This window comes from Buttiauxella sp. A111, assembly GCF_014189855.1.
GTDB lineage: Bacteria > Pseudomonadota > Gammaproteobacteria > Enterobacterales > Enterobacteriaceae > Buttiauxella > Buttiauxella selenatireducens.
The window spans coordinates 1033805-1264490 of sequence record NZ_BJFN01000001.1 but is presented as its reverse complement, the minus strand read 5'-3'; the positions used below and the strand labels follow the sequence as shown (position 1 = coordinate 1264490).

At 50.2% G+C, this 230686-nt stretch carries 212 protein-coding genes, 7 tRNA genes, 1 other RNA gene and 1 pseudogene (2 of these 221 cut by a window edge); 148 read left to right on the top strand and 73 right to left on the bottom strand.

All coding sequences use genetic code 11. The features are described from left to right. Together guaB and guaA are read left to right on the top strand one after the other, a co-directional pair. A protein-coding gene (gene guaB / locus BSPA111_RS05750) for an IMP dehydrogenase (protein ID WP_183270183.1) crosses the window boundary here: on the top strand, nucleotides 1-335 show its 3' portion. Its footprint begins 1132 nt before the window's first position; 335 of the gene's 1467 nt are visible here — the last part of the coding sequence; its start codon lies off the left edge, out of view; its stop codon occupies nucleotides 333-335. Nucleotides 336-403: 68 nt separating this feature from the next. Continuing rightward, a complete protein-coding gene (gene guaA / locus BSPA111_RS05745; protein ID WP_183270182.1) occupies nucleotides 404-1981 on the top strand; it encodes a glutamine-hydrolyzing GMP synthase in 1578 nt (525 codons plus the stop codon). Between the two features lie 72 nt (nucleotides 1982-2053). Here the strand turns inward: guaA and BSPA111_RS05740 are convergent, their stop codons facing one another. Beyond that, nucleotides 2054-3163 carry an alkene reductase gene (locus BSPA111_RS05740; protein WP_183270181.1) on the bottom strand — a complete coding sequence of 370 codons (1110 nt, stop codon included), beginning with the start codon at nucleotides 3161-3163 and terminating at the stop codon, nucleotides 2054-2056. Nucleotides 3164-3264: 101 nt separating this feature from the next. Between BSPA111_RS05740 and BSPA111_RS05735 the strand changes: the two genes are divergently transcribed. Further along, nucleotides 3265-4176, top strand: coding sequence for a LysR family transcriptional regulator (locus BSPA111_RS05735; RefSeq protein ID WP_183270180.1), 912 nt, complete (start codon nucleotides 3265-3267; stop codon nucleotides 4174-4176). Between the two features lie 76 nt (nucleotides 4177-4252). On the opposite strand, the gene BSPA111_RS05730 is transcribed toward BSPA111_RS05735, so the two are convergent. Next, entirely contained in the window at nucleotides 4253-4441 is a 189-nt protein-coding gene (locus BSPA111_RS05730) for a YfgG family protein (RefSeq protein ID WP_183270179.1), read from the bottom strand. Nucleotides 4442-4788: 347 nt separating this feature from the next. Between BSPA111_RS05730 and BSPA111_RS05725 the strand changes: the two genes are divergently transcribed. Further along, a complete protein-coding gene (locus tag BSPA111_RS05725) occupies nucleotides 4789-7026 on the top strand; it encodes an EAL domain-containing protein (protein WP_183270178.1) in 2238 nt (745 codons plus the stop codon). A gap of 40 nt (nucleotides 7027-7066) precedes the next feature. On the opposite strand, the gene ppx is transcribed toward BSPA111_RS05725, so the two are convergent. Beyond that, nucleotides 7067-8608, bottom strand: a complete 1542-nt coding sequence (ppx, locus tag BSPA111_RS05720; protein WP_183270177.1) for an exopolyphosphatase — start codon at nucleotides 8606-8608, stop codon at nucleotides 7067-7069. A 3-nt stretch (nucleotides 8609-8611) separates the two neighbouring features. After that, nucleotides 8612-10672: a polyphosphate kinase 1 gene (ppk1, locus tag BSPA111_RS05715; RefSeq protein ID WP_183270176.1), complete on the bottom strand. Its 2061-nt coding sequence runs from the start codon at nucleotides 10670-10672 to the stop codon at nucleotides 8612-8614. A gap of 190 nt (nucleotides 10673-10862) precedes the next feature. Here ppk1 and BSPA111_RS05710 point away from each other — a divergent pair, with 190 nt between their 5' ends. After that, entirely contained in the window at nucleotides 10863-12524 is a 1662-nt protein-coding gene (locus BSPA111_RS05710; RefSeq protein WP_183270175.1) for a hypothetical protein, read from the top strand. A 71-nt stretch (nucleotides 12525-12595) separates the two neighbouring features. Here BSPA111_RS05710 and BSPA111_RS05705 read toward each other — a convergent pair whose 3' ends face one another. Next, on the bottom strand, nucleotides 12596-13702 hold the full coding sequence (locus BSPA111_RS05705; protein WP_183270174.1) for a glycoside hydrolase family 105 protein: 1107 nt from the start codon (nucleotides 13700-13702) through the stop codon (nucleotides 12596-12598). Between the two features lie 459 nt (nucleotides 13703-14161). Between BSPA111_RS05705 and BSPA111_RS05700 the strand changes: the two genes are divergently transcribed. Both BSPA111_RS05700 and BSPA111_RS05695 read left to right on the top strand, forming a co-directional pair. Then, nucleotides 14162-15517: a glycoside hydrolase family 28 protein gene (locus tag BSPA111_RS05700; protein ID WP_183270173.1), complete on the top strand. Its 1356-nt coding sequence runs from the start codon at nucleotides 14162-14164 to the stop codon at nucleotides 15515-15517. Next, nucleotides 15510-15773 (top strand): SemiSWEET family sugar transporter, encoded by a 264-nt coding sequence (locus BSPA111_RS05695; RefSeq protein ID WP_183270172.1) that lies wholly within the window; start codon nucleotides 15510-15512, stop codon nucleotides 15771-15773. Before BSPA111_RS05700 ends, BSPA111_RS05695 begins: the two co-directional genes overlap by 8 nt. Before the next feature lie 30 nt (nucleotides 15774-15803). On the opposite strand, the gene purN is transcribed toward BSPA111_RS05695, so the two are convergent. After that, nucleotides 15804-16445 carry a phosphoribosylglycinamide formyltransferase gene (gene purN, locus BSPA111_RS05690; RefSeq protein ID WP_183270171.1) on the bottom strand — a complete coding sequence of 214 codons (642 nt, stop codon included), beginning with the start codon at nucleotides 16443-16445 and terminating at the stop codon, nucleotides 15804-15806. Further along, nucleotides 16445-17482 (bottom strand): phosphoribosylformylglycinamidine cyclo-ligase, encoded by a 1038-nt coding sequence (purM, locus tag BSPA111_RS05685; protein ID WP_183270170.1) that lies wholly within the window; start codon nucleotides 17480-17482, stop codon nucleotides 16445-16447. Before purM ends, purN begins: the two co-directional genes overlap by 1 nt. A 225-nt stretch (nucleotides 17483-17707) precedes the next feature. On the opposite strand from purM, the gene upp reads away from it, so the two are divergent. From upp to BSPA111_RS05670, 3 genes are all read left to right on the top strand, one after another. Further along, nucleotides 17708-18334, top strand: coding sequence for a uracil phosphoribosyltransferase (upp, locus tag BSPA111_RS05680; protein ID WP_183270169.1), 627 nt, complete (start codon nucleotides 17708-17710; stop codon nucleotides 18332-18334). An 86-nt stretch (nucleotides 18335-18420) separates the two neighbouring features. Further along, nucleotides 18421-19707 carry a uracil permease gene (gene uraA / locus BSPA111_RS05675; protein WP_183270168.1) on the top strand — a complete coding sequence of 429 codons (1287 nt, stop codon included), beginning with the start codon at nucleotides 18421-18423 and terminating at the stop codon, nucleotides 19705-19707. A 99-nt stretch (nucleotides 19708-19806) separates the two neighbouring features. Next, nucleotides 19807-20508: a DnaA inactivator Hda gene (locus BSPA111_RS05670; protein ID WP_221200562.1), complete on the top strand. Its 702-nt coding sequence runs from the start codon at nucleotides 19807-19809 to the stop codon at nucleotides 20506-20508. A 141-nt stretch (nucleotides 20509-20649) separates the two neighbouring features. On the opposite strand, the gene arsC is transcribed toward BSPA111_RS05670, so the two are convergent. Continuing rightward, nucleotides 20650-21006 (bottom strand): arsenate reductase (glutaredoxin), encoded by a 357-nt coding sequence (arsC, locus tag BSPA111_RS05665; RefSeq protein WP_183270167.1) that lies wholly within the window; start codon nucleotides 21004-21006, stop codon nucleotides 20650-20652. A gap of 11 nt (nucleotides 21007-21017) precedes the next feature. Further along, complete coding sequence (gene bepA / locus BSPA111_RS05660) at nucleotides 21018-22481, bottom strand: beta-barrel assembly-enhancing protease (protein ID WP_183270166.1); 1464 nt, start codon at nucleotides 22479-22481, stop codon at nucleotides 21018-21020. 211 nt (nucleotides 22482-22692) lie between these two features. Between bepA and BSPA111_RS05655 the strand changes: the two genes are divergently transcribed. Next, the gene (locus BSPA111_RS05655; RefSeq protein ID WP_183270165.1) at nucleotides 22693-23763 is read left to right on the top strand and encodes an AI-2E family transporter; all 1071 of its coding nucleotides are present in this window, start codon (nucleotides 22693-22695) and stop codon (nucleotides 23761-23763) included. 53 nt (nucleotides 23764-23816) lie between these two features. Here the strand turns inward: BSPA111_RS05655 and bcp are convergent, their stop codons facing one another. Further along, entirely contained in the window at nucleotides 23817-24287 is a 471-nt protein-coding gene (gene bcp, locus BSPA111_RS05650) for a thioredoxin-dependent thiol peroxidase (RefSeq protein WP_064544511.1), read from the bottom strand. Between the two features lie 14 nt (nucleotides 24288-24301). Continuing rightward, a complete protein-coding gene (locus BSPA111_RS05645) occupies nucleotides 24302-24859 on the bottom strand; it encodes a glycine cleavage system transcriptional repressor (RefSeq protein WP_221200557.1) in 558 nt (185 codons plus the stop codon). Between the two features lie 145 nt (nucleotides 24860-25004). On the opposite strand from BSPA111_RS05645, the gene dapA reads away from it, so the two are divergent. From dapA to ypfH, 6 genes are all read left to right on the top strand, one after another. Then, nucleotides 25005-25883 (top strand): 4-hydroxy-tetrahydrodipicolinate synthase, encoded by an 879-nt coding sequence (dapA, locus tag BSPA111_RS05640; RefSeq protein ID WP_183270163.1) that lies wholly within the window; start codon nucleotides 25005-25007, stop codon nucleotides 25881-25883. Between the two features lie 16 nt (nucleotides 25884-25899). Continuing rightward, nucleotides 25900-26934 (top strand): outer membrane protein assembly factor BamC, encoded by a 1035-nt coding sequence (bamC, locus tag BSPA111_RS05635; protein WP_183270162.1) that lies wholly within the window; start codon nucleotides 25900-25902, stop codon nucleotides 26932-26934. Nucleotides 26935-27041: 107 nt separating this feature from the next. Further along, the gene (gene purC / locus BSPA111_RS05630) at nucleotides 27042-27755 is read left to right on the top strand and encodes a phosphoribosylaminoimidazolesuccinocarboxamide synthase (protein ID WP_183270161.1); all 714 of its coding nucleotides are present in this window, start codon (nucleotides 27042-27044) and stop codon (nucleotides 27753-27755) included. Between the two features lie 132 nt (nucleotides 27756-27887). Then, the gene (locus tag BSPA111_RS05625; protein WP_183270160.1) at nucleotides 27888-28763 is read left to right on the top strand and encodes a neutral zinc metallopeptidase; all 876 of its coding nucleotides are present in this window, start codon (nucleotides 27888-27890) and stop codon (nucleotides 28761-28763) included. 15 nt (nucleotides 28764-28778) lie between these two features. Then, nucleotides 28779-30803: a tRNA(Met) cytidine acetyltransferase TmcA gene (locus tag BSPA111_RS05620; protein WP_373925627.1), complete on the top strand. Its 2025-nt coding sequence runs from the start codon at nucleotides 28779-28781 to the stop codon at nucleotides 30801-30803. 74 nt (nucleotides 30804-30877) lie between these two features. After that, entirely contained in the window at nucleotides 30878-31576 is a 699-nt protein-coding gene (gene ypfH / locus BSPA111_RS05615) for an esterase (protein WP_183270158.1), read from the top strand. Nucleotides 31577-31629: 53 nt separating this feature from the next. On the opposite strand, the gene BSPA111_RS05610 is transcribed toward ypfH, so the two are convergent. From BSPA111_RS05610 to BSPA111_RS05600, 3 genes are read right to left on the bottom strand one after another with little or no spacing between them, the layout of a single operon-like run. Then, a complete protein-coding gene (locus BSPA111_RS05610; protein WP_183270157.1) occupies nucleotides 31630-31821 on the bottom strand; it encodes a YpfN family protein in 192 nt (63 codons plus the stop codon). Nucleotides 31822-31849: 28 nt separating this feature from the next. Continuing rightward, nucleotides 31850-32977, bottom strand: a complete 1128-nt coding sequence (gene dapE / locus BSPA111_RS05605) for a succinyl-diaminopimelate desuccinylase (protein ID WP_183270156.1) — start codon at nucleotides 32975-32977, stop codon at nucleotides 31850-31852. 4 nt (nucleotides 32978-32981) lie between these two features. Next, entirely contained in the window at nucleotides 32982-33338 is a 357-nt protein-coding gene (locus BSPA111_RS05600) for an ArsC family reductase (RefSeq protein WP_183270155.1), read from the bottom strand. 536 nt (nucleotides 33339-33874) lie between these two features. Here BSPA111_RS05600 and ypfM point away from each other — a divergent pair. After that, nucleotides 33875-33934 carry a protein YpfM gene (ypfM, locus tag BSPA111_RS05595; RefSeq protein WP_154159664.1) on the top strand — a complete coding sequence of 20 codons (60 nt, stop codon included), beginning with the start codon at nucleotides 33875-33877 and terminating at the stop codon, nucleotides 33932-33934. 86 nt (nucleotides 33935-34020) lie between these two features. Here ypfM and acrD read toward each other — a convergent pair whose 3' ends face one another. The 3 genes from acrD to narQ all read right to left on the bottom strand — a co-directional run bounded on the left by acrD (nucleotide 34021) and on the right by narQ (nucleotide 39680). After that, a complete protein-coding gene (gene acrD / locus BSPA111_RS05590) occupies nucleotides 34021-37137 on the bottom strand; it encodes a multidrug efflux RND transporter permease AcrD (protein WP_183270154.1) in 3117 nt (1038 codons plus the stop codon). Nucleotides 37138-37287: 150 nt separating this feature from the next. Then, nucleotides 37288-37932: a nitrate/nitrite response regulator protein NarP gene (gene narP, locus BSPA111_RS05585; RefSeq protein ID WP_183270153.1), complete on the bottom strand. Its 645-nt coding sequence runs from the start codon at nucleotides 37930-37932 to the stop codon at nucleotides 37288-37290. A 32-nt stretch (nucleotides 37933-37964) separates the two neighbouring features. Next, nucleotides 37965-39680, bottom strand: coding sequence for a nitrate/nitrite two-component system sensor histidine kinase NarQ (gene narQ, locus BSPA111_RS05580; RefSeq protein ID WP_183270152.1), 1716 nt, complete (start codon nucleotides 39678-39680; stop codon nucleotides 37965-37967). A 326-nt stretch (nucleotides 39681-40006) separates the two neighbouring features. Here narQ and aegA point away from each other — a divergent pair, with 326 nt between their 5' ends. The 8 genes from aegA to BSPA111_RS05540 all read left to right on the top strand — a co-directional run bounded on the left by aegA (nucleotide 40007) and on the right by BSPA111_RS05540 (nucleotide 48685). Beyond that, nucleotides 40007-42004, top strand: coding sequence for a formate-dependent uric acid utilization protein AegA (gene aegA / locus BSPA111_RS05575; protein WP_183270151.1), 1998 nt, complete (start codon nucleotides 40007-40009; stop codon nucleotides 42002-42004). A 218-nt stretch (nucleotides 42005-42222) separates the two neighbouring features. Next, a complete protein-coding gene (gene napF / locus BSPA111_RS05570; protein ID WP_183270150.1) occupies nucleotides 42223-42714 on the top strand; it encodes a ferredoxin-type protein NapF in 492 nt (163 codons plus the stop codon). Further along, complete coding sequence (gene napD, locus BSPA111_RS05565; protein WP_183270149.1) at nucleotides 42704-42967, top strand: chaperone NapD; 264 nt, start codon at nucleotides 42704-42706, stop codon at nucleotides 42965-42967. The genes napF and napD overlap by 11 nt, the downstream gene beginning before the upstream one ends. Next, nucleotides 42964-45450 carry a nitrate reductase catalytic subunit NapA gene (napA, locus tag BSPA111_RS05560; RefSeq protein ID WP_183270148.1) on the top strand — a complete coding sequence of 829 codons (2487 nt, stop codon included), beginning with the start codon at nucleotides 42964-42966 and terminating at the stop codon, nucleotides 45448-45450. The genes napD and napA overlap by 4 nt, the downstream gene beginning before the upstream one ends. A 12-nt stretch (nucleotides 45451-45462) precedes the next feature. Next, nucleotides 45463-45912 carry a nitrate reductase cytochrome c-type subunit gene (napB, locus tag BSPA111_RS05555; protein WP_183270147.1) on the top strand — a complete coding sequence of 150 codons (450 nt, stop codon included), beginning with the start codon at nucleotides 45463-45465 and terminating at the stop codon, nucleotides 45910-45912. An 8-nt stretch (nucleotides 45913-45920) separates the two neighbouring features. After that, entirely contained in the window at nucleotides 45921-46523 is a 603-nt protein-coding gene (gene napC, locus BSPA111_RS05550) for a cytochrome c-type protein NapC (protein ID WP_183270146.1), read from the top strand. Nucleotides 46524-46813: 290 nt separating this feature from the next. After that, nucleotides 46814-47389 (top strand): GDP-mannose pyrophosphatase NudK, encoded by a 576-nt coding sequence (nudK, locus tag BSPA111_RS05545; RefSeq protein WP_183270145.1) that lies wholly within the window; start codon nucleotides 46814-46816, stop codon nucleotides 47387-47389. 252 nt (nucleotides 47390-47641) lie between these two features. After that, a complete protein-coding gene (locus BSPA111_RS05540) occupies nucleotides 47642-48685 on the top strand; it encodes a DUF1176 domain-containing protein (RefSeq protein WP_183270144.1) in 1044 nt (347 codons plus the stop codon). A 146-nt stretch (nucleotides 48686-48831) separates the two neighbouring features. Here the strand turns inward: BSPA111_RS05540 and tkt are convergent, their stop codons facing one another. Together tkt and tal are read right to left on the bottom strand one after the other, a co-directional pair. Further along, nucleotides 48832-50829: a transketolase gene (tkt, locus tag BSPA111_RS05535; protein ID WP_183270143.1), complete on the bottom strand. Its 1998-nt coding sequence runs from the start codon at nucleotides 50827-50829 to the stop codon at nucleotides 48832-48834. Between the two features lie 21 nt (nucleotides 50830-50850). Continuing rightward, nucleotides 50851-51801, bottom strand: a complete 951-nt coding sequence (tal, locus tag BSPA111_RS05530) for a transaldolase (protein ID WP_183270142.1) — start codon at nucleotides 51799-51801, stop codon at nucleotides 50851-50853. A gap of 330 nt (nucleotides 51802-52131) precedes the next feature. Between tal and maeB the strand changes: the two genes are divergently transcribed. After that, complete coding sequence (gene maeB / locus BSPA111_RS05525) at nucleotides 52132-54411, top strand: NADP-dependent oxaloacetate-decarboxylating malate dehydrogenase (RefSeq protein WP_183270141.1); 2280 nt, start codon at nucleotides 52132-52134, stop codon at nucleotides 54409-54411. 140 nt (nucleotides 54412-54551) lie between these two features. Here the strand turns inward: maeB and hemF are convergent, their stop codons facing one another. Together hemF and amiA are read right to left on the bottom strand one after the other, a co-directional pair. Further along, complete coding sequence (gene hemF, locus BSPA111_RS05520) at nucleotides 54552-55457, bottom strand: oxygen-dependent coproporphyrinogen oxidase (protein WP_183270140.1); 906 nt, start codon at nucleotides 55455-55457, stop codon at nucleotides 54552-54554. Between the two features lie 5 nt (nucleotides 55458-55462). After that, nucleotides 55463-56335 (bottom strand): N-acetylmuramoyl-L-alanine amidase AmiA, encoded by an 873-nt coding sequence (gene amiA / locus BSPA111_RS05515; RefSeq protein WP_183270139.1) that lies wholly within the window; start codon nucleotides 56333-56335, stop codon nucleotides 55463-55465. Between the two features lie 206 nt (nucleotides 56336-56541). On the opposite strand from amiA, the gene BSPA111_RS05510 reads away from it, so the two are divergent. The 9 genes from BSPA111_RS05510 to cysM all read left to right on the top strand — a co-directional run bounded on the left by BSPA111_RS05510 (nucleotide 56542) and on the right by cysM (nucleotide 64078). Further along, nucleotides 56542-56967, top strand: a complete 426-nt coding sequence (locus BSPA111_RS05510; RefSeq protein WP_034497507.1) for a GNAT family acetyltransferase — start codon at nucleotides 56542-56544, stop codon at nucleotides 56965-56967. Continuing rightward, complete coding sequence (locus BSPA111_RS05505; RefSeq protein ID WP_183270138.1) at nucleotides 56967-57413, top strand: DUF2919 domain-containing protein; 447 nt, start codon at nucleotides 56967-56969, stop codon at nucleotides 57411-57413. Before BSPA111_RS05510 ends, BSPA111_RS05505 begins: the two co-directional genes overlap by 1 nt. Nucleotides 57414-57477: 64 nt before the next feature. After that, entirely contained in the window at nucleotides 57478-58053 is a 576-nt protein-coding gene (locus BSPA111_RS05500; protein WP_183270137.1) for an RpoE-regulated lipoprotein, read from the top strand. 103 nt (nucleotides 58054-58156) lie between these two features. After that, nucleotides 58157-59056 carry a Dyp-type peroxidase gene (locus BSPA111_RS05495; protein ID WP_183270136.1) on the top strand — a complete coding sequence of 300 codons (900 nt, stop codon included), beginning with the start codon at nucleotides 58157-58159 and terminating at the stop codon, nucleotides 59054-59056. Nucleotides 59057-59295: 239 nt separating this feature from the next. Then, nucleotides 59296-60312, top strand: a complete 1017-nt coding sequence (locus tag BSPA111_RS05490) for a sulfate ABC transporter substrate-binding protein (protein WP_183270135.1) — start codon at nucleotides 59296-59298, stop codon at nucleotides 60310-60312. Next, nucleotides 60313-61146, top strand: coding sequence for a sulfate/thiosulfate ABC transporter permease CysT (gene cysT / locus BSPA111_RS05485; RefSeq protein WP_183270134.1), 834 nt, complete (start codon nucleotides 60313-60315; stop codon nucleotides 61144-61146). It begins immediately after the preceding gene. After that, nucleotides 61146-62021 (top strand): sulfate/thiosulfate ABC transporter permease CysW, encoded by an 876-nt coding sequence (gene cysW / locus BSPA111_RS05480; protein ID WP_183270133.1) that lies wholly within the window; start codon nucleotides 61146-61148, stop codon nucleotides 62019-62021. The genes cysT and cysW overlap by 1 nt, the downstream gene beginning before the upstream one ends. After that, a complete protein-coding gene (cysA, locus tag BSPA111_RS05475; protein WP_183270132.1) occupies nucleotides 62011-63096 on the top strand; it encodes a sulfate/thiosulfate ABC transporter ATP-binding protein CysA in 1086 nt (361 codons plus the stop codon). The genes cysW and cysA overlap by 11 nt, the downstream gene beginning before the upstream one ends. A gap of 70 nt (nucleotides 63097-63166) precedes the next feature. After that, nucleotides 63167-64078 carry a cysteine synthase CysM gene (cysM, locus tag BSPA111_RS05470; RefSeq protein WP_183270131.1) on the top strand — a complete coding sequence of 304 codons (912 nt, stop codon included), beginning with the start codon at nucleotides 63167-63169 and terminating at the stop codon, nucleotides 64076-64078. A gap of 60 nt (nucleotides 64079-64138) precedes the next feature. On the opposite strand, the gene crr is transcribed toward cysM, so the two are convergent. From crr to cysZ, 5 genes are all read right to left on the bottom strand, one after another. Next, nucleotides 64139-64648, bottom strand: coding sequence for a PTS glucose transporter subunit IIA (crr, locus tag BSPA111_RS05465; RefSeq protein ID WP_034459029.1), 510 nt, complete (start codon nucleotides 64646-64648; stop codon nucleotides 64139-64141). A gap of 40 nt (nucleotides 64649-64688) precedes the next feature. Continuing rightward, on the bottom strand, nucleotides 64689-66416 hold the full coding sequence (gene ptsI, locus BSPA111_RS05460) for a phosphoenolpyruvate-protein phosphotransferase PtsI (RefSeq protein WP_183270130.1): 1728 nt from the start codon (nucleotides 66414-66416) through the stop codon (nucleotides 64689-64691). 46 nt (nucleotides 66417-66462) lie between these two features. Continuing rightward, nucleotides 66463-66720 carry a phosphocarrier protein Hpr gene (ptsH, locus tag BSPA111_RS05455; RefSeq protein ID WP_034459025.1) on the bottom strand — a complete coding sequence of 86 codons (258 nt, stop codon included), beginning with the start codon at nucleotides 66718-66720 and terminating at the stop codon, nucleotides 66463-66465. A gap of 393 nt (nucleotides 66721-67113) precedes the next feature. Further along, a complete protein-coding gene (cysK, locus tag BSPA111_RS05450) occupies nucleotides 67114-68085 on the bottom strand; it encodes a cysteine synthase A (RefSeq protein WP_183270129.1) in 972 nt (323 codons plus the stop codon). A 151-nt stretch (nucleotides 68086-68236) separates the two neighbouring features. Further along, the gene (cysZ, locus tag BSPA111_RS05445; protein ID WP_183270128.1) at nucleotides 68237-68998 is read right to left on the bottom strand and encodes a sulfate transporter CysZ; all 762 of its coding nucleotides are present in this window, start codon (nucleotides 68996-68998) and stop codon (nucleotides 68237-68239) included. Nucleotides 68999-69229: 231 nt separating this feature from the next. Between cysZ and zipA the strand changes: the two genes are divergently transcribed. The 3 genes from zipA to BSPA111_RS05430 all read left to right on the top strand — a co-directional run bounded on the left by zipA (nucleotide 69230) and on the right by BSPA111_RS05430 (nucleotide 72522). Next, the gene (zipA, locus tag BSPA111_RS05440; RefSeq protein WP_183270127.1) at nucleotides 69230-70219 is read left to right on the top strand and encodes a cell division protein ZipA; all 990 of its coding nucleotides are present in this window, start codon (nucleotides 69230-69232) and stop codon (nucleotides 70217-70219) included. Nucleotides 70220-70286: 67 nt separating this feature from the next. Then, nucleotides 70287-72305, top strand: coding sequence for an NAD-dependent DNA ligase LigA (ligA, locus tag BSPA111_RS05435; RefSeq protein ID WP_183270126.1), 2019 nt, complete (start codon nucleotides 70287-70289; stop codon nucleotides 72303-72305). A gap of 1 nt (nucleotide 72306) precedes the next feature. Continuing rightward, on the top strand, nucleotides 72307-72522 hold the full coding sequence (locus tag BSPA111_RS05430) for a DUF3820 family protein (RefSeq protein WP_034459012.1): 216 nt from the start codon (nucleotides 72307-72309) through the stop codon (nucleotides 72520-72522). Nucleotides 72523-72651: 129 nt separating this feature from the next. Here BSPA111_RS05430 and BSPA111_RS05425 read toward each other — a convergent pair whose 3' ends face one another. Further along, entirely contained in the window at nucleotides 72652-73644 is a 993-nt protein-coding gene (locus BSPA111_RS05425; RefSeq protein WP_183270125.1) for a bile acid:sodium symporter family protein, read from the bottom strand. A gap of 90 nt (nucleotides 73645-73734) precedes the next feature. Between BSPA111_RS05425 and BSPA111_RS05420 the strand changes: the two genes are divergently transcribed. Further along, nucleotides 73735-74670, top strand: a complete 936-nt coding sequence (locus BSPA111_RS05420; protein WP_183270124.1) for a LysR family transcriptional regulator — start codon at nucleotides 73735-73737, stop codon at nucleotides 74668-74670. Here BSPA111_RS05420 and BSPA111_RS05415 read toward each other — a convergent pair. From BSPA111_RS05415 to BSPA111_RS05390, 6 genes are all read right to left on the bottom strand, one after another. Then, nucleotides 74661-75005 (bottom strand): FlxA-like family protein, encoded by a 345-nt coding sequence (locus tag BSPA111_RS05415; protein ID WP_183270123.1) that lies wholly within the window; start codon nucleotides 75003-75005, stop codon nucleotides 74661-74663. The genes BSPA111_RS05420 and BSPA111_RS05415 overlap by 10 nt on opposite strands. 131 nt (nucleotides 75006-75136) lie before the next feature. Beyond that, nucleotides 75137-75270: non-coding RNA, RtT sRNA (locus BSPA111_RS05410), on the bottom strand. A gap of 31 nt (nucleotides 75271-75301) precedes the next feature. Next, nucleotides 75302-75377: transfer RNA gene (locus BSPA111_RS05405), tRNA-Lys, on the bottom strand. A gap of 3 nt (nucleotides 75378-75380) precedes the next feature. Beyond that, nucleotides 75381-75456 (bottom strand) — tRNA-Val (locus BSPA111_RS05400). Nucleotides 75457-75489: 33 nt separating this feature from the next. Next, nucleotides 75490-75565 (bottom strand) — tRNA-Val (locus tag BSPA111_RS05395). Between the two features lie 43 nt (nucleotides 75566-75608). Further along, nucleotides 75609-75684, bottom strand: a tRNA-Val gene (locus tag BSPA111_RS05390). A gap of 260 nt (nucleotides 75685-75944) precedes the next feature. On the opposite strand from BSPA111_RS05390, the gene gltX reads away from it, so the two are divergent. Then, the gene (gltX, locus tag BSPA111_RS05385; protein WP_183270122.1) at nucleotides 75945-77360 is read left to right on the top strand and encodes a glutamate--tRNA ligase; all 1416 of its coding nucleotides are present in this window, start codon (nucleotides 75945-75947) and stop codon (nucleotides 77358-77360) included. 62 nt (nucleotides 77361-77422) lie between these two features. On the opposite strand, the gene BSPA111_RS05380 is transcribed toward gltX, so the two are convergent. Then, a complete protein-coding gene (locus tag BSPA111_RS05380) occupies nucleotides 77423-77776 on the bottom strand; it encodes a YfeC-like transcriptional regulator (protein ID WP_183270121.1) in 354 nt (117 codons plus the stop codon). Nucleotides 77777-77998: 222 nt separating this feature from the next. Here BSPA111_RS05380 and BSPA111_RS05375 point away from each other — a divergent pair. The 4 genes from BSPA111_RS05375 to BSPA111_RS05360 all read left to right on the top strand — a co-directional run bounded on the left by BSPA111_RS05375 (nucleotide 77999) and on the right by BSPA111_RS05360 (nucleotide 82358). Then, nucleotides 77999-78074: transfer RNA gene (locus BSPA111_RS05375), tRNA-Ala, on the top strand. A 46-nt stretch (nucleotides 78075-78120) separates the two neighbouring features. After that, a tRNA-Ala gene (locus BSPA111_RS05370) sits at nucleotides 78121-78196 on the top strand. Nucleotides 78197-78483: 287 nt separating this feature from the next. Further along, the gene (locus tag BSPA111_RS05365) at nucleotides 78484-80676 is read left to right on the top strand and encodes an EAL domain-containing protein (RefSeq protein ID WP_183270120.1); all 2193 of its coding nucleotides are present in this window, start codon (nucleotides 78484-78486) and stop codon (nucleotides 80674-80676) included. Nucleotides 80677-80717: 41 nt separating this feature from the next. Beyond that, entirely contained in the window at nucleotides 80718-82358 is a 1641-nt protein-coding gene (locus BSPA111_RS05360) for a diguanylate cyclase (RefSeq protein ID WP_255459232.1), read from the top strand. Nucleotides 82359-82402: 44 nt separating this feature from the next. On the opposite strand, the gene BSPA111_RS05355 is transcribed toward BSPA111_RS05360, so the two are convergent. After that, complete coding sequence (locus tag BSPA111_RS05355) at nucleotides 82403-83590, bottom strand: NupC/NupG family nucleoside CNT transporter (RefSeq protein WP_183270119.1); 1188 nt, start codon at nucleotides 83588-83590, stop codon at nucleotides 82403-82405. 358 nt (nucleotides 83591-83948) lie between these two features. Between BSPA111_RS05355 and BSPA111_RS05350 the strand changes: the two genes are divergently transcribed. Further along, nucleotides 83949-85187, top strand: a complete 1239-nt coding sequence (locus BSPA111_RS05350; protein ID WP_183270302.1) for an Nramp family divalent metal transporter — start codon at nucleotides 83949-83951, stop codon at nucleotides 85185-85187. Between the two features lie 65 nt (nucleotides 85188-85252). On the opposite strand, the gene BSPA111_RS05345 is transcribed toward BSPA111_RS05350, so the two are convergent. From BSPA111_RS05345 to mgrA, 3 genes are all read right to left on the bottom strand, one after another. Then, nucleotides 85253-85651 (bottom strand): YcgJ family protein, encoded by a 399-nt coding sequence (locus tag BSPA111_RS05345; protein WP_183270118.1) that lies wholly within the window; start codon nucleotides 85649-85651, stop codon nucleotides 85253-85255. A gap of 141 nt (nucleotides 85652-85792) precedes the next feature. Further along, entirely contained in the window at nucleotides 85793-86149 is a 357-nt protein-coding gene (locus BSPA111_RS05340) for a DUF2502 domain-containing protein (protein ID WP_183270301.1), read from the bottom strand. 151 nt (nucleotides 86150-86300) lie between these two features. Beyond that, a complete protein-coding gene (gene mgrA, locus BSPA111_RS05335; protein ID WP_183270300.1) occupies nucleotides 86301-87290 on the bottom strand; it encodes an L-glyceraldehyde 3-phosphate reductase in 990 nt (329 codons plus the stop codon). A gap of 234 nt (nucleotides 87291-87524) precedes the next feature. On the opposite strand from mgrA, the gene BSPA111_RS05330 reads away from it, so the two are divergent. Next, nucleotides 87525-89183 carry an alpha-keto acid decarboxylase family protein gene (locus tag BSPA111_RS05330; RefSeq protein ID WP_183270117.1) on the top strand — a complete coding sequence of 553 codons (1659 nt, stop codon included), beginning with the start codon at nucleotides 87525-87527 and terminating at the stop codon, nucleotides 89181-89183. On the opposite strand, the gene BSPA111_RS05325 is transcribed toward BSPA111_RS05330, so the two are convergent. Continuing rightward, a complete protein-coding gene (locus BSPA111_RS05325) occupies nucleotides 89180-90415 on the bottom strand; it encodes an ion channel protein (RefSeq protein ID WP_183270116.1) in 1236 nt (411 codons plus the stop codon). The genes BSPA111_RS05330 and BSPA111_RS05325 overlap by 4 nt on opposite strands. Before the next feature lie 219 nt (nucleotides 90416-90634). On the opposite strand from BSPA111_RS05325, the gene glk reads away from it, so the two are divergent. Beyond that, nucleotides 90635-91600, top strand: a complete 966-nt coding sequence (glk, locus tag BSPA111_RS05320) for a glucokinase (RefSeq protein WP_183270115.1) — start codon at nucleotides 90635-90637, stop codon at nucleotides 91598-91600. A 30-nt stretch (nucleotides 91601-91630) separates the two neighbouring features. Here glk and BSPA111_RS05315 read toward each other — a convergent pair whose 3' ends face one another. From BSPA111_RS05315 to BSPA111_RS05305, 3 genes are all read right to left on the bottom strand, one after another. Continuing rightward, nucleotides 91631-92362: a LytTR family DNA-binding domain-containing protein gene (locus BSPA111_RS05315; protein WP_183270114.1), complete on the bottom strand. Its 732-nt coding sequence runs from the start codon at nucleotides 92360-92362 to the stop codon at nucleotides 91631-91633. Next, on the bottom strand, nucleotides 92359-94065 hold the full coding sequence (locus BSPA111_RS05310) for a sensor histidine kinase (RefSeq protein WP_183270113.1): 1707 nt from the start codon (nucleotides 94063-94065) through the stop codon (nucleotides 92359-92361). The genes BSPA111_RS05315 and BSPA111_RS05310 overlap by 4 nt, the downstream gene beginning before the upstream one ends. Before the next feature lie 447 nt (nucleotides 94066-94512). After that, nucleotides 94513-95754, bottom strand: coding sequence for a DUF1479 domain-containing protein (locus tag BSPA111_RS05305; RefSeq protein WP_183270112.1), 1242 nt, complete (start codon nucleotides 95752-95754; stop codon nucleotides 94513-94515). Nucleotides 95755-95997: 243 nt separating this feature from the next. On the opposite strand from BSPA111_RS05305, the gene alaC reads away from it, so the two are divergent. Continuing rightward, nucleotides 95998-97200: an alanine transaminase gene (gene alaC / locus BSPA111_RS05300; protein ID WP_183270111.1), complete on the top strand. Its 1203-nt coding sequence runs from the start codon at nucleotides 95998-96000 to the stop codon at nucleotides 97198-97200. 88 nt (nucleotides 97201-97288) lie between these two features. On the opposite strand, the gene ypdK is transcribed toward alaC, so the two are convergent. The 3 genes from ypdK to BSPA111_RS05285 all read right to left on the bottom strand — a co-directional run bounded on the left by ypdK (nucleotide 97289) and on the right by BSPA111_RS05285 (nucleotide 98735). Beyond that, nucleotides 97289-97363: a membrane protein YpdK gene (gene ypdK / locus BSPA111_RS22795; RefSeq protein ID WP_115631778.1), complete on the bottom strand. Its 75-nt coding sequence runs from the start codon at nucleotides 97361-97363 to the stop codon at nucleotides 97289-97291. A 328-nt stretch (nucleotides 97364-97691) separates the two neighbouring features. Further along, entirely contained in the window at nucleotides 97692-97862 is a 171-nt protein-coding gene (locus tag BSPA111_RS05290) for a hypothetical protein (protein ID WP_221200556.1), read from the bottom strand. 180 nt (nucleotides 97863-98042) lie between these two features. Beyond that, nucleotides 98043-98735 carry a TetR/AcrR family transcriptional regulator gene (locus BSPA111_RS05285; protein ID WP_183270109.1) on the bottom strand — a complete coding sequence of 231 codons (693 nt, stop codon included), beginning with the start codon at nucleotides 98733-98735 and terminating at the stop codon, nucleotides 98043-98045. An 82-nt stretch (nucleotides 98736-98817) separates the two neighbouring features. Between BSPA111_RS05285 and BSPA111_RS05280 the strand changes: the two genes are divergently transcribed. Next, on the top strand, nucleotides 98818-100317 hold the full coding sequence (locus BSPA111_RS05280; protein ID WP_373925626.1) for an MDR family MFS transporter: 1500 nt from the start codon (nucleotides 98818-98820) through the stop codon (nucleotides 100315-100317). A 106-nt stretch (nucleotides 100318-100423) separates the two neighbouring features. Beyond that, nucleotides 100424-100612 (top strand): hypothetical protein, encoded by a 189-nt coding sequence (locus BSPA111_RS05275; protein ID WP_183270107.1) that lies wholly within the window; start codon nucleotides 100424-100426, stop codon nucleotides 100610-100612. 70 nt (nucleotides 100613-100682) lie between these two features. On the opposite strand, the gene BSPA111_RS05270 is transcribed toward BSPA111_RS05275, so the two are convergent. Both BSPA111_RS05270 and hpaX read right to left on the bottom strand, forming a co-directional pair. Continuing rightward, the gene (locus BSPA111_RS05270) at nucleotides 100683-101636 is read right to left on the bottom strand and encodes a LysR family transcriptional regulator (RefSeq protein WP_183270106.1); all 954 of its coding nucleotides are present in this window, start codon (nucleotides 101634-101636) and stop codon (nucleotides 100683-100685) included. 202 nt (nucleotides 101637-101838) lie between these two features. Continuing rightward, nucleotides 101839-103227: a 4-hydroxyphenylacetate permease gene (gene hpaX / locus BSPA111_RS05265; RefSeq protein ID WP_183270105.1), complete on the bottom strand. Its 1389-nt coding sequence runs from the start codon at nucleotides 103225-103227 to the stop codon at nucleotides 101839-101841. A 300-nt stretch (nucleotides 103228-103527) separates the two neighbouring features. Between hpaX and BSPA111_RS05260 the strand changes: the two genes are divergently transcribed. The 13 genes from BSPA111_RS05260 (at nucleotide 103528) to catA (ending at nucleotide 115162) form a co-directional block, all read left to right on the top strand. Continuing rightward, nucleotides 103528-104001 (top strand): MarR family winged helix-turn-helix transcriptional regulator, encoded by a 474-nt coding sequence (locus tag BSPA111_RS05260; RefSeq protein WP_183270104.1) that lies wholly within the window; start codon nucleotides 103528-103530, stop codon nucleotides 103999-104001. A 332-nt stretch (nucleotides 104002-104333) separates the two neighbouring features. Beyond that, the gene (locus BSPA111_RS05255; protein ID WP_183270299.1) at nucleotides 104334-105461 is read left to right on the top strand and encodes an amidase; all 1128 of its coding nucleotides are present in this window, start codon (nucleotides 104334-104336) and stop codon (nucleotides 105459-105461) included. Nucleotides 105462-105569: 108 nt separating this feature from the next. Continuing rightward, nucleotides 105570-106697, top strand: coding sequence for an acyl-CoA dehydrogenase family protein (locus tag BSPA111_RS05250; protein ID WP_183270103.1), 1128 nt, complete (start codon nucleotides 105570-105572; stop codon nucleotides 106695-106697). A gap of 22 nt (nucleotides 106698-106719) precedes the next feature. After that, the gene (locus BSPA111_RS05245) at nucleotides 106720-107079 is read left to right on the top strand and encodes an IacB protein (RefSeq protein ID WP_183270102.1); all 360 of its coding nucleotides are present in this window, start codon (nucleotides 106720-106722) and stop codon (nucleotides 107077-107079) included. Nucleotides 107080-107114: 35 nt separating this feature from the next. Then, entirely contained in the window at nucleotides 107115-107630 is a 516-nt protein-coding gene (locus BSPA111_RS05240; RefSeq protein ID WP_255459231.1) for a nuclear transport factor 2 family protein, read from the top strand. Nucleotides 107631-107658: 28 nt separating this feature from the next. After that, a complete protein-coding gene (locus BSPA111_RS05235; protein WP_221200555.1) occupies nucleotides 107659-108969 on the top strand; it encodes a Rieske 2Fe-2S domain-containing protein in 1311 nt (436 codons plus the stop codon). Continuing rightward, entirely contained in the window at nucleotides 108970-109452 is a 483-nt protein-coding gene (locus BSPA111_RS05230) for an aromatic-ring-hydroxylating dioxygenase subunit beta (RefSeq protein WP_183270101.1), read from the top strand. It begins immediately after the preceding gene. Nucleotides 109453-109462: 10 nt separating this feature from the next. Beyond that, nucleotides 109463-110203, top strand: coding sequence for an SDR family NAD(P)-dependent oxidoreductase (locus BSPA111_RS05225; protein ID WP_183270100.1), 741 nt, complete (start codon nucleotides 109463-109465; stop codon nucleotides 110201-110203). 9 nt (nucleotides 110204-110212) lie between these two features. Beyond that, complete coding sequence (locus tag BSPA111_RS05220; protein ID WP_183270099.1) at nucleotides 110213-111145, top strand: PDR/VanB family oxidoreductase; 933 nt, start codon at nucleotides 110213-110215, stop codon at nucleotides 111143-111145. Nucleotides 111146-111155: 10 nt separating this feature from the next. Then, the gene (locus BSPA111_RS05215; RefSeq protein WP_183270098.1) at nucleotides 111156-111650 is read left to right on the top strand and encodes a flavin reductase; all 495 of its coding nucleotides are present in this window, start codon (nucleotides 111156-111158) and stop codon (nucleotides 111648-111650) included. A gap of 44 nt (nucleotides 111651-111694) precedes the next feature. After that, nucleotides 111695-113047, top strand: a complete 1353-nt coding sequence (locus BSPA111_RS05210) for an MFS transporter (RefSeq protein WP_373925616.1) — start codon at nucleotides 111695-111697, stop codon at nucleotides 113045-113047. Beyond that, entirely contained in the window at nucleotides 113031-114146 is a 1116-nt protein-coding gene (locus tag BSPA111_RS05205; protein ID WP_183270097.1) for a muconate/chloromuconate family cycloisomerase, read from the top strand. The genes BSPA111_RS05210 and BSPA111_RS05205 overlap by 17 nt, the downstream gene beginning before the upstream one ends. A gap of 89 nt (nucleotides 114147-114235) precedes the next feature. Further along, a complete protein-coding gene (gene catA / locus BSPA111_RS05200) occupies nucleotides 114236-115162 on the top strand; it encodes a catechol 1,2-dioxygenase (RefSeq protein WP_183270096.1) in 927 nt (308 codons plus the stop codon). A 155-nt stretch (nucleotides 115163-115317) separates the two neighbouring features. Here catA and BSPA111_RS05195 read toward each other — a convergent pair whose 3' ends face one another. Beyond that, nucleotides 115318-115857 (bottom strand): DUF2058 domain-containing protein, encoded by a 540-nt coding sequence (locus BSPA111_RS05195; RefSeq protein ID WP_183270095.1) that lies wholly within the window; start codon nucleotides 115855-115857, stop codon nucleotides 115318-115320. A gap of 219 nt (nucleotides 115858-116076) precedes the next feature. On the opposite strand from BSPA111_RS05195, the gene BSPA111_RS05190 reads away from it, so the two are divergent. After that, nucleotides 116077-116322, top strand: a complete 246-nt coding sequence (locus BSPA111_RS05190) for a hypothetical protein (RefSeq protein WP_255459242.1) — start codon at nucleotides 116077-116079, stop codon at nucleotides 116320-116322. Nucleotides 116323-116409: 87 nt separating this feature from the next. Here BSPA111_RS05190 and BSPA111_RS05185 read toward each other — a convergent pair whose 3' ends face one another. Beyond that, complete coding sequence (locus BSPA111_RS05185) at nucleotides 116410-116841, bottom strand: hypothetical protein (protein ID WP_183270093.1); 432 nt, start codon at nucleotides 116839-116841, stop codon at nucleotides 116410-116412. Nucleotides 116842-117230: 389 nt separating this feature from the next. Continuing rightward, nucleotides 117231-117644, bottom strand: coding sequence for a dTDP-glucose pyrophosphorylase (locus tag BSPA111_RS05180; RefSeq protein ID WP_183270092.1), 414 nt, complete (start codon nucleotides 117642-117644; stop codon nucleotides 117231-117233). Between the two features lie 251 nt (nucleotides 117645-117895). On the opposite strand from BSPA111_RS05180, the gene BSPA111_RS05175 reads away from it, so the two are divergent. The 7 genes from BSPA111_RS05175 to BSPA111_RS05145 all read left to right on the top strand — a co-directional run bounded on the left by BSPA111_RS05175 (nucleotide 117896) and on the right by BSPA111_RS05145 (nucleotide 124349). Then, the gene (locus tag BSPA111_RS05175; protein WP_183270296.1) at nucleotides 117896-118501 is read left to right on the top strand and encodes a CDP-alcohol phosphatidyltransferase family protein; all 606 of its coding nucleotides are present in this window, start codon (nucleotides 117896-117898) and stop codon (nucleotides 118499-118501) included. Continuing rightward, complete coding sequence (locus tag BSPA111_RS05170; RefSeq protein ID WP_183270091.1) at nucleotides 118498-119415, top strand: phosphatidate cytidylyltransferase; 918 nt, start codon at nucleotides 118498-118500, stop codon at nucleotides 119413-119415. The genes BSPA111_RS05175 and BSPA111_RS05170 overlap by 4 nt, the downstream gene beginning before the upstream one ends. A gap of 6 nt (nucleotides 119416-119421) precedes the next feature. Continuing rightward, complete coding sequence (locus BSPA111_RS05165; protein WP_373925625.1) at nucleotides 119422-120060, top strand: lysophospholipid acyltransferase family protein; 639 nt, start codon at nucleotides 119422-119424, stop codon at nucleotides 120058-120060. Then, nucleotides 120053-121813 (top strand): bifunctional alpha/beta hydrolase/class I SAM-dependent methyltransferase, encoded by a 1761-nt coding sequence (locus tag BSPA111_RS05160; RefSeq protein ID WP_183270089.1) that lies wholly within the window; start codon nucleotides 120053-120055, stop codon nucleotides 121811-121813. Before BSPA111_RS05165 ends, BSPA111_RS05160 begins: the two co-directional genes overlap by 8 nt. Next, nucleotides 121810-123099 (top strand): phosphatase PAP2/dual specificity phosphatase family protein, encoded by a 1290-nt coding sequence (locus BSPA111_RS05155; protein WP_183270088.1) that lies wholly within the window; start codon nucleotides 121810-121812, stop codon nucleotides 123097-123099. Before BSPA111_RS05160 ends, BSPA111_RS05155 begins: the two co-directional genes overlap by 4 nt. After that, nucleotides 123072-123473: a hypothetical protein gene (locus BSPA111_RS05150; RefSeq protein ID WP_183270087.1), complete on the top strand. Its 402-nt coding sequence runs from the start codon at nucleotides 123072-123074 to the stop codon at nucleotides 123471-123473. Before BSPA111_RS05155 ends, BSPA111_RS05150 begins: the two co-directional genes overlap by 28 nt. A gap of 117 nt (nucleotides 123474-123590) precedes the next feature. Further along, nucleotides 123591-124349: a hypothetical protein gene (locus BSPA111_RS05145; RefSeq protein WP_183270086.1), complete on the top strand. Its 759-nt coding sequence runs from the start codon at nucleotides 123591-123593 to the stop codon at nucleotides 124347-124349. Between the two features lie 495 nt (nucleotides 124350-124844). On the opposite strand, the gene BSPA111_RS05140 is transcribed toward BSPA111_RS05145, so the two are convergent. Further along, on the bottom strand, nucleotides 124845-127373 hold the full coding sequence (locus tag BSPA111_RS05140; protein ID WP_183270085.1) for a toxin-antitoxin system YwqK family antitoxin: 2529 nt from the start codon (nucleotides 127371-127373) through the stop codon (nucleotides 124845-124847). A gap of 55 nt (nucleotides 127374-127428) precedes the next feature. Next, nucleotides 127429-128526: a hypothetical protein gene (locus BSPA111_RS05135; protein ID WP_183270084.1), complete on the bottom strand. Its 1098-nt coding sequence runs from the start codon at nucleotides 128524-128526 to the stop codon at nucleotides 127429-127431. Between the two features lie 330 nt (nucleotides 128527-128856). Here BSPA111_RS05135 and BSPA111_RS05130 point away from each other — a divergent pair, with 330 nt between their 5' ends. Then, nucleotides 128857-129795, top strand: a complete 939-nt coding sequence (locus tag BSPA111_RS05130) for a lysozyme inhibitor LprI family protein (protein WP_183270083.1) — start codon at nucleotides 128857-128859, stop codon at nucleotides 129793-129795. Nucleotides 129796-129875: 80 nt separating this feature from the next. Beyond that, the gene (locus tag BSPA111_RS05125) at nucleotides 129876-130919 is read left to right on the top strand and encodes a hypothetical protein (protein ID WP_183270082.1); all 1044 of its coding nucleotides are present in this window, start codon (nucleotides 129876-129878) and stop codon (nucleotides 130917-130919) included. A gap of 19 nt (nucleotides 130920-130938) precedes the next feature. On the opposite strand, the gene BSPA111_RS22630 is transcribed toward BSPA111_RS05125, so the two are convergent. The 3 genes from BSPA111_RS22630 to BSPA111_RS22625 form a co-directional block, all read right to left on the bottom strand. Then, nucleotides 130939-131472, bottom strand: a complete 534-nt coding sequence (locus tag BSPA111_RS22630) for a hypothetical protein (RefSeq protein WP_255459230.1) — start codon at nucleotides 131470-131472, stop codon at nucleotides 130939-130941. Nucleotides 131473-131636: 164 nt separating this feature from the next. Continuing rightward, nucleotides 131637-132803, bottom strand: coding sequence for a hypothetical protein (locus BSPA111_RS05115; RefSeq protein ID WP_183270081.1), 1167 nt, complete (start codon nucleotides 132801-132803; stop codon nucleotides 131637-131639). Beyond that, nucleotides 132800-133369 carry a DapH/DapD/GlmU-related protein gene (locus BSPA111_RS22625; protein ID WP_183270080.1) on the bottom strand — a complete coding sequence of 190 codons (570 nt, stop codon included), beginning with the start codon at nucleotides 133367-133369 and terminating at the stop codon, nucleotides 132800-132802. Before BSPA111_RS22625 ends, BSPA111_RS05115 begins: the two co-directional genes overlap by 4 nt. A gap of 136 nt (nucleotides 133370-133505) precedes the next feature. Here BSPA111_RS22625 and BSPA111_RS05105 point away from each other — a divergent pair, with 136 nt between their 5' ends. The 11 genes and pseudogenes from BSPA111_RS05105 (at nucleotide 133506) to BSPA111_RS05055 (ending at nucleotide 145373) form a co-directional block, all read left to right on the top strand. Then, nucleotides 133506-134342 carry an AraC family transcriptional regulator gene (locus BSPA111_RS05105; RefSeq protein WP_183270079.1) on the top strand — a complete coding sequence of 279 codons (837 nt, stop codon included), beginning with the start codon at nucleotides 133506-133508 and terminating at the stop codon, nucleotides 134340-134342. Nucleotides 134343-134359: 17 nt separating this feature from the next. Continuing rightward, nucleotides 134360-134476, top strand: a pseudogene (locus BSPA111_RS22790) (IS1 family transposase); the annotation flags it as partial. A 544-nt stretch (nucleotides 134477-135020) separates the two neighbouring features. Further along, entirely contained in the window at nucleotides 135021-135248 is a 228-nt protein-coding gene (locus BSPA111_RS05095) for an AlpA family transcriptional regulator (protein ID WP_183270078.1), read from the top strand. A 52-nt stretch (nucleotides 135249-135300) separates the two neighbouring features. Beyond that, nucleotides 135301-136170: a hypothetical protein gene (locus BSPA111_RS05090; RefSeq protein WP_183270077.1), complete on the top strand. Its 870-nt coding sequence runs from the start codon at nucleotides 135301-135303 to the stop codon at nucleotides 136168-136170. A 21-nt stretch (nucleotides 136171-136191) separates the two neighbouring features. Then, on the top strand, nucleotides 136192-137196 hold the full coding sequence (locus tag BSPA111_RS05085; RefSeq protein WP_183270076.1) for a P2 family phage major capsid protein: 1005 nt from the start codon (nucleotides 136192-136194) through the stop codon (nucleotides 137194-137196). A 95-nt stretch (nucleotides 137197-137291) separates the two neighbouring features. Continuing rightward, complete coding sequence (locus tag BSPA111_RS05080) at nucleotides 137292-137885, top strand: host cell division inhibitor Icd-like protein (protein ID WP_183270075.1); 594 nt, start codon at nucleotides 137292-137294, stop codon at nucleotides 137883-137885. Next, nucleotides 137882-138127, top strand: coding sequence for a hypothetical protein (locus BSPA111_RS05075; RefSeq protein ID WP_255459229.1), 246 nt, complete (start codon nucleotides 137882-137884; stop codon nucleotides 138125-138127). Before BSPA111_RS05080 ends, BSPA111_RS05075 begins: the two co-directional genes overlap by 4 nt. A gap of 99 nt (nucleotides 138128-138226) precedes the next feature. After that, a complete protein-coding gene (locus BSPA111_RS05070; RefSeq protein WP_183270074.1) occupies nucleotides 138227-140914 on the top strand; it encodes a DUF927 domain-containing protein in 2688 nt (895 codons plus the stop codon). Between the two features lie 306 nt (nucleotides 140915-141220). Then, nucleotides 141221-141559: an ogr/Delta-like zinc finger family protein gene (locus BSPA111_RS05065; protein WP_183270073.1), complete on the top strand. Its 339-nt coding sequence runs from the start codon at nucleotides 141221-141223 to the stop codon at nucleotides 141557-141559. Between the two features lie 618 nt (nucleotides 141560-142177). Continuing rightward, complete coding sequence (locus BSPA111_RS05060; protein WP_183270072.1) at nucleotides 142178-143611, top strand: hypothetical protein; 1434 nt, start codon at nucleotides 142178-142180, stop codon at nucleotides 143609-143611. Between the two features lie 205 nt (nucleotides 143612-143816). Next, the gene (locus BSPA111_RS05055; protein WP_183270071.1) at nucleotides 143817-145373 is read left to right on the top strand and encodes a DUF262 domain-containing protein; all 1557 of its coding nucleotides are present in this window, start codon (nucleotides 143817-143819) and stop codon (nucleotides 145371-145373) included. Between the two features lie 26 nt (nucleotides 145374-145399). Here the strand turns inward: BSPA111_RS05055 and BSPA111_RS05050 are convergent, their stop codons facing one another. From BSPA111_RS05050 to BSPA111_RS05040, 3 genes are all read right to left on the bottom strand, one after another. Beyond that, nucleotides 145400-146566, bottom strand: coding sequence for a tyrosine-type recombinase/integrase (locus BSPA111_RS05050; protein WP_183270293.1), 1167 nt, complete (start codon nucleotides 146564-146566; stop codon nucleotides 145400-145402). A gap of 160 nt (nucleotides 146567-146726) precedes the next feature. Then, nucleotides 146727-146801 (bottom strand) — tRNA-Arg (locus BSPA111_RS05045). A 257-nt stretch (nucleotides 146802-147058) separates the two neighbouring features. After that, complete coding sequence (locus BSPA111_RS05040) at nucleotides 147059-147994, bottom strand: formate/nitrite transporter family protein (protein WP_183270070.1); 936 nt, start codon at nucleotides 147992-147994, stop codon at nucleotides 147059-147061. Between the two features lie 206 nt (nucleotides 147995-148200). On the opposite strand from BSPA111_RS05040, the gene ccmA reads away from it, so the two are divergent. The 9 genes from ccmA to mlaA all read left to right on the top strand — a co-directional run bounded on the left by ccmA (nucleotide 148201) and on the right by mlaA (nucleotide 155319). Continuing rightward, entirely contained in the window at nucleotides 148201-148809 is a 609-nt protein-coding gene (gene ccmA, locus BSPA111_RS05035) for a cytochrome c biogenesis heme-transporting ATPase CcmA (RefSeq protein WP_183270069.1), read from the top strand. Next, nucleotides 148806-149465, top strand: a complete 660-nt coding sequence (gene ccmB, locus BSPA111_RS05030; RefSeq protein ID WP_183270068.1) for a heme exporter protein CcmB — start codon at nucleotides 148806-148808, stop codon at nucleotides 149463-149465. The genes ccmA and ccmB overlap by 4 nt, the downstream gene beginning before the upstream one ends. A gap of 77 nt (nucleotides 149466-149542) precedes the next feature. Continuing rightward, nucleotides 149543-150280 carry a heme ABC transporter permease gene (locus BSPA111_RS05025; protein ID WP_183270067.1) on the top strand — a complete coding sequence of 246 codons (738 nt, stop codon included), beginning with the start codon at nucleotides 149543-149545 and terminating at the stop codon, nucleotides 150278-150280. Beyond that, nucleotides 150277-150489, top strand: coding sequence for a heme exporter protein CcmD (gene ccmD / locus BSPA111_RS05020; protein WP_183270066.1), 213 nt, complete (start codon nucleotides 150277-150279; stop codon nucleotides 150487-150489). The genes BSPA111_RS05025 and ccmD overlap by 4 nt, the downstream gene beginning before the upstream one ends. Continuing rightward, on the top strand, nucleotides 150486-150965 hold the full coding sequence (gene ccmE / locus BSPA111_RS05015) for a cytochrome c maturation protein CcmE (protein WP_183270065.1): 480 nt from the start codon (nucleotides 150486-150488) through the stop codon (nucleotides 150963-150965). Before ccmD ends, ccmE begins: the two co-directional genes overlap by 4 nt. Next, nucleotides 150962-152914, top strand: coding sequence for a heme lyase CcmF/NrfE family subunit (locus tag BSPA111_RS05010; RefSeq protein WP_183270064.1), 1953 nt, complete (start codon nucleotides 150962-150964; stop codon nucleotides 152912-152914). Before ccmE ends, BSPA111_RS05010 begins: the two co-directional genes overlap by 4 nt. Further along, the gene (gene dsbE / locus BSPA111_RS05005) at nucleotides 152911-153468 is read left to right on the top strand and encodes a thiol:disulfide interchange protein DsbE (protein ID WP_183270063.1); all 558 of its coding nucleotides are present in this window, start codon (nucleotides 152911-152913) and stop codon (nucleotides 153466-153468) included. Before BSPA111_RS05010 ends, dsbE begins: the two co-directional genes overlap by 4 nt. Beyond that, on the top strand, nucleotides 153465-154547 hold the full coding sequence (locus tag BSPA111_RS05000; protein WP_183270062.1) for a cytochrome c-type biogenesis protein CcmH: 1083 nt from the start codon (nucleotides 153465-153467) through the stop codon (nucleotides 154545-154547). The genes dsbE and BSPA111_RS05000 overlap by 4 nt, the downstream gene beginning before the upstream one ends. A 13-nt stretch (nucleotides 154548-154560) precedes the next feature. Continuing rightward, nucleotides 154561-155319: a phospholipid-binding lipoprotein MlaA gene (gene mlaA, locus BSPA111_RS04995; protein WP_183270061.1), complete on the top strand. Its 759-nt coding sequence runs from the start codon at nucleotides 154561-154563 to the stop codon at nucleotides 155317-155319. Nucleotides 155320-155502: 183 nt separating this feature from the next. On the opposite strand, the gene BSPA111_RS04990 is transcribed toward mlaA, so the two are convergent. Together BSPA111_RS04990 and BSPA111_RS04985 are read right to left on the bottom strand one after the other, a co-directional pair. Continuing rightward, nucleotides 155503-156402 (bottom strand): glycyl-radical enzyme activating protein, encoded by a 900-nt coding sequence (locus BSPA111_RS04990; protein ID WP_183270060.1) that lies wholly within the window; start codon nucleotides 156400-156402, stop codon nucleotides 155503-155505. Between the two features lie 23 nt (nucleotides 156403-156425). Continuing rightward, on the bottom strand, nucleotides 156426-158711 hold the full coding sequence (locus tag BSPA111_RS04985) for a pyruvate formate lyase family protein (protein ID WP_183270059.1): 2286 nt from the start codon (nucleotides 158709-158711) through the stop codon (nucleotides 156426-156428). 246 nt (nucleotides 158712-158957) lie between these two features. Between BSPA111_RS04985 and BSPA111_RS04980 the strand changes: the two genes are divergently transcribed. Further along, entirely contained in the window at nucleotides 158958-160868 is a 1911-nt protein-coding gene (locus tag BSPA111_RS04980) for a fructose-specific PTS transporter subunit EIIC (protein WP_183270058.1), read from the top strand. Between the two features lie 68 nt (nucleotides 160869-160936). Next, nucleotides 160937-161623, top strand: a complete 687-nt coding sequence (locus BSPA111_RS04975; protein ID WP_183270057.1) for a GntR family transcriptional regulator — start codon at nucleotides 160937-160939, stop codon at nucleotides 161621-161623. Nucleotides 161624-161821: 198 nt separating this feature from the next. On the opposite strand, the gene fadL is transcribed toward BSPA111_RS04975, so the two are convergent. Beyond that, nucleotides 161822-163144, bottom strand: a complete 1323-nt coding sequence (gene fadL, locus BSPA111_RS04970) for a long-chain fatty acid transporter FadL (RefSeq protein WP_183270056.1) — start codon at nucleotides 163142-163144, stop codon at nucleotides 161822-161824. A 498-nt stretch (nucleotides 163145-163642) separates the two neighbouring features. Here fadL and BSPA111_RS04965 point away from each other — a divergent pair, with 498 nt between their 5' ends. The 4 genes from BSPA111_RS04965 (at nucleotide 163643) to sixA (ending at nucleotide 168420) form a co-directional block, all read left to right on the top strand. Further along, nucleotides 163643-163927 (top strand): YfcZ/YiiS family protein, encoded by a 285-nt coding sequence (locus BSPA111_RS04965; RefSeq protein WP_183270055.1) that lies wholly within the window; start codon nucleotides 163643-163645, stop codon nucleotides 163925-163927. A gap of 325 nt (nucleotides 163928-164252) precedes the next feature. Continuing rightward, nucleotides 164253-165563: an acetyl-CoA C-acyltransferase FadI gene (gene fadI, locus BSPA111_RS04960; RefSeq protein ID WP_183270054.1), complete on the top strand. Its 1311-nt coding sequence runs from the start codon at nucleotides 164253-164255 to the stop codon at nucleotides 165561-165563. Then, nucleotides 165563-167686: a fatty acid oxidation complex subunit alpha FadJ gene (gene fadJ, locus BSPA111_RS04955; protein WP_183270053.1), complete on the top strand. Its 2124-nt coding sequence runs from the start codon at nucleotides 165563-165565 to the stop codon at nucleotides 167684-167686. The genes fadI and fadJ overlap by 1 nt, the downstream gene beginning before the upstream one ends. A 245-nt stretch (nucleotides 167687-167931) precedes the next feature. Then, the gene (sixA, locus tag BSPA111_RS04950) at nucleotides 167932-168420 is read left to right on the top strand and encodes a phosphohistidine phosphatase SixA (protein WP_183270052.1); all 489 of its coding nucleotides are present in this window, start codon (nucleotides 167932-167934) and stop codon (nucleotides 168418-168420) included. A gap of 168 nt (nucleotides 168421-168588) precedes the next feature. On the opposite strand, the gene smrB is transcribed toward sixA, so the two are convergent. Next, nucleotides 168589-169140, bottom strand: coding sequence for an endonuclease SmrB (gene smrB / locus BSPA111_RS04945; protein ID WP_183270051.1), 552 nt, complete (start codon nucleotides 169138-169140; stop codon nucleotides 168589-168591). Between the two features lie 171 nt (nucleotides 169141-169311). Here smrB and prmB point away from each other — a divergent pair, with 171 nt between their 5' ends. The 6 genes from prmB to BSPA111_RS04915 all read left to right on the top strand — a co-directional run bounded on the left by prmB (nucleotide 169312) and on the right by BSPA111_RS04915 (nucleotide 173904). Next, nucleotides 169312-170244 carry a 50S ribosomal protein L3 N(5)-glutamine methyltransferase gene (gene prmB, locus BSPA111_RS04940; RefSeq protein ID WP_183270050.1) on the top strand — a complete coding sequence of 311 codons (933 nt, stop codon included), beginning with the start codon at nucleotides 169312-169314 and terminating at the stop codon, nucleotides 170242-170244. A 71-nt stretch (nucleotides 170245-170315) separates the two neighbouring features. Further along, on the top strand, nucleotides 170316-171401 hold the full coding sequence (gene aroC, locus BSPA111_RS04935; RefSeq protein ID WP_183270049.1) for a chorismate synthase: 1086 nt from the start codon (nucleotides 170316-170318) through the stop codon (nucleotides 171399-171401). A gap of 4 nt (nucleotides 171402-171405) precedes the next feature. Beyond that, on the top strand, nucleotides 171406-172230 hold the full coding sequence (gene mepA / locus BSPA111_RS04930) for a penicillin-insensitive murein endopeptidase (RefSeq protein ID WP_183270048.1): 825 nt from the start codon (nucleotides 171406-171408) through the stop codon (nucleotides 172228-172230). An 11-nt stretch (nucleotides 172231-172241) separates the two neighbouring features. Beyond that, nucleotides 172242-173039: a sulfite exporter TauE/SafE family protein gene (locus BSPA111_RS04925; RefSeq protein WP_183270047.1), complete on the top strand. Its 798-nt coding sequence runs from the start codon at nucleotides 172242-172244 to the stop codon at nucleotides 173037-173039. Nucleotides 173040-173055: 16 nt separating this feature from the next. Next, nucleotides 173056-173601 carry an elongation factor P hydroxylase gene (locus BSPA111_RS04920; RefSeq protein ID WP_183270292.1) on the top strand — a complete coding sequence of 182 codons (546 nt, stop codon included), beginning with the start codon at nucleotides 173056-173058 and terminating at the stop codon, nucleotides 173599-173601. 27 nt (nucleotides 173602-173628) lie between these two features. Further along, nucleotides 173629-173904: a YfcL family protein gene (locus BSPA111_RS04915; protein WP_183270046.1), complete on the top strand. Its 276-nt coding sequence runs from the start codon at nucleotides 173629-173631 to the stop codon at nucleotides 173902-173904. Nucleotides 173905-173991: 87 nt separating this feature from the next. Here BSPA111_RS04915 and mnmC read toward each other — a convergent pair whose 3' ends face one another. Further along, the gene (gene mnmC / locus BSPA111_RS04910) at nucleotides 173992-175992 is read right to left on the bottom strand and encodes a bifunctional tRNA (5-methylaminomethyl-2-thiouridine)(34)-methyltransferase MnmD/FAD-dependent 5-carboxymethylaminomethyl-2-thiouridine(34) oxidoreductase MnmC (protein ID WP_183270045.1); all 2001 of its coding nucleotides are present in this window, start codon (nucleotides 175990-175992) and stop codon (nucleotides 173992-173994) included. A 157-nt stretch (nucleotides 175993-176149) separates the two neighbouring features. Between mnmC and fabB the strand changes: the two genes are divergently transcribed. Both fabB and BSPA111_RS04900 read left to right on the top strand, forming a co-directional pair. Further along, complete coding sequence (gene fabB, locus BSPA111_RS04905; protein WP_183270044.1) at nucleotides 176150-177367, top strand: beta-ketoacyl-ACP synthase I; 1218 nt, start codon at nucleotides 176150-176152, stop codon at nucleotides 177365-177367. 232 nt (nucleotides 177368-177599) lie between these two features. Then, on the top strand, nucleotides 177600-178781 hold the full coding sequence (locus tag BSPA111_RS04900) for an MFS transporter (RefSeq protein WP_183270043.1): 1182 nt from the start codon (nucleotides 177600-177602) through the stop codon (nucleotides 178779-178781). 31 nt (nucleotides 178782-178812) lie between these two features. On the opposite strand, the gene flk is transcribed toward BSPA111_RS04900, so the two are convergent. After that, on the bottom strand, nucleotides 178813-179817 hold the full coding sequence (flk, locus tag BSPA111_RS04895) for a flagella biosynthesis regulator Flk (protein ID WP_183270042.1): 1005 nt from the start codon (nucleotides 179815-179817) through the stop codon (nucleotides 178813-178815). A gap of 103 nt (nucleotides 179818-179920) precedes the next feature. On the opposite strand from flk, the gene pdxB reads away from it, so the two are divergent. From pdxB to hisP, 15 genes are all read left to right on the top strand, one after another. Further along, on the top strand, nucleotides 179921-181054 hold the full coding sequence (gene pdxB, locus BSPA111_RS04890) for a 4-phosphoerythronate dehydrogenase PdxB (RefSeq protein ID WP_183270041.1): 1134 nt from the start codon (nucleotides 179921-179923) through the stop codon (nucleotides 181052-181054). A 70-nt stretch (nucleotides 181055-181124) separates the two neighbouring features. Beyond that, on the top strand, nucleotides 181125-182138 hold the full coding sequence (locus tag BSPA111_RS04885) for an aspartate-semialdehyde dehydrogenase (protein WP_183270040.1): 1014 nt from the start codon (nucleotides 181125-181127) through the stop codon (nucleotides 182136-182138). Beyond that, nucleotides 182138-182953, top strand: a complete 816-nt coding sequence (gene truA, locus BSPA111_RS04880; protein WP_183270039.1) for a tRNA pseudouridine(38-40) synthase TruA — start codon at nucleotides 182138-182140, stop codon at nucleotides 182951-182953. The genes BSPA111_RS04885 and truA overlap by 1 nt, the downstream gene beginning before the upstream one ends. A 25-nt stretch (nucleotides 182954-182978) precedes the next feature. Continuing rightward, nucleotides 182979-183638 (top strand): DedA family protein, encoded by a 660-nt coding sequence (locus BSPA111_RS04875; protein ID WP_183270038.1) that lies wholly within the window; start codon nucleotides 182979-182981, stop codon nucleotides 183636-183638. 138 nt (nucleotides 183639-183776) lie between these two features. Next, complete coding sequence (gene accD / locus BSPA111_RS04870; protein WP_183270037.1) at nucleotides 183777-184697, top strand: acetyl-CoA carboxylase, carboxyltransferase subunit beta; 921 nt, start codon at nucleotides 183777-183779, stop codon at nucleotides 184695-184697. A 66-nt stretch (nucleotides 184698-184763) separates the two neighbouring features. Then, on the top strand, nucleotides 184764-186032 hold the full coding sequence (gene folC / locus BSPA111_RS04865; RefSeq protein WP_183270036.1) for a bifunctional tetrahydrofolate synthase/dihydrofolate synthase: 1269 nt from the start codon (nucleotides 184764-184766) through the stop codon (nucleotides 186030-186032). Beyond that, nucleotides 186022-186744, top strand: coding sequence for a cell division protein DedD (dedD, locus tag BSPA111_RS04860; RefSeq protein ID WP_183270035.1), 723 nt, complete (start codon nucleotides 186022-186024; stop codon nucleotides 186742-186744). Before folC ends, dedD begins: the two co-directional genes overlap by 11 nt. A 278-nt stretch (nucleotides 186745-187022) precedes the next feature. Beyond that, nucleotides 187023-187508, top strand: coding sequence for a colicin V production protein (gene cvpA / locus BSPA111_RS04855; RefSeq protein ID WP_120064052.1), 486 nt, complete (start codon nucleotides 187023-187025; stop codon nucleotides 187506-187508). Nucleotides 187509-187547: 39 nt separating this feature from the next. Next, the gene (purF, locus tag BSPA111_RS04850) at nucleotides 187548-189065 is read left to right on the top strand and encodes an amidophosphoribosyltransferase (RefSeq protein ID WP_183270034.1); all 1518 of its coding nucleotides are present in this window, start codon (nucleotides 187548-187550) and stop codon (nucleotides 189063-189065) included. A 210-nt stretch (nucleotides 189066-189275) separates the two neighbouring features. Continuing rightward, a complete protein-coding gene (locus tag BSPA111_RS04845; protein ID WP_183270033.1) occupies nucleotides 189276-189845 on the top strand; it encodes a UbiX family flavin prenyltransferase in 570 nt (189 codons plus the stop codon). Nucleotides 189846-190143: 298 nt separating this feature from the next. Continuing rightward, nucleotides 190144-190926, top strand: a complete 783-nt coding sequence (argT, locus tag BSPA111_RS04840) for a lysine/arginine/ornithine ABC transporter substrate-binding protein ArgT (protein ID WP_183270032.1) — start codon at nucleotides 190144-190146, stop codon at nucleotides 190924-190926. Nucleotides 190927-191221: 295 nt separating this feature from the next. Then, entirely contained in the window at nucleotides 191222-192004 is a 783-nt protein-coding gene (hisJ, locus tag BSPA111_RS04835) for a histidine ABC transporter substrate-binding protein HisJ (RefSeq protein WP_183270031.1), read from the top strand. A 74-nt stretch (nucleotides 192005-192078) separates the two neighbouring features. Next, entirely contained in the window at nucleotides 192079-192765 is a 687-nt protein-coding gene (locus tag BSPA111_RS04830) for a histidine ABC transporter permease HisQ (protein ID WP_183270030.1), read from the top strand. Then, on the top strand, nucleotides 192762-193478 hold the full coding sequence (locus tag BSPA111_RS04825) for an ABC transporter permease (protein WP_183270029.1): 717 nt from the start codon (nucleotides 192762-192764) through the stop codon (nucleotides 193476-193478). The genes BSPA111_RS04830 and BSPA111_RS04825 overlap by 4 nt, the downstream gene beginning before the upstream one ends. A gap of 9 nt (nucleotides 193479-193487) precedes the next feature. Then, a complete protein-coding gene (gene hisP / locus BSPA111_RS04820) occupies nucleotides 193488-194261 on the top strand; it encodes a histidine ABC transporter ATP-binding protein HisP (protein WP_183270028.1) in 774 nt (257 codons plus the stop codon). Nucleotides 194262-194350: 89 nt separating this feature from the next. Here the strand turns inward: hisP and BSPA111_RS04815 are convergent, their stop codons facing one another. From BSPA111_RS04815 to yfcG, 3 genes are all read right to left on the bottom strand, one after another. Beyond that, nucleotides 194351-195244, bottom strand: a complete 894-nt coding sequence (locus BSPA111_RS04815) for a TIGR01777 family oxidoreductase (RefSeq protein ID WP_183270027.1) — start codon at nucleotides 195242-195244, stop codon at nucleotides 194351-194353. 16 nt (nucleotides 195245-195260) lie between these two features. Further along, nucleotides 195261-195623, bottom strand: a complete 363-nt coding sequence (folX, locus tag BSPA111_RS04810; RefSeq protein WP_183270026.1) for a dihydroneopterin triphosphate 2'-epimerase — start codon at nucleotides 195621-195623, stop codon at nucleotides 195261-195263. Nucleotides 195624-195703: 80 nt separating this feature from the next. Then, a complete protein-coding gene (gene yfcG / locus BSPA111_RS04805) occupies nucleotides 195704-196333 on the bottom strand; it encodes a GSH-dependent disulfide bond oxidoreductase (protein ID WP_183270025.1) in 630 nt (209 codons plus the stop codon). A gap of 151 nt (nucleotides 196334-196484) precedes the next feature. On the opposite strand from yfcG, the gene yfcF reads away from it, so the two are divergent. From yfcF to yfcD, 3 genes are read left to right on the top strand one after another with little or no spacing between them, the layout of a single operon-like run. Continuing rightward, entirely contained in the window at nucleotides 196485-197129 is a 645-nt protein-coding gene (gene yfcF, locus BSPA111_RS04800) for a glutathione transferase (protein WP_183270024.1), read from the top strand. Nucleotides 197130-197185: 56 nt separating this feature from the next. Then, the gene (yfcE, locus tag BSPA111_RS04795) at nucleotides 197186-197737 is read left to right on the top strand and encodes a phosphodiesterase (RefSeq protein ID WP_183270023.1); all 552 of its coding nucleotides are present in this window, start codon (nucleotides 197186-197188) and stop codon (nucleotides 197735-197737) included. A gap of 56 nt (nucleotides 197738-197793) precedes the next feature. Further along, entirely contained in the window at nucleotides 197794-198336 is a 543-nt protein-coding gene (yfcD, locus tag BSPA111_RS04790; protein WP_183270022.1) for an NUDIX hydrolase YfcD, read from the top strand. A 127-nt stretch (nucleotides 198337-198463) separates the two neighbouring features. Here yfcD and BSPA111_RS04785 read toward each other — a convergent pair whose 3' ends face one another. The 4 genes from BSPA111_RS04785 to BSPA111_RS04770 form a co-directional block, all read right to left on the bottom strand. After that, nucleotides 198464-198853 carry a hypothetical protein gene (locus BSPA111_RS04785; RefSeq protein ID WP_183270021.1) on the bottom strand — a complete coding sequence of 130 codons (390 nt, stop codon included), beginning with the start codon at nucleotides 198851-198853 and terminating at the stop codon, nucleotides 198464-198466. A 504-nt stretch (nucleotides 198854-199357) separates the two neighbouring features. Continuing rightward, entirely contained in the window at nucleotides 199358-201499 is a 2142-nt protein-coding gene (gene pta / locus BSPA111_RS04780) for a phosphate acetyltransferase (protein ID WP_183270020.1), read from the bottom strand. 200 nt (nucleotides 201500-201699) lie between these two features. Continuing rightward, nucleotides 201700-202902, bottom strand: a complete 1203-nt coding sequence (ackA, locus tag BSPA111_RS04775) for an acetate kinase (RefSeq protein WP_183270019.1) — start codon at nucleotides 202900-202902, stop codon at nucleotides 201700-201702. A gap of 48 nt (nucleotides 202903-202950) precedes the next feature. Next, on the bottom strand, nucleotides 202951-203262 hold the full coding sequence (locus tag BSPA111_RS04770; protein WP_183270018.1) for a hypothetical protein: 312 nt from the start codon (nucleotides 203260-203262) through the stop codon (nucleotides 202951-202953). On the opposite strand from BSPA111_RS04770, the gene yfbV reads away from it, so the two are divergent. From yfbV to BSPA111_RS04750, 4 genes are all read left to right on the top strand, one after another. Beyond that, nucleotides 203239-203694 carry a terminus macrodomain insulation protein YfbV gene (yfbV, locus tag BSPA111_RS04765; RefSeq protein WP_183270017.1) on the top strand — a complete coding sequence of 152 codons (456 nt, stop codon included), beginning with the start codon at nucleotides 203239-203241 and terminating at the stop codon, nucleotides 203692-203694. The two genes, BSPA111_RS04770 and yfbV, sit on opposite strands and share 24 nt — an antisense overlap. A gap of 73 nt (nucleotides 203695-203767) precedes the next feature. Further along, nucleotides 203768-204262 (top strand): YfbU family protein, encoded by a 495-nt coding sequence (locus BSPA111_RS04760; RefSeq protein WP_183270016.1) that lies wholly within the window; start codon nucleotides 203768-203770, stop codon nucleotides 204260-204262. Further along, a complete protein-coding gene (locus tag BSPA111_RS04755; RefSeq protein ID WP_183270015.1) occupies nucleotides 204255-204935 on the top strand; it encodes a sugar phosphatase in 681 nt (226 codons plus the stop codon). Before BSPA111_RS04760 ends, BSPA111_RS04755 begins: the two co-directional genes overlap by 8 nt. 80 nt (nucleotides 204936-205015) lie before the next feature. Next, on the top strand, nucleotides 205016-206848 hold the full coding sequence (locus BSPA111_RS04750; protein ID WP_183270014.1) for an SLC13 family permease: 1833 nt from the start codon (nucleotides 205016-205018) through the stop codon (nucleotides 206846-206848). A 124-nt stretch (nucleotides 206849-206972) separates the two neighbouring features. Here the strand turns inward: BSPA111_RS04750 and yfbR are convergent, their stop codons facing one another. Then, complete coding sequence (gene yfbR / locus BSPA111_RS04745; RefSeq protein WP_120066229.1) at nucleotides 206973-207572, bottom strand: 5'-deoxynucleotidase; 600 nt, start codon at nucleotides 207570-207572, stop codon at nucleotides 206973-206975. A gap of 97 nt (nucleotides 207573-207669) precedes the next feature. Continuing rightward, nucleotides 207670-208884: an alanine transaminase AlaA gene (gene alaA, locus BSPA111_RS04740; protein WP_183270013.1), complete on the bottom strand. Its 1215-nt coding sequence runs from the start codon at nucleotides 208882-208884 to the stop codon at nucleotides 207670-207672. Nucleotides 208885-209892: 1008 nt separating this feature from the next. Between alaA and lrhA the strand changes: the two genes are divergently transcribed. From lrhA to pxpB, 18 genes are all read left to right on the top strand, one after another. Beyond that, on the top strand, nucleotides 209893-210828 hold the full coding sequence (gene lrhA, locus BSPA111_RS04735; RefSeq protein WP_183270012.1) for a transcriptional regulator LrhA: 936 nt from the start codon (nucleotides 209893-209895) through the stop codon (nucleotides 210826-210828). Between the two features lie 639 nt (nucleotides 210829-211467). Next, a complete protein-coding gene (gene nuoA / locus BSPA111_RS04730) occupies nucleotides 211468-211956 on the top strand; it encodes an NADH-quinone oxidoreductase subunit NuoA (RefSeq protein ID WP_183270011.1) in 489 nt (162 codons plus the stop codon). A 97-nt stretch (nucleotides 211957-212053) separates the two neighbouring features. Beyond that, nucleotides 212054-212728, top strand: coding sequence for an NADH-quinone oxidoreductase subunit NuoB (nuoB, locus tag BSPA111_RS04725; protein WP_183270010.1), 675 nt, complete (start codon nucleotides 212054-212056; stop codon nucleotides 212726-212728). A gap of 89 nt (nucleotides 212729-212817) precedes the next feature. Further along, nucleotides 212818-214629 carry an NADH-quinone oxidoreductase subunit C/D gene (gene nuoC / locus BSPA111_RS04720; RefSeq protein ID WP_183270009.1) on the top strand — a complete coding sequence of 604 codons (1812 nt, stop codon included), beginning with the start codon at nucleotides 212818-212820 and terminating at the stop codon, nucleotides 214627-214629. Between the two features lie 2 nt (nucleotides 214630-214631). Further along, nucleotides 214632-215132, top strand: a complete 501-nt coding sequence (gene nuoE / locus BSPA111_RS04715; RefSeq protein ID WP_183270008.1) for an NADH-quinone oxidoreductase subunit NuoE — start codon at nucleotides 214632-214634, stop codon at nucleotides 215130-215132. After that, the gene (gene nuoF / locus BSPA111_RS04710) at nucleotides 215129-216469 is read left to right on the top strand and encodes an NADH-quinone oxidoreductase subunit NuoF (protein ID WP_183270007.1); all 1341 of its coding nucleotides are present in this window, start codon (nucleotides 215129-215131) and stop codon (nucleotides 216467-216469) included. Before nuoE ends, nuoF begins: the two co-directional genes overlap by 4 nt. A 263-nt stretch (nucleotides 216470-216732) precedes the next feature. Then, complete coding sequence (gene nuoG, locus BSPA111_RS04705) at nucleotides 216733-219456, top strand: NADH-quinone oxidoreductase subunit NuoG (RefSeq protein ID WP_183270006.1); 2724 nt, start codon at nucleotides 216733-216735, stop codon at nucleotides 219454-219456. Then, nucleotides 219453-220430 (top strand): NADH-quinone oxidoreductase subunit NuoH, encoded by a 978-nt coding sequence (gene nuoH, locus BSPA111_RS04700; RefSeq protein ID WP_183270005.1) that lies wholly within the window; start codon nucleotides 219453-219455, stop codon nucleotides 220428-220430. The genes nuoG and nuoH overlap by 4 nt, the downstream gene beginning before the upstream one ends. 14 nt (nucleotides 220431-220444) lie before the next feature. Continuing rightward, nucleotides 220445-220987: an NADH-quinone oxidoreductase subunit NuoI gene (gene nuoI, locus BSPA111_RS04695; protein WP_121268553.1), complete on the top strand. Its 543-nt coding sequence runs from the start codon at nucleotides 220445-220447 to the stop codon at nucleotides 220985-220987. 12 nt (nucleotides 220988-220999) lie between these two features. Continuing rightward, nucleotides 221000-221557, top strand: a complete 558-nt coding sequence (gene nuoJ / locus BSPA111_RS04690; protein WP_183270004.1) for an NADH-quinone oxidoreductase subunit J — start codon at nucleotides 221000-221002, stop codon at nucleotides 221555-221557. Next, nucleotides 221554-221856 (top strand): NADH-quinone oxidoreductase subunit NuoK, encoded by a 303-nt coding sequence (gene nuoK / locus BSPA111_RS04685; RefSeq protein ID WP_008459783.1) that lies wholly within the window; start codon nucleotides 221554-221556, stop codon nucleotides 221854-221856. Before nuoJ ends, nuoK begins: the two co-directional genes overlap by 4 nt. Further along, nucleotides 221853-223694 (top strand): NADH-quinone oxidoreductase subunit L, encoded by a 1842-nt coding sequence (gene nuoL, locus BSPA111_RS04680; RefSeq protein WP_183270003.1) that lies wholly within the window; start codon nucleotides 221853-221855, stop codon nucleotides 223692-223694. The genes nuoK and nuoL overlap by 4 nt, the downstream gene beginning before the upstream one ends. Before the next feature lie 118 nt (nucleotides 223695-223812). Further along, the gene (gene nuoM, locus BSPA111_RS04675; RefSeq protein ID WP_183270002.1) at nucleotides 223813-225342 is read left to right on the top strand and encodes an NADH-quinone oxidoreductase subunit M; all 1530 of its coding nucleotides are present in this window, start codon (nucleotides 223813-223815) and stop codon (nucleotides 225340-225342) included. Between the two features lie 6 nt (nucleotides 225343-225348). Then, nucleotides 225349-226806: an NADH-quinone oxidoreductase subunit NuoN gene (nuoN, locus tag BSPA111_RS04670; RefSeq protein WP_183270001.1), complete on the top strand. Its 1458-nt coding sequence runs from the start codon at nucleotides 225349-225351 to the stop codon at nucleotides 226804-226806. 98 nt (nucleotides 226807-226904) lie between these two features. Next, nucleotides 226905-227861 (top strand): DUF523 and DUF1722 domain-containing protein, encoded by a 957-nt coding sequence (locus BSPA111_RS04665; protein ID WP_183270000.1) that lies wholly within the window; start codon nucleotides 226905-226907, stop codon nucleotides 227859-227861. 12 nt (nucleotides 227862-227873) lie between these two features. Then, nucleotides 227874-229313: a deoxyribodipyrimidine photo-lyase gene (phrB, locus tag BSPA111_RS04660; protein ID WP_183269999.1), complete on the top strand. Its 1440-nt coding sequence runs from the start codon at nucleotides 227874-227876 to the stop codon at nucleotides 229311-229313. Then, nucleotides 229303-230046: a type 2 GTP cyclohydrolase I gene (locus BSPA111_RS04655; protein ID WP_183269998.1), complete on the top strand. Its 744-nt coding sequence runs from the start codon at nucleotides 229303-229305 to the stop codon at nucleotides 230044-230046. The genes phrB and BSPA111_RS04655 overlap by 11 nt, the downstream gene beginning before the upstream one ends. A 20-nt stretch (nucleotides 230047-230066) precedes the next feature. Further along, on the top strand, nucleotides 230067-230686 hold the 5' portion of the coding sequence (pxpB, locus tag BSPA111_RS04650; RefSeq protein ID WP_183269997.1) for a 5-oxoprolinase subunit PxpB. Its footprint extends 37 nt past the window's final position; 620 of the gene's 657 nt are visible here — the first part of the coding sequence; its start codon is at nucleotides 230067-230069; its stop codon lies off the right edge, out of view.

The following is a 230686-nucleotide window of genomic DNA, read 5'->3' as shown; positions in this document are numbered from 1 at the left end:
AGGGTCGTTCTTTCAAATCCTACCGCGGTATGGGCTCTCTGGGCGCGATGTCCAAAGGTTCTTCAGACCGTTACTTCCAGACTGACAACGCCGCTGACAAACTGGTACCGGAAGGTATCGAAGGCCGTGTGGCTTACAAAGGTCGTCTGAAAGAGATCGTTCACCAGCAAATGGGCGGCCTGCGTTCCTGTATGGGTCTGACCGGCTGTGGTACCATCAATGAACTGCGTACTAAAGCGGAATTTGTACGCATCAGCGGTGCGGGCATTCAGGAAAGTCACGTCCACGATGTGACGATTACTAAAGAGTCCCCGAACTACCGTATGGGCTCCTGATTCTCCTCGCCCAACTTTGTGTTGGGCGATTCTCTTTACCTGTTTCACTTGCCTCGGAATAAGCGTCAATGACGGAAAACATCCATAAACATCGCATACTTATCCTCGATTTCGGTTCTCAGTACACTCAACTTGTTGCGCGCCGCGTACGTGAGCTAGGCGTTTACTGTGAACTGTGGGCATGGGATGTCACTGAAGCACAAATTCGTGAATTTAATCCAAGCGGTATCATTCTTTCTGGTGGACCGGAAAGTACGACTGAGCACAATAGCCCACGTGCACCTGAATATGTCTTTACCGCAGGCGTGCCAGTATTTGGTGTGTGCTACGGCATGCAGACCATGGCAATGCAGCTTGGCGGCCACGTAGAATCTTCTACCGAGCGCGAGTTTGGCTATGCGCAGGTTGAAGTCAAAACCGACAGCGCCCTGGTTCGCGGCATTGAGGATTCACTGAGTGCCGATGGCAAACCGCTGTTGGATGTCTGGATGAGTCACGGCGATAAAGTCACCGCGATCCCTTCTGACTTCGTTACTGTTGCCAGCACCGAAACCTGTCCGTTCGCTATTATGGCAAACGAAGAAAAACGTTTTTATGGCGTGCAGTTCCACCCGGAAGTGACCCATACCCGTCAGGGCCAGCGTTTGCTGGAGCGTTTTGTACTGGATATCTGCGGCTGCGAAGCGCTGTGGACACCAGCAAAAATCATTGAAGACGCGATTGTTCGTCTGCGTGAACAAGTGGGCAACGACAAAGTCATTCTTGGCCTGTCCGGTGGCGTGGATTCTTCCGTGACCGCAATGCTGCTGCACCGTGCAATTGGCGATCGTCTGACCTGCGTCTTCGTGGATAACGGTCTGTTGCGTTTGAACGAAGCTCAGCAAGTTATGGATATGTTTGGTGACCACTTCGGTCTGAACATTGTTCACGTTGAAGGCGAAGAGCGTTTCCTGTCCGCGTTGGCGGGAGAGAACGATCCAGAAGCGAAACGTAAAATCATCGGCCGCGTGTTTGTTGAAGTCTTCGATGAAGAAGCACTGAAACTTGAAGACGTGAAGTGGCTGGCGCAGGGCACTATTTACCCTGACGTTATTGAATCTGCGGCCTCTGCTACCGGTAAAGCACACGTCATCAAATCTCACCACAACGTGGGCGGCCTGCCGAAAGAGATGAAGATGGGTCTGGTTGAGCCACTGCGTGAGCTGTTCAAAGACGAAGTGCGCAAAATCGGTCTGGAACTGGGCTTGCCATACGACATGCTGTACCGTCACCCGTTCCCAGGGCCAGGTCTTGGTGTGCGCGTGTTGGGCGAAGTGAAGAAAGAGTATTGCGACCTGCTGCGCCGTGCCGATGCCATCTTTATTGAAGAGCTGCATAAAGCAGATCTCTACAACAAAGTCAGCCAAGCGTTCACTGTGTTCCTGCCGGTGCGTTCTGTTGGCGTGATGGGTGATGGCCGTAAATACGATTGGGTTGTTTCACTGCGTGCTGTGGAAACCATCGACTTTATGACTGCACATTGGGCACACCTGCCTTACGATTTCCTTGGCCGTGTATCCAACCGCATCATCAACGAAGTGAATGGCATTTCCCGCGTGGTTTACGATATTTCTGGCAAACCGCCAGCGACTATCGAGTGGGAATAATTTCCCATTAACGAGTAACGCGTTGTACTGAATATCAACCCTCTGTTTTTACAGAGGGTTTTTTTATGTCATTTATACCTCGCTTGAAGACCAGGCGGGATAGTCGGTATAGCCAGCTTCTTTGCCACCAAATAAGGCGGCTGGATTGCTGATAGGTGCCAGCGGTAGGTTTTCCGCAAGACGGCGTGGGAAATCCGGGTTGGCAATAAATGGACGGCCGAAAGCAATCAAATCCACAACCCCTGCGCTCAGCAGCTCTTCCGCTTTCTCCTGGGTATAATTCCCCGCGACGATAATGGCCCCGCTGAAGGTCGCGCGAAGCGTTTCACGAAACTCATACGGCACCTGAGGTGCATCATCCCAGTCAGCTTCTGCCAGATGGACGAAGGCAATACCTTTTTGTTCACACCAGGCAGCAAGGCTCAGAATCGCTTCAATGGCCTGCGGATCGTCCATGCCACGCTGAGTAATAAACGGGGCAAGGCGGATACCCGTTCTGTCTGCACCAATAGCATCACTAATGGCTGCCAGCACTTCTTGTGCGAAGCGCACGCGATTGGTCAGGCTGCCACCATATTCGTCGGTGCGCTGGTTGGAGGTGCGGCGCAGGAACTGATCGATCAAATAGCCGTTTCCGCCGTGGACTTCTACGCCGTCAAAACCGGCATCAATAGCGTTGAGTGCCGCCTGGCGGTAATCGGCAACCACCTGACGAATATCGTCATGTGTCAATTCGCGAGGAACAGGGCTGTTAACCATTCGGCCAACGCCATCACTGCCCACCACCCAAACTTGCGCATCCGGTGAAAGTGCTGAAGGTGCAACTGGCTTTCCGTCAGCGTGAAAACTTTCATGGGACATGCGCCCGACGTGCCACAGTTGCGAGATTATTTTTCCGTTTACCTGATGAACCGCGTCGGTTACCTGACGCCAGCCGCGAATCTGCTCTGGCGAGTGGATACCTGGCGTCCAGGAATAGCCCTGACCCTGCGGAGAAATTTGTGTCGCTTCGGTGATGATAAGCCCAGCACTTGCACGTTGCTGATAATACATCGCCATCATCGCGGTCGGGATATTGCCCGGCTGTGCGGAGCGTGAGCGTGTCATGGGGGCCATGACAATACGGCTACGGGTTTCAATTGACCCAACGCGAGTGGCCTCAAACAGGTGGCGTGATTTCATTTTTCGACTCCGACATAGTTAACGATGCATTGACTTTACGGGGCCTTTGTCGTTTTGATAATGGCATTGAAATCTGATTCTCTATTCAGGAAATTAGAATAATGGGTAAGCTGGAAGATATGGCATTGCTGGTGGCGGTGGCAGAAGCGGGGGGATTAGCGGCCGCAGGCCGACGGATGAACTTATCGCCCGCGACCATGACTGCGCGGCTGAAGGCATTGGAAGAACGTTATCAAACGCGCTTTTTTAATCGTTCCACCCGAGCGATTGCGTTAACCCGTGCCGGGGAGGGGTTTTACTACGCCGCGCTTCGCGTGTTAGAGGAAATGGAGCAGGCGGAATCAACGCTGATGCAAAAAGAGGGCGTGTTAAGCGGCACTCTTCGCATTGCTGCCCCTTCTGATTTTGGGCGACAGTATCTCTCACCGGCGTTACTCGATTTTTCCCGCCAGCATCCGGAAGTAAAAAGCTCGCTATACCTTAGCGAAGATGTGGTGGATTTGATTTCCTTACGACTGGATATGAGCATCCGCTTTGGCAATTTGCCGGACAGCAATCTGGTGACGAAAGTCATCAGGCAAAACTATCGGGTTTTGGTGGCGTCACCTGCTTACCTTGCTGCCCATGGCGAGCCACACTCCGTGGATGATCTGGCTTCGCATCGTTGCCTGATAATGGAACGAAGGGGAACGTTGATGAATGAGTGGCGCTTTGAGAGTGATGGGGAAAAGCGAAGCGTGCGCGTGACGCCAGCAATGGTATGTGATGATGGCGCGTTGTTGCGGCAATGGGTTTTGTCCGGTGCGGGAATAGCCAGCAAATCCTGGTGGGACGTCAAACGTGATGTGGAACAGGGGCGGCTAAAAGTGCTGCTGGCAGACAGTTTTATTGGTTTTAGTCGCCATGACAAAAAACAGGTGGGGTTACAGTTTGTTTATCCGCAGCGCCGTTTTCAGCCGCTACAGGTTTCCATGTTCAGCGAGTTTTTCATCGGTTGGTTGGAAAATGAGTAATGGGTATCTGAAATTCAGGCGTAAAAAATCTCACCGTCTGGAAGGCAGTGTTATTAATTTTAATTAAAAGAAGGATTTACCGGTTGGTGTTATCCACTGACAGACTGCTTTGCTGTGCTTCTACTTTGTCCTGATGATGGTACCAGGCACCGATGGCAGAGTAGACAAAACGGCCAAAAAGGAAGAGAAAACTGATGAGCAGAATAATGCGGGTCATACGATTGTTAAACTTATGTCGTCTTCGCATACTCGTAACCTGTGTCACGCAAATGATCCTTGATGTTTACCCGTCAACCGCGGGCGACGGTGGTATTTATACACAGTGGTGCCCGAAGGTCAATTCCAGGACATCTCAGAGTTGCTCGCGGAAACATTCACCCTTGTTATATAAACATTTCTTAATTTTAGTTGATTAATATATACCCAGTATTTATTTTAATTTCTTTACTAAAGAAATTAAAACTCCGGCAAAAATTGATGTAGATCATCTTAGTAAGCTCCTCCCTAACTAAAATCGGCACTCTACCCCATAGCAATATGGTTTTATCGGCCAGGCTGGATTCCTGTTCGAATTTTACCCACGCTGGATGACAGGGTTTTTGGCGATAACGAATGTATCTGGCAAGCTGGTATAAGAAATCTAAGGACAAATGGTGGGCGCTTCCTTTGGTGCTCCCGAGTATTTTACTTCCCATAGCCATGTGGTGTAACGCCCAAACCGTTATGGATGGCGGGCGAGTGTTCCTGGTCTATATGCCACTGGGTTTGATGACCGCTTTGATGTTGGTTTTCGCATGGTCAGCCCTGCCGGGAATTATTCTTGCACTACTCATCTACTTTATCCCGTTGCGTGGTGAGTTCGCCCCGTTAATGGCAGTGATTCATTTCTTAATTCCCATCACGATAAGCTGGGGCGGCTATCATATTTTTGTTCCCAGGCGTAGCTCTATCATGTTTGGTGCCATTACCCTTACGGCACAACGCATGGTTTGGTTGGTATTAGTCAACTCTTTGATATTTGTGGCTATCTATCAACTGGGGGTTTTCTTTGGTTGGTACGCTGATGCGGGCAGTAGTAGCGTGGAAAGCCTGCTACATGCACGGACGTTAATCAATTTCCAGGCGGTCCTGATTGGTTGTTTAACAGGGATGCCATTCTTCTATACCGTCATTCGAATGTGCCGTAACCCGCGTTTTGCTTTCTCGTTTGTTTCGCGGATGAAAGCTCAAATGCAGACCGGCGTGACGAAAACTGAGATGGCACTTTGGGCCGCACTGGTCGTCCTGTTGATTAGCCTGCTGCTGGTACCCAATAATGGTGCCAGCACCATTTTCACCACTGATTACACACTTACGTTGATCCTGCCGCTGATGTTGTGGGGTGCGATGCGTTTTGGGTTCCTGTTTATCACGACAAGTTGGACCATTATTTTAACCATCCTGTGCAGCGGCTTTTATAACTATTTGCCGGCTTACATGGGCTTCCAACTCCATCTGGCGATCGCTTCATCTTGCTACGCCGTGTTCTCTATGACCATTTATCTCATGGCGGTTGTCACGACTCGCCAGCGCTTTTTGCACAGAAAAGCGCGCCGAGTGGCATTTATTGACCCCATCGTACAAATGGCGAATCTGCGGGCGCTTAACCGTGATTTATCCCGTCATCCATGGTCAGCGTTAGCTTTTTTGCGGGTGCCTGAACTTGAGCTTTTAGGGCGTAACTACGGGGTGCAACTTCGTATCCAATATAAGCAGCAGCTCAATGATTATCTGCAACCCTTTTTGACCGATAACGAAGATGTTTATCACCTGTCAGGCCATGAATTGGCCGTGCGCGTGAATTATGACTCGTATCATGAGCGCATTGAGTCTCTTGACCAGCATGTGAAACAGTTCCGCTTTATGTGGGACGGGATGGCGATGCAGCCACAAGTGGGCATCAGTTATTGCCACGTTCGCCAGCCTGTGACACACATTTACTACCTGCTAGGCGAACTCAGCACCATGGCTGATTTGTCGCTTTCAACCTCAAAACCAGAAAGCTTGCAGCAGCAGGGATCAAACCACGTGCAGAACGCGGTGAGAAATAAAGTGGCGATGATGAACCGCTTGCAGGCAGCGATTGATACCGGGAATTTCGTCTTGATGGTGCAGCGAATCGAAGGGGTTCGCGGTGATACGTATCATGAAATTTTGCTGCGTATGAAGGGCGATAACGAAGGAGATAATCTGTTTATGCCTGACGCATTTTTGTCAGTCGCACACGAATTTGGCTTATCTTCTAAAATCGACAAATGGGTATTAGAAGCCACATTAACATTCATGGATAACCATCGGGAACAGCTTCCCGGTAGCCGCTTTTCGATTAACTTAACACCGGCGTCAGTGGGGCGTTTACAGTTTGCAGGCGAAGTGAAACGCTTGTTGAAATGCTACAACATAGAACCCTGGCAACTTATTTTCGAAATTACTGAAAGCAACGCATTAACCAATATTGAGCAAGTTAATGCGACGTTGACCGCATTGCAAAATATGGGATGCCGGGTTGCGATTGACGATTTTGGCACGGGCTATGCCAGTTATGCACGCCTGAAAGATATCAGCGCGGACATCCTCAAAATCGACGGCAGCTTTATTCGCAATATGCTGACTAGTAGCCTGGATTATCAGATTGTGGATTCTATCTGCCAGTTGGCACGGATAAAAAAGATGCAGCTGGTGGCGGAGTATGTTGAAAGTGAACAGATCAAAGCCGCCGTGCAAAGCCTGGGCATCGATTATATTCAGGGGTATTTGATTGGGCATCCGCGACCGCTTGAGTCACTTCTTACGCAGAAAGTTGAGACATAGAAAAGACAAACGCCCCGCAGGGCGTTTGTTGTTTTTACTGTCAGGCCGCCACGTTCGGGCTGGCTTCCTCTTCAATAGATAGCCGCCATCCTGAGGTATTTTCCCAGTATTGCTGTTCACGTTCCAAATCCAGCAGCACCAGCGTGTTCTGACTAAACCAGTCGTATGGGAAACGTAGCGTCCAGTGGTTTTCATCTATTTCCAGCACCAGCGTCGGCGGCGTGGTGGTTGCCTGGCGCTGGTTATTCAGCAAGACGCCCAGACGCAGGATCTGAATTAAGGGCAAGAACTGCTTTTTCTTAAACAGGGTAAAACGTGGCAGATCGTCAATCTTTATCGCTTTGCGGTGATAGCGTACCAGAGATGCAATCAACATCTGCTGTTCCTGATTAAAGCCCGGCAGGTTGCTGTGTTGCAGAATATAAGCCGAATGGCGATGTAGCCCACTGTGATTAATATTCAGCCCCACTTCGTGCAGCATCGCCGACCATTTCAGCAGCGCGGCCATCTGTGGATTGGCCTGTTTCGGGTTTTGAACCTCCCATTGCTGATAAATATGCTCAGTGGTGGTCAATACACGTTTAGCCTGATCGCTATCGATATGGTACTGGTCAGCGAGACTTTGCGCGGTGCGAATACGAATATCCTGATGGCGGAAACGACCTTCCATTTCATACAGCACGCCTTCGCGTAATGCTCCATCTGACAGGCGCAGTTCGCGAATCGCCAGAGAGTCAAACACACCGCAGAGAATGGCGAGGCCAGGCACAAATACGGCTTTACGCTCTTCGGATAAACCCGGCAGGCTCATTGAATTGAAATTTTTAAATTTCAGAACTTCATCGCGCAGTTTTTCCAGGCGCTCAGGGGTAATAATTCCATCTTTATCGCCCATATTGACCAGCACTTCATGCGCGGCTTTGATGGTTCCAGACGCGCCCATCGCCACATTCCAGCCTTGCAAACGATACTGCCAGGAAAGATTCTCCAGCTTTTGCACGGCAGCAAGGCGCGCGCGTTTGAAATTTTCTGGCGTGATAATCCCTTGAGGGAAAAAGTTTTGCGCGAAGCTCACACAGCCCATGCGGCGGCTTTCAACCAGCATCGGTTCGAAATCTTCGCCAATCACGAGCTCGGTTGATCCGCCACCAATATCAATAACCAGCTTGCGGCCTTTTTCAGGTTGAGTATGTTCCACCCCCATGAAAATCAGGCGCGCTTCTTCGTTGCCGGAAATGATTTCGATCGGATAGGGGATAACGCGCTCGGCACGTTTAAGGAACTCTTCGGCGTTTACCGCCTGGCGCAAACTGTGCGTCCCGACGATACAAACATTGTCCGCAGAAAACCCCTGAAGGCGCTCAGCAAATAACGCCAGGCATGACAGCCCACGTTCCATCGCTTCTTCGCTTAACTCGTTATCAGCATTCAGACCATCAGCCAGATGGACGCGTTGTTTCAGGCGTCCGATGATTTGCATCGCGCCGTCAACCACACGGGCAATCACCATATGGAAGCTGTTTGAGCCGAGATCGACCGCAGCGAACTCCTGCGGGCGGGGAGCATGTTTTTTTATCGGCATAGGTTATTCAGGTTGTTCCAGAGATTTAATGTAATCGTAAATCGCCAGTTGGGAGCGTACCTTGCGGCGGTTACCGCGTGGAACATAGCGATTACTGAGTTCTTTGTCGATATAGCGCGCTTTCACGGTATCGCTGAACAGTATCTCAATAATATCCAGCACCCGCTGTTTCAGGCGCGGATCGAGAACAGCGACAGCCACTTCGATGCGGTAATCAATGTTACGTGTCATCCAGTCAGCGGAGGAGAGATAGACTTTCTTATCGCCACCGTTTTCAAAGATATACACGCGATCGTGTTCCAGATAGCGGTCAACGATGCTGATCACACGGATGTTATCGCTGATGCCATCCAGATTAGGGATAAGCGAACACATGCCGCGTACCAGTAAATTAACTTTCACCCCTGAGCTTGAAGCCGCATACAGGCGATCTACCAGCCCTTTATCGACCAGGTTATTCAGTTTCAGAGTAATGCCAGACGGTTCGCCGTTTTGCGCATTCGCAATCTCTTTGTCGACCAAATCATAAAGCAGACGACGCGAGTTTTGTGGCGAAACCATCAGATGTTCAAACGTGACCGGGCGATACGGGTTTTCGATAAAGTTAAATACCCGACGCACTTCATTGGTGATGCGCGCATCCGCGGTGAGCAGCGAATAGTCGGTATAAAGACGCGCGGTTTTCTCGTTAAAGTTGCCGGTGCCAATGTGAGCGTAACGCACCACTTCGTCACCTTCTTTACGGGAAACCAGGAAGAGTTTGGCGTGAATTTTAAGGCCTGGTGCGGAGAAAATAACGTGTACGCCCGCTTCAGTCAGGCGCTTCGCCCAGTGAATATTCGCTTCTTCATCAAAACGTGCCTGTAACTCAACCACAACGGTGACTTTCTTTCCGTTATGCGCGGCATGAATCATTGATTCGATAATGCGCGAGTCTTTCGCCACGCGATAAATATTGATTTTAATCGCCAGCACACTTGGGTCGAATGACGCCTGGCGCAGCAATTCCAGCACGTGCTCAAAGGTGTGGTACGGATAGTAAAGCAGCACGTCACGGTTACGGATTGCATCAAAGCCGTTGCGGAATTTATCGAACCAAATATGGCGCAGGCGCGGCAACGGTTTATTAACTAGATTGGCTTTGCCAACATTTGGGAAGCTAATGAAATCTTTGAAGTTATGGTAACGGCCGCCAGGCACGATGGAATCGTAATTCGTGATCGTCAGCTTATTACGCAGCATTTCGACCATCGCATCGGGCATATCTCGTTGATAAACAAAACGCACCGGCTCCGCGGTTAAACGCTGTTTGAGGCTCGAAGACATCAATTCCAGCAGACTGGATTCCATTTCGGTCACCAGGTCGTACTCTGCGTCGCGCGTCATTTTCATCGAATAGGCGTTCAGTGCGTCGTAATCGAAGAAGCCTTTGAAAATGTCATCCAGGCAATAGCGCAAAATGTTATCCAGCAGGATCATTGGCTTGCGGCGACGCGGCGCTTCGGGCGGCAAATTCACAAAACGCGGCACTTTATCGGACGGGATTTCCAGCAACGCGTAACGAATATCGCTGCCCTGAATAATTTCTACCGCCAGATAGGTGTAATCATCTTTGAGGAACTGCACCAAATCGGTGTCGTGGTTAATCAAAATAGGTGTGATGTGCTGGCGCAGATAATGTTTGAAATAGTGGCGTAGCCAGTTTTGCTGATTGGGAGAAAGCTGGCGTTCGTTGATCAAGAAGATCTGATTACGCGCCATTTCCAACAACAGATCGTTATACAACCCATCAAATTCTTGATCAGCTTTCAGAACACGCGCCTGAATTTTATTGAGTAAATGGCGCGAATTGGGAGCCGTACCTTGTTCTTCACTGATCAGGATCCGCCGTTTAAGTTCAGCGAATCGGACCTTGTAAAATTCATCAAGGTTATTCGAATAGATGCCGAGAAAACGCATTCTCTCGATCAGCGGATTAATTTTGTCCGCAGCTTCCTGGAGCACACGTTCGTTAAAAGACAACCAGCTCAGTTCTTTTTCGATATACAGCTTATCCTGACCCATTAGCCCTCACTTGCGTTTTCGTGGACGTAAAAATGCCGTCACGTCTGACATTATGGCGAGCTTTAACGTTGAATGTCCAACAATGGCCGTAAACCAACTTCTTTCTCGCTTTCAGCACTGTGAGACGCAAGACAGTCGCGCCACCATTTTTTAATTAAAATGGCGTTTTATAAAGTGGTAGGGGCAGGGGATGTGGGAAACACGGGCGCTTGAACTGAACAATCAGGAGCTATGGAACTGGCATCAAGCCTGCCAGTTTGTTGATTATGCCTGTGCGCATAACTTTAATACTGTGGTGATTGGGCAAACCGATTTACTGGGCAAGCTTGTTACACCGGCGGGCTACACTCCTGCGCAACACAATGACCGTATATCCGTGCATCAGCGTGGCTGCTGCGTTTACCTGAATCGCTTAGCGCAGTACTGCAAGGCACGTGGCTTGCGCTTCTATCTTCAGGCTAAAGAAATTGGATTTCCGGCTGATTTACTCCTGCAACAACCCCAGTTGTTCGATGGCCAGGGCGGCCTGCGTTTTGATGCTGATTTCTGGAGCCAGTATCTGGCAGATAAACTGGCGCTGGTCTGTAAGCAGATTCCCGCGATAGATGGCCTGCTCCTGGCGATTTCAAATACTGACAGCCTGGTGCCAATCGCGGCGCCAGACTGGAAAACGAACGTGGCACAGCAAAAAAAATCGGCCAGTACGGCACTTTACCGTTGCTGTTTTAATGCCGCCGCTCAGGTCATGAAACGCCACCACAAACAACTGGTATTGCGTCTTTTCCCCGCCAGTATCGACGGAGTTGAGCCGGTTCTCGACGCTATCGCTGGTTTGCCCGCAGATGTGGCGGTGTCGATAAAACTCACACCGGAACGCTTCTGGCCCGAATTCCCTAATAACCCGGCATTGCTGGCAGTATCAGACCGAGAAGTCTGGGTGGAAGTGGATGCTGCTGGGGAAGAAGTGTGTTGGGGAAACCTGCCGTTTATCCGTGCGGATGAAATTCAGGGGCGATTACTGTGGTGCCAGGCCAGCAACACGGCTATCAAAGGAGTGTTGTGCAAAGCAAGCTGGGAAGGTATTGATAATCACAGTGTGATTGGAACCTTGAGTGAGTTTAACCTCTTTTGTTGTGCAAGGTTTCTCGAGTCAGACGCCCTGTCAGAAAGTACATCGCAACTGCTGAAACGTTGGCTAATGGAGTGCTGGCAATGGCAAGCGGATGAACAGCAGCTTCAGATTCTGAAGGTGTTGTTTGAACAGGCGCATCAGGTGATTTACAGCGCCATTTACGCTCGTCACCATGTTTTTCATCGTCACAGTCTGTTACCTGAAAGCTACGGTCAGGTGGTCTGGAGTTTGTATGGCCAGCTTAACCGCAACCACTGGTTGCCCGGCTCAGCAGATGACATCGTCTTTGACAATCAGGATGCCGCAGGGGCCTCCCGGAAACTATCCCTGATCGCGGCAGAGAAAGATATAGCGTGGCAAGGGGCGGAAAATGTACAGCGTCAGGCATTCGAATTTGCGCAAAATGCCGACTTCCCTCCGGCATTAGCTCAACGCTGGCAGACCGAATGGCAAGGGCTGTTTTTATATTGCCGGGCGTTTATTCATGCCCAAAAAGCCTTTTTTACGCTGCACTATGCTCGCGAAGTTGAGAATAACTGGAGCCTGCGTGAAGTGTGCCAGGCCAATATTCAGGCACTCTATGGAACGGCTCATGAAATGGAGGATTTTTGCGGCAAATGGAGTGATATCCCTCCCGCCATGCATGTCATGTTTGATGCCGGACGAGCCAGAGCGCTTGCCGGGAGTTTAAGCAAAGAGTTAGCGAAGCTGACAGGCTAGTGGGAAAAAAGCGGATAAAAAAGGTGGATACAGCAAAAGCTTTATCCACCTGATAACTAAACAATTAATGGCTAGATGTGTAAACGTAGTGACTCAACCAGACAGAGGATCGCCATCGCTTGACCATAAGGCATTGAGGTCAGAGGAATGTTTCGATAGTGGTCCAGGTCGTGCCCCATCGCCGTACCAAACGAAACTTGCGTCAGTTCCCCTTGTGGCGTGATGTGGTTGATTACCCCCTCGGTTGCACGTTGTGCCACTGGCAGCCAATGGCTCTCAAGGTAGCCCAGACGAACGGCCTTGAAGATGCCAGCCGCGAACCCGGCACTGGCAGAGGCTTCAACATAGCTTTCTGGATCGTTAAGCAGGGTTGGCCACAAACCATTTTCCGCCTGGCATTCGGCAAGTGCTGCAACCTGATTGCGTAACACATTGCACAGTTGGCGATAAAGCGCGTCCTGCGGCGGTAAATCTAACAGCTCCAAAAACTCAGGAATGGCGAGTGTTATCCAGCTATTCCCACGTGCCCATAGCGCCCCGGCAAAATGGTGACGTCCATCAAAGTTCCAGCCGTGATACCACAGCCCTGTTTTAGGTTCAGCCAGGTACTGAATATGCTGAGTAAACTGATATTTCGCTTCTTCAATCCACTCTGGTTTGTTGAGTAATTTACCTATGCGAGCAAGTGGAAGCACCGCCATCATCAGCGTGTCGTCCCAGATTTGCTGGTAATGGTCATTCTCATAAGTGACATGTTGGAAACAGCCTTCATCGGTACGCGGCAACTGATGCTGGAGCCAGCGTCCCCAGGTTTCCAGGTAGGGGAGCCATTGTGGATTTGGCTGATCTTCATAGCATAATGCCAGTGTCAGGAACGGGCAGGCGGTATTGACGTTCTTAACCGGGGTGCCTTCGGCAAAACGATCGCTAAACCAGAGGTCGATAATCTCTTTGGCGCGCTCAGAGCCACTTACCTGATAGTAGCGATATAAACCAAACAGACCGATTCCGTGAGTCCATTCCCAGCCAGCCCACCCTTTGGTATCAACAATCCGGCCATCACTGAGGCGTTGTAAAAAACGCCCATCAGCGTCTTTGATGTCGACCAGTCCACCAATCAGGCTATCAATGAGCTCGGTAGTGTGTTCACGGGTTGGTGATAGCGGTGTATTTGTCATGGTCTGTTCCTTAAACAGAAGTTGAGGCTGGAGTCGTTTTTGACTTCCCTTCCTGCTGAAGCGGTACTTTTTATCGAAACAGGGTCCATTGTTCTTATCCCATTCCGATAAAAAAGAGTTCGGTATTTACGTTACGAAGTGTGGGAAACATTCTCCACGAGCCCTGGAGGGGTTTTGTCTGGTAATGCGAAGGATGCGAGGAAATACCGAACAAATGTTCACTGTTCCACGCCGTTGGGGTGACATAGAGGCGTAGAGGGGCAATAAATTGTGACCTTCGTCACTAATGAAAAAGTGACTCTCAAACCCACTGTGAAGCAGATCACCTTTTTATCCTGCGCAAAACGTATTTTGCGAGTCAGACTGCATTTCTGCCCGCCAGGCAGGTTTAACCCATAGAGCGCAGAAATGGGGCGTGGTGAGATGTCAGGATCTTTTACATTGAGTGATGAGAGAACCATGAAACTGACTCTGACCCCACAATGGGCGAGTAATGACGATAAAAATCAAGATACGCTCCGCTTCCAGAAGGCGCTGGATACACTGGCACAGCAGGGTGGGGGAACGCTGGAAGTTGAGAGTGGCTGCTACAAACTGGGCGGGTTAACACTGCATTCGAATACCACACTTTATTTGCAGGCAGGTGCGGAATTGGTGGTTAGCGATGATTATCGTCATTTCCAGCAGGCCACGACGCAAAGTACAGCAGAGTGTTCCAACTGGGCTTTTCTGTACGCAATGGGCGTGCACAATATTACGGTGTGTGGCGCCGGAAAAATTAACGGCAATGCGGAGGGGTGGTTTGCACCTCATGCTGATGAAATGGGGTATCGGCAGCCTGCCAAACACCGTCCACGTATGATTGTTTTCGAAGATTGCACTAAGGTCCAACTACAAGATTTTACCATTGAGAATGCCCCGATGTGGACCATTCACCTCGTCGCGTGCCAGCAGGTAAAAGTGATTGGCATTACCGTGGATAATGACCTGTCGATGGCGAATACGGATGCGCTGGACATCGACAGCTGTCAGCAGGTGCATATCAGCAACAGCCACTTCAGTGCAGCCGATGACACCATTTGCCTCAAGACCAGTCGTAAACCCGCGCCGTTGCAACGTGCAACACGGCAGGTTGTCGTGAGTAATTGCACGCTTCGCTCTAAAAGCTGCGCGTTGAAAATTGGTACAGAAACATGGGAAGACATCGAAGATATTTGCGTAACCAACTGCGTCATCTATGAGTCAAACCGGGCGATAGGGCTGGTCTCCCGGGATGGCGGACGTTTGCGTCGCATGATTTTCAGCAACATTACTTTTAGCTGCGAGATGGCTCACGCCTGTCATTGGGGTAAAGCCGATCCTGTTTATCTTTCAGTGCGCGCCCGTGACCCGGAAATCCATCCAGGCGAAATCGAATTTATTCAGTTTCGTGGCCTTTCAGGAGTGAGTGATGGGGCCATTAATATGCACAGCGAGTTACCCGGACAAGTAAGACATATCGTTCTTGAGGGCCTGCAACTCACGCAAAGGGTCAGCTCCTCACCTGAACAAGGTTTGTATGACATTCGCCCACCTTGTAATCCGTTATCACCAACCGGAATGGGGCTGGACAACGCCTGGTGCCTGAATCCGCAAACGCAACGAGCTTTCGGTGTGGAAGCGTATCCTGGCGGCTTGCCTGGTCTGTATGCCAACGGCGTTAAAGATTTGGCACTGCGGAATGTAGAAATTTATCGCCCACAACCGTTGCCAGCAGGCTGGAATGAGCGGGAGTGCGTGTTAATCAATTGCGATGGAGTCAAACAAGATGATTGATTTAGCCTGGCTTGGGCCTGTTGCCGCGTGCTGCACTACGGGGTCATTTGCGCTACAGGTGCTGCATATCCTGAAGAATCGCGATACTAAAGCGATATCCCTGAGCATGTATCTGGTGTTTGTTTTCGGCGTGCTCTGTTGGTTGCTATATGGAATGAGTAACGGGGATGTTCCCCTGATGATAGCAAATGGTATTACGCTTGTGCTGGCGGCGACAGTGCTGCTGATGAAAGTGGTGAACGAACGAGCGCGATAAACGGTGGCGGGGAACCGCCACTGTATTGTTCTACTCTTCTGCGGCATAACCTTGAACAGGTAACGCTTTGCCATCAAGCCAGGCGCTATTTTCACGCATTTCCAGACGCCCTTCGATAAACCAGGACACCACCAGCGGATAAATTGCATGCTCCTGGTGCTGCACACGAGCAGTGATGTCGTCTTCATCGTCACCGTCAAAAACCGGGACTTTGGCCTGAAGAATCACCGGCCCACCATCGAGTTCTTCGGTAACAAAATGCACCGATGTCCCGTGGACTTCATCACCGTTCTCCAGCACCTGACGATGGGTATTCAGGCCAGGATATTTAGGCAATAAAGAAGGGTGGATGTTGATCAGACGGCCAGCGTAATGCGTGACAAATTCGGGGCTAAGAATCCGCATGTAACCGGCGAGCACCACCAGATCCGGTGCGTAAGCGTCGATCTCAAGCATTAGCTCACGATCAAACGCTGCACGGTCAGCGAATTGGTTGGCGGTTAACGCGTGGGCAGGGATCCCTGCCTCACGCGCACGTTCCAGGCCGAAAGCATCGGTTTTATTACTGAATACCGCCGCGATGGTGCCGTTAATCTTTTTGAGCTTACAGGCATCAATGATTGCCTGGAGATTGCTTCCGTTGCCAGAAACTAACACCACAATGCGTTTCATTACTCAATAACCACGCGCTCAGAGGAATCAGAAGCTTTGATACTACCGATTTTCCAGGCGTTTTCACCTTTTGCATTCAAAAACTCAATCGCTTTATCAGCTTCGGCTGCAGGTAACGCAATCAGCATACCGACCCCGCAGTTAAAAGTGCGGTACATTTCGTGACGGCTGATATTCCCGGCTTGTTGCAGCCAGTTAAATACCGCTGGCCACTGCCATGACGATTCGGTAATGACGGCTTGAGTGTTATCAGGCAGAACGCGCGGGATGTTTTCCCAGAAACCGCCGCCGGTCAGGTGGCAGATAGCATGCACGTCAACTTCGGCAATCAACTCAAGCAATGGTTTTACGTAAATGCGCGTCGGTTCCAGCAGGTGATCGGCCAGCGGTTTGCCTTCCAGTTCGGTGGTCAGCGGGTCAGCACCGCTGACTTCCAGTACTTTACGCACCAGAGAGTAACCGTTGGAGTGCGGGCCACTGGATGCCAGCGCAATCAGCACGTCGCCGTCGGTCACTTTAGAACCGTCAATAATTTCGGATTTCTCGACTACGCCTACGCAGAAGCCTGCCACGTCGTAATCTTCGCCGTGGTACATACCTGGCATTTCAGCGGTTTCACCACCGACTAATGAGCAGCCAGATTGCAGGCAACCTTCGGCGATGCCGGTGATAACGCTTGCCGCGGTGTCAACGTCAAGTTTACCCGTTGCATAGTAATCGAGGAAAAACAGTGGCTCAGCGCCCTGAACAACCAGGTCGTTTACACACATAGCGACCAGGTCGATGCCGATTGTGTCGTGACGTTTTAAGTCCATAGCCAGACGCAACTTAGTACCCACACCGTCAGTGCCGGAAACCAGCACAGGCTCACGATACTTCTGAGGTAACGCACACAGCGCACCGAAACCGCCTAATCCACCCATGACTTCCGGGCGGCGGGTTTTTTTCACTACGCCTTTGATTTTATCGACCAGAGCGTTACCAGCATCAATATCAACACCGGCATCTTTATAGCTGAGAGAAGTTTTGTCGGTCACTGCTAAGTCCCCGCGGATGGGTTAGAAATAAAAAACGCCGCAATTCTAACAGTGCAGGCAAACGTTTGCGAGCCTCTTATTCAGCGGGATGTAATAATTGTTGATATATACTGATTCCAGTCTCGTTGATCCTGATCAACCCCAATACCTGTAGCACTGCCACGAAAAAGCGGTATAATCCGGCGATTTTTTTTATGGTGGCCAACTATCTCGGGGAGAAAGAGTATGAAGATCGTGGAAGTCAAACACCCACTCGTCAAACACAAGCTAGGCCTGATGCGTGAGAACGACATTAGCACCAAACGCTTTCGTGAACTCGCCTCAGAAGTTGGCAGCTTGCTAACTTACGAAGCTACGGCGGATCTGGAAACTGAAAGAGTCACTATCGAAGGCTGGAACGGCCCGGTAGAAGTTGACCAGATCAAAGGTAAGAAGATTACCGTTGTGCCAATTTTGCGTGCCGGTCTGGGGATGATGGAAGGCGTGCTGGAAAACGTTCCAAGCGCACGTATCAGCGTTGTGGGTGTTTACCGTAACGAAGAAACTCTGGAGCCAGTTCCTTATTTCCAGAAACTGGTTTCTAACATTGAAGAACGTATGGCGCTGGTGGTTGACCCAATGCTGGCAACCGGCGGTTCAATGATTGCAACTATCGACCTGCTGAAGAATGCAGGCTGTACTAGCATCAAAGTGCTGGTTCTGGTGGCTGCACCAGAAGGTATCGCAGCGCTGGAAAAAGCGCACCCGGATGTAGAACTGTTCACTGCTTCTATCGATCAGGGCTTAAACGAACACGGATACATTATTCCGGGTCTCGGCGATGCTGGCGATAAGATTTTTGGTACGAAATAAGTGATTCACTAAAAAATAGCCGACTTTGAGAGTCGGCTTTTTTTTGACTACAACACAACAACAACAGACAGACAAAGGAAACGACTATGACACGCCGTGCTATCGGGGTAAGTGAAAGACCGCCGCTTTTGCAGACCATCCCGCTTAGTTTGCAACATCTGTTCGCCATGTTTGGTGCCACCGTTCTGGTGCCAATCTTGTTCCACATTAACCCGGCGACGGTGCTGCTATTTAACGGAATCGGGACGCTGCTGTATCTCTTTATCTGTAAAGGTAAAATCCCGGCTTATCTGGGTTCAAGCTTTGCATTTATTTCACCCGTGTTGCTGCTTTTACCACTGGGTTATGAAGTGGCGTTGGGCGGTTTTATCATGTGTGGCGTGTTGTTCTGTATCGTCGCGCTGATTGTGAAAAAAGCCGGTACCGGTTGGCTGGATGTGATGTTCCCTCCAGCGGCAATGGGTGCGATTGTGGCGGTAATCGGTCTGGAGCTCGCGGGCGTGGCGGCGAATATGGCGGGTTTACTGCCAGCTGACGGCACATCACCCGATTCAAAGACCATCATCATTTCGCTGGTTACCCTTGCGGTAACGATTTTCGGTTCAGTGTTGTTCCGTGGCTTCCTGGCCATTATCCCGATTCTTATCGGTGTGCTGGCGGGCTATGCGCTGTCGTTTGCCATGGGCGTGGTTGATGTGACGCCTATTGTTGAAGCACATTGGTTTGCGCTGCCAACCTTCTACACTCCGCGTTTTGAGTGGTTCGCCATCTTTACCATTCTGCCTGCGGCACTGGTGGTCATTGCTGAACACGTCGGTCACCTGGTGGTGACAGCAAATATTGTGAAGAAAGATTTGATTCGCGACCCCGGTCTGCATCGTTCGATGTTCGCCAACGGCATTTCGACTATTTTCTCTGGTTTCTTTGGCTCTACACCGAACACTACTTACGGCGAGAACATCGGCGTAATGGCGATTACCCGCGTTTATTCTACCTGGGTGATTGGTGGTGCTGCGATTCTGGCAATTCTGCTTTCTTGTGTCGGCAAACTGGCTGCGGCGATTCAAATTATCCCGGTTCCGGTCATCGGCGGTGTTTCGCTGCTGCTATACGGCGTAATTGGTGCATCGGGTATTCGCGTGCTGATTGAATCAAAAGTCGATTACAACAAAACGCAAAACCTGATCCTGACATCCGTAATCCTGATTATCGGCGTGAGTGGAGCGAAAGTGCACATTGGCGCAGCTGAACTGAAAGGGATGGCGCTGGCGACTATCGTCGGTGTTGGCCTGAGCTTAATCTTCAAATTGATCAGTATTCTGCGCCCGGAAGAAGTGGTGCTGGATGCTGAAGAAAGCGACGTAAAACCGTAGTTTTGCCTCAAACCGGGCGGTATGTTCGCCCGGTTCTCCTGATCTTCAATTCTGTGATAAACTCTCTGCGTTTTTCTGCCTGTTATGGTTGAGGTAATTCTGAATACGCCGGCACAGCTATCACTGCCACTCTATTTGCCTGACGATGAAACTTTTGCAAGTTTCTGGCCGGGTGATAACCCTTCTTTACTTGCTGCACTCCAGTCTGTGCTCCGTCAGGATCACAGCGGCTATATCTATTTTTGGTCGCGAGAAGGAGGAGGGCGTAGCCACTTGCTGCATGCCGCCTGTGCGGAACTGTCGCAACGAGGCGAAGCTGTCGGCTACGTGCCTCTTGATAAACGTACCTGGTTTGTTCCGGAAGTGCTTGACGGTATGGAGCAGCTTTCGCTGGTGTGTATCGACAATATCGAGTGCGTAGCGGGTGACGAATTGTGGGAGATGGCGATTTTTAATCTCTATAACCGCATTCTGGAATCAGGAAAAACGCGCCTGTTAATTACGGGTGACAGGCCGCCGCGCCAGCTTAATCTGCAATTACCCGATCTTGCATCGCGCCTTGATTGGGGGCAAATCTACAAACTGCAGCCGCTCTCCGATGACGATAAACTTCAGGCTTTACAACTGCGCTCACGACTGCGGGGGTTTGAGTTGCCAGAAGACGTGGGGCGTTTTCTGCTCAAACGTTTGGATAGAGAAATGCGCACGCTGTTTATGACGCTCGATCAGCTTGATCTGGCCTCTATTACCGCGCAGCGTAAGCTGACGATCCCGTTTGTGAAAGAGATTCTCGGGCTTTAACCCCCCCCCCCTCATCCCAGCCTTCTCCCTGAGGGAGAAGGAGAAACCTGGACTGTCCCCCTCTGCTGAGCGTGAAGGCTAAAACCGAACAGTACCCTCTCCTGGGGGAGAGGGTTAGGGTGAGGGCGCTAAATAGCAAAGTTACAAAATTTCCAGCACTGACTCCGGCGGGCGACCAATTCGTGCTTGCCCATTCGCCAGGACAATCGGGCGTTCAATCAGATTTGGATTATCGACCATTGCCTGAATCAATTGCTCTTCGCTAAGCATGGCATCCGCCAGATTTAACTCCTTGTACAAATCCTCTTTCTGACGCATCAGTTCGCGTGCGCTGGCAAAACCTAACTTTTCCAGCAAAGATTTCAGCGTGTTAGCATCTGGCGGAGTATCCAGATACAAAACCACTTCGGGCTCTACGCCATTTGCTTTCAGCAGGCTTAACGTTTCACGGCTCTTTGAGCAGCGCGGATTATGATAAATAGAAACGGCAGTCGACATCGTAACTCCTGTTACATCTTAGAATACTGTAGGTAGCGTCTTTGTAATTCGCGGAACTGATCGATTCTCGCGTCATAACGAGCTTGTTGCAAACTACCCAACTTAACCTGAGAGCTTGCGCCGCTGAGCAGGGTAATCGCTTGATCAAGTCTTCCCACAAGCGCCATAACCTCAGCACGAGCAGCGAGCTCTTGATCGCGATGGCCCAACGCGGCTTCGGCCTGTGCTAACAAGTCCCAGGCGTTGCTGTCATCGGGATGGGCAAAAGTGTAGCGATTAAGGATCTCTGCTGCTTGCTTGGGCTGCCCGGCCTGCACATAAGCATTGGCAAGGTTCAGCTGCAACACCGGGTTTTGTTTCAAATCAGGTGCGTTCTTCAGGCGATTAATCGCATCCGCGGTTTTCTTTTGCCCAAGGTCAATATCGGTCGCTAAATCGAGATACCACTCGTTACCAGGCTGCGCTGCGAGCAGTGGCTGTAACAGCTTGCGTGCTTCATCCCATTTATCTGTTCCCATCGCCTGAAGCGCACGGCCATAAGTTGCGGCATGCTGTTCACGGATGTTGCCCTTTGACCAGCTATCCAATAAATCATTGGTCAGCTGATTACGACCTGAGTTGTACATCCCCAGCGTACGGGCTTTTGCCATGTAAAAATCTTCAGAAGATTGCACCACCACCGACCGCATTTGGTTGGCACGGTTACGCGCATCCGACAAACGGCTTTCGGGTAATGGGTGGGTAAGGAGAATTTCCGGTGGGCGCGAAGAATAACGAGACTGGTCGAGTAGTTTCTCAAGGAAGGTCGGCATCGCTTGCGGATCAAAGCCCGAGCGCTGCAACACTTGAATACCGATGCGGTCAGCTTCCTGCTCGTTCTGCTGTGTAAAGCTGATCATGCCTTGCTGCGTCCCAGCAAGCGTACCGCTGAGTGCTGCCATACCCGCTTGTGGGCTGGCCATCGCCAGTAAAATAGAGCCTAACGCACCAACCCAAGTCAGAGGGGCGTTCTTTTTCTGATCTTCCATCGCACGCGCAAGGTGACGCTGCGTGACGTGAGAAATTTCGTGCGCCATAACCGATGCGAGCTGACTTTCGTTATCAGCATAACGGAACAGCGCTGAGTGCAACACGACATTACCGCCAAAGAAGGCAAAGGCGTTAATTTCGTCGTTGTTAATCAGAAAGAAGTGAAAGGGTGTCTTAACGGAGTCAGCATGGTTAACCAGACGCATGCCAAGTTTGTTAATGTATTGCACCAGCAAAGGATCATTGATTAATGGGGCGCTGCCTCGCAGTTGACGAACATAATAATCGCCCATCTGCAATTCCTGGCCGATTGACAGCGTGCTTGCTGCGGAAGTTCCCATATCTGGCAGTTGATCGGTCACATCAGCAAACGCTGGTGTAGCCGGACCCGCAAGCAAAGCTGCCATCAAAGTTGCAACCAGTGATTTTTTCAACTGCCTGAACATACATCCTGTCCTGTTTAATCAAAGTTAATCTTCGACAAGTATTACCTGATTTTGTTCGCATACCACGATGAACTGTAACCTGGCGTACGGCTAAGAACTATCTTATCTGCGCCAATTTTAAACCGCCATTGAACGGCATTAAAAAGCGAAGTCTTTATTGTGACATTTAGATACAATCTCTCCTCGCATAAAGCTGTCAGGGAAGGGATGTATGCTCGAGATGTTGTTGCAGTGGTATCGACGACGGTTTAGCGACCCGGAAGCTATCGCGCTGCTGGTTATTCTGGTTGCAGGATTTGTCATTCTGTTCTTCTTCCACGGGCTGTTAGCGCCTTTGTTAGTGGCGATTGTGCTGGCTTATTTGCTGGAGTGGCCAACGGCGCGGCTTCAGCGTTTGGGGTGTTCGCGTACCTGGGCGTCGACGATGGTGCTGGTGATGTTTGTCGGCATTTTGTTGTTGATGGTATTAGTGGTGGCTCCAGTCGCCTGGCAGCAGGGGATTTACCTGATTCGTGACATGCCGGGGATGCTTAATAAACTCTCTGATTATGCCGCAACGCTGCCAAGACGTTATCCGGCACTGGTTGATGCTGGCATTATTGATGCCATCGCTGAGAATATGCGTGGGCGGATGATGGGCATGGGCGATCAGGTGGTGAAGTACTCGCTCGCCTCGTTAGTGGGCCTTTTAACGTTGGCCATTTACCTGATTTTAGTCCCGCTAATGGTGTTCTTCCTGGTCAAAGATAAAGAACAGATGTTGAATGCTGTGCGCCGCGTTTTACCCCGAAATCGTGGGCTTGCGGGGCAAGTGTGGCTGGAGATGAACCAGCAAATTACTAATTACATCCGTGGCAAAGTGTTGGAAATGCTGGTCGTGGGTGTGGCGACGTATATCGGCTTTGCGATTTTTGGCCTGAACTACTCGTTGCTGTTGGCGGTGTTGGTCGGATTCTCGGTGCTTATTCCGTACATTGGCGCGTTTGTGGTCACCATTCCGGTGGTGTGCGTTGCGTTATTCCAGTTTGGCATCAGTCCTGAATTTTGGACGCTGTTTGCCGTCTACTTAATTATTCAGGCGCTGGATGGCAACCTGCTGGTACCGGTGCTATTTTCCGAGGCGGTTAACCTGCATCCGTTAGTCATTATCCTGTCGGTGGTGATTTTTGGCGGGCTGTGGGGATTCTGGGGGGTGTTCTTTGCCATCCCGCTTGCCACGCTGATTAAAGCGGTAGTGCATGCCTGGCCAGATACTCTGCTAATAGACGACAAGCCAAACTAGAGACAGCAAAAAGCCGACATCACGTCGGCTTTTTTAATATTGTTAATGCTTAATTAAGCGTTTTCTTTCAGCCAGTTAACCACGATGTCGTGATGGTTGCTGGTTTTGAAATCATCAAACACTTTCTCGACTTTCCCTTCGCCATCTAGCAGGAAGCTAATGCGATGGATGCCATCGTAAGTTTTACCCATAAACGATTTCTCGCCCCACACCCCGAATTGTTCACAGACCTGATGGTCTTCATCAGAAAGCAGGGTGAAGTTAAGTAACTCTTTTTCGGCAAAACGTGAAAGTTTCTCCGGTTTGTCGGTGCTAATACCCAGCACTTCCACACCTTTCTTTTTCAACTCATCCATGTTGTCACGCAAACCGCACGCTTGTACGGTACAGCCTGGTGTCATCGCTTTAGGATAGAAATAAACCAGAACGCGCTGTCCCTGGAAGTCGGTTAAATTTATTTGCTCGCCGTCTTGATCGGGCAAGCTAAATTTCGGTGCGATGTCACCGGCTTTCAGTGGGCTCATTACAACTCTCCGTCTTAATCATCTTGCTGTGGATAATTCACAACGTTAATACTGCCCTGTGCTTTGAGTTCTGTACAGAGGGCCTTGAACGCATCTTCGATCCTGCTCGCATCTTCAGAGGCAGGACTGTGCGCCGTAATTTGAATATACAGCTGTGGAGGCTGGCCATCCTGAGCGGGTTGAGTGCGAGAACTCAGTTCGGCAATATTCATATGGTGAACATCAAACAGGTTAGTGAAGCGTTCGATTAAGTGAGGAGAATCGGTCACTTCGACTTGCACCCAGACTGTCGCGGGCATCGCCGGGCGCTCTTGTGCGGCCGTTCGCTTCATGACAATGAGCAAATCCAGCTCGGCCCCTTTTAGTGGCAGGGTCGATTCAATCAGGGTAATCGCATTCCAACTGCCCGACAGCAGCATAATAAACGTGAACTCTTCACCGAGCATAGCAAGGCGACTGTCTTCAATATTACAGCCGCAACTGCTCACATGACGGGTGATGGTATTAACAATACCAGGTCTATCCGCCCCAAGGGCCGTAATGACCAAATAGTGGTGTGGTGAGGGAGTCAAACGTATTCTTCCTGTGAATCGGTGAGATATCATAAGGAAAGCATAAAAAAAACTTGCGTACAACCGTGTAGCGTCACCTGGTGACTTGCTTTTGATCCTGCACCAAACGTACCATTGAGACACTTGTAAGCACAGAGGATGGCCAATGTTCACTGGAAGTATTGTCGCGCTTGTGACGCCGATGGATGAGAAAGGTAATGTCTGCCGGTCAAGCCTGAAAAAACTGATTGATTACCATGTTGCCAGCGGGACTTCGGCGATTGTTTCGGTAGGGACTACCGGTGAGTCTGCTACGTTGAGCCATGACGAGCACGGTGATGTGGTTCTGATGACGCTGGAACTGGCCGATGGCCGTATTCCGGTTATCGCAGGGACTGGCGCAAATGCCACCTCTGAAGCTATTTCCCTGACTAAGCGTTTTGAAAATAGCGGTGTCGTAGGCTGCCTGACGGTAACACCTTACTACAACCGTCCCACTCAGGAAGGGCTGTTCCAGCACTTTACCGCTATCGCGGGAAGCACCGACCTGCCGCAGATGCTGTACAATGTACCTTCGCGTACCGGTTGTGACATGCTGCCTGAAACCGTAGGCCGCCTGGCGAAAATTAAAAATATTATTGGTATCAAAGAAGCCACCGGGAACTTAACCCGAGTAAACCAGATCAAAGAGCTGGTTGAAGATGACTTCATCCTGGTTAGCGGTGACGATGCGAGTGCGCTTGATTTCATGCAATTGGGTGGCCACGGTGTGATTTCTGTGACGGCAAACGTAGCCGCGCGTGAAATGGCAGAAGTGTGTAAACTGGCCGCCAATGGGCAATTTGCGCAAGCGCGCGTTATTAACGAACGTTTGATGCCGCTGCACAATAAATTATTTGTTGAACCCAACCCTATCCCAGTCAAATGGGCATGCAGGGAGTTGGGACTTGTGGCAACCGATACCTTACGCCTGCCAATGACACCGCTGACTGAAGCCAGTCGTCCGGTGATTATTAGCGCGCTCAAGCATGCCGGTTTGCTGTAAAGTTTAGGGAGATTTGATGGCTTACTCAGTACAGAAGTCGATGGTGGCGAAAGTTGCAGTGGTGACGCTCGCCATGCTGTTGGCAGCATGCAGCACTGACCAGCGTTACAAGCGCCAGGTTAGCGGTGACGAATCCTATCTGGATGCAGCACCCCTCGCGGAAATCCACTCACCAGCGGGGATGATCCTGCCGGTGCAGAATGGTCAATATAATGTTCCGGTCACCAACGGCAGCGGCGCAGTAGGCAAAGAGCTGGATATCCGTCCGCCTGCTCAACCTCTGGCATTGGTCAGTGGTGCGCGTACTCAGTTTACTGGGGATACCGCCACACTGATGGTCGAAAATTCGCGTAGTTCAACGCTGTGGCCACAAGTTGTCAGTGTTCTTCAGGCAAAAAACTACGGCATTGATAAACGTGATGACGCGAGCCAGACTCTGTCCACTGAGTGGGTAGAATGGAACCGTGCTGATGAAGATCAACAGTACCGTGGGCGCTATCAAGTCAGTGTGAAACCGCAGGGCTATCAACAAGCCGTGGTGGTTAAACTGCTGAATCTGGAACAGGCTGGTAAGCCGGTTTCTGACGCTGCCTCCTTACAGCGTTATAGCGCAGAAATGCTGAACAGCATCAGTGCAGGTCTGGATAAAACTCAGACCGACCAGCAGAACGCGAAAGACAACCGCGCAGCGACACAACTTGATGTTCAAAGTGCCGCTGACGACACTGGCTTACCAATGCTGGTGGTGCGTGGTCCGTACAACGTTGTCTGGGGCCGTTTACCTGCAACGCTTGAGAAAGTCGGTATGAAAGTCACTGACTCCACGCGTTCAACCGGTAGCATGGCTGTGACCTACAAACCATTGTCTGATAGCGAATGGCAAGCTTTAGGGGCGAAAGACCCGGGTCTGTCCAGTGGCGACTACAAACTGCAAGTGGGCGACCTCGATAACCGCAGCAGTCTGCAGTTCATCGATCCAAAAGGTCACACGCTGACGCAGTCCCAGAACGACGCCCTGGTAGCTGCATTCCAGTCGGCTTTCAGCAAGTAAGTTTTAGAGGCCAGAGCAATCTGGCCTTTTTTCTGATAGGCTACGCAAACGTGTGCGTAGCCACAAATAGCGGAATTTTTAGTTAAATCACACCTGGAGTAAGAAAGATGCAAAAGCAAGCTGAGTTGTATCGTGGCAAAGCGAAGACCGTATACAGCACGGAAAACCCGGATCTGTTGGTGCTCGAATTCCGCAATGATACGTCAGCAGGGGACGGTGCACGCATCGAACAGTTCGACCGCAAAGGCATGGTGAACAATAAGTTTAACCATTTCATTATGGCCAAACTGGAAGAAGCTGGCATTCCTACGCAAATGGAAGCGCTGCTCTCCGACAACGAAGTGCTGGTGAAGAAACTCGATATGGTGCCGGTTGAGTGTGTTATCCGCAACCGCGCGGCGGGTTCGTTGGTTAAACGCCTTGGCATCGAAGAAGGCATTGAACTGAATCCACCGCTGTTTGATTTGTTCCTGAAAAATGATGAGATGCATGACCCGATGGTCAATGAATCTTATTGTGAAACTTTTGGCTGGGTGAGCAAAGAGAATCTGGCTCGTATGCGTGAGCTGAGCTACAAAGCTAACGATGTGCTGAGCAAGCTGTTTGATGACGCGGGCCTGATCCTTGTCGATTTCAAGCTGGAGTTCGGTTTGTTCAAGGGCGAAGTCGTGCTGGGTGATGAGTTTTCCCCTGACGGTAGCCGCCTGTGGGACAAAGCAACGCTCAACAAGATGGACAAAGACCGTTTCCGCCAAAGCCTGGGAGGACTCATTGAAGCCTATGAAGAAGTTGCCCATCGTCTTGGCGTTAAATTAGACTAAATTCCCGCGCAATTCTTTTTAAAGCCGGATGTGTTTACACATTCGGCTTTTTCACGTCTTGTTTCTTATGGTAATCCTGCAATTAACCACCTACGATCTACCTATTACAAGTTGTGAATTTTGAGGTTGATTATGCGCTGGCAAGGTCGTCGCGAAAGCGACAATGTAGAAGACAGAAGAAGTAACTCTTCAGGTCCTGGCTTAGGTGGAGGCGGTGGTGGATTCCGTTTACCTGGCGGTAAAGGCGGGATCATCATTCTAATTGTCGTCGTCGTAGCGGGTTATTACGGCGTCGATCTGACTTCAATGCTCACTGGCGAGCCACCCGTTCACCAGCAATCCACTCAGCGATCCATTAGCCCGAATGATGATGAAGCCGCTAAATTTACCTCGGTGATTCTGGCAACGACAGAAGATACCTGGGGGCAGATTTTCCAGAAGATGGGCCGGACATATCAGCAGCCAAAACTGGTGATGTATCGTGGGGCGACACGAACAGGGTGTGGTACCGGTCAGTCAGTAATGGGGCCGTTCTACTGCTCGGCTGACAGCACGGTATATATCGATCTCTCCTTCTACGATGAAATGAAAAGCAAACTGGGCGCAGAAGGTGATTTCGCTCAGGGCTATGTTATCGCTCATGAAGTGGGACATCACGTGCAGAAGTTATTGGGGATCGAACCGAAAGTCCGTCAACTCCAGCAAGGTGCAAGCCAGGCTGAAGGAAATCGTCTATCGGTAAAAATGGAATTACAGGCAGACTGCTTTGCGGGCGTCTGGGGCAACAGCATGCAGAAACAAGAGGTGCTGGATGTCGGAGATTTACAAGAAGCGCTGAATGCTGCTGAAGCGATTGGTGACGATCGTCTGCAACAACAAGGGCAAGGACGTGTGGTTCCTGACAGCTTTACCCACGGGACTTCCGAACAGCGTTACACCTGGTTCAAACGTGGTTTTGATAGCGGTGATCCTGCTCAGTGCAATACCTTTGGTAACTCTGTCAAATAACGAGATGTGACAAGGATTAACGCCATGGAACAGCTTAGGCAAGCCACTGCCAGTATGGCTGATGCGGGTATTCGCCGCATGATGATACTGGCCGGTGAGAGCGCCTGGTGCAGCCAGCAGGTTCAGTCTCTCGCCCGGCTATTGCCCGGCGACTGGCTTTGGGTCGGCGCAGCACCCGAATTGCCGCTTCACTGCGCAACTTCAGCGATGCGTACTTTGCTGGGGCGTGAATTTCAGCATGCCGTATTTGACGCAAGAAACGGGCTGGATGCCGAAGCGCTGGCGGCACTGGCCGGTACACTCAAAGCCGGAAGCTGGCTAGTGCTGCTTGCGCCTGCATGGGACACCTGGCCACAACAGCCCGATTCCGACTCGGGTCGCTGGAGCGAGCAGTCTGAAGCTATTCCCACACCTCACTTTATCGCTCACCTGCAACACTGTATCCGCGCTGATAGCGAATGTGTGCTCTGGCAACAGCATCAGCCGCTGCAACTCCCTGATTTTCGCCAGCGCATGCAGTGGCATATGGCTAGCGGTGCACCTTTCGATGAACAGGCTGCTATTCTTGATGCCCTTCTCTCAATGCCAGAAGGGGTTGCGGCAGTCACTGCGCCAAGAGGGCGAGGGAAATCTGCCCTGGCGGGTATGCTACTGTGCCGGATCGCGGGTACGGGACTGGTGACTGCACCCGCCAAAGCGGCAACGGATGTGCTCGCAGATCATGCCGGAGATTATTTCAATTTCGTCGCTCCCGATGCGCTGCTTACCAACCCTGAGGCATATCGGGCTGACTGGCTAATCATTGATGAAGCGGCAGCCATTCCGGCGCCTCAGTTGCGCAGATTAATCTCCCATTTTCCTCGTGTGTTGCTGACCACCACGGTTCAGGGCTACGAAGGAACCGGAAGGGGGTTTATCCTCAAGTTTTGTGCAAGTCTCAACACATTGACGCGCTATACCCTGTCTACGCCAATCCGTTGGGCGATCAATGATCCACTGGAAAAGTTAATCGACACTGTTTTGCTGTTTGATGAACCAGACATCACAGCCGTAGCGCAAGGCGCGATTACCCTTCAGGTCATTGAACGCATTCGCGAAGCGCAACCCTCGTCTCAACTACAGCAAATGTATCGCTTGTTGTCAGGTGCGCACTACCGTACTTCGCCGTTGGACTGGCGTCGGATGCTGGATGCCCCAGGTCAGCATTTCATTGCCGCTACCTGCGGGGCAGAAACGATTGGTGCCAGCTGGTTGGTGGAAGAGGGCGGGCTTTGTGAAAATCTGAGCCGCGCAGTGTGGGCAGGATTCCGCCGTCCGCGCGGTAATTTAGTGGCACAATCGCTGGCGGCACATGGTGGCAGTCCCTTAGCCGCAACGCTTAAAGGTTTACGCGTCAGCCGCATTGCGGTGCATCCGTTGCGCCAGCGTCAGCAAATCGGCCAGCAAATCATTGCCAGAGTGAAAACTTATGCACAGCAGACGGCTGATTACCTTTCAGTAAGTTTTGGTTTTACCGACGAACTTTGGCGTTTTTGGGAAAGTTGTGGCTTTGTGCTGGTACGTGTAGGCAGCCATCGTGAGGCCAGCAGCGGGTGCTATACCGCAATGGCGTTACTGCCGCTCACGCCGCTTGGGGAAGCGCTCTCTCTTCATGAACAATCTCGATTACAGCGCGATATTGTCTGGCTGCAACCATGGATTGACCAACCATTGCCTGTTTTAGGCGGTGAAGACGCTAAGCTAAACAGTGATGACTGGCTGGAGCTGGCAGGTTTTGCATTTGGGCATCGCCCGCTGGAAGCCTGTTTAGGTTCCCTGAATCGCTTACTACTCACCAGCGATCTACCGCTGAATGCGCTGCGCGGGCGCGTGCAACAACACCTGAGCGTAGAAACAGTTTGCCAACAGTGGCACATTTCCGGGCGCAAAGCGCTTCTGAACGTCATGCGCCAGGAAGCCCAGAAGGCACTGGAAAAATGCGATGAGCAGCAGTGCAATGCGCTGAAAAACGCGATTATGCAATTGCAATTTTTCCACTAAGTCGTTCAGTCAAATGGCATGGTCATCATGGGGTGTCAGCGTATAGTTAACGCCAGAAACGTAAGGAGAAAACCATGAAACACGACCACTTTGTTGTTCAGAGTCCCGCAACACCGGCAAAACAACTCTTGTTGTTCTTTCATGGTGTTGGCGATAACCCCGTAGCAATGGGTGAAATTGGTAGCTGGTTTGCGCCACATTTTCCTGATGCGCTGGTGGTCAGCATCGGTGGCCCGGCGCCCAGCGGTCCGTATCAAGGTCGGGAGTGGTTTTCGGTTGCTGGCGTGACGGAAGACAATCGCCAGCAGCGAGTCGATGCCATCATGCCAACGTTTATCGACGTGGTGCGTTACTGGCAGAAACACAGCGGTGTCGCGGCTAATGCCACTGCACTGATTGGCTTCTCGCAAGGGGCGATTATGGCGCTTGAAGGTGTGAAAGCTGAGCCGCAGTTAGCCTCGCGCGTGATTGCCTTTAATGGTCGCTACGCAAAGCTTCCAGAAAGCGCATCAACCTCAACGACCATCCATTTGATTCATGGCGATGTTGACGGGGTGATTGATGTGAAGCACGCCTTTGATGCGTCCGAAACGTTAACGCAACTCGGTGGGGATGTGACGCTGGATGTGATTGACGATTTAGGCCATGCCATCGATGACCGCAGCATCAAGATTGCGTTGGATCATCTGCGCTACACCGTGCCAAAGCACTATTTCGATGAAGCACTAAGCGGCGGTAAACCCAACGACAAGGGTATCGTCGAATTTATGTGAGACATAAAATGTCGCATTAAAAAAGCCACTCTTGGGAGTGGCTTTTTGCATAATTATGGCTTTTTCTTCGGGAAATCGTCTTCGTCATCCCACTTATGGTTGAAATCACGATGCGGGGGAAGATCGGGTTTGTTCGCCATATATTTTTTCGGATCGATGCGCTTCAAATCCTTAATAACATTCAGGAAAATACCAAGCAGCAGTACCAGTACAATAATCCACCAGTAGTGTGATAGCCATTCCATATGCTTAACCTCTTAGTTCTCGCAGCTGTCAGGCGACAAGCTGCTCCATAATGCGTTGATACATACGTGCAAGAAGTTGCAGGTCTGCGGCGTTAACACACTCATTAATTTTATGAATGGTCGCGTTCACTGGCCCCAATTCCACGACTTGCGCCCCCATGCGAGCGATAAAGCGCCCATCGGACGTGCCACCCGTGGTCAACAGTTGCGGTCTAATTTCATTATAGTGCTCAACGGCATTCACCACCGCATCGACCAGCTTTCCGCGTGAGGTCAGGAACGGTTGGCCTGACAGCCACCAGTCGAGGGTATAGCGCAGTTGATGCTTATCGAGCAGAGCTATCACGCGCTGTTTAATATCGTCGTCAGTCAGTTCGGTGCTGAAACGGAAGTTAAATTGCACATACAAATCGCCAGGAATGACATTGTTGCTGCCCGTTCCTGCCTGAACGTTTGCAATTTGCATACTGGTCGCAGGGAAAAACTCGTTCCCTTTGTCCCACTCAATAGTGACCAGCTCGTTCAGCATCGGAGCTGCGCGGTGCACTGGGTTATCGGCCAGATGCGGATAGGCAACGTGGCCCTGCACACCATGCACGGTGAGATTGCAGGTCAACGAACCACGGCGACCATTTTTCACCACATCGCCAACCACTTCAGTACTGGAAGGCTCGCCGACCAGGCAATAATCAAGGCGTTCATTACGCGCCATCAACGTTTCGACCACTTTCACCGTGCCATTTTTGGCACTGGCTTCTTCATCAGAAGTGATGAGAAACGCGAGACGGCCTTTGTGACGCGGGTTCTGTGCAACAAAACGTTCTGCCGCAACCACCATGGCTGCCAGAGAACCTTTCATATCAGCGGCACCACGGCCAAACAGCATGCCATCGCGGATAGTGGGTTCAAACGGTGGGTTAATCCAGCGGTCGGCATCGCCTGAAGGCACGACGTCGGTATGGCCAGCAAACGCCAGCGTTTCGCCTTTTCCTCTCCATGCCCAGAAATTTTGTGTGTCGCCAAAATCCATGTGCTCAATAGTAAAACCAATGGCACGCAGTCGCTCAATCATTAGCGCCTGGCAACCCGCGTCGTCTGGGCTCAGGGAAGGGCGGCGGATAAGCTGTTGCGTCAGCTCAATAACCGGGCAAGACATAGGACTATACCTCGTTGATAAACTGCTGATAGTTCGATTCATTGAAACCCAGCAGCATAGGCTGACCGGGCGCGTAGAGCAATGGGCGTTTGATGATTGCAGGCATTGAAAGCATCAGTTCCGCCGCAGTCTGCGCGTCAGTAATGGTCGCACGATGGGCCTCGTCGAGTTTACGCCATGTTGTTCCACGGGTATTAAGCAGTGCTTCCCAACCTAACGCTGCAATAAAACTATTCAATAATTCGGCATCCAGCCCGTCGACGCGATAATCATGAAATTGATAATCTACACCTTGAGCCTCTAGCCAACGGCGTGCTTTCTTGATGGTGTCGCAGTTTTTAATACCGTAGAGAATTATCACGGAGTCAATCCTTTTCTTTAAATGTGATTACTTATGCAGATATTTAGAATAAATAAAATGATAAAAAAGTCGCAAGGAAAAATATAGCCTAATTGCTAGTCTGAAAGTGAGGTAATAGTATTTCTTTTTTCCAGGGTGATTGCTTTATACCCGTCATACTTCAAGCTGCTTATGCGTTGGCTGCTCTTGCTCACTCCAGTCACTTACTTGAGTAAGCTCCTGGGGATTTTCAAGTTTGCCGCCTTTTAGCAACTCGAATTATTTTGGGTATAGCCAAGAGAAGTTACACCATTTCTGAACTCTTGATTGCTGCGACAAGTCAGATTTTTCGTGGCCTACAGGGTAAAATCCGAAAACAGGCGATTCATATTGTTTCACGTGCGTCGTCACATTTTAAATTACCTGCTGAGCTGATAATTCATGCAATACGCAGTCGACTCTCAATATTAGTTGAAAGCCAGTGAATCGATAAAATTTGGTCGCTTCACTCCAGGGAAGGGATTACGTATAATAAAGCAATTATAAGAGAGGCGGTTATGATCGAACACGAAGTAGGAAACTGGAAAGATTTCATCGAAGATATGCTTCGTAAATGAAATAAACAGCAAGAACATGATGTTCTTATTCTCAATACTCTTTGAGCCATACAAAAAGCGACCCAGTTAGGTCGCTTTTTTGTTATTTAGTTTTCAGAATGTTCTTTAAGCGGGAAACGTCGTCGCACCAGCACGAAGAACAATGGCACGAAGAATATTGCCAGCACCGTGGCTGAAATCATTCCGCCCATTACCCCTGTTCCCACCGCATGCTGGCTACCGGAGCCTGCGCCGCTGCTGGTGGCCATCGGTAACACGCCAAAGATAAATGCCAGTGACGTCATGAGTATCGGGCGTAATCGCTGGCGGCAGGCATCAAGCGTTGCAGCAACCAGTTCGCGGCCCTGGGCATTCATATCGTTGGCAAACTCAACAATCAGAATGGCGTTTTTGGCCGAAAGCCCAATAACCGTCAACAGCCCCACCTGGAAATAAACGTCGTTTTCAAGGCCTCGCATCCACGTGGCTAACAGCGCTCCAATCACCCCGAGCGGCACCACTAACATCACCGAGAACGGTACAGACCAGCTTTCATACAGGGCCGCCAGACACAAGAACACGACTAATAACGAGATAGCGTAGAGTGCCGGCGCTTGGGTCCCAGAAATCCGCTCCTGATAAGACATTCCCGTCCACTCAAGGCCAAAACCGGACGGGAGCTTCTCCACCAGCGTTTCCATGATTTGCATAGCGGTGCCAGTACTGACGCCCGGTGCTGCTTCACCCACAATCTCCAGTGACGAATAACCGTTATAGCGTTCAAGACGTGGCGAGCCGGTTTCCCAATGTGAACTGGCAAATGCCGAGAAGGGCACCATACCGCCGTCTTTATTGCGCACATACCACTGGTTAATGTCTTCCGGCAGCATGCGATATTCCGCTCCCGCCTGCACATACACCTTTTTGACGCGTCCGCGATCCATAAAGTCGTTCACGTAACTTGAGCCCCAGGCCGTTTGCAACGTGTTATTGATATCATCAATGGTTACGCCCAGCGCCTGGGCTTTACGCTGATCGATATCGATCTGCATTTGTGGGCTGTCATCCAGACCGTTATGTCGAACGCGGGTCAACAATTTATCGTTGCCTGCCATTTCGAGCAGCTGATCGCGCGCCTGCATGAGCGCATTGTGACCAGCACCTGCGTGATCTTGTAATTCCATATCAAAGCCTGCAGCGTTACCTAAACCGCTGATGGCAGGTGGGCTGCTGGCGATAATGCGGGCTTCTTTGATGTCACGGAAGGCTTTAGTCGCCCGTTCGATAATCGCAAATGAACTGGCCGTTTTCGGGTCACGCAAATCCCAGTCTTTCAGACGCACGAACATACGAGCGACGTTTTGCCCGTTTCCGCCAGGCCCGGCACCAATAGTTGAGAACACCGAGAGCACGTTATCTTTCTCTTTCGTCAGATAATATTGCTCGATCTTCTCAACCACTTTGGTGGTTTGTTGCTGCGTAGAACCACTCGGTAACTGTATGGACGTGGTAAATACACCCTGATCTTCTAACGGCAGGAAGGAGGTGGGTAAGCGCAGGAACAGGAAAACCATGCCGCCAATCAGCAGAACGTAAATCAGAATCCAACGCAGACTGTGCGCCAGAATTTTTCCAACTCGAGTTTCATAGCGTTCCGCATTGCGATTAAACATGCGGTTGAACCAACCGAAGAAACCTTTCTGACCGTGGTGTTCACCTTTATGCAAAGGCTTGAGTAGTGTGGCGCATAAGGCGGGGGTCAGGATCATCGCCACCAAAACCGACAGCACCATGGCGGAAACGATAGTTATCGAGAACTGGCGGTAAATGGCGCCGGTTGTACCGCCAAAGAATGCCATAGGCACGAAGACCGCAGAGAGCACCATCGCAATCCCAACCAGTGCCCCCTGAATTTGCCCCATCGATTTTCGCGTCGCTTCTTTGGGCGATAGCCCTTCCTCGCTCATGATGCGCTCGACGTTTTCCACCACCACGATGGCATCATCCACCAACAGGCCGATGGCCAAAACCATGGCAAACATCGTTAGCGTGTTGATGCTGTAGCCAAACGCATAGAGCACAGAGAAGGTGCCTAACAACACCACCGGCACGGCGATAGTTGGAATTAATGTCGCTCTGAAATTCTGTAAGAACAGATACATCACGAGGAACACCAACAGAATGGCTTCCAGCAGCGTTTGCACCACATCTTTAATCGAGGCTTTCACAAATGGCGTGGTTTCATACGCGATTTTCGCTTCCAGACCGTGGGGGAAAAATTCCGACAGTTCTTCAATTTTGGCGCGGGCGAGTTTGTCGGTTTCCATCTCGTTTGCGCCGGACGCAAGCTTAATCCCCAGCCCGGACGCAGGTTGGCCGTTAAAGCGGCTCAGGAAATCATATTTCTCCGCACCGAGTTCGACGTCAGCAACATCGCCGAGTGACACAAGCGAGCCATCCTGATTAACGCGAAGCGTAATATCTTTAAATTGTTGCGGAGTTTGCAGTAACGACTGGGAGTTAATCGTCGCGTTGAGCGCCTGCATGTCAACCGAAGGTGTGCCGCCAAGCTGCCCCACGGCAATTTGCGCATTTTGCGATTTAATCGCATCGACCACATCTTCCGTGGTCATCTGGTAACTGGTGAGTTTGGTCGGGTTTAGCCAGATACGCATTGAATATTGCGAGCCATATGCATCCACGTCACCGACGCCGTTAAGACGACTGATTGGGTCCTGAATATTACTGGCGACATAATCCGCGATATCTTGTTTATCCATGCTGCCATCGGTGGACACGAAGGCGACCATCAAGATATTGGTATCGCCGGTTTTCCTGACGGTTACACCCTGGGTTTGCACAGCCTGCGGCAATTTACGCAAAGCAGACTGCAACTGGTTTTGCACCTGCTGAACAGCTGAATCGGGGTCAGTGCCCGCTTTAAAACTGAGCGTGATGGTGGCCTGGCCTGCACTGCTACTCTGGGAGGACATATACATCATGTTGTCCAGCCCGGTCATATTCTGCTCAATGACCTGCGTAACCGTGTTTTCCAGAGTTTGTGCCGATGCACCAGGATAGTTCGCCGTGATACGCACGTTTGGCGGTGCGAGATCGGGATACTGCTCGACGGGAAGTGAAAAAATGGCGAGCAAACCAGTGAGGCACAAAATAATGGCCAACACCCAGGCAAAAATGGGGCGATTGATAAAGAAATTCGCCATTCAGTCAGGACCTCGTTAGTACTTCAGATTGTGATTATGAGTATCAGTCGTCACTGTAGCCTTTACCGCAGGTCCAAACGTGGAGAAATTGAGGAGATATTGTAAAAAATCTTCGCGCTCTGTAGTGGGAACGGTCAGATGCTGATGAATTTAAAAGCCCCGACTTTCAAGATATAACACGGTTGCAGCGACACGGGAACGAACCTGAAGTTTACGCAGTAAATTGCGAATATGCACTTTCACGGTCTCTTCAGAAATATGCAGGCCAGAGGCAATTTGTTTATTCGATAACCCACGGGCGACCTCTTGCAGCACGTCTAATTCGCGCTCGGTTAACACGGCGAACGGGTCGTCGCTGTGTTTGTCGGTACTGCGGGTGCGTAAATATTCCGCGACTTGCTCGCTATAGGCTTCGCCCTGTGTTGCTCCTCGACGAATATCTTCGAGCAGTACGTCAGGATCGCTATCTTTAAGCAAATATCCGTCGGCGCCTGCATCAATCAGAGTGAAAATATCACTACGCGAATCAGACACCGTCAGCACCACGATACGCCCGCTCACACCATCACGACGCATGGCGTTCAGCGTATCAAGCCCACTCAAACCTTTCATATTCAGGTCGAGCAAAATAAGGTCAGGTGCCAGGCGATTTGCCAGACTTATGGCTTCTGCGCCGCTACTGGCTTCACCTACCACGCTAAAACTTTCATCCATTTCCAGCAGTTGGCGAATGCCACGGCGCATTAACGGATGATCATCGACGATCAATACCTGACAGACAGTTTTCTCACTCATCACATACCCCAATACATTTCACATTATTATCGTTATAAATTTACGGGAGTTACGTTTGCCGCTTGTTCTGAAGGTGGCGAACGAAAATTCAACGTAATTAAAGTCCCACCAGGTTGCGGGCGGGAAATAGTCAGCTCACCACCTAATCGGGCGGCGCGCTCTTGCATGATATTTAATCCGTAATGCCCTTCGGGTTCCGTCAGGCTGGCAATCCCTCTGCCATCATCAAGAATACTCACAGTATGAACCCCTGACTGGGACGTGCTACAGCTTACGGATATTTTATTGGCGTGTGCATGTTTAATCGCGTTTAACACACCTTCGCGAATAATCTGGAGTAAGTGCACCTGCTGCGAAGCATCTAAGGCCTGAGTTGGAATCTGACAATCCAGCGTGAGAGTGGCCTGTGTTTGCTTACGCAGCGGGGTGATCATCTCTTGCAATGCAGAAGGTAAATCTGCTTGCTGGAGCGTCAGGCGGAAAGTGGTCAACAACTCGCGCAATTGACGGTAAGCATCGTTCAGCGCCTGGGAGAAGTCATTAATAATGCCTTGTGCGGGCTGGTTCTCCGCCGGGACTGCACGTTTTAGTAACGTGAGTTGTATGCGTAAGAAAGAGAGCACTTGCGCCAGCGAATCATGTAACTCGCGGGCAATGGTCGCACGTTCTTCCATCAACAATAGCTGCTGATAGTGTTTTTGCGCCTGATTAAAATACAGCCCGCGCCCCAGCATATTCGCCAGACTTTGCATTAACGGCAGCGGCGGAACCCCTTGTGGCGCCTGCCAGCGAAGTAAACCTAACTCTTTATCCTCAAGCACAATCGGCAAGGTTTGCCACGTCTGGTTATTCTGTTGAACACCGTCATGTATCTTCCAGTTTTCACCGGTTTTCATTTCGAGGTAATTGACCGGCGTTTTCTGGCGAACTTGCTGCAACACACGTTCGAAACAGTGTTGATCAATGGTGCTGACAGTCAGCGCCTGTGAGCAGGCGTACAGGACTTCCAGCGTGCGGTTTGCCTCCTGCAAATCCAGCGTTTTTGCCTGCACGCTCTCTTCAAGTGAGCGATAGAGCTTTTGCAACTCGCCAGACATGCGGTTGAAGGTTTGCGACAACAGCCCCAGTTCGTTTGGCAGTTGCGTATTCAATGGTGGGTAATCGAATTCGCCACGCTCAATGGAGGCACTGGCTACCATCAATTTATTGAGAGGAGCCACCACCTGATGGCGGATACGGCGTAGCGTGAAAAACACCAGCGTGAAAATGGCAATAAAACCCACTACCGAGGCCATCACAACCTGCATCATTTTACGTTCGGCATAGTGCTGAAGCGCCAGTACAAACAGGTCGATTTGCGCGACATAACCCGCGATGTTGGCACGATACCATTGCAGATCGCCCTGGCGGATATGCTGTTCCATCTCGGCCCAAGCGCTATTAATCACGGCAAAGCGAGCCCGGACCTCTGCAGGCACCCAGAATTTCTCGATTTTAAGCAGGGCTGGTGAGCGCAGGGTCTGGTCATATTGCTCCAGATGTTTGTCAATATGGGTGCGATCGCCCTGTAAATCATACCCCAGGCGATAACTCTGCATACGCAATGAGCCCGCGACATTTACCGCTTCGGCATCACGTAAACTACTCGCAAGGGTGAGCATCGCAATGCCTGTGGAAAGCAGCGATAACAAAACGATATAAAAAAAGGCGCGGGCCAGGCTCGTGGAAACCGAGCGTTTTACGATCACTGCATATTTACCCGTCGAAATAATTGAGAGCGAAACGTACCAGAAACTGACGACGTCACAAATCCTTGTTGCTTATATTTCGGCATATCTTCCAAAACAATGGTTAGGAATTAACTCGGTAACATCACAAGCATAACTGCTGCATAACAAAACGGGGAAAAACGATGTTTCATTAAACATGAAAGGAAATTGATCCGTACCAGGTTATTAGCAGATTTCAGGACAAATTGGGCAAATGACCATTGCCAGTTTAAACATCGCCAGGTAATAACATACCCCCATAAAAAATAAGCCTCCGGTTTGTAATAACGGACAAAGGGGTAGTGATGAATCGTTTTGTTCTTGCCAATGCACAGCTTTGTATTGGATGCCATGCCTGCGAAGTGGCTTGTGTGATGTCCCACAATGACGAAAAGCATGTTCTGACCCGTCAAAAATTCCAGCCACGCATCGCCGTGATTAAGCATGATGGCCGACGTAACGCCGTCACTTGCCGACATTGTGAAGATGCCCCCTGCGCCAGCAGTTGCCCAAATGACGCTATTTCACGTGTCCGAGACAGTGTGCAAGTCAACCAGCAGAAATGTATTGGCTGTAAATCCTGTGTCGTGGCTTGTCCGTTTGGTGCCATGCAGGTCATTACTGTTCCGCTCAATGACGGGCGTTCAGTTAAGGCCAATGCCCATAAATGCGATTTGTGTCAGCATCGCGAAAATGGCCCCGCATGTGTGGAAAATTGTCCCAGCAAAGCACTGAAATTAATCAGCAGTGAGACACTTGCCACATTGGCAAAGAACCGACGTTTGCGCTCAGCGGCAATGGAATCTCAGCCGTGGCACAGCACTGCGCAGCAAAGTGTGCAACAGCTGTCAGCGGGTAGCGAATTAACGAAAGTGAACAAAATGCGGGCGACTCCAGCACGGCAGGAGCCGGACAAAATTGAGCTGGATTTGCGTAAAACAGGTTTTGACGAAATCTATCGTACGTTTGATAAAACCCAGGTGGAAAGCCAGGCTGACCGCTGCCTGAAATGCGGCGAGCACAGTATTTGTGAATGGACTTGCCCGCTGCACAACCACATTCCACAGTGGATTGAACTGGTCAAAGAAGGGCGCATTCTCGAGGCGGTTGAACTGTCACATCAGACAAACTGCTTGCCGGAAGTGACCGGGCGCGTCTGCCCGCAAGATCGTCTATGCGAAAGTGCCTGCACCCTGAAAGATGAATATGGCGCTGTCACCATCGGGAATATTGAACGCTATATTTCCGACAACGCTTTTGCCCGCGGTTGGACGCCTGACCTCTCATACGTTAAACCGACAAACCGCCGTGTAGCCGTGATTGGGGCAGGGCCTGCCGGGCTTGCCTGTGCGGATATTCTGGCGCGAAACGGCGTTCAGGCAACGGTGTTTGACCGCCATCCTGAAATTGGTGGGCTGCTGACGTTTGGGATCCCGGCGTTCAAACTGGATAAATCGTTATTGAGCCGTCGTCGTGAGATTTTCAGCGCGATGGGGATTGAATTTAAACTCAACACCGAAGTGGGCCGTGATCTCTCCCTGCAACAGGTGCTGGCAGAATTTGATGCGGTATTTGTTGGCGTTGGCACGTATCGCTCAATGAAAGCTGGGCTGCCCAACGAAGACGCGCCAGGGGTTTACGACGCGCTGCCGTTCCTGATTGCGAACACCAAACAGGTGATGGGTTTACCTGAATTGCCTGAAGAACCGTATATCAATATGGCAGGTAAGAAGGTGGTGGTGCTCGGCGGTGGCGATACGGCAATGGATTGTGTCCGCACCTCTTTACGCCATGGGGCGCAGCAGGTGACTTGCGCCTATCGTCGGGACGAAACCAACATGCCAGGCTCCAAAAAAGAGGTCAAAAATGCCAGAGAAGAAGGGGCATTGTTTGAGTTCAACGTGCAGCCGCTGAACATTGAGCTGGATGACAATGGCCGAGTGGTCGGGATCCGTATGCTGCGCACGCAAATGGGTGAGCCAGACGAGCAGGGCCGCCGTCGCCCGGAACCGATTGAAGGCTCCGAATTTGTCATGCCAGCCGATGCGGTGATTATGGCGTTTGGCTTCCATCCGCATGGCATGCCGTGGCTGGAAGAACAAAACGTGAAACTCGATAGCTGGGGGCGCATTGTTGCGAGCGTTGAAGATAAATTGCGCTATCAGACCACCAACCCAAAAATCTTCGCTGGTGGCGATGCTGTGCGTGGCGCAGACCTGGTCGTGACCGCGATGGCGGAAGGTCGCCACGCTGCTGCGGGGATCATGGAGTATCTGGCTGTCCCTCCTCAGCGCCTGAATTAATGGCTAAATTCACCCCGGCATGGCGTCGGGGTGAGTGTTTGTTTTACAAACCGAATTCCTTATTGATCCCATCCCTGTATTTACCCCTAAAGGGTGATGCCTCTACTCCCCCTTTGTCACATAACGTAATGCTCAATAAAAATGATGAAAAAAACACAGAAGTGTTTGCCGGTTTCATTACAGCGAAATCGTGTATTTGTGATGCAAGGATGTGCCATATGGCTGATTTTTCCCGTCGTGGATTATTAACCGGTAGCTTTCGACGCTCCGGTTCTGCTTTCCGCCCTCCCTGGAGCGGAGACGAAAACCATTTTCTTGTGGACTGCACGCGCTGCGATGCATGCCTGTCGGCCTGCGAAACCCATATTTTAAAACGCGGTCAGGGCGGCTACCCCGAAGTTAACTTTACCCACGGTGAATGCACATTCTGCTACGCCTGCGCGCAAGCCTGCCCAGAAAAAATCTTTCTTAAGCGCGAGGTTTCCCCCTGGGAGCATACCTTGTCGATTGGCGATAACTGCCTGGCTAAAAACAACATCGAATGCCGCAGCTGTCAGGACAGTTGCGAAACTCAGGCGATTGCCTTTCGCCCTTCGCTTCAGGGCATCGCACAACCTCTACTCAATCATGCTGATTGCAGCGCTTGCGGCGCCTGTATCGCGGGTTGCCCGGTTTCAGCCATCACCATGAGGCACGCAAATGCAAGCTAACTGGCACGTCTGTGGCCTGGTGGTTCAGGCCCATCCACACAATATTGTCGCGGTAAGCCACGCATTGAGCGAGCTCCCGGGAAGTGAAGTTGCGTTAACCGATGCCGGGCACGGCAAATTGGTGGTGGTTATGGAAGCAGCGCGCAGTGATGTGCTGCTGAATCAAATTGAGTCAGCACGCAATATTGCGGGTGTGCTGGCGGTGTCGCTGGTTTATCACCAGCAGGATGAGCAAGGTGAGGAAACACCATGAAACTCAGTCGTCGTAGCTTTATGAAAGCGAACGCCATTGCAGCTGCGGCGGCCGCCGCTGGTCTTAGCGTACCAGGCGTTGCCCGTGCTGTTGTCGGTAAACAAGATGCCATCAAATGGGATAAAGCCCCGTGCCGCTTTTGTGGCACGGGTTGTGGCGTCTTAGTCGGCACGCAAGATGGACGCGTGGTTGCAAGCCAGGGTGATCCAGATGCACCTGTAAACCGTGGCCTGAACTGCATCAAAGGCTACTTCCTGCCAAAAATCATGTACGGAAAAGACAGGCTTACCCAGCCGTTGTTGCGCATGAAAGACGGTCAGTTTGATAAAGAAGGCGAGTTCGCCCCCATTAGCTGGGAGCAGGCCTTCGACATCATGGAACAAAAATTTAAAACCAGCCTGAAAGAAAAAGGGCCGGAAGCCGTTGGGATGTTTGGTTCTGGTCAGTGGACGGTTTGGGAAGGTTACGCCGCTTCGAAATTATTCAAAGCTGGTTTCCGTTCGAACAACCTGGACCCGAACGCGCGCCATTGCATGGCTTCTGCGGTGGTGGGTTTCATGCGTACCTTCGGGATGGATGAACCTATGGGCTGCTACGACGACATCGAGCAGGCCGACGCATTCGTGCTGTGGGGCTCGAACATGGCCGAGATGCATCCGGTTTTGTGGTCGCGTATCACCAACCGCCGTCTGTCGAATGAAAATGTTAATGTCGCGGTCCTTTCTACTTTTGAGCATCGTAGTTTTGAGCTTGCCGACAACGGCATGGTGTTCACACCGCAAAGCGATCTGGCGATTCTTAACTACATCGCGAATTACATCATTCAGAACAATGCGATCAACGAATCGTTCTTTAAGCAGCATGTGAACCTGCGCAAAGGGGTCACTGATATCGGTTACGGCTTGCGCCCTACGCATCCGCTGGAAAAAGCTGCCAAAAACCCAGGTTCTGATGCCTCTGAGCCGATGAGCTTTGAAGATTACAAAGCGTTCGTTGCCGAATACACACTGGAAAAAACCGCTCAGATGAGCGGCGTGCCGACAGACCAGCTCGAAGCGCTTGCTCAGTTGTATGCAGACCCGAACAAAAAAGTGATTTCTTACTGGACGATGGGCTTCAACCAGCATTCACGCGGCGTCTGGGCTAACAATCTGGTTTACAACATCCACTTGTTGACGGGGAAAATCTCCCAGCCGGGTTGCGGGCCGTTCTCTTTAACCGGCCAGCCTTCAGCATGTGGTACGGCGCGTGAAGTCGGCACCTTCTCCCATCGTCTGCCAGCCGACATGGTGGTGACCAACGAGAAGCATCGCCAAATCACGGAAAATATGTGGCAGCTTCCAGCGGGAACCATTCCGGCGAAAGTCGGTTTGCATGCCGTGGCTCAAGACCGCGCGCTGAAAGATGGCAAGCTCAACGTCTACTGGGTGATGTGTAACAACAACATGCAGGCCGGGCCAAACATTACCGAAGAACGTATGCCGGGCTGGCGCGATCCGCGTAACTTTGTGATTGTTTCCGATCCTTACCCAACGATCAGTGCATTGAGCGCGGATCTGATCCTGCCAACGGCTATGTGGGTAGAAAAAGAGGGCGCTTACGGCAACGCCGAACGTCGTACTCAGTTCTGGCGTCAGCAGGTTAAAGCGCCGGGCGAGGCAAAATCAGATCTCTGGCAGCTCGTGCAATTCGCTAAGCGCTTCAAAGTTGAAGAAGTGTGGCCGGCTGAATTACTGGATCAGAAGCCGGAATACCGTGGCAAAACGCTGTTTGACGTGCTGTTTGCCAACGCAAACGTCAGCAAATTCCCGGTCACTGAACTGGCGGAAGATCAGCTCAATGACGAATCACGCGAACTGGGCTTCTATCTGCAAAAAGGGTTGTTCGAAGAGTACGCCGCATTCGGGCGTGGCCACGGGCACGATCTCGCGCCGTTTGATGACTACCACAAAGCGCGCGGTTTACGCTGGCCGGTGGTTGACGGTAAAGAAACACTCTGGCGCTACAGCGAAGGCCACGACCCTTACGTGAAAGCGGGCGAAGGCTTCAAGTTCTATGGCAAACCAGACGGTAAAGCGGTGGTTTTTGCCTTGCCATTTGAGCCAGCGGCAGAATCCCCGGACCAGGAATACGACCTGTGGTTATCCACTGGACGTGTACTGGAACACTGGCATACCGGCAGCATGACGCGTCGCGTACCAGAACTTCACCGTGCCTTCCCTGAAGCCGTTTTGTTTATTCATCCGCTTGATGCGAAGGCGCGTGATTTGCGTCGTGGCGACAAAGTGAAAGTGATTTCACGCCGTGGTGAAGTGATTTCGATTGTCGAAACACGTGGTCGTAACAAACCGCCGCAGGGTTTGGTGTACATGCCATTCTTCGACGCCGCTCAACTGGTGAATAACTTGACGCTGGATGCGACCGATCCGCTTTCGAAAGAGACGGATTATAAGAAATGCGCCGTGAAACTGGCGAAGGTGTAAGGGGATAACATCATGAAAAAAACCATCCTGACCAAGACATTCTTTCAATGGATAGCGGCGTTTACGCTGCTGGTGAGTGGGGCGTTGTGGGCCACGAGCGGTGCTGATCTGACGCAGTCTCCTGAAGTGTCTGGCACGCCGGAAGGCTCGGTACATATGCCGAAACAGCAGGGGCGTATGGCGCTGAACTATGTTAACCAGCCGCCACTTGTCCCGCACAGTGTCGACGGTTACCAGGTGAGCAAAAATACCAACCGTTGTCTGCAATGCCACGGCGTTGAACATTACCGCACAACAGGCGCGCCGCGCGTAAGCCCGACGCACTTTATGGATAGTGATGGCAAAGTGCTTTCCAACGTCGCACCGCGCCGCTATTTCTGCCTGCAATGCCATGTTCCTCAAACCGATGCGGCTCCGATTGTCGAGAACACATTCACGCCGTCTAAAGGCTTTGGAAACTAGAGGCCATTATGGATAAATCAACCCGTAAACCAGGCATCATCCGACGTATATGGCAGTGGTGGCGTCGCCCAAGCCGTCTGGCGCTGGGCACGTTACTGCTGATTGGCTTCGCTGGTGGGATTATTTTCTGGGGCGGTTTTAACACCGGCATGGAGATGACTAACCGCGAGGAATTTTGTATCGGCTGTCATGAAATGCGCGCCAATGTCTACGAGGAGTATATGCAGACCGTGCATTACAACAACCGTAGCGGCGTGCGTGCCACCTGCCCGGATTGCCACGTTCCGCATGAATGGGTACCGAAAATGGTACGTAAAATTCAGGCCAGTAAAGAGTTGTATGCCAAAGCGTTTGGCATCATCGATACGCCACAAAAGTTTAATGACCATCGACTTGAGATGGCGCAAAACGAGTGGCGCAGGATGAAAAACAACAACTCGCAAGAGTGTCGGAATTGCCATAACTTTGATTACATGGATTTTACCGCCCAGAAAACCGTCGCGGCAAAAATGCATGATAAAGCGGTCAAAGACGGGCAAACCTGTGTGGATTGCCATAAGGGGATTGCGCATAAGTTGCCGGATATGAGCGAAGTGAAGAACGGTTTCTGACCGTTAAACCACCCTCATCCTAACCTTCTCCCTGAGGGAGAAGGGATCAGACCGGAGCCTGTTGAGGGTGAAGAGACTGTTTTCTCCCTGCCTTTCCCCCTCTTCCTGAGGGAGAAGGGAGCTGGTCGGAGCCTGCTGAGGGTGAAGAGACTGTTTTCTCCCTGCCTTTCCCCCTCTCCCTGTGGGAGAGGGCCGGGGTGAGGGCAAAGGGCATCAGTCGCAAAAATTCGCGACAAAAACAACCTGCACGCCTATGATTACCGACTCCCCTAACTCACTGTGGAGACGGTATGTCGGTCAAAATTGAAGTCATCAAAGATAAAATCCTCTCAGATAACTACTTCATCCTGCGTAATATCACCTACGATTTATACCGTAACGAAGCCGAAGCTATCCGTCATAAACGAGAAGTGTATGACCGGGGTAACGGTGCCACGATCCTGCTCTATAACCGTGAGAAACAAACCGTAGTGCTGACGCGCCAGTTCCGGGTTGCGACGTGGGTCAACGGTAATGCCGACGGTATGTTGATTGAAGCCTGTGCCGGACTGTTGGATGCGGATGAGCCAGAAATTTGCGCGCGTAAAGAAGCGATTGAAGAAACAGGTTACGAAGTTGGGGACGTCGAAAAATTATTCGAGCTGTATATGTCGCCGGGCGGTGTCACCGAGCTCATTCATTTCTATATGGCGGAATACAGTGACGCTCAACGCGATAACGCGGGTGGCGGGATTGATGATGAAGATATCGATGTGCTCGAGTTACCTTTCAGGCAGGTGATGGAAATGGTAGCAAAGGGGGAAATTCGTGATGGAAAAACGGTCATTCTGTTACAGCAACTACAGCTACGCGGGTTTATGTCATAGAGTCATTTATATTCAATTGGTTATGTTTATTATACCCAAGATAATTCGAGTTGTGGGTAGGCGGCAAGCTCAGGAGTCCCCAGGAGCTTACTTGAGTAAGTGACTGGGGTGAGTGAGTGCAGCCAACGCCCCCACAACTTGAAGTATGAAGGGTATCCGACAATTCCGATTGAGTGCAAACCTTAACCAGACGAAGATATCGCCACATTTCGTACATTTTTTCTCTTCGTCTTCTCAGGATATGTGTCGCCAATGCTTCTGCGCAAAGAATCGCTGTTTCTCTTTTTATTCTTTATAGCGAACTCCGCTTTCGCGGCAGCGGCACAAAAATCGTTTTCTGACTGGCAAGTTACCTGCAATAACCAAAATTTTTGTTCGGCCCGTAACACTGGGCTGCATCAAGGCCTTGTCATGACGCTGACTCGTAGCGCCGGTGCGCATACCGATGCGTCATTGAGAATTGATTTAGGCAACATGACCGCCACTGACATGAAAGCGCCGCCGATTGCTCCACATCTGTTGGTCGATGGCGAACCGCTGATGTTGGATCTGACAAAATGGCAGGTCACTCCCCATCACCTCAAAACCGGCGATGCCGATGCGATTAATGGTTTTCTCGATAAAGTCGTCAACGCGGGTGCCATTACCCTCAAAGAAGGGAAAGGAAATATCTCGCTCAGCGGACTGAAAGCGTCGTTGCTGTTTATTGACAGTCAGCAACAGCGAGTGGGCAGTGAAACTGCGTGGGTCAAAAAAGGCGATGAACCCCCTCTTAGTGTACCGCCAGCCCCCCCACTGAAAGCCGTTAAGCTGACTAACCCAACACCGACGCCGCTGACGCAAGAGGAACTAAACGACTTGATGGATTACGGCACCTGGCGCATGAGCAGCAGCCAGTGTTCGTTAGATCCCGCTCGCCGGGAAGTCCGCGTATTTGCCCTCAGTGACGACAAAGCCCTGCTGATGATTGGCTGTGAGGCAGGAGCTTACAATATTGTCGATCTCGCGTGGGTGGTATCCCGCCAGAAGCCGTTCGCGGCGCGGCAAATCCGTCTGAAACTGCCGTTTACGCCAGGAAGCGGTAACACCGAACTTGAACTGATGAACGCCGGATACGATGAAACCAATAAAGAACTGACCACGCTTGCGAAAGGGCGCGGAATCGGGGATTGCGGCGTCGCGACACGCTGGCGTTTTGATGGGCAACGTTTTCGCCTGGTGCGATATGCTGAAGAGCCGACTTGTGATGAGTGGAATTCTAGTGCGTCGTGGCCAACGTTATGGGTGACTAAGTAATCCTGGCTATCTTATTTGCCATTCTGGCCCCGGGCAGTGCTCAGAATCCTCACGTACTTTGTGTACGCTCCGGTTCTTGCGCGCTGTCCGTGACCAAACTGGCTGCAACGATAACGCCAGGCCAGCTATGACGTTCGTTTTATCTTCTAAACCCCTAAAACCTTCTTCGCTTTCGCTACCACATTCTCGGTGGTAAAGCCAAAGAACGGGAACAGCTTATCGGCGGGCGCTGATTCACCGTAAGTCGTCATGCCGACAATCGCCCCTTTCAGGCCGACATATTTGTACCAGTAATCCGCAATACTCGCTTCGACTGCCACGCGCGCGGTAATATCTGAAGGCAAAACAGACTCCCGATACGCTTCGTCCTGCGCATCAAAAATATCAGTGGAAGGCAGCGAAACCACGCGCACTTTGTGGCCTTCGGCTGTGAGCTTATCCGCCGCCAGTACCGTGATTTCCATCTCAGACCCGGTTGCGATCAGAATGACATCCGGCGTGCCGTCACTGTCTTTGAGAATATAGCCCCCGCGACTAATGGCACTGACTTGTTCTGGAGTGCGTTCCATTTGTGCGAGGTTCTGGCGTGAAAGAATCAGCGCCGTAGGGCCGTTATGGCGCTCGATTGCTGTTTTCCATGCCACTGCGGCTTCGACCTGGTCGCAAGGCCGCCAGGTACTGAAGTTAGGGGTCATGCGCAGGCTGGCCAGTTGTTCAACCGCCTGATGCGTAGGGCCATCTTCGCCAAGACCAATCGAATCGTGGGTATACACCATGATTTGCCTGGCCTTCATTAATGCCGCCATACGCGCCGCATTACGCGCGTATTCCACAAACATCAGGAATGTGGCGGTATACGGAACAAATCCGCCATGATGGGCAATCCCGTTGGCAATAGCCGTCATACCGAATTCGCGCACGCCGTAGTGAATGTAATTCCCGGCGATGTCCTCTTTAATGGATTTGGATTCTTTCCAGATGGTCAGATTGCTCGGAGCCAAATCGGCAGAACCGCCTAACAATTCGGGCAAACTTGGGCCATAGGCATTGAGCGCGTTTTGCGAGGCTTTACGAGTCGCAATTTTTTCCGGATTAGCCTGCAATTTCTCAATGAATTTTTGCGTGGTTTCCTGCCAGTCTTCGGGCAATTCACCGTGCATCCGGCGGGTAAATTCAGCAGCAAGTTCGGGATTCTCTTTCGCATAGGCGGCAAATTTATCATTCCAGACCGCTTCGGCTTGCTCGCCTTTCTCTTTGGCATCCCAGGCGTGATAAATCTCTTTCGGGATTTCAAACGCCGGATAGTTCCAGCCGAGTTGTTTGCGGGCGAGTGCGACTTCCTGCTCACCAAGAGGAGCACCGTGTGCCTCTTCTTTACCGGCTTTATTTGGCGAGCCAAAACCGATGACGGTGCGGCAAATAATTAGCGACGGTTTATCTTTGACGCTTTGCGCTTCCTGAATCGCTTTTTTCAATGCTTCGGGGTCGTGGCCGTCAATTTCATGCACCACATGCCAGTGATAAGCCTCAAAGCGTTTGGCGGTATCGTCGGTAAACCAGCCATCGGTTTCACCATCAATTGAGATGCCATTGTGGTCATAGAAGCCGATGAGTTTGCCAAGACCGAGCGTGCCGGCAAGAGAACAAGCCTCGTGGGATATACCTTCCATCAGGCAGCCGTCACCCATAAATACATAGGTAAAGTGATCGACAATTTCATGATTGGGGCGGTTAAATTGCGCCCCAAGTGTGCGTTCAGCAATGGCCATGCCGACAGCATTGGCAAGCCCCTGGCCGAGTGGCCCCGTGGTGGTTTCCACGCCAGGGGTATAACCCATTTCGGGATGACCAGGGGTTTTGGAGTGAAGCTGGCGGAAGTTTTTTAACTCCGACATCGGTAAGTCATACCCGCTCAGATGCAACAGGCTGTAGAGCAGCATCGAGGCGTGACCGTTGGAAAGAACAAATCTGTCCCGATCAGCCCATGTGGGGTTCGTAGGGTTATGGTGCAGGAAGTCGTTCCATAACACTTCGGCAATATCTGCCATTCCCATCGGTGCGCCAGGGTGGCCTGAATTCGCTTTTTGTACCGCGTCCATACTCAGGGCACGAATGGCATTAGCAAGCTCTTTACGAGATGACATGTTTCACTCCGTGGTTGTCGTTCAAAGTTTGGCGGCGAGTAAATCTTCCAGTTTTCGTTGATCAATGGCGAACAGGCGAATGCCCTCAGCCAGTTTTTCTACCGCCATAGGGTCCTGATTATGTTCCCAGCGGAATTCTGCTTCGCTAATCGGTTCAGGGCGGCGGAACCCCTGCGAACCTGGGATGAGTTTACGTATTACCGGTTCTTCGCTTTCCTGAAGCTGCTGCAACAGGTTTGGTGCAATTGTCAGGCGGTCGCAGCCCACCAACGCCAGTATTTGTTCAGTGCGGCGGAAACTCGCGCCCATCACGATGGTGCTGTAATTATGCTGCTTAAAGTAATCATAGATATTGCGCACCGATTTGACGCCCGGATCTTCTTCAACGACATACGGGTCCATCGGTTTGCGTGCCTGATACCAGTCGTAGATACGGCCAACGAACGGTGAAATCAGGAACACACCGGCTTCGGCACAAGCGCGCGCCTGGGCAAAGGAGAACAGGAGCGTCAGGTTGCAGTCGATACCTTCTTTTTGCAGCTGTTCAGCGGCACGAATACCTTCCCAGGTGGAGGCCAGTTTGATAAGCACTCTCGACTTATCAATGCCAAGTTCTTCATACAGCGCAATCAAATGGCGGGCTTTCGCGATGCTTTTCTCTTTGTCAAAAGAGAGGCGGGCGTCTACTTCCGTCGAGACGCGTCCAGGAATGCTTTTCAGAATTTCAGCACCAAAGTTAACGGCCAGTTTGTCGCAGGCTTGGGCAACTTGCTCTTCCTGGTTACCGCCGCGTTGTTTGCCATAAGCAATGGCATCATCGATGAGTGTTTGGTAATGCGCTAAACCTGCCGCTTTCAGTAATAACGAGGGGTTGGTTGTTGCATCGATGGGTTGGTAGTGACGAATAGATTCGATATCGCCGCTGTCGGCGACAACTGTAGTGAATTTCTTGATACCGTCTAACTGACTCATGACTATCTCCTTGATATACCCGTCATACATCAAGTTGCAGTTGCGTTGGCTGCAACTTGAATTATTTGGGTATAAATACAAATGGTTACTTGAGTGCTCCATGTTGCTCGCGATGAAAATTCATCGTTGGCATAACTAAAAAGCATAGCAGATAGGCATGGTAATGTTGTTAATGACGGGTAACATAGTCTCTCTGATTCCCTAACATTTTTGCCAGACGTTGCTGATAGTATGGCGATGTTCAAAGTTTAGAACGCGCGCAAGCGTGATACTACGTGGCCTTACCAAGACCCTGTTGACCCTTGAGAGTAATAAGAAAGGAACGAAGAAATGGATGAACAACTGAAGCAAAGTGCCCTCGATTTCCATGAATTCCCCATTCCCGGAAAAATTCAGGTATCCCCAACCAAGCCTCTCGCCACTCAACGTGACCTGGCATTGGCCTACTCTCCGGGTGTTGCGGCACCTTGTCTTGAGATAGAAAAAGATCCTCTTGCAGCCTACAAATACACCGCGCGTGGCAACCTTGTTGGTGTGATTTCTAACGGCACCGCAGTGCTTGGGCTGGGTAATATCGGCGCGCTGGCAGGCAAGCCAGTGATGGAAGGTAAAGGCGTTCTGTTCAAGAAATTTGCCGGTATTGACGTGTTCGATATCGAAGTCGACGAAATGGACCCGGACAAGCTGATTGACGTTATTGCTGCACTCGAACCGACCTTTGGCGGCATCAACTTAGAAGATATCAAAGCTCCAGAGTGTTTCTACATCGAGAAAAAACTGCGCGAACGCATGAATATTCCTGTGTTCCATGACGATCAGCACGGGACTGCCATCATCTGTACTGCGGCGGTGCTAAATGGCCTGCGCGTGGTTGAGAAAAATATTTCTGATGTCCGTCTGGTGGTTTCAGGTGCGGGAGCTTCTGCAATCGCCTGTATGAACCTGCTGGTACAGCTGGGTATCCAGAAACACAACATCGTGGTCTGCGACTCAAAAGGCGTTATCTACAAAGGCCGTGAAGAAAACATGGCGGAAACCAAAGCGGCGTACGCGGTGGAAGATAACGGTAAGCGCACGCTTGATGAAGTGATTGAAGGTGCGGACATCTTCCTCGGTTGTTCTGGCCCGAAAGCCATGAGCCAGGAGATGGTCAAGAAAATGGCGCGTTCGCCGCTGATTCTGGCGCTGGCGAACCCAGAACCTGAAATCCTACCTCCGTTGGCGAAAGAAGTGCGCCCGGATGCCATTATCTGTACCGGACGTTCTGATTTTCCAAACCAGGTTAACAACGTGCTGTGCTTCCCGTTCATCTTCCGTGGCGCGTTGGATGTGGGCGCAACGGCCATCAACGAAGAGATGAAACTGGCGGCGGTTCACGCTATTGCTGAACTGGCTCATGCCGAGCAAAGCGATGTGGTGGCTTCTGCCTATGGCGAAGAAGAACTGACCTTCGGCCCTGATTACCTGATTCCTAAACCTTTCGACCCACGTTTGATTGTGCAAATCGCCCCTGCCGTTGCGAAAGCGGCCATGGATACCGGTGTTGCAACACGCCCAATTAAGGACTTCGACGCCTATCGCGAGAAGCTGACCGAGTTCGTATACAAAACTAACTTGTTTATGAAGCCTATTTTCTCCCAGGCGCGTAAAGATCCTAAACGTGTGGTTCTGACCGAAGGTGAAGAGGCGCGTGTGCTGCATGCGACTCAGGAGCTGATCACCCTGGGCCTCGCGAAGCCTATTCTGATTGGTCGTCCTGCCGTTATCGAGATGCGCCTGAAGAAACTGGGCCTGCAAATGCGTGCCGGCGTAGACTTCGAAATCGTCAATAACGAATCCGATCCGCGTTTCAAAGAGTACTGGAATGAGTACTACAACATCATGAAACGCCGCGGTATCACGCAGGAACAAGCGCAGCGTGCGGTGATCAGCAATACCACGATTATCGGCGCTATCATGGTGCATCGTGGTGAAGCGGATGCCATGATTTGCGGCACCATCGGTGAGTATCACGAACACTTTAGCGTGTTGGAAAAACTGTTTGGTTATCGCGAAGGGGTGAAAGCCGCAGGGGCGATGAATGCGCTGTTACTGCCAAGTGGTAATACCTTTATTGCTGATACCTACGTGAATGACGATCCGTCACCAGAAGAGCTGACAGAAATCACTCTGCTGGCCGCCGAAACGGTGCGTCGTTTTGGTATCGAGCCAAAAGTCGCGCTGTTGTCGCATTCCAACTACGGTTCTTCCGATTCCAAAGCCGCCTGCAAAATGCGTAAAACCCTGGAGATGGTTCGCGAACGTGCGCCTGATCTGGAAATCGACGGTGAAATGCATGGTGATGCGGCGCTGGTGGAAAGTATTCGCAACGAACGTATGCCAGACAGTCCACTGAAAGGTTCTGCAAATATCCTGATCATGCCGAACGTGGAAGCGGCGCGCATTAGTTACAACTTACTGCGTGTTTCCAGCTCGGAAGGGGTTACCGTTGGGCCGGTATTGATGGGTGTGGCGAAACCGGTACATGTGTTAACACCGATTGCGTCTGTTCGTCGTATTGTGAATATGGTGGCGTTGGCGGTTGTAGAAGCGCAGACGATTCCGCTTTAACTCTTTTTCCTTTAGCTCTTCCCCCTCACCCCAGCCCTCTCCCCAGGGAGAGGGGGAAAAGAGCTGAACTAGGGATAGGGGGGAAAGAACTGAACTATTCCCTCTCCCTTTGGGAGAGGGTTAGGGTGAGGGAAAAAAGTTTAAACCCAATCCTTCACCGGTAAAAAATCACGATACAAGGCAGCCTCAGGGCTGCCTTCTTCTGGCTGGTAACTATATTCCCAACGTACCAACGGCGGCATCGACATTAAAATAGACTCTGTGCGTCCGCCCGTCTGCAAACCGAACAACGTGCCACGATCCCACACCAGATTAAATTCGACATAACGACCACGACGATAGAGCTGGAAATCGCGCTCACGCTCACCCCAAGGCAAAGCCTTACGGCGTTCGACAATCGGCAAATAGGCTTCAAGATAACCATTACCCACCGCCTGCATAAAGCTAAAGCAATGGTCGAAATCTGGAGTATTCAGGTCGTCGAAGAACAAGCCACCGATGCCGCGCTGCTCATTGCGATGCTTAATAAAGAAGTAATCGTCGCACCACTTTTTGTAACGTGGGAAAACATCTTCACCAAATGGCTGGCACAGATCGCGCGCCGTTTTATGCCAGTGAATAGCATCCTCTTCGAAACCGTAAAATGGCGTCAGGTCAAAACCACCGCCAAACCACCACACCGGTTCACAACCCGGTTTTTCAGCAATAAAAAAGCGCACGTTGGCGTGGCTGGTGGGCACGTAAGGATTGAGAGGATGCACTACTAATGACACGCCCATTGCTTCAAAGCTACGACCGGCAAGTTCCGGACGATGTGCTGTCGCTGAGGCGGGCATTGCATCGCCATGCACATGAGAGAAATTCACGCCTGCTTGTTCAAAGATAGCTCCCCCACGTAACACCCGGCTGCGGCCACCACCGCCACCTTCGCGCTGCCAGCTGTCTTCTTCAAACGTGGCACCGTCAACGGCACTCAGTTGCTGGCAGATCGTGTCTTGTAAATGCAAGAGGAACTGTTTTACGGCATGGATATCAGGCGTGTTCATAGGGTTCAACGTTTCTTACTGTGAGCTTTTTGGTTATCAAACCAATTGAAGTAGCTAATAACACCAGAGGCAATAGCACTAGCGATTTTCTGGCGAAACGCGGTAGTCCCCAGCAACTTCTCTTCACCAGGGTTGGTAATAAACGACGTCTCGACCAACACCGAAGGAATGGACGGTGATTTCAGCACCACAAATGCCGCCTGTTCTGTATTGCGGGTGTGGAGCTTATGCACCGGTTTGATCTGCTTGAGGATATGCGAGCCCAGCGTCAGGCTGTTTTTGATGGTATCGGTTTGCACCAAATCGAACAGAACCTGTTGTAGGTACTGATCTTTATGTTTGACCTTGCTGCCAGCAACGTCATCGGCGGCGTTTTCTTTATCAGAAAGATACTTCGCCATTGCACTACTGGCGCCGCGATTGGAAAGGGCAAACACCGACGCACCGGCAGCCGTAGGGCTGGTAAAGCCATCGGCATGAATCGACATAAACAGATCGGCGCCATGTTTATGGGCGATTTCTACGCGATCGTACAGGGGGATAAACTCGTCACTGGTGCGTGTGAGTTTGGCCTCTATTCCTTTGCTTTTTAATATGTTGCGTACGTTTTTGGCGATAGCCAGCACAACGTGTTTCTCTTTCGAGCCATTGTGCCCAATTGCACCGGTATCAATACCGCCATGACCTGGGTCGATCATCACCACCCGACGAGCACCCGATTTTTTGGTCGGTTTGCTGTGATTAGTGGTCGTTTTGAGTGGTTTAGTCTCCGAGCTGGCCAAAGCCTTGTTTACACCCGTTAACGTTAAGGCAGCCAATCCAGTAAGCAGTAACTGGCGGCGGGTCGTTAAATGCGTCAGTGATTTAATTTTGCTCATGCGGCTAATATTTTTATCTTTAGAATTGCAGATAGGCATTTATAGCGTATCGGCAAAGGGTAAACGACAAGCATTTTTCTGAAATGACACTCTTTTCATTTCAGAAAATGAATGAGTGGGTAGTATGCCATTTTTTCGCTGGTTATTGGCGAAATGGTCACTTACCCTCATAATTACTGTTTTTACACTTTCAGGTGGCTAATACCATGGAAATACGTGTTTTTCGCCAGGATGATTTTGAAGAAGTCATTACGCTTTGGGAGCGTTGCGACTTACTGCGTCCATGGAACGATCCTGAAATGGATATTGAACGTAAACTCAATCATGACGCGGATCTGTTCTTAGTTGCTGAAGTAGGCGGCGAAGTGGTGGGCTCACTCATGGGCGGCTATGACGGGCACCGTGGTTCAGCTTATTACCTTGGCGTTCACCCGGAATACCGCGGTCGAGGCATCGCCAACGCACTGTTAAGCCGACTGGAGAAAAAGCTTATCGCGCGCGGCTGCCCCAAAATTCATATCATGGTGCGTGAAGAAAACGACCTGGTGATTGGCATGTATGAACGCCTTGAATATGAACAGCAAGATGTCGTGCTGCTCGGCAAGCGCTTGATTGAAGACCAAGAATATTAATGCCTTATTTGTATCCACCATCGGATTACGATACTCACGGTAATCTGAAAACACCTCTTTTGTTCTGGTGCATCCTTCTGTTGCAGGCGCGAACCTGGTTTGTGTTAGTGCTGGCGGCGGCGTCTCGCCAGCAAGGGGATGCTATTCTCGGTGCCTTCTATCCTGACCGCGATACTTTTTGGTTTGGATTACTGCCTGGTATTCCCGCAGCACTGGCATTTATGATGAGTGGCCGTCGTCATTTACACCCTCGTTTATGGGCAATGTGGCGCTGGGTACTCGTTGCCGCGCAAGGCGTCGTTTTGGCCTGGCAGTTGCTGCTGTTATGGCAGGGCGAAGCGTTAACCGGCGTAACATTATCGCTGTTGATAGCCGATATTTTTGCCTTGTGGTGGTTGTGTCGCAGCCGCCGTTTACGCGATTACTTCACGCTTAGCCACGAATAACCTGGCACTTTTGGGAAAGTTTGCACTCCAAAGCGCGTACCCATGCTTAATAAAGGAATTTTTGATGAAAACACTGCGCCTGATGTTATTAGGGTTGCCACTGGTTTTAAGCGGTTGTTCGACGCTGTCTTCGATCAACTGGTCTGCGGCAAATCCATTGAACTGGTTCGGTTCGTCGCTTGAAGTGAGCGAGCAGGGTGTAGGTGAGATAACAGCCAGCACGCCAATGGATGAAAAAGCCGTCAGCAGCGCTTTAAATGATAACTACCGTCTGCGCAGCGGTATGAAAACCGATAACGGCGAAATTGTACGCTTCTTTGAGGCCATGACGGACAACACGGTGAAGGTTGTGGTGAACGGTGAAAAAGGTACGGTTAGCCGTGTCGATGTCATGGACAGCGATATTGAAACCGATAGCGGCGTTAAAATTGGCACGACGTTTAGCTCCCTGTATGACAAAGCGTTTGGTTCATGCGTTAAAGCCACCGGTGACGACAGCGACGGTGTAGAGTGCAAGGCACCAAACAGCCAGCATATTAGTTACCTGTTTAGCGGTGAATGGCATGGTGCGCAGGAGTTGATGCCGTCTGACGACACACTCAAGAATTGGAAGATCAGCAAAATTATCTGGCGTCGATAAAAATTCGTTCCAGGTTTGCGTCTTCTCAAGAAGGTGCAACCGTATTTGGTTATCATAAGGGAATAAACGCCACGTAGAGTGGCGTGTTTTTTTAGGAGGATTCATGTCTAATGTTCAATCTGGCATTCTGCCGGAACATTGCCGCGCCGCCGTTTGGCTGGAAGCGAGTTTTCAGGGCGATTTTGATGCACTTCGCCAGGGCTGCAAAACCTTTAATCAGTCACTCACAACGTTTCAGGAAAAATTCCCTGACGCGCATTTAGGCGCAGTCGTGGCGTTTGGCCATGACCTGTGGCGGGATTTAAGCGGTGGTGTTGGTGCTACTGAGCTGAAAAACTTCACCCCATTAGGCAAAGGTCTGGCACCTGCCACTCAGCATGATGTGATGATCCACATTCTGTCCCTGCGTCATGATGTAAATTTCTCTGTGGCGCAAGCTGCACTCGCCGCATTCGGCGATACCCTGAAAATTGAAGAAGAAATCCACGGTTTCCGTTGGGTTGAAGAACGCGATCTGAGCGGTTTTGTTGATGGCACTGAAAACCCGCAGGGCGAAGCAACGCGTCGTGAAGTTGCCGTGATCAACGAAGGCGTCGATGCCGGTGGCAGCTACGTTTTAGTGCAGCGTTGGGAGCACAATCTGAAGCAGCTTAACCGCATGAGCGTGAGCGATCAGGAAATGATCATTGGCCGCACCAAAGAAGCCAATGAAGAAATTGATGGCGACGAACGTCCGGAAACGTCGCACCTGAGCCGTGTTGATCTCAAAGAGAACGGTAAAGGCTTGAAGATTGTGCGTCAGAGCCTGCCGTATGGCACCGCAAGTGGTACGCACGGCCTCTATTTCATTGCCTACTGCTCCCGTTTGTACAACATCGAACAGCAGTTGCTGAGTATGTTTGGCGAAACCGACGGTAAGCGTGATGGCATGTTGCGTTTTACTAAGCCGGTTACAGGCGGCTACTATTTTGCACCTTCCTTAGATAAATTGTTGGCCTTGTAAGGGCTACCTTACTCGCCTTTCTGGCACCGGGCAGTGCTCAAAATCCTCACGTACTTTTGTACGTTCCGGTTTTTGCGCGCTGGCCGTCACCAGACTGGCTTCGCCGCTAACGCCCTCCCTGCAAATACTTATACTTCTTTCTTATTGCAAATCACCAAACGATATATAAAACCGTTACAACTTTACTGCCTGTTATAAATACACTGGTGCCCTACAGATCACATTTATAAGGGTGCCCAATGGCCAATACGTCAGTGAAAAAAGTATGGAGTGCGCTTGTTGTTTCTGCGTTATTGGCAGGTTCGGCTCATGCTACAGAACTGCTGAACAGCTCTTATGATGTGTCTCGTGAGCTGTTTGCCGCATTGAACCCTGCTTTTCAAAAGCAATGGGATCAGGAAAATAGCGGTGACAAGCTGGAGATTAAACAATCTCATGCCGGGTCATCAAAACAAGCGTTGGCTATTTTGCAGGGTTTAAAAGCAGACGTTGTAACTTATAACCAGGTTTCAGATGTGCAGATCCTGCATGACAAAGGCAACCTGATTCCAGGCGACTGGCAGGCACGTTTGCCAAATAATAGTTCACCTTTCTATTCCACCATGGCTTTCCTGGTGCGCAAAGGTAACCCGAAAAATATTCACGACTGGAGTGACTTAGTTCGCCCGGATGTGAAGCTCATTTTCCCAAATCCAAAAACTTCAGGTAACGCACGTTACACATATTTGGGCGCATGGGGTGCAGCAAACAAAGCTGACGGTGGCGATAAAGCTAAAACCGAACAGTTTATGACGCAGTTCCTGAAAAACGTTGAAGTCTTCGATACCGGTGGCCGTGGTGCAACCACGACATTTGTAGAACGCAATTTGGGCGACGTACTGATTAGTTTTGAATCTGAAGTGAACAACATTCGTAAGCAATACGAAAAAGACGGCTACGAAGTGATTGTTCCGAAGGTCAATGTGCTGGCTGAGTTCCCGGTGGCGTGGGTGGATAAGAACGTCAAAGCCAACGGCACAGAGAAAGCGGCAAAAGAGTATCTCAATTTCCTGTATAGCCCAGCGGCACAGACCATCATCACTGACTATTACTACCGCGTGAACAACCCGCAAGTGATGGAAAAGCTGAAAGATAAATTCCCGCAGACCGAATTGTTCCGCGTGGAAGATGAGTTTGGTGGCTGGCCTGAAGTGATGAAGACTCATTTTGCGAGCGGTGGTGAGTTCGACAAGCTGGTTGCGGCGGGGCATAAGTAAATGTTAGCGGTTTCCTCCAAACGGGTGTTGCCAGGCTTCACGTTAAGCCTTGGCACCAGTTTGCTGTTTGTTTGCCTGATTTTGCTTCTGCCCCTGAGCGCGTTAGTGATGCAACTTTCCGAAATGACGCTGGCTCAGTATTGGGAAGTGATCACCAATCCGCAGGTTGTCGCAGCGTATAAAGTGACGCTGTTGTCTGCGGGGGTGGCATCTGTCTTCAACGGTTTCTTTGGCATGTTGATGGCATGGATCCTGACCCGTTACCAGTTCCCGGGTCGCAGCCTGCTTGATGCATTAATGGATTTGCCGTTTGCGTTACCCACTGCGGTGGCTGGTTTAACGCTCGCAGGGCTTTTTTCAGTAAACGGTTGGTACGGCGAGTGGCTTGCGCAGTTTGGTATCAAGGTGACTTACACCTGGTTGGGGATCGCCGTTGCGATGGCATTCACCAGCATCCCGTTTGTGGTGCGAACCATTCAGCCTGTGCTGGAAGAGTTAGGGCCGGAATATGAAGAAGCCGCTGAAACGTTGGGTGCGACGCGCTGGCAAAGCTTCCGTCGCGTGATTTTACCGGAGCTTTCTCCTGCGCTGATGGCAGGTGTGGCGCTGTCGTTTACGCGTAGCCTGGGTGAATTCGGTGCGGTAATTTTTATCGCCGGTAACATCGCCTGGAAAACCGAAGTGACGTCGCTGATGATTTTCGTGCGTTTGCAGGAGTTCGATTATCCGGCAGCCAGCGCAATTGCCTCGGTTATTCTCGCGGCTTCACTGCTGCTGCTGTTCACCATTAACACGTTGCAAAGTCGCTTTGGTCGGCGCGTGGTAGGTCACTGATGACAGACGTAACTGAATTGAAAAGCTATCGGCGCACCGGTTTTAACTGGGGTAAATGGATCCTCATTAGCCTCGGCGTGTTGATTTCGTTTTTGCTGCTGGTAGTGCCGGTTGCCTCTATCTTTGTCCAGGCCTTCTCAAAAGGGTTGATGCCTGCGCTACAGAATATTGTCGACCCGGATATGCTGCACGCCATCTGGCTGACGGTGATGATTGCGCTGATTACCGTACCGGTGAACCTGGTATTCGGTATTTTGCTCGCCTGGCTTGTCACTCGCTTTGATTTTCCAGGCCGCCAACTGCTGTTGACGCTTCTGGATATTCCGTTTGCGGTTTCACCGGTCGTTGCGGGCCTGGTTTACCTGCTGTTCTACGGTTCAAATGGTCCGTTCGCAAGCTTTATGGATGCGCATAATATCCAGATTATGTTCGCCTGGCCGGGCATGGTACTGGTCACGATTTTTGTTACCTGCCCATTTGTGGTTCGTGAGCTGGTACCGGTGATGTTAAGTCAGGGTAGCCAGGAAGACGAAGCCGCGATTCTGCTGGGGGCTTCGGGCTGGCAGATGTTCAGACGTGTCACGTTACCGAATATTCGCTGGGCGCTGCTTTACGGCGTGGTTTTAACCAATGCCCGTGCTATCGGCGAGTTTGGTGCGGTGTCCGTGGTGTCCGGGTCTATTCGTGGTGAGACTTTCTCACTGCCGCTACAGATTGAATTGCTTCAGCAGGATTACAACACCGTCGGCTCCTTTACTGCTGCCGCGTTATTGACCCTGATGGCAATCGTTACGTTGTTCTTAAAGAGTGCGTTGCAGTGGCGCCTGAATAGTCAGGAAAAACGTCTGCAACAGGAGGGAAATCATGAGCATTGATATTACCAATATTAAGAAATCTTTTGGTCGCACCCAGGTGCTGAACGATATCTCTCTGGATATCCCTTCTGGTCAAATGGTGGCGTTGTTGGGGCCATCCGGCTCAGGCAAAACCACGTTGCTGCGCATTATTGCGGGTCTTGAACATCAGAACAGTGGGCGTATTAGCTTCCACGGCACCGACGTAAGCCGGATTCACGCCCGTGACCGCAAAGTAGGTTTTGTCTTCCAGCACTACGCGCTGTTCCGCCACATGACGGTATTCGACAACATCGCCTTTGGGCTGACCGTTTTGCCACGCCGCGAACGTCCTTCTGCCGCGGTTATCAAACAGAAAGTCACCCGTCTGCTGGAGATGGTGCAGTTAGCGCATCTGGCTGACCGTTTCCCGGCGCAGTTGTCAGGCGGGCAAAAGCAGCGTGTGGCGCTGGCGCGTGCATTGGCGGTTGAACCTCAAATCCTGTTGCTTGATGAGCCGTTCGGTGCTCTGGATGCACAAGTCCGTAAAGAACTGCGTCGCTGGCTGCGTCAGTTACACGAAGAGTTGAAATTCACCAGCGTGTTTGTGACTCACGATCAGGAAGAAGCGATGGAAGTCGCAGATCGCGTGGTGGTCATGAGCCAGGGGAATATCGAACAGGTTGATACGCCTGAAGCCGTTTGGCGTGAACCTGCGACGCGTTTCGTGCTGGAATTCCTCGGCGAAGTTAACCGTATGAAAGGGACGATACGCGGTAGCCAGTTCCATGTTGGGGCGCACCGCTGGCCGCTTGGCTTCACGCCTGCTTATCAGGGCGCGGTAGATTTATTCCTGCGCCCGTGGGAAGTGGATGTCAGCCGCCGTACCAATCTGGATTCCCCGCTGCCTGTGCAGGTGCTGGAAATCAGCCCGCGTGGTCATTACATGCAATTGGTTGTTCAGCCGCTTGGCTGGTACGACGAACCGTTAACCGTTGTTCTGCGTGAAGATCATGTGCCTGTGCGCGGTGAACGTCTGTTTGTTGGCCTCCAACATGCACGCTTGTATGACGGTAATAACCGTATTCAAGGTGTAGACCTCGCGCAGACTGCCTGATAACTTTACCCAACAACACGACACGCAAAGGCGGCCCACGTGGCCGCTTTTCTTATATCTGGAAAGCTAAGTGAACACCTTAGAATGCACGATTGGCAATACGCCTCTGGTTAAATTGCAGCGCACTGGACTCAAAAATGGCAGTGAGATTTGGGTAAAGCTTGAAGGGAATAATCCTGCAGGCTCGGTAAAAGATCGCGCGGCACTTTCTATGATTGTGCGGGCAGAAGCGCGCGGCGAAATTTCACCCGGAGATACGCTTATCGAAGCGACGAGCGGGAATACTGGAATTGCGCTGGCGATGATTGCGGCGCTGAAAGGCTACCGCATGAAGCTGTTGATGCCGGACAACATGAGCATGGAACGCAAAGCCGCGATGCAAGCTTATGGCGCTGAATTGATTCTGGTGACCAAAGAGCAGGGTATGGAAGGCGCGCGTGAAATGGCGCGTTTGATGGACGAACGCGGTGAGGGCAAAGTTCTCGACCAGTTTAATAATCCTGATAATCCGTACGCACACTACAGCACCACCGGCCCTGAAATCTGGCAGCAGACGCAGGGGCGAATCACGCACTTTGTTTCAAGCATGGGAACCACCGGAACGGTAACAGGTGTAAGCCAGTTTATGCGTGAACAAGAAAAACAAGTCACAATTGTTGGGCTACAGCCCGAAGACGGCATTAGTATTCCAGGTATTCGTCGCTGGCCTGAAGAGTGGTTGCCGAAGATTTTCAATCCGAATCTGGTTGATGAAGTGATGGATATGTCACAAGTCGAAGCCGAGAGAGCCATGCGTCGTCTGGCGCGTGAAGAGGGTATTTTCTGCGGCGTGAGTTCAGGTGGTGCAGTGGCTGGTGCATTACGCGTCGCGCAAGCAAATCCGGGTTCGGTAGTGGTTGCCATCATCTGTGATCGTGGCGATCGCTATTTATCGACCGGTGTCTTTGGCGAGGAAAGCTATTCGCAAGGCTCAGGTATTTAAGGCTTCAGGAACAAACAAAAACGGCACCACAAGGGTGCCGTTTTCTATTATGCGGATATCTTACTTCTTGATGCGGATTACCGGGGTTTCGCCCACAGTCACGCTACCAGTCAGTTTGATCAGCTCTTTGATTTCGTCCATGTTGGAGATAACAACCGGAGTCAGGGTAGACTTCGCTTTCTCTTCCAGCAGGGCCAAATCGAACTCGATAACGACGTCGCCTTTCTTAACACGTTGGCCTTCTTCAGCGATGCGTTTGAAGCCTTCGCCTTTCAGTTCAACAGTGTCGATACCGAAGTGAACGAACAGCTCAATGCCGCTATCAGATTCGATAGAGAAAGCATGGTTAGTTTCGAAGATTTTACCAATGGTGCCGTCAACCGGAGCAACCATTTTGTTGCCAGTCGGTTTAATTGCAATGCCATCACCAACGATCTTCTCGGCGAACACCACATCTGGAACATCTTCAATATTGACGATTTCGCCAGAAAGTGGGGCAACAATCTCAATGGTTCCGGTGTCTTTTTTATCATCAGAAACCAGAGATTTCAGTTTATCAAACAAACCCATGATCTTCTCCTAAGCAGTAAATTGGGCCGCATCCGGTGGATTAGCAGATTGTTTTTTCTTCAATGAACTTGTTAACCAGCGTCATTAACTCGTCCGTTGTCGGTTGAGCAAGAGCTTGCTCTGCTAACACCTTCGCATCTTCGAAGTTCGTGTTACGAATAATCTTCTTAATGCGCGGGATAGAAATGGCACTCATACTAAATTCGTCCAGACCCATACCCAGCAACAGAAGTGTAGCACGTTCGTCGCCTGCAAGCTCACCACACATACCGGTCCATTTACCTTCTGCATGAGAAGCATCAATAACTTGCTTAATCAGAGTCAGTACGGACGGTGACATTGGCTGGTAAAGATGTGAAATCATATCATTACCACGGTCAACTGCCAGGGTGTACTGCGTCAGATCATTGGTACCGATACTGAAGAAGTCGACTTCTTTAGCCAGGTGGCGAGCAATCGTGGCCGCAGCCGGAGTCTCAACCATCACGCCAACTTCGATAGTTTCGTCAAACGCTTTACCTTCTTCACGCAACTGCGCCTTCATGATTTCGATCTCAGCTTTCAGTGCACGCACTTCTTCAACAGAGATAATCATTGGGAACATGATACGTAATTTACCGAAAGCGGATGCACGCAGAATAGCGCGTACCTGAGCGTGCAAGATCTCTTTACGATCCATGGCGATACGAACTGCACGCCAGCCCAGGAACGGGTTCTCTTCTTTCGGGAAGTTCATGTACGGCAGCTCTTTGTCGCCACCGATATCCATGGTACGTACGATAACGGCTTGCGAGCCACAGGCTTCAGCAACCGCTTTGTACGCCGCGAACTGCTCATCTTCAGTTGGCAGTGAATCACGATCCATGAACAGGAATTCTGTACGGTACAGACCGACACCTTCTGCACCATTGCGCTCTGCACCGTCGATATCACGAACAGTACCGATGTTTGCGCAAACTTCTACCTGATGACCATCGAGAGTGATTGCTGGCAGATCTTTCAGTTTTGCCAGTTCAGCTTTCTCAGAAGCAACCTGTTGCTGTACAGCGCGCAGGGCTTCGATCTCATCGTTGGTTGGGTTAACGTAAACTTTATTGTTAACCGCATCGAGGATCAGATAATCGCCAGTGTTCACCTGAGTGGTCACGCTACCGGTACCGACGATCGCTGGCAATTCAAGAGAACGCGCCATGATGGAGGTATGGGAAGTACGGCCACCGATATCGGTGATGAAACCCAGAACCTTTTGCAGGTTAAGCTGTGCGGTTTCTGACGGCGTCAAATCTTTAGCGACCAGGATAACTTCGTCCTGAATAGCGCTAAGGTCGATAATTGCCAGACCAAGAATATTACGCAGCAGACGCTTACCGATGTCACGTACGTCAGCCGCACGTTCTTTCAGATATTCATCGTCTAACTCTTCTAGCGCGATAGCTTGGCCTTCGATAATTTCGTGAGCTGCTGCGTCAGCAGTCACTAATTTATCAGTGATGAGGGCTATGATTTCCTGCTCAAGCTCTTCGTCTTCCAGCAACATGATGTGGCCTTCGAAGATAGCTTCCTTTTCTTCACCGAAGGTCTCGCCAGCTTTAATTTTGATCGCTTCTAACTGTGCTGACGCTTTAGCGCGCCCGCTTAAGAAACGTTCAACTTCCTGCGCAACTTTGTCGGCAGAAATTTTCTTCCGGTCGATGACAATTTCATCTTCCTTCAGCAAAAGTGCCTTGCCGAAAGCGATACCCGGGGATGCTGCAATGCCTGAAATCATAACCCTACCTTACTTGTGACTGATATTTACCAAGAACCCGGAGAACTTATTCGAGTTCAGCCATCAGTTTTACCAGATGCTCAACTGCTTTTTGATCATCTTCGCCTTCAGCAGAGATGGTCACAACGGTACCTTGAGTCAGGCCCAGAGTTTGCAGTTTGAACAGGCTTTTTGCGCTAGCGCTTTTGCCGTTGGAGGTCACAGTGATCTCAGAAGTGAAGCCTTTAGCTTCTTTAACAAACTGAGCAGCAGGGCGGGTATGCAGACCGTTTGGAGCGGTGATGGTAACTTCTTGCTGGAACATTGTATTTCCCCAACTTATAGGTTTAGTGTTGTGGAACTAAAGTCTAGCCTGGTGGCAAAACTTTAGCCTGTATAGTTAGCGGCGCGTTAATAGTAACTCTACGCGACACAAGATGCTTTCGGGAACCACGAAATGTGCTTTGGCATCTGCCATGCGCTTCGCGGCTCGCTCGTCATTAACCATTATGCCGTGAAATCTGATTTTGCACCAAATCGATAAATCGATTCAGCAGAGGTATCTCACATTCCGATTAATTTCGCGCATCAAAATAATTTGCTGGATAGATACCAGACCTGGCTGAGTGACGCAATGCCAGGTTAGCCAAAAGTTTGACGGATGCCACAAAAAAGCACCCATTTGGGTGCTTTTTTACACAGATTTACCACCCTGGCATCACTGTTGCAGTTCTTTTTCAGTGAAAAGATCGGCAAAGAGCGCTGTACTCAGGTAACGCTCACCGGAAGATGGCAGTATAACCACAATATTTTTATTGGTAAATGCTTCATCTTCCTGAAGTTTTAACGCAGCAGCCACCGCAGCACCGGATGAAATTCCCGCAAGAATGCCTTCTTCTTCCATCAGACGACGTGCAGTAGAGATAGCTTCCTCGTTAGTGATAGCGATAACCCTGTCGATCAGTTTTAAATCGAGGTTGCCAGGAATGAAACCTGCGCCGATGCCCTGAATTTTGTGCGGCCCTGGTTTGAGTTCTTCGCCTGCAATCGCCTGGGCAATAACTGGAGAATCGGTTGGTTCCACCGCGACGCTGATAAGATCGGTTTTGCCTTTAGTATTTTTGATATAACGGCTTACACCGGTCAGCGTACCGCCTGTGCCAACACCAGCAATGAATACGTCCACTTCTCCGTCGGTATCTTCCCAGATCTCTGGGCCTGTGGTTTTTTCGTGAATTTCTGGGTTTGCTGGGTTACTGAACTGCTGTAACAGAAGGAATTTTTCTGGGTTGCTGGCAACGATTTCTTCAGCTTTCTGAATCGCACCTTTCATGCCTTTCGCGCCTTCAGTCAACACCAGGTTAGCACCCAGTGCTTTCAGGAGTTTACGGCGTTCGATACTCATGGTTTCAGGCATGGTCAGCGTCAGTTTGTAGCCACGCGCTGCGGCAACATAAGCCAGTGCGATACCGGTATTACCGCTGGTTGGTTCAACTAGCTCAACACCCGGCTTGAGCACACCGCGTTTCTCGGCATCCCAAATCATATTGGCTCCGATACGGCATTTGACGCTAAAGCTCGGGTTGCGGGACTCTACCTTCGCCAGGATGCGTCCATTACCGATGCGGTTCAGACGAACCAACGGCGTATGACCGATTGTCAGAGAGTTGTCTTCATAGATCTTGCTCATAGCCCGTCCTTAACTGTATGAAATTTGGGAAACCTCTTCAGCATACCTGCTTAGAAGTTATGCGGAAGTAAAGAAATCGCATATCTATATGTAGAAGGGAAATAAGCAGGAGCAGTAAGGAATAAGGAGCGGCATAAGCCGCTCCTGTGGTCTATTTCCACATGGCGTGTTTTGGGCGGTAGCAATCCACCCACATCGCGGTCGCACCACAAACGGCAACCGGCATAATGACCAGATTCAGGAAGGGGATCAGGGTAAACAGACTGACCAGGGAACCAAACTGCATGTTAATGACTTTCTTCTCGCGCAACGAAATACGCATATCTTTGAATGGGACTTTATGGTTATCAAAGGGATAGTCGCAATACTGTATAGCCAGCATCCAGGCGCTAAATAAGAACCATAAAACGGGTGCAACCGTTTGGCCGATGCCCGGAATGAAATAGAGCACCAGTAGCACCAGCGCGCGTGGCAAATACCATGATAGTTTTTGCCATTCGCGTTTCATGATGCGCGGAACATCCTTCATTATGCCTAACATGCCGGTATCAGGAGGCGTCGCCCCAGTCAGACGTGCTTCAAGCTGTTCTGCCAGCAATCCATTAAATGGGGCTGCAATCCAGTTGGCAATGGTCGAAAATAAATAGCCAAACACCAACAAAATAGAGATCACCGCCAGCGGCCAGATTAAATAGCTTAACCACTGCAACCAGTCTGGCACGTAGGACAGCAGGGTGGGCACCCAAACATCCAGACGGGTAAACAGCCACCAGAATGCGCCACCCATTAAAATAATATTGACCAGCAGTGGCATGAGCACGAAACGTTTGATTCCTGGCTCACGGACCAGCTTCCAGCCCTGCGAAAAATAATAAACGCCACTGCGTGGCTTGGCTCCTGATGCTGAAACCATAATCTAAACGAACTCCTTTTTGGGCTTTGCTTTAACATGTACAACCATCATAACTGACTGCCAGGAGAAAAACTTATTAGGAAATGGTCGAAAAAACAGCAAAAAGTCGATTTCAGTCCATCTTTATGCTGAGAAAACCGTGTGCGGACTTGCACTTGAGCAGATGGGCAAATACTCTTAGTAAGTAAATGTTTGCCGCGGTGGCAAGGTGTTAGAACAACAGAGAATATAATGATGCAGGATTTGCGTCTGATATTAATCATTGTTGGCGCGATCGCCATAATAGCCTTACTGGTTCACGGTCTGTGGACGAGTCGTAAGGAGCGTTCATCCATTTTTCGTGATCGTCCACTGAAACGCATGAAGTCTAAGCGTGACGAATACGAGTCGGATGACGACGAGGCTGACGATGAACAAGATGATGGAGTTGGTGAGGTGCGTGTGCGTCGGGTGACCCCTGCGCAGGAAACAGTGACTCGCGAGCCAGAAATGCCTCGTCAGCCGCAAGCGCCTCAACATCAATACGAGCCACCTTATGCTTCTGCCGAGCCACGTCAGCGTCAACCTGAACCGGTCGTGCCGCGTCAGGAAACGCCAGTTGCGCCGACATATCACCAGCCAGCACCTCAACAGCCTGTGCAGCCAGTGGTTCATCAACCGGTTGTTCAAGAACCTGTTGCGCAGCCAGTGGCACCGCAAGAGTCGATTCAACAGCCGACAGCTCAACCTGCTCAGCATGTAGAACGTGCGCCTGATGCTCAGCCGGCTCCGGTAGCAGAACCAGCGGCGCGTCGTAAAGAAACGGTGATTGTGCTTAATGTCTCGGCACATGCTGGCAGTATGATCAACGGTGATGTGCTGTTAAACAGCATTCAGCAAGCTGGCTTTATCTTTGGCGAAATGAACATTTTCCACCGCCACCTCAGTCCTGATGGTAGCGGCCCGGTTCTGTTTAGCCTCGCTAATATGGTTAAACCCGGTTCGTTTGACCCTGAAAGCATGACTAATTTTGCCACGCCTGGCGTGACAATCTTCATGCAGGTGCCATCTTATGGCGACCCAGCGCAGAACTTTAAGCTGATGCTACAGTCTGCTCAGCATATTGCTGATGAAGTTGGAGGCGTTGTGCTGGACGACCAGCGCCGCATGATGACGCCGCAGAAAATGCGTGAATATCAGGACCGCATCCGCGAAGTGGTAGAAGCAAACGCCAACGCTTGATATCCATCCTGAACATGTTTCCCCTAAACCCCCGCATGTCGGGGGTTTTTTATATTGATGGTGCGATATGGACACAATCGAACAACACATTACTCAACTGCGAACCACGCTTCGCCATCATGAATACCTCTATCATGTACTGGATAACCCAGAAATTCCGGATGCGGAATATGACCGCATGATGGGGGAATTGCGCAGTTTAGAAGAGGCGCACCCTGAGTTAATCACTTCTGATTCTCCTACTCAGCGCGTCGGTGCCGCTCCACTCAGTGAATTTACTCAGGTTCGCCACGAAGTCCCGATGCTTTCGCTGGATAACGTCTTTGATGAAGCGAGCTATCTTGCATTTAACAAACGTGTTCAGGACCGTCTGAAAAGTACTGAGGCTGTCACGTTTTGTTGCGAGCTGAAGCTGGATGGCCTGGCCGTGAGCCTGCTCTATGAAGATGGTGTGCTGATTCGTGCCGCCACTCGCGGCGACGGTACAACGGGCGAAAATATCACGGCCAACGTGCGTACTATCCGCGCTATCCCGCTTAAATTACGTGGTGAAAATATTCCCCGCCGCCTGGAGGTGCGCGGAGAAGTGTTCCTGCCGCAGGCAGGTTTTGAAAAAATTAATGATGAAGCACGTCGCACTGGCGGGAAAATTTTTGCCAACCCTCGCAACGCTGCGGCGGGTTCGTTACGCCAGCTCGATCCACGTATCACAGCCAAACGCCCGTTAACTTTCTTCTGTTATGGTGTTGGCCTGCTTGAAGGCGGTGAGTTGCCTGCCAGCCACCATGCACGTTTGCAGCAATTTAAAGAGTGGGGATTGCCGGTCAGCGACCGCATTCGTCTTTGCAATACAGCAGAAGAAGTGTTGGCGTTTTATCATCAGGTTGAAAACGATCGCCCATCATTAGGTTTTGATATCGACGGTGTGGTTATCAAAGTGGATTCGCTTGCGCTACAAGAAACGCTCGGCTTTGTTGCACGAGCACCTCGATGGGCAGTGGCGTTTAAATTCCCGGCCCAGGAACAGATGACGTTTGTTCGTGATGTCGAGTTTCAGGTTGGACGCACGGGCGCTATTACCCCAGTGGCGCGCCTTGAACCTGTTCAGGTCGCAGGTGTGCTGGTCAGTAATGCGACGCTGCATAATGCCGATGAAATTGAGCGTTTGGGCTTAAGGATTGGCGACCGCGTGGTGATTCGTCGCGCGGGTGACGTTATCCCACAGGTTGTCGGCGTGGTGGAATCTGAGCGTCCTGACAACACCACCGAGATTGTTTTCCCAACGCATTGTCCGGTGTGTGGCTCTGACGTTGAGCGTGTAGAAGGTGAAGCGGTTGCGCGTTGTACTGGCGGCCTGATTTGCGGCGCTCAACGCAAAGAAGCCCTCAAACACTTTGTGTCTCGCCGTGCGCTGGACGTTGACGGAATGGGCGATAAGATAATCGACCAACTGGTTGAGAAAGAGTACGTCCACACCCCAGCCGACCTGTTTACGCTTACTCCCGGTAAACTCACAGGGCTTGATCGCATGGGGCCAAAATCCGCGCAAAACGTCGTTGATGCGCTGGAAAAAGCGAAAGAAACCACCTTTGCTCGTTTCTTGTATGCGCTCGGTATCCGTGAGGTAGGCGAAGCGACAGCTGCGAGTTTAGCGGCGCATTTTGGTTCGTTGGATGCTCTTTCTGCCGCAAGTATTGAAGAACTGCAAAAAGTCCCTGATGTCGGCATTGTGGTTGCCACACACACATTTAACTTCTTTGCCGAAGAGAGCAACCGTGAAGTCATCCGTCAATTGACAGAAGAGGCGGGCGTTCACTGGCCGGCTCCCGTAATAATTAAAGCCGAGGAAATCGACAGCCCATTTGCCGGTAAAACGGTAGTGCTGACAGGTTCGCTCAGCATTATGTCTCGAGACGATGCGAAAGCCCGTTTGGTGGCGTTAGGCGCGAAAGTTGCGGGTAGTGTGTCGAAGAAAACGGATCTGTTGATTGCGGGCGAAGCGGCGGGTTCTAAGCTTGCTAAAGCTCAGGAGCTGGGCATTGATGTCATTGATGAAGCTGAAATGATTCGCTTATTGGGTGAATGAGATGGATAAAGAACAGCTTATTGAGATAGCCAATACCGTAATGCCATTCGGCAAGTACAAAGGCCGCGTGCTGATCGATGTGCCGGAAGAGTATCTGCTGTGGTTTGCTCGCAAAGATGAGTTTCCACAGGGCCATCTGGGTGAGTTGATGAGGCTTACATTGCTGATTAAAACAGAAGGACTGGAGGGGCTGGTGAAGCCCCTCAAGCGGCATTAATTTACCCGTCATACTTCAAGCTGCATGTGCGTTGGCTTTCCTCGCTCACCCCAGTCACTTACTGGAGTAAGCTCCAGGGGATTTACTGCGTCGCCGCCTTCATGCAACTCGAATTATTTTGGGTATATTTTATTGTGTATTTTCAGTGGCAGCTTTGGCTGCCACTTTTGTTTCTTGCTGATAACGACGAGCGAGCACTGCGCAAATCATCAACTGTAACTGATGGAAGATCATCAGTGGTAGCACCATCATCCCCACGGTAGCCACAGGGAACAGAATGTTCGCCATCGGAATACCGTTCGCCAGGCTCTTTTTCGAACCGCAGAACACGATAGTAATTTCATCCGCTTTACTAAAGCCCAGGCGTCTGGCGACGAACATATTGATGCTAATGATGATCACCAGCATGACAAGACTGACCACCACGATAAACAGCAGTGAACCTAAACCGACTTTGTGCCAAATCCCATGTCTGACCGCCTCGCTAAACGCCGTGTAGATGACCAATAGAATTGACGTCTGGTCTGTTTTACCAATCCATTTTTTATGGCGTGCAACCCACTCGCCAATCCATGGGCGAGAAAGATGCCCGGCAACAAATGGGACCAGTAGCTGCAACATGATGCTGCCGACTTGCTGTAGGCTTCCGCTTGCACCATGGACATGCATCACCATGCCAACTAGCAGTGGCGAGAGGAAAATACCGAGCAGGCTTGAAGCAGATGCTGCGCACACGGCGGCGGCGACATTTCCACCGGCAAGAGAGGTGAATGCAATGGCTGATTGCACGGTGGCAGGCAGGATGCAAAGGTACAAAAAGCCGGTGTAAATTTCAGGGCTGACATTGATCGGTGCCCACCAGGCAAATAAAACACCCAATACAGGGAAGAGAACAAAGGTGCTGCACATTACCCATAAGTGCAGCCGCCAGTGGCTGCTACCAGCAATGATCGCTTCACGGGAAAGCTTGGCGCCATGCATAAAGAAGAGCAGTGCAATCGCTGCCGTTGTGAGTCCTTCAAAGAAGCCAACAAAACTGCCCTGAGCGGGAAAGAAAGACGCCAACAATACGGTAAAAATTAGCGTCAGCGTGAAAGGGTCGAGCACGCGAAAGATTTTCATTTTCATTCCTCAAGCTGTTGAGGGGCTATTGTGCTTTTATTGGTTTTAGAAATAAAATTGATTTATTGAATGAATTGATGAATTAAATAGATGAATTATTCTCTGCGTCAGTTAAAGGTGTTTGTCGCTGTGGCTCATGCCGGAAGTTTTAGCCGGGCAGGGGAGCAAATTGGTCTCAGCCAATCAGCAGTCAGCCACAGCGTGAAAGAGCTGGAAAGTGAAATCGGCGTAAAACTGTTGGATCGCACCACGCGTGAAGTTGTGCTGACGGAAGCGGGCCAGCAACTGGCGGCGCGGCTAGAACGGTTGCTTGAAGAACTGACCAGTACATTGTTGGATACACGCAGTGTCGGTCATCAGCTAAGCGGTACGGTGCGTGTTGCTGCAAGCCAGACTATTTCCGCTCATTTAATGCCGCAATCTATCGCGGCCGCAGCACTGGAATATCCCGCTATCCGTTTTGTTCTTCATGACCGTCCTCAACAGTGGGTGTTGCAAAGTATCCGCCAGGGCGAGGTCGATTTTGGCATGGTTATTGACCCCATTCAGGCAAGTGATTTGGATTGCGAAGCGGTGCTGTCGGAGCCTTTTTTATTGCTTTGCCGTAATGACCATCCCTTTGCGACTCAGGCGCAGGTTTCCTGGCAAGCATTGCAGGGGGCAAATTTGGTGTTACAGGATTATGCATCAGGAAGCCGCCCATTGATTGATGGTGCGCTAATGCGTCAGGGGATTGAGGCAAATATCGTGCAGCAGATTGGCCACCCAGCCACGCTTTTTCCGATGGTTGAAGCGGGAATCGGTATTAGCGTTCTCCCCGCGCTAGCATTGCCATTGCCTCAGGGTCGCCCGCTTGTTGTCCGGCCACTTGTCCCCGTCGTGGATCGACAATTAATGTTGGTGCGCCGCAAGAATCGTTCGCTTTCACGTGCGGCAGAGGCTATCTGGCAGGTTGTAGGCCAACAGGCGCAGCAGTTAACTGCTGCTCGCCTGGGCGACCCACTTTTTAATCATGATCAGATGTAGATATCAATCTGGTTGGATTCTGACGGTTTATTCACACCTTCCACTCTCGATTGCGACTGCTCCTGTTTTTGCTGGGCTTGTTCCGCTTGCTGTTGTTGCAACTGTGCTAGTTGTGCCTGCAGCATATTAATTTGCGACTGAATTAACTCTTGCTGCTTTTGCTTTTCTTCGGCGGTACCGCTGCCGTCAGCAATCTCTTTAGCTTGTTGCGTGAGTTTGATGATCTGCTGCGTGATGCGAGTAATTTGCGAAGCCAGATCATTGCCCGCTGGGCTTGCTGATGACGCTGTACTGGTCTGCAGAGAGGGGGTTGAGGTAGTAATTGTGCTGCTCATGTTGAAACCTTGTAAGAATGCCTGATACAGATATCGGCCTGACAGAGATAAATCTTGAGGGTTAAAGCAGGCAACCTGCCGTTTCCGGAGGTATTGAGAAATCGCGCATAGCAAAAGGCACCTTTTTACATTGGTGGGTCGTGCAGGATGACTCGTCTCATTCTGAGACTCGCCCTTCGGGTCGCCGCCGCAAGCGGCAACGCTGTTTCGCTGCGCTTAACTCGAACCTGCAGCAGGTTCAAATCCCGCCCGAATCGCGCATAGCAAAAAGGCGCCTTTAGGGCGCCTTTCTACATTGGTGGGTCGTGCAGGATTCGAACCTGCGACCAATTGATTAAAAGTCAACTGCTCTACCAACTGAGCTAACGACCCGAATGGTGGGTGATGACGGGCTCGAACCGCCGACCCCCTCCGTGTAAAGGAGGTGCTCTACCAACTGAGCTAATCACCCAAACTTCGGTACTGCTATTGCAAGAGTAGATAATGGTGGGTGATGACGGGCTCGAACCGCCGACCCCCTCCGTGTAAAGGAGGTGCTCTACCAACTGAGCTAATCACCCAAATCTTATCTCTTACTACACTGCGGTATCACTCACTAATGAATGGTGGGTGATGACGGGCTCGAACCGCCGACCCCCTCCGTGTAAAGGAGGTGCTCTACCAACTGAGCTAATCACCCCCGCTGTGTGGAGTCGCATTATAGGGAGAGTTGAAAATGAGTCAACGCCTTTTCTAAAGATTTTGTTTGTTCGTCGTAAAAATAAACAATGCGATCAGGGATTATCCATTGGTGATTGATTTGTCACCAGAATATGTGGATTGCTGACAACTAAAGGTATCGACATTGAGGAATCAGCACACAGTGGTAGAATGTTGCCCACTCTTTATTCCCTGGCATTTGCCGGTTTCCCGGTACTTTTGCGTAATTAAGGCCGTTCAATGAAAATCAAAACTCGCTTTGCGCCAAGCCCAACTGGCTATTTGCACGTTGGTGGTGCTCGTACTGCTCTTTACTCATGGCTCTTTGCTCGTAACCACGGCGGCGAGTTTGTGCTGCGTATAGAAGACACTGACCTTGAGCGCTCAACTCCAGAAGCTATCGAAGCCATTATGGATGGCATGAATTGGTTGAGCCTTGAATGGGACGAAGGTCCGTACTACCAGACTAAACGCTTTGATCGCTACAACGCGGTTATCGATGACATGCTGGAAGCGGGAACCGCGTATAAATGCTACTGCTCTAAAGAACGCCTTGAAGCACTGCGTGAAGAACAAATGGCGAACGGTGATAAGCCGCGCTATGACGGTCGCTGCCGTCATGGCCACGAACACCACGCGGCAGATGAACCTTGTGTTGTGCGTTTTGCCAACCCACAAGAAGGTTCTGTTATTTTCGACGACCAGATCCGTGGGCCAATCGAATTTAGCAACCAGGAACTCGACGATCTGATCATTCGCCGTACCGATGGTTCTCCAACCTATAACTTCTGTGTCGTTGTCGATGACTGGGATATGGAAATCACGCATGTCGTTCGTGGCGAAGACCATATCAACAACACGCCGCGTCAGATAAACATCCTGAAAGCGTTGAATGCACCGGTTCCCGTTTATGCACACGTTTCTATGATTAATGGCGATGACGGTAAAAAACTGTCTAAACGCCACGGCGCAGTCAGCGTGATGCAATATCGTGATGATGGTTATCTGCCAGAAGCCTTACTGAACTATCTGGTGCGCCTGGGCTGGTCACATGGCGACCAGGAGATCTTTACTCGTGAAGAGATGATCAAACTGTTCACGTTAGATTCAGTAAGCAAATCAGCCAGCGCATTTAACACCGAAAAATTGCAGTGGCTGAACCACCACTACATTAATCATCTTGCTCCTGAATATGTTGCGACCCATCTGCAATGGCATATTGAGCAGCAAAACATTGATACCCGTAATGGCCCGCAACTGGCTGAACTGGTTAAACTGCTTGGCGATCGCTGCAAAACGCTGAAAGAGATGGCGGAAACGTGCCGCTACTTCTATGAAGATTTCAGCGAGTTTGATGCTGATGCTGCGAAGAAACATCTGCGTCCGGTTGCACGTCAGCCACTCGAAGTCGTACGCGACAAACTGGCAGCGTTAACTGACTGGACTGCGGAAAACGTGCATAACGCTATTCAGGCAACAGCGGATGAACTTGAAGTGGGCATGGGAAAAGTCGGTATGCCATTGCGCGTGGCGGTAACGGGGGCAGGGCAGTCACCTGGTCTGGATGTGACGGTTCACGCGATTGGTAAACAACGTTCTATTGCGCGTATCAACCAGGCGCTGGAATTTATTGCCCAGCGCGAAGCGCAACAGTAACGGATACGTTATAAAGAGTACGTGCAAAAAAGCCGGCTTATGCCGGCTTTTTTATACTTGTCTTACTCATCGCGAATACCTAAACGTTTTAAAATCCCCGCAATTCCTTCACGCAGAAGCAGTGCTGACAACTTTTCTTGCTCCGTTAACGACATCTGCTTCATCGAATTAAGCAGAAGGCCTTCCAGAGATGTATCGTTTACATGGTAGCTACTGTGTTTCTCAGAAACGCGCTTTGCACTATTAATAAAATCGCGAACTCGTTCATCTACATGTATCAGGCGAGCTTTACCTCCCTGAACACCCGGTTTTTGCGTAGTGAGCCAACTCTCTTTACGTACCCATTTGTTGATTGTTTGGCGACTATAACCAGTAATAATCGCCAGCTCTTCCGGGGTCATACGTTCCTTGAGCACAAATTTTTCCTTAAATCCAAAGGGGTTATTAGTGATTCATTTTATGGGATCATTTTACTGGAAACTGTGACAGGATTAACTACCACGGGATGATATGCAATTTGCTTTTGCTCATGCTGTTTGCTTTTTAGACGATTGATCGCAGAAGAAGAATTTGCCGTTGACACTCTCGAATGGGTTTCATATGATGCCGCCCGTCGATACGACACGGTTTCACGGTACGGGGCTATAGCTCAGCTGGGAGAGCGCTTGCATGGCATGCAAGAGGTCAGCGGTTCGATCCCGCTTAGCTCCACCAAATCTTTACCAGCAAGATTTGAATCGTTTAAACCATACCCATTCGTGGGGCTATAGCTCAGCTGGGAGAGCGCTTGCATGGCATGCAAGAGGTCAGCGGTTCGATCCCGCTTAGCTCCACCAAAACATAAGACCCTCGCCTGATGGCGGGGGTTTTTTCGTTTTAACAACCCAACTCCCCAAAATTCCCAAATTAATCACGATATAGCGGTATTCGTGCACTGCAAATTGAATACGATTTATTCTCAACAGGGATATATCAAACTGTTTCTCTTTGTTTGAATGTATAAAAAATCAAGAAAATTAAAGGGGTTAAATATTGTGCAAACTTGATTTGAGCAATAAATAAACGTATTATTCATCGCCGAATAACACTGCTAATCAAGAGCAGAATAATCACGTCAGGGCTTATGACTTTCAAAAAAATGATAAAAAAATCCGTCACAGCACTGGTTTTAAGCCTTCTGTTTGTACCTCTTTCTCGTTACATTTCCCCCTCGACAGTTATTGAAGGTAAACAGATTTATCTCGCTTACCTTCCGATAAGTTTCATGATCGCCATGGTGTTTATCTATGGCCGGGTCGCTATTATTCCACTATTAATAGCTTCAATCGCTGCATATTCTTTTTGTTTAAAGATATCCTGGTTTGCACTGTTGGTCTTTGTCTTTTGCCTGATATTGACAATATCACTATGCAGTATGATGGCGCGTTATAATCTTGGTGCACGCTGGCGACATGGGTTGGCAGATAAAGGTATTGGTGTCAGGATATTTTGGCTAGGTTTTGCTACACCTTTTATTATTAAGTTGATGATGTATATCTCCGGGTATTATATCCACTTCCCCGCTCGGATTGCGGCTTACTTTGGTGATAATTCTCTGATCTTTATGGTAGTCGATTTTCAAAGCTTAGTTGCCGCCTCGCTCATTTTCACCCCGTTATTCTATTACCCATTAAGGATGCTCCTTAATCCTAATTATGCCCGAGCATTCTGGCTCCGATGTGTAATGCGTGACTTTGTTGGGCCGCGTCGTTATTACACTTATACCTGGGTCTTTTGTCTGATAACAATGCTATGGATACTGTGCTCCTCTTGGGGAATACTACAGGTTTCAGGTTATCTGGTACCCATCATCTTCGTACTCTTTACGCTTGGCATTCGGCATTTTGGCCCGCGTTTAATGGGGCTAATGTGGGCTACTTCTGCATGGTTACTACTGACCTATAACGACGGTTTTCTTTATGGGGTAAATAACGAATTTGCCCTGTCATTTATCCTCTCGGTATTTATTACGTTTAACGTCTGTATGGTGTATATGACGACGGTTTTCAAGAAAAACGAGTGGATGAAACGTATTTATCGTTCGCAAGCGCTTACCGACCCCTTAACTCAACTACCAAATATACGTGCGCTGGAACACCATGTGCAATGCTATCCCAAAGGGACTTTGTGTTGCTTGCGCATGTCTAATCTGGAGTTTTTAAGCCGACACTACGGCATCATGATGCGCATTGAATGCAAACGTATTATCACCTGGCAATTAAAACCTTTCTTGCAGCAAGGCGAACAGGTATTTCAATTGCCGGGAAGTGAATTATTAATATTTTTACATGGCCAGGATACCGCTGATCGATTGGGCCATATAGTCGACACACTCAATAGCAAGCAAGTAAAATGGCATAATACTATGCTGGAAATTGAGTACAGTGCATCTTATAGCGTTATCGATAATGATCTTATTGAATTACACCGTACATTAGGGCAATTAAGCTATCTCTCTGAGCAGGCATGTGCGACGAAGCGTGTACTCAGTCTGGATACCCGAATTGAAGATGTTTCAGATCAGACAACTGAACGCGTGTTAATTTTGCAAAAAATTAAACGAGCACTGAATGATGAACAATCCTTTGTCCTCTATGCGCAACCTATTTTAGATGAGCAGGGGAAGGGGTATTACGAAATATTAACTCGCTTATCATTAGATGGCAAAATTATTACTCCTGATAACTTTATTCCCATTATCACTGAATTTAACCTCAGCACACGCTTCGATATGCTAATCATGCAGAAACTGGTGCGTTTCCTGCAGCAGCATCCAGAGACTATCCAACAGCCACGTTTCTCCGTTAATCTCATGCCATTAACGTTGATGCAAAAAGATGTCGCTCAGAAAATTGTTTCCTTGTTTAATGAATTTAAAGTGCCAACCCGCAGTGTGATTATTGAAGTGACTGAGGAACAGGCATTTTCAGAGTCAGAAATCTCCATGCAGAACATCATGCTGCTGCGTGAGAGTGGCTTTAAAATTGCCATTGATGACTTTGGCACCGGCTATGCGAATTACGAAAGGCTTAAACGGCTTCAGGCGGACATTATTAAGATTGATGGTTGCTTCATCAAAGACATCACGTCTGACTCGCTTGACCCCCTGATCGTTAAATCTATATGTGATATGGCCCATGCGAAGCAACTGAGTGTCGTTGCTGAGTTTGTTGAAACCGAAGAACAGCGGGCACTATTGCATAAACTGGGTGTACAGTTTTTGCAAGGTTACCTGATCGGCAAACCCGTGCCTCTTAATACAGTCCATACTTTTTAAGGTAGCAATATGTTGCGAGCATATGATCACAGGACTTTATTGTGAGTACTTCATTAGCGAATAGATTTCGTCTGCCAATGGCAAAAACCTTGCGTGTTATTCATCTGGTTTTCATTTTTGTTTTTGTGCTGATCACTTTTTTGTTCTGGCAGCAAGGGCAACTCTTTAACCAGGGCTATCGCTCCAGTCAGCTGGGCCATCTTGAAAGCGTGATTGCACGTCTCGAAAGCAGAGCGCAATACAAGGTTGATAACCTTCGCTATTTAAAAAGAATTTTTATTGAAGCGATGGATGACCCGATCTTTCCGGGGAGCCCAGTGACACCATGGGAACTCAATGAAAATACGATTCAAAAGCCGTTGTGGATAGGTGAATTGCCTTTACCCAATTCTGTTACCGAAGAGGAAGCGTTTCAGGACAAGAAGTCTCTGGAGGTGCGGCAACAACTCAATGGGTTGCGTAAAATCCGAGGGCTTTTCCCGCTAGCAACGGGAGATAATGAACTGTTGGCTGATCTGTATTACATCTCGCGCGAAGGTGAATTTATCGCCTCTTTATCGAAGAAAGTTAACTCACTGCTGATTAATAGCTATAACCCATTCGAAAAACAGGGGAGTTTCGTATTGGCATCTCCGCTTTTGAATCCCAAGCGAGCACCTTTCTGGACGCGGCAAAATATTGTTAACAGCGATGAAGCGCTGATCAACGCAGCCATTCCTGTCGATTTTGGTGGTGAATGGATAGGATTATTAGGCATTGCATTTGATAGACAATCGGTCGAGCAGTTTCTTGCCTCCTCATTACCTGATGGGAGCCGTAGTGCCTACCGATTGTATGATGAACAATTAAAACCGCTGACAAAAGCGGTGGGCGCGGAAAATAACCTTCAGTTAAGCGCGGAACAGAAAAAAACCATTCTCAATATGCTGGCTGAAAAAAAGCGTGGCACTCTCCGTTCGGGATTGACCTTTATCACTTTTGGTAAGCTAAAAGGAACGCATTCGATATTGGTTAACACCCAAACCCTGGGACAGGGGCTGCATGAAGAGTTTGGGCGATTCAGCCTGCTTCTTGTCACAATGTTTTTGATTTTTCTGTTTTTCCTGCTGGGGGCGCACAGCATTATTTGCCGTCTGGTGCGGAATATGGGCAATTTACAACGTGAAATGCAACACCATGCGCTTCACGATGATTTAACCGGGGCACTCAATCGCCGTGGCTTTTTCGCAAAAACGTCTCAACTTAGCCCGAACTACGTGGATTATACACTCGTACAATTGGACCTCGACTACTTTAAAAAGGTGAACGATGTGTATGGGCATTTGGTTGGCGATAATGTGCTGATTCACGCTACACGTCGCATTCAGCAAGCCATACGCAGCCAGGATGTCCTGGGGCGCATTGGTGGCGAGGAGTTCTGTGTTTATCTGCCTAATTCCGATCTCAAGACCGGAATTAGGGTGGCGACAAGAATTAAGTGGGAGCTCGAATCTTCCGCCTTGATCCTCGAAAATGGCTTGAAGCTACTGATTACCGCATCGCTGGGAGTGGCCTCTCACAGCGAGTATCCAGAGAGTTCGCTTGACCAAATCCAAACCCTTGCTGATATGCGCATGTACCGGGCGAAAACTCGCGGGCGAAATCAGGTATGTTGGCAGGATGACGCAGATTTAGAGGCATAAAAAAACCGAGGCAAAAGCCTCGGTTTTTGTTTGAAGCGTGAGAATTACAAGAACAGACCTGCAATAGATGCAGACAAAATGCTCACAAGCGTTGCGCCGTAAACCAGTTTCAGGCCAAAGCGAGAAACCACGTTACCTTGCTCTTCGTTCAGGCCTTTAATCGCACCAGCGATAATCCCGATAGAAGAGAAGTTAGCAAACGAAACCAGGAACACAGACAGGATACCTTCCGCGCGTGGGGAAAGCGTACCGGCCAGTTTTTGCAGATCCAGCATCGCAACGAATTCGTTTGATACCAGTTTGGTTGCCATGATACTGCCAACCTGCAAGGCTTCATGAGATGGAACACCCATGATCCAGGCTACCGGGTAGAAGATGTAACCCAGAATGCCCTGGAAGGAGATACCGAAGATGGCTGCAAACAGTGCGTTCAGCGCGGCGATCAAGGCAATAAAGCCAATCAGCATTGCCGCAACGATAATCGCAACTTTAAAACCTGCCAGAATATATTCGCCGAGCATCTCGAAGAAGCTTTGACCTTCGTGCAGGTTAGACATCTGCAGGTTTTCTTCGCTGTCCTCAACACGGTACGGGTTGATCAGAGATAACACGATGAAGGTACTGAACATGTTCAATACCAGCGCTGCAACCACATATTTTGGTTCGAGCATTGTCATGTATGCGCCGACAATCGACATGGACACGGTAGACATGGCCGTAGCGGACATGGTGTACATGCGGTTGCGGGACATCTTGCCGAGAATATCCTTATAGGCGATAAAGTTTTCTGACTGTCCCAAAATCAGTGAACTTACGGCGTTAAAGGATTCCAGTTTACCCATACCATTCACTTTAGACAGAAGGGTACCGATAAAGCGGATGACGATCGGCAGTACGCGAATGTGCTGCAAAATACCAATCAGCGCAGAGATAAAGACGATTGGGCAGAGTACTTTCAGGAAGAAGAAGGCGAGTCCTTCGTCATTCATCTTACCGAATACAAAGTTTGTCCCTTCATTAGCGAACGACAGGAGTTTCTCAAACATTTCTGAGAAACCTCTTACAAAGCCCAGACCCACTTCTGAGTTCAGGAAGAACCAGGCGAGAAGAAGTTCAATCACTAACAATTGAACGATAAAGCGAATACGGATCTGCTTACGATTGCTACTCAGCAACAAAGCGAGTAACGCAACCACGGCAAGCGCTAAAACAAAATGCAGAACGCGGGACATATTTGCTCCAAATATTATGAGGCAGGTTTAATTTCGTTGCACATTCTATGAAACAAGCAATAAGAAAACGAGAGCAATCGCACACTATAGTGATGACATGTGACCAAACTCAAAATTAGTGATCAACCATACATTTCTGCTATGTTAAGTAAAGAAGGTAAAAGTTGCGTCAACGCACATATCTTTATCATAGTTGCTGTCTTAATTGTGCGTTGTTAATCGGCAATCGGCGTCTTAAAAATCCCTCATCGTTTCAAGCTATCGAAGAAATCAGTTTATCTCTTTTAAATGAATTTGATAATCATTCTCACTTTTGCTAGCTTGAAACATAGCAAAGGCTATATCTCAGAGGCAGATGATGAATAACAGTCGCGTTGAAAATAGTGGTACTCGCACAGCGCGAAGATTACGCCTGGCGTTAATGGGACCAGCCTTTATCGCTGCCATCGGTTATATCGATCCCGGCAACTTTGCGACTAACATCCAGGCGGGTGCCAGCTTTGGCTATAAATTGCTGTGGGTGGTGGTCTGGGCGAACCTGATGGCGATGCTCATCCAAATCCTGTCTGCAAAACTCGGTATCGCAACGGGTAAAAACCTTGCCGAACAGATTCGCGATCATTATCCGCGTCCCGTCGTCTGGCTTTACTGGATACAAGCCGAAATCATTGCCATGGCGACGGATCTCGCTGAATTCATCGGTGCGGCGATTGGTTTCAAACTGATCCTCGGCGTCTCTTTATTACAAGGTGCAGTGCTAACCGGTATTGCCACATTCCTGATACTGATGCTGCAACGGCGTGGTCAGAAGCCCCTTGAGAAAGTGATTGGCGGATTACTGTTGTTTGTGGCAGCGGCCTATATCGTCGAGCTTATTTTCTCGCAGCCTAAATTGGTGGAATTAGGGAAAGGGATGCTGATTCCTTCCTTGCCAACCAGCGAAGCTGTATTTCTTGCTGCGGGCGTGCTCGGTGCAACCATCATGCCGCACGTAATCTATCTGCACTCGTCGCTGACCCAGCATATGCATGAGGGAAATCGGGCCGAACGGTATTCTGCAACCAAATGGGATGTTGCGATTGCGATGACCATTGCAGGGTTTGTTAACCTGGCGATGATGGCAACCGCCGCCGCTGCGTTTCATTTCTCAGGCCACACTGGTGTCGCCGACCTCGATGAAGCTTACCTCACGCTGCAACCGTTGCTGAGCCATTCAGCGGCCACAATCTTTGGTTTAAGCCTTGTCGCTGCGGGTTTGTCATCCACCGTCGTGGGGACGTTAGCCGGGCAGGTGGTGATGCAGGGTTTCGTCCGCTTCTATATCCCGTTGTGGGTTCGTCGCTCCGTGACCATGGCACCTTCATTCATTGTGATTCTGATGGGGCTTGATCCGACACGGATTCTGGTGATGAGCCAGGTATTGCTGAGCTTCGGGATTGCCCTTGCCCTGGTTCCGCTACTGATTTTCACCAGCAATGACAAACTGATGGGCGACCTGGTGAATACGCGTGTGATTAAGATGACTGGCTGGGTGATTGTGGCAATCGTCGTTGCGCTGAATTTGTGGTTGTTGATTGGCACGGTTTTAGGGCTGTAGCCAGTTGGAACATCGTAAGGTGAATGGCACATCGTCCATTCACCTTACAAAACCTAAAAAGGGGGCTAAGACTTGCCAGCTTCGCTTGATTTTATTGAAGGTGTCTCACCAAACAATAACTGGGTATATTTACTGGAAATCTTCCCAGAACGCTTCCCATCCGCGCCGTAGTACCTGTCTTCACGACATAACCGTTCCTTCACATCGCAGAAGATCCCGTTTGAAAAAGTAAACTCGGTCAGCACAACGTCTTTGGTGGTAAATAATTTATTATTTGCCGCAGTCTTACCCAGATACTTACCCGTGAGTGTTTGAGAGATACCTTTGTCATCGGCACAGACATACTTGTCGCATAAAACCCCTGTTGCCGGGTTCTTGATTGAACTCCGTTGATTCGCATGAGCGGACAGGGAACCTGCAGTCAGTGCGATTGCCAGGGGGGCCAGGAGAAGGAGTTTTTTCATTGGATAACTTACCTTTTGGGAAATGACTTTGCTATCTGGGGATGTTTGGAAGCTGCAACGCAATGCGTTACAGCTCCCTGCAAAGCTTAACTGATTAGCCTCAGAGCTTCAGCTCCAGGAAGAGACTCTTCAGTTTGGTCATTAATGACGATGGCCACCGCCATGTCCATGTCCGCGACCATGATCGCCACGCCCACGATGATCATCCCGATCGTTCCAGCCCGCGCGGTAGCCCTTCTCAAAGCTGCTACGGCCACGGTCTTTATACCAACCACGATGATAGCCGTTGTCATGACGGTGCCAGCGGTTTTCGCGCCATTCATAGTGATTACGCCAGTAATCGCGGTCACGCCAACCGCCACCATCCCAGTAATTACCGCGATAATCCTGATCACCTATTTGAAGCTTAACAGACGGCAGCAGGGTGATTTCGCCCGCATTCGCCACTAGCGGCACGGAGGCCAGTAATGCAACTGCAAGAATCAGTGACCTGAACATACTCTCTCCTAATACACGATAACCGCCAGGCGGCTTGTTAATGCAATAGTAAGTTGTGGTAACTAAGTGTTTCATCGCCACAACTCCTAAATCGCTTAAGAGAGCACTTTTTGCTAAAAATGGACAAGTTTTAACACATTGGTGTTAGCGGTTACATGAGTATCTCTTCGATCTCTGCAAGTTCTGCTGCGGTGAAATGACGATTCGCTAACATACCGACGGCATCATCAATTTGGCCAATCTTGCTTGCCCCAATCAATACTGACGTCACCTTATCCCCACGCAGTACCCACGCCAGTGCCATCTGGGAAAGCTTCTGCCCACGACGTAGCGCTATCGCATTCAATTTGCGCACTTTTTCTAGCTTATCAGCAGTGAGTTGGTCAGCATTAAGGAACTTGCTACCGCTGGCGGCCCTCGAGTCTGCCGGGATCCCATCCAGATAGCGATCGGTCAACTGTCCACCCGCCAGCGGCGAAAACGCAATGCTGCCGACCCCTTTCTCTTGCAGAACATCCAGCAAACTGGCTTCCACCCAACGTTCGAACATCGAATAACGAGGCTGGTGGATAAGACACGGCGTGCCAAGATAGTTTAAAATATCAATGGCTTGAGCAGCAAGTTCTGCGGGATAGTTTGAAATGCCGACATACAGTGCTTTACCCTGGCGCACGACGGTATCCAGCGCTCGCATGGTCTCTTCCAGCGGCGTTTCAGGATCAGGACGGTGATGATAGAAGATGTCGACATACTCAAGCCCCATACGCTTCAGGCTCTGGTTAAGGCTTGAAATCAGATACTTACGTGAGCCCCAATCGCCATAAGGGCCATCCCACATGGTGTATCCCGCTTTCGATGAAATAATCAGCTCATCACGGTATGGCAGGAAATCCTCACGCAGGATGCGACCAAAGTTTTCTTCTGCAGAACCAGGAGGCGGGCCGTAGTTATTTGCGAGGTCAAAATGGGTAATCCCCGAATCAAAAGCACGGTGTAACAGCTGGCGGCTGTTATCCAGCAACGTGGTATCACCAAAGTTGTGCCATAAGCCCAGCGAAATAGCGGGGAGTTTGAGTCCACTACGCCCACATCGGCGGTATTCCATTGATTCATAACGCGCAGAACTTGCCTGATAGACCATGTTGGTTCCCTTGTCAGTAAAATAACCCGTCATACTCTCAGTCGCAGGGTAAATGGCTTACCTGCAACTTACACAATACAGAATTAGTGTATACGGTTTCACAACGTTTCAGGCTATCAGACTACACCCCAGTTAAGTGTAAATCCCTCTTTCCACTGCCTTATTGTCGTGGTTACTCGACAGCGATCACATATGTCCAATACTCACTGTAATCCCTCTGAGAAGGAATGCGTCATGACTTACCGTGTAGCGGACTATATTCTGGACCGATTCACTGAAGCTGGGATCAACCATTTATTTGGTGTCCCGGGTGACTACAACTTACAGTTTCTGGATAGTGTGATTGAAAACCCGACGCTCGCCTGGGTTGGGTGTGCCAACGAACTGAACGCGGCTTACGCCGCCGACGGCTATGCGCGTTGCAACGGTGCGGCAGCACTGCTCACGACATTTGGCGTTGGCGAGTTAAGCGCGATCAATGGGATAGCCGGAAGCTATGCCGAATATCTCCCGGTCATCCACATCGTAGGAGCTCCCTGCCTTGGGGCGCAGCGGCGTGGTGAATTGCTCCACCACACTCTCGGCGATGGGGATTTTGGTCATTTTGCAAGAATGGCGAAGGAGGTGACGGTCGCTCAGGCTTCGCTCACTGCAGAAAATGCATGTTATGAAATCGACCGTGTTTTACAGCAGGCGCTGACTCAGAGCCGCCCAGGCTATCTACTCCTCCCCAGTGATGTCTCTCAGGTTCCTGCGACTCGCCCGACTCAGCCTCTTTTCGCTACACCATCAGGCTGCGATCCCGCATTAATGGCCGAATTCCGCGCATGTGTTCAGGAGCGTCTGGCGGAGAGCCGCAGCGTTGCGTTATTGGCTGATTTTCTGGCGCTGCGTTTTGGGCAACAAAAAACGCTGCAACAATGGATGGATGACACCCCGATGCCTCATGCCACATTATTGATGGGGAAAGGCTTATTCGATGAAGGGCAGTTGGGGTTTGTCGGGACCTATAGCGCCTCCGCCAGTGATGAAAAGGTGATTCAGTCCATTGAAAAGGCCGAGCTTGTCATCTGCGTCGGCGTCAAATTCACTGACACGCTCACCGCCGGATTCACACAACATTTCACCGTACAACAGACTATCGACATCCAGCCATATGCCACGCGTATTGGCGATCGTTGGTTTAGCGGGATTGCAATGGCGCAAGCGGTTGAGGTGCTGCATCAGTTGTGTAAGCTCCAGGTTTCCGGTTGGTCTGTACCTCAACAAAAGCCACCGGCTCTGCCTGCTGCGACTAACGGAATACTCGACCAGCACGCTTTCTGGCAGTGTATGCAAAACTTCCTGCAAGCCGGGGACATCGTACTTGCCGACCAGGGAACCGCCGCATTTGGTGCCGCAACGCTGACCTTACCCGCAGGCGTGACGTTTATCGCTCAGCCGCTCTGGGGCTCGATTGGTTTTACACTCCCCGCCGCATTTGGTGCGCAAACGGCCTGCCCAAACCGGCGACTGGTGTTGCTGGTGGGAGATGGTTCGGCGCAACTCACCATTCAGGAAATGGGTTCAATGATGCGTGACCAACAGCGGCCCATTATTTTCTTGCTCAATAACGATGGTTACACCGTGGAGCGGGCGATTCATGGCGCGGAGCAAAGATATAACGACATTGCGCCGTGGAACTGGACGCAAGTACCACAGGCGATGAACGTTAACAATCAGGCACAATGCTGGCGGGTGACAGAAACGGTGCAACTGGAAGAGGTGATGCAGAAGGTGGCAAAAGCAGAACGACTGTCACTGGTGGAAGTCGTTCTGCCCAAACAGGATATCCCCGAATTGTTGCAGGCTATCACGACATCGCTGGCGAAACGCAATGCCGCGAAGGACTAAACTTTCGGCTTATCGGCCATCATCACCGGTTTACCGGCCAGCATTAACCAGGCCGGGAGCATAACGATACACAGCAGCGGAAGCAGTTTGATATCTGGCACCACGGCCATGGCCATAAACAGGCTGAGCCAGCCATCACGCGTAACAACCAATACCAGGCCAAGGATGGCACAAGACAATGTAATCGCGGCTGGAACCGCTTCGACATGCTGATGGAGCATCATGCCCAGCGCGACACCGACGAACACCACAGGGAATATCCGTCCACCGCGGAAGCCACAGGCTGATGCAATCACCAGGGCAGTCAGTTTTACCACCGCAAACATCAGCAACGTCGCCACGGAATAATTCTGAGCGCTGCCTAACTGGCGCATTTCATCCAGCCCTTTGAACAAGGTGACTTCACCGCCAATCAGCCCGAGTACGCCCAACAGAAAACCACCCGTTCCAAGCACCAATACCGGGTGTTTGAGCTGGTGGAACATGCGATGCGCGCGCGGCAGGCACCAGACGGCGACCATGCCCAATGCAATAGCGATAGTGGCGACCACGGCCCCACTAAAGACATCCACCAGGCGGAATTCCGAATATTCCAGCGCAGATAGAGAGAAATCAGGCTGGAAGAATAAATCGGTAGTCATCGCTCCGGCTGCTGCTGCCATCAGTGGCGTGAAAAGCCGATCCCACAAAGGGACCTCGTTGCTGCCATTCAGCATTTGCGAAAATACCAATGCAGCCGCAACCGGCGTACCAAATAACGCACCGATGGTTCCTGCTGCGGCGAGAATCGTCCAGTCGAGTGCGGCAACTTTAGGTAATAAGCGCGCGCCAATCGCCACCGCCAGTGCAATATTCACCGACATAATAGGATGTTCCGGGCCGAGGCTTACCCCACCGGCAAGACCGAGCACCAGCGCAATAATCAATCCTGGCAGCACCATCACTGGGATGGGTGAACCAATCAAGGGTTCTGTCGACGGATCGGGGCCGGCATGGCCTGGCATATAGCGAATCACCAACCCAACCGCGATACCGGTGAAAGTCAGCATCAAAAGAATCCACATCGGGGAATTCATATTGAGATCGAAATGTGCGGGAAGGGTGACCCATAAATATTTCTGCAAAACTGCGGCGACTTTCATCACCACAATCAATACCAGACTGGAACAAACCCCAATGACTAACGCAGGGATAGAAAGAACCAACATGGTTCTGGCTCGCGGATGGAGCATAAATTTTCCTTACTCTAATTTTTTAAGCGCAAATCGCCGCGGCAAACAGTATGCCTGATGAGTTTTAAGCGTTGGTGCAATAAGGGCTGAAACGCTCAAGCTAATCTGTGACGAAGATCTATAATCCCAAGGCACTTCTCATCTGGTCGTTGTTGTTTAGGCTAGCTAATTTTACAGTGATGCCAGATCTTATTTTGACTTTAGCGGAGCAGTGAAAGAATGACAAAATATGCTTTGGTGGGAGATGTGGGCGGCACCAATGCGCGTCTGGCACTGTGCAACGTTGAAAATGGTGACATCACCCAGGCGAAAACCTATTCGGGCCTTGATTTCCCAAGCCTGGAAGCTGTCGTGGTGCATTATCTCAAAGAGCACAATGTCGCCGTGACTGATGGTTGTATTGCCATTGCCTGCCCAATTACCGGTGATTGGGTAGCGATGACCAACCATACCTGGGCCTTCTCTACTGCTGAGATGAAAAAGAACCTTGGCTTCGAGCATCTGGAAATTATCAACGACTTTACCGCCGTTTCGATGGCGATTCCGTCCCTCAAAGAAGAGCAACTGATTAAGTTCGGCGGCGGTGAGCCAGTAGAAGGCAAACCGGTTGCGGTTTACGGTGCAGGCACCGGACTTGGGGTCGCGCACCTTGTTCATGTTGATAAACGCTGGGTGAGTCTCCCGGGCGAAGGTGGCCACGTCGATTTTGCGCCAAACAGCGAAGAAGAGGGGATTATCCTCGAAGAGCTGCGCACTGAAATCGGCCACGTTTCCGCAGAACGCGTGCTCTCAGGCCCAGGTTTAGTGAATTTATATCGCGCGATTGTTAAATCAGACGGGCGTGAGCCAGAAAACTATAAGCCGAAAGACATCACCGAAAAGGCAGTGGAAGACAGTTGCACCGACTGCCGTCGTGCGTTGTCACTGTTCTGCGTCATCCTTGGGCGTTTTGGTGGCAACCTCGCGTTGACCCTCGGGACGTTTGGCGGCGTGTACATCGCGGGCGGTATCGTGCCACGCTTCCTCGAGTTCTTTAAAGCTTCCGGTTTCCGCGGTGGTTTTGAAGATAAAGGGCGCTTTAAAGAGTATGTACACAATATTCCGGTGTACCTGATTGTTCACGACCAACCCGGCTTGCTGGGGGCGGGTGCGCATTTGCGCCAAACGCTGGGGCAAGTTCTGTAATCCAGACGGGCGCAAATTCTTGCGCCCGTTTTACAACCGCATTAACTGACGAAACTCTTTCACTTTGCTGCGACTCACTGGCACCTGAAAATCCAAATCCCGTAGACGCAAAATATAGGTATTGTTAAACCACGGCTCAATCTCGCGGATTTTGCTGAGGTTCACGCAATAGGAGCGATGGCAGCGGAAGAAATGGCTTTCAGGCAGGCGGTTGCAAAACTCAGTGATATTCATCGACATCACGTACGCTTCACGCCGGGTATAGACAAACGTCATTTTCTCGTGGGCTTCAGCGTAGTAAATATCGTTAATATCCGTAACGATAATACGCTCATCTTTCACCAGATTAATCGTCAGCGCTTCACGGCTTGAGGTGTTTCCAGATGCTGGCGCGTTTTGTTGCTGGTAAGCGGCTTCCAGTTTTTGCAGCATCCCAATAATGCGTGACTCTTGATAAGGCTTCAGAATGTAGTCGAACGCTTCCAGCTCAAAGGCTTCTACTGCGTGTTCTTTCCAGGCCGTGATAAACACAATAAACGGCTTATGGGCAAACTTACTGATATTTTGCGCTAGCAAAACACCGTCTAATGATGGAATGTTGATGTCCAAAAATATGGCGTCAACTTCATGATGCTGAAGATATTTCAGTACATCCATGCCGTCATCAAATATACCGACAACATCCATCTGGCTATATTCTTTAATCAGCCAGTTCAGTTCCTGCTGCGCCAGCACTTCATCTTCTACGATGAGAACTTTCATGCATGACCTCCTTGTTGCGACAATAACGGGGGAACGGCAGCGGCGGCGTGAGGCACGTAAAACGCAATCTCAGTACCCGGCTCAAGGCGGCGGATAAGCAACCCTTCGCCATAAAGTAATTTTACGCGGTGGTGCACATTCAGCAGGCCAATTTTATTGCCGGGCATTTCGTTGGCTTCCACGCGTTCAATAACCTGCGGATCAATACCATTACCGGTGTCCCTCACCGCAATACGCACGCGATTGCCGCTCTCTTCAACGCTGATGGTGACCACACCTTTGCCTTTACACGGCTGTATTCCGTGGACAATCGCATTCTCCACCAGTGGCTGAATGAGCAGGCTGGGGATCAGGCAATTCACCTCTTCATCAATGTTATAAATCACGGTCAGCTTGTCGCCAAAACGCGCCTGCTCAATGGTGATGTAATCCTTAATCTGATACAGCTCTTTCCTGATATCGATCTGCTCATCGTCTTTTAATTCAATGTTATAGCGCAGATAACGCGACAAGTTATAAATCAGCTGGCGCGCGGTATCGGGATTCATACGAATAGAGGAAGAAATAGCATTCAGCGCATTGAACAGAAAATGGGGGTTAATCTTGCTTTGTAGCGCGCGTAACTCGGCTTTATTGGCCATCTCGCGCAGCTGTTCTGCACGAGAAACTTCCAACTGCGTTGAGATAATTTGCGAAAGTCCGACCGCCATTTCTTGCAACGTTGAGGTGATCTGGTGCGCGTGGCGGTAATAGATTTTCAGCGTGCCGGTGACGACCCCTTTTTCCCACAGCGGAATAATAATGAGCGAGTGAATTTCCGGGGTCCGGTAGGCTTCATCATTATTCCTGATGATTATCTTTCCTTCACGTAGCGAAAGCTGGGTTCTGGGGCTAATACCCACATCATTCTGCTTATAGTTATTTTCCCCAACACCCACATAAGCCAGCACTTTGTCGATATCGGTAATCGCCACGGCATCGGCGTTAATATCATTGCGAATAATATCGCAAACCTGGCGCAGTGATTCGCTGTTCACGTTACGGAATAGCGGCAGCGTTTTGTTGGCGATATCCAGCGCTAGCTTGGCCTGGCGCGCAGCGCTGGCCTCTTTTTCACCTTCGACACTTTGCACCAGTAGCACAATAAAGCCGATGGAGACGGTGCCGATAATCATAGGAATACCAATCTTTGAAACGATGTCGATTCCTAAAGATACTGACGGAGCCCACAGCACCACCAGAATCATGGTCATCGTTTCGCACAACATCCCAGCAATAATTCCCACGCGCCAATGCTGCTCTTTCGGGATTTTGCGATTAATCCAACCGGCAATACACCCGGCGATAATACTGGTAATTAGGCAGGGAATAGCGGTAATACCGCCTATATCAATAAGATAACGGTGAAGCCCGGCAATAATCCCGGTAATGATACCCACCCAGGGGCCAAATAAGATCCCGCCCGCCATCACGGCGATAATTCGCACATTGACCAGCGAGCCTTCAACATGCACGCCAGACCAGGTGCTGAACAAAGCAAACATAGAGAAAATAGCGGTGACCGCTAATAACTCTTTGGGCGTGTGGGCATTTTTATGCAGTAGTTCGCGGAACAGACGGATGCGAATTAAAAAGAACAGGCAAATAAGCATCAGCGCCGCCCGGTCAAATACCGCCAGCAGCATGTCAAAAATTTCGTGCACGGGTGACTCGAGTGACAAAGAATGGAAGGGCAATGATAAGGAAATTACTCAGCGGTTACCAGAAATGGACACTTTTGCATGAAACGCCCTCATCCCAGCCTTCTCCCCCAGGAGAAGGAGAAACTAACAATTCCCTCTCCCTGGGAGAAGGGGAAACTGAAACTGACAATCCCCTCTCCCTGGGGAGAAGGGGAAACTGAAACTGACAATCCCCTCTCCCTGGGGTGAAGGGGAAACTGAAACTGACAATCCCCTCTCCCTGGGGTGAAGGGGAAACTGAAACTGACAATCCCCTCTCCTGGGGAGAAGGGGATACTGAAACTGACAATCCCCTCTCCCTGGGGTGAAGGGGAGACTGAAACTGACAATCCCCTCTCCCTGGGGTGAAGGGGAGACTGAAACTGACAATTCCCTCTCCCTGGGGAGAGGGTTAGGGTGAGGGGAAAACTACTTCCCGCCCAATTGTTCACGACCCGCAGGGGTTAAATCACCAGGTGTCGCGCGTCCGTCAAAATCCACTTCAAAATCATCGGCAGCAAAATCAGGCGGTGATTTCCCTTCAACAAATGATGACCACTGGCGTTCGAGATACGCGGCATTTTTCTCACACCACGGCGCGGCGGCGATATACATCACGTTGCTATCGAACTCACCCTGATGCTCATTTTCAACGGCATGAATCACATCGCAGTGCCAGAAAACGGTATCGCCCGCTTCCATATTCGGAATTGAGGAAATCCCAGTAAGTAAAAGGGGATGCCACTGTTCGTTAATAGAAAGTGCACGCCCAGGTTTTGCTTCACACAACGACTCTTCCGGCACATCGTCTTGTAATGCTCGCAGCAAAATGTAAGCCATCGCGTTCGCTACCGGCAGCAACGTCAACGTGCCGCCATGCTTACGCTGTGGGCTAAGAGCCGTCCAGCCCTGAAAAGTACGGAACATAGAACAGACTGCCGGGGACGGGAATTCTCGTACTTCTGTACGACCTTCTGCGGCGAACGGGTTGTACTTCTGCCACTCGCCGGAGAACACATGACGGTAAACATGACGGAAATTCTCATCCAGCCAGCGTTCAACAGAACCGCCATCCACATGCGGAGACAGGCCCAAAGAGTTAGAACGAGGCGGACGACGGCGAGTTCGGTCGGCATAGCTCACCACGCGATCCGGGTCGAAATGCTGCTTACCGTTGCTCTCGGTTTCCCATAAATTGTTCAGGAAAACCTGCACCGCTTTCATGCGTGCATGTTGGCGTGCTTCGACCTGTGGCTTCGACCAATAAATGCCATAGATTTGCGGTTTACTTGCAGCAAGTGTGCCGAAATAGTTGTCTTCTGCCGCATTTTTCAATTTCTCGACGAAGTTATTTCGCTCCAGATAATTCCCGACTTCCTCATTCCAGGCTTGAGCCTGAGCATGTGGGAAAACGCCTTTGACGGTGCAGCAGCCGCGCTGGCGAATCAGCGCCTTTTGTTGCTCGCTGACGCGATGATTCACAATGTCGTCGGCGTTAATCTGCGGCACAGGATTTTCACCGCGATCCATTTCAGCGCGAATTTCTGCAATCTGGCGTTTCATGTCGCCTTCGAGTTGTTCAAAAGCGGCTTTGTAGCCAGGCAGCTCGTGGCGAAGTTTTTGTTTTATCTCACGGATAGCACGCGGTACGTCATCAATGTGTAGGGTCATGGTAGTGCTCCACGTCATCGGAAACTGAAGTTATTGGTTTGTTGCGACATGGTTAATGTAATTTAGTTTAATCAAACAAAATAGGGATAAGCTTCAAATGAAGCTTCCTCTTTTATGGGGAGTTAAAAATATTTCTCTTTCCCTCTCGACAGATGATTTTTATTCAGGCTATTTTCTAAGCAAGCCACATCACGTGGCAGCGTCGCTCGGACGGTCCGGGCGCTAACGTTATCTGAGGAATTTATGGCTGACTCCAGTCCAAAACGTCGTTTTTCGCGTATCGATCGTCTCCCGCCGTATGTGTTTAATATCACCGCTGAACTGAAAATGGCGGCTCGTCGTCGTGGCGAAGATATTATCGATTTCAGTATGGGCAATCCTGATGGCCCGACTCCACCGCATATCGTTGAAAAACTCTGCACGGTTGCGCAGCGCGAAGACACGCACGGTTACTCCACCTCCCGAGGCATTCCGCGCTTACGTCGCGCAATTTCTCGCTGGTACAAAGATCGCTACGACGTTGAAATCGATCCCGAGAGCGAAGCGATTGTCACCATTGGTTCGAAAGAAGGCCTGGCACACTTGATGCTGGCAACCCTCGACCACGGCGACACCGTGCTGGTGCCAAACCCAAGTTACCCAATTCATATTTACGGTGCGGTTATTGCCGGGGCGCAAGTGCGCTCAGTGCCGCTGGTGGAAGGCGTTGATTTCTTTGCCGAGCTTGAACGTGCGATTCGTGAAAGCTATCCGAAACCGAAAATGATGATCCTCGGCTTCCCGTCGAACCCAACCGCGCAGTGCGTGGAGCTGGAGTTTTTCGAAAGGGTAGTGGCGCTGGCAAAACAGTACGACGTGCTGGTGGTGCATGATTTGGCATATGCCGACATCGTTTATGATGGCTGGAAAGCCCCGTCAATTATGGAAGTGCCCGGCGCACGCGATGTCGCCGTTGAATTCTTCACCCTGTCGAAAAGCTACAACATGGCAGGCTGGCGCATTGGTTTTATGGTAGGCAACAAAGAGCTGGTGAATGCGCTGGCACGAATCAAAAGCTACCACGACTACGGCACCTTTACGCCGCTGCAAGTCGCGGCGATTGCGGCACTCGAAGGTGACCAGCAATGTGTGCGTGATATTGCTGAACAGTACAAACGTCGCCGTGATGTATTAGTAAAAGGCTTGCACGAAGCGGGTTGGATGGTGGAATGCCCGAAAGCGTCGATGTATGTGTGGGCGAAAATTCCAGAAAAATATGCGGCGATGGGGTCGCTGGAGTTTGCTAAAAAACTGCTTCAGGAGGCGAAGGTGTGTGTCTCGCCAGGTGTGGGTTTTGGTGACTACGGTGACACCCATGTGCGCTTCGCATTAATTGAAAACCGCGATCGCATCCGGCAGGCCGTGCGCGGTATTAAAGCGATGTTTCGTGCCGATGGTGTTATTTGATGGAATTAAGTCAATAAAAACAACGTGTTGTTCGTGAGCTAAATCATTCGAGTTGCAGACATTGCAACTCGAAGTATGACCGGTAAGGTTATTCAACCATCATCACAAACGTACCCACCCAAACCAACAAAATGAATGACAACCCCATCATGAAATATTTCACGTTACATTGCTCCGCGCGTTCGTCCGCGCAATTTTGCTAAAGAATTCAGTATAGAAACAGGTGGCCGTTCCACATCGTGTTCTGTTGCCGAACCCCGGGTTCGACGGCGCTAATGTACTCTCCCTGGAAGGCGGAATACAAGGGGCGGAAAACGGCAGTGGCAATCATTTTTTAAACTTTACAATTCACGCGGCGATAAAATAATAAATCTTTTGAATTAAAAGGGTTTTTTATCAAGTGAAAAGACTGTGGCGGAGATGAAAAAACGTTGTTGCGAGGCGAATTCTTTGCGAAAAAACAGGCCCAAAAGAGCCTGTTAATGTGGAGATTATTTGGTTGCGTTGGTGGCGTTTTCCATCGCCTGCTTCATTGCTGCGTTATTGATTGAGTTCTGACGATTCTGCTCAGCAAGGTAACAGGTATCTTTGCTGATTCCCTGTGCCTGGCAATCTGCCTGGCGTTGTGCCGAAGTGCTGCAACCTACCAATGTTCCAACCATACTCACTACCATCATTAACATTATTTTTTTCATTGCTGTTTAACCCAAAATGTTGAAGAAAACGCCGAAACGAAACGCCGTTTCTGACGCTGGCATAATCTACCATCTTCAATATGGGTAAATTAGGAAAATGCTTAATCATTGATGCGATCAATGTGTTTAATTTCCGACAAAATGTTTCTAAACGCCTGGGGTATGGCCAACGCCAGATTTCAACAGTGCTGCAATATGACGCGAAAGTCGCTCCGTGTTCAGGCGGGTTTCACCATTACGGATATCCTGCTGCAAACGGGCAACGGGTAAAAGCGTTAAGCCAAACAGCGAAATAAACAATAATTCCGGTTCGAGTTCGGGGTTTAAACGTCCTTCCTCTTGCCATTTGCGGATCCACATCTGCGCGGAATCCCGCTCTTGTGAGCCAAAACGGGCATCAATGCGTTGTTTTAACAGCCCGGTTTCGCTCAGCACTTCCCGAATCCACAGTGGTGCAAACCACCGATGCAGCATCGAAACATCAATAAATTTTTGCGTCAGGGCGGTGAGGGCGCAGACAGGGTCATCAGGGTACTCCCCGAACGCGCCGCCCATTGATTTACGCACTGGCATGTAACGCTCATCAATCAGCACATCCAGCAGTTGTTCGCGGGTTTTAAAATAGTAATGCAGCATTGCAGGCGTGACACCAGCTTCAGCAGCAATTGCGCTAAGTGGCGTCTGAGCAATCCCAAAAGTTGAAAACAGGTTTAATGCGGTATCGAGCAGGAGGTCGCGCTTATCGGCACTCTTGCGGGTTCCGGCAGGACGCCCAGGGCGACGTTTTTGGCCGCCAGCGGCGAGTTTTTCGGAATGTTCACTGCCATTTTCAGGTGACATTTTGTGCGAGCTCCATTGACCAGGTGAATCCATTGCACATATATTAATTATCCAGTTAATTAATTACAAGCAAACCGATATGATGACAGCCGCAGAAACGCCCCAGACAGAAACGCAGCAGCAGGCGACCTCGGTTCGTTTGCTGTTCTGTGCGCTGATGTTGGTCATGCTACTTGCCGCACTCGACCAGACGATCGTCTCCACCGCCTTGCCAACCATTGTCAGTGAGCTGGGCGGGCTGGAAAAACTCTCCTGGGTGGTCACCGCATATTTGCTTTCTTCCACCATCGTGGTGCCGCTGTACGGAAAATTTGGCGATTTACTGGGGCGGAAAATCGTTCTGCAAACGGCGATCGTGGTGTTTCTGCTTGGCTCGGTGTTATGCGGTGTGGCGCAAAATATGACCCAGTTGATACTGATGCGTGCCTTGCAAGGGTTGGGCGGCGGCGGCTTGATGGTGGTCACGATGGCAGCGGTGGGGGATGTTATCCCGCCTGCGGACCGCGGCAAATATCAGGGATTGTTTGGCGGTGTGTTTGGACTTGCCACCGTGATTGGGCCGCTGATCGGCGGTTTCCTGGTTGAGCATTTTTCATGGCGTTGGATTTTCTACATTAACTTACCGCTCGGTATTTATGCGTTGCTGGTCATTGGCGCGGTGTTAAAACCGCAAACGGCGCGCATTCGCCATCAAATCGATTTTCTCGGTGCGGGTTATCTCGCCGCGTCACTAACCTGCTTAATTCTGTTTACCAGCCAGGGCGGAACCGTGATGGCGTGGTCTGACCCTCAGCTGTGGTGCATTTTTGCCTTCTTTGTGGTGACACTCGGGGGCTTTATTTATGAAGAGCGTCGCGCCTTCGAGCCGATCATTCCCCTGGGTTTGTTTCGTGACCGTACGTTCTTATTGAGTTGCCTGATTGGCTTTATTATCGGTATGTCGCTGTTTGGTTCGATGACGTTTTTGCCGCTTTACTTGCAGGTAGTGAAATCATCTACGCCGACGCAAGCGGGGATTCAACTGTTGCCGCTGATGGGCGGACTGATGCTGACTTCGATTATCAGTGGCCGCATCATCAGCAAAATAGGGCGCTATCGTATTTTCCCGATAATCGGCACGTTGCTGACCTTTATCGCTATGTTGCTGCTCGGTACGCTTAAAATCGACTCACCTATTCACACTTTGTATTTGTACATCGCGCTGTTGGGCTTTGGCTTAGGAATGGTGATGCAAGTGTTGGTACTGGCGGTACAAAACAGCGTTGAGCAAAAAATGATTGGCGTTGCGACCTCCAGCACCACACTGTTCCGCCAGATCGGTGGCTCTATTGGTGTGGCGGCTTTCGGTGCAATCTTTACTAACGTGTTGCAAAACAAACTGATCGAACTGATCCCGCCTGGCACTCAGTTGCCTCGCCAACTGGGGGCAAAAGCGGTTCATGAGCTTCCCGTCGCGCTGCAAAATGATTATCTGCAAGCCTTTGGCTCGGCATTACATTCGGTGTATCTCATTTCCGCAGGGGTGGCGGTGTTCGCATTCCTGCTGTCGCTATTAATGAAAGACATACCGCTGCGTAAATAATCCAGCCAGGATTAATGAGTGAACCCTCGCCAATCAATCGTCACCCGTGGTTGAAAAACCGTTCTGGCTGAATTTTGAATTTCAGCTCAGGCGCGTGGGTTTTGGCGTGCGGCTGCTTATCATCCCGGCGGGAAAACGTAACCGAATCGTGCCTGGAGGCGATTTTATGGAAGGGTTTCGTCTTGATACGCTGCAACCGCAGCCGGATAAAATGTACAGCCTGAATTGGGATATGATTCTGGAATACCCACAGCCAGCGGCAAGAGATATGCAAACTTTATGGCTTACTCATTAATGCACGGTTGAGTGATGAAGTGGTGAAAGCAATATCACCACCTTATATTGTGTTTATGGCCTTATTGCTATTAATGAGTATTTTCTTCTCTCATCTTTAAAGTAAAGTGCTCTTCTATTTTGGTGATGATTTTTACGAAGTTCTCATTACCCATCGAACTTTTGTTGTAATTAATATAAAAATCAACAGGTGCAACATTGAAATCGCTCTGAAGTATTTTCAGCCCCATTGCATCAGCAAAGTTTTCAGCAAACCACTTAGGCACAAAACTGACACTGTCTGTTTTCGCTGAAACAGCGGAGTTTACAAATACTGAACTGCTGCTGAATGTGAAATTGCGCGACTGGAAATGCTCGTCAATATCTCGCTGTACTCTTTTTAACCCTACAGTGTTTACATTCAGAAAGGTTGCTGATTCATTTTTGATGCTTTCACGAGATAATAATGTCTCGATATTGGGATGATCCTTCCGACACACGGGCACCACATTTTCCTGCATGCAAAGCCTGGAAATGACGGAAGAACTATAATAAGGGTGAGTATCCAGCACGACATCCGCTTTACGATAGGCCAGTATATCTTCACCGTTATTGAGCAACGAGTCGGCAGAGAGGTGGACTAATTCACAAGGAATACCGCTTTTCTGAATATCTGCACAAAGATCGGGCAACATGCGTAATGCAAGATAGGGAGACGCATAAATCATCACTTTATGTGTCGTTGTATTCGCTGAGAAATTAATAATAGAGTCGAGCAGGTTGCCAAAATTCACGCTTATCTGAGAGTGGAGTTTAATTGCAACGGTTGTGGGTTCTATTTTTTGCCCTGTTCGTACAAATAATGGATCGGAAAAGTGCAGGCGTAATTTGTTCAATGATTGGCTTATTGCAGAGCCGCTTAAATTTAATGTTTCCGCCGCTTTCTTTACACTACAATGAATGAATACAGCTTCAAATATTAATAATAAATTAAAATCGAAAGAGTGGAAGCGTTCGAGGTTTGATAAATTCTTTTCATTAGTCATGATTTAAATATTCCCTGAGTGAAAAATAAGCGAAGTGAAACCATTCACGACTATTCGTTAAAATGATAAATAATGTAATTTATGAGTATAGTTTATTTTTACATGTCGTGCATATTGTTTTTTCAGAATGTCTTTTTTGGTATAAATAGAATTTAAATCACGACTGAGCCAGGTTTATTAAAACCTGACTCAGTCGGCGTATTTACACGCTTCTGGATTGCGCCGCTTTTTTCATTGGAATCAATGAAATTACGATAGCGCCTAAAACAAGGAACCCGGCAACCATATAGATGCCAGCATTGAAATTACCCGTCACATCTTTCATCCAGCCCATTAAAAGCGGCCCAAGTGCGGCTCCGGTCATACCGGTTGCGTTAATAACCGCAATCCCAAGCGCGCGAGCTTGCAGTGAAATGGACTGGTCTGGCGTAGTCCAGAAAATCACCATAGCGGCAAACGCACCCGCTGAGGCCATCACAATACCGGTAAACTGGAGCATCGGGTTGGTGCTTGAGGCGGTTAATATCCAGCCTGCGGCGGCAAACAGGTACGGTAACAGAGTATGAATTTTGCGCTCATTAAATCGATCAGAACGCTTACTCCACCAAATCATCCCGACAATAGTACAAATTTGCGGAATCGCGCTGAGCAAACCGATGGTGATGTTATTACTTTCCTGATTAAAACTGCGCAGAATAAGCGGCGTCCAGACACTCAATGCGCTTAAGGTATTCGTCAGGCAGAAATAAGCCAGCGTATAAAGCATGATTACCGGGGTAAATAATTCCCGCAGCATGCTTCGTTGTGGCGTTAAACCGACATTAGCGCTCTGCTGAGTCTTGATAATATTCAGCCGATCGGCTTCCAGCATTTCGTTCAAACAGGCTTTATCGTCATCGGTGAGCCATTTGGCTTTAGACGGTGAATCATCCAGCCAGAACCACACCACCAGGCCCAATATTACCGACGGGAACCCTTCCAGCAGGAACAACCATTGCCAGCCTTTCAGGTTGAGTAAACCATCCATATTCAGAATATAACCGGAAGCGAGCGAACCCAGCGCCATCGTGACCGGCATCGCAATCATAAACAGGGCATTGGCACGGGCACGATATTGAGCAGGGAACCAGAAGGTTAAATAAAGTAATAAACCCGGTAAGAACCCAGCTTCAGCAATCCCGACCAGCATTCGCAAGACATAAAGACTTCCGGGGCCGGTGGCAAACATGGTCGCGGTAGACGCAATCCCCCAGACCACCATCAACACGGCAATCCAGCGGCGCGCACCGACAATACTCAGCATGATGTTACTCGGCACGCCGCAGATAACATACATCACATAAAACAACGTGGTCGCCAGGCCAAACATCGTGCTGGTCAGGCCCAGGTCTTTGCCCATGGTCAAACCGGCAAAGCCAATATTAATACGGTCCAGATACGAAAAAACAAACAGCACAAACAAGAAGATGATCAACCGACGAAATAGCTTTTTAATCACCGCTTGTTGCCGGGGATCCAGCGGTATTTCGGTTGGCGATGTTGGGGCCAGTACTTCAGAGCGAGCCTGTTCCAGAGAAGGACTTTCGTTCATGTAGAGCTCCACATTGTGTTTATAAGTATTGTCAGCTCCGTGTTTTCAAGGATTGAGCGCTTCCCATCCCAGTCAACGCAAACACGTGCGCTAACGTATAGGAAAGAGAGGGATTGGATGTCAATGCGGTGTTTGATAAATGATACGAAAATGTTAACGACGTTGCATTTGTGAATCATAAAGTGTGCGGTAATCGCCCGTCACTCTGGTTTGTACTGCTGCTTTGCCCGGTGCGCTGTGTTCAGCTGGGGTTTAGCAGGTATAATCGCCAACTCTAAGACTTTCTCGGTAAGGAACTTCATGAGTAATCTAAATAAAACACCGGATGATCAACCTGCGGACACCGTTTTTCACCGTGAAGAGTTCCCGTTTTACTGGATAGTCAACGTCTACGCCCGCTATACCCAAATCATGGAAGTGACGCTGAAAAAGGTGCAGCTGGACGTTTCTGGGTTCCGGGTCTTGATGGTCACCCAGCAATACGGCAAGGCCAGCATTTCGCAAATCTCTGAACACGCCATGGTCAAAATGCCAACCGTAACCAAAATTGTGGGCCGTCTGCGCGAAGAGGGATTAGTGACCACCGCCAGCAGCGAACAAGACGCGCGGGTAACCGAAGTGATGCTGACCGCCGTTGGAAAAGAAAAAGTGGAAGAAGCTTATCGTCTGGCTGGCAAAGTTTTTGAGAAAGGGTTTAAGGGTATGAGCGCCTCTCAGGTCGAAAAAATGAACCTGTCGCTGGGAAAAGTTCTGGCTAACCTCAACGAGCTCTGATGTAAAAACCACAGAATGACAAAATTGTGACCGCCTTAAAAATTCAATTCAACCTGCTGTAAAATAAGATTTTTTATCCACTCGTCGTCCTGAATCCTCATGACGACTTTTTTGTCTGCCCGCCATTTTTCTCTTATTAATTCATCAACATAACCCAATAGCCATTGTATATTTACAGTTATATTAATGTTATTTACTTGTAAAAATAACGTGAAATATTACTTGAATTTTCATCTAAATATTCCATGATTGACTAATCTTCACTCAGAACAAAAAAGCGGCAATGACTGCTTGCGTAATATGATACACATTCTCTGATTAAGGTGTTAATGATGAAGTCTATTTGTGAGAGCAATGGTTACGTTGAGCAGTTTGTCCTCGGTGAGGGGGAACTCCGCTTTGCAGTAAAAGATACGCTGGATATTGCCGGTTACCGCACTCGAGCCGGGTGTCCGGCGCTCGCGGCAGCCCCGATTGCCAGGCATCATGCCAGCGTCGTTGAGACATTACTCGACAAGCGCTGCGTACTGACCGGTAAAACCACGCTGCACGAATTGGCATTCGGTGTCACGGGCATTAACGCCTGGAGTGGAACGCCGGTGAATCCGCACTTCCCACAGCTTATCCCTGGCGGCTCATCAAGCGGTTCCGCCGCCGTGGTCGCCTCGGGTGAAGTCGATTTTTCGCTGGGCACCGATACGGGCGGCTCGGTCCGTATGCCCGCAGCCTGCTGCGGGGTTCTCGGATTTAAACCCGGTTATGGCGTTCTCAGCCGCAAAGGGGTTTTGCCAGAACACAGCTCGCTGGATTGCGTTGGCATTTTTGCCCGCGACGCGGAGGTTTTGCGCCAGGTTGCCCATCATCTTTCCATTCCCGAAAGCCTGCCGTTAACCGCGTTGCCTGAAGTGGCGTTTGTTGCGGCGGCAATACCAGAAATTGATGCGCTAATCCTGAAGCACCTTGAGCAGCGGGGCCTTCGCCCACGCCATTCCACACTTTCGATGCTTGCTGATGCGCACCGCGCTGGGCTTACGATTATCAGCCACGAAAACTGGCAGGCGTTTCACCCATTGCTGAGCAGTGACGAGGTTTCGCCAGATGTGGCAAGCCGAATTCGGGCGGGCAAAGATGTGGAGCCTGCTGCACTTGCTGACGCCGAACGCGTACGCAGCGAGTTCACCGCTCAGGTTGATGCGCTACTTGAGCAGTCCCCATTACTGGCGCTGGCGACGTTGCCAGAACTCCCGCCAACGCTTGAAGAAGCAGACGATCCTCTCAGCGTTGTGAACCTGACGCGCCTGGTCCGGCCTTTCAATCTCAGCGGGCACCCGGCGTTGACGCTGCCAATAGGTGAGATTCGTGGCCGTCCGGTTGCGTTGCAACTGGTTGCGGCCAAAGGGGGCGAAGGCTTGTTAATTCAGGCCGCGCAGTGGTTTGAACAGCAGCGACGACGCCACTAAACACAGCCTTTTCGTTCGTTTTTACCTTTAACTAACGACTCAATGAGCGTGGCTCATTGCGGCTTCGTGCACCCTTTTGCCAGTGAAAACATTATTCGGGAGTGAGCCATGTCTGTCATCAACGTTCGTGAAGAGCTTGTTCCGCTACTGAGCGAAGTCACCACTCGTAGCGCCGATTTTGAGCATCAACGCCATATTTCTGAAGACATTATTGCCCGCTTTAAACAGGTCGGCGTGTATCGCGCGCTGGTCCCGAAAATTTACGGCGGGGATGAATGTTCTCCGGCGCAGTTTTGCGAACTCATTGAGCAGATTGCCACGGCAGACGGCTCGGCGGGGTGGGTGGCAAGTTTTGGCATGAGCCCGTTCTACCTCGGCGCGTTGCCTCCGGACACATTGAAAGAGCTGTACCGCAACGGGCCTGATGTGGTGTTTGCCGGCGGTATTTACCCGACGCACAAAGCGATGCTGGCCGATGGAGGCTATCGCGTCAGCGGGCGCTGGAGTTTTGCCAGCGGCAGCATGGGGGCATCGGTCTTTGGCGTGGGTATTCAGCCTGATGAGGAAAAATCTCTGCCGCGGATGGCGGTGCTGCCACGGGAATACGTGCAGATCGATCCCGTGTGGAACACCGTTGGGCTGGCCGGAACCGGCAGTCACGATCTGCTGGTCAACGATGCGTATGTTCCGCAGGAGTGGACCTTTATTCGCGGTGGTGCGCTGAATCTGGAAGGCGCGCTGTATCGCTATCCGGTGCTTTCCCTCGCGACTCAAGTGTTGTCAGTGGTTGCGCTGGGTGTGGCACGGGCGGCGCTCAATGAAATCTATCAAATCGCGCATCGCCAGCAGTCGGTTACAGGGGCACCTAAGCTCGCCGAAAGGCCACAGGCGCAGATGCAAATTGCCCGCTGTGAAGCCGATCTGCGCTCTGCTCGCGCCTGGTTCTACGAGGCGATTGACGAGGTCTGGCAGAGCTTGTTGGCGGGCGATGCGGCAAATCAGGAACAAATTAACGCCTTACGGCTCTCTTCCACGCACGTGACTCGCGTGGCGGCAGAAGTGGCGCGCCAGGCGCTGGCGCTCAATGGCATGGGAGGCGTCACGATGACCAGCCCATTACAGCGTTATGTCCGCGACACCATGGTGATTACCCAACACGCCTTTATGGGCGACCTCTCTTATCTCAACGCCGGTACGGTCTTTTTTGGTGGCAAACCGTTACCGGGTTACCTGTGATTTTTCTTAAAAGGAGCAACAGATGAGCCAGACAAACAAATTACGTGTGCTGTTTTGCATCGGTATTAATCAGAACTTTTTCGATGCAAGCCCAGTTGAAGCCAAGCAAGTGTGGGGCGCTTTTGGCGTGATGATGAAAGGGGTTGAAGAAACGCCTGGGATTCGGGTTATCGGCAATATGGATGACGACCAACTGATGGTCGGCTCGTCGACCACCGCGCCATGGACTACTTACATCCTGGCCGATGCAGACGCTCTGGAAAACGTCGCGGCCGTTTGCAACTTGTTCCGCACCACACCGGTGGGTGATAGCGGCAGCAAATTGTGGAAGTACTGCAAAATCGAAGCGCGTGTTGGGCGCGAACTGATTATTCAGGGCTAATTTTTTCAGAGCTTTTTTTCAGGGGAATGGAGCCAATGATGAACTCACAGGACGCGCTGCGTTTGCAGCAACTCGAAGACCAGCAGGCAGCACGCGTTTGCATCAGCAACTACATGTGGCTGTGCGACAGGCTCGATAGTGCCGAGACGGTTCAGGCCATAGGCGACCTGTTTACCGCGGATGCGTGCTGGGAGGGCGTGGGCGAACCTTATGCCGCGCGACTGGGGAGACATCTGGGACGTGAGGCGATTGTGGCCATGATGGCAGGCTATGTGCGAACCCCTGCGCATTTTGCCATGAACGCCCATTTTCTTTGCTCTGAAGCCCTTAGCCAGCAGGTCGATGGCCCACTCTTTGGCCGTTGGCTGATGCTGCAAACCTCCGAGTTTACTGCCGGAGGGGCGCATCTCAACGCCGCGGAAATTAACGTGGAATTTCGCCGCGAAGCAAGCGGTATGCGTATCCACCATTTTACCACCCGCAACCTGTTCAGCCGGCCAGTAAACCATTGGCATGCAGCGGATGAGCTCCCGGTGCCGGATAAAAAATAGACAGCCGATAACGTGCAGGAGATTGGACATGCAATGTGACAACATCATTAAGATAAAAAACATTAATACCGATGCGCCGACGGTGCCTGACCGCGCTGAAGTTGCAGCCCTGGTTCAGCACGATCGGGTGCACACCTCGTTGTATAACTCCGACGCGCTATTCCAGCTCGAACTGGATCGTATTTTCACTAAAACCTGGGTTTGGGTGGCGCACGCCAGCGAAATTCCTGAAACCGGGAGCTTTAAAACCACAGAAATAGGCACCCAGCCGGTCATTGTGGTGCGCGATCGTAAAGGTACGGTTCATACATTACTCAACCGTTGCCGTCATCGCGCCGCCACCGTTTGCGAACATCGCAGCGGTAAAACCAACAGCTTCGTTTGCCCGTACCACGGTTGGGGATATGCGCTGGACGGCAGCTTACGCGGCGTGCCGCATCCAGAAAGCTATGCCGACCAACTGGAAAAGGGTGAGTTAGGGCTGGTGTCGCTGCGTACAGAACAGTATGCCGGAATGATTTTTGCCACCTTCAATGACCAGATTGAACCACTGGAAGATTTCCTTGGCCCAGCTAAAAAATGGATGGATTTGTTTATGAAACAGGGCGCGGGATTCCCGATTAAAACCGGGCCTGCACACCGTTTCCGCTTCCCTGGCAACTGGAAAATCCAGCTGGAAAACACCACAGATGGCTATCACTTCCCGGTGGTGCATCGCTCGTTCCTGAGCTCTGTCGATAAGCAGACTGAAGAGATGCTCAATTTCGTCGATGGCAGCGGCTATGTCGAAGATTTGGGTAATGGTCACAGCGTGATGGTGATGATCCCAGAGCTTGTGGATCTTGATGCCAATCTTGATGCACCGATCCCCGAGCGTTTTACCGAGTTAGCCGAAGCCCTGCGTCAGGATCACGACGAACAGCAGGTTCGCCGCATTGTGCGTGCAGTCGGAGGCTCCGGTTTCAACCTCAATATCTTCCCGAACATCGCCTGTTCGATGGCCTTCTTCCGTGTCCTTCAGCCGATTTCTGTTGATGAAACCGAAATTCATCACGCCGTCATCATGATGGACGGCGGCCCGGAAATTGCCAACCAGGCAAGATTGCGTCTGCATGAACACTTCCAGGGGCCGATGGGCTTTGGCACGCCGGACGACTCCGAAGCCTGGGAGCGTGTGCAGCGGGGTGCAACATCGGGCAATGAACTGTGGATTATGCTCAATCGCGGACTGGCGGGGGAACACCGCACCGATGATGGTTTACGCAGCGATGTCAGTGCCGAAACCGGCATGCGTGCGGCTTACCAGATGTGGAAAAAACTGATGACGGAGGCGGAATAAATGACAACGCCAGAATCTGTACTGTTTAAAGCTATCTCTCTGATTAACCTCGAAGGGGATTTGCTCGACCAGGGTGAATTTAATGCCTGGCTGGAATTATGGCAGCGCGATGGACTGTATGTGGTGCCGATTGACCCTCAGGAGACAGATTTTAAAAACACCCTGAATTACGCCTGTGACGATCATGAAATGCGTGCCCGTCGCGTGAAACGCCTGTATAGCGGCGAGTCGATTTCGACCACGCCACGCGCCAGAACGCTGCGTACGCTCTCGCGTTTTCGTCTGCTGGAATCTCAGGATTCTTTGATTGTGGTGCGCGGGGCGCAATCACTGTGGGAACACCGCAAAGGCCACAGCCGCCACTATGCCGCAGACATCACCTGGCACCTGCAACGGCAGGGTGACTCCTGGCTTATCAAACAAAAAGTGATCCGCCTGATCAACAGCGATGATGTCCTGCACAGCATCGGTTACATCCTCTGAGGAGCCAGTTATGACACAAACCGTATTAGTCACAGGGGCTGCGGCAGGACTGGGAAATGTCATCGCCGCCAGCCTGCTGGAGCAAGGTTTCCAGGTAGTGCTGTCGGATGTGAGCCACGAACGTGCGCAGCAAGCGGCAGAACGACTGGATAACGGCCAGGGCAATGTGCTGGCGGTGGGGCTCGATATTCGCCAGCCGCAGGATTTTGAACACGCGCTGGCAGCAACGATTGAGCGCTTTGGCAGCCTGGAAGTGTTGGTCAATAACGCCGCGTTGACGCTGGCCACACCGGTTATGGACATCACCGTCGAGGAGTTTGATCGGGTGATTTCCACCAATTTGCGCGGCACGTTTGTCGGTTGCCAGACGCTGGGGCGCTATTTCGCCAAACGGGGCTACGGTCGCATCATCAACCTCGCCTCGTTAGCCGGGCAGAATGGCGGGACGGCTTCAGGTGCGCACTACGCGGCATCGAAAGGCGGCATTTTGACCCTGACAAAAATCTTTGCCCGTGAGTTGAGTCAATCCGGCGTTACCGTCAACGCGATTGCCCCAGGCCCGATGGATCTGCCTTCGGTTCACGCGCTGGTACCGGAAGAAAAAATGGCGGGGTTATTGAAGATGATCCCCGTTGGCAAGCTAGGCGAGGCTGAGTTTGTCGCCCAGGCCGTAGCATTGTTGGCATCAGAGCAGGCATCGTTTGTCACCGGGGCAACCTGGGACATCAACGGTGGTCTGTTTATGCGTTAAGGGGGCAACATGCTGACTTTACACATTATCCGCCGCGAGTTGCAGGGCGACGTGACGCTACTGACGCTTGCCCATGCTGACGGCATTGAGCTTCCTGCGTTTAGCGCGGGCGCGCATGTTGACCTTCATCTGTCGGCAGAACTGGTGCGCCCGTATTCGCTGTGTGGCGACCCGCAGGACAGGCATCACTACCAGTTGGGCATTCTGAAAGACAGCCGTTCTCAGGGCGGCTCGCTGGCGGCGCATGCGTTACGCGAAGGTGACGAAGTGCAAGTCAGTGCGCCGCGCAACTTATTTGCTCTGGACACTCGCGGCAACCACAGCTTGTTGATTGGCGGTGGGATTGGCATTACGCCGATGCTGGCGATGGCCGCAGAACTGCACGCAGCCGGGCGCTCATTTTCCCTGCATTACGCTTGCCGTTCACGCTCGGGAGCGGCGTTTGTCACGCAACTGGAAAATGCGCCGTACGCCGAACGCGTCCAGTTGCATTTTAGCGATGAACAACGGTTAAACCTCGCCTCGGTGCTCAGTGACGTTCCACCGAATACCCATGTCTACGTCTGCGGTCCGACCCGCCTGATGGAAGCGGTATCCAGCCTCGCGAAAAACCTGGATTACCCGCCGGATCAAATTCATCAGGAATGTTTTAGCGCCGACGTGCAGATCCAGGGCAACGCGTTTGAAGTGGTGGCAGCCGCCAGCGGAATTACCGTCCAGGTCGCTGAAAATCAAAGCATCGTCGAGGCGCTGGCACTGGCAGGACTGAAGGTGTGCGTCTCCTGTAAACAAGGGATTTGCGGCAGTTGCCTGACCGATGTACTGGAGGGGGAGCCGGATCATCGTGACAGCTATCTGACCGATGAAGAGAAAGCCGATGGCGATCAAATCCTGTTGTGCTGTTCCCGCGCGAAAGGCGCCCGTTTGATTATCGATTTGTAAGGAGTATCCCATGACACTGCAATCTGAATTTCGAAATGCGATGGCGCAACTGGGAAGCGCGGTCTCTGTTATCACCACCGATGGTCCTGCGGGAAAGTTCGGCTTTACGGCTTCCGCCGTGTGCAGCGTGACGGATCAGCCACCGACGTTGTTGGTCTGTATGAATCGCAACTCTTTCGCCAATGACCATTTCAAGCAAAACGGCACCTTATGCGTCAACGTCCTTTCCAGCGAGCATCAGGATTTGTCGGGTGTTTTCGCCAATGCCAACTTGCGTTCCGAGCAACGTTTTCTACATGACAACTGGCAGGTGATGTCCAGCGGAGCGCCGGTTCTGAGCTCATCGGTTGCCAGCTTCGATTGCGTTATTGATACCTGCCACGAAGTCGGCAGCCATACGGTGTTTTATTGCCAGGTGCAGGCCGTCCGCGTGAGCGAGCAGCCTCGCGGTCTGGTCTATTTTAACCGTCGTTACCACCGGATTGGCGACGATGTTGAAGTGTAGCCGCCCACGGTTTAGCGCATCTTTTATCCAGGAGGACACGCTTCATGAGTGATATCGCGAAAGAAAGTACGGCACCGCACGATGCTCAGCAAATGCGTAAGTTGGTTATCGCATCGGTGCTCGGTAATGCGCTGGAATGGTACGACTTTTTCCTCTATGGGACGGCCGCCGCACTGGTGTTTGGCCCGTTATTTTTCCCGGTCGGAGGCGATCCGCTACAGGGAACGTTGTTAGCGTTTTCAGGCTTTGCGGTCGGTTTTCTTGCTCGCCCGCTGGGCGGGATTGTGTTTGGGCATCTGGGCGATCGTTACAGCCGCAAGATGACGCTGGTCATGACGCTGTCATTAATGGGCGCGACGACCTTTGTGATTGGCCTGCTACCGGTTTACGCGCAGATTGGGATTTGGGCACCGATATCGTTAATCACCCTGCGTTTTTTACAGGGCGTGGCATCGGGCGGTGAGTGGGGTGGCGGCGTTTTGATGTTAAGTGAAAATGCCCCTGCCTCACGCCGTGGCTTCTACACCGCCTGGAGCCAGATGGGGGTTTCCGGTGGGTTTGTGTTATCTGCCTTTGCGTTTTATCTGGTGCAGAAATTACCGGAATCTTCATTTATGAGTTGGGGCTGGCGTGTGCCGTTCCTGCTGAGTCTGCTGATTTTTCTGGTCGGGGTGTATATCCGTAAAAATATCCGCGAAAGCCAGGTTTTCCAGCAGGCAAAACCGCAAGACAAACACGAAAAACTGCCTCTGCTGGTGATTATCAAAGAGCATCCGAAAGCGCTGCTACAGGCCATCGCACTGCGTTTGCCCGAGAATGGCGCGTCTTATATCTTTTTCACCTTTTCGGTGGTGTATGCCAAACACATTGGTATCAGCACCGGCGTCATCATCAGTGCGGTGACCCTCGCCATGGTGGTGGAGCTTTTCTCGATCCTGTTCTGGGGCGCGTTGTCCGATCGCATTGGCCTGAAACCCGTGTACTACATCGGTGTCATTGGCCTGTTGGTCATGGCTTTCCCGTTCTTCTGGCTGCTCTCGACCGGTGATTACGGCTGGATCATGGTTGCGATGATCCTGGGATTACCGGTGTGCCATGGGGCGATGATCGGCACGCAGCCATGCATCATGAGCGATCTTTTCCCGGTGCGAGTCCGTTATTCAGGCCTGGCGCTGGGACATGAAGTGGGCTCGATATTTTCAGGTGGATTAGGCCCGATGCTGGCGGTGGCGTTGCTGATTGAATTTGATGCTTACTGGCCGGTTTCATTACTGCTGATGGGCTACGCGCTGCTGGCGTTGATTGCGCTGTGGAGCTTGCCGTCACAAAAGTCCTCTTTAAGCCCGGCAGTGATGCCAGATATAGCCAACGGAGCCGTTAATGAATCTCGCAATTGAATCCATCTCTTGTTGGCTGGTGGATATTCCCACTATTCGCCCGCACAAACTGTCAATGACCACGATGGGGTGCCAGACACTGACCATCATCCGCATGACCTGTGCGCAGGGCGTTATCGGATGGGGGGAGGCGACCACTATTGGCGGTTTGAGCTACGGTTCGGAAAGCCCGGAGGCGATTAAATCAGCCATTGAATGCTATCTGGCCCCTCTATTGTGCGGAAAAACCTTTAACGGTGTTGCCGCACTGGCGGAAACCATGAACGCCAGCGTGAAGGGAAACACCTTTGCAAAATCGGCTCTGGAAACGGCATTTCTTGACGCGCAGGGGAAGGTGCTGGGATTACCAGTAAGTGCTTTGCTGGGCGGCGCGCTAAACGACCGTCTCCCGGTACTCTGGACACTGGCGAGTGGCGATACCGATAAAGATATAGAAGAGGGAAAACGGCTGCTTGAGCAAGGGCGACACAATACCTTCAAACTCAAAATCGGTGCGCGTGCGCTTGAAGTCGATATTCGCCATGCGCTAGCGATTAAATCCGCGTTGGGCAGTGATGTCAGTATCCGTGTTGATGTCAATCAGGCATGGGATTTGACCACGGCTATCAAAGGCATGACGCAGTTACAGGAAGGCGGTATCGACCTGGTCGAGCAGCCGACGCCGATGTGGGACAGGCAATCATTAATCACCCTGAGCCAGCGTTTTTCCGTACCGATCCTCGCAGATGAAGCCGTAGGAACTTGCCACGACGGTTATGCCCTTGCGAGTGGCGGATTTACCGGTGCTTTTGCGCTGAAAATTGCGAAAGCAGGAGGGCCGGCTCAGGCGCTGAAACTGGCGCATGTGGCGCAGGCGGCAGGAATTGGATTGTATGGCGGCACGATGCTGGAAGGAACGCTGGGTAGCGTCGCCTCATTACACGCCTGGTCGACAGTCAACATGCAGTGGGGAACCGAAATGTTCGGCCCTCTACTGCTCAAGGACGACATTGTGGTGAACCCGCTGGAATTCAGCCACGGGCAAGTCACATTACCGCAAGGGCCAGGGCTGGGAATTGAAATTGACGAAGATAAATTGTGTTTTTATGCCCGAAAATAAATAGCTGGAAGCCTATAACTTTATACCAAAAATAATTCGAGTTGCTTGACTAAAAAGACAAAAACGACCCCTACAGTGAGGAATAAATAATGACAGTTAATCCGGTAAAAACATCTGAATTAGAAAAGTTGCTTGCGGTGAGCAGTGGTCTGGTATCTGCTCAAGGGAATGAACGTTTTAAAGCGATTATGCACCAACTGCTGGACGATCTTTGCCAGACCATTAAGAAATTCGATATTACCGATGAAGAGTTCTGGCAGGCGGTCAATTATCTGAATGAATTAGGCGAGCGTAAAGAGGCTGCACTATTAGCGGCGGGTTTAGGCCTGGAGCATTATCTCGACATGCGTGCCGATGAAAAAGAGGCCGCCGCGGGTAACGAAGTCGGTACGCCTCGCACTATCGAAGGCCCGTTGTACGTGGCGAATGCGCCATTAAGCCAGAATTATGCGCGTATGGATGACGGCACTGAGCAAGCTGAAATCATGTGGTTACACGGCCAGGTGGCGGATTCCAACGGCAAGCCCGTCGCTGGTGCGATTGTTGATATCTGGCATGCGAACACGCTGGGGGGGTATTCGTTCTTTGACCAATCACAAAGCCAATATAACTTACGCCGCCGCATCCAGACTGATGCAGATGGCCGCTACGCGGTGCGCAGTATTGTGCCTTGTGGTTATGGCTGCCCGCCAGATGGCCCTACTCAAAAGCTGCTGACGGAGTTAGGCCGTCATGGTAATCGCCCGGCACATGTCCACTTCTTTGTTTCAGCACCGGGTTATAAGCATCTCACCACGCAAATTAACCTTAATGGTGATGCTTATTTATGGGATGACTTTGCCTTTGCCACCCGAGAAGAGCTGATTGCCGATCCGGTTAAAATAACCGATGCGCATATTGCGGAACAACGCAATATTCATCAGCCTCATACCGAAGTGAAGTTTAATTTCACGCTGGTGGCGGCGAGCGATAATAATGAAGAGACAAAAATTAAACGACTGCGTGTAATGGAGTAAGCATACTCATTAACCGTCAATCTACTCTATCGGGGTAACGTTATCGCGTTGCCTCGATTTTTTTACTGTAAAAATAATAAAAAAAGAACCCGATATTTATCGGGGTATAGCCGAAATAAGCAAGCTATACCTCGGTAGACATAGGGTAAATTTGCTTACCACATCAAATCATCAGGCACGATGAAATCGGCGTACGGATCTTCTTCGTCCAGCGCTTCTTTACTCAGTTCGGCACTTAATACAATACTGCTCGCATCACGCTGGGCAATTTTATTGGCTACGCTTGCGGGAATAATCGCATATTCGCCATCCGGGTTTTTATCAGAAACCAGGCGCGCAATGGCGAGACGACCATTGATCAGCTGTGTTTGAGTCGCTTTATCGACATAGATCTTTTTAATTAAATTATTGTCTGTGAAGTTATAACCAATATCGCCTTTAGAAATAACAATCCTGTTCATTTCAATAAGCTGCTTAACCTGTGCTTTATATTCTTTCGATAAGGCGGCTTGCTTTTGCTGCTCGCTGAGTTGCTTATCACGTTCGATTTGCGCTTTTTTATTTTCTTCAACCGCTTCTCTTGCCTCACGAGCCTGTACTCGCGATTTTTTTGCGGTTCTTTGGACTTTCGCGATTTTTTTGCTGCTGACTAATCCAGCTTTGAGCATCTGCTCTTGTAACGTTAGTTTTGTCATGTTCGTGTCTAAAAACCAATGAAATAGTATGTGGGATTATACCTTTAATTTTCGAGGCTGTGCCACGTTGTAGGTTTGGGGCACGCAGCATCCTGATGACACTGTTTTTGCAGTACTAAATAATTTCACGAGTAAAAATCACCCGAATGCATGATTTTATGTGATTCACATCACATTTACGATGCCGTGTTCCTTGTGAACACATCGTGACACAACCAGATAAGGTGGTCAGAAATGAAATACTATTTTGCTGCTTTGTTGTTATCTGCTATTGCCGCACCTTGTTATTCACAACCTGTGAAGGCCGAGAGTAAAGAGGATATCCTTAACAATACCAGCACCACTCAGTATCAGTTTCAGCACGCGCAGGTCAGCGGACCGGGCGTACTGGAGCTCAATACCGAGTGTTACAGCTTGCCTGTTACGGAGCATCAGCCAGGGGTAAATTGCTTCCCTGATTATTAAACTCGGTTTTTCCCCCAGTCATCTCCTGGCTGGGGTTTGGTTATTTCAATCATTTACTACGCTTAAATCCCGCCAGCAAAACCTTACCTAACTGCGCAAAAAGCGTGGTGCCTGCAAATCCTCGACCAGTTCATTCACTAACTCAAACAACATTCCGATTAATGCACGGTTCACATCTGGGGTATGGGCGCGGCTTAACAGCGTTTGAGTCAGCGCGTGGCAGTACTGGCGTTGTATTTCTGAATCGCGATTCACCTGTATTTTCACTTCTTTTTCTACGGTCAGGCGTTCTACCAGATACGCGGGCAGCGGTTGTTCAAAAGTCGTTTTCATCACTTCCAGGCAGTGTGCGATTCGTCCACAAAACACCTGTTGTTCGGTTTCTGTCTGGCATTCGATGAGTTCGTCGGCAAGGGATTCGCAGACGTCGAGGAGCTGGAATAAGTCCATACTGGCGGTAATCGGGGAAAGCAGGGCGCTGCTATATTGAGGCTGTGAAATCGTTTGAGCTGACATCATGTTAGTGATCTCCGATGTGTGATTAATCACACCACCACCAGAGTTTCCACGCTGCTGGGGCGGTGACGCTAATGAGGGTGGAAATACCGGACACAACGGAAACCGGCCAACTCGAAAGTTGCCTCACCAGCGACACCATTGATAAGGATAAAGGTGTGATGGTGTTGCGACAATAGAAAAGTCTATCGTCGCCGTTGTTATCTCCGGGTTTCCACTCCCGGCACCAGATTTTGCTGGTGCGCAGTAAGAATACGCTCGCGGGTTTGCAGGTGACAAGTTGAATTACAGCGCTTTCAGCGTTGCATTTTTGAACTGCGAGAGTGTTCGCAAAAGGTGAATTAAGAGTGGATGACAAGGGTTGATGCGACCGGGTGTCAGGCCATCATCGGTCAAACGGATTTTGCTGGTTGGCGTGCTGTGAATTCCAGCGCCAGGCCAATGAGCGTCATATTTTGTACCGAAGGCTCCCCGGACGCTGCAATAAGCATCCCCTGGAATTTCAGTTTCTTAAACGGCCCGTTAATGATGAGCCTGGCGCGCAGAGCTGGCATAGATAAAGAGCTGATGGGGTAAATAATCCGGCCTTTGATGGCGATCGGTATTTTCCGCAGATCAATGCGTTGCAGGACGCCAACGGTGGTGTAGAGCACCGCAACCGGCGTGACGGAGATTAATGGCTGAGCTGACACACTGACAAAATCCAGCAACAGTTCAGGTCGCAGGTAGTGCAGGCCAGCATGAGGCACTGTAACGCCTGGGATTTCCGGCATGGGGAACGTATCCGGGAAGGGCAAATCAGTCATGGATTTATCATCCGTTATGCCTTGTTCATCTGATAAGGGTAGACGACATTGATAACGATGCGCAGTCCCCACGACGATATTACCCATGCGTCGGTTTAGCTGGTCGTTAAGCCATGAAAATTCTGAATTATCAGCTACGAGCCGCGAATGATTCGATATTCATCGCACTGATGGAACGGAAGGGTCGAGCCCATTGCACAATAGTGGTAGTTTTATGATCAAACCTAGCTCGCTCATTATCAGGGAACATGATGACGCTATATCAGATAAAACCTGCTTTTCAGGCAATTTTACGCCCACTGATGTTTTGGCTACACAAACACGGTGTCACCGCTAATCACGTTACCCTGGCCGCTATGGTGCTCTCCTTTATCACCGGCGCGGTGCTGATTATTTTCCCTTATCCGAAGTTATTCGTTCTCCTGCCTGTCGTCTTGTTTATTCGGATGGCCCTCAATGCCCTGGACGGCATGTTGGCACGCGAATGTCACCAACAATCTCGCCTGGGAGCTATCCTCAATGAGTTGGGCGATGTGCTCTCCGACATTGCGCTTTATCTGCCTTTTATGCTGCTCCCCGAAAGCAACATGTTGCTGGTGCTGGTCATGTTGTTCTGTGCGGTGATGACAGAATTTTGTGGCGTACTGGCACAAACGATTAACGGTCTGCGCAGTTATGCCGGGCCGCTGGGGAAAAGTGACAGGGCGTTGGTGTTTGGCGCGTGGGGGCTGGTGCTGGCTATCTGGCCGCAGTGGGTGCAATGGAATAACATCGTGTGGGGCATTGCCACCGTGTTGCTATTGTGGACGTTGGTGAACCGTTGTCTGAGTGCACTGCGTGAAGAGGCGGCGAAATGATGTTGTTGGAAAAATCCCTGGCGGTCATTTTTGCACTTCTGCTGGTGGCATCGGTGGTGAATGGTCTGCTGGTATGGCTACGCCCCGGTAAAGACTGGCGCGAGCTGACGCTGCGCATCCGCACATGGTGGGTCATCATTGTGCTGTTTTCCCTGGCGATGTTAAGCCCGAACTGGCTGGCGCTGACCTTCTTCGCGCTGGTCAGCTTTATGGCGCTAAAAGAGTTTCTTACGCTGGTGCCTTCCCGCCATTCCGCCCGTATGCCTCTGTTGTGGATGTTTATTGCCATTCCGCTTAACTACTGGCTGATTGGTATCGGTTGGTACGGCATGTTTGTGGTGTTTATCCCGGTTTATGTCTTTTTATTTTTACCGGCGCGGATGGTGATAACTGGCGATACTCAGGGGTTCTTACGCACCGCGTCCCAGCTCCACTGGAGCCTGATGACGACGGTGTTTGCCTTCAGCCATGTCGCCTTTTTGCTCGTGCTGCCCGCGGATGGCCAACAGACTGGCGCTTTGCTGGTTCTGTTTTTGGTCGGCCTGACGGAGTTCAACGATATCGCGCAATACCTGTGGGGGAAATCGCTGGGGCGCATCAAAGTGACGCCGAAGGTCAGCCCTAACAAAACCCTTGCCGGGCTGGTGGGCGGGGTTGCGACAACGGCTCTGCTGGCCACGTTGCTGGGGCCAGTGCTCACGCCACTCAGTTGGCCGATGGCGCTGTTGGCGGGGTTGATTATCGGGATCACCGGATTTTGCGGTGATGTCGTGATGTCCGCCATCAAACGGGATATCGGCGTCAAAGACAGCGGCACGCTGTTGCCAGGTCACGGCGGCATTCTCGACAGGCTGGATTCGCTTATCTTTACCGCTCCCGTCTTTTTCCACTTCATTCGCTACTTCTGCTATTAACTTATGATGATACGAATTCTTCGCACGCTCTTTACGTTGTGCATCGTCTGGCCGGTGATCTGGCTCTGGCTGGGTCTGCGCGTCAGGCATCGTGAGCGGCTGCCGAAAAGCGGCCCGGCGATTGTGGTGGCGAATCACAACAGTCATATGGATGTTTTTGCACTTCTCTCGCTCTTTCCCTTACGCCAGCAGGCGAAGATTCATCCGGTCGCTGCTGCCGACTATTTTCTGCGTGATAAACGCATGGCGTGGTTTGCGCTCAACATTCTCAACATTATTCCCATCTCGCGTGAGGGCGGAGATACCAACCCGTTGGCGCAGTGTGAACAGGCGTTACGTGATGGCAAGACGTTGATCCTCTTTCCTGAAGGAACGCGTGGCGAGCCGGGAGAACTGTCACCGTTGAAATCCGGGCTGTGGCATTTGAGTCAAAGCCTGCCGGAAGTCCCGATTATTCCGGTTTGGTTGCGCGGGACAGAGCAGGTGATGGCGAAAGGTAACCGTATTCCTCTGCCATTATTTATTGATGTCAGTATTGGTGACGCGTTGAGTTTTCATCCCGAGAAAAAAGTGTTTATGGACGAACTGAAGCAGCGCTTGTTGACTCTTCAGCAACAAACAACAGGAAATCACCCTCATGAGTAATATCCGGACGCCGGACGAGCGGCAGTTTTTGACCAGCGATCGCGCTGAGTTATTTTATCGCCACTGGCCTGCCGTATCGCCAGGTGCAACACCGAAGGTGATTGTCCTGTTTCATCGCGGGCATGAACATTCCGGGCGTCTGCAACACATAGTCGATGAGCTGTCGATGCCGGATACCGCGTTTTATGCCTGGGATGCTCGTGGTCATGGCCGCTCACCCGGTCAGCGCGGCTACAGCCCGTCGCTGGCCCGTTCGGTGCTGGATGTTGAAGAGTTCGTCCGCTTCGCGGCAGCGGATAGCCAGGCGTCAATGGAAGATGTGGTCGTGATTGCGCAAAGCGTCGGCGCAGTTATGGCAGCGACCTGGGCACATGATTACGCGCCACCGATTCGCGGGCTGGTGCTGGCATCTCCCGCGTTTAAGGTCAAATTGTATGTGCCGTTTGCCCGTTCGGGGCTGGCACTGATGCACCGTCTGCGCGGTCTCTTTTTCGTTAACTCCTATGTCAAAGGAAAGTACCTGACGCACGATGCGGAACGCGTCGCGAGCTTCAATCAGGACTCACTCATCACCCGGCCTATTGCGGTGAATATACTGCTCGATCTCTACAAAACAGCGGAGCGGATTGTCAGTGACGCCAGCGCAATTACCTTGCCCACGCAGTTGCTGGTCTCCGGTGAAGATTACGTTGTGCACCGTCAGCCACAGATTGATTTTTACCAGCGGTTGCGCAATCCACTGAAAGAGCTGCACGTGTTGCCGGGCTTCTATCACGATACGTTGGGGGAAAAAGAGAGACATCTGGCATTCGACAAGATCCGCGGGTTTATTGACACGCTTTATGCCATGCCGCCACAGCGTTTTGACTACAGTCATGAAGACCGTTGGAGCCCTGGTGCTGATACCTGGCGAATGTTAAGCGGGGGGCCTGAACCTTACTCGTTTGAGGATATTGCGTATCGTGGTTTGCGTTTTGGTATGAAGACGTTGGGCGCGCAGTCGACGGGGGTACGTCTGGGATTTGATACTGGGTTTGATTCCGGTAGTACGCTGGATTATGTCTATCTTAATCAGCCTCAGGGCAGCAGCAAGCTGGGGCGTTTGATTGACAAAAACTACCTCAATAGCGTGGGGTGGAAGGGGATCCGCCAGCGAAAAATCCATCTGCAAATGCTGATTCAGCAGGCGGTTTCGCAGCTGATAGAGCAGGGCAAAGAGGTGCGCGTTGTTGATGTCGCCGCCGGGCACGGGCGCTACGTGCTCGACGCACTGGAAGGTAAAGAGGCGGTGAGCCATATTTTGCTGCGCGACTACAGCGAGTTAAACGTAGCGAAAGGACAAGAGATGATTGCCTCTCGCGGAATGGCAGAGTATGCACGTTTTGAACGCGGTGACGCTTTCAACCGTGAAGAACTGGCATCACTCGAGCCTCGTCCAACGCTGGGGATTGTTTCTGGTCTGTACGAACTGTTCCCGGAAAATACGCTGGTGCGTAACTCGCTTGCCGGGCTGGCTGACGCGATAGAGCCTGGCGGTATTCTGATCTACACCGGGCAACCCTGGCACCCGCAGTTAAAAACTATCGCCTGGTCACTCACTAGTCATAAAGATGGCAAAGGGTGGGTGATGCGCGTTCGTACTCAGGGAGAAATGGATGCGCTGGTGCGGGAGGCGGGGTTTGATAAATGCAACCAGTTGATTGATGAATGGGGCATTTTCACCGTTTCCATGGCGGTGCGCCGCAAATCATGACGAACCGACGTTCCCTTTATTTGCAGGGTTTGGGTTGGTTAATCCTGCTCGCTCCCTTTTTCTTTTTAACCTATGGGCAGGTTAATCACTTTACAGCCGGACGCGAAAACATTGGCAGCCTGGTGTTTAGTTGGGAGCGGTACATTCCGTTTGTGCCGCTGACTATCCTCCCGTACTGGAGCCTGGATTTGCTGTACGGTCTGTCGCTGTTTATCTGCACATCGCTAAACGAACAGCGGCGGCTGGTCTGCCGGCTTATCCTGGCGTCAATCGTCGCCTGCGCCGGTTTTTTGCTATTTCCCATGCAGTTTACCTTTACCAGACCAGAGGTAACCGGCCTGGCTGGCTGGTTATTTGGGCAGCTTGAACAATTTGACCTGCCGTACAACCAGTCGCCTTCGTTACATATTATTCTGTGTTGGCTGCTGTGGCGGCATTTCAATCGCCATCTGAAGGGAGCCTGGCAGAAGCTAAATAGCGGCTGGTTCTTGCTGATTGCCGCTTCTGTTCTGACGACCTGGCAGCATCACTTTATTGATGTGATAACCGGTCTGGGCGTCGGTATGGTGATCGACTGGTTGATCCCGGAACAGGGAAAATGGGGCTGGCGAGTGGCTGATGGGAAACGCAAAACGTTGGCGGTTCGCTATCTGTGCGGTGCGTTAGTCTGCCTGGCTGGAACCTTTCTGACCACCTGGCTGTGGTGGCCAACACTGGCACTGACGATTGTGGCACTTGCCTACGGTATTCTTGGTGCGCAAGCCCTTCAAAAAGATGGAAAAGGGCGACTGACGCCAGCGGTGTGGTGGTTACTGCTCCCCTGGCGTATCGGGATGATGCTCTCTATGCGGCTTTATACTCGTCATCTCCCGGCGATGAGCCCCGTGATTGATGGCGTGTTTTTAGGTGTGTACCCGCGCACGCCACCCGAACAGCGTGCAGTGTTGGATCTGACCAGTGAGTTTCCCCGCTCCCGCGTGCTTCAGGGCGTAACTTATCAATGCGTGCCAATGCTGGACCTGGTGAAACCTGACGAAGCGGCACTGGCACAGGCGGTAGAGAAACTGGAGCGCTTACGCACGACGCAGGGGAGTGTACTTATTCATTGTGCGTTGGGGCTTTCACGCAGTGCGCTGGTTGCAGCCGCCTGGTTGTTACAGCGTTATCCGAAACTGGCTTGCGCAGATGCCGTTAAGCAAGTGCGTAAAGCGCGTCCGCAGGTCGTTTTCACCTCAGAACAGTTGGAGTTGCTGGAAAAATGGAAGACAACAATAACGATGCCGTAAATACAGGCGCGCTACAGTCGCTCCTGGTGCAACAAACGCTGGATAGCTGGCGTTTCTTTCTGTTGTTTTCCGTTCCACCAATGGTATGGGCTTTCTTTAAAGCACCATCGGACCTGACTCGCGTCGTTATCGTGTTGTTGTGCGGCATAGTCTGGTTTGGTTGCTGGCGTCTTTGGCTGGATACGCGATATTTTCGCGTGTTAAACGAAGAAAATAACCTTCAAGCGGGAGAGGCGTTGAGCTTTATCTGGCAGCGCGAAAAGTTGAAAACGTTCTCCCTTGCCGAGCGCCAGCAGGGCGCATTGAAACAGTGTCGACGCACAATGTGGGTCACTGCTGCGCTATGGGTCGTCTGGCTAATGGCGTTGATATGATGTTTTATTGAGCATAAGCTTCGGCGGGGAATCGGCCAGCATGATACTCAAAGAGAGCACTTTTTTCAGAAGCTGAAAAATACGGCTTCACGGTAATCGACTATAAAGGGATAAGTCATGGTGTTAAAAAAACGAAATTTGATTGCATTGGGATTAATATCCACAATGATTTCTGACATTTCATTCGCTGCATCAAATGAAGAACAACTCGATGAGACAAAAATCAACAATATTATCCAGGGGTTTTTAGTTGATTTAAATAATGTTCCGAGTAATGCCTGTATTACTCTTCCTGGTTTTGGCCATAAACTACCGGCATATGTCAAAACATCTGTTCTTCAAACCGCCGGAGGAGAGATGAGAAAAGATATTGACTCTCTGATAAAAAATAAATTAATGACCGTCAAAATTAATGCGAAAAAAGGTTCGTTGTATCCTGAAGATCCTGATTATATAAAAGGAGAAGAATTCCCACTGAGTTATATTGAGCTAACGCCAGAGGGTGAAAAATTTCTCCGCCATGATAAGAGTAAACCGATTATCTCTAAATCAGGCAACAAAATTGTTTTCCTGACAAATAGTTTCTGCGCATATGTTTTATACGGCGGCATGGAAAAATTCACAAAACCCACGAAAAATCCATTTGATAACAATCCTCATAAAGTTTCGTGGGTGAATTTTTTATGGAAACCCGATTTGAGCAAAACCCCGTGGCTTGCCGATAAAGTGCTTATGGATGCACTCCCGTATTACCCTGAAGATTATCCAAAGCATAATAGCAAAAAGGAAAACTGGGCCAGGATAGGTATGATGCTTGAACAAAGTGATGACGGTGTATGGGGAGCAGGAGAGAAACCTTACACGCTCAGGTGGTAATTTATCTGGCCTGTCTATATCCACGGAGTGCGTTATATCCGTTAGGATGCAGTGACAGGCCACTGTAAAACCAACAGGTTATCAGCGCGACAGAATCTTGTTCCGGGAGATATCATGATTAAGGTTGTTGTTTTGACATTTTCGACCATTGGTTTATTTATCTCGTTGCTCTTATTACTTTCTTTATTGGCTAAACCACTTTATTTTTTATATGCCCAAAATATACTGGGATCATTCTACACGGGTGATGAAGTGTTCCATGAGATCATTAAAGTCATTGGATATATCATGGCGCCCATAAGTTTAGTTATATCCGTTTCTGCGAACTATTTTTTCGCTAAAAAGCTATGACCACATGACGGGGTTGCCATCCCTTATCCGGAAAAATCTGGCCTCGTATGCTATGCAGGCTGAGTAACGGCGATTAACGTGATGTAAGAGATAAAAAAGCGGCCATTCAGTTTTGAAGGCCGCTTTTTTTGTGCATGCCGATCGCTACTTGCTGGGTGTTGCTGGCGTTGCAACTGGAGTCTGCGTGGCAAGCGGGAGCCCATCACACGGACCTTTGCTTCTCTCTACGCTGCCGTCTTTAGCGTAGCGCCGCCAGCAGTATTTATCGGCACCGGTGAAGATACTTTCGTCGAGAAGACGGCCATTGGAGTAGGATTTTTCATAGCCCCCGGTCTGGCTGGGCGAGCGGATCAGTACGGCAAAGGTGCGTCCTTTTTCGGTACGGGTATCCGGGCTTTCCTGTTTGGTTATCGAGACGGTGCGATAACTCCACATATAGCGATAGTTGTAAAAGACGTTACTTCCCGCATAACGCTGCTCTGATGCGAGCGCGCCGTCTTCGCCATAGCCGATCTCATTGATGTCCCAATTACTGTCTTTCCACGTGATGCGCTTCAGACGTCCGTTGGGATGAAAATAAAATTGTGAACCACAACTGGCACCAGCATTGCTCCACAGATAGGGCCTACCCGCATAGGTTTCATCAGGTTTCTGACAGGCTTGCTCGATGGCGCGCAGGCTGTCGGTGCTACTATCAAAACCGTAACTCACGCCGGTGACCCGGTTGTCCCATTGGGGCAACACTTGAATTAAGCGGTTGTCGTCCTGTTGGGTGCCGGTTGAATACAGAGTTCTTACCCCTTGCTCTTTGCCGTTGACATACGGCGTGACGCTGTTCAATTGGCCGCTTTTAGTGAAACCGTAGGCGTTGCCGACTTTGGTTTCGCCGGTTTGGAAATACAGGCGGGTGAGGCGACCATTTTCGGCGTATTCACGCTGTTCCCCGGATAAGAGACTGAATGCTCGCGGCTTTCCAGCGGGAGTACAGCGTTCACGATCTTGTGGATCACAATCAGCTTTCGGATTTTTCGGCGCGATCTGCTTCCAGTTTTTCAACTGCGACAACGGGCCGGTTTTGACTTTGCCGTCATAGAAGAAAAACTGCTCGCCGTTTGGCTGGTCCTGCACGTAGCGCGTTATTTCGGCTAATTGCCCGGACGGGTAGAAACGCCGCTCTTCGCCTTCCAGCAGGCCTTGCTGGTAAGTGCTTTGGCGGATCAGGACATTGTCAGCGTTATAACTTTTTTGTACGCCGTGCAGCACACCATCCAGATATTCCGATTCCTCGCGTTTGTCACCATGAGTCTCTACCCAGTGGCCCGCTTTCTTATCGTCACGGTATTCGCCTTTGTAGAGCAAACTCAGCGGGTTGGGCTGGGTTGTGGTGCTGGCTGTCTGCTCATAGCGCTCGGTCGGGCCATTGAGCTGACCATTGCGGTAGTTTTCCCGCGCCAGCACGACCGGGGGTTGGCTGTCTGTGGACAGCAGCCATAAACCTTCTTTGTGATTATCTTTATATTGCCCACGCCAGTAACTGTCGCTGGCGTTGTCCCATTCGCTCCAGGCACCTTGACGTTGGTCGTCAACATACTCGCCGCTTTTTAGTGCAATACCATTTTCGGTATCGATAAATTCCCAATGTCCTTGTTTTTTCCCCTGGACATAGTTGCTGCGGATTTGTGGGCTGGCATGGCAGTTATTGACATTGAATTGCAGGAAAGGGCCGTCATAGTCGGGTTTGGGGGACGCCTGGTGGCTGGCTAATGACGCTTCCAGGTTGCTTTCAAAAATGACCGGCGTTTTATCGGCGCGCATATAGCCCACTTTCCATGTACCAAAAGTCAATTCTTCAGTTTGGCACAGGCCGATGCGGGCCAGGATTTGGGTCAGGACATAGGTCAGGACCTGGCCATCGGCAGTGGTCACCGATCGCGTCAGTGCTGGATAGCGAGTGATCGCAAATGAAGCTGAAGCCGCACTCTTGGCGGGGTAGCCTTGTTCATCGGCATAACCAACCGGCTGTGCTGGGCTGGCCAGTTGACCGCGCAGCAGCGCCTGGATTTCTGGTGGGCTATCGGCAGGTAAGTCGTAAGAGATGCGATAGTCTTGCGGTTGCAAGACGCGTAAAGCTTTGCGACTGGATGCCACGGTAAAAGGCTTGAGTGTGGGCGCAATGGTATCCAGCTTTGCCTGCATGGCGGCGAGCGGGTAATAACTCGATTCCGAGGCGGCATAAGCACGCAAATGCTGGCCGTGTTTATCTTCATACATCACCACCACTTCATTGCGATCGCCGCCATCGAGATCCTGGAAAAAGACCGCGATGACGCGGGCATCAGTAAAACTATCGATAACGTCATGGTAGGTCTGGCTGTCATCCTGGTAATCGGGGCGGCTGAACAGGGCGTAGGTCGTGTCGCCCTGTTGATAAAAGCCCAGCACAGAACGCTCTTCGCTATCTGGCAGCGGCAACGGACCATGTACCGCTTTGCTTTGCAGCAAAGCTTCGCCAGAGGGGGCTGCGGGTGCGGATGAAGCGCCATCTGCCACAGCCTCAATCGAACTAGTTTCTTGCGTTGCCAGTGCTGACCAGGGCAGTACGTTGCTTAACAGCCCACCTAATAGCAATATCGAACCACGCCGGAAGCGGCGGGATAATCGGTTACCAGTCATACTTTTCCCTGCTTTGAAAAAACGTCTGCGCGAAGTACGTTGATTGGACGGCATATTACTGAGCCTGCGGCGGTAACAGCGTAATGGTGCTGTTGATAGTGCTGATAGCAATCTTTGCATCAGAACTGCCGCGTTGCAGAGTCAGAGCTTTGTCGGGTAAAGGCAGATGGCCAGGCTTGGCTTGCTCGGAAGTCAGCTGGTTGACGATGTTGCCACCTGCGCCCCCATTCACCTGTACGCTACCGGCAAAGTCCGGTGCGACTTGCACGGACAGCGCGGCACTGACGGTCTGAATTTCACCTTGCTGTACGCTGGCCGGGAGCAGGATCGTCGCCTGGCCCGATTGCAGATTGTCGCTAAAGCGCGTGGCTTGGGTGGCCTGGATTTTTTGCGTGCCGTCAATCTGCTCGATGCTGATGTCTTTGGCCTGGCTATTGGCGGCCAACTGGCCGCGGATAACCTGATAAAACACAGTGCCCTGACTGGCGGTATCATTTAGTACCCCGACGGCCTGTTGCAGGCGCAAGGTGCCGCTGAGATTGCTGGTATGCAAGCTGCCTAGCTGATTGTAGAGATGGATAATGCCCTGCAAATCATTGGCGGTCATCTTGCCTGTCAAGGTACTGGCTGACAGGGTGCCGGAGAAGTGCTGGAGGTCCAGATCCACTTGTTTACCCCGGATATTCAGCACGTCCTGATAATGCCTGGGCACGGCCAGAGTGGCTTGTACGCCGCTGACCTGCATCAGATCCAGCGACGGTGGTGCCGGTAAAATTACGCGCTGGTGTTTGCCATCGGCTTGTACTCGCACCTCGCGGATCGGTGCTGGCAGCTCAGCCAGTTGGCGCGCTTGATCATTTTCCGGGCGCGTCAGCTCCAGTGCGTTGATCGTCAGGGTGACGGTCGGTTTATCGTCGTCACGTCCAATCACGCTCAGGCGGCCTTTTTCCAGCTCGACACTCAGTTGTGTGCCCGCTGGCCAGTTAATCTCCTGGCTTGTAGGAAGCGCGGGGGCGGGCGATTCTGCGCTCCACGCTGGCGTGCAGTTCATGGCCAGGGTGATGCCGAGCCATGCGGTGAGAACGGGATGGGACAAACGAAGCAGGAAAGGCGAACGGCGTGACCGATGGCCGACGAAAGATGGCAACATCATGATTATCCTTAACTGATACTGCGGCACTCACCTTCCTTTACAACAGAACGCTTCAACAGTGCTGTCTCTGTGAATGCCTAATATTTAATTATACAAATTATCAATTTCATCCTGAAGAACAATGAGCCGATAACGTGATGATTAACCGCAAAAAGAATCCCATTTTATCGTCATGCAGTCATTTTCCCCCGCGTACAGGGCAGGCAGAATCATTTTACTTTGGTCATCCCCAGGGCAAAATGGGTCTGGTGAGCAGGGTATTTGAAATTTAAGCTCTTTCAACGACACAGAAAGTGTTTTTGGCGTTACTACCAATAAGGGAATATAAGTATGCTTAGCTTTAATCGAGTATTTACATTCGTGACGTTATTGACATTACCTGTGTCGGTGATGGCAATTGATTGTTCAAAAGCGACATTGAAAGATGACACCGCAATATGTGCCAGCCCGTATTTGATGCAGCTTGATGCTGTTTTGAATAAAAGCTATGCCTTAGCTCGAAAGCACTCAGATAAAGAACTATTAAAAAATCAGCAGCTAAGCTGGTTAAAAGAGCGCCAGCTGTGTAGTGATGATCTTTCCTGTCTCGGCAATAGCTATATATCGCGGATCAGCAAATTGGCATCAGTGGATAATATTTCAGTGATCCATACCGCATCGAAGCAATGGGATTTTGTACTTTCAGTTTCCGGCTGTGATCAGGACAATTCATATCCAACCTGCGAAGGGCCTGGAATGTTAGATATTTTTACCAAAGATACCGGAAAGCTTGTGCAGCATTTGCAGCCTCAAAATATCTTTATTGAGCTCGATAGCAAAGGGAAAGCCACGGCAAATTTGGTTGAGATGTATGGCGACAATAACAGTGGCCTGGTTGTTGATGACATTAACTTTGATGGCTTCGATGACATCGCCCTGCGAACGGGCAATGAAGGGGCTTACGGTGGCCCTTCGTATGAAGTGTTACTTTACAAACCGAAGTCCAAAAATTTTGTTAAGAATGATGCGCTAACTCAGCTCGGTAGCGAAAATCTGGGGCTGTTTGATATTGATCCTCAGTCTCGAACCCTGACAACATCAACCAAAAGCGGGTGTTGCTGGCATCAATCTAAAGTATGGAAAATTAACAATGATCAGCCTGTACTCATTGAGGAAATCACTGAAGCCGCAGGAAGCGGTAATAATCAAAATACGATGATGATCACAACGCGCAAATTGGTCAATGGCCAATGGAAAACAACGGAAAAGAAAGCTGAAACATCAGAATAAATAAGATGGGGTGAGCGGGTACAGCCAACGCATAAGCAGCTTGAAGTATGACGGGTATATATTAATTTACAGGTGATTTCATGGGTTATATTTCAGAAAAATTTCAACGTGCGTATCAACGAGAATACGAAAAAGAAGCTGAGAAAAATGCCTTGATATGGATGAGTACGAAGGACTATTTAGCTGAATGCCTGGATATTCATGAACATCACCACAATGAGTGTTCACTTCAGGAGCAAGTGAACTCATGGCTTTTTATGCTTAGAATGAAGCGTGTACCGGATATCCTGGGATACAAGACAGCTATATTGTCAAACAATATGGAAGTACTCCATTCAGTTTTGCTTCAGTCTGCCATGATTAAGCATGTGACGCTGGGTGTGGATTCAGGATGCGATCACTGCATTAATATATGGGTAACTCTGGATATTCTTGCTGCAGGTATGTTTACCCGTGTTCCACTTCTTTTGCCTGAAAAGCTTGGCATGAGTGACAATGGCCATCCTGTCATAATAACGATAACTAATTTAGTCATGGCGTTATGGTACAAACGCAGTGACTTTGAAGTTGATGCCAGGAAAAAAGCGGAAGCGCTACTTGTGACTAAACAAGCCCCTGGCGATCTCTTGATCATCCGTTATCTCATCGCACTCCTTGATGGCAATGTTGCAGAAGCAGGGATTCAACTCGATTTATATTGTAAAAATGTACCGCGGGTGAGGGAGTACGGGGTTACTAAGCTCAATAAAATGTTCTGGCCACATGCGCATGGGTTATACAACCTTGCTGTTGCTGTTTGGGGCAGCGAAAAAGCCAGCGCTATTCCAAAACCAGAGTCAGATTGTTTCTTTAATGACCTGTCGGAATGGCAAATTAAACATAATTATCGCCATGGGCAGCTATTTTTTGAATACCCGATGCCAATAGATATTATTAATACCATTATCTCTGCCACTCCTCCGGAATGTACTTTACATCAACCCTACCTGGATACAGATAAAAAATATAAAGAAAAGAGATATCTGCATGCAGAATATTTTGAACAACAGATGACAAAGATAGTTTTGGAGGCGCTGATCCTACCCGCGAATAGTGGACACGCAACAAGTGATGGAGGCGGTTAGATTAATCACCCCCGTTAGATCAATGAGATGTATCTTGTACTTTTTTGATTAACGTTAGATCGTTTTTTTTCTTATCTAACACATAATAGTTATAAAATTTCTTATCAGAAGAGTCGCTTGTTTCATATGTGACAAGAAGATCACTTCCTTTGTTTATATAAAGGATTTCTTCGCCTATAGGTTTCGGCGTTTCGCTATCACCGGCGTCATAAGCCATAAATGAGCTAGAGAGAGCCAGGCCAGTTCGTTTGTTGATAAATGCGATAACATGGCAACCAGAACCTCCACATCCCCATTCTGCCTGGGCATATTCTCCGGCAAAAACGACATCGCCCTGGATAGCTTGCTTGAAACGAGTACGAAATGAGTTCGTGAACTCATCGGTAGTATCAATATGCTCAGAGGGTTTACCCATGTAAATATGAGCAGCAGGGTAATCTTTTCCTTTTGGCAATGAGTCAGAGGCAAATGAGTTCTGAATTGATAAAAATATCATGCAGCATGACACGATGAAAAAAATAGATGAGCGGCGTGTTGAGCTGTTTTTTGGCATTTTCCTTTCCAATATATAAATGCATTCCCATCACTATGATTATTCTTTTTCTATACGGGTTCAATGGAATGATTGAGTTCTGGTTCCAGAAAGGTGATCTTCTTCACCAATAGTGGAGAGGCGACTCAATGAGCAAACTCTCAAGTAAGTGGCGGTTCCGTGGGTTATTTCATGGCTAAGGATAAGGCAGGTTCCATGCGATGCACTCCTTTTGGGGTGTAACCCAGGGATGAACTTAAGTCACATAAATCGGCTAATATGTAGACAATGCTGAGCCACATCTCTGTGCCTTGTAAACCCGTGTCTTGCTGCTGTGATAACTGGAAGGCGAAGCCTCGTTCAGGAACCCAGAATCTCAGGACTTCGTTGAGCATATTCTTTGCCCAATAGCAGATCTCTATACGCCGATAGTCAGTTTGTTTAAGACAGAGCCATAAAGGATGAGCGACATCCAATACGTTGCATGCATTGAGATTCTCCGCACTAAAGAACCGGAGATCCCTGCTGTGAGCCAGCACGGTATCAATGCTTTGCTCCGGGTAAGGTAAGGGAATATTGAACTGAGCAAAGCTCCCTCGGGTTAGCCGATAAAAACCATTTACCGGCTGCAACCAACCTTCTTCAGTGGTGGGTAACCCCCAGAGGCCGGAGTCTATATCACAATGGCTCGACAACCAGCCAAACAGATCATCGGGACGTTTTCCTGAGCCAAACATCTTTATGTTAAGGTAAAGACCTGTGGCGTAGCAGTCGATCCAGTCCCCCCCACCCCAGGCATTGTTTTCCCATGGCAGATTATTCAACTGCTTATACAAGGTTACTGAATCCATGTTCTCAACAACAGCTACCGGATGGAGCAACGCGGAGCCGAGAGTTTCAAGCGCGTACCCTACAGCAAGAAGATGGTAACGGGAGAGGGGATCAGATAACAGCTCAGGCTGGTCATCCAGGGCTGGAGGCGAATGCGGGTCGGGCAACAATCCGGTTTGGTCATCCTGGAATCTTTGTAATTTATTAATCAATTCCGCTTGTGTCCAACCTGGTGGCAAACTATTGAACATCGCTGCAATCTCCACCGCATCACAGTACGCTCTGATAGTCTGCTTATGTCCAGGCCGGTCACGAAACAGCTTCTGTTGCTCTGTTGTCTCAGCGTAAAACGCCAGCAGATTGATAAATTGCTCCTTCACCTGCTTGCCGAAGTCAGACAGTTTCTGTGACAACAACCCACATGGTTGCATATCTTCTATCTCTCTCATTGTTGAAAATTTAACTTGTGCATAAATGCCTGAGGGTGCCATTTTGACGAAATCTTCGACTATACCGGTCATATACGGCTACGAATGATCCTGGCCGGATTACCGCCGACAATACTGTAAGCAGGGATATCTTTGGTAACGATTGCTCCGGCAGCAACAATGCTGTGGGAACCGATTTTTACACCGTCCAGAATAACGGCATTGGCCCCAATCCATACATCGTCTCCAATAGTGATCCCTTTGGTCGTCAAAGGCTGTTGGAAGATCGGTATATCGATGGATTCATATCCGTGATTGAACCCATAGATGCTCGCATGTGATGCAATCCTTACTCCATTTCCCATGGTAATATCGCCTGACAGAACACTGTAGCTGTTGAGAGAGCAGTCACTGCCCATGATGAGCCGTGCGCTGCGTACAATTGCCCCTCCTGCAATGTAACTCCGATCCCCCATTTGCAGCTTATCCGGTAAAACAATCGCCAAAGGTGAGACATAACAAAGCTCACCGAAAGTACAGTCGTAATCGGCGGAAAGCTGCTGTTGATGTAATGCTTGCGCCTTCTGCTCCTGGCTGGTGGGGCCAATCCAGGGCATATAATCTAGCGCCTTACGTGAGGTGGATGTTGGTTCAGTCATCACTGTTTTCCTTAAAAATCCCCGTTCTTGATGAGCTGAGTGTAGCAATGTCGTAATCACTGAGGTATGGCATAATAAACACGTTTGGTTTGTCAAAAACGCTTTAGGTAAATCAGAGCTACGCGGGAGGAAACCGATGGATAGTATTGTGCAGAATCTGACCATAGATATTCATTGGATCCACGATAAGATCACGTTCCCTCAGTGGAAGGATGTCCGCCAGAATATCAATGTACATAGTTTTTACTGGATTCAGGAAGGTCGAGGGATATTCCGTACTGACGAAGACCATCCAGTATCGCCGGGAATGATGTTCTATCTGCGGCCAGGTCTGTCGATGGAAATGCGTTGCGGCAGTGAGGATCCTTTGCGAATAAAGATGATCCTACTGTCTCTCTATACCTTATCACCCTCAGCCATTAACCAGGGAACGGTACACCCGCTGGAGGCTTTACCCCTCCAGTTCATAATGAAACCAGAAGGAGAAGTGGGCAAACGGCTTGGATATTTATTTCAGCGCATTGTTGCTGATTGGGTGCCTGGAAGTACCGGAAGCCAGTTGATGACCCAATCTCTTATCTATGAGCTCATATATGAATTGCTTCAGGCTCAGGCCAGTATCCACCCCGAGGGTAGACAAGGTTATACGCTATTTTTACAGATTAAGGATGATCTTGAACGTCGCTACAGTAAACCGCTATTGATAAGTGAATTAGCGGTACGTTACGGAATTTCTTCCTCATATTTACGAAGTATTTTTCAGCAGTATTTGCACAAGAGTCCCAAAAGCTACTTGAGTGAGATCCGCTATGAGCACGCTAAGAAGTTACTTTTATACACACAACTAAACCTGAAGGAGATAGCAACCGTCTGTGGCTACAGCGACGAATTTCACTTTAGCAAAAGCTTCAAAAAACATTGCGGGCAGCCACCTTCAGTACTGCGAATCCGGGAAAACCAGCACCCGGACTAAACAACTCGTAGTGGATGCCTGGGTCATGCATCCAAAGCGTCGACCTTGGCATGAATAATACAGGTATTCGTGATTCTGCACGGGCGTTACATGTCAGTATCAATGCGGGCCTTTGTCGGCAACAAAAAGCGTCAGCGCTGATTGTGCTACGCATGGATAAAAATCCGGTAGGTAAATTTATTTACTCGTTTTTTAACCGCTAAAGAGTGCGGCTGTCGATGAACTATTGCTAACGGAGATTTTAGTAAGGGTACGGAGTTACTGGGGGTTTAAGGACTGATACGAGCTGAGGAAAAGTGAGAAATGGTGTCCCCTGCAGGAATCGATAATGATGACTATTAATTTGAATTTATTAGTTTTTGTATTTTTGTGAGAGATCTTTTATACACGCTCCTATACAAGTAATTCTAATGTAGTGAATCTCTGTGATTTATATTTTGTTACATTTTCATTCATCAAAATTCAAGACCAACAGCCTCTTTATGAGGTTTGCGATTAGGCATATTAACTAATATTCACCAATATTCACTAATATTCACCACTCCTCGTAGTTCAAAAAATTTGAATTAGATGAAATCTTGTAAACTTTACCTAATTCTATTCCTGTGCAAATATATACCCGTCCAAACAAGACCAAGTGAATCCTAATAAACTAATCGAGAATAAAAGGAAATAGCCATGAGCTTATTGCCTACGGGGAACGCACATCCAGAAAATATGCGACTTATACGCATTGCAGATGTAATGAATATAACTGGTTTAAAAAAATCCACTATATACATGAAGGTTAAATCCAATGAGTTTCCAACTCAGGTACAAATTGGATCTAACTCTGTTGCATGGGTAGAAAATGAAGTGCAGCAATGGATAAAAGGAAATGTGAAGAGAAGGGATGAAAATAGCTAAATTTAATTTTTATTCGCTGACCTAATAAAATAAATACATAAAGGAATTTACCATGAGTAATCACGCTATTGCGGGAGTGGTTTCCTGCACTCTTCCACCATTGAAAAATAATAACGTTGAAATTATTCAACGATACACAATTACCCCATTTGGCAATTTAAGCAGCGACGCAGCATGTGTAGCTCGTATTATTGAGATTCATCTTCTTAATAAACTTCGCCCAGAAGGTGAAAAACTTTTTGCTCTTACAGGGCATACAATCCCTGCTTGTGAAGCAACGGTAGAAGAAATAAATATTTTGCTGTCACGCTGTGCCATTTTATGCCGCCGTGAGGAAGAGGAGTATGCCTTTCGTCAGCGGGAAGTGAGCGATACAGAGGGAATGTTGAAACGGCTCACCAGTAGTCCCACTAGCATTTCTGTGGCTAAAGGGAGTCGGCAAAGCCGTGTGGATCGTGATGATGTTGAGCGCCGTTATCAGTCGGCTTTGACACGACAGATCGAACAACAAACAAGGTTAAATCATTTTAAAGCTTTACCAGGCCTACTCGCAGAGGGTGTGAGGCATATCGGTGAAGGTATCAACTGGAAAATATTAAATACATTCACTCGAATGCCAGTAATTCCTACGGGATTTATGAATACTTGCCGTGTGCCAGAAATAATAAATGCAGTGCAGTTTATTACTGGAGCGCTAGATAAACTTGCAATGGCAGTGAATAAAATCATACAGCTATGCACATTTCCGATAGATAAATATGATCTTGATAATGGCGGTGTAAGTCGTACTTTAGCTTATAGGGAATATTATCAATCTGATAACTTGCTCCTGCGAGCCATTGTTTGTGACAAGGATTATGTAGAGTACATATATAATCAAAAGACGTTTTCTAAAAGAAAGAACAAGTTATTCACTCATTAAAATAACAGGCGAAATATATACATGTATGCTTTTCAAAAATCAAAACCAGATGCAGCTGAACGCTATCATAAAAAATTTACCAATGGTGTTAGCGATAATAATGGTGGAAGTCGTTCATTTTCTCTAACAGCAACGAAAGAAAATACCCTAAGAGCTGCTTTGTTAGAGTCCGGTTGGATGATGGGGAATATCACTCTCCGTGATATTAATGCTTGTTCTGGTCACGCAATTAATATTGGAGCCAGTGAATTACATACCGGCAGGGTTGAAGGTGGCCGTTTCCGTAAAAAGGTTGCGATTAACGGTACTGAATTCTGGCTTTCGGAGACGGATACCAGCGCTAGGATCAGCTATGCCGAAATGGCTGAGATTTATAATCTCGGCAAAGCAGGTAGTTTTGATGAAGAAATGAATGCCTTTTTTAATCAGGCTTACGCACTGGATATGCTACGCATTGGCTTTAATGGATCGTCGATTGCTGATACCACCAACCCTGAAGCTAATAAGAAGGGTGAGGATGTGAACATTGGCTGGCACGCATTGGCAAAGGATTTTCAGGACGGAAAACAGATTATTACTGATCCGGTTTCATTGGGTGAGTCTGGTGAGTGGAAAAATATCGACCTGCTTGCAAATCATTTAATCACAAATGTCATTGCCGAACCTTTCAGGGAAGATCCGCGCCTCGTTGTACTGGTTGGTGCCGAACTGGCTGCGCAGCAACGTCTGAAAATTTTCAATGCAGCAGATCGTCCGGCTGACATTAATGCAGCGCAGATGGCTACCAGTTCTGTAGCTGGACGCTTTGCATTTATACCGCCATTTATGCCGGGTAAACGTCTTGCCGTTACAACTCTGAATAACCTGCATATATATACCCAAGCTAATACTCGCTTTTTCCGCGCAGAATTTGATGAGGATAATTGTGAATACACTCATTCCTATCTGCGTAATGAAGGCTATGCGTTGGGGGATGCAGAACTTTATGCCGCTGTAGATGAGAGTGCCATTACCTTGGCTGGCTAACTTCATGTGTAAAAAAGCCCGCTGAAATGATGGCGGGCTTTGAGTACTACCACAGGAAACCATTAACGCAATTCTTACGTTAAGGAGCATTCAGCATGCCAGGGACTAAACAGATACTCAATATTATTATTTCGGTTATAAATTTCTTGCGTCACCAGGATCTCACGGGCTATAGTTTTCCCGCAGCCGCAAAATCGGTTGCCGGGCGTAGGAACCCGAGTTATCTAACGGCGACACAACACGCGCCAGGCGTGTTTTTTTATGTCGCAGCTTTGACGCACCTGTATTTCATGGTGTGGTGCTCAGTGTTGGCTATATGCTTTTTGCGCCACATCATCAAAATTATGGTAGTCCAGGCGGGGCAGCTCTCGGGCTGGCCGGTATCCGTTAGAGCCGGTATTCCTACCCCCGTTTGGGCTACCACCAGTTTTGGGCGTAGGAACCCCGGTGGTAGCGTTACCCGCTATCTAACGGAGGTTGCCATAATGGCCGCTACCCCTGTATTTCAACACCCTCAGTATTCTTTCCTGTTTCTGGCTATTCGGCGCGCTGATTATCAAGCGAAGCCTTGTCGCGTTCGTATTACTGCATCTGATGAACACTCTGCTCGTATTATGCTGGCTCCGGAATATGTACTTTCCTTTGCGGGACGTTTGCCCGTTCACGCAAACAGGGAGGTAACGGCATGACTAATGTTCATCGTACTGACATTCCTATGACGCTGAGTGAAGAAGGCGAAGAGCGCATGCTGCGAGTGTCCATAGCCACTGCTTTTGTCGCTGATTTACTTTACGGATCTTGTTACGACGGAAACAGGACTGTTTCCGGTGAAGGGGTAGCGGCACTTTTCAGCTGCCTTGCTGAGCAGATGGAATGTGTGGTGAAGCAAAGCAACCGAATGGCAGAAGAGGTGCATGATGAACAGCACTAAATACCTTCATACCATTTTGTTCTGTAAAGCCTTATTCAAGAGCTACATCGTTAAAATATTGCGGTTTCTCATACCTGTTGTGTATGGGGAGAAATCCATATGACACTGAAAACCGTTTCCGCTGTTTGTGAAGCAGCACGAGGCCGCTGGCCGCAAATTCTTCCTGCGCTGGGTATCAAAGTACCAACTGGAAAAAATCACGGGCCATGCCCATCTTGTGGTGGCAAAGATCGTTTTCGTCTCGATGATAAAGAAGGGCGCGGAACATGGTTCTGTAACCAGTGTGGTAACGGAGATGGTCTTGATTTGGTGCGTTTGGTTTCTGGTAAAGACATAAAACAGGTTTCTTCTCTGGTAGCGGATGTTCTCTCTCTACCGGCAGTGGCATCTGCTTCAATTAAGCCAGCCAGGAAAGAAGCTCTCACCGCAGATAAAGGTGCACAACGTTATTCAAGGCTGAGGGAAAAATGTGTCGGCGGTGAATGTGATTATCTGACGCAGCGGGGGCTTCACGGCCATATTCTTCCGCTGTTAACACAATCCCTTGAGGTGGCCGGAACGTCTTTCCCTCCGGGCGCGGTTTTGCTCCCCTTGAATGATATTGCCGGGAATATTACTGGCGGTCAGCTTATCAGCCCGTTGGGAGATAAAAGCCTTCTGCCGGGGAGTCAGCTTTCAGGTGCATATATTCATGTAGCGGGTACGGAACAACAAGCTGCGGATCAGGTTGTGATTACTGAGGGTTACGCCACTGGCCTAACTGTAGCAGCCGTAAACGAATGCCTTGTTGTAGCCGCAGTTGCCGCCACTAATCTTGTAAAGGTGGCACAGCAAATGCGTCAGCGATGGCCAGACGCACGGATCATTATCGCTGGCGATAACGATCTGACTGATGGGAAAGAGAACACCGGGCGTGTATGGGCTGAGAAAGCAGCCAAAGCAATTGATGGATGGGTAACCCTGCCGCCTACACGGCATAAAGCCGATTGGGATGATTACCGGCAGGAGCATGGTCAGGAGCGTACCCGTGAAGCCTTCCGCGAGGAAATGACACTTCACGGAAAAGGTAGGACACGACTGCCGCAGGGGTTCAGGTTGACCCAAGAATATCTCTGGTACGACAAACTGGTGAATAAGTCGGATGGCGATACTGAAATCCGCAATATCAAAATTTGCAGCCCGTTACGAGTTACGGCGATTACCTGCGATGCCGATGGTAGTAATTATGGTCGCTTGTTGGAATGGGAAGATACCTACGGTAACAGCCGTAAATGGGCGATGCCGATGGAAATGCTGGGTGGAAGCGGCGAGGAGCTGCGCCGCGTGTTACTGGTAAATGGCCTGTCTTATATCAACATCAACGGCATGGCACGAGCGCATCTGATGGAATACATATCCCTTTGCAAGCCCGAACGTAAAGTTACCTGTGTAAATAAAACGGGTTGGCACGGTGGTGTATACGTTCTACAAGATGAGGTGATTGGTAAAGGTGCTGAGTCGGTGATCCTTCAAACTTCCAGTGTCCAGGGGCGGGATTTTCGCGTTATGGGGACAACGGAAGAATGGCGGCAGCAGATAAGCCGCTATTGTGTCGGGAATGCCCGTGTGGCGTTCGCCGTCAGCCTTGCTTTTGCTGCACCATTACTGCGCATGGTGGGTGTCGGCGGTGGTGGCTATCACCTGAAAGGTGAATCCACAGACGGCAAGACCACCACAATGAAAGTTTCGGCTTCAGTCTGTGGTGGAACCGATTTCTGGCATACATGGCGGGCAACCGGCAACGCGCTGGAGGGAACGGCCAGCCGTCGAAACGACGCCACGTTAATGCTGGATGAAATAAGAGAAGTCGATGGGCGCGAAGCGGGGAATATTGCTTATATGCTCGCAAATGGCCAAGGAAAAGCTAGGGCACGTACTGATGGTTCAGTACGCGAAACTAACCGCTGGAACCTGCTGTTCCTCTCTACCGGTGAGTTGTCACTTGTTGAGCATGCAGCGAATGCTGGGGAACGAACGTACGCCGGTGTTGAAGTCAGGATGATCCAGATACCCAGTGATTCAGGGAAATACGGTGTGTTTGAAGAGCTGCATGGGTTTAGCGGTGGTAAAGCATTGTCGGAGCATCTGGAGCAAGCTGTAACCCAGCAGCACGGTGCACCGTTTAGGGACTGGTTGCATCATCTTACCCAGGACTTAACAGGTATTACCGGTGAAGCCAAAGCCATGCTGAAGGATTTTACACGACGCATGACACCCGCAGATGCAGGAAACCAGGTTGGCCGCGCGGTGACTCGTTTTGCCCTTGTTGCAATGGCCGGTGAGCTAGCCACCCGTGCCGGTATTACTGGTTGGAAGGAAGGGGAAGCCTTTCAGGCTGCGCAGAGATGCTTGGCTGCATGGATGGCAGATCGTGGCCATTCAGCCAATCAGGAAGATCGAGCTGCACTGGAGCAGGTATGTGATTTTATGACCCGCAACCAGTTCAGTCGGTTTGCAGACTGGCACAACAACGACCATCGACCAGTGGCCATGATGGGCTTTCGTAAGGTCGAGCTGGGAAATAAAGACACCGAAGCAGTCACAACTTTCTATGTCTTGCCTTCAGGCTGGAAGGAAATCTGTAAAGGATTCGATGCGCGTAAGGTGGCCAGATTATGCGTTAGCGCGGGATGGCTGGAGCCGGGTAAGGATGGGCGAACCCAGACAAGCCTTCGCCTACCAGAAATAGGCCTTAAACGTGTGTATCAGTTCAATACCTGCGTACTGGGTAGCTCTGAAGTGGAATAACTACGCGTGAGCCTTATTTTTCTAAGGTAACACTGGTAACAGAGGTAACAACAGTAAGTCATGCGGGATACAGCTGTTACCAGTCAGAAAACACGAGTGGTAACAGAGGTAACAAAAACCACGCTGTTACCAGTTGTTGCCACAGTGAAAAGCGAAGTGGTAACAGAATTTATCTTTATAAATCATATGTGTTTCCAGTGTTACCGCTGTTACCTCGTCAAATGAAGCAATGGTAATTAAAAATAACTTCCCGTTGATGCTTTATTCTTGGCGGGCGTTTTTGAACAATTTTAAGGAGTCGGCATTATGCGAGTAATGCGTATTTATTGCCCGGAGTGCAGTGAAGTTGCCATGATTAAGAAAACCAATCGCAAACATGCCCAAATCTCTGATGTTTATTGTGCATGCAGCAATGTTGAATGTGGACACACCTTTGTAATGAACGTGACGTTTTCACATACGCTAAGTCCGAGTGCTATTACACACGGGCATATGCTTAAGGGGGTGATTGAGTCCATACCACCGGAACGGCGTCAGGATATGATTGATATGCTCAGCAGGGCGCAGAGTGACGACAAAAAGTTACAGCAAAACGATAAATTGGCAGTTAAGGCTTGTTCAGCTCAAAACCTGCGGGGCGGGTGAAGGTAAAAAGTTCGACGTAGTTTTGTTGTGGGGATTTTTCAGTAACTGTTTGTGATTTTTTTCTTTAAGCGATTGTTCAATAAAGTGTTTCCGAACAATCGCTAAATATCCCTTTCCTCCCATCCCATAACTCGAAGCCACATAAAATACATAAATAATAGATTAATCATGGTGTTACATTTTTCCTCAGAATGATGTCTGCGCCTCAAAACTGAAAAATACTGAAAGTAATTTCAATGTTTTCAGTTTCACACTACACCGAGAACCCCAGTAGTGGCGCTGGATGGCGTGAGCGTTTGTAGAAAAATAAAACTGAAAACTTTTTATGATCTGAAACCCGTAGGCGGGTGCGGTGTAGTGCCAATTTTGTCAATTATCTTTTTATTTTTTGGCTATGATATTGAGCCTAGCTGCTGTGCTTGAATACGGACAATCAGAGACAAAGGTATGCACTCCCAAGATAAGATTTCAGGGACGCTCAAGAATTTAATATTTGCAACATGCAATGCTTTGAAAAAAATGAGTCTCAAAAAATTGAGTTATATGCAATTTTTTCTTGAAAAAAAATGATAGTGTTAATGTTGAACACTATGTTGAGGGATTTTTTTAGGAGTCTTTATGCGCTTTTCAGAATATTTTAATCTCAATCGCACACAGGCACATCTCGATTTCGTTGATATACCGCTTGACACTGACTTACCCGTTTTCCTTGATCCTGGAGCCATAAAGTCTCTTGATTCAATATGGGGGCATGAGTTAATTGCACATTTGCAGAGTTTTTTTGAGAAAGTCTTAAAGTTAATTAAGACTGGAAAAAACAATGAAGCACAACGCCTTTTGGCATCACTAAATGAAAGAAATGAATTCCATTTAGGCTATTCGTCAGGGAGATCCCGTGGGCACGGTTTTGGCGCTGGTTCTGCACATTCAGTTTGGAATGCTTTAACTCAGAGTAAAGCAGTATCAAGTGGGCTATTAAAAGATCTAGAGGATACGGCATTATTGATACCAGGAATTGGAACTGACATGATTTCTGATGCTGTAAGTAATATATTAAGAGGGCCATTAATTGAATACACTCAAAAGATGTGTGAATATTATGGTGTACCCTTAACTCCTGATATTGACTCAGGACCCATATGGGATCCGCACAAGGGAGAGTGGTATAATAAATTTGTTTCTTTGCCAATGACCACATTTGGTAAAATAATATTAGTTCCTAAGGTTTTAGTAAGACATAGATTGTGTCTACAATATGATGAGTTCTACACACATTATTTACTGCCAGAAATGCAAGATGAGCATTTAAGAAACAATTCATCACTAATTGAAGTCTTAAAAGACGGTACGAGGCGCGTCACTAAAAAAAGTTTGAAAGATAAATATGGGAAAGATAAGCCTTCTGTCATAAATCAAACCTTGAAACGACCTGATGTGTTCGAAGATTATAAAAAGCATAAGGAAATAAATCCTTCAGCGCCATTATCTCATGAAATATTCAATGAGTTAGAAGCAATTAATGAAAAGGTAGATGCTACACCGCTTTTAAGCAAGTTAAAGTCGATTAAAACAGGAGCTAAACAAGCTGGTGAGTATGAGAATCTGATTGAGGAATTATTTTCATTAATTTTCTACCCATCATTGTGCTTCCCAACGAAGCAACATGAAATTCATCAAGGTCGAAAAAGAATAGATATTACTTATGTTAATGAAGCTAAATATGGGTTCTTTCATTGGCTTTTACAACATTATACTTGTCCTAAAATTTATGTAGAATGTAAAAATTACACATCTGATGTGGCTAACCCAGAACTAGATCAAATCGCTGGCAGATTTTCTCGAAATAGGGGGAATGTAGGGATATTAGTTTGTAGAAAAATTCGTGACAAAGAATTATTTAGGCAACGATGCCTAGATACTGCAAACGATGGAAGAGGATTTATACTTTCTATTGATGATGATGATCTTGAAGTTCTATGTAAAGAATACATGGATGGTGGAAATCAAAATTTTCATTCATTAAGAAAGTTGTGGAATTTTCTAATCGATTAATGGCATCAATAGGTAAAATGGTGGGTGCATGTCACACTCCATTTTATTAAGTAAAATTAAAGTAAAGAGCTTTTTGTCTTTGCTTAAGTTATCGAAGTTTAAGGCAATACATTTTAAAGTCATTTTCGCTTTATCGATGTAAGAGTACATACCTTTGTTACTCTTTAAAAATGCCGAACTAAAGGCGTACACGTACGGAGATGGTATGGCTAGCAAAGCAGTTTTAGTAAATTTAGATGCAATGATAAAACGTGCTGATTTTGCAACTGAGGTAGAAGATGAAACCACTTTTGATACGATCAACAGCATTTCTGTCAGGGATTTGAATGATTTTACGGCTATTTTAAGAAAACCTGATTTCCAGAGAGAAACCAATCACTGGTCTCCAAATCAAGTTGTTTCCATGCTTGAAAGCTATGTTACAGGTGATTTAATTCCAGCTGTTATTCTATGGAAAAGTTCCTATATTTTCGTGATTGATGGTGGTCATAGATTAAGCGTACTAAAAGCTTGGATTGAAGACGATTATGGTGATGGTCCTCTTTCTATTAAATATTTCGGTTCGGAGATTTCAAAGGAACAAAGAAATATTGCAGAGAAAACTCGTCGCTTGATTAATGAGCGTATTGGTAGTTGGGCTCACTTCAAGCAAAGGTTATCAGATGAGGATATTTCATCAGCAGAAAGGAATAAGATTACTAATATTCTAACAAGAGGTTTGACTATTCAGTGGGTAAAAGGAAATGCAGATAAGGCTGAAAGTTCATTTTTTAATATAAATATGCAAGGGACTCCTCTGGATGAGGTTGAAGAGCTCTTGCTTAAAAATAGGCACAAGCCGACGTCTATTTCCGCGCGAGCAGTTATTAGGGCAGGAAAAGGGCATCGTTATTGGTCGGCATTTAGTAAAGAATATTCAGATAAAATAGAGCAAGAGGCTTACAAATTACACTCTATACTTTTTGACCCTGATCTAAATACTCCAGTAAAAACTTTAGATTTACCTTTAGGTGGAGCTAGAGGTGTTCGAGTTGCTATACAATTATTGATTGATTTTATCCTAATAGCAAATAGAGATAATCAAGGGCAACCTAAGACACTTGATGGCCAAGATGATGACGAACTTGGTTCAAAGACTGTTGAATCGTTAAAGAATGCAATTGATCTGGCGGATAGAATTACAGGTAATGGTAATGGTAGCTTAGGTTTGCATCCAGCAGTCTATTTCTATGGGCCAACTGGAAGGCATACTGGCCCAATGTTTTTGGGAACAGCATTCCTGATAGCACAGAAGATGAAAAATAATGATAAAGAATTTTTTAAAAAATTCACCTCAATTAGATCTCAATTGGAAAATATCTTGGTAAAAGATAAAGAATTGATTTCCATGATTATCCAAAAGAATAGCAATCGCACGAGAGATATTAAGTATAAAGAGTTTTTAGATGATTTGATTAAAGTACTTCTATTAGGTAATGAAGTTAGTGAGAGTGATCTAATAAATTTAGCTGGTTTGCAAGGTAAATTAGTTGCTGGCAACGTAAATTCCAGCGGGAAGAAATTTTCAGATGATCAAAAGAGCAAGGTTTTTATTAATGCGGCTCTTTATTCATCAATCAGATGTTCAATCTGTGATGGCTATTTAGACTCTGCAAAATCGATTTCTTATGACCACATTACTAGAGTCAGAGATGGGGGGGTAGGTACCGGTGAAAACTGCCAGTTAACCCATCCTTATTGTAATCAATCTGTTAAAAATTAAATTTTCAGACTACTTTGAATGGTACTCTAATTAGTTAAATTGTTAGAGTACCATTGCATCATTTCCTTTCTACATTCTAAATATTGTGCATGATTATAAGTACCCCTTATGGAGTTCTTATCGACATGCGCAAGTTGCATCTCAATCCATGCGCTCTCAAATCCATGCTCATGCAGTATGGTGCTCATTGTATGCCTGAAACCATGGCCTGTTAGCCTTCCATGATAACCCAGCATCTTAATAACTTTATTAATACTGGCCTCACTCATTGGTTTTCTTACGTCATTTCTCCCAGGGAAAACGAGTGTGTATGTTCCAGTGATCACTTTTAGCTTTTTAAGTATCTCGATTACCTTCGTAGATAGTGGAACCAAATGAGAACGACGTTTTTTCATGCGCTCTTTCGGTATCTCCCAAAGGGCATTTTCCATATCAAATTCAGCCCATTCGGCAGCGCGCAATTCGATGGTTCTTACACCTGTAAGCATTAGCAGCTGCGTAGCGTACTTTGTCACTAAACTACCTTGGTAATTTTCCAGAGCTTGAACGAAAGCAGGGAGTTCGCTTTCTCTCAGGAATGGGAAATGATTTGTTGTGGGTTTATTTAAAGCTATGGCCAGATCCGGTGCAAAATTGTATTTGGCTCGCCCAGTGGCAACGGCGTAACGAAGCACTTCTCCACAGCGGCGGCGAACTTTGCTGGTTTGTTCTAATGCTCCGCGTTTCTCAATCTTCTGAAGCACTGTTAGCAGTTCTAGCGGTTCAATTTGCTCAATGGGACGTTGACCAACATATGGGAAGATATCCTTCTCTAAGCAGTTAAGCACTTCTTTAGCGTAGCCAACTGACCAGGTGGTTGTTTTAGATGAATGCCATTCTCTGGCCACCGCTTCAAAGTTGTTGTCATGGGCGAAGCGTAACGCGATTTTGTCAGCTTTCCGCGCTTCGCTCGGGTTGATCCCTTTGGCTAGCATCGAACGCGCATCATCACGCTTTTTTCTGGCTTCTGCTAACGACACTTCTCCATAGATACCAAACGAGATCATCTTAGGCTTGCCTGCGAAGCGATAACGGAAACGCCATCCTTTCCCGCCAATTGTATCAATGAGTAGCGATAAGCCCGCGCCATCATTAAGCGTGTAGGGTCTATCTTGTGGTTTAGCGCGTTTGATTTGAAGGTCTGATAGCAGCATGTGTATAGAAAAAAGATCGAACCAAGTTATACGCAATGTTATACATAACAGTGTATAGATTCCACTGGAAAGTATTGGACTGCATGAGATTGGTATTTATGATTATCTATATGAAATTATTGATTTTATAGACTGGAGTGAACTGCGTTGGAAGAGTAAATGGTGTCCCCTGCAGGAATCGAACCTGCAACTAGCCCTTAGGAGGGGCTTGTTATATCCATTTAACTAAGAGGACCCAATACCTTTCGTCTTTCAAGTTGCCTTCCTCGCTCACCCAGTCACTTACTTGTGTAAGCTCCAGGGGATTAATGAGAGACTCCTGTCTCTCACCGAAGGCCAGCCTTTGGCTGGTCAAATTCGTTCCCGACGAATTTGTCACTGCGTCGCTGCCGCAATGCAACTCGAAATACTTTAGGTATTGCGGGCGCTAGTATACCCGCTTTTGGCTTTTCGTTAAGGGGCAAGCGGGCTGTTTGCCTGAAACGTAACCAGTTATTGTTTTTTAGCGCCCTCGTTTTCCTTTTGTTTTTTCGCCTTAGCTTTGGCTTCGGCTTTTTTCTTGTTGCTCATATCGTTACGGATTTGCGCGTGGCTGATTAACGCGAAGATAAACGTCCCGCCGCAAATGTTGCCTGCAAGCGTGGGCAGGGCGAACGGCCAGAAGAAATCGCTCCAGTGGAGTGTACCGTTAAAGACCAGGTAGAGGATTTCAACGGAGCCGACCACGATATGGGTTAAATCCCCCAGCGCGACCAGCCACGTCATGATGATAATCACCACGATTTTTGCCGCACCCGCAGCGGGGAACATCCACACCATGGTGGCGATGATCCAGCCAGAGATAATCGCGTTGGCGAACATCTCACCCGGGGTGTTTTTCATCACATCCATGCCAATTTTGACAAATGCGTCACGGGTTTGCTCATCGAAAATGGGCATGTATTCAAACGCATAGGCTGCGAGGCCGGTGCCAATAACGTTACCCAGTAGAACCACACCCCATAAACGCAGTAGTAACAGGAAGTTTATCCCGGTCGGTTTATGCATGATGGGCAGAACGGCTGTCACGGTGTTCTCGGTGAAAAGCTGTTGGCGCGCCATGATGACGATAATAAACCCGAAGGTATAGCCGAGGTTTTCCAGCAAAAAGCTGCCGGGCACACCTTCCAGATTGACGTGAAATACCCCTTTTGCCAGTAGCGATGCCCCCATCGATAAACCCGCCGCAATCGCCGACCATAACAACGCCATCGCATCACGTTCCAGCTCTTTTTCGCCGTCCTGACGGATGTGTTCGTGAATAGCCATTGCCCGCGATGGCAGGCGTTCCTCGTCGACCTCTATCTTTTCCCCGTGGTCTTTCTCATCACTTTCAACTTCGATTCCGTCGGTGGATTTATCGATTTTGTCTTCTTTTAATTCATCCATTTTTCGGGTTACTCGTGTGTCTGCTATTCCCTTAAGCGTAGCGGTTTTTAGCTATGAGCCCCGAGGCGTGTGTTAATTCGACTTAATATTGATCTTGGGTGCGCGGATTACCTCTTTTGGAGTACCGCAACTGCAGTAGCCAATCTGGAGCAAAGCCTATGATGTGTTATGATTTTGCATCCCGAGACAAGGAGTGACTCCCCCAAATGCTTGATGCGATTAACTTGACCTGCGTACGTGATGACCGCGTGTTATTTAGCGAGTTGTCGTTTAACGTCCGTCCTGGTGAAATGGTGCAGATAGCCGGGAAAAATGGAGCCGGGAAAACGTCGCTGTTGCGGATTTTGGCGGGTCTTGCACAGGCAGAGGAAGGCGAAGTGAAGTGGCAAGGGGAAGGGTTATCTCGCGCACGCTATCAGTATCACCAGGACCTGCTGTGGCTGGGGCATCAACCGGGTATCAAAACGGTGCTGACGGCCTTTGAGAATCTCAGCTTTTATCATGCTCATGGTGCGGAATCTCTACGTTGGCAAGCACTTACTGAAGTGGGATTGCTGGGGTTTGAAGATGTTCCGGTTAACCAACTTTCTGCCGGGCAGCAACGGCGTGTGGCGCTGGCCCGTTTGTGGTTAAGCACACATAAACTCTGGATTCTGGATGAGCCTTTCACTGCCATCGACGTAGCCGGTGTGGAAAAGCTCACGCGTCAACTCAGGCACCATACCGAAAATGGCGGAATGGTTGTTCTCACCACGCATCAGCCACTGGCAGTCGACAATGTGCGTCAAATTCATTTACAGGAGAAACGGACATGATGCGCCGAATTTTCCTGCATGAATTACGCGTGGTATTGCGCAAAGGTGCAGAGATCGCCAATCCGTTGTGGTTCTTTCTTATCGTTATCACGCTGTTTCCGTTAGGAATTGGCCCAGAGCCACAGCTGCTGGCACGCATTGCGCCGGGCGTGATTTGGGTGGCGGCTTTACTGGCGTCGCTGCTGGCGATGGACAGATTGTTCCGCGATGATTTTCAGGACGGTTCGCTTGAGCAACTTATGTTACTACCCATCCCTTTACCTATGGTGGTGTTAGCGAAAGTGACCGCTCACTGGGTGGTCACGGGATTACCATTGTTGATCCTCTCGCCTCTGGCTGCACTGTTGTTAGGGTTGGATTTTTACAGCTGGCAAGTGATGGCAATGACGCTGCTGCTGGGGACTCCGACGCTCAGTTTCCTGGGCGCACCAGGCGTTGGGCTGACGGTAGGGTTGCGGCGCAGCGGCGTGTTGTTGAGTCTGCTGGTGTTGCCGCTGACTATCCCGTTGTTAATTTTTGCCACCGCCGCCATGGATGCCGCTTCCATGCATCTTCCGGTTGACGGTTATATGGCAATTCTTGGGGCGATGCTTGCGGCAAGCGCCACATTAAGCCCGTTTGCTACGGCGGCGGCACTGCGCGTAAGTATTCAATAAAAGTAAAAATTGTCGGGTGGTGTTTTGCATATCCGACCCGGGACTGAAAAACGTCCGTGATTTTGTGAGCAAAAATTATGTGGAAATGGTTACATCAGCTCGCTAAACCCGAGCGGCTTTATCAGCTATGCGGTTATTTTGTGCCGTGGTGCGCACTCATCAGTGCCGTGTTATTGGTTGCCGGTTGTGTCTGGGGTTTTGGATTTGCGCCCGCAGATTATCAACAAGGCCAGAGCTATCGCATTATGTATCTTCATGTCCCGGCGGCGATCTGGTCGATGGGGATCTATGGCTCAATGGCCGTCGCCGCGTTTATTGGCCTGGTGTGGCAGATGAAAATGTCAGACCTCGCAGTGGCGGCGATGGCTCCGGTGGGCGCGGTGTTTACCTTTATCGCGCTGGTGACCGGTTCTGCATGGGGCAAACCAATGTGGGGAACCTGGTGGGTGTGGGATGCACGCCTGACATCCGAACTGGTGCTGCTGTTTCTCTACATCGGCGTGATTGCGCTTTATAACGCTTTTGACGACCGTCGTCTGGCTGGGCGCGCCGCCGGGATTCTGGTGCTGGTCGGTGTGGTGAACTTACCGATTATCCACTTCTCGGTTGAATGGTGGAACACCCTGCATCAAGGCTCGACAAATATGCAGCAAAGCATCGACCCTTCCATGCGCACGCCGTTGCGTCTGACCATTTTCGGTTTCCTGATGTTGTTTGTGACCTTGACGTTGATGCGTTTGCGTAACCTCATCCTGCTTCAGGAACAGCGCCGTCCGTGGGTTTTGGCGTTGGTGAATAAAGGGAGAAACGCATGACAAGCGCATTTTTAAACTGGGGTGATTTTTTTGCTATGGGCGGCTATGCGTTTTACGTCTGGCTTGCCGTCGCGCTGACGTTCATTCCATTGCTGCTGTTAGTGGTTCATACCCGCATGCAGCGCCACACCATTTTAAATTCTGTCAGTCGCCAACAAGCACGGGAAAAGCGTATCCAGGCAGCACAACGAGCAGAGGGAACTGAATGAACATTCGCCGTAAAAATCGGCTCTACCTGGCACTTGCGGTGCTGGTTGGGTTGGGGCTGACAATCACGTTGGTACTGTACGCGCTGCGTAGCAATATCGACCTGTTCTATACGCCGAGCGAAATCCTGTATGGCAAAGGTGAGAGCCACCAGGTACCCGAAGTGGGGCAACGTTTGCGGGTGGGCGGTATGGTTCAGCCGGGCAGCGTGAAGCGTGATAACCAAACGTTGAAAGTCACGTTCAAAATCTATGATGCCAGCGGCGTGGTTGATGTCAGTTACGTCGGCATTTTGCCGGACCTTTTCCGTGAAGGGCAGGGTGTCGTAGCACAAGGTGTCTTCGCTTCGGGAAACCGAGTTGAAGCGAAAGAAGTACTGGCGAAGCATGATGAAAATTACACGCCGCCGGAAGTCAAAGAAGCGATGGATAAAAATCACCAACGCGCCCCGCAGGCTTATAAGGATAACGCCTCATGATGCCTGAAATTGGCAGTTTTTTGCTGTGTCTGGCGCTTGGCTGGTCATTGTTACTCAGTGTCTATCCGTTGTGGGGCGTGAAACGCAATGACTCGCGATTAATGGCCTCTGCCCGTCCGCTGGCATGGGCGCTATTTATCACGCTGTGTGCAAGTTTCTTAGTGTTGGTGAATGCGTTTGTCGTTAACGATTTTACCGTGCTGTATGTGGCGAATAACTCAAACTCCGAGCTGCCAGTCTGGTATCGCGTTGCGGCGACCTGGGGGGCTCACGAAGGCTCCTTGCTACTGTGGGTTTTGTTGTTGAGCGCATGGACTTTTGCGGTAGCGTTGTTCAGCCGTAGTATGCCGCAAGATGCGGTGGCGCGAGTTCTGGCCGTCATGGGGATGATTAATTTCGGCTTTCTGCTGTTTATCATTTTCACCTCCAACCCTTTTACCCGCACGCTGCCTGACTTCCCTATTGAAGGGCGCGATCTGAATCCTCTGTTGCAAGACATCGGGCTGATTTTCCACCCGCCGTTGCTGTATATGGGGTATGTCGGTTTTTCCGTGGCCTTTGCTTTTTCTATCGCAGCACTCATGGCCGGGAAACTCGATTCTGCCTGGGCGCGTTGGACGCGTCCGTGGACGTTAGCCGCCTGGTCATTTTTAACTATCGGTATCGTTTTGGGATCGGCCTGGGCTTATTACGAGTTAGGTTGGGGCGGCTGGTGGTTCTGGGACCCGGTAGAAAACGCGTCGTTTATGCCGTGGCTTGCGGGAACGGCGCTGATCCACTCGCTTTCAGTGACAGAAAAGCGCGGCAGCTTTAAAGCCTGGACGGTGTTGCTGGCAATCACCGCATTCTCGCTGTGCTTGTTGGGGACTTTCCTGGTGCGCTCGGGCGTGTTGGTTTCGGTGCATTCATTTGCGTCTGACCCGGCACGCGGGATGTTTATCCTCGCCTTCCTGGTGATTGTGATTGGCGGTTCGCTGCTGCTTTATGCGGTGAAAGGAAGCAAAGTCCGCTCACGCGTCGGGAATAGTTTGTGGTCCCGGGAATCATTTTTGCTCGGTAATAACGTGCTGTTGATTGCCGCGATGCTGGTGGTGTTACTGGGGACGTTACTTCCGCTGGTCCACAAGCAACTTGGGTTGGGCAGTATTTCTATCGGCGAACCGTTCTTCAACACCATGTTTACCGCATTGATGGCACCTTTTGCCTTACTGATGGGGATTGGCCCATTGGTGCGCTGGCGCCGCGATGAGTCGCGAAAATTAGTGAAACGCCTGGCGATCGCGCTGGCGATCACCGTCGTGCTTTCACTGTTGTTGCCATGGTTAATGCAAGACCGCATCGAAGCGATGACGGTGGTCGGTTTGCTGATGGCGGTGTGGGTGTTTGTGTTGGCAGTTATGGAAGTCTACGAACGTGCAACCCATCGCCACGGCCTTCTCAAAGGATTATGGACATTGCCGCGCAGCCATTGGGGCATGGTGTTCGGGCATTTGGGACTGGCCGTGACGGTTGTCGGCATCGCCTTTAGCCAGAATTACAGCATTGAGCGTGACGTGCGGATGAAAGCGGGCGATAGCATCGACATCCACCAGTATCACTTTGTGTTCCGCGATGTTCACGACCTGAATGGCCCTAACTACCGTGGTGGCGTGGGGATTATCGACGTCACGCGCAACGGCAAACACGAAGCCACGCTGCATGCTGAGAAGCGTTTCTACAACAGTAACCGCGCGATGATGACCGAAGCAGCCATTGATGGTGGCGTAACGCGCGACCTCTATGCGGCACTGGGTGAGGAATTAGATGACGGAAGTTGGGCGGTGCGCCTCTATTACAAACCTTTTGTTCGCTGGATTTGGGTGGGGGGCATCCTGATGACCATCGGTGGGCTGTTCTGTTTGTTTGACCCGCGTTACCGCCAGCGTAAACACATGCCGGAGGCCGCATGAATCGCAAAGTCTTATTTATCCCGCTAGTTCTGTTTTTATTGCTGGCGGCGATGCTGCTGTGGCAACTGGCGCGTAATGCGCAGGGCGATGACCCGACCAATCTTGAATCGGCATTAGTTGGGAAGCCGGTTCCGGTGTTTCGTCTCGAGTCGCTGGAAAACCCCGGCAAGATTTATGACCAGGCTGTGCTTAACGACGGCAAACCGTTGTTGCTCAACGTCTGGGCGACCTGGTGCCCAACCTGCAGGGCCGAGCATCAGTATCTTAACGGGCTGAAAGCCCAGGGCGTTCGCGTGGTCGGCATGAACTATAAAGATGATCGTCAGAAAGCGATTAACTGGCTCAATGAGCTAGGTAATCCTTACGCGCTGAGCCTGTTTGATGGCAACGGTATGTTGGGCTTGGATCTGGGCGTGTACGGCGCACCGGAAACCTTCCTGATCGACGGTAAAGGGATCATTCGCTACCGCCATGCGGGCGATCTTAACGATCGCGTCTGGCAGCAAGAAATCAAACCGCTGTGGGATAAGTACAACAAGGAGGCTGGCGCATGAAACGCGGATGGCTACTGATCGTCGCATTCCTGTTCTCGTTTAATGTTCTGGCGGCAATAGATACCTTTCAGTTCAAAGACGAAGCGCAGGAGCAGCAATTTCGTCAGTTGACTGAACAACTGCGCTGCCCGAAATGCCAGAACAACAGCATTGCAGATTCCAATGCGATGATTGCCTCTGACATGCGTCTGAAAGTCTATGAGCTGCAACAGCAGGGGAAAACCAAACAGCAAATTATCGACTATATGGTCGACCGCTACGGTAATTTCGTGACTTATGAACCGCCGATGACTCCTGCCACCCTTATTTTGTGGGTGCTCCCCGTGCTGTTTATTCTTGGTGGTGCGGGAGTGATTGTGATGCGTAGCCGCAAACGGCGCGTACATTTTACTGACGAGCCGGAAAGTGAAGCATCTCCAGTTATTACCAAAAAGGCACACTTCTGGTTTTTCGCCCCAGGGGCGGTGGTGTTGATTGTGGTGAGCGTGGGCGTATATCTGAAAACCTCGGACATCAAGCAAGTGCAGGCCTGGCAAAAAGTCTCAAATCAGACTCCTCAATTGTTAAAACGCGCATTAGATCCGCAAGCAAAACCATTGGATATGCCGGAAATGGCCAATCTTGGCCTTGGTTTACGGACACAGTTGCAATATGAACCTGACAATATTGAGGGCTGGATGATGCTCGGGCGAATAGGTATGGTTCTGAATAATGCAACAATTGCTACTCAAGCCTTTGCACATGCGTTTAAACTGTCGCCCTCCGACAGTAATGTAAAGCTGGGCTATGCTGAAGTATTGACCCGCAGTGGAGATCCGCAAGATAACCAACTGGGTGGTAATCTGTTAAGAGAGCTCCTCAAAACGGACCATACGAATGTTCGTGTATTAAGCCTGTTGGCATTTAATGCATTTGAACAACAACAGTACCGCGAAGCGATTGGTGCATGGCAAATCATGTTGCAAGTTCTACCAGCAAACGATCAGCGTCGGGCCGTGGTGCAAAGAAGCATCGAACAGGCAAAGGCAGCGCAAGCTGGGATGAATAACACCAAACCTGAGAGCGTAGAGCAAAAATAACAGGGAGAGATATATGAATTTCCGCCTGACCGGGTTAGTACTGGCCGCTACTGTTTTAGTGGGCTGTGCGAGTTCGGCCGATACACAACCGCAAGGGCGTTCGGACCCGCTGGAAGGGTTCAACCGCGCTATGTACGATTTCAACTTCAATGTGTTGGATCCGTATGTTGTGCGCCCGGTTGCTGTGGTGTGGCGTGATTACGTACCGCAACCGGCACGTAATGGGCTGAGCAACTTCACCAGTAACCTAGAAGAACCTGCTTCTATGGTGAACAACTTTATCCAGGGCGACCCGTATCAGGGGATGGTGCATTTCACCCGTTTCTTCCTGAATAGCTTATTGGGTATGGGTGGTTTCATTGATGTGGCAGGGATGGCAAATCAGAAATTACAACGTCTTGAGCCAAACCGTTTTGGTACCACACTTGGGCATTATGGCGTGGGCTATGGTCCATATGTGCATTTACCTGCCTACGGTAGCTTCACGCTTCGTGAAGATGGTGGTGAGTTAGTAGACGATTTGTATGCCCCACTTTCCTGGCTAACCTGGTGGATGTCACTGGGCAAATGGACGCTGGAAGGTATCGAAACGCGTGCGCAATTGCTGGATTCTGAAGGCTTGCTGAAACAATCTTCAGACCCGTATATTTTGGTGCGTGAAGCTTACTTCCAACGCCATGATTTCCAGGCAAACGGCGGGAAACTCACTCCACAAGAGAACCCGAATGCCGAGTCTATTCAGGATGATTTGAAAGATATCGACTCTCAGTAAGCGATACCCGTCATTCTTCAAGTTGCTTATGCGTTGGCTGCACCCGCTCACCCCAGTCACTTACTGGAGTAAGCTCCTGGGGATTTACGGCTTTGCCGCCTTCAAGCAACTCGAATTATTTAGGGTATAAAGTTTAATGCCGTTCATTGAAGCCTCAATGAGCGGCATTTTGTTTTTAGCGAATCAGGCATGAACCACTTTGATTTTACCGTTGCGACTCAGCGCCGTAATCCAAAGTTGAATCGTCGCCTCATCTGGCATTTCACTATCTACCGTATAAATCTCGCCAATTTCACGCGCTTTTCGGGCACCAAAATTATGATAGGGCAGGATCTCGACATGCAAGATGTTGTCAAAACGCTCTACCATTTCGCCTATTGCCTGAAAATGTTCAAGACTCAGGTTATAGCCTGGGATTAACGGGCATCGCAGAATCACAGGACAACCGAGCTGATGTAACAGCGCCATATTTTGGTCTACCAGCCGACGGCTTAAACCGGTCAGGGTTTTGTGCAGTTTGTCGCCTGTGGCTTTGTAATCCACCAGGAAGCAATCCACAAAAGGGGCGATTTGCTGATAATGCTCGCTTTTTGATGCGCCATTGGTTTCCAGGCATACATGCAAACCTGCCTGCTTGCTAAGGCGGGCAAGTTCCAGTGCGAAAGTAAACTGATGAAGCGCTTCGCCACCGGAGAGGGTTATCCCTCCACCGGTTTTAGCAAAATAGATTTTATCTTTCAGCACTTCCTGAACAATCTGCTCAGCAGTGACCTCTTCACCGTAGATTTTCAGCGCCTGTGCCGGGCATACCTCAACGCACTTTCCACAGCCATCACAAGCAGCGAAATCGATTTGGTGTATCCCATCGACAAAGCGATGGTGAGCACAGACCTGGGCGCACGCCTGGCAGTTCAGGCATTTATCTGCATTGAACGACAGTTGCTTGCGCTGGCTCATCGATTCCGGGTTGTGGCACCAAAGGCAGCGCATTTGGCAGCCTTTGAGAAACACGGTGGTTCGCACGCCGGGGCCGTCATTGATGCAAAACTTCTGAATATCAAAGACGATGCCTGTTGTTTTCATGATGATTTCCCTGGTATTTGGCATTAATCGTTCAGCGTACGGTTAAGGATCTCCAGTTGTACATCACGGTCTAAGTTCACAAAGCGGGCACTAAACCCACCGACCCGAACTATCAGGTTGGGATAGTTTTCCGGATGCTGATAAGCCGCTTCCAGCTCGCCTTTGCCCACCACGCTCACCATGAGTTGCGGCCCACCTTGCTCGAAGTAGCCTTCCATTAACGCATTGACCAGCGGGCGACGGGTATTAAACAAAGTTTTGCTGAACTTGATGTTTTGCACTGAACCGGCGTGATACTTAGCGTCCAGTTTCACCAATGAATTCAGCATGGCTGTTGGGCCATTTTTATCGGCACCACTTTGCGGGTTGTTGGCATTACTCATGTAAACGCCACATTGACGACCGTCTGCTGACGCGCTGGTGGCTCGGCCCCACTCGGTATTAACCTGATTATTGATAATCACCACAAGGTAGCTGTCGAGCCCAACCTGCTGCGCGGCATCACGTACGCCATTGCAAATATACTCGTGCATCTCTACGGCAATTTCGTCAGCGTAGCCGTCATCGTTACCGAATTTTGGCGCGTTAATCAGGTCGTTGCGCATTTTTTCATGGTCAACAAAATCCACTTTTAGCGCTTCAATCAGCGTGGCGTAATCGTACTTTTGCTGCTCAAAGATGACTTTTTTAATGGCAGCAAGGGAGTCTGAGGCGTTGGTATTCCCGTAAGTTTCGTTGGTGCCGCCAAGACGATAAGCGCCACCGTTAAGCAATGTTTTTTCCCGCTCAATGCAATCACTGGTGAGCAAACTGGTCAGCAGAAAACCGACCTGTTGATTCATTACTCTATACGAAGAGGCCTGGGCTTTTGCGGTGATGGCGATGTAGTAGTTGAGCAGGTTTTTATAGTTGCTCATCACATCGTCAAAGCTGCTGATTTGTTGTGGTGTTTTCAGCACCACACCGCCACTTTTGTTTTTCCCATCCCAAAAGTCGATGCCGCCGGTCAACGCAATATTGAGAATTTTCAGCACGTTCATGCAGGTATTTGGCGTACCCACGCTGCGCCCCGACAGCACAAACTCACCACAGCCAAAGGGCACGTACTGCTCTGCATCTTCCTCGCTAACCTGCATGGAGTGCATGACTGCCGGAATATTGACATCGTCGTTATACAAAATCGGGTAGGTGATACCGGTGCCAATCACGTCCAATGCTTGCTGATAAATGGCTGGGTTCATTCCCTGGTAAATACGCAAGGTGAACTGGGGTTCTGTATCCTGGTTTTCCTGCACAGCCTGAATGGCGAGGCGGCAGTAAACATCGGCATGTTCCGGTTGACGACGCCCGCGACCGCCAACAATGACACGACCATTGACCGTGGTTTTACGTGCTTCAATGAGTCGGTAATGGGAACGAATATAATCAATCGCTTCCCTTTCAGTAAGCAACCCGGCGTTTAAATCATGGACCAATAGTGCACCCAGATAGTCATCCATGCGCCCGTAGTTCACCACACCGGCACACAGGCTATACAGCCAGCTCAGTTGAATACCTTGCAGGAAGGTTTCTGGTTTCTGCGTGCGGATGTGCATGAGTGCATCAATTAAAGTGGAAAGATGTTGTTTGCGTGCCAGGTCTGGCGTGGTTTCCAGTTCGTTTGCCGCGAGTTGGATATGGCGGTCAATCACGGTGACGACAATGCTCAACATACCGAGGAACGCTTGATGAAGCGTGATTGTCTGCTCATCCTCACGCGCAATGGCCGCATCAAGCTTGTGCTGGATTTTCTCTCTTAAGCCTGTCAGCCCAAGATCAATCAGCAAATTGTAGTCAAGGTACATGCCGCTAAGGCGGGCTGTGGCAATCGCCGGATAATTAACATCGACAAATTTGCCCAGCGTGTCGTCTTTGAGCGTTTGGCGGAAGTAGATCGATCGCGTGTCATGGGTGTGCCAGTAATCAAGCAGGGCATCAATTCGGTGATGAAGACCTTCAGGGAGCGAGGATTTAAATTCTGCCAGTTTGCTGAAGTTACAGTAATGCCCCACACCGCCAACGGACGTGACGCAACCAAATCCAATCGGCAGTACATCCAGGCGACCAATGATTTTGTCTTCCGGTTGAATACTGCGAAAGAGGGTTGGATACAAGGCTTGCAGGCATTTTACTTCACGTATTAACGGCGAGCTTTCGCTGCGATGCGCCAGAGTGTAGGCCTCCATAACAGCAAGTTGTTCGACAGGCGTTTTCTCGCAGGGGATCTTCTTGTTGACGTCAACCTGCTCGGCGATAACGGGAGCGCTCATAATTTTTCCTTACTGATTTCTGGGTTTCTATTATTAAGTTGTAATTACAAATTTAAAACTGAGATCGGGATCTTACTTTCATCACATGCCCGATAATTTACACATGGATCCCTTTGTGATTGCCTTCACACCTCTTGGTGAAGGGGGCGTCATCACACGGTTTATATGATTTTTATCAATACCCGCGATCGTGATTGTTTCTATTTTTCTCCAAACTTGTAATTACATATTTGTGAGGGAAAAGAAATGAATGGCTTATTAAGCAAAGAGCTTATCTGCTTGAATCTGAACGCCCGCGAAAAACATCAGGTCTTCCACGAGATGGCTGAATTACTGTGGCAGGCGGGCCATATCACTGATATTTCACAATTTGTCGCGGATGTTTGGGATCGTGAAGATACGGGAAATACCGGATTTGAAGGCGGTGTGGCTATCCCGCATGCTAAAAGCCCGGTGGTGAAACAGGCCGCAGTCGTCGTGGGGATCAGCCCACAAGGGATTGAATATGGTGCTGAAGATGGAAAGCCCTCGCACGTTTTCTTGATGATCGCTTCTCCGCATAACGCGTCCAATTTGCATATCGAGATCCTTGCCCAGCTCTCCTCACGTCTTATCGAAGACGGCTTTATGGAAACGCTATTACAGGCAACCTCACAGGAGGAAGTGTTAGCGTTGTTCACGGCGCAAGCCTCGCCCGAAGATGACAACCGAGAAGTCAGGCAGGATAAGGGGTTGATTCTTGGCGTCACCGGCTGTCCGGTTGGCGTGGCGCACACTTACCTGGCTGCGGAAGCTATCGTTAAAGCCGCCAGAGAGATGGGTTATGAAGTGAAAGTGGAGACCAACGGCTCTATTGGCGTTAAGGATTCACCCACAGCTGAAGAAATTGCCCGGGCAGATGCGGTGGTGGTGGCTTGTGATAAGCAAGTCGATCTCGACCGTTTTGCCGGAAAGAAAGTGGTTATCTGCGGTGTGAAATCGGCGATTAAAGGCGCTACAGGCTTAATTGAACAAGCGCTTTCGGCACCGCTCTACCAGGTGGCAAGCAGCAGTAAGGCAAAACCGGCTTCGACGACTTCGTCAGGTTCAATGCTGTATAAGTCACTGATGAACGGGGTGTCATACATGATCCCCTTTGTGGTGGTCGGCGGTTTGTTAATTGCGTTATCCCTGGCATTGGGTGGGGTACCGACCGAGCAGGGGCTAAGTATTCCTGTTGATAGCTTGTGGAACAAAGTACTGAGCGTTGGCGTGGTTGGCTTTACGCTGATGATCCCGATTCTATCTGGTTACATTGCCTATGCTATTGCTGACCGGCCGGGGTTGGCTCCTGGATTGATTGGCGGCTGGATTGCGAACAATGGTTCTTTCTACGATGCCAGTGCAGGCACCGGATTTATTGGTGCCATTGTTGCGGGGCTGCTCGTCGGCTACTTCGTGAAATGGTTGACGCATTTTAACTACTCAAAAATGGTCCAGCCGTTGGTGCCCATTATGATTGCACCCATCGCCGGTACGCTGTTTATCGCTGCAATCTTTATGTTTGTCATTGGCGCTCCCATTGCTGATTTGATGACGGCGCTTAACCACATGCTGGCGAATCTCTCTACAGGCAACGTTATCGTTATCGGTATTGTGATGGGGTTGATGCAGGGGTTCGATATGGGCGGACCATTCGGTAAAGTCGTGTTTATGTTCAGCGTGGGGTTGATTGCCCAAGGGCAAACGCAGTTTATGGGGGCTCAGGCTGTGGCGATTCCTGTTGCACCTTTAGGCATGGCGCTGGCTGCATTTATGGGCAGACGCTTTGGGCTGTTTGATGATGAAGAATATGAGAATGGCAAAGCCGCTGCCGCGATGGGGTTGGTAGGGATTTCTGAAGGCGCGATTCCTTTTGCCGCGCGTGATCCCTTTGCTGTGATCCCTGCAAACATGATTGGCTCTGCGGTAGCTTGCTGTCTGGGCTTCATCTTTAGTCTGCATTGTAACGTGGCACATGGCGGGCCAATCATTGTCCTGCTGGGCGGATTCGACAAGCCGTTGTTGGCGCTGGTTGCAATGGCTGCCGGTGTGGTTTCTACCGCGACGATTGCTATTGCCCTGAAACGTTTTAAAATGATGCGCAACCGTCAACACGCGGTTATGGATGTCGCCTGAAAGTCAATCTGGCGACGGCGGAGCCTTATTCTCAGGCTCCGTTACGAGCTTTATTCCCCGGAATGCGCATGAAATACATCGATATTTATCATTTGTTAAAAGAGAAGATAATTAAAGGCAACTATCTTCCTTATGCGCCGCTGGAAGGTGAACACGCTCTGGCACAGTTTTATCAGGTTAGCCGTCCGACAATTCAAAAAGCGATTGCCAGACTCAAGCGTGAATCTTTTGTGCATACCCGGCAGGGGGCCGGTATTTTTGTGAATCCCCCTGAGTTTTACCAGGACAACAGCGTGATATCGATTTCTGAACGCATTCAAAGCGACCAGAAACTGGATAACGTGGTGCTACTTTTTGATACTCAGCAGGCTGAAGGGGAGTTGGCAGACTACTTTCCCCAGCCGCCAGGCAGTTTGCTGATTCATTACCGTCGAATGCGCATCATTAATGAGCAACCCGCGATTATCGAAGAAACCTGGATGCCGAGTTCACTTTTCCCTGAATTTACCCGCGAAGATTGTAGCCATTCAGTGCTGCAATATATTGAACGGACGTGCGGGTTAGCTATCAGCCACGATGTTAAAACACTTTCCGGAAAAGCACTGAATCAGGAAGAAGCCTGGCTGCTGCGCACGCAAGAAGGGCGGATTTGCCTTTCTATTCGTCATAAAGTGTTTTTACAAAGCGGGCAAATGGCGCAGTACACCCTGGAAACGTTGCTTTCTAATGAGGTTACGACCGTTTCGATGCGTTAACTGGCATTATTCGTCATACTTCAAGTTGCATGTGCGTTGGCTGCTCTCATTCACCCCAGTCACTTACTACAGTAAGCTCCTGGGGATTCATTTGTTTGCCGCCTTCCTGCAACTCGAATTATTTAGAGTATATATTTGTGTTACGGGCATTAAAAAAGGCGAAACCATGGTTTCGCCTTTTTTGTGAGCCTTTAACTATCAGAATGCATAGTTAAAGTTCATGCCGTACAGCCACGCTTTACCATCAGACTGGAAGGTATAGGGACCTTCTTTGAACTCAACGTGCTGGCCGTGCATGTAGGAGACACCCACATCGACAGACGCATCTTCGTTAAAGGCGTAAGTGGTACCTGCACTCAGCCAGAAGCGGTCCTGATCCGGGATAGAAATGGAACGGTGATCCCCAGGAACCGGGCTATCGTCAAATGCGATACCAGTACGGAAGGTCCAGTTCTTATCCATATAGTAGGTGGTACCTAAAGCAATACGGTACGCATCTTTAAAGCTTTCATCTTTATAGAACAGGGTCTGGCCGTTGCTGCCAGTTGCTTTCAGCTCCTGGAACTGACTCCAGCTGGTGTAAGCAATGCTGTAGTGAATCGCCCACTGTGGATCAACTTTGTTATAACCGGACAGTTCCCACATTTCTGGCAAGTTCAGGGTCAGAGAACCTGGAACGGTTTGCCCATTGGTACCTGCAGGTAAGCCAAATTTAGACAACAACGGGTTGTAAGCGGAAGGTAAATTGCTCTTATAGTCGCCGTCGAAGTCGATTTTGATTTCGGAACGGTAGGTTAAGCTGTAGCGGTTATCTTTATTGATTTCATAAAGGATACCGGCGTTCCAACCGTAACCCCACTCATCACCTTTCAGGTGCGCGATTTGAGTGTCGGAAGGAATGCGGGAAACAGGGCCTGCCAGGGAAGGAGGCAATGCACCAGAGCCTGCGACAATTTGACCAAGATCACCTGCGTAACGCTCGATTTTCGCTTTAGCGTAAACAGCATCAAAGCCAAGACCAAAGCTCCAGTTGCTGTTTAAACGATATGCACCGCTCAGGTTCAGGTTCATCGTCGTCAGGTCGGTTTTGCCGCCCATTGAGCCTGCGGTGTAATCGTCAGTAAATTCTGTTGCTAAACCGTAGTTAGATGTAACAGATGCTCCCCAACCAAATTGTTCATTAATGGGTGCAACAAAGTGGAAGTTTGGAACCCAGGCGGTCGGCGCGATGTTATTAGCATCAGTGCTACGGCCCGTTGGGGATGTGCCAGCAATATTCACATCCGGGTCAATAAACACCGCACCGCCAGAGAAGGTTGGGCGGTCAAACATGGTGATTAACGCCGGGTTACGGCTGACGTTACCCGCATCGTCTGCGATTGCGCCTTCCCCGGAATAAGCTCGGCCTAGGCCTGAGGAAGAGAACTCGTTTAATTGAAAGCCGGCCGAGTACGCCTGCGATGAGACTATTGCCACTGCAACCGCGAGGGCTGACTTTGTAAACAGGTTTTTCTGGCTCATGACCAAAACCTCATAATAGATTTATTTTTATACAAACATTGTTACACACCGTAACAGGAGCGCGAATAGTAGGGGCTGATCTGTTACAGAGAAAGCAGACCAGTTGCGAGAGTATAGGTCTGACCAGATGGTATGTTGCAAGTTTGTATCTGAAAATTTTCAAATTTGATCGTCGAAACGAGATCTGCCTGGCAAAATCGAGGAAAGCGTCACTAAGCAAAATGGGTGAATCTTGTTTTAGATCATTTTTAAGTGTGATTTGGGTCACTTGCAGATTTTGGCAAGATTAACGACTGGAGTCGGTTCAACGGAGAGCGTAAAATAACCAAGAATTTTTTATTCCTCGTCATACTTCGAGCTGCATGTGCGTTGGCTGCGTTCACTCCCCCGAATCACTTACTTATGTAAGCTCATCGGGATGAGTTCTCTGGCCGCCTTCCTGCAACTTGAATTATTTAGAGGAAGGCCCTTCGGATTGAAATACAGAGGAAATCATAAATGAGTAAAAACACTGCTGATGAAACCCCGGTTTGCTGCTGTATTGATGTCGGTTCTATCATTGATAATACTGACTGCACAGCGACCTACAGCCGCGTATTCGCTACCAAAGCAGAAGCTGAAGAAACTCTGGCAGCGTTGAGCGCAAAAGCTCGTGAAGTAGAAAATGAACCTTGCCAAATCGTTCCGACGTTTACTGAAGAAGCTGAAGGTGTTCGTCTGGATATTGATTTCATCTTCAGCTGCCAGGCTGAAACCATGATCTTCCAGCTGGGCCTGCGTTAATTTTTATCCCTTCTCCTGGCCTTCTCCCTCTCCAGGGGGAGAGGGTTGGGGTGAGGGCATCTATTCCCATTTACTTCACTCAAAGCGTGTCCCCCCTCCCAATTCTTTCGTCCCCTGGTTGGCTGATTGTAACTTTTTAGTTAAAACTGTGATCAGGTCAGACCACTACTGGTCGTTTACAATTTTATTCCCAAAATAATTCGAGTTGTGGGTAGGCGGCAAAGGAGCAAATCTTCAGGAGCTTACTAAAGTAAGTGACTGGAGTTTGTGAGTGCAGCCAACCCCCCCACAACTTGAAGTATTCTGAGAAGAACAGGGGAGCGTTATGAGTCAGGCACTTCCGCTGGTCACCCGTCAGGGTGACCGCATCGCCATCATCAGTGGTTTACGCACACCGTTTGCCCGTCAGGCTACGGCATTTCACGGTATACCTGCCGTCGATCTTGGCAACATGGTGGTCAGCGAATTATTGGCCCGTAGCGAAATTCCCCCAGAAATCATTGAGCAATTGGTTTTCGGACAGGTTGTCCAGATGCCGGAAGCGCCCAATATTGCCCGTGAAATTGTACTTGGCACTGGGATGAGTGTGCACACCGACGCCTATAGTGTCAGCCGTGCATGTGCGACCAGCTTCCAGGCGGTGGCGAACGTAGCCGAAAGCTTAATGGCGGGGACAATCCGCGCAGGGATAGCGGGAGGGGCAGACTCCTCATCCGTTTTGCCCATTGGCGTAAGTAAAAAGCTGGGGCGCGTACTTGTCGATGCGAATAAAGCCCGTACGCTTGGGCAAAAGTTAAAGCTCTTTTCACAACTTCGTCCGCGCGATTTATTGCCCGTGCCGCCAGCCGTAGCGGAATACTCCACCGGTTTGCGGATGGGCGATACGGCGGAACAAATGGCGAAAACCCACGGTATCACGCGTGAACAGCAAGATGCGTTGGCGCATCGCTCTCACACTAAAGCGGCGATTGCCTGGCAAGAAGGCAAACTGGCTGAGGAAGTGATGACTGCCTTTATTCCTCCTTACCGCCAACCTTTCAGCGAAGATAATAACGTTCGCCAGAACTCGTCGATTGCCGACTATGCGAAGCTGCGCCCTGCGTTTGACCGCAAACACGGCACCGTCACTGCCGCCAACAGCACCCCGTTAACCGATGGGGCCGCTGCGGTTATTTTAATGACAGAATCCCGTGCGAAAGAATTGGGTTTGAAGCCACTGGGATACTTGCGCAGTTACGCTTTCACCGCCGTTGATGTTTGGCAAGATATGCTTCTTGGCCCGGCCTGGGCGACACCTCTGGCGTTAGAAAGAGCAGGCATCACATTGAATGACCTGACCTTATTCGATATGCATGAAGCATTTGCTGCGCAAACGCTGGCTAACCTGAAAATGCTCGCCAGTGAACGTTTTGCTCGCGATGTGTTAGGCCGCGCCCATGCTACGGGTGAAGTGGATGATTCGAAATTCAACGTATTAGGCGGCTCGATTGCTTACGGCCACCCGTTTGCTGCGACCGGTGCGCGAATGATCACGCAAACGCTGCATGAACTGCGTCGTCGCGGTGGTGGATTGGGTTTAGTCACCGCCTGCGCGGCGGGTGGATTGGGTGCTGCCATGGTTCTGGAGGCCGAATAATGGAACAGACTTCTGCTTTCAACTTACATATCCGCCTCGACAATATCGCGGTAGTGACTATTGATGTTCCGGGCGAAAAGATGAATACGCTGAAAGCCTCTTTCGGCCCGGAAGTGCACGGTATCATCAAGCAAATTCGCGATAACTCCGCGCTGCAAGGGGTGATCTTTATCTCTGGCAAACCGGACAACTTCATTGCGGGTGCCGATATCAACATGATTGCTAACTGCCAGACGACACTTGAGGCGCAAACTCTCGCGCACCAGGGCCAGCAAATCATGGCAGAAATTGCAGCTTTACCCATTCCGGTGGTGGCGGCAATTCACGGAGCATGTCTTGGTGGTGGGTTGGAATTGGCGCTGGCATGCCATGCGCGTGTTTGTACCGATGATGAAAAAACCAAACTCGGCTTGCCTGAAGTGCAACTGGGTTTGCTGCCGGGATCGGGTGGGACACAACGTTTGCCGCGTTTGATTGGGGTCAGCAATGCGCTGGATATGATCCTGACGGGCAAACAATTACGTCCGCGCCAGGCATTAAAACTTGGGCTGGTAGATGAAGTGGTGCCGCATTCGATTTTATTGGCAGCAGCCATTGAGCTGGTGGCAAAAGGCCGCCAGCCATCCCGAATATTGCCGGTTCGGGAACGCATCCTGGCGGGGCCACTAGGACGTTCTTTACTGTTTAGCATTGTAAGTAAGAAAACCGAGCAAAAAACGCGCGGTAATTATCCTGCCACGCAGCGCATTATCGAAGTGATGAAAGTGGGTCTGGGTCAGGGGAGTTTTAGCGGTTACGAATCAGAGGCGAAAGCCTTTGGTGAACTGGCGATGACTCCACAATCCGCCGCTTTGCGGGGGTTATTCTTTGCCAGTACTGAGCTTAAAAAAGAACATGGTGCGGATGCACAACCGCGTCCAATAAACGCAGTGGGTGTGCTGGGTGGCGGGTTGATGGGCGGAGGTATTGCGTTTGTCACGGCGACCAAAGGCAAATTACCCGTGCGAATCAAAGATATTAACAACGACGGCATTAACCATGCGTTGAAATACAGCTGGGACTTGCTGGATAAAAAAGTGCGCCGCCGCCATATGAAAGCGGGCGAACGCCAGCGTGAAATGGCGCTTATCTCCGGTGGTACGGATTACCGTGGTTTCCATCATCGTGACATCGTCGTGGAAGCGGTTTTTGAAGATCTCGCACTCAAGCAAAAGATGGTCGCGGAAATTGAACAACATGCGGCACCCCATACCATTTTTGCGTCGAACACGTCTTCGTTGCCTATTGCCGATATTGCGGCAAACGCCGCAAGACCTGAGCAGGTTATCGGTCTGCATTACTTCAGCCCGGTCGATAAAATGCCGTTAGTTGAGGTTATCCCGCATGCCGGAACCAGTGCGGAAACCATTTCCACGACGGTCGCTCTGGCTAAAAAACAGGGTAAAACACCGATTGTGGTGGGCGACAGCGCGGGTTTTTACGTCAACCGAATTCTGGCGCCTTACGTTAACGAAGCGATGCGTTGCCTGGTAGAAGGGGAACCTGTCGATAAAATTGATAATGCGCTGGTGGCGTTTGGTTTTCCGGTCGGCCCAATCCAACTTTTGGATGAGGTGGGAATCGATGTGGGGACTAAAATTAGTCCTATACTTCAGCGTGCTTACGGCGATCGTTTTGCCGCACCGCAAAGTATTGCAGCAATATTGAACGACGATCGCAAAGGTAGAAAAAATGGGCGGGGTTTCTATCTTTATCCTGGGAAAGGGAGTAGAAGCAAAAAGCAGGTTGATCCTGCAATCTATACGCTGCTGGGCGTTTCGCCGAAAGGGCAGCTTACTGAAAAAGAGATAGCTCAACGCTGTGTGATGATGATGCTCAATGAGGCAGCTCGCTGTCTGGATGAGGGCGTTGTTCGCAGCGCTCGCGATGGTGACATCGGCGGCGTATTCGGTATTGGTTTCCCACCGTTCCTCGGTGGCCCGTTCCGCTATATGGATTCACAGGGGGCGGGTGAAGTCGTCGCACAATTGCAACGCCTGGCAAGTCGTTATGGGGAGCGTTTTGCTCCTTGTGACAGGCTTTTACAAATGGTGGAAGAACAACGAAATTTTTGGGGAAACTGAACCCCAAAGATGAAACTGTAGTCAAAGAATCATGAGTTTTAACTCGCTCTTAGGGCGAGGAGTGAGCTCGGTGAATGGATGCTGGTCGGTCATTTGGTAACCAGTGATTGACTATACTTGCACCATTGAGGTAAAAAACAGCGTTTCATTCGATGTACGGATAAGGCACAATGCCCGGCTGCTGAATTTCTCCTCTCAAGTTTCAGGGGAATTCAAGCATTCCTGGTTAACAAAAGCGGTGCAATATGCAAGTTTTTATCATGCGTCACGGCGACGCAGCACTCGATGCCGCCAGCGACTCGGTACGTCCACTCACCCAGTGTGGTTGTGATGAATCCCGAGTAATGGCGACTTGGTTGAAAGGTCAAGTAGCGGATATCGAACGTGTTCTGGTGAGCCCTTACCTGCGAGCCGAACAAACCCTGGATGTTGTGCGGGAAGCACTGATTCTTCCAGGTAAAGAAGACATTCTGCCGGAATTGACGCCGTGCGGCGATGTGGGACTGGTGGGTGATTACCTGCAAGCCCTGGCAAATGAAGGCGTTGAATCGGCATTGGTGATTTCCCACTTGCCGTTGGTCGGTTACCTGGTGTCTGAGCTCTGTCCACAAGAGACACCTCCGATGTTCAGTACCTCAGCTATTGCCAATGTCACACTTGATCCCGAAACCGGGAAAGGTGTGTTCAACTGGCAGATGAGTCCGTGCAATTTGAAGATAGCTAAAGCTATCTGAAAGCCGTAAGCATGAAGTAAAAAGAGCCGCGATAAGCGGCTCTTTCTGTTTGTGGCGACGGTCGAGGTATCTGGCGTTTTCTCCCTCTACCCGCGGGTGAAGGTATCTGGCGTTTTCTCCCTCTCCCTGTGGGAGAGGGGCGGGGTGAGGGCATCAGGCAGCTCAGTGCTACGGTAATTCCGGCGGCAGCCACTCTTCTATTTCAATCAACACCAACAATGCAGAATCACCGCCGTACTCTTTCGGCGCCTGGTGAAATGCCATGACATGTGGATGTTGCGCCAACCACAGCGGCGTTTGCTGCTTCAGAATGTGTTTTCCATGCCCATGCATGACGCTTGCACAAAATACATGTTCACGACGACAGGCCGCGATCAACGCCCCTAATTCCTGTTTCGCTTGCAGCTGCGTCAGGCCATGCAAATCGAGGAAAAGTTCTGGCGAATAATCACCTCGACGAATTTTTTTAAGCTCAAAATGGCTGACGTCCTCGCGCACATATCGCGTCGGACCTTCCGTTGCCAACCGTGGCTGGAATTCATCGGAAAAATAATGGCTGGCATCGGCTTGCTCTTGTAACAGCCGTTTCACCGGGACTTCCTGGACTTTCTTGCGCATCGGGCGATGAACAATGGTGTCCTGAGTCAATTTTTTCGTGCCGCTCATCAAATCACGGAAAAGGTTCTGATCATCAACGCTGAGCGGAGTTTTCTTTTTCATCTTTTTCTTGTCTCGCATTCGTTTTGTCGCCAGTTTACCTGGTTTGCCGTCCATCACTAAATAAAACGGAACTTTCCCCGCAGTGACAGTAATTGAAATGCTGATTTGTCGCGGTCTTCATGGCAAACTAATCGATTATTGAATTAGCGTGAACGGCCTGCGGAGGGCAACGTGGATAAAATTTTCGCCGATGAGGCAGTGAATGAACTGCACACCATTCAGGATATGCTGCGCTGGGCAGTAAGTCGTTTTAGCGCCGCCAACATCTGGTATGGACACGGCACCGATAATCCGTGGGACGAAGCCGTTCAGTTAGTGCTGCCAAGCCTCTATCTGCCGCTGGATATTCCTGAAGATATGCGTACGGCGCGCCTGACGCCAAGCGAACGCCATCGTATCGTTGAACGCGTTATTCGCCGTGTAAATGAGCGTATCCCGGTAGCTTATCTCACCAACAAAGCCTGGTTCTGCGGTCACGAATTTTATGTCGATGAACGTGTGCTGGTGCCGCGTTCCCCGATTGGTGAGCTTATCACTAACCGCTTTGCGGGTCTGTTCGACCAGGAACCGCTGCATATTCTTGATATGTGTACCGGCAGCGGCTGTATTGCCATCGCTTGCGCTTACGAATTCCAGAATGCAGAAGTCGATGCGGTCGATATTTCTCTTGATGCATTGGCTGTTGCCGAGCAAAACATTGCTGAGCACGGTCTGGAAAATCAAGTAACCCCAATTCGTTCCGACCTGTTCCGCGACCTGCCAAAAGTTCAGTACGACATTATCGTGACTAATCCCCCGTATGTGGATGCAGAAGATATGTCTGATCTGCCGGGCGAATTCCGCTTCGAACCTGAGCTGGGTCTGGCTGCGGGTAGCGATGGTCTGAAACTGGCGCGTCGTATTCTGGCATGTGCTCCAGACTACCTCGCTGATGGTGGCGTCCTGATTTGTGAAGTCGGGAACAGCATGGTACATCTGATGGATCAGTACCCGGATGTGCCGTTCACCTGGCTTGAGTTTGACAACGGCGGCGACGGCGTATTTATGCTGACCAAAGCGCAATTGATCGATGCGCGTGAACACTTCAGCATCTATAAAGATTGATCAGTACAGGCGGGCCTTCAGGCCCGTCTTCTTTTGCTCACAACACAACGAAAAACGATAACGGAAAGAAGATGGCTGGAAACTCTATTGGACAAGTATTTCGCGTAACGACATTTGGTGAGTCTCACGGTGTGGCGTTGGGTTGTATCGTGGATGGTGTGCCGCCAGGCATTCCGCTGACCGAAGCCGATTTACAACACGATCTCGACCGCCGCCGTCCAGGCACTTCCCGTTACACCACGCAACGTCGTGAACCTGATCAGGTGAAGATCCTTTCCGGTGTATTCGAAGGGGTGACCACGGGTACGAGCATCGGTTTGCTAATTGAAAACACCGATCAGCGCTCACAAGACTACAGTGCGATTAAAGATGTGTTCCGTCCTGGACACGCTGATTACACCTACGAACAAAAATATGGCCTGCGCGATTACCGTGGCGGTGGCCGTTCTTCCGCGCGTGAAACCGCAATGCGTGTGGCCGCTGGGGCTATCGCTAAAAAATATCTGGCGCATAAATACGGCATTATTATTCGTGGCTGTCTGACGCAGATGGGTGATGTGCCGCTGGAAATTAAAGACTGGGAACACGTTGAGCAGAACCCATTCTTCTGTCCCGATCCCGATAAAATCGAAATTCTTGACGAACTGATGCGCGCGCTCAAAAAAGACGGCGATTCTATCGGTGCAAAAGTCACTGTGGTAGCAGATAATGTGCCGCCAGGTCTTGGCGAGCCAGTGTTCGACCGCCTGGATGCCGATATTGCCCATGCGTTGATGAGTATCAACGCGGTGAAAGGCGTGGAAATCGGCGATGGTTTTGGCGTAGTTAACCTGCGTGGCAGCCAGAACCGCGATGAAATTACCAAAGAAGGCTTCCAGAGCAATCACGCTGGCGGCATTCTGGGTGGCATCAGCAGTGGCCAGCAAATTGTTGCAAATATGGCGCTGAAGCCAACGTCCAGCATCATGGTTCCGGGCCGCACCATCAATCGCGAAGGCGAAGAAGTGGAGATGGTAACGCGTGGCCGCCACGATCCTTGTGTGGGTATTCGTGCCGTGCCGATTGCCGAAGCGATGCTGGCGATTGTTTTGATGGACCATATGCTGCGTCAGCGTGCTCAAAATGCTGATGTTACTTTCCCTTTACCGCGCTGGTAATGCGATGAAAAAAACGCTCGTGGGGCTGCTGGCATTACTGGCTAGCGCCGCTACTTTTGCTGCGACACCGTGGCAGAAAATTAGTCATCCGATTGCGGGTAGCCCGCAATCTATCGGTGCTTTTTCTAACGGTTGTATCGTTGGAGCCCACGAGTTACCGCTCAATGATCCCCGTTACCAGGTGATGAGACAGGACCAACGTCGCTATTTCGGGCATCCTGATTTAGTGTCGTTTATCCAGCGCCTCAGCAATCAGTCGACACAACTTGGCTTGGGTACCGTGCTGATTGGTGATATGGGCATGGCGGCGGGTGGGCGTTTTAACAGCGGTCATGCCAGCCACCAAAGCGGGCTGGACGTGGACATCTTCTTGCAACTTCCTAAAACGCGTTGGACCTCAGCCCAGCTCCTTAAACCACAAGCACTGGATTTAGTCGGCAGCGATAATCAGCATGTGGTGCCGAGTTTGTGGCAGCCTGAAATCAGCAGTCTGATTAAACTTGCTGCGAAAGATAATGATGTGACGCGCATCTTCGTCAACCCGGCGATTAAACAACAACTGTGTCTGGATGCCGGGGCCGATCGTGACTGGCTGCGTAAAGTCCGCCCGTGGTTTGCGCATCGTGCACATATGCATGTCCGCCTGCGTTGCCCGGCAGATAGCCTTGAGTGTGAAGATCAACCGCTACCGCCGCCTGGCGACGGTTGTGGTGCAGAACTACAAAGTTGGTTTGCGCCACCAGCACCGGGCAGCACGCCATCGAAGAAAAAAACACCTCCCCCAATACCGGCCTCTTGTCAGGCTTTACTTGATGAGCATGTTCTCTAACGGATGAGCTAATGGAATGGTTTATGGTTTCCCCCCTGATGCTGGTGGTGCTGTTTTTTGTAGCACTACTGGCGGGGTTCATTGATGCACTGGCGGGTGGTGGTGGTTTGTTAACTATCCCAGCGTTATTGGCAACAGGGATGTCACCCGCTCAGGCGTTGGCAACCAATAAGCTCCAGGCGTGCGGTGGTTCGGTTTCAGCGTCTATCTACTTTGTTCGTCAAAAAGTGGTGAATTTGAAGGATCAGAAACTCAATATTCTGATGACCTTCATCGGTTCAACCAGTGGGGCATTACTGGTTCAGCATGTGCAGTCCGACGTGCTACGGCAAATCCTGCCCGTGTTGGTTATCGGTATCGGCCTCTATTTTTTGCTGATGCCAAAACTCGGCGAAGAGGACAGACAGCGCCGTTTATATGGCCTGCCATTTGCGTTGGTCGCGGGTGGTTGCGTCGGGTTCTACGACGGTTTCTTCGGCCCTGGTGCGGGTTCGTTCTATGCGCTGGCATTTGTCACCCTCTGCGGTTTTAATCTTGCCAAATCTACCGCTCACGCCAAAGTGTTAAACGCGACATCCAATTTGGGTGGTCTGCTGTTGTTTATCATCGGTGGGAAAGTGATTTGGGGAACCGGCTTTGTGATGATGATTGGGCAGTTTTTAGGGGCGCGTATGGGATCGCGTCTGGTACTGAGTAAAGGGCAAAAGCTGATCCGTCCGATGATTGTTATTGTCTCGGCGGTGATGAGTGCCAAACTCTTATTTGATAGCCATGGAACGGAGATCCTCCAGTGGTTGGGGGTAGCTTAAGATGACAACAGCAACGATGACAGAACACCATTATCAGGAACTTATCGACATTTTCGATAACTGCTTTAAAGACGAATTTAATACACGTCTGATTAAAGGCGACGACGAACCGATCTATCTTCCAGCAGATGAGGAAATACCTTATCACCGCGTAGTGTTCGCTCATGGCTATTACGCCAGCGGAATGCATGAGATTTCTCACTGGCTCATCGCGGGTAAAGCTCGCCGTGAACAGGTGGATTTTGGTTATTGGTATTGCCCGGACGGGCGTGATGCCGCAACACAGAGTCAGTTCGAAGATGTGGAAGTTAAACCGCAGGCGCAGGAATGGTTACTGTGCATGGCGGCAAATTTCCCGTTCAATGTGAGTTGCGACAACCTGAGCGGGGATGTTGACCCGGACAGGATTGCATTCCAACGCCGGGTTCATGCGCAGGTAATGATTTACCTGCAAGAGGGCATCCCGGCGCGTACGGCAAAATTGATTGAAGCGTTGCGAGCGTTTTATAAAACGCCGCCGCTGGCAGCGGAGCAGTTTCCGTGGCCGGAAGATTTGAACTAATTACCTGCAGAAAAAAGAGGAAGTACGATGATCGCGGAATTTGAGACACGCATTCTGGCGCTAATTGATGAGATGGTTGAGACAGCCAGTGATGACGAACTGTTTGCCAGCGGTTATCTGCGTGGCCACCTGACTCTGGCGGTAGCGGACCTGGAACACGGTGAAGACCACAGCCCGGATGCGCTTCACACAGCGGTGTCAAATAGCCTGGAGAAAGCTATTCAAGCGGGTGAGCTTTCTCCGCGCGACCAGTCTTTAGTGCTGGGGATGTGGGATAATTTGTACCAGAAAGCGCAGTTTTAGTTGCCCGTGGTGGATGTCGCTTACGCTAATCCACCCGACAACTGTTTTATCGTAGGTCGGATTAGCGTAAGCGACATCCGACACCCCTTATTTCACTTCTCTTCCCTTCAGTAACTTCCGCACCCAAAATCGATTAGGATTTAACGCCGCTAGTGTTTCGCTATCCATTGGGACAGGCTCATCGCTCATTTGTGCTGCCAGAATCTCTGCTGCCAGTGGCGCGCTGCAAAGCCCCCTCGAACCGAGTGCCACCAGCATAAACAAATTCGGATAAACCGGTGCAGTTATGGCATTTTCACGGTTTTCAACAAGCGTTGCATACGCTTCAAGTGTGGCGTTGTAGTCAGGAACGGAGCCAATCATTGGCATATGATCGCGTGATGCACAGCGTACACCGCAACGTGCTTCTCCGGAGGAAACATCCACTTCTTGCGGCCATTGCACTTCCGGCAGGCAGTTAATTAAACGCTGACGGTTATGTTGCTGATCTTCATCGTTATAGCGCATCTCTTCCACGCCACGATGATAGCTTGCACCGATGCAATGTTGCTGATTCTTCGGGTTTTGTGGCGTCAGATAACCGTCGTAACACAATACCTGGCGTAATGCCGAGAGCGTTGGCGTCGTCGGAATATGGCTGACCTGGCCGCCCACAGCGGAAATCGGCATTTTCTCGGTTTGCGAGAACTTATTGATTTTGTAACCGTTGGCTAACACCACTGCTGCATGTTGCTGCGGTGCGTGTTCTGTAAACGACAACTGCCATGTATCCGGAGTCAGTGTCAGGTTTTCCACCCGATGCTGGTAATGCGTTTTTAGCCCCATCTTTTCTGCGAGTGACAGCACGCCTGCGGTGAGTTGAGCCGGACATAACCAGCCACCGAGCGGGTAAGTTACGCCGCCATAACCGATTTCCACACCACATTGTTGAGCCACGCTTTGTGCATCGACCGCGTGTGCGAGCGCATCCGGTAATTCGAGACTCAGCATTTGCTCAATTTTATGCTGACTTTTTTCATCCCAACCTAATTGCGTGACGCCGCACCAGTCATGGTCAAATTCGAGGGGCAGTGAGTCATACAAGCGACGGGCAAAGGTAAAAGCGGCACTGAAAAAGGTTGCCAGCGCGGCGTCGTGCGTATTCAGCAATGGATAAAGTGCGCCCTGACGATTACCGGAGGCACCCAGTGCCGGGGCTTCATCCTCGCAATACAAGGTGACTTGCCATCCACGGCGTAGTAACGCCAGAGAGAGCAGGGCGCTGGCAACGCCACCGCCAATGATGGCGACCTCTTTACCTTGCGCGGCAGGGCGGGCGTACCACGGCGCGCGTGCAGCGGTTTCCAGTGCATTTTCTAAAATACCTGTGAGCATTTCCCGCTTGCGACCAAAGCCTTTGCTTTTAGTCATCGTGAAACCGGCGTCAATAAGGCCCCGACGGACAAATCCAGCGGAGGTAAATGTGGCCAGCGTGCCGCCATTACGAGCCAGTCTTGCCATTGCGTTAAATAGCTGCGGCGTCCACATATCTGGGTTTTTCGAGGGGGCGAAGCCATCGAGGAACCAGGCATCAACCTGATGATTTAATGTGTCATCTAATTGGGGGATGAGTTCGTTAATATCCCCAAACCACAGGTCTAATGTAATGCGCCCTTCATCCAGCAAAAGACGATGACAACCGGCTATCGGCAATGGCCATTGTTGCTGTAATTGCTCAGCAAATGGTGCCAGTTCAGGCCAATGGGCATGGGCGGCGCGTAAATCATCCGCCGTAAGCGGGAATTTTTCAAAACTAATAAAGTGCAGGCGCTGGAGGGTGGCATCTGGCTCTTTTTGGACGAAATCAGCAAAAGCTTCCCATAACGTCAGGAAGTTAAGTCCCGTACCAAAACCGCTTTCACCAACGATAAACAGCGAGCGATCGTGAGTGGAAAATCGTTCTAACAGGCGGTTTCCACCCAGAAAGACATAACGAGTTTCCTCCAGTCCATTATCATTAGAGAAGTACACATCGTCGAACTCTCGGGATACAGGTGTACCTTCTTCGTTAAAGCCCAGATTGGCTGGTTGTATTGGGGCGTGTTTCACGTAAGTTACTCGTCTGGCAGGCAGTGAAAGGATAGTAACGATGTGTGCGAAGCGGCGCAAATTTCAGGCCGATTTGTCTGATCGGACTTGTTCGGCGTACAAGTGTACGCTATTGTGCCTGTCGAAATCCTAAACCGTGCAGTAGAAGAGGTATTGAATGAAACGTGCAGTGATTACTGGTCTGGGCATTGTTTCCAGCATCGGTAACAACCAGCAGGAAGTCCTGGCATCTCTGCGTGAAGGTCGCCCGGGGATCACTTTCTCTCAAGAATTCAAAGATTCTGGAATGCGCAGCCACGTGTGGGGTAACGTTAAACTGGACACCACCGGCCTGATTGACCGTAAAGTGGTCCGTTTCATGAACGATGCCTCTGTCTATGCTTACCTTTCAATGCAGCAAGCTATTGAAGATGCTGGTTTGAAAGAAGAAGTTTATCAAAGCAACCCGCGTGTTGGCCTGATTGCAGGTTCAGGTGGTTCTTCTAAATCTCAGGTGTTCGGTGCAGACGCAATGCGTAGCCCGCGCGGCCTGAAAGCGGTGGGTCCTTACGTTGTGACCAAAGCGATGGGTTCTGCGGTTTCCGCATGCCTCGCGACTCCGTTCAAAATTCACGGTGTGAACTACTCCATCAGCTCCGCCTGTGCGACTTCTGCGCACTGTATCGGTAACGCTGTTGAGCAGATTCAATTGGGCAAGCAGGACATCGTATTTGCTGGCGGCGGCGAAGAGCTGTGCTGGGAAATGGCCTGTGAGTTCGATGCAATGGGCGCACTGTCTACTAAATACAACGAAGACCCGACTAAAGCTTCCCGTACTTACGATGCAAACCGTGACGGTTTCGTTATCGCAGGCGGCGGCGGTATGGTTGTGGTTGAAGAACTGGAGCACGCTCTGGCTCGTGGCGCGCACATCTACGCTGAAATCGTTGGCTACGGCGCAACGTCCGATGGCGCAGACATGGTTGCTCCATCAGGTGAAGGCGCGGTGCGTTGCATGAAGATGGCAATGCACGGTGTTGATACACCGATTGACTACCTGAATACCCACGGGACTTCTACGCCGGTTGGCGATGTGAAAGAACTGGGCGCAATCAAGGAAGTCTTCGGTAATAACTCACCAGCAATGTCCGCGACCAAAGCGATGACGGGTCACTCTCTGGGTGCCGCAGGCGTTCAGGAGGCTATCTACTCTCTGCTGATGCTGGAGCACGGTTTCATCGCGCCAAGCATTAACATTGAAGTGTTGGATGAGCAGGCTGCTGGTCTGAACATCGTGACTGAAACGACCGAGCGCAAACTGAACACTGTGATGTCTAACAGCTTCGGTTTCGGTGGAACTAACGCCACTCTGGTGATGCGTAAAGTTACTGCTTAATTTATCGCAGAAAGTGATAGATCCTAACGGGGTGCCAATGGCGCCCCGTTTTTTTTGCTGTTTACAATTATTGACAGTATCAATCACCGAAGGCACTATTCACGCCTCAACATTATCATTTTGATAATGCGTAAGCGTTCAACGTCAACCAACGCACCTTTAATCTGAACGTTCAGAGGGAAAGGGCGTGGTGGTTTCCTCGCCTTACTCTGCAATAAATGGAGTAAGCAGTATGTCTGCATTGATTGATTCTCAGCTAAAAAATAGCCGATCAGAAAATAAGTCTTTATTTAACATCACCTTTGCGGTGTTTCTCACTTATATGACTGTTGGCTTGCCGCTGCCAGTTATCCCACTTTTTGTTCACAACCAACTCGGCTATGGCAACACCATGGTGGGGATCGCTGTTGGGATTCAATTCCTCGCAACGGTTTTAACGCGTGGTTACGCAGGGCGATTGGCCGATCAGCAAGGTGCGAAGCGTTCGACTTTGCAGGGAATGTGCGCCTGCGCATTCGCGGGCGTCGCTTATCTGCTGGCGGCGTTGTTGCCTGTTGATGCGATGGCGAAATTCGGTTTGCTGATTGTCGGTCGTTTGATTCTTGGTTTTGGTGAAAGCCAACTGCTTACCGGCAATCTCACCTGGGGTATGGGGCTCGTTGGCCCGGCGCGTTCAGGTAAAGTGATGTCCTGGAATGGGATGGCGATTTATGGCGCATTAGCGGCCGGCGCGCCTCTGGGGTTACTGTTGAATAGCCACTGGGGGTTTGTTGCGCTGGGTGTATCGACTATTGCGTTGCCATTGGTAGCCTGGGCATTCAATGGCCGTGTTCGCGCCGTTCCAGCGCATAAAGGTGATCGTCCGTCGCTGTTTGCGGTCATTGGGCTTATCTGGAAACCAGGATTGGGTCTGGCGTTGCAGGGCGTGGGTTTTGCCGTTATTGGCACGTTTGTTTCGCTCTACTTTGCAGCCAATGGCTGGGCCTGGGCCGGTTTCACACTCACCGCATTTGGTGGTGCTTTTGTCCTGATGCGTGTGTTTTTTGGCTGGATGCCTGACCGATTTGGCGGCGTGCGTGTGGCACTGGTTTCACTGGTAATAGAAGCTGTTGGGTTAGTGTTGTTATGGCAAGCACCAGGGGCGGGCATTGCGTTAATGGGGGCGGCACTCACGGGTTGCGGTTGTTCACTGATATTCCCGGCGCTCGGGGTTGAAGTGGTAAAACGCGTTCCGGCACAAGTGCGTGGTACAGCACTGGGCGGCTATGCTGCGTTTCAGGATATCTCTTACGGCGTCGCTGGCCCGTTGACGGGATTATTAGCGACATCAATGGGTTATCCTTCGGTGTTTTTAGCAGGGGCGATATCCGCGGTAGTGGGCATCATTGTTACGCTGATCGCTTTTCGCAAGTGATCTTTGCCACCCTTTGCGGGGTGGCAATCTGCTATATCACTATCCACAGTAAAATCATCACCACAATCAATGCGACAAAGGCCATCCCTGGGTGAGCACTGATCAACTTCATCGGCTCGATAAACGGCGACAATATTGGGCTGGCGATGGGGTGAACATGATGAACCTCAAGCGCAGCTGGCAGGCGTTCCGCCCGCTTCAAAAACACCTGATTCAAGATATCCTGCACCTGCGCGGTGGTCAGTAATGTCTGAGGTGTCGCTTGAAAACGCTGCAGGGAATAATCGGTAATTTCTTTCCATTCAGCAGGTTCCAGTGGCTGTTTAAGCGCGGCCTGGAGAGTATGCAGTGTCGGCGTATGCTGCTGGCTCAATGTTTGACGCGCCTGGAGCCATGTGGTCAGCAAAGTGAAGTGTTTGGCTGGGATCAGATCGCCCGTTTTAACCCCAGACAGCTCAAGCATCGACTGCCAGATTAGCTTTCCAGACTCGCCCGTCGCGGCAGCCAGTTTAGCAACTTGTTTATTTAACGCGTTATGTTCAGCCGGAAGCAGCGGGCGATCGGTCGCCTGGCGCTGTTGCGGTTGCGGAATCGCCAACTGGTTATTTTGTAATAACGTCAGGACGCTTTTTAATTGCTCTGGCGTGAGTTGGCTCAGTGCGCTCTGGCCAAATTGCTGGCGAATATAGTCGCTAACGGCCTGGCGATTATTGCCCTGAGGCAGAAGCTCGCTAAGTTGCTGAACGACCTGGCGGTTGGCGTGAGTGGTTTGGGCATTGCCCAGACGCTGATTGAGATTTTGTTCAGCCGCTGGAAAGTGACGCGATAATAAAGGCGTTTCACTTTTTAGCCCGAGATCATGCTTGAGTCCCGCCCACACTTCGGCACTTTGTTGCTGACTGAGTGCAACAAGGCGCGTGACCAGACGTTCCAGTACGGTACGTTGCTGAGTGGAAAGCGGAAGTTCGCCGGCCGCTGAAGGTGTGGAGGGGGGTTCCCCCGGAGGGTGCGCTGTCACCCCCTGAATGGGTTGCATAGTCTAAAATCCTTTATCGATCCCCGGCTCAAGTATGCCAGGACGCCAGATTATGGCACACTATCAGGCTTATTCTCGACGATTAACAGACAGGTAGCGTAACGTGAAAATCCTCGTTGACGAAAATATGCCCTATGCACGTGAATTGTTTAGTCGCCTGGGCGATGTAACTGCAGTGCCAGGCCGCCCGATTCCAGTCTCCGAACTGGCGGATGCCGATGCGTTAATGGTGCGTTCGGTCACCAAAGTGAATGCTGATTTACTCGAAGGTAAGGGGATTAAGTTTGTAGGTACGGCAACGGCGGGTACTGACCACGTTGACGAAAACTACCTTGCCCACGCGGGCATTGCTTTTTCAGCAGCTCCAGGGTGTAACGCTATCGCTGTTGTCGAGTATGTCTTTTCTTCACTGCTAATGTTAGCTGAACGTGATGGTTTCCACCTGACAGACCGCACGGTGGGTATTGTCGGCGTCGGCAACGTCGGTTCACGTTTGCAGGCTCGTCTGGAAGCTTTCGGCGTTCGGACACTGCTGTGCGATCCTCCTCGTGCGGATCGCGGCGATGAAGGTGATTTCCAGTCGCTGGAAACCCTGGTGCGCGAAGCGGATGTGCTGACGTTCCATACGCCATTGTTCAAAGACGGCCCGTACAAGTCGCTGCATCTTGCCGACGAAAAACTGATCTCCAGCCTCAAGCCTGGCACTATTCTGATTAACGCCTGCCGTGGCCCGGTGGTCGATAACGCCGCGTTGCTGAAATGCCTTGAGAAAGGGCAGGATCTGAGTGTGGTGTTGGATGTCTGGGAGCCAGAGCCTGAGCTCAATGTGGCGTTACTCGATAACGTTGACATTGGTACTGCGCACATCGCAGGTTACACGCTGGAAGGCAAAGCGCGTGGCACCACTCAGGTCTTTGAAGCATTCAGTGAGTTTATTGGTCAGAAACAAAAAGTGGCTTTAGACACTTTGCTGCCTGCTCCCGAATTTGGCGCTATTACTCTGCATGGTCCGCTCGATCAGCCGACACTCAAAAGACTGGTTCATCTGGTGTATGATGTGCGCCGCGATGATGCCCCGTTGCGTAAAGTCGCAGGGATTCCTGGTGAGTTTGACAAGCTACGCAAAAACTACCTGGAACGCCGTGAATGGTCGTCACTACATATTCAGTGTGATGATGAAACTGCGGCACAAACACTGCAAAAACTCGGTTTTAGCGCGGTTCATACTCCTCGCTAACCCTATTCTTTTGTCCCACCGGACTGAAATCCGGTGGGATACTGTTTTATTAAGTCTGGAGTAAACCAACATGTCTGAAGGCTGGAATATTGCCGTTTTAGGTGCCACGGGTGCCGTAGGCGCAGCTGTGATTGAACTGCTTGCCGAACGCCAGTTCCCGGTTGGTGAATTGTATGCCCTGGCGCGCAGTGAAAGCGCAGGTGAAAACATTCGTTATGAAGGCAAAACCGTGATGGTTCAGGATGCTGAATCATTTGACTGGACTCAGGTTCAGCTCGCGTTCTTCGTCGCCGGTGTTGAAGCTTCGGCGCGTTTCGCCGAAGAAGCCACCAACGCCGGTTGCCTGGTGATTGACTCAAGCGGCCTGTTTGCCATGGAGCATGATGTGCCGTTGGTGGTGCCTGATGTGAACCCATTCGTATTGGGTGAATATCGCAATCGTAACCTGGTTGCCGTTGCCGACAGCCTGACCAGCCAGTTGCTGACCGCGCTGAAGCCGCTGATTGAACAAGGTGGTTTGTCACGTATTCAGGTGACTAATTTACTGGCGGCTTCTGGTCGTGGGAAAAGTGCGGTCGATGCGTTAGCTGGGCAGAGTGCTCGCTTGCTAAACGGTTTGCCAATCGAAGAAGAAGATTTGTTTGGTCGCCAGTTGGCCTTCAACATGCTGCCATTAGTTCCAGACGCTGAAGGCAGCGTTCGTGCTGAACGTCGCCTGGTGAACGAAGTGCGTAAAGTGCTGCAGGATGAAGGCGTGATGATTTCTGCGAGCATGGTTCAGGCTCCAGTGTTCTACGGCCACGCGCAAATGGTGAACTTCGAAGCGATGCGCCCGCTGGCTGCTGAAGAAGCGCGTGATGCGTTTGGTCAGTTTGAAGACATTGAAGTGTCTGAAGAAGGGCTGTATCCAACTCAGGTTTCTGATGCTTCGGGTAGCGCGCATCTTTCCATTGGCTGTATCCACAATGACTACGGAATGCCGGAGCAGATCCAATTCTGGTCTGTGGCTGATAACGTCCGTTTCGGTGGCGCACTGATGGCGGTGAAAACGGCTGAAAAATTAGTGCAGGAGTATATGTACTAATGTCCGACGAGTTGATCGAGACCCCGCTTCATAAGATTGCACTCGGCATTGAGTACGACGGCAGCAAATATTACGGCTGGCAGCGCCAGAACGAAGTGCGCAGCGTGCAGGAGAAGCTTGAAAAAGCGCTCTCTAAAGTGGCGGATGAGCCGATTAGTGTGTTCTGCGCCGGTCGTACCGACGCAGGTGTACATGCGACCGGCCAGGTTGTGCACTTTGAAACACGTGTTCAGCGTAAAGATGCAGCGTGGACGCTCGGGGCAAATGCGAATTTACCTGGAGACATCGCGGTGCGTTGGGTGAAAGCTGTACCGGACGATTTTCATGCCCGGTTCAGCGCCACGGCGCGTCGTTACCGTTATGTCATCTATAACGAGCGGCTACGACCTGCAGTCATGGGGCAGGGGGTGACACATTTCTATCACCCTCTGGACGCCGACCGTATGCACCGTGCAGCACAGTGTTTGTTGGGCGAGAATGATTTTACTTCGTTCCGTGCTGTGCAGTGTCAGTCGCGTACGCCCTGGCGCTACCTGATGCACATTACCGTGACCCGTTATGGCTCGTACGTCGTGGTAGACATCAAAGCGAACGCGTTCGTGCATCATATGGTGCGCAACATTGTTGGCAGCTTGATGGAAATCGGTTGTGGTAATAAAGACGAAAACTGGATGGCAGAGTTGCTGGCGGCGAAAGATCGTAAATTGGCTGCCGCGACCGGAAAAGCAGAAGGCTTGTACTTAGTTTCTGTTGATTACCCTGAACATTTTGCATTGCCTAAACCCCCGATGGGGCCACTATTTTTGGCAGACTGACGCCAGCCGAGACAGGTAAATAACGATGGAATTTATCCGCTTCATTATTGATTTTATTTTGCATATTGATGTGCATTTGGCGGAGTTGGTTGCGCAGTATGGTGTCTGGGTTTATGCCATTCTGTTTTTGATTCTGTTTTGCGAAACGGGTCTGGTCGTCACGCCGTTTTTGCCAGGCGATTCCTTGCTGTTTGTGGCGGGTGCGCTGGCTGCATTGCCAACAAACGATCTGAACGTGCATACCATGGTGATTTTAATGGTGATTGCCGCTATTGTGGGCGACGCCGTAAACTACACTATCGGACGGCTGTTTGGTGAAAAACTCTTCAGCAACCCGGATTCAAAAATCTTCCGCCGCAGTTATCTTGATAAAACCCACGCTTTTTACGAGCGTCATGGCGGAAAAACGATTATCCTCGCGCGCTTCGTACCGATTGTGCGAACCTTCGCACCGTTTGTCGCAGGGATGGGGCATATGTCCTATCGTCATTTTGCGATGTATAACGTAGCGGGTGCGTTGCTGTGGGTATTGTTGTTTACCTACGCAGGTTACCTGTTTGGCGATTTGCCTATTGTGCAGGAAAACCTGAAATTACTGATTGTAGCGATTATCGTGCTGTCGATTTTGCCTGGCGTAATTGAAATTATTCGCCACAAACGTGCAGCCAAACGCCTGCAAAAGTAACCCCATCGCGCGGTTCGACCACTTTTTTATCCAAAGTCGCGAGCCGTTATGTTTTAATGAGCACCATTTATGGTCTGGGGCAGGTCACACTGCCACAGAAAAACTGGCATCGACCAGGTTCAAGCAGAAAGGTCATCAATGAGCTGGATTGAACGAATTCTCAATAAGAGCAATATTACCCCTACCCGTAAGGCGAGTATCCCTGAAGGGGTGTGGACTAAATGCGACAGCTGTGGCCAGGTTCTGTACCGTGCAGAACTGGAACGCAATCTTGAAGTCTGCCCAAAATGTGATCATCACATGCGCATGTCTGCGCGCGATCGCTTGCACAGCCTGTTAGATGAAGGTTCGCTGTTTGAGTTGGGTAGTGAACTTGAGCCAAAAGATATTCTCAAGTTTAAAGACTCCAAAAAATACAAAGACCGTCTGGCATCAGCCCAGAAAGAAACTGGCGAGAAAGATGCGCTGGTGGTCATGAAAGGTACGCTCTATAACATGCCTGTTGTTGCTGTGGCATTTGAGTTTGCCTTTATGGGTGGTTCTATGGGTTCTGTTGTGGGCGCGCGCTTTGTTCGTGCCGTTGAACAGGCTCTGGAAGACAACTGCCCGCTGATCTGTTTCTCCGCTTCTGGTGGCGCACGTATGCAAGAAGCGCTGATGTCGCTGATGCAGATGGCAAAAACCAGTGCAGCACTGGCAAAAATGCAGGAACGCGGTCTGCCGTATATTTCGGTTCTGACTGACCCAACGATGGGTGGCGTATCTGCAAGCTTTGCGATGCTTGGCGATCTCAACATTGCTGAGCCAAAAGCCCTGATCGGCTTTGCAGGCCCGCGTGTTATCGAACAAACCGTTCGTGAAAAACTGCCGCCAGGTTTCCAGCGCAGTGAGTTCCTGATTGAAAAAGGGGCGATCGACATGATCGTTCGTCGTCCAGAAATGCGCCTGAAACTGGCAAGCGTTCTGGCAAAACTGACAAATCAGCCAGCGCCAAATCCGGAAACGCCGCGTGAACCGATAGTGGTTCCGGAAGCACCGGAAGAAGGTCACGAGGCCTGATTGTTAATAAGGGCAGGCCGAACAGGTTCTGCCCTTTTTCTTGAACCGTAGCGTAGAGCGGGCATCATGGAAAAAACTCAAACACCTCAAGCCACGTCGCCCCTGGCCACGTGGCTTTGTTATCTGGAAAACCTCCATTCTAAAACCATCGAGCTCGGCCTCGACCGTGTCAAAAAAGTTGCAGCGACGCTCGATGTACTGAAACCTGCGCCGACGGTGTTTACTGTTGCGGGGACCAACGGGAAAGGGACAACCTGTCGTACGCTGGAAAAAGTCTTGATGGCGGCGGGTTATAGCGTCGGCGTTTATAGTTCACCTCATCTTGTGCGCTATACCGAACGTGTGCGCATCCAAAGCGAAGAGTTGGACGAGGCCTTCCATACGGCGGCATTTGCTCAGATTGAAGCCGCGCGCGGTGAAACTTCGCTGACCTACTTCGAGTACAGTACCTTGTCGGCGTTGCTGTTGTTTAAGCAGATGGCGGTTGATGTGGTCATTCTTGAAGTGGGTCTGGGCGGACGTCTGGATGCGACCAATATTGTCGATGCTGATGTGGCCGTCGTCACCAGCATCGCCCTTGATCACACCGACTGGCTGGGTCCAGACCGTGAAAGTATCGGGCGTGAGAAAGCCGGTGTCTTCCGTGGTGGAAAACCTGCAGTGGTCGGAGAGCCGGATATGCCGTTGACAATCGCTGATGTGGCGATTGAAAAAGGCGCGCATTTGCTGCGTCGTGGTGTGGACTGGTCTTACCGCGTTGAAGAGAACAGCTGGAGCTTCAAAGACAAGCTGGGTGAACTGAGTGGATTACCATTGCCACTGGTGCCTCAACCGAATGCCGCAACCGCATTGGCAGCACTGCGTGCAAGCGAGCTGAATGTGAGTATTGGCGCTATCATTCAAGGGATTAAAGAGGCGACTTTACCTGGGCGATTCCAGATTATTTCGCAAGCGCCATTGGTTATTCTGGATGTGGCGCACAATCCTCATGCGGCTGCTTATCTTGCCGGGCGGCTGGCAGAATTGCCAAAACGTGGCCGCGTGCTGGCTGTCATCGGTATGTTACACGATAAAGATATCGCCGGTACGCTGGCAAATTTGTCCCCTCAAGTCGATAGCTGGTATTGTGCTCCGTTAGAAGGGCCGCGCGGTGCAAGTGCTGAACAGCTGATTGAACATCTCGGTCAGGGTGAAGTCTACGACACTGTGGCTCAGGCCTGGTATGCTGCAATGAAGGCAGCAACGGAAAATGATACCGTGCTGGTGTGTGGTTCATTTCATACAGTAGCCCACGTAATGGAAGCGCTGGACGCGGAGAAAGCAGGTGGCGAGTAAGTTTCAAAATCGATTAGTCGGAACCATTATTCTGGTCGCACTGGGGGTCATTATCCTGCCAGGGCTGCTTGATGGTCAGAAAAAGCATTATCAGGATGAGTTTGCCGCTATTCCTCTGGTTCCAAAACCGGGTGATACCGATGAGCCTGATATGCTGCCTGCTGCGACTCAGGCACTCCCTTCACAACCACCGGAAGGTGCGGCTGAAGAGGTGCGTGCGGGTACAGCGACCGCTCCAGGGCTGGATATCGCCTCACTACCTGGAGACAGTGGTGCAGGTATTGATGAAGTTCCCGTCACCCGTGAACAGCCTAAACCCAAGCCAGTGGTTGAGAAGCCAAAACCGGTAGAAAAACCACAGAGCAAAGCCGCTGCGGATCAAACGGCAGAACGTCTGGCGATGATGAACGAAGAACCGCCAGTCGCGGAAAAACCAGCGAAGCAAGAAACTGCTGAGAAGGCACCGACTGGGCAAGCCTATGTCGTACAGCTCGGCGCATTGAAAAATGCCGAAAAAGTTAATGAAATTGTTGGTAAACTGCGCGGCGCAGGGTTCCGTGTTTACACGTCACCGTCAACACCAGTACAGGGTAAAATCACGCGTATTCTGGTCGGGCCGGAAGTCTCGAAAGACAAACTCAAGTCTTCATTAGGTGAGCTGAATTCGCTTTCCGGTCTAAACGGTGTAGTGATGAATTACACGGCGCGGTAGTGCGGCATTCTTTGCCCTCACCCCGCCCCTCTCCCCCAGGAGAGGGGCGGGGTGAGCGAAAACCGTACAGTTCCCTCTCCCTCAGGGAGAGGGTTAGGGTGAGGGTTGTTTTAGCCCCAAAGCCCGCCAAAATATGCACTTTTTTAATGGCGTTGAGCATTTTTTCAACGCCATTATTTATTTACGCGAGGGAAGGAAATCCCTACGCAAACGTTTTCTTTTTCTGTTAGAATGCGCCCCGAACTGGACGTCAGGGCGATTTGTCGTGAGATTTGTTCATGGTCTGGATAGATTACGCCATTATTGCAGTTATCGGCTTTTCGGCTCTGATTAGCGTTATTCGTGGGTTTGTGCGTGAAGCGTTATCGCTTGTAACCTGGGGTTGTGCTTTCTTTGTCGCCAGTCATTACTACACTTACCTGTCAGTCTGGTTCACTGGCTTTGAAGACGAACTGGTACGAAACGGAATAGCTATTGCGATACTGTTTATCGCGACACTCATCGTCGGTGCGATAGTCAATTATGTGATTAGCGCGCTGGTTGAGAAAACCGGCCTGTCGGGTACAGACAGGGTGTTGGGGATCTGTTTCGGTGCTTTACGTGGAGCGCTGATCGTCGCCGCCATTCTGTTCTTTCTTGATACGTTTACTGGTTTTTCGAAGAGTGACGACTGGCAAAAGTCGCAGCTTATCCCGCAATTCAGTTTCATCATCAGATGGTTCTTTGACTATCTGCAAAGCTCGTCAAGTTTCTTACCCCGGTAATCGTATCGGGGGGTTGTGGCTTAATGAGGAAAAGACAACATGTGCGGTATTGTCGGTATCGCCGGTTTTATGCCGGTCAACCAGTCGATTTATGACGCGTTAACGGTGCTTCAGCACCGTGGGCAGGATGCCGCAGGCATCGTCACCATTGATGCCTTAAACTGTTTTCGTCTGCGTAAAGCTAATGGTCTGGTGAGCGATGTATTTGGTGCCATTCACATGCAACGCTTGCAGGGAAACATGGGTATCGGCCATGTGCGTTACCCTACAGCGGGTAGCTCAAGTGCCTCTGAAGCCCAGCCTTTCTATGTGAACTCCCCTTACGGTATTACCCTTGCACACAACGGTAACCTGACGAACGCGCACGAACTGCGCCAAAAGCTGTTCGAAGAAAAGCGTCGTCACATTAACACCACTTCTGATTCCGAAATTCTGCTCAATATTTTCGCCAGCGAGCTGGATAACTTCCGCAACTATCCGTTGGAAGCCGACAACATTTTTGCCGCCATCGCTGCGACTAACCGCCAGATCCGCGGCGCTTATGCCTGTGTTGCAATGATCATTGGCCATGGGATGGTGGCGTTCCGCGATCCAAATGGCATCCGTCCACTGGTGATGGGTAAACGCGATTTGGGCGATGGGCGTACCGAATATATGGTGGCTTCCGAAAGCGTGGCGCTTGATACGCTGGGCTTCGAATTCCTGCGTGATATCGCCCCTGGCGAAGCGGTGTATATCACCGAGAAAGGGCAGTTGTTCACACGCCAGTGTGCCGACAACCCGACCAGCAATCCTTGCTTGTTCGAGTACGTCTACTTTGCCCGTCCGGACTCGTTCATCGACAAGATTTCCGTGTATAGCGCACGTGTTGAGATGGGTAAAAAACTCGGTGAGAAAATTGCTCGCGAGTGGGAAGATTTGGATATCGATGTGGTTATCCCGATTCCAGAAACTTCCTGTGATATCGCGCTTGAAATCGCCCGCATTCTCGATAAGCCGTATCGCCAGGGGTTTGTGAAAAACCGCTACGTTGGCCGTACCTTTATCATGCCGGGCCAGCAGCTGCGTCGTAAATCTGTGCGTCGTAAACTCAATGCTAACCGTGCTGAGTTCCGCGATAAGAATGTGCTGCTGGTGGATGACTCTATCGTTCGCGGTACGACTTCTGAGCAGATTATCGAGATGGCTCGCGAAGCGGGTGCGAAAAAAGTATACCTCGCGTCAGCGGCGCCAGAAATTCGCTTCCCGAACGTGTATGGCATTGATATGCCAAGCGCTAACGAACTGATTGCTCATGGCCGCGAAGTGGATGAAATTCGTCAGCTCATCGGTGCCGACGGTTTGATTTTCCAGGATCTGGACGATCTGATTGAAGCGGTTCGCGTTGAAAACCCGGACATCACTCAGTTTGAGTGCTCCGTGTTCAACGGCATCTACGTTACCAAAGATGTTGATCACGAGTATCTTGAGTATCTTGAGTCACTGCGTAATGACGATTCGAAAGCCATTCAGCGTCAAAATGAAGTGGAAAATTTAGAGATGCATAACGAAGGGTAAAACCATCCTCACCCTAACCCTCTCCTTGAAGGAGAGGGGATAGTCCGGTGTTCTTCCTCTCTTTGAGACAGGGAATAGCCCGGTGTTCTTCCTCTTCTGAAGGATAGAACGGTTTTCTCCCTCTCCTGGGGGGGAGGGCAGCACTTCTTGCATCCCCGCCCATCTTACGGCAAAGTCAGCCCAGATAAACTTCTCGGGCGAATGCAAATTATGAAACGGTTAATTGTTGGGATTTCAGGTGCCAGTGGCGCAACATACGGTGTGCGACTACTTCAGGTGCTGCAACAATTACCGGATGTGGAAACACACCTCATTATGAGCAATGCCGCTCGCCAAACCCTTGCGCTGGAAACCGATATGTCCCTGCGTGAAGTCCAGGCGTTGGCTGATGTGGTGCATGATGCCCGTGATATCGCCGCCAGCCTTTCTTCAGGCTCTTTTAAGACCCATGGCATGGTCATATTGCCCTGTTCAATCAAAACCCTTTCTGGCATTGTTCACAGCTATACAGATGGCCTGCTCACGCGGGCGGCGGACGTGGTGCTAAAAGAGCGTCGCCCTTTGGTTCTTTGCGTGCGCGAAACCCCGTTGCACCTGGGTCATCTGCGCTTAATGACGCAGGCAGCTGAACTGGGAGCCGTGATTATGCCGCCGATGCCTGCGTTCTATCATCGCCCGCAGAGCGTGCAGGATATTGTCGATCAGACGGTTAATCGGGTACTCGACCAGTTTGATATTGAGCTACCGCAAGACCTGTTCACCCGCTGGACTGGCGCATAAGCACAGTGCCAGTGTGGTGCATCACAAAACCCAATGCCTCATAATGGGGCGTTTTTGTAACCCCGATCACTTCCAGAACATTTATCCGCTATTTTCCACCGTTAATGCTTTTCCATCAGACCAGACCTGCTATCTTTCATTTCTATGACAGAGTTGTAACTATTTTTTAACATGAAACTGCACACTTTCTTTCACGCAAAAAAAAGTGGCATGAGAACTGCAACTCTGAATCAGCAGCATAGAACAAACACAACACGACATTACACATAATAAGATCAGTCAAAATTGAGGGTTACGTATGAAAAAGCAAGTTCTCGCTCTGTCCTTACTGCTTGGCTTGAGCACCACCGCAAGCGTCTTTGCAGCCATTCCACAGAGCCTTCGTCTTGGTACGGACACGACATACGCACCGTTTTCTTCTAAAGATGCAAAAGGGGATTTTGTTGGTTTCGATATTGATCTCGGCAATGAGCTCTGTAAGCGCATCAATACCAAATGTACGTGGGTCGCAAGCGACTTTGATGCGCTGATTCCATCGCTTAAAGCGAAGAAAATCGACGGTATCATTTCCTCACTGTCTATCACCGAAAAGCGCCAGCAAGAGATTGCCTTCTCAGACAAACTCTATGCCGCTGATTCCCGCTTAATCGCTGTAAAAGGCTCTCCGGTTAAACCTACGCTTGAGTCACTTAATGGCAAGCACGTCGGTGTGTTGCAGGGTTCAACCCAGGAAGCGTTTGCCAATGCTGAATGGCGTGCAAAAGGTATTGATGTCGTCGCTTACGCCAACCAGGACCTGATTTATTCAGATCTGGCGGCTGGCCGACTGGATGCCGCATTCCAGGATGAAACTGCGGCTAGCGAAGGCTTCCTGAAACTGCCTGCGGGTAAAGACTATGCGTTTGCTGGCCCGTCTGTGAAAAACAAACAGTACTTTGGTGATGGTACCGGTATTGGCTTGCGTAAAGACGATGTTGAGCTGAAAGAAGCCTTTAACAAAGCGCTGGCAGATATGCGTAAAGACGGTACTTACGACAAATTTGCTAAGAAGTACTTCGATTTTAATGTTTACGGTGAATAAGTTTATCCCGTAGTCTGTAGCCCGGTTATGCTTTGATGCAGCCGGGCTGAATAGAATTGCAAATAACCAAAGCCGATTGCACTCTTAAGGTGCAAATATTTAGTGGCGCACCAAAATGGTGTATCGCTTGCATCTTGTTGGTGCAGTGGGTTTTTCGAGTTGTTGTGACGTCTCGTTCTGGCGCGCCAGACTAACAAAAAAACACTATATTAAGATGCATAAATTGGCATGGAACGTGCAATTTTATCCGGTTAAAAAGCAATCGCGTATAAAAACAGTCTATTCGAGGATAATTATGAACAAGCAGATCATCGCTCTTTCGTTGGTACTGGCATTTTCCAGTGTTTCCACCGCTTTCGCCGCTATTCCTAAGAATTTACGCATTGGTACAGACCCTACTTACGCCCCATTTGAATCGAAAAATGCCCAAGGGGAATTGGTGGGTTTTGATATCGATCTGGCTAAAGAACTCTGTAAACGCATCGAAACGAACTGCACCTTCGTGGAAAACCCACTGGATGCGCTGATCCCCTCGTTGAAAGCGAAAAAAATCGACGCGATTATGTCGTCCCTTTCTATCACTGAAAAACGCCAACAAGAAATTGCCTTCACCGACAAACTTTACGCAGCAGATTCGCGTTTAGTCGTCGCAAAAGGATCCCCAGTTCAGCCAACGCTTGAGGCTCTGAAGGGCAAGCGCATTGGTGTTCTGCAAGGTACGACACAAGAAACCTACGGTAATGAGCATTGGGCGCCTAAAGGCATCGAAATTGTCTCTTACCAGGGCCAGGATTCCATTTACGCTGACCTGACCGCAGGCCGTATTGACGCTGCATTCCAGGATGAAGTCGCTGCGAGCGAAGGCTTCCTGAAACAACCTGTTGGTAAGGATTACCAGTTTGGTGGGCCGTCCATTAAAGACGACAAATTGTTTGGTGTAGGCACCGGTATGGGTCTGCGTAAAGACGATACTGAGTTGCGCCAGGCGCTGAACAAAGCATTTGCTGAGATGCGTAAAGATGGAACTTACGAGAAGTTGGCGAAGAAATACTTCGACTTCGATGTTTACGGTGGTTAACAGTCACCAGTGGTTCAACCTGCCCTGAAAGGGCAGGTTAGGTTTGTGCAGACACTGACGACAGGATACGCACCATGTTGTACGGTTTTTCTGAAGTAATCTTTAAAGGGGCCATCGTCACGCTGGAACTGGCGCTAAGCTCCGTTATCCTCGCCGTTATTATAGGTCTGGCTGGAGCTGGCGCTAAGTTATCCAAAAACCGTCCGTTAGCCTTGCTGTTTGAAGGTTACACGACGCTGATTCGCGGTGTGCCTGATCTGGTGTTGATGCTGCTGATTTTCTATGGCCTGCAAATGGCACTCAATGTGTTAACCGACTCACTGGGAGCCGCTCAGTTTGATATTGACCCTATGGTGGCCGGTATCATTACACTCGGCTTTATCTACGGTGCCTATTTTACTGAAACTTTCCGCGGTGCTTTCCTCGCTGTTCCACGCGGGCATATCGAAGCCGCAACCGCTTTTGGTTTTACCGGTTCTCAAACATTCCGCCGTATTTTGTTCCCGGCCATGATGCGCTTCGCACTTCCAGGGATTGGTAACAACTGGCAGGTCATTTTGAAAGCCACTGCACTGGTCTCTTTGCTAGGACTGGAAGATGTGGTGAAAGCCACGCAACTCGCGGGGAAAAGTACCTGGCAGCCATTCTACTTTGCGATTGTTGCCGGGATCATTTACCTGATATTCACTACGATATCTAACGGTGTATTGCTCTGGCTTGAACGCCGCTACTCGGTTGGTGTGAAGAGGGCTGAGCTATGATCGAAATTATTCAGGAATACTGGAAAGCGCTGCTGTGGACTGACGGTTACCGCTTTACTGGGGTTGCCATTACGCTGTGGTTGCTGATTTCTTCGGTGGTAATGGGCGGTATTCTGGCTCTGTTCCTGGCTATTGGACGGGTATCGAGCAACAAGTTTATTGCATTCCCAATCTGGTTATTCACCTACATCTTCCGTGGCACGCCGTTGTATGTGCAACTTCTGGTGTTCTACTCCGGAATGTACACGCTGGAAGTGGTGAAAGGCACCGTATTACTCAATGAGTTTTTCCGTAGCGGCCTGAACTGTACGGTATTGGCGCTGACGTTAAATACCTGTGCCTATACCACAGAAATTTTTGCCGGGGCGATTCGATCGGTGCCGCATGGTGAAATTGAAGCCGCTCGTGCTTATGGTTTCTCGCCTTTCAAATTGTACCGCTGCATTATTTTGCCTTCGGCGTTACGTATTGCGCTGCCTGCGTACAGCAACGAAGTCATTTTAATGCTGCACTCCACGGCGCTGGCGTTTACCGCTACGGTGCCGGATTTACTGAAAATCGCCCGAGATATCAACTCTGCGACTTACCAGCCGTTTACGGCGTTTGGTATTGCGGCGGTGTTATATCTGATTATTTCTTACGTACTGATAAGCCTGTTCCGCAGAGCCGAGCAGCGTTTTATGCAGCACGTTAAACCCAGTTCTTCGCACTGAGTAATTCCCATGGCTGAAAATAAACTAAACGTTACTGATTTGCACAAACGCTACGGCAAACATGAAGTGCTTAAAGGGGTTTCTCTGCGCGCAGACGCGGGAGATGTGATTAGCATTATCGGCTCGTCCGGCTCGGGGAAAAGTACCTTCCTGCGCTGCATTAACTTCCTCGAAAAACCGAGCGAAGGGTCAATTGTGGTAAGCAACCAGAATATCAACCTGGTGCGTGACACTGACGGGCAGCTCAAAGTTGCTGACAAAAACCAGCTCCGCTTACTGCGCACACGTCTGACTATGGTGTTCCAGCATTTTAACTTGTGGAGCCACATGACGGTGTTGGAAAACGTCATGGAAGCGCCGATTCAGGTGTTGGGGTTGAGTAAGCAAGATGCGAAAGAGCGTGCCATAAAATATCTGGCGAAAGTCGGCATTGATGAGCGCCAGCAGGCGAAATATCCGGTGCATCTTTCTGGTGGCCAACAGCAGCGTGTTTCTATCGCGCGTGCACTGGCAATGGAGCCAGAAGTATTGCTGTTTGATGAACCGACTTCCGCGTTAGATCCTGAGCTGGTGGGTGAAGTGTTGCGTATCATGCAAAAACTCGCCGAAGAAGGGAAAACCATGGTGGTGGTCACGCATGAAATGGACTTTGCGCGCCACGTTTCAAATCACGTAATTTTCCTGCACCAGGGCTTGATTGAAGAAGAGGGGACGCCAGCTGAATTATTTGGTAACCCGAAAAGTGCACGTTTACAGCAGTTCCTTTCTGGATCGCTGAAGTAATCCCCCCCTCACCCTAACCCTCTCCCGCAGGAGAGGGGATGGTTCGGTTTTCTTTTTTGCAGCGGAGAAGGTTGGGATGAGGGCGCAAATTACCGCACCACATCTCCCAGTGCTTCCTCAAGGTCATACCAACGGAAACCAAATCCCGATTCTTCAAGTCGTTTTGGTAGCGCTCGTTGCCCGCCTAATACCAATACCGAAGATTCCCCCATCATCATTCTCACCGCCGTTGCAGGAGCGCGCATAAAGGCCGGGCGATTTAACGCGTGGCCCAGCGCGTGAGAGAACTGTTCGTTTCGTACCGGGTAAGGCGAAACCATATTGAAAGGTCCACTCAGATCGTTATTGAGCAGCCACAGAATACCGTTAACCATATCGTCGATATGAATCCAAGCCAGATACTGCCGACCATCGCCCATAGGGCCACCCAGGCCTAAGCGAAATATCGGCAATAACTTTGCCAGAATTCCGCCTTTCGGCGCCAGGACCACGCCGGTACGCAGCAGGCAGACGCGCGTCTGCTCGCTCTGCGCGCCACAGGCGATTTGCTCCCAGCGGGCGCACAGTTTATGGGTAAATTCATTGTGGGGTGGCTCATCTTCGTTGACGACCACTTCTCCGAGGTCGCCGTAATAGCCCGCAGCGGAGCCAGAGATAAGCACGGAGGGCGGTGTTTGGCTTGCTTTAAACATCTCGACCAGACGTTCGGTGATTTGCCAGCGGCTGGTGCACAGCCGTTGCTTTTGCGCCTCGGTCCAGCGTTTATCGGCAATTGGCTCACCTGCCAGATTGATGACAGCATCAAATCCATCAAGATTGGGATGATCGCTCAACCCTTTCCATAGTGTGACTTTTGGGCTGAGTTTCGCCCGGGCTTTCTCGGGGCTTCGGGTGACGACGGTGACATCGTGCCCTAACTCCAGCAATCGTGGCACCAGATGGCTACCAATCAATCCTGTTCCGCCGGTAATCAGTATCTGCATGGCCGTCTCCCGCTTTTTACGCCTGGCGACGCCAACTCATCGTCATGGAAACGGAATCGGCATAACGCAGCGCGTGAAGTTTATCTATTTCTACTTCAGCATAAGACACCCACGGATGGTCGCATGCGATATCGAGCACATCCTGAGTTAATTTTTCCAGCAATGAGAAACGATTATTCTCAACCAACTGGATGATTTGTTTAGTTATCGTGCGATAGTTCAACGCATCGTTGATGTCTTCACTGGCGCGAGCTTTGTCCGCCGGATAATGAATCGCAACGTTAACGACGATATCCTGGCGATTGGCAATTTCTTCTTCTTTGATGCCAATGAAGGTGCGCAGGCGTAAGTTTTTGATTCGAATAATTGCGGATGACATTGCAGGTTTCTTCCTTGTATTAGTTTTCAGCCACAGAATACATGAGGAAAAACATTGCGCCCATAGCGGGCGCATTGGCTTTAACTTTTTTGCGCTTGCTGATATGCGCGTTCTGTCGCCGGGCGCGAGCGGATACGTTCAAACCAGTTCTCGACGGCCGGGAAATTCGCCAGATTAATGCGCTGGCGTTCATGCGATACCGTCCACGGGTAAGTCGCAATATCAGCAATGCTGTACTCATTGCCGCCCAACCACGGGGTTTTCTCTAATTGTTTGTTTAACACGCCATACAAACGCTGAGTTTCCACTTGATAGCGTTCTATCGCATACGGCACCGGCTGCGGCGCGAAGTGGTTAAAGTGATGATTCTGCCCCAGCATCGGACCAAAACCACCGACTTGCCAGAACAGCCATTGCAGGGTGTGGGCGCGTTCACGCAGATCTTTACTTAATAGCTCGTTGGTCTTCTCAGCCAGATAAAGCAAGATTTCACCTGATTCAAATAAGCTCAACGGGCCGCCGCCATCGGCTGGGTTGTGGTCGATAATCGCGGGTATTTTATTGTTGGGGGAAATCGCCAAAAAGGCAGGCTGAAACTGATCTCCTTTGCCAATATCAATACGGTGAATACTGTAATCCAGACCCACCTCTTCCAAAAACAGCGTGATTTTGTGGCCGTTTGGTGTGGGTGCATAGTAAAGGTCGATCATCTCATTACCATCCTGATATCAGTTTTTTGCATAAACCTATGGAGTATAGACTTTTTGATAAATTTGCTAGTTAGATGAGTTTTGCTCAAGTGACAACGGCCATTTTCCGCTATATGTTCAATAACCTGGATGCTTGAATCATGGGGATAATATGAGCCAGCCGACGATAACGCTTTGGTCCGATAGCAACTACTTTAGCCCTTACGTGATGTCTGTATATGTCGCCCTGAAAGAGAAGGGCCTTAACTTTACGTTGCAAACAATAGATCTGAATACGGGACAAAATCTGAAACCTGGCTGGAAAGGGTATGACCTTACACGCCGTGTCCCTGTGATCGCTGTCGACGACTTTTTGTTAAGCGAATCCTCCGCCATTACTGAATATCTCGAAGAACGTTTTGCCCCGCCGACATGGGAACGAATCTACCCACATGACTTAGAAAAAAGGGCGCGTGCCAGACAAATTCAGGCGTGGATCCGTAGTGATTTAATGCCTATTCGTGAAGAGCGTTCAACCGACGTGGTTTTCGCAGGTGTAAAGAAGCCGCCGCTGAGTGACAAAGCGCAGGCTACAGCACAAAAGCTTTTGGCCACTGTTGATGGTTTATTGCCTGTCGGCCAGCAAAATTTATTTGGTGAATGGTCTATTGCAGATACGGACCTGGCCTTAATGCTCAACCGTTTGATCCTGAATGGTGATGAGGTGCCTGAGCGTTTGCAAGAATACGCAACTTTTCAATGGCAGCGTGCTTCAGTTCAACGTTTTCTGGCACTTTCCGCAAAGCATTCTGGCTGACTAACAGCATAATTCGGTATGATCATTTCGCTTACCATTAACAGGAATGCGGTTTTATGAAGCTGATGTTTGCCTCGGATATTCATGGTTCTCTACCCGCTACGGAGCAGGTGCTGTCGCACTTTGAACGTAGCGGCGCTAAATGGCTGATATTATTGGGGGACGTGTTGAATCACGGACCGCGTAATGCATTACCGGCAGGCTATAATCCTGGAGCGGTTGCGGAGCGGTTTAACAGCATTGCGGATAAAATTATTGCAGTACGCGGGAACTGTGACAGCGAAGTTGATCAGATGCTGCTACATTTTCCGATTACCGCTCCCTGGCAACAGATTTTAATGGCTGAACAGCGTTTATTTGTTACGCATGGTCATTTGTATAATCCTGACAAACTGCCTCCGCTGGCAGAAAATGACGTGCTGGTTTTTGGCCACACTCATCTACCATTAGCTGAAAAACAAGATACGGTTTATCTGTTCAATCCAGGCTCGGTGAGTATACCCAAAGGCGGATTCGAACCGAGCTACGGCATGTTAAACGATGGTGTTCTGAGCGTTCACGCACTGAATAACGATGGGGTTATTGCACAGGTCGAGATTACCCCGTAACTTACCGCTTGTTGAACATAACGCGCCATTAGAGCGCCCTGAATAAGGTTTCCCCGATGGTGGAACAGAGTCATTTTGTTGGCACGGAATGGATAGACATTGTCAATGAAGACAATGAAGTAATCGCGCAAGCAAGCCGTGAACAAATGCGCGCGCAGCGTTTGCGACATCGTGCGACTTATATTGTTGTGCATGACGGAATGGGTAAAATTTTGGTGCAGCGCCGCACTGAAACGAAAGATTTTATGCCGGGTATGTTGGATGCCACCGCTGGCGGAGTTGTTCAGGCCGATGAGCAATTACTCGACTCTGCACGTCGCGAAGCTGAAGAAGAGCTGGGTATCGCTGGGGTACCTTTTGCCGAGCATGGTCAGTTCTATTTTGAAGATGCCAATTGCCGGGTGTGGGGAAGCCTGTTTAGTTGCGTTTCTCATGGCCCATTTGCTTTGCAAGAGGCAGAGGTAAGCGAAGTCTGCTGGATGTCCCCAGAAGAGATTACCGCTCGTTGTGATGACTTCACTCCAGACTCTTTAAAAGCGCTGGCGTTGTGGATGACCCGCAACGCCAAAAATGAATCTCAGCACGTAGCTGCGGAGTAATTCATTTGTGATATTTCCCCCAGCCCGGATATAAATGCCGGGGTGAGGGAAATGTGGAAAAATATACAATCCGTTAATCGTCAAAATATTTTTTTGCTTGGTTTATTTGCCAATATTTAAAATAACGCTACGATGTTTCGCTCTCGTCAATAGCTTCTTTTATTTTGCTGATTGCTACATTTACATTTTGTGTGGCGTAACTAAAGTAATCCAGATGAATTATTTTTCTCTTATCAAATTCTCTTCGCGCAAATAGTAATTTCAAACCAGGAATGACGATGATGATATCGAACCCCTGATCCTTGATTTCTGTTGCATCTGCATAGGTATTGTCTCTCTCAACTAACCACTGCAGAACAAGGATTTCTACTTGTTTTCGTAATGAAGAGATGTACTCGTTCTCATCAACGATAACATGAGAGAGGGCGTTACTTTGTATCATGAAAGGGTTAAAGCACCTCGAAAAACTGGGTGAACAGACGACACAAATTCTCGTGATATTGCTGCTGTTCTTCATGTTGACCTCTTCCTGGCGTTTTTAATCGCTAAACATCCAGACAATAAAGTTATAGAGATTTTTAAGTGTTAGAAAAATACCTATTATAAAAAATAAAGCGATAAATGTGAGCCTTGGATTCTCCACGCCAGGTTTGAAAAAGTACCAACCTGAAAATGTAAAAGACGTAATAAAATAGGTAAGGTATGCAATTGAATAGTTGGTCAGGAGTATTTTTTTCTTAGTCATAATGTTCTTTTGTTTTAGTTATTAATAAAATGATGACCAAATTATTTATGTCAGACGATAAGAGTTCTTGTCCTGGAAAAGATCCAATCATCACTCATTGTGCAAAAAGTGCCATTACAATATCCATATAATAAGAGTGGTTAAAAACCGAAAAGATGTAATTTTTTGTAAATCTGCGGGGAGGGGAAATACTGAGAATGTACGCAAGTTTGTGGATGAAAGAAATTCATAAAAAAGGCCGCATATCAATGCGGCCTTTTTGTTTCTCAGAAGACCTTAGTCTTGTTGAGAAGACTGAATCGCAGTCAGAGCGATGGTGTAAACGATATCGTCTACCAGTGCGCCACGAGACAGGTCGTTAACTGGTTTACGCATACCTTGCAGCATTGGCCCGATAGAGATCAGGTCAGCTGAACGCTGTACCGCTTTATAAGTGGTGTTACCGGTGTTCAGGTCTGGGAAGATGAACACGGTCGCGCGGCCCGCAACAGGTGAGTTTGGCGCTTTGGACTTAGCAACGTCTGCCATAACTGCGGCGTCATACTGCAACGGACCATCGATAACCAGGTCAGGACGTTTTTCCTGAGCGATACGAGTCGCTTCACGCACTTTCTCAACGTCACTACCTGCACCAGAAGTACCGGTGGAGTAGGACAGCATCGCAACGCGTGGGTCGATACCGAATGCAGCAGCGGAATCCGCAGACTGAATGGCGATTTCCGCCAGTTGCTCAGCCGTTGGATCTGGGTTGATCGCGCAGTCGCCGTAAACATAAACTTGTTCAGGCAGCAGCATGAAGAACACAGAAGAGACCAAAGAGCTACCTGGTGCAGTTTTGATAAGCTGCAACGGAGGACGAATGGTGTTCGCGGTGGTGTGAACCGCACCGGAAACCAGGCCGTCAACTTCGTCTTGCTCAAGCATCAAAGTACCCAGCACAACGTTGTCTTCCAGTTGCTCACGCGCAACGGCTTCGGTCATGCCTTTGCTCTTACGCAGCTCAACCAGACGTGCAACGTAGCTTTCGCGAACCACTTCTGGGTCGACGATTTCGATGCCTGCACTCAGTTCAACACCTTGTGCAGCAGCAACACGGGTGATTTCATCCGGGTTACCCAACAATACGCAAGTCGCGATACCACGTTCAGCACAGATAGATGCTGCTTTCACGGTACGCGGCTCTTCGCCTTCTGGCAGAACAACACGCTTACCGGCTTTACGAGCAAGCTCGGTCAGCTGGTAACGGAATGCTGGAGGAGACAGACGACGGCTGCGCTCGGAAGTTGCAGTCAGGGATTCAATCCACTCTGCATCAATGTGGCTTGCCACATATTCCTGCACTTTTTCGATACGCTGATGGTCGTCAGTTGGGACTTCCAGGTTGAAGCTTTGCAGGCTCAGAGAAGTCTGCCAGGTATTGGTATCAACCATGAACAGCGGCAGGCCGGTGGCGAATGCACGCTCACACAGTTTGCTCACGCGTGGGTCCATTTCGTAACCACCGGTCAGCAGAACTGCACCGATGTCGACACCGTTCATTGCGGCCAGGCACGCTGCAACCAGCACGTCTGGACGGTCTGCGGAAGTAACCAGCAGAGAACCTGGGCGGAAGTGTTCCAGCATGTGCGGAATGCTGCGCGCACAGAAAGTAACAGACTTCACGCGGCGAGTTTTGATGTCGCCTTCGTTGATGATGGTTGCGTTCAGGTGACGCGCCATATCAATTGCGCGAGTTGCGATCAGATCGAAACTCCACGGCACACAACCCAGAACTGGCAGCGGGCTGTCAGCAAACAGTTCTTTAGGATCGATGTTTGCGATGCTCGCTTTGGTGGAGTCATCGAAAATCTCGGACAGATCAGGGCGAGTACGACCTTGATCATCCACTGGGGCATTCAGTTTGTTAATGATTACGCCAGTGATGTTGGTGTTTTTGCTGCCACCGAAGCTGCTACGAGCCAGTTCGATACGCTCTTTCATCTGCTCTGGAGAGTTGTTACCCAGAGACATGACGAAGACGATTTCAGCGTTCAGCGTTTTAGCAATTTCATAGTTCAGAGACTGCGCAAACTGATGCTTGCGAGTAGGCACCAGGCCTTCAACCAGAACCACTTCAGCGTCTTTGCTGCTGGCGTGGAAGTTGGCGATGATCTCTTCCATCAGCACGTCTTGTTGGTTGCTGGACAGCAGCGACTCAACGTGGTTCATGTGCAGCGGTTCAGCGGTAGGGATGCTGGAGTTTGCACGAACGATGCTGGTGGTTTGATCTGGAGTATCGTCACCGGAACGCGGTTGGGCGATAGGTTTGAAAACGCTAAGGCGAACGCCTTTTTGTTCCATAGCACGGATAACACCCAGGCTGACGCTGGTCAGGCCGACGCTGGTTCCGGTAGGGATCAACATAATAGTACGGGACACGGTATAACCTCTTTCGTATATACCCGTCATTCTTCGAGCTGCAGGGGTGTTGGCTGCACTCACAAACCCCAGTCACTTACTTAAGTAAGCTCTTGGGGATTTGCTCCCTTGCCGCCTACCTGCAACTCAAATTATTTAGGGTATAAGTCTGTTAGGACTTAGAAAACAACACCGCCAGCGAACGCTGGCGGTAAGGAGAATCAAGCGGTCAGGCGAGATGCATCCTGAGCGATAACCAGTTCTTCGTTGGTCGGAATGACCACCGCAAGACGGGTACCCTCTTTGTTGATGAAGCCTGATTTACCAAAGCGCGCAGCCAGGTTGCGTTCGTGGTCAACTTCAAAGCCCAGAACACCCAGTTTGCCCAGAGACAGTTCACGTACCATTGCTGCGTTTTCGCCGATACCACCAGTGAACACCACTGCGTCCAGACGACCGTCCATCAGTGCAGTGTAAGAACCGATGTATTTCGCCAGGCGGTGACAGAACACATCCATCGCACGCTTAGCGTCTTCTTTGGTGGTGTAGTTGTCTTCAACATAACGGCAGTCGCTGGTGACTTCAGTCAGACCCAACAGGCCAGATTCTTTGGTCAGCATTTTGTTGATGTCATCAACGCTCATGCCCAGAGAGTCGTGCAGGTGGAAGATAATTGCTGGGTCGATGTCACCGGAACGGGTGCCCATGACCAGACCTTCCAGTGGAGTCAGACCCATAGAGGTGTCAACACACTTGCCGTTACGAATAGCAGAAACGGAACCGCCGTTGCCCAGGTGGCAAGTGATCACGTTCAGTTCTTCTACTGGCTTGTTCAGCATTTTCGCGGCTTCTTGAGTCACATAGTAGTGGCTGGTGCCGTGTGCGCCGTAGCGACGAACGCCGTGCTCTTTGTACAGTTTGTACGGCAGAGCATAGAGATAGGATTCTTCTGGCATGGTCTGATGGAATGCAGTGTCAAACACAGCAACGTTTTTATCAGCCAGTTTAGGGAAAGATTTCAGTGCTTCCGCGATACCGATCAGGTGCGCTGGGTTATGCAGCGGTGCAAAAGATGCGGAATCTTTGATACCCTGAATCACAGTCTCGTCGATAACGACAGAGCCGGTGTACTTCTCGCCGCCGTGCACAACACGGTGGCCGATAGCAGTCAGTTGCTCGGACAATTCAGGTTTTTGTGCCAGAATGGTATTAACCATAAAGTTAAGAGCTTCGCTGTGAGCGGCGCCTGCACCTAAAGCTGCTTCTTGTTTACTGCCATCCATTTTCCACTTGATACGCGCTTCAGGAAGATGGAAACACTCGGCTAAACCAGAGAGGTACTCGTCACCGTTTACAGCATCGATAATTGCGAATTTCAGTGATGAGCTACCGCAGTTCAGAACCAGTACTAACTTATTCGACATGGAAGTACCTACTATTAATATGTGGCTAAAAAAACGTCATTTAGTCTCTCAGCGTAGCGCATGATGAGCCTGACATTTATGATTAACGTCATGCCAGAAGTGTTTTTTTGGCATAGCGAATAAATACTCTAAAGTTTTCGGTATATTGCGTGATTTTTCGGCAATAACAAACTGAGCAAAAAATTGACAACCTGCGGTTTCCCATCTACGGCCATCAAGGCCGGCACAGGATACCTGATTGCGGTAGTTAAAGACAAAATATTTTGAACCATGTAATTTAGAGTTGTTGTTTTGCACAAAAATTTTATTTTTTATATGTGAAGTTGAGGTAAAGCCATGTCTATCCCCAAAAATAGCCACGCAAGCTGGTTCAGTATGTTCAGCCGTGGGCAACACTATTCAAAGACCTGGCCTGTTGATAAACGCCTCGCGCCTATCTTTGTAGAAAATCGAGTGATCCGCGCCACGCGTTTTGCCATCCGCTTTATGCCTCCACTCGCTGTGTTTACGCTGACCTGGCAAATTGCACTTGGCGGCCAACTTGGCCCCGCCGTTGCGACGGCTTTATTCGCCTGTAGTCTGCCGATGCAGGGATTATGGTGGTTAGGTAAACGCTCTGTGACGCCACTCCCGCCATCCATTCTCAGTTGGTTCTACGAAGTACGCGGCAAACTGCAGGAAGCAGGGCAGGCGTTAGCGCCTATTGAAGGCAAGCCAGACTACCAGGCGCTGGCAGATGTTTTGAAACGTGCGTTCAAGCAGTTGGATAAAACTTTTCTGGATGATTTGTAAAATCCCTGCCGTTACGCATATAAAGAAGGATATTTTTTTCGCAGGTTCATTCCTGCGCAACAGGAGCTAAGAAATGGAAATGACTAACGCCCAGCGTCTGATTTTATCTAATCAGTACAAAATGATGACCATGCTCGACCCGGACAACGCCGAGCGTTATCGTCGCCTTCAAACCGTTATCGAGCGCGGCTACGGTCTGCAAATGCGCGAGCTGGATCGTGAATTTGGTGAGCTGACGGAAGAAACCTGCCGCACGGTTATCGACATTATGGAGATGTATCACGCTCTGCATGTCTCCTGGACCAACCTGAAAGACAACCAGGAAATCGATGAACGTCGTGTGACTTTCCTTGGTTTTGATGCGGCTACCGAAGCTCGTTTCCTGGGATATGTTCGCTTTATGGTGAACATTGAAGGTCGTTATACTCATTTCGATGCGGGCACTCATGGCTTCAACGCCCAGACTCCAATGTGGGAAAAATATCAGCGCATGTTGAAAGTCTGGCAGTCTTGCCCACGTCAGTACCATTTAAGTGTGAACGAAATCGCGCAAATTATTAATGCCTGAGGGGAGACGCGTAGTGAAGTGCAAAGGTTTCTTGTTTGATTTGGATGGGACGCTGGTTGATTCTCTGCCAGCCGTCGAGCGAGCCTGGATTAACTGGGCTAAGCGCTTCGATATTTCGCCACAGGAAGTTTTAGGCTTCATTCACGGCAAACAGGCGATCACTTCGCTACGTCACTTTATGGCGGGCGCGTCTGAAGAGGAGATTCAGCAGGAGTTTCTTCGTCTCGAGAAAATCGAGTCTGAAGATACCGACGGGATTGTGGCGTTGCCAGGTGCTGTTGAACTGCTGACGCATTTGAATGAAGCGGGTATTCCGTGGGCTATCGTGACCTCGGGTTCATTACCGGTCGCGTCTGCTCGTCGTGCGGCGGGTGGTTTGCCCAAGCCTGAAGTCCTGGTCACCGCTGAACGTGTTGCTCGCGGTAAACCTGAACCCGATGCCTACTTGCTTGGTGCGCAACTGCTCGGTCTCGAGCCGGAAGAGTGCGTGGTGGTTGAAGATGCCCCTGCAGGCGTGTTGTCGGGTTTGGCGGCGGGCTGCCATGTCATTGCAGTCAATGCCCCCGCGGATACGCCGCGCCTTGAGCATGTCGATTATGTATTGCAGTCACTGACTGAGCTTCTGGTTCAAAAAATGCCAGATAGCACTGTCGAAGTGTTTAGAAAACACTGAACATATGACGTAGCCCCGCGATAGCGGGGCTTTTTTATGGCAAAATTTCCGCATCCTGAGCAATCACAAAAGGAATTGTTTTGAACTCAGAACTGATTTGGGTTTTATCATTGCTGGCAATTGCAGTGGTATTGTTCGCCACGGGTAAAGTCCGTATGGATGCCGTCGCGCTGCTTGTCATTATTGCCTTTGTCCTCAGCGACACCCTCACACTTAGCGAAGCCTTCTCGGGCTTTAGCGACCCCAACGTTATTTTGATCGCGGCGCTATTTATCATTGGCGATGGTCTGGTGCGCACCGGCGTGGCTTCCAAAATGGGCTCCTGGCTGGTGGACGTGGCGGGCAGCAGCGAAACAAAAATGCTTATTTTGTTGATGCTCACCGTTGCTGGCCTGGGCGCGTTTATGAGCTCGACAGGCGTGGTTGCCATCTTTATCCCCGTGGTCCTCAGCGTTTCAATGCGCATGAAAACGTCTCCGTCGCGCTTAATGATGCCGCTGAGTTTTGCAGGCTTGATAAGCGGCATGATGACGCTGGTTGCTACGCCGCCAAACCTGGTGGTGAACAGCGAACTGCTACGTGAAGGTTTGCAGGGCTTCCATTTCTTTAGCGTCACGCCGATTGGGCTGGTGATTTTGTTGCTGGGTATCGGTTACATGCTCATCGCACGTTTTGCTTTAAACGGGCAGAAAAAGGATGAGGGTAAACAAAACTGGCGACGTCGTACTTTTCGCGATCTGATTAAAGAGTACCGTTTAACCGGGCGCGCACGTCGCCTGGCGATCCGCCCCGGTTCACCCATGGTTGGTCGCCGTCTGGATGACTTAAAATTGCGTGAGCGTTATGGCGCGTACGTTATCGGTCTTGAGCGTTGGCGTAAATTCCGCCGGGTTATCGTCAATGTTACCGGGACAACCGAATTTCGCGCACGTGATGTCCTGTTAATTGATATGTCTGCGTCCGAAGTCGATCTGCGTGAGTTCTGTCGGGAGCAGATGCTTGAGCCAATGGTCCTGCGCGGCGAGTATTTCTCAGATCAGGCGCTGGACGTTGGTATGGCTGAAGTTTCATTAATCCCTGATTCAGAATTGTTTGGCCAAACAATTCGTGAAATCGGTTTTCGTACACGCTATGGCCTGAATGTGGTGGGGCTGCGCCGAAATGGCGAAGTGATGGACGGGTTGCTGGTGGATGAGTCCTTGCAGCTAGGCGATATTTTGCTGGTGGTGGGCGACTGGAAACTGATCAGCCAATTGCAGCAGAAAGGCCGCGATTTCCTGGTACTCAACTTACCGGTGGAAGAGGGCGAGGCATCACCTGCTCATAGTCAGGCACCACATGCTATTTTCTGCCTGGCGCTGATGGTTGCGCTGATGCTGACCGATGAAATTCCTAATACGATTGCTGCGATTATTGCCTGTCTGCTGATGGGGAAATTCCGCTGCATTGATATGGAGAGTGCTTATAAAGCGGTGCATTGGCCAAGCATTATCTTGATTGTTGGGATGATGCCTTTTGCACTTGCGTTGCAAAAAACCGGTGGCGTAGATTTGATCGTGAATGGGTTAATGAAGATGGGAGGTGGTTACGGCCCGCACCTGATGCTGATTTGCCTGTTCGTCATGTGTGCCGCGATTGGTCTGTTCATCTCTAACACGGCGACGGCTGTTTTGATGGCACCGATTGCCTTGGCTGCGGCAAAATCTATGGGGGTCTCGCCTTATCCGTTCGCTATGATTGTCGCTCTTGCCGCCTCTGCCGCGTTTATGACGCCAGTCTCTTCCCCGGTGAATACGCTAGTGCTTGGGCCGGGGGATTATAAGTTCAGCGACTTTGTGAAGATGGGCGTGCCATTTACTATCATCGTGATGGTGGTGAGTGTGGTGATGGTGCCGATGCTATTTCCATTCTAACCTTTGTAAACAGCCCTCATCCCAACCTTCTCCCTCAGGGAGAAGGGGAAAACAGGAGAAGGCAAATGAGGGCACAGGACAATTCCCTCTCCCTCAGGGAGAGGGCCAGGGTGAGGGGCCGGAATTAAAGCGGCGAATCCTGGCTAATCTCATCAAGCGAAAGCTGGAAACTCGGTACAAACACATTCATGAAATAGTCCATCTCTTCACTGTGACGGTCCGCCAGCGTTTTCTCAAGTCGGCTTTTGGCCAGTAAGAACTCATTGTTACCGGCAGAGAGCTCTTCCAGGCATTTTAGATAAGCGCATAACGCATCAGCTTGTTTAACGATGGCTCTTTCTTCATCACTACTTTGATGTTCGTCTATCAGTGGTGCCCAGATATCACGTAACTCTTCCGGCACCATATCGATCAATTTCTGCTGCGCGATTTTCTCGATAGCTTTGTATTCGTGGGCTATCTGCGAGTTGAAATATTTCACTGGTGTGGGCAAATCGCCCGTTAACACTTCACTGGCATCGTGATACATCGCCAGTAGTGCCACGTGTTCAGCATTAATCTGTCCGTTAAATTTGCGGTTCTTTATCACGGCTAAGGCATGAGCGACCATAGCAACTTGTAGGCTATGCTCCGAAACATTTTCAGTGCGCACATTGCGCATTAATGGCCAACGGTTGATTAATTTCAGACGTGAAAGATGGGCAAAAAAATGGCTCTGGCTCATAGATACACTCGGGGTCTATAGGGCGGGTAAGCAGAGCGTCACCCGCCGAGAATGTGGTGGACCAAGCTTACGCTTATCCACCCTTTGAGGCTAAAAATTACTGGTGGTAATGACCGAGGAAACGACCAAATTTATGGATAGCCATATCCAGTTCATCAACGCGAGGTAAGGTGACAATACGGACATGATCAGGCCACGGCCAGTTAAACGCAGTCCCTTGAACCAACAGCACTTTTTCCTGTAGTAAGAAGTCTAGCACCATTTTTTGGTCATCATGGATGTTAAAACGTTTCGCGTCAATTTTAGGGAACATATACAACGCTCCACGTGGTTTCACGCATGACACACCTGGAATCTCGTTAATCAGTTCCCACGCGCGATTGCGCTGCTCGTATAAGCGGCCGCCAGGCGCGATAAACTCACTGATACTTTGATAGCCGCCTAAAGCTGTCTGGATTGCGTGCTGAGCAGGAACGTTGGCACACAGGCGCATAGACGCCAGCATTTCCAGACCTTCGATGTAACCTTTTGCATGTTTCTTAGGCCCGCTCAGTACCATCCAGCCTTGACGGAAGCCCGCAACACGGTAGGTTTTGGACAAACCGTTAAAGGTTACCGTCAGCAGATCCGGGGCAAGTGCAGCAATCGAATGGTGCTGCGCCTCGTCGTACAGAATCTTGTCATAAATTTCATCAGCAAAAATAATCAAATTATGCTGACGCGCGATTTCAACAATTTCCAGCAGCAGCTCTTTCGAGTAGACCGCACCGGTTGGGTTATTGGGGTTGATAATCACGATACCGCGGGTACGCGGCGTGATTTTAGCGCGAATGTCATCAAGGTCAGGGAACCAGTCGGCAGACTCATCACATAAGTAATGAACGGCTTTGCCACTGGAAAGCGAGACGGCTGCGGTCCATAACGGATAATCTGGAGCAGGAACCAACATCTCATCACCGCTGTTCAGCAATGCTTGCATAGATTGAACAATCAGCTCAGAAACACCGTTACCGATGTAGATGTCTTCAACCGTCACATCCCGCATTTCTCGTGCTTGATAATGCTGCATGATGGCTTTACGTGCGGAGTAGAGCCCTTTCGAGTCGCAATAGCCTTGCGCCGTAGGCAGGTTACGAATCACATCGACAAGGATCTCATCCGGGGCATCAAAGCCAAATGGCGCTGGGTTGCCAATATTCAGCTTGAGGACTTTATTCCCTTCTTCCTCAAGACGTTTCGCCTCTTTGAGTACTGGGCCACGGATGTCATAACAGACGTTATCAAGTTTGCTGGATTTTTCGATTGGGGACATGAACCTGACCTTAAATGTTAGCGCCACTTCCTGCCGTGGAAGCGACCAGGCAACAATGTACTCCTGCAACGCCCAGATTTGAAGGTTGTCGAAGCGCCAAATAGTAATAAATCTTCAATTTTTAGAGGGGGAAGTAAAATCGGTTTGGAAATTATTCAGCAGTATTATGTGTTGTTAAATATATTGATATCGATAAAAAATATAGAATATTAATAAAAATTCAACAATATTAACTGCCTTGGTGTGGTGGGTGTAGTAGGTGCTGCTGACTGTAATATGAATTTAACTGAGTAATAGTTAAGAAAAATTGAATATTCATGCTCAACTTAAATGGAGTGGTGAGTGTGAGTTAATAATATGTGTATAAAAATAAACATGTATGTGATTAATATAAACAAAGAATAGAGTTATATTGCTTCTCATTTAGCTTGTAGAATTTTGGACACTTCTGTGAATAATGCATTGGAGAGTGAATTAAAAAAGAGAATGAGATCAGATAATTCGCAACAAAAGTTATGAGTTACTTCGTTTTGCGGTAAGATGCAGTGCTGAAATTGGTAGGTAATTTTTGCTGGAAATAACGCAACCTCATGTTTTATTGTAGGTTGGTTTATCGTCTTTGTTCTGTGTCAATTGCCAGTGAAACGAAGTGCCTTAAAGGAAATTTTCATGGTGTTTACACGGGTGTCTGCTGTGAGTTGAATAAATAAAACTCAGCGCTGAAGTTGATTTACAATAATTACGCAGTTTTAATTTCAGTAGCTAGTGCGTTAAGACGAAAGTTTGTATGTTGTAAACGTCAGTATAATATCCCCAGGTATAAATGTGTCGCATTATTGATTCGCATTCGCCTGAGGGCATGAAAATAAATAAGTCAGAACGACTGTCAGGATGACGGTGCTCCCCATCGGGAGGCGTTCTGTAAAAGGGAATTGCTTTATCTTTTTGATAAATCACAGCAATAAAACTAAGGCAGACTCGTAAGAGCAACCTACTAGTGAAAAAATTATGATTAACGCAAATCGTCCGATACTTAATCTCGACCTCGATCTGCTCAGGACTTTTGTTGCCGTAGCGGATCTGAATACTTTTGCCGCTGCTGCTGTTGCGGTATGCCGTACTCAATCGGCTGTAAGCCAGCAGATGCAACGTCTTGAACAATTGGTAGGAAAAGAGCTTTTTGCCCGTCATGGACGTAATAAATTGCTGACCGAGCACGGTATTCAGCTCCTTGGTTATGCGCGAAAGATTTTGCGTTTTAATGATGAAGCTTGTACTTCGCTAATGTTCAGCAATTTGCAAGGCGTATTAACGATTGGGGCATCTGATGAAACAGCGGATACCATTCTGCCGTTTCTGCTCAATCGGATAAGCTCGGTTTACCCAAAATTGGCGTTGGATGTGCGTGTTAAACGTAATCCGTTTATGGTTGAAATGCTCGATCAGCAGGAAGTTGATTTAGTTGTCACCACGTCGAAACCTGCGCATTTTGAATCCATTGTTTTACGCACTTCGCCAACATTATGGTACTGCGCTGCTGATTACATCTTCCTGAAAGGTGAAACGGTGCCTTTAGTGGTGCTCGATAATCCGAGCCCATATCGGGATATGATGATTGAGCAATTGAATGCGGCCCGCATTCCGTGGCGTATTGCCTATGTTGCTTCTACGCTTTCTGCCGTTCGCGCTGCGGTTAAAGCAGGGCTTGGGATTACCTCCCGTCCGGTAGAAATGATGAGTCCAGAGCTACGCGTGCTGGGAAGTGCCGATGGTTTGCCGGCCATGCCTGATACGCAATACATGCTGTGCCGTAATCTGCAAACCACCAATGATTTAGCGCAGGCTATTTTTAGCGCACTGGAAATCAACCCGAATCCATATCGTTACATGGCTTCTTCTGATGAAGATGGTGACACGGTGTTACTGGAAGGCGATTTCGAGTAACGCTATAGCCGTAAAGCGGATTTGTTAGTAACAAATTATGAAATTCAAAAACAGGTCATTGGGTGCTATTTTTGCCTCAATGGCTTGTTTTTTAATCAGCGTACCGTGGGTTTATTGCTTTTTTGTAAAAATGTCTTTTAAAACAATCTGTTTTCCATCTCTCATCCTACCTGCTTTCTCCCTACATCCTGGGAATCAAAATCGCTTCAAATGTTAAAATAAAGGCTGCAATGTTGTTGGTTTTTGATATGAATTAACAGAAGCGTGTCTCAGATCAAGAAAATACTCCCTATAGGGGGGATGAATAGTTGAGATTTCCTGCCAAAATAGAGCAGTAGTTATTTTTTTCCTCCATAACGGACACGATTCACCTTCATTGAAAACGAGTTAGTAACGTGACGTTACCAGCTTTTAACGCATTAAATGTTAATGAAGTTGCTGTCATGTAAATTAATGTGTGGATACTTTTGTTAAAGTTGACAAAAGGTTATAGAAAGGAGTAAAAAACCCCATCAATTTGCTGGTAAAGTTCTGATTCTGGCACTAATTGTAAGGTTAATTGTTCCTCCCCATGAATCGATGTGGTGTTCATCTGCCAGCAAGAGCAGAGACTTTGGCGCCACTTTTGATGAGTAAGCAATGAGTATGTCAACATCCACTGAAGTTATCGCTCATCACTGGGCGTTCGCAGTCTTTCTTATTGTTGCCGTAGGCCTGTGTTGCGTAATGCTTCTCGGGGCCTGGTTCCTTGGCGGGAGAGCTAAGGGTCGGCACAAAAACACTCCCTTCGAGTCAGGTATCGACTCAGTTGGTACAGCGCGCTTACGTCTATCCGCTAAGTTCTACTTGGTTGCCATGTTCTTCGTTATCTTCGACGTGGAAGCCTTGTATCTCTATGCGTGGTCGGTTTCTATTCGTGAAAGCGGATGGATAGGTTTCGTCGAGGCCGCAATTTTCATTTTTGTGCTACTGGCAGGCCTGGTGTATTTGGTGCGCATTGGTGCTCTTGATTGGACTCCTGCGCGTTCGCGCCGTACCCACATCAACCCAGAAACTGACAGTCTCACTAACCGTCATACCCAAGATGCTCTGAATCCTTCAGCAAGTAGCAAGGCGATCAGTGAGTAAGTTTCCACGCGCTTACTTGAGTAAGTGATTGGGATTTAAGAACGCAGGCAACACAGCTACAACCTGAAGAAAGACGAGTATAAAGCGAGGCAATAAGATGGACTATACGCTCACCCGCATAGACCCCAACGGTGAGAATGACCGTTACCCCCTGCAAAAACAGGAGATCGTAAGCGATCCTCTTGATCAAGAAATCAACCGTAGTGTGTACATGGGCAAGCTCGAGCATGCCATGCACGATATGGTGAACTGGGGTCGTAAAAACTCAATTTGGCCTTATAACTTTGGCCTTTCTTGCTGCTACGTTGAGATGGTGACTTCGTTTACCGCCGTACATGACGTGGCACGTTTCGGTGCCGAAGTACTGCGTGCATCTCCGCGTCAGGCCGACCTGATGGTTATCGCAGGAACCTGCTTTACCAAAATGGCTCCCGTCATTCAGCGCCTTTACGATCAAATGCTCGAGCCAAAATGGGTGATCTCGATGGGTGCTTGCGCCAACTCAGGTGGCATGTACGACATCTACTCTGTGGTGCAAGGTGTGGATAAATTCCTGCCAGTGGATGTTTACATCCCAGGTTGCCCACCGCGCCCGGAAGCTTACATGCAAGCACTGATGCTGCTGCAAGAGTCCATTGGCAAAGAGCGTCGTCCACTGTCCTGGGTGGTTGGCGATCAAGGTGTTTATCGCGCCAACATGCAATCAGAGCGTGAACGTAAACGTGGCGAGCGTATTGCTGTCACCAACTTGCGGACACCAGACGAGATTTAATATGCGCCTGTGGGCAGTGTGAGTTTACTTCGCATATCAATAATACTAGCGCGAAGCCACTGCTGACAGTCACCACAGTACCATTTGCAATGGTGAGAATTATGACCGATTTAACTGCGCATGATGCCAACCAGCAAGCCTGGCAAACCCGAGACCATTTAGATGATCCGGTAATTGGCGAACTGCGTAACCGTTTTGGGCCGGATGCCTTCACTGTTCAGCCAACCCGCACTGGTGTTCCAGTCGTCTGGGTTAAGCGTGAACAACTGCTGGAAGTGGGCGATTTCTTAAAGAAACTCCCGAAACCCTACTCCATGCTGTTCGACTTACACGGCATGGACGAACGTCTCCGTACTCACCGCAACGGTTTACCGGCTGCGGATTTTTCCGTTTTCTACCACCTGATTTCTATCGATCGCAACCGCGACATCATGCTCAAGGTGGCGCTGTCCGAAAACGATCTGAACGTGCCTACTTTCACCAAACTGTTCCCGAACGCGAACTGGTATGAGCGTGAAACCTGGGAAATGTTTGGCATCAACATTGTTGGCCACCCGCACCTGACGCGCATCATGATGCCACCAACGTGGGAAGGCCACCCGCTGCGTAAAGATTATCCGGCGCGTGCCACCGAGTTCGATCCGTTTGAATTAACCAAACAGAAAGAAGACCTCGAGATGGAAGCGCTGACCTTCAAGCCTGAAGAGTGGGGCATGAAGCGCAGCAGCGAGCATGAAGATTTCATGTTCCTGAACCTGGGTCCAAACCACCCATCCGCGCACGGTGCATTCCGTATTGTCCTGCAACTCGACGGTGAAGAGATTGTCGACTGTGTGCCGGATATCGGTTACCACCACCGTGGTGCTGAGAAGATGGGTGAGCGTCAGTCGTGGCACAGCTACATTCCGTACACCGACCGTATCGAATATCTCGGCGGCTGCGTAAACGAAATGCCATATGTGCTGGCGGTTGAAAAACTGGCGGGCATCAAGGTTCCTGAGCGTGTTGACGTTATCCGCGTCATGCTGTCTGAACTGTTCCGTATTAACAGCCACCTGCTGTATATCTCCACGTTTATTCAGGACGTGGGTGCAATGACCCCGGTGTTCTTCGCCTTTACCGACCGTCAGAAAATTTATGACCTGGTCGAAGCGATTACCGGTTTCCGTATGCACCCAGCCTGGTTCCGTATCGGCGGTGTCGCTCACGACTTGCCAAACGGTTGGGAGCGCTTGCTGAAAGAGTTCCTCGACTGGATGCCAAAACGTCTGGATTCCTACGAGAAAGCAGCGCTGCGCAACACCATCCTGAAAGGTCGTTCCCAGGGCGTTGCCGCGTACGGTAAGAAAGAAGCGCTGGAGTGGGGTACCACCGGTGCTGGCCTGCGTGCAACTGGTGTCGACTTCGATATCCGTAAAGCGCGCCCATATTCTGGTTATGAAAACTTTGACTTCGAAATCCCGGTTGGCGGTGGCGTCAGTGACTGCTACACCCGCGTGATGTTGAAAGTTGAAGAACTTCGCCAGAGCTTGCGCATTCTTGAGCAGTGCCTGAAAAATATGCCTGCTGGCCCGTTCAAAGCCGATCATCCGCTGACAACGCCGCCACCGAAAGAGCGTACGCTGCAACATATCGAAACCCTGATCACTCACTTCCTGCAAGTTTCGTGGGGCCCGGTCATGCCGGCTAACGAATCCTTCCAGATGATTGAAGCGACGAAAGGGATTAACAGTTACTACCTGACCAGCGACGGCAGCACAATGAGCTACCGTACCCGTATCCGTACCCCGAGCTTTGCGCACTTGCAGCAAATCCCGGCGGCGATTCGCGGCAGCCTGGTTTCTGACCTGATTGTCTATCTGGGTAGTATCGATTTTGTAATGTCTGATGTGGATCGCTAACTATGCACGATAAACAACAACCCCAGGCTGAAGCTTTTGAGCTGAGTGCGGCAGAGCGTGATGCGATTGAGCACGAAAAACATCATTACGAAGATGCTCGCGCGGCATCTATCGAAGCGCTGAAGATTGTCCAGAAACAGCGTGGCTGGGTGCCTGACGGCGCTATTTACGCCATTGCCGAGGTTCTGGACATCCCTGCCAGCGACGTAGAAGGTGTTGCCACATTCTACAGCCAGATTTTCCGCCAACCGGTCGGTCGCCACGTTATTCGCTATTGCGATAGCGTGGTTTGCCATATTACCGGCTACCAGGGCATTCAGTCGGCTATCGAAGCAAAACTGAACATCAAACCGGGTCAAACCACGTTTGATGGTCGCTTCACCCTGCTGCCAACTTGCTGTCTGGGCAACTGCGACAAAGGGCCGACCATGATGATTGATGAGGATACTCACAGCCATCTGACGCCGGAAGCGATCCCTGATTTGCTGGAGCAGTACAAATGAAAACCATTATTCGTACTGCCGAAACCCATCCGCTGACCTGGCGGTTGCGCGATGACAAACAGCCTGTGTGGCTGGATGAATATCGCAGCAAAAACGGCTACGAAGGTGCACGTCTTGCGTTGACGGGTCTCGCGCCAGATGAAGTCGTTAATCGGGTTAAAGACGCCGGCCTGAAAGGGCGCGGCGGTGCGGGCTTCTCCACCGGTTTGAAGTGGAGCCTGATGCCGAAAGACGAATCCATGAACATTCGTTACCTGCTGTGTAACGCCGATGAAATGGAGCCGGGCACTTATAAAGACCGCTTATTGATGGAGCAACTGCCGCACCTGCTGGTGGAAGGCATGCTGATTTCTGCGTTCGCACTGAAAGCGTACCGTGGTTACATCTTCCTGCGTGGCGAGTATATCGAAGCGGCTGTGCATCTGCGCCGTGCGATTGCTGAAGCCACCGAAGCGGGTCTGCTTGGCAAAAACATCCTCGGTTCGGGTTTTGATTTCGAACTGATCGTGCACACTGGTGCCGGGCGTTATATCTGCGGTGAAGAAACTGCACTGATTAACTCCCTGGAAGGCCGCCGCGCGAACCCACGTTCTAAACCACCATTCCCGGCATCAAGCGGCGTATGGGGTAAACCGACCTGCGTAAACAACGTCGAAACGCTGTGTAACGTACCGGCGATTCTGGCTGATGGCGTGGAGTGGTACCAGGGTATTTCTACCAGTAAAGATGCTGGTACCAAGCTGATGGGCTTCTCGGGTCGCGTTAAGAATCCTGGCGTTTGGGAATTACCGTTTGGCACCACCGCACGCGAAATTCTTGAAGATTACGCGGGTGGTATGCGCGATGGCCTGAAATTCAAAGCCTGGCAGCCGGGCGGGGCAGGGACTGACTTCCTGACCGAATCGCATCTTGATCTGCCGATGGAATTTGAAAGCATTGGCAAAGCGGGTAGCCGTCTGGGTACGGCGCTGGCGATGGCCGTTGACCATGAAATTGGTATGGTGCCGCTGGTTCGCAATCTGGAAGAGTTTTTTGCCCGTGAATCTTGTGGCTGGTGTACACCTTGCCGTGACGGTTTACCGTGGAGCGTAAAAATTCTGCGTGCACTGGAGCGTGGCGAAGGCCAACCTGGGGATATCGAGACACTTGAGCAACTGTGTCGTTTCCTTGGGCCGGGTAAAACCTTCTGTGCGCATGCGCCAGGTGCGGTTGAACCGTTGCAGAGTGCGATTAAATATTTCCGCGAAGAATTCGAAGCAGGCATTGCCAAACAAGATTTCGGTAACACTCGTGCCATTCAGGGTATTCAACCGAACTTGTTAAAAACGCGCTGGTGATAGACAACTTTTCACCCTCACCCTAGCCCTCTCCCTGAGGGAGAGGGAATTATCCAGTTCCCCTTCTCTTAGGGGGCGGGATTGTCCGGTTTCCCCCTCTATTGGGGGCGGGATTGTCCGGTTTCCCCCTCTCTTGGGGGGCAGGATTGTCCGGTTTTCCCCCTCTCCTGGGGGAGAGGGCCGGGGTGAGGGCGATAGTTATTCGCACAAGAATTTTTGATTAACGCCTGAGCTTATTCAGGCCAACTGGAAGCATGCTGACTATGGCTACGATTCATGTAGACGGCAAAGAATATGAGGTAAACGGGTCTGACAACTTGCTGCAAGCTTGTCTGTCGCTCGGTCTCGATATTCCTTATTTTTGCTGGCACCCGGCGCTCGGAAGCGTCGGTGCTTGCCGCCAGTGCGCGGTGAAGCAATATCAAAACGCAGAAGATAATCGTGGTCGTCTGGTGATGTCTTGTATGACACCTGCCTCTGACGGGACGTTTATCTCCATTGACGATAGCGAAGCGAAAGAATTCCGTGAAAGCGTTGTGGAATGGTTGATGACTAACCACCCGCACGATTGCCCGGTTTGTGAAGAGGGCGGCAACTGCCACCTGCAAGATATGACGGTTATGACCGGCCATAGCTTCCGCCGCTACCGCTTCACTAAACGTACTCACCGTAACCAGGATCTCGGCCCGTTCATCTCTCACGAAATGAACCGCTGTATCGCCTGCTACCGCTGTGTGCGTTACTACAAAGATTATGCCGATGGCAAAGACTTGGGCGTTTATGGCGCACATGACAACGTCTACTTCGGTCGTCCTGAAGACGGTACGCTTGAGAGCGAATTCTCCGGTAACCTGGTAGAAATCTGCCCGACCGGCGTGTTCACGGACAAAACGCACTCCGAGCGTTACAACCGTAAATGGGACATGCAGTTTGCACCAAGCATCTGCCAGCAGTGCAGCATCGGCTGTAACACCAGCCCTGGTGAGCGCTACGGTGAATTGCGTCGTATCGAAAACCGTTACAACGGCACCGTGAACCACTACTTCCTGTGCGACCGTGGCCGCTTTGGTTATGGCTACGTGAACCTGAAAGACAGGCCGCGTCAGCCGATCCAACGTCGTGGTGACGATCTCATCACCCTGAACGCTGAACAGGCGATGCAAGGTGCGGCAGATATTCTGCGTCAGTCGAAGAAAGTGATCGGTATCGGTTCCCCGCGTGCCAGCGTAGAAAGCAACTTTGCTCTGCGTGAACTGGTGGGTGCAGCCAACTTCTACACCGGTATCGCAACCGGTGAGCAAGCGCGCCTGCAATTGATGCTCAAAGTGCTGCAAGAAAGTGGCGTTCATACTCCGGCGCTGCGTGAAATCGAATCCTACGATGCCGTTCTGGTACTTGGCGAAGACATTACACAAACCGGTGCGCGTGTTGCGCTGGCTGTGCGTCAGGCTGTGAAAGGTAAAGCGCGCGAAATGGCAGCAGCACAGAAAGTGGCTGACTGGCAGATTGCGGCCATCCTGAACATTGGCCAGCACGCTAAACATCCGCTGTTCGTCACTAATATCGACAGCACTCGTCTGGATGACATCGCCGCGTGGACTTATCGTGCGCCGGTTGAAGATCAGGCGCGTTTAGGTTTTGCCATTGCCCATGCGCTGGACAGCAACTCCCCAGCCGTTGAACTGGATCGTGACCTCAAAAACAAAGTCGACGTCATTGTTCAGGCACTGGCGGGGGCCAAAAAACCTCTGATCGTTTCCGGGACTAACGCCGGCAGCGAAGCGGTTATGCAAGCAGCAGCAAACGTTGCTAAAGCGCTGAAAGGCCGTGGAGCCGATGTCGGTATCACCATGGTCGCTCGTGCGGTGAACAGCGTGGGCCTTGGTCTGATTGGCGGCGGTTCGCTTGAAGAAGCGCTGAGTGAGCTGGAAAGCGGTGCAGCCGATGCGGTTGTGGTGCTGGAAAACGATCTGCATCGCCATGCTTCTGCGGCTCGCGTTGACGCGGCACTGAGCAAAGCTCCGCTGGTGATGGTTATTGACCATCAGCGTACAGCGATTATGGACAAAGCCCATCTGGTGCTTTCTACCGCAAGCTTTGCTGAAAGCGACGGAACGGTGATTAACAACGAAGGCCGCGCACAGCGTTTCTTCCAGGTTTATGACCCGTCTTACTATGATCATTCGATTGTCATGCTCGAAAGCTGGCGTTGGCTGCACTCCCTGCACAGCACCGTTGAAAGCCGTGAAGTGGACTGGACGCAGCTTGATGATGTTATTGATGCCTGCGTGAAAGCGTTGCCACAACTGGCTGGGATTAAAGATGCGGCACCTGATGCCAGCTTCCGTATCCGTGGCCAGAAACTGTCACGTTCACCAATCCGTTCCAGTGGACGTACTGCAATGCGCGCCAATATCAGTGTGCATGAGCCGCGTCAGCCACAGGATAAAGACACCATGTTCTCCTTCTCTATGGAAGGGAACAACAGTCCGTCGGCCAATCGTCAGCAGATCCCATTTGCATGGGCACCAGGCTGGAACTCACCGCAAGCATGGAACAAGTTCCAGGCCGAAGTGGGTGGCAAACTGCGTCATGGCGATCCGGGCGTGCGACTGATTGAAGCGTCTGAAACGGGCATTGATTACTTTGACTCCGTGCCGGAAATCTTCCAGGCAGAAGAAGGTAAATGGCGTATTGCGCCTTACTACCATCTGTTTGGCAGCGACGAAATGTCCCAGCGTTCTCCGATTTTCCAGAGCCGAATGGCTGAGCCTTATATCAAGCTCAATCCGGCAGATGCTGCAAAACTGGGCGTGAATGCAGGAAGCCTGATTTCGTTTAGCTATGAAGGTCAAACACTGAGTCTGCCGCTGCAACTTTCCGAAGGGCTGGCAGCAGGGCAGGTTGGTTTACCGATGGGTATGCCTGGCATTGCTCCGGTACTGGCGGGTGCGCGTCTTGAAAATCTCCAGGAGGCTGGCCAATGAGTTGGTTAACACCGGATGTTATCGACATTCTGCTGAGCATTCTCAAAGCGGTCGTTATCCTGTTGGTCGTGGTGACATGCGGTGCGTTCATGAGTTTTGGTGAACGCCGCTTGCTGGGTCTGTTCCAGAACCGTTACGGACCTAACCGTGTTGGCTGGGGCGGCTCGCTCCAGCTCGTCGCGGACATGATCAAAATGTTCTTTAAAGAAGACTGGACTCCGCGCTTTGCGGACCGCGTCATCTTTACCCTGGCACCAATGATTGCCTTCACCTCGCTGTTGCTGGCCTTTGCTATTGTGCCTGTCAGCCCAAGCTGGGTCGTTGCTGACCTGAACATTGGTATTTTGTTCTTCCTGATGCTGGCAGGTCTTGCGGTTTACGCCGTCCTGTTCGCTGGCTGGTCGAGCAACAACAAATACTCGCTGTTAGGCGCGATGCGTGCTTCTGCACAAACGCTGAGCTACGAAGTGTTCCTGGGTCTGTCCCTGATGGGGGTTGTTGCTCAGGCCGGTTCGTTCAATATGGGCGATATCGTGGATAACCAGGCCAATTTGTGGAACGTGATTCCGCAGTTCTTTGGCTTCGTCACCTTCGCTATCGCAGGCGTGGCAGTTTGTCACCGTCACCCATTTGACCAACCCGAAGCAGAGCAAGAACTGGCAGATGGTTACCACATCGAATATTCCGGCATGAAGTTTGGCCTGTTCTTCGTGGGTGAATACATCGGCATCGTGACTGTTTCAGCCTTGATCGTGACCCTGTTCTTTGGTGGCTGGCATGGCCCGTGGTTACCACCGTTCATCTGGTTCGCGCTGAAAACCGCGTTCTTCATGATGATGTTCATTTTGATCCGTGCATCATTACCTCGTCCGCGTTATGACCAGGTGATGTCCTTTGGCTGGAAAATCTGCCTGCCGTTGACACTGGTCAATTTGCTGGTGACCGCTGCGGTCATTCTCTATCAGGCACCATAAGGGGTGAAAAAACCATGACATTGAAAGAGTTAGTGGTTGGTTTCGGCACCCAGGTACGCAGTATCTGGATGATCGGTCTGCACGCGTTTGCCAAACGCGAAACGCAGATGTATCCGGAAGAGCCAGTGTATTTACCACCACGCTACCGTGGCCGCATCGTGCTGACGCGTGATCCGGACGGCGAAGAGCGTTGTGTTGCCTGTAACCTGTGTGCGGTAGCTTGCCCGGTCGCCTGTATCTCTTTGCAGAAAGCAGAAACCAAAGATGGCCGCTGGTATCCAGAGTTTTTCCGCATCAACTTCTCGCGCTGCATTTTCTGCGGCTTGTGCGAAGAAGCGTGCCCAACAACGGCAATTCAGCTTACTCCAGACTTCGAGCTGGGCGAGTTTAAGCGTCAGGATTTGGTGTACGAAAAAGAGGACCTGCTGATTTCCGGTCCGGGTAAATACCCGGAATATAACTTCTACCGGATGGCAGGTATGGCAATCGACGGCAAAGATAAAGGCGAAGCGGAAAACGAAGCTAAGCCTATCGACGTCAAAGGCCTATTACCTTAAAGGAGCAAGGCAATGGAATTCGCTTTTTATATTTGCGCAATCATCGCGGTTGGAACCACCTTGCGTGTTATCACGCACACCAACCCGGTGCATGCCTTGCTGTATCTGATCATCTCATTGCTGGCTATCTCCGGGGTGTTCTTCTCCCTGGGGGCCTACTTTGCCGCAGCGCTTGAAATTATCGTCTACGCCGGCGCCATTATGGTGTTGTTCGTCTTTGTGGTAATGATGCTAAACCTCGGCGGTGCCGTTGTTGAACAAGAGCGTAACTGGCTCAAGCCGCAGTTGTGGATTGGCCCTGGCGTTTTGTCAGCCATCCTGCTGTCGGTGTTGGTGTACGCGATCCTCAGTCTGAATGACCAGGGAATCGACGGGACATCTGTCAGTGCTAAAGAGGTCGGTATCGCGCTATTTGGACCGTACGTTCTGGCAGTGGAATTAGCCTCAATGCTGCTGCTGGCGGGTCTGGTTGTTGCATTCCACCTCGGTCGCGAAGACCGTCCGGGTGAAGTGCTGAGTAATCGCCAGGCTGACGCGGCGGCGAAAAGAAAAACGGAGGAGCACGTATGATTCCGCTGCAACATGGACTAATCCTCGCGGCTATCTTGTTCGTACTTGGGCTGACTGGGCTTGTGATTCGTCGCAACTTGCTTTTCATGCTGATTAGCCTGGAAGTGATGATTAACGCGGCAGCACTCGCGTTTGTGGTCGCCGGGAGTTATTGGGGCCAGGCTGACGGCCAGGTGATGTATATACTCGCGATTAGCTTAGCTGCCGCCGAAGCCAGTATTGGCCTCGCACTGTTATTGCAGCTCCATCGTCGTCGCCAGAACCTGAATATCGATTCAGTAAGTGAGATGCGTGGATGAACCTTCTCTGGTTAACCATTCTTTTGCCATTTATTGGTTTTTTATTGTTGGCGTTCTCTCGTGGTCGTTGGTCAGAAAATCTTTCTGCCACGGTTGGGGTCGGCTCGATTGGTCTTGCGGCGTTAGTCACTGCGATTGTCGGGTTTGACTTCTTTAACAACGGGCAGCAAGCCTTCACCCAGCCGTTGTGGACCTGGATGTCAGTCGGTGATTTCAACATCGGCTTCAATCTGATCCTCGACGGTTTGTCACTGACTATGTTGTCAGTGGTGACTGGTGTCGGCTTCCTGATCCACATGTACGCATCCTGGTATATGCGCGGAGAAGAAGGGTATTCTCGCTTCTTTGCCTACACCAACCTGTTTATCGCCAGCATGGTGGTTCTGGTTCTTGGTGACAACCTGCTGCTGATGTACCTCGGTTGGGAAGGCGTAGGTCTGTGCTCGTATCTGCTGATTGGTTTCTACTATACCGATCCGAAGAACGGCGCTGCCGCCATGAAAGCATTCGTTGTGACCCGTGTCGGTGACGTATTCCTCGCGTTCGCGTTGTTCATTCTTTACAACGAACTGGGCACGCTAAACTTCCGCGAAATGGTTGAACTGGCGCCGCAGCACTTTGCGCAAGGTAACCAAATGCTGACCTGGGCAACGCTGATGCTGTTGGGCGGTGCGGTTGGTAAATCTGCACAGCTTCCGCTGCAAACATGGCTTGCGGATGCGATGGCAGGCCCAACGCCAGTTTCAGCGCTGATCCACGCGGCCACCATGGTCACCGCGGGTGTCTACCTGATTGCGCGTACTCATGGCTTGTTCTTGCTGACGCCTGAAGTACTGCATTTGGTTGGCATCGTGGGTGCCGTTACGCTGGTGATGGCAGGTTTTGCTGCCCTGGTGCAAACCGATATCAAACGTGTGCTGGCGTACTCGACCATGAGCCAGATTGGCTACATGTTCCTGGCGCTGGGTGTACAAGCGTGGGATGCGGCGATTTTCCACCTGATGACGCACGCTTTCTTCAAAGCGTTGTTGTTCCTGTCATCGGGTTCGGTGATCCTTGCCTGCCACCACGAACAAAACATCTTCAAAATGGGTGGCCTGCGTAAGTCCATTCCGCTGGTGTATGTCTGCTTCCTGGTTGGTGGTGCGGCGTTGTCTGCATTACCTCTCATTACCGCAGGCTTCTTCAGTAAAGATGAGATTCTGGCCGGTGCGATGGCGAATGGTCATATCAACCTGATGGTTGCAGGTCTGGTCGGTGCGTTTATGACCTCGCTGTATACCTTCCGTATGATCTTCATCGTCTTCCACGGTAAAGAGCAGATTCACGCTCACGCGGTTAAAGGCATTACTCACCACTTGCCGCTGATTGTGTTGCTGGTGCTGTCCACGTTCGTTGGCGCAATGATTGTTCCGCCATTGCACGGTGTTCTGCCTGCCACCACTGAGCTGCCACACGGTAGCGTGCTGACCCTTGAGATTACCTCAGGCGTTGTGGCTATTGCCGGTATCTTAATTGCTGCGTGGCTGTGGTTAGGCAAACGCACTTTGGTCACCGCCATTGCAAACAGTGCGCCGGGCCGCTTCTTCGGCACCTGGTGGTTCCATGCCTGGGGCTTCGATTGGCTGTACGACAAAATCTTTGTTAAGCCATTCATGGGCATCGCCTGGTTGCTTAAGAGCGATCCGCTGAATTCAATGATGAACATTCCGGCAGTTCTTTCACGCCTGGCAGGTCGCGGCCTGTTGGTGAGCGAGAATGGTTATTTACGCTGGTATGTGGCCTCAATGAGTATCGGTGCGGTCGTGATTCTGGGCTTGCTGCTGGTCTTGCGCTAACTCCGTACATTTCCCCCTCTCCTTCCGGGAGAGGGCTGGGGTGAGGGGTAATTCCTTCTCCCGGCTAAGGGAAAGTGAGTGATGTTTTGGTTTATTTTGACTTAGGGACACAAATGCCATGCTATTACCCTGGCTGATACTCATCCCCTTTATTGGCGGCTTCTTCTGCTGGCAGACTGAACGCTTCGGCGTAAAAGTACCGCGTTGGATTGCGCTGGTAACGATGGGACTGACACTGGCTCTTTCACTGCAACTGTGGCTATCCGGCGGTTACTCGCTGACGCAATCCGCAGGTTTGCCGCAGTGGCAGTCTGAATTTATCCTGCCGTGGATCCCGCGTTTTGGGATTGAGATCCATTTAGCAATTGATGGCTTGTCATTGCTGATGGTCGTGCTTACCGGCCTGCTCGGTGTGCTGGCTGTACTTTGTTCCTGGAATGAAATCGAAAAATATCAGGGCTTCTTCCACCTCAACCTGATGTGGATCCTCGGTGGCGTTATCGGCGTGTTCCTTGCCATCGATATGTTCCTGTTCTTCTTCTTCTGGGAAATGATGCTGGTACCGATGTACTTCCTGATTGCACTGTGGGGCCACAAAGCCTCTGACGGGAAGACACGTATCACCGCTGCAACCAAGTTCTTCATCTACACCCAGGCAAGCGGTCTGGTGATGTTGATTGCGATCCTTGGGCTGGTGTTTGTGCACTACAACGCGACCGGTGTTTGGACCTTTAACTACGAACAACTGCTGCATACCGAAATGTCCCACAGCGTACAGTGGCTGTTGATGCTGGGCTTCTTCATTGCATTTGCGGTGAAAATGCCTGTCGTTCCATTGCACGGTTGGTTGCCAGACGCGCACTCCCAGGCACCAACAGCGGGTTCTGTTGACCTCGCAGGTATCTTGCTGAAAACTGCGGCCTACGGCCTGCTGCGTTTCGCACTTCCCCTGTTCCCTGAAGCGTCTGCTGAATTTGCACCAATCGCCATGTGGCTGGGTGTTATCGGCATCTTCTACGGCGCGTGGATGGCCTTCGCACAAACAGATATCAAACGTCTTATCGCTTACACCTCCGTTTCCCACATGGGTTTCGTGTTGATTGCTATTTATACCGGCAGCCAGTTGGCCTACCAGGGGGCGATTATCATGATGATTGCGCATGGTTTGTCTGCGGCGGGTATGTTCATCATCTGTGGTCAGCTTTACGAGCGTTTGCACACTCGCGATATGCGCCTGATGGGCGGCCTGTGGAACAAAATCAAATGGCTGCCAGGTTTGTCGATGTTCTTCGCAGTGGCAACCCTCGGGATGCCGGGTACGGGTAACTTCGTTGGCGAATTCATGATTCTGTTCGGCAGCTTCCATGTTGTGCCAGTGATTACGGTTGTCTCGACCTTCGGTCTGGTGTTTGCATCGGTTTATTCTCTGGCGATGCTGCATCGTGCTTACTTCGGTAAAGCAAAAAGCGAAATCAGTGATAAACAACTGCCAGGCATGTCGCTGCGCGAGTTCTTTATCATTCTGTTGCTGGTGGTGTTGTTAGTCCTGTTGGGCTTCTACCCGCAGCCAATTCTGGATACTTCGCATGCTGCGATGAGCAATATTCAGCAGTGGTTTACCAGTTCAATTCCAACTACAAGGCCGTAATTCGCCATGACTATAACTCCTCAACAATTGATCGCGCTGCTACCGCTGCTCGTCGTCGGATTGACGGTGGTGGTTGTGATGCTCTCCATAGCGTGGCGACGCGACCATTTTGTCAATGCAACACTCGCTGTTATCGGCCTTAACGCTGCGTTAGTTTCGCTGTGGTTTGTAGGGCAGGCTGGAGCAATGGACGTCACACCGCTGATGCGTGTTGATGGCTATGCGATGCTCTACACCGGGCTGGTTTTGCTGGCAAGTCTGGCAACCTGTACGTTTGCTTACCCGTGGTTGCAGGGTTACACCGACAACCGCGAAGAGTTTTACCTGCTGGTGCTGATTGCGGCACTGGGCGGTATTCTTCTGGCAAACGCCAACCACCTGGCGGCGTTGTTCCTTGGCATTGAATTGATCTCACTGCCGCTGTTCGGTCTGATTGGTTACGCCTTCCGACAGAAACGCTCGCTTGAAGCCAGCATCAAGTACACCATTCTGTCTGCTGCAGCGTCTTCATTCCTGCTGTTTGGTATGGCGCTGGTGTACGCAGAATCGGGTGACCTGTCGTTTGTGGCTCTCGGTAAGAGTCTGGCAGACAGCATGCTGCACGAACCTTTGCTGCTTGCTGGTCTGGGCCTGATGATTGTTGGCCTTGGCTTTAAACTGTCTCTGGTTCCGTTCCACCTGTGGACGCCAGATGTTTACCAGGGCGCTCCGGCTCCAGTATCAACTTTCCTGGCAACTGCCAGCAAAATCGCCATCTTTGGTGTGGTGATGCGTCTGTTCCTCTATGCGCCAGTCGGTGATAGCGAAGCGGTTCGCGTGGTGCTCGGGATTATTGCTTTCATCTCCATCCTGTTCGGTAACGTGATGGCGTTGAGCCAGACCAACATCAAACGTCTGCTGGGTTACTCGTCCATCTCCCACCTCGGTTATTTGATGGTGGCACTGATTGCCCTGCAAAGTGGCGATATGTCGATGGAATCGGTGGGTGTTTATCTGGCCGGTTACCTGTTCAGCAGCCTCGGCGCGTTCGGTGTGGTCAGCCTGATGTCCAGCCCATACCGTGGCCCGGATGCAGATTCTCTGTACTCCTACCGTGGTCTGTTCTGGCATAAACCGATTCTGTCTGCGGTGATGACCGTGATGATGCTGTCACTGGCCGGTATCCCAATGACATTAGGCTTCATCGGTAAGTTCTACATCATTGCCGTCGGTGTCCAGTCTCACCTGTGGTGGTTGACCGGTGCTGTGGTGTTGGGTAGTGCGATCGGTTTGTACTACTACCTGCGTGTGACGGTGAGTTTGTATCTGAATGCGCCGCAACAGCTTACCCGTGATACCCCAGGAAACTGGGCATTCACCGCAGGCGGTGTTGTGGTTCTGATCTCCGCTGTGCTGGTACTGCTGCTGGGGGTTTACCCGCAACCGCTTATCAGCCTGGTGCGTTTGGCAACACCGATGATGTAAATGATTTCTGCCGCAAACGAAGGCTACCCAATCGGGTAGCCTTTTTTGTTTTACACGCTTGCTACACTTAGATGTGAACACGGTTAAAGGAGTAAGTCATGAGCGACAAAATTAATATTGGCATCAGCGCTTGCTTACTCGGGGAAAATGTCCGGTTTGACGGCGGGCATAAACGGCTGGCATTTGCCGTCAATGAACTGGCTCCATGGGTGCATTTTGAGCCTGTTTGCCCTGAAATGGCGATTGGTTTACCCACGCCCCGGCCTGCTTTACGTCTGGTAAAACAGGATGATGGCGAAATCGCGTTGCGCTTTAGCAACCACAGTGAAGGGGATTTAACGCAGGCGATGCAGCAATTTTCCTCGCGCCGGGTTGCCGGGCTGGATCATCTTTGCGGATATATCGTTTGTGCGAAATCCCCAAGCTGTGGCCTGGAGCGGGTGAGGGTTTACGAAACTGAAGGGAATAATAATCGTAAAAGCGGCACCGGGATTTTTACTGCCGAGTTGAAACGACAGCTACCGTGGTTGCCGGTCGAAGAGGACGGGCGTTTATATGACCCGGCTATTCGCGAGAACTTTGTCGAGCGCATTTATACGCTTTATGAGCTTAATAAATTGCGTAAATCTGGCCTGACGCGCGGTGGGCTTATCGGTTTTCACAGCCGTTATAAATTATTGCTGCTGGCGCATTCGCAGCCGCAGTATCGGGAACTGGGGCGGTTTGTGGCGGATATCGAAAGCTGGGATTCGCTGGATGACTTTTTCGTTGAGTACCGTACGCGTCTTATGGCTTTGCTCGAGCACCAGGCGACGCGACGCAACCACACTAACGTGCTAATGCATGTACAAGGATACTTCCGCCGCCAGTTAAATTCTCGCCAGCGACAGGAGCTCTCAGGGCTTATCGACCGCTATCGCCAGGGGACCCAACCTTTACTGGCTCCCATCACCTTGTTAAAACACTATATGGCAGAATATCCTGACGCTTATCTGGCGCAGCAGCGCTATTTTGAGCCTTATCCCGAAGCGTTACGTTTACGCTACGGAAATTAAATATGGAGATGTATGGCCACCCATCTGGTCTGGTTTCGCAATGATTTACGAGTGAATGACAACCTGGCGCTGGCTGCGGCGTGCCGCGATCCTCATGCTCGCGTGGTGGGGATTTTTCTCGCCACGCCTGAACAATGGCGGCAACACGATATGTCGCCCCGCCAGGCGGAGTTCATATGGCAGCATTTGCAATGCCTGCATGCCGCCCTTGCTGCGCGCGGTATTGAACTGCACATCCATCAGCTTAATGACTTTGCGGATTGTGTTGAATACCTGAAAAGCTTCTGCGAAACGCAGAAAGTGGATGCACTATTTTATAACTACCAATACGAACTGAATGAACGAAAGCGGGATGCCGACGTTGAAAAAACGCTGGATGTTGATGTGGTGTGCCAGGGTTTTGATGACAGCGTTTTATTACCGCCCGGTAGTGTGACTACCGGTAATCACGAAATGTATAAAGTGTTCACGCCGTTTAGTCGGGCATTTATCAAACGACTGCATGAAAGTTTACCTGAATGCGTCGCGCCACCAAAGGCACGTAGCGCCGCCTTGCCTGATACCGAAACACTCAACCCGTTTGATTACCCTCGTCAGCCCGTAGACGCAAATCTATTCCCCATTGGTGAGCAGCAAGCGATTAACCAGTTACGCCAATTCTGCCGCCAGCCGGTGGCAGATTATGGCGAGCAGCGCGATTTCCCATCTGTTGACGGAACCAGCCGTTTATCGGCCTATCTTGCCATTGGCGTACTGTCGCCGCGCCAGTGCTTACACCGTTTACTGAAAGAGCACCCGCAGGTGCTGAACGGTGACGCAGGGGCGGTCTGGCTAAATGAGCTCATCTGGCGTGAGTTCTATCGCCACTTGCTGGTGGCATACCCCAAACTCTGCCGTCATCAGCCGTTTATCCCATGGACGGATAACGTCAGCTGGCAGCAAGATGAACAGCAGTTCATTGCCTGGCAGGAAGGGCGGACGGGTTATCCGATAGTGGATGCGGCAATGCGTCAGCTAAACACAACGGGCTGGATGCACAACCGCTTACGAATGGTGGTAGCGAGTTTTCTGGTCAAGGATTTATTGATCGACTGGCGGCAGGGTGAACGCTACTTTATGTCACAACTGATTGATGGTGATCTGGCTGCAAACAACGGTGGCTGGCAGTGGGCAGCCTCGACAGGGACTGATGCCGCACCTTATTTTCGTATCTTTAACCCGACCACCCAAGGCGAGCGATTTGATAAGAAAGGTGAATTTATACGCCAGTGGTTGCCAGAACTGGGTATTGTGCCTGATAAATATATTCATACCCCGTGGGTTTGGGCCGAAAAACAGCAACTGACGCTGGACTATCCGCATCCCATTGTTGAACATAAACAGGCACGTATAGCGACACTCGCCGCTTATGAAGTGGCCCGTAAACCTGAAGAGAAAGAACATGAAAAATAGCGAACTGGAACGCCTGATTAACGAGAAACTCAACAGCGCCGCCATCAGCGATTACGCGCCAAATGGTTTGCAGGTCGAGGGGCGCGAAGAAGTCCGCAAAATCGTCACGGGCGTGACGGCAAGCCAGGCACTTATTGACGAAGCCATTCGCCAGCAAGCCGATGCCGTTATTGTTCACCATGGTTACTTCTGGAAAGGTGAGTCACCGGTCATTCGTGGCATGAAACGCAATCGCCTGAAAGCCTTGCTCAGTAACGACATCAATCTCTACGGCTGGCATTTACCGCTTGATGCGCATCCTCAGTTGGGCAATAACGCGCAACTCGGGGCGCTACTGGGGATTGAAACCAAAGGTGAAATCGAGCCGCTGGTGCCTTGGGGCGAGTTTTCAACTCCGCTTTCTGGCGTGGAGTTAGCGTCATGGATTGAGATGCGCCTCGGCCGCACGCCGCTGTGGTGTGGCGATACTGGCCCTGAGCAAATTCGCCGCGTCGCCTGGTGTACTGGTGGTGGGCAAAGCTTTATAGATAGCGCGGCACGTTTTGGTGTCGATGCGTTCATTACTGGCGAGGTTTCAGAGCAAACCATTCATTCTGCGCGTGAACAGGGGCTGCATTTTTATGCGGCTGGGCATCATGCCACTGAACGCGGCGGCATCCAGGCACTGAGTGACTGGCTGAACAGCGAAACTGATTTGGACGTGACGTTTATAGATATTCCTAACCCGGCATAGCGCAAAACCAAGGAGCAAAAGTGCAAAGAGCACGGTGTTATCTGTTAGGCGAAAGTGCAGTGGTTCTTGAGCTGGAACCGCCTGTATCGCTAGAAAGTCAGCAACGCATCTGGGGACTAACGCAGCGACTGATGGAAGCGCCTGGTGTTTTGGACGTGATTCCTGGGATGAATAACATCACCGTGGTACTACGCGAGCCGCAAAGCCTGGCGTTGGATGGCATTGAACGTATTCAACGCTGGTGGGAAGAGAGTGAGGCGATAGTGCCTGAATCCCGACACATTGAAATTCCGGTTATTTATGGCGGAAGTTGCGGCCCTGATCTCCAGGACGTCGCCAAACATTGCGGGCTATCACCCGCGCAGGTGGTGGAGCAGCACTCATCAGTTGAGTACATCGTCTATTTCCTCGGTTTCCAGCCTGGTTTCGCCTATCTCGGCGGGCTGGCACCGTCTCTCGAGACGCCACGACGGGCTGAACCGCGTTTAATCGTGCCTGCCGGTTCTGTAGGGATTGGTGGCAGCCAAACGGGGATTTATCCGCTTTCGACCCCTGGAGGCTGGCAAATTATCGGCCAGACTTCCGTACGGTTATTCAATCCGGCTGATGAAATGCCAACATTATTGACTCCGGGTGATAC

What these genes read in the sequence shown, in the direction of transcription:
- BSPA111_RS05225 (WP_183270100.1), top strand. Translation starts at nt 109,463, where the DNA reads ATGACACAAACCGTATTAGTCACAGGGGCTGCGGCAGGACTGGGAAAT.
- BSPA111_RS05010 (WP_183270064.1), top strand. Translation starts at nt 150,962, where the DNA reads ATGATGCCTGAAATTGGCAGTTTTTTGCTGTGTCTGGCGCTTGGCTGG.
- BSPA111_RS04815 (WP_183270027.1), bottom strand. Translation starts at nt 195,244, where the DNA reads ATGCAGATACTGATTACCGGCGGAACAGGATTGATTGGTAGCCATCTG.
- BSPA111_RS05540 (WP_183270144.1), top strand. Translation starts at nt 47,642, where the DNA reads ATGCTTCTGCGCAAAGAATCGCTGTTTCTCTTTTTATTCTTTATAGCG.
- argT (WP_183270032.1), top strand. Translation starts at nt 190,144, where the DNA reads ATGAAAAAGCAAGTTCTCGCTCTGTCCTTACTGCTTGGCTTGAGCACC.
- BSPA111_RS05210 (WP_373925616.1), top strand. Translation starts at nt 111,695, where the DNA reads ATGAGTGATATCGCGAAAGAAAGTACGGCACCGCACGATGCTCAGCAA.
- BSPA111_RS05240 (WP_255459231.1), top strand. Translation starts at nt 107,115, where the DNA reads ATGATGAACTCACAGGACGCGCTGCGTTTGCAGCAACTCGAAGACCAG.
- purC (WP_183270161.1), top strand. Translation starts at nt 27,042, where the DNA reads ATGCAAAAGCAAGCTGAGTTGTATCGTGGCAAAGCGAAGACCGTATAC.
- BSPA111_RS05115 (WP_183270081.1), bottom strand. Translation starts at nt 132,803, where the DNA reads ATGACCGGTATAGTCGAAGATTTCGTCAAAATGGCACCCTCAGGCATT.
- napB (WP_183270147.1), top strand. Translation starts at nt 45,463, where the DNA reads ATGAAAAAAACCATCCTGACCAAGACATTCTTTCAATGGATAGCGGCG.
- purF (WP_183270034.1), top strand. Translation starts at nt 187,548, where the DNA reads ATGTGCGGTATTGTCGGTATCGCCGGTTTTATGCCGGTCAACCAGTCG.
- BSPA111_RS05090 (WP_183270077.1), top strand. Translation starts at nt 135,301, where the DNA reads ATGAGTAATCACGCTATTGCGGGAGTGGTTTCCTGCACTCTTCCACCA.
- yfcF (WP_183270024.1), top strand. Translation starts at nt 196,485, where the DNA reads ATGAGCCAGCCGACGATAACGCTTTGGTCCGATAGCAACTACTTTAGC.
- BSPA111_RS05055 (WP_183270071.1), top strand. Translation starts at nt 143,817, where the DNA reads ATGGCTAGCAAAGCAGTTTTAGTAAATTTAGATGCAATGATAAAACGT.
- folX (WP_183270026.1), bottom strand. Translation starts at nt 195,623, where the DNA reads ATGTCATCCGCAATTATTCGAATCAAAAACTTACGCCTGCGCACCTTC.
- BSPA111_RS05655 (WP_183270165.1), top strand. Translation starts at nt 22,693, where the DNA reads ATGCTCGAGATGTTGTTGCAGTGGTATCGACGACGGTTTAGCGACCCG.
- BSPA111_RS05510 (WP_034497507.1), top strand. Translation starts at nt 56,542, where the DNA reads ATGGAAATACGTGTTTTTCGCCAGGATGATTTTGAAGAAGTCATTACG.
- BSPA111_RS05305 (WP_183270112.1), bottom strand. Translation starts at nt 95,754, where the DNA reads ATGACCCTACACATTGATGACGTACCGCGTGCTATCCGTGAGATAAAA.
- BSPA111_RS05105 (WP_183270079.1), top strand. Translation starts at nt 133,506, where the DNA reads ATGGATAGTATTGTGCAGAATCTGACCATAGATATTCATTGGATCCAC.
- smrB (WP_183270051.1), bottom strand. Translation starts at nt 169,140, where the DNA reads ATGAAAAAGAAAACTCCGCTCAGCGTTGATGATCAGAACCTTTTCCGT.
- hemF (WP_183270140.1), bottom strand. Translation starts at nt 55,457, where the DNA reads ATGAACACGCCTGATATCCATGCCGTAAAACAGTTCCTCTTGCATTTA.
- BSPA111_RS05165 (WP_373925625.1), top strand. Translation starts at nt 119,422, where the DNA reads ATGATACGAATTCTTCGCACGCTCTTTACGTTGTGCATCGTCTGGCCG.
- BSPA111_RS04845 (WP_183270033.1), top strand. Translation starts at nt 189,276, where the DNA reads ATGAAACGGTTAATTGTTGGGATTTCAGGTGCCAGTGGCGCAACATAC.
- fadL (WP_183270056.1), bottom strand. Translation starts at nt 163,144, where the DNA reads ATGAGCCAGAAAAACCTGTTTACAAAGTCAGCCCTCGCGGTTGCAGTG.
- BSPA111_RS05340 (WP_183270301.1), bottom strand. Translation starts at nt 86,149, where the DNA reads ATGTTCAGGTCACTGATTCTTGCAGTTGCATTACTGGCCTCCGTGCCG.
- nuoC (WP_183270009.1), top strand. Translation starts at nt 212,818, where the DNA reads ATGGTGAGAATTATGACCGATTTAACTGCGCATGATGCCAACCAGCAA.
- napA (WP_183270148.1), top strand. Translation starts at nt 42,964, where the DNA reads ATGAAACTCAGTCGTCGTAGCTTTATGAAAGCGAACGCCATTGCAGCT.
- BSPA111_RS05085 (WP_183270076.1), top strand. Translation starts at nt 136,192, where the DNA reads ATGTATGCTTTTCAAAAATCAAAACCAGATGCAGCTGAACGCTATCAT.
- bamC (WP_183270162.1), top strand. Translation starts at nt 25,900, where the DNA reads ATGGCTTACTCAGTACAGAAGTCGATGGTGGCGAAAGTTGCAGTGGTG.
- BSPA111_RS05425 (WP_183270125.1), bottom strand. Translation starts at nt 73,644, where the DNA reads ATGAAAATCTTTCGCGTGCTCGACCCTTTCACGCTGACGCTAATTTTT.
- BSPA111_RS05355 (WP_183270119.1), bottom strand. Translation starts at nt 83,590, where the DNA reads ATGTCCCGCGTTCTGCATTTTGTTTTAGCGCTTGCCGTGGTTGCGTTA.
- yfbR (WP_120066229.1), bottom strand. Translation starts at nt 207,572, where the DNA reads ATGAGCCAGAGCCATTTTTTTGCCCATCTTTCACGTCTGAAATTAATC.
- nudK (WP_183270145.1), top strand. Translation starts at nt 46,814, where the DNA reads ATGTCGGTCAAAATTGAAGTCATCAAAGATAAAATCCTCTCAGATAAC.
- uraA (WP_183270168.1), top strand. Translation starts at nt 18,421, where the DNA reads ATGACACGCCGTGCTATCGGGGTAAGTGAAAGACCGCCGCTTTTGCAG.
- acrD (WP_183270154.1), bottom strand. Translation starts at nt 37,137, where the DNA reads ATGGCGAATTTCTTTATCAATCGCCCCATTTTTGCCTGGGTGTTGGCC.
- BSPA111_RS04925 (WP_183270047.1), top strand. Translation starts at nt 172,242, where the DNA reads ATGGAATGGTTTATGGTTTCCCCCCTGATGCTGGTGGTGCTGTTTTTT.
- yfcG (WP_183270025.1), bottom strand. Translation starts at nt 196,333, where the DNA reads ATGATCGACCTTTACTATGCACCCACACCAAACGGCCACAAAATCACG.
- BSPA111_RS05315 (WP_183270114.1), bottom strand. Translation starts at nt 92,362, where the DNA reads ATGAAAGTTCTCATCGTAGAAGATGAAGTGCTGGCGCAGCAGGAACTG.
- dapE (WP_183270156.1), bottom strand. Translation starts at nt 32,977, where the DNA reads ATGTCTTGCCCGGTTATTGAGCTGACGCAACAGCTTATCCGCCGCCCT.
- BSPA111_RS05695 (WP_183270172.1), top strand. Translation starts at nt 15,510, where the DNA reads ATGATTGATTTAGCCTGGCTTGGGCCTGTTGCCGCGTGCTGCACTACG.
- BSPA111_RS05625 (WP_183270160.1), top strand. Translation starts at nt 27,888, where the DNA reads ATGCGCTGGCAAGGTCGTCGCGAAAGCGACAATGTAGAAGACAGAAGA.
- napD (WP_183270149.1), top strand. Translation starts at nt 42,704, where the DNA reads ATGCAAGCTAACTGGCACGTCTGTGGCCTGGTGGTTCAGGCCCATCCA.
- alaA (WP_183270013.1), bottom strand. Translation starts at nt 208,884, where the DNA reads ATGTCCCCAATCGAAAAATCCAGCAAACTTGATAACGTCTGTTATGAC.
- BSPA111_RS05250 (WP_183270103.1), top strand. Translation starts at nt 105,570, where the DNA reads ATGTCTGTCATCAACGTTCGTGAAGAGCTTGTTCCGCTACTGAGCGAA.
- BSPA111_RS05145 (WP_183270086.1), top strand. Translation starts at nt 123,591, where the DNA reads ATGGTGTTAAAAAAACGAAATTTGATTGCATTGGGATTAATATCCACA.
- BSPA111_RS05140 (WP_183270085.1), bottom strand. Translation starts at nt 127,373, where the DNA reads ATGACTGGTAACCGATTATCCCGCCGCTTCCGGCGTGGTTCGATATTG.
- ccmD (WP_183270066.1), top strand. Translation starts at nt 150,277, where the DNA reads ATGACAAGCGCATTTTTAAACTGGGGTGATTTTTTTGCTATGGGCGGC.
- BSPA111_RS05170 (WP_183270091.1), top strand. Translation starts at nt 118,498, where the DNA reads ATGATGTTGTTGGAAAAATCCCTGGCGGTCATTTTTGCACTTCTGCTG.
- BSPA111_RS05430 (WP_034459012.1), top strand. Translation starts at nt 72,307, where the DNA reads ATGGATAAAGAACAGCTTATTGAGATAGCCAATACCGTAATGCCATTC.
- ptsH (WP_034459025.1), bottom strand. Translation starts at nt 66,720, where the DNA reads ATGTTCCAGCAAGAAGTTACCATCACCGCTCCAAACGGTCTGCATACC.
- cysA (WP_183270132.1), top strand. Translation starts at nt 62,011, where the DNA reads ATGAGCATTGATATTACCAATATTAAGAAATCTTTTGGTCGCACCCAG.
- lrhA (WP_183270012.1), top strand. Translation starts at nt 209,893, where the DNA reads ATGATTAACGCAAATCGTCCGATACTTAATCTCGACCTCGATCTGCTC.
- tal (WP_183270142.1), bottom strand. Translation starts at nt 51,801, where the DNA reads ATGAGTCAGTTAGACGGTATCAAGAAATTCACTACAGTTGTCGCCGAC.
- dsbE (WP_183270063.1), top strand. Translation starts at nt 152,911, where the DNA reads ATGAATCGCAAAGTCTTATTTATCCCGCTAGTTCTGTTTTTATTGCTG.
- BSPA111_RS05345 (WP_183270118.1), bottom strand. Translation starts at nt 85,651, where the DNA reads ATGAAAAAACTCCTTCTCCTGGCCCCCCTGGCAATCGCACTGACTGCA.
- BSPA111_RS05095 (WP_183270078.1), top strand. Translation starts at nt 135,021, where the DNA reads ATGAGCTTATTGCCTACGGGGAACGCACATCCAGAAAATATGCGACTT.
- ppx (WP_183270177.1), bottom strand. Translation starts at nt 8,608, where the DNA reads ATGCCGATAAAAAAACATGCTCCCCGCCCGCAGGAGTTCGCTGCGGTC.
- BSPA111_RS05075 (WP_255459229.1), top strand. Translation starts at nt 137,882, where the DNA reads ATGACTAATGTTCATCGTACTGACATTCCTATGACGCTGAGTGAAGAA.
- maeB (WP_183270141.1), top strand. Translation starts at nt 52,132, where the DNA reads ATGGATGAACAACTGAAGCAAAGTGCCCTCGATTTCCATGAATTCCCC.
- BSPA111_RS05065 (WP_183270073.1), top strand. Translation starts at nt 141,221, where the DNA reads ATGCGAGTAATGCGTATTTATTGCCCGGAGTGCAGTGAAGTTGCCATG.
- mlaA (WP_183270061.1), top strand. Translation starts at nt 154,561, where the DNA reads ATGAATTTCCGCCTGACCGGGTTAGTACTGGCCGCTACTGTTTTAGTG.
- BSPA111_RS05150 (WP_183270087.1), top strand. Translation starts at nt 123,072, where the DNA reads ATGGAAGACAACAATAACGATGCCGTAAATACAGGCGCGCTACAGTCG.
- ypfH (WP_183270158.1), top strand. Translation starts at nt 30,878, where the DNA reads ATGAAACACGACCACTTTGTTGTTCAGAGTCCCGCAACACCGGCAAAA.
- BSPA111_RS05350 (WP_183270302.1), top strand. Translation starts at nt 83,949, where the DNA reads ATGAATAACAGTCGCGTTGAAAATAGTGGTACTCGCACAGCGCGAAGA.
- purN (WP_183270171.1), bottom strand. Translation starts at nt 16,445, where the DNA reads ATGAAACGCATTGTGGTGTTAGTTTCTGGCAACGGAAGCAATCTCCAG.
- BSPA111_RS05420 (WP_183270124.1), top strand. Translation starts at nt 73,735, where the DNA reads ATGAATTATTCTCTGCGTCAGTTAAAGGTGTTTGTCGCTGTGGCTCAT.
- gltX (WP_183270122.1), top strand. Translation starts at nt 75,945, where the DNA reads ATGAAAATCAAAACTCGCTTTGCGCCAAGCCCAACTGGCTATTTGCAC.
- BSPA111_RS04900 (WP_183270043.1), top strand. Translation starts at nt 177,600, where the DNA reads ATGTCTGCATTGATTGATTCTCAGCTAAAAAATAGCCGATCAGAAAAT.
- cysK (WP_183270129.1), bottom strand. Translation starts at nt 68,085, where the DNA reads ATGAGCAAGATCTATGAAGACAACTCTCTGACAATCGGTCATACGCCG.
- fadJ (WP_183270053.1), top strand. Translation starts at nt 165,563, where the DNA reads ATGGAACAGACTTCTGCTTTCAACTTACATATCCGCCTCGACAATATC.
- zipA (WP_183270127.1), top strand. Translation starts at nt 69,230, where the DNA reads ATGATGCAGGATTTGCGTCTGATATTAATCATTGTTGGCGCGATCGCC.
- ligA (WP_183270126.1), top strand. Translation starts at nt 70,287, where the DNA reads ATGGACACAATCGAACAACACATTACTCAACTGCGAACCACGCTTCGC.
- BSPA111_RS05205 (WP_183270097.1), top strand. Translation starts at nt 113,031, where the DNA reads ATGAATCTCGCAATTGAATCCATCTCTTGTTGGCTGGTGGATATTCCC.
- nuoM (WP_183270002.1), top strand. Translation starts at nt 223,813, where the DNA reads ATGCTATTACCCTGGCTGATACTCATCCCCTTTATTGGCGGCTTCTTC.
- BSPA111_RS04755 (WP_183270015.1), top strand. Translation starts at nt 204,255, where the DNA reads ATGCCTGAGGGGAGACGCGTAGTGAAGTGCAAAGGTTTCTTGTTTGAT.
- BSPA111_RS04920 (WP_183270292.1), top strand. Translation starts at nt 173,056, where the DNA reads ATGACAGAACACCATTATCAGGAACTTATCGACATTTTCGATAACTGC.
- upp (WP_183270169.1), top strand. Translation starts at nt 17,708, where the DNA reads ATGAAGATCGTGGAAGTCAAACACCCACTCGTCAAACACAAGCTAGGC.
- BSPA111_RS05230 (WP_183270101.1), top strand. Translation starts at nt 108,970, where the DNA reads ATGACAACGCCAGAATCTGTACTGTTTAAAGCTATCTCTCTGATTAAC.
- BSPA111_RS05280 (WP_373925626.1), top strand. Translation starts at nt 98,818, where the DNA reads ATGACAGCCGCAGAAACGCCCCAGACAGAAACGCAGCAGCAGGCGACC.
- sixA (WP_183270052.1), top strand. Translation starts at nt 167,932, where the DNA reads ATGCAAGTTTTTATCATGCGTCACGGCGACGCAGCACTCGATGCCGCC.
- hisJ (WP_183270031.1), top strand. Translation starts at nt 191,222, where the DNA reads ATGAACAAGCAGATCATCGCTCTTTCGTTGGTACTGGCATTTTCCAGT.
- BSPA111_RS04990 (WP_183270060.1), bottom strand. Translation starts at nt 156,402, where the DNA reads ATGAAAACAACAGGCATCGTCTTTGATATTCAGAAGTTTTGCATCAAT.
- phrB (WP_183269999.1), top strand. Translation starts at nt 227,874, where the DNA reads ATGGCCACCCATCTGGTCTGGTTTCGCAATGATTTACGAGTGAATGAC.
- catA (WP_183270096.1), top strand. Translation starts at nt 114,236, where the DNA reads ATGACAGTTAATCCGGTAAAAACATCTGAATTAGAAAAGTTGCTTGCG.
- nuoE (WP_183270008.1), top strand. Translation starts at nt 214,632, where the DNA reads ATGCACGATAAACAACAACCCCAGGCTGAAGCTTTTGAGCTGAGTGCG.
- glk (WP_183270115.1), top strand. Translation starts at nt 90,635, where the DNA reads ATGACAAAATATGCTTTGGTGGGAGATGTGGGCGGCACCAATGCGCGT.
- BSPA111_RS05490 (WP_183270135.1), top strand. Translation starts at nt 59,296, where the DNA reads ATGGCCAATACGTCAGTGAAAAAAGTATGGAGTGCGCTTGTTGTTTCT.
- cysZ (WP_183270128.1), bottom strand. Translation starts at nt 68,998, where the DNA reads ATGGTTTCAGCATCAGGAGCCAAGCCACGCAGTGGCGTTTATTATTTT.
- nuoI (WP_121268553.1), top strand. Translation starts at nt 220,445, where the DNA reads ATGACATTGAAAGAGTTAGTGGTTGGTTTCGGCACCCAGGTACGCAGT.
- BSPA111_RS05705 (WP_183270174.1), bottom strand. Translation starts at nt 13,702, where the DNA reads ATGACAAATACACCGCTATCACCAACCCGTGAACACACTACCGAGCTC.
- cysW (WP_183270133.1), top strand. Translation starts at nt 61,146, where the DNA reads ATGACAGACGTAACTGAATTGAAAAGCTATCGGCGCACCGGTTTTAAC.
- ackA (WP_183270019.1), bottom strand. Translation starts at nt 202,902, where the DNA reads ATGTCGAATAAGTTAGTACTGGTTCTGAACTGCGGTAGCTCATCACTG.
- mepA (WP_183270048.1), top strand. Translation starts at nt 171,406, where the DNA reads ATGAAAAAAACGCTCGTGGGGCTGCTGGCATTACTGGCTAGCGCCGCT.
- bcp (WP_064544511.1), bottom strand. Translation starts at nt 24,287, where the DNA reads ATGAGCCCACTGAAAGCCGGTGACATCGCACCGAAATTTAGCTTGCCC.
- BSPA111_RS05025 (WP_183270067.1), top strand. Translation starts at nt 149,543, where the DNA reads ATGTGGAAATGGTTACATCAGCTCGCTAAACCCGAGCGGCTTTATCAG.
- BSPA111_RS05125 (WP_183270082.1), top strand. Translation starts at nt 129,876, where the DNA reads ATGGGTTATATTTCAGAAAAATTTCAACGTGCGTATCAACGAGAATAC.
- BSPA111_RS05735 (WP_183270180.1), top strand. Translation starts at nt 3,265, where the DNA reads ATGGGTAAGCTGGAAGATATGGCATTGCTGGTGGCGGTGGCAGAAGCG.
- fabB (WP_183270044.1), top strand. Translation starts at nt 176,150, where the DNA reads ATGAAACGTGCAGTGATTACTGGTCTGGGCATTGTTTCCAGCATCGGT.
- BSPA111_RS05130 (WP_183270083.1), top strand. Translation starts at nt 128,857, where the DNA reads ATGCTTAGCTTTAATCGAGTATTTACATTCGTGACGTTATTGACATTA.
- nuoL (WP_183270003.1), top strand. Translation starts at nt 221,853, where the DNA reads ATGAACCTTCTCTGGTTAACCATTCTTTTGCCATTTATTGGTTTTTTA.
- napC (WP_183270146.1), top strand. Translation starts at nt 45,921, where the DNA reads ATGGATAAATCAACCCGTAAACCAGGCATCATCCGACGTATATGGCAG.
- arsC (WP_183270167.1), bottom strand. Translation starts at nt 21,006, where the DNA reads ATGTCGACTGCCGTTTCTATTTATCATAATCCGCGCTGCTCAAAGAGC.
- BSPA111_RS05255 (WP_183270299.1), top strand. Translation starts at nt 104,334, where the DNA reads ATGAAGTCTATTTGTGAGAGCAATGGTTACGTTGAGCAGTTTGTCCTC.
- BSPA111_RS05185 (WP_183270093.1), bottom strand. Translation starts at nt 116,841, where the DNA reads ATGATGTCAGCTCAAACGATTTCACAGCCTCAATATAGCAGCGCCCTG.
- BSPA111_RS05080 (WP_183270075.1), top strand. Translation starts at nt 137,292, where the DNA reads ATGCCAGGGACTAAACAGATACTCAATATTATTATTTCGGTTATAAAT.
- BSPA111_RS05270 (WP_183270106.1), bottom strand. Translation starts at nt 101,636, where the DNA reads ATGACTAATGAAAAGAATTTATCAAACCTCGAACGCTTCCACTCTTTC.
- BSPA111_RS04965 (WP_183270055.1), top strand. Translation starts at nt 163,643, where the DNA reads ATGAGTAAAAACACTGCTGATGAAACCCCGGTTTGCTGCTGTATTGAT.
- BSPA111_RS04760 (WP_183270016.1), top strand. Translation starts at nt 203,768, where the DNA reads ATGGAAATGACTAACGCCCAGCGTCTGATTTTATCTAATCAGTACAAA.
- ccmB (WP_183270068.1), top strand. Translation starts at nt 148,806, where the DNA reads ATGATGCGCCGAATTTTCCTGCATGAATTACGCGTGGTATTGCGCAAA.
- BSPA111_RS05365 (WP_183270120.1), top strand. Translation starts at nt 78,484, where the DNA reads ATGACTTTCAAAAAAATGATAAAAAAATCCGTCACAGCACTGGTTTTA.
- BSPA111_RS05330 (WP_183270117.1), top strand. Translation starts at nt 87,525, where the DNA reads ATGACTTACCGTGTAGCGGACTATATTCTGGACCGATTCACTGAAGCT.
- aegA (WP_183270151.1), top strand. Translation starts at nt 40,007, where the DNA reads ATGAATCGTTTTGTTCTTGCCAATGCACAGCTTTGTATTGGATGCCAT.
- bepA (WP_183270166.1), bottom strand. Translation starts at nt 22,481, where the DNA reads ATGTTCAGGCAGTTGAAAAAATCACTGGTTGCAACTTTGATGGCAGCT.
- nuoN (WP_183270001.1), top strand. Translation starts at nt 225,349, where the DNA reads ATGACTATAACTCCTCAACAATTGATCGCGCTGCTACCGCTGCTCGTC.
- BSPA111_RS05245 (WP_183270102.1), top strand. Translation starts at nt 106,720, where the DNA reads ATGAGCCAGACAAACAAATTACGTGTGCTGTTTTGCATCGGTATTAAT.
- BSPA111_RS05500 (WP_183270137.1), top strand. Translation starts at nt 57,478, where the DNA reads ATGAAAACACTGCGCCTGATGTTATTAGGGTTGCCACTGGTTTTAAGC.
- crr (WP_034459029.1), bottom strand. Translation starts at nt 64,648, where the DNA reads ATGGGTTTGTTTGATAAACTGAAATCTCTGGTTTCTGATGATAAAAAA.
- BSPA111_RS05495 (WP_183270136.1), top strand. Translation starts at nt 58,157, where the DNA reads ATGTCTAATGTTCAATCTGGCATTCTGCCGGAACATTGCCGCGCCGCC.
- BSPA111_RS05160 (WP_183270089.1), top strand. Translation starts at nt 120,053, where the DNA reads ATGAGTAATATCCGGACGCCGGACGAGCGGCAGTTTTTGACCAGCGAT.
- dapA (WP_183270163.1), top strand. Translation starts at nt 25,005, where the DNA reads ATGTTCACTGGAAGTATTGTCGCGCTTGTGACGCCGATGGATGAGAAA.
- ccmA (WP_183270069.1), top strand. Translation starts at nt 148,201, where the DNA reads ATGCTTGATGCGATTAACTTGACCTGCGTACGTGATGACCGCGTGTTA.
- folC (WP_183270036.1), top strand. Translation starts at nt 184,764, where the DNA reads ATGGAAAAAACTCAAACACCTCAAGCCACGTCGCCCCTGGCCACGTGG.
- BSPA111_RS05220 (WP_183270099.1), top strand. Translation starts at nt 110,213, where the DNA reads ATGCTGACTTTACACATTATCCGCCGCGAGTTGCAGGGCGACGTGACG.
- BSPA111_RS04975 (WP_183270057.1), top strand. Translation starts at nt 160,937, where the DNA reads ATGAAATACATCGATATTTATCATTTGTTAAAAGAGAAGATAATTAAA.
- BSPA111_RS05700 (WP_183270173.1), top strand. Translation starts at nt 14,162, where the DNA reads ATGAAACTGACTCTGACCCCACAATGGGCGAGTAATGACGATAAAAAT.
- BSPA111_RS22625 (WP_183270080.1), bottom strand. Translation starts at nt 133,369, where the DNA reads ATGACTGAACCAACATCCACCTCACGTAAGGCGCTAGATTATATGCCC.
- hpaX (WP_183270105.1), bottom strand. Translation starts at nt 103,227, where the DNA reads ATGAACGAAAGTCCTTCTCTGGAACAGGCTCGCTCTGAAGTACTGGCC.
- ppk1 (WP_183270176.1), bottom strand. Translation starts at nt 10,672, where the DNA reads ATGGGTCAGGATAAGCTGTATATCGAAAAAGAACTGAGCTGGTTGTCT.
- BSPA111_RS05415 (WP_183270123.1), bottom strand. Translation starts at nt 75,005, where the DNA reads ATGAGCAGCACAATTACTACCTCAACCCCCTCTCTGCAGACCAGTACA.
- BSPA111_RS05155 (WP_183270088.1), top strand. Translation starts at nt 121,810, where the DNA reads ATGACGAACCGACGTTCCCTTTATTTGCAGGGTTTGGGTTGGTTAATC.
- BSPA111_RS04885 (WP_183270040.1), top strand. Translation starts at nt 181,125, where the DNA reads ATGTCTGAAGGCTGGAATATTGCCGTTTTAGGTGCCACGGGTGCCGTA.
- BSPA111_RS04830 (WP_183270030.1), top strand. Translation starts at nt 192,079, where the DNA reads ATGTTGTACGGTTTTTCTGAAGTAATCTTTAAAGGGGCCATCGTCACG.
- BSPA111_RS05725 (WP_183270178.1), top strand. Translation starts at nt 4,789, where the DNA reads ATGTATCTGGCAAGCTGGTATAAGAAATCTAAGGACAAATGGTGGGCG.
- BSPA111_RS04980 (WP_183270058.1), top strand. Translation starts at nt 158,958, where the DNA reads ATGAATGGCTTATTAAGCAAAGAGCTTATCTGCTTGAATCTGAACGCC.
- fadI (WP_183270054.1), top strand. Translation starts at nt 164,253, where the DNA reads ATGAGTCAGGCACTTCCGCTGGTCACCCGTCAGGGTGACCGCATCGCC.
- cvpA (WP_120064052.1), top strand. Translation starts at nt 187,023, where the DNA reads ATGGTCTGGATAGATTACGCCATTATTGCAGTTATCGGCTTTTCGGCT.
- aroC (WP_183270049.1), top strand. Translation starts at nt 170,316, where the DNA reads ATGGCTGGAAACTCTATTGGACAAGTATTTCGCGTAACGACATTTGGT.
- BSPA111_RS05260 (WP_183270104.1), top strand. Translation starts at nt 103,528, where the DNA reads ATGAGTAATCTAAATAAAACACCGGATGATCAACCTGCGGACACCGTT.
- BSPA111_RS05070 (WP_183270074.1), top strand. Translation starts at nt 138,227, where the DNA reads ATGACACTGAAAACCGTTTCCGCTGTTTGTGAAGCAGCACGAGGCCGC.
- BSPA111_RS05325 (WP_183270116.1), bottom strand. Translation starts at nt 90,415, where the DNA reads ATGCTCCATCCGCGAGCCAGAACCATGTTGGTTCTTTCTATCCCTGCG.
- BSPA111_RS04825 (WP_183270029.1), top strand. Translation starts at nt 192,762, where the DNA reads ATGATCGAAATTATTCAGGAATACTGGAAAGCGCTGCTGTGGACTGAC.
- ccmE (WP_183270065.1), top strand. Translation starts at nt 150,486, where the DNA reads ATGAACATTCGCCGTAAAAATCGGCTCTACCTGGCACTTGCGGTGCTG.
- BSPA111_RS05175 (WP_183270296.1), top strand. Translation starts at nt 117,896, where the DNA reads ATGACGCTATATCAGATAAAACCTGCTTTTCAGGCAATTTTACGCCCA.
- BSPA111_RS04785 (WP_183270021.1), bottom strand. Translation starts at nt 198,853, where the DNA reads ATGAAGAACAGCAGCAATATCACGAGAATTTGTGTCGTCTGTTCACCC.
- BSPA111_RS04985 (WP_183270059.1), bottom strand. Translation starts at nt 158,711, where the DNA reads ATGAGCGCTCCCGTTATCGCCGAGCAGGTTGACGTCAACAAGAAGATC.
- BSPA111_RS05195 (WP_183270095.1), bottom strand. Translation starts at nt 115,857, where the DNA reads ATGACAAAACTAACGTTACAAGAGCAGATGCTCAAAGCTGGATTAGTC.
- nuoF (WP_183270007.1), top strand. Translation starts at nt 215,129, where the DNA reads ATGAAAACCATTATTCGTACTGCCGAAACCCATCCGCTGACCTGGCGG.
- yfbV (WP_183270017.1), top strand. Translation starts at nt 203,239, where the DNA reads ATGTCTATCCCCAAAAATAGCCACGCAAGCTGGTTCAGTATGTTCAGC.
- BSPA111_RS05000 (WP_183270062.1), top strand. Translation starts at nt 153,465, where the DNA reads ATGAAACGCGGATGGCTACTGATCGTCGCATTCCTGTTCTCGTTTAAT.
- BSPA111_RS04915 (WP_183270046.1), top strand. Translation starts at nt 173,629, where the DNA reads ATGATCGCGGAATTTGAGACACGCATTCTGGCGCTAATTGATGAGATG.
- cysT (WP_183270134.1), top strand. Translation starts at nt 60,313, where the DNA reads ATGTTAGCGGTTTCCTCCAAACGGGTGTTGCCAGGCTTCACGTTAAGC.
- narP (WP_183270153.1), bottom strand. Translation starts at nt 37,932, where the DNA reads ATGAGTGAGAAAACTGTCTGTCAGGTATTGATCGTCGATGATCATCCG.
- flk (WP_183270042.1), bottom strand. Translation starts at nt 179,817, where the DNA reads ATGCAACCCATTCAGGGGGTGACAGCGCACCCTCCGGGGGAACCCCCC.
- nuoJ (WP_183270004.1), top strand. Translation starts at nt 221,000, where the DNA reads ATGGAATTCGCTTTTTATATTTGCGCAATCATCGCGGTTGGAACCACC.
- nuoG (WP_183270006.1), top strand. Translation starts at nt 216,733, where the DNA reads ATGGCTACGATTCATGTAGACGGCAAAGAATATGAGGTAAACGGGTCT.
- BSPA111_RS04655 (WP_183269998.1), top strand. Translation starts at nt 229,303, where the DNA reads ATGAAAAATAGCGAACTGGAACGCCTGATTAACGAGAAACTCAACAGC.
- truA (WP_183270039.1), top strand. Translation starts at nt 182,138, where the DNA reads ATGTCCGACGAGTTGATCGAGACCCCGCTTCATAAGATTGCACTCGGC.
- BSPA111_RS04875 (WP_183270038.1), top strand. Translation starts at nt 182,979, where the DNA reads ATGGAATTTATCCGCTTCATTATTGATTTTATTTTGCATATTGATGTG.
- yfcD (WP_183270022.1), top strand. Translation starts at nt 197,794, where the DNA reads ATGGTGGAACAGAGTCATTTTGTTGGCACGGAATGGATAGACATTGTC.
- BSPA111_RS05290 (WP_221200556.1), bottom strand. Translation starts at nt 97,862, where the DNA reads ATGGTTGGAACATTGGTAGGTTGCAGCACTTCGGCACAACGCCAGGCA.
- ptsI (WP_183270130.1), bottom strand. Translation starts at nt 66,416, where the DNA reads ATGATTTCAGGCATTGCAGCATCCCCGGGTATCGCTTTCGGCAAGGCA.
- alaC (WP_183270111.1), top strand. Translation starts at nt 95,998, where the DNA reads ATGGCTGACTCCAGTCCAAAACGTCGTTTTTCGCGTATCGATCGTCTC.
- BSPA111_RS22630 (WP_255459230.1), bottom strand. Translation starts at nt 131,472, where the DNA reads ATGCCAAAAAACAGCTCAACACGCCGCTCATCTATTTTTTTCATCGTG.
- hisP (WP_183270028.1), top strand. Translation starts at nt 193,488, where the DNA reads ATGGCTGAAAATAAACTAAACGTTACTGATTTGCACAAACGCTACGGC.
- BSPA111_RS05180 (WP_183270092.1), bottom strand. Translation starts at nt 117,644, where the DNA reads ATGACTGATTTGCCCTTCCCGGATACGTTCCCCATGCCGGAAATCCCA.
- nuoB (WP_183270010.1), top strand. Translation starts at nt 212,054, where the DNA reads ATGGACTATACGCTCACCCGCATAGACCCCAACGGTGAGAATGACCGT.
- BSPA111_RS05610 (WP_183270157.1), bottom strand. Translation starts at nt 31,821, where the DNA reads ATGGAATGGCTATCACACTACTGGTGGATTATTGTACTGGTACTGCTG.
- nuoK (WP_008459783.1), top strand. Translation starts at nt 221,554, where the DNA reads ATGATTCCGCTGCAACATGGACTAATCCTCGCGGCTATCTTGTTCGTA.
- BSPA111_RS05050 (WP_183270293.1), bottom strand. Translation starts at nt 146,566, where the DNA reads ATGCTGCTATCAGACCTTCAAATCAAACGCGCTAAACCACAAGATAGA.
- BSPA111_RS05235 (WP_221200555.1), top strand. Translation starts at nt 107,659, where the DNA reads ATGCAATGTGACAACATCATTAAGATAAAAAACATTAATACCGATGCG.
- BSPA111_RS05135 (WP_183270084.1), bottom strand. Translation starts at nt 128,526, where the DNA reads ATGATGTTGCCATCTTTCGTCGGCCATCGGTCACGCCGTTCGCCTTTC.
- BSPA111_RS05740 (WP_183270181.1), bottom strand. Translation starts at nt 3,163, where the DNA reads ATGAAATCACGCCACCTGTTTGAGGCCACTCGCGTTGGGTCAATTGAA.
- nuoH (WP_183270005.1), top strand. Translation starts at nt 219,453, where the DNA reads ATGAGTTGGTTAACACCGGATGTTATCGACATTCTGCTGAGCATTCTC.
- BSPA111_RS05505 (WP_183270138.1), top strand. Translation starts at nt 56,967, where the DNA reads ATGCCTTATTTGTATCCACCATCGGATTACGATACTCACGGTAATCTG.
- nuoA (WP_183270011.1), top strand. Translation starts at nt 211,468, where the DNA reads ATGAGTATGTCAACATCCACTGAAGTTATCGCTCATCACTGGGCGTTC.
- BSPA111_RS05040 (WP_183270070.1), bottom strand. Translation starts at nt 147,994, where the DNA reads ATGGATGAATTAAAAGAAGACAAAATCGATAAATCCACCGACGGAATC.
- BSPA111_RS05215 (WP_183270098.1), top strand. Translation starts at nt 111,156, where the DNA reads ATGACACTGCAATCTGAATTTCGAAATGCGATGGCGCAACTGGGAAGC.
- amiA (WP_183270139.1), bottom strand. Translation starts at nt 56,335, where the DNA reads ATGAGCAAAATTAAATCACTGACGCATTTAACGACCCGCCGCCAGTTA.
- yfcE (WP_183270023.1), top strand. Translation starts at nt 197,186, where the DNA reads ATGAAGCTGATGTTTGCCTCGGATATTCATGGTTCTCTACCCGCTACG.
- guaA (WP_183270182.1), top strand. Translation starts at nt 404, where the DNA reads ATGACGGAAAACATCCATAAACATCGCATACTTATCCTCGATTTCGGT.
- napF (WP_183270150.1), top strand. Translation starts at nt 42,223, where the DNA reads ATGGCTGATTTTTCCCGTCGTGGATTATTAACCGGTAGCTTTCGACGC.
- BSPA111_RS05710 (WP_183270175.1), top strand. Translation starts at nt 10,863, where the DNA reads ATGTGGGAAACACGGGCGCTTGAACTGAACAATCAGGAGCTATGGAAC.
- mgrA (WP_183270300.1), bottom strand. Translation starts at nt 87,290, where the DNA reads ATGGTCTATCAGGCAAGTTCTGCGCGTTATGAATCAATGGAATACCGC.
- BSPA111_RS05060 (WP_183270072.1), top strand. Translation starts at nt 142,178, where the DNA reads ATGCGCTTTTCAGAATATTTTAATCTCAATCGCACACAGGCACATCTC.
- BSPA111_RS05285 (WP_183270109.1), bottom strand. Translation starts at nt 98,735, where the DNA reads ATGTCACCTGAAAATGGCAGTGAACATTCCGAAAAACTCGCCGCTGGC.
- tkt (WP_183270143.1), bottom strand. Translation starts at nt 50,829, where the DNA reads ATGTCATCTCGTAAAGAGCTTGCTAATGCCATTCGTGCCCTGAGTATG.
- BSPA111_RS04665 (WP_183270000.1), top strand. Translation starts at nt 226,905, where the DNA reads ATGAGCGACAAAATTAATATTGGCATCAGCGCTTGCTTACTCGGGGAA.
- accD (WP_183270037.1), top strand. Translation starts at nt 183,777, where the DNA reads ATGAGCTGGATTGAACGAATTCTCAATAAGAGCAATATTACCCCTACC.